The organism is Curtobacterium sp. 179-B 9B NHS, from assembly GCF_045370965.1.
In the GTDB taxonomy this organism is placed as follows: Bacteria; Actinomycetota; Actinomycetes; order Actinomycetales; family Microbacteriaceae; genus Curtobacterium.
The window spans coordinates 1-168,923 of sequence record NZ_JBIQDQ010000006.1 but is presented as its reverse complement, the minus strand read 5'-3'; the positions used below and the strand labels follow the sequence as shown (position 1 = coordinate 168,923).

Below are 168,923 nucleotides of genomic sequence, written 5' to 3'. Positions count from 1 at the left end.
GGACGCCCCGACGGCTTCGCGCGGCGGGCGGACGGGCGGCGGAGGGGCCGGCGCCGGGGCCCTCGCGTACACCGGCGCCGAGGGGCTCGGGCTCCTCGCCGCCCTGGCTGCTGCCGCCGTCGGGCTCGGAGCCGGCGGCTGGTGGGTCGCACGACGCCGGCGCGCGGCCGACGACCCCGACTGACGGGGGAGCGCGCCACCGCCGGTCGGGGCGCTCGGACCCCGGCCCGCGGTGGTGACTCCCGTCGGTACGGGCTCCGGTCCGACGCCCGGGGCGCCGGCGGTAGACTCGGACCACGATCCGCATGCCCGAAAGAGGTCCCGTGTCCGACTCCGTGGACGACGCCGGCCAGCGCGCGCGGTACTGGCCGATCCCCGTCCTCCGGGCCGTCCCAGCCGCGGTCGTGGCCCTCGTCATCACCTTCTCGTCCAACCACGCCGCCGGCTACGGCCTGCTGCTCTTCGGCGGGTTCGTGATCGTCGACGCCCTCGTGCTCGGGTGGGCCGCCCTGCGCCGCATGCCCTCCGACGAGCGCTCGCGTCCGACCACGTTCGTGCAGGCGGTCGTCTCCCTCGTCGCCGGTGTCGCCGCCCTGGTGACCAACGGCGTCGGGCTCGGCGCGTTCATCACGGTGGTCGTCGGGTGGGCCGTGCTGACGGGAGCCCTCGAACTCGCACAGGGACTCCGAGCGCGCGGCCGGTCACCGTTCGCCCGTGACTGGACCACGGTCGGTGGACTCACCCTGCTGCTCGCCGTCGCGTTCCTGCTGACACCGCCGGACTACTCCCAGCAGCTCGGGGGCGTGGAACAGGTCACCGGCACCCTGGACGCCGCCGTCGTCCTGGTCGGACTGCTCGGCGCCTACCTCGCCATCGCGGCGGTCTTCCACGTGATCGCCGGACTCTCGCACAAGTGGGGCACCACGGCGCCTGCCGCAGCCCCGGACGGAGCACCACACGCATGAGCACCCCCAGCCGTCGCGACCGTCTGCGCCCCGCCGAGCTCCTCGTGATCTCGGCGGTCGTCGCGGTGTTCACCGGAGCGGTCGTGCTCTTCTCGACGCGTGAGTTCGAACTCGCCCTGGTGTTCCTCGGTGTCGCGTTCATCGTCGTCGTGGTGGTCCTCGCGATGCTCCAGCTCGCGGCATCGAGCGACCAGGACGACAACGACATGCTCGGCGGCCACAGGTCGCCGGGCGAGCGGTCCGAGGGCGACGACTTCCACTGACCCCGCTCCGGCGACCGTCGTCCCCGGCGACACGCCCGGGCGGAGCGGTCCGCGCCCGCGTCGTCAGGATCGGCACCCCGTCCGACACCGCTGGGTGAAGGGGGTGAGCGATGGACGTGACCACGACGACGGACGAGACGATCGTCCGCGCACTGGCGGCCGGTGACCAGGCCGCGTTGGCGCAGGTCTTCGACCGCTACGCCGCGACGATGACCCGGTACGTGTGGGCGATCGTCGACGATCGACACGACGTCGAGGAGGTCGTGCAGGACGCGTTCCTGGTGCTGTGGCAGCGGGCGGAGACGCTGGAGCTGCCGGCGGAGAGCCTGCTGCCCTGGCTGCTCGTCGTGTGCCGGAACCTGGCGCGCAACGCCGGCCGGAAGCGCACGCGGCACCGTGCCGATGAGCTGCCGGAGACGCTCACGGCACCGGTCGACCACACCGAGGCCGCCGAGACGCTGCGCTGGGTCCGTGCCGAGATCGCGGCCCTGCCCGAACTCGACCGGCGCATCTGCGAGCTCTGCCTGCTCGAGGGGCGCTCCTACACCGAGGCAGCCGAGGCGCTCGGGCTGACGGTGGGCGCCGTGACCCAACGGGTCTCCCGCAACCGTCGACGACTCAAGAAGGTGGTGATGCACGATGGACACTGAACCTCCCGTGGGCGACGAGCTGCAGCGCATGCTCGTCACGATGAAGCAGGGCGTGCTCGAGCGCGCCACCCCGCGTCCGAAGCGGCGTCGCGGGCACACCGGCATCGTCGTCGGTGTGGTCGCCCTGCTCGCGCTGGGCACCGCGTCGGGGGCGGTGGCGCTCACGCTGTCGCAGCAGGACCGTCCCGTGGCGGCCCCGGTGCAGACGCAGGAGCCAGCGCCGGCGCCGTCCGTCACCACCCCGACCTCCGCGCCGATCACGGCGACGCCGACGCCGGTTCCGACGACGGGTGCCGCGCCCGACCGAGCGGATCCGACGGCTGTCGCGTCGATCCCCACGTCGTGCCGGGGCGCTGTTCCGGCGGGTGCGTACGACCGCCTGTTCGGCGGGCGTGAGGCCATCCAGGTCTTCCCGTCGCCGGGGGGAGTGGTTCCGTCGGTGTCCGGATCCGGGGTCGTCACCGGGCTGTACTGCCTCTGGGGTGGCAGCGACGGACCCGGCCCGGGCCTCGCCCTCACCGTCGGGACCGCGAACGGCGAGCAGCTCGCTTCCCGGGAGTCGAGCTTCTTCGGCGACCAGGACACCGTCTGCTCGGTCGAGGGCCCCGCCCGCGTCTGCCGAGCGTCGTCGACGGACGTCGAGACCGGTGCCGCTCAGGCACGGACCTGGTACTCCCGTGGTGACACCTGGATCGAGATCGACCAGGCCGACTTCCCGACCGACGGCCTGCTGGACGCCGTCGTCGGGGAGATCTGGGGGGACTGACGGCCGGGAGGCGCGGTGCGGGACCGTCCCGCGCCTCCCGTCCGCCGGTGGGACACGTCCCACACGGCCCTCCGGACCTCACCCCACCCGTGCGGCCACGACGTCGCGAGCGAGCGTGCGCGTGGCGCGGTTCGGTTCGGTGTCCGACCGCATCGCGAGCCCGATGCGGAGCGGCTCGACCTCGTCCTCGAGCTCGAGCACGGCGCCGTCGTACCGGACGCCCGGGTCCGGGACGACACCGACGCCGAGCCCGGCCGAGGCGAACCGGATCACCGCCGGCATGTCGTTCATCTCCGCCACGACCCGGCGTCGGAGGCCGAGGCGCTCGAACGCGGCGTCGAGGATCAGGCGGTTGCCGAAGCCGTGCGCGGTGTCGACGAAGGGCTCCCCGGCGAGTTCGGCCAGGGACACCGACGGGCGAGCAGCGAGCGGGTGGTCCGCGGCGGTGTAGACGCGGAAGGGCAGCTCGCGCAGCGGTTCGACGACGACCCCGGGCGGGACGGACGGCAGGCCCGTGTACGCCAGGTCGAGCCGCCCGGCGACCAGGTCCTGCACCAGGCCGGTGGTGCCCGAGGGCGAGGTCATCAGCTCGACGGCCACGAGCGGGTGCCGCCGCCGGAACCGCCGAAGCACCCCCGTCAGGTCGACGACGTCCATGCTCGTGAAGATGCCCAGCCGCACCCGGCCGCGGAGGTCGGCGTCGTCGACGGTCGCCAGGTCCCGCATGCGCTCCAGGGAACCGAGCACCGCGCGGGCGTGCGGGAGGAGGTCCTCGCCGGCCGCGGTCAGCACGAGTCGCCGACCGGTGCGGTCGAACAACCGCACGCCGAGCGAGCGTTCGAGGGAGGCGATCCCGGCGGAGACGGTCGACTGGGCGGCCCACAGGCGTTCCGCGGCGCGTGTCACGGTCCCCTCGGCGGCGACGGCCACGAACTGTTCGAGCAGGCGGGTCTCCATCGTCCGAGTATCGACCAGATCGATGACACTCATCAAGAACACCCGTTGAACTCGATGACGGCGCCAGGGCACCATCGGAGCATGACCTCGACCACCGACGCGGCTCCGGCCCCGACGACCGGCTCCCGTCCCGTCCCCGCTCCGCGAGGGCGGCGCACGCACTCCCGTCGCCGGCACGGCTTCGGCTTCTGGGCCGTGGCCTTCGCGTTCCTGGCGGTGATGGCGTTCGCGACCGTCCCGGCACCCCTCTACGTGATCTACCAGGCGCGCGACGGCTTCCCGACGTTCACGACCACGGTCGTCTTCGCCGCCTACGGTGTCGGGGTCGTCGCCTCGCTCTTCCTGGCGGGACACCTCAGCGACGTGCACGGACGACGCCCGTTGATCCTGGTGTCGATCGCCCTCGAGCTCGTCGCGGCCGTGCTGTTCCTGCTGTGGTCCGACGTCGCAGGTCTCGTCGTGGCGCGGTTCGTCACCGGGCTCGGCGTCGGGCTCCTCACCGCGACGGCGACCGCGCACCTCGGTGAACTGCGGGTCCGGGCGACCGGCTCGTCCGCGTCCGCCCAGGGTGCGAGCGTCGCGGCCGGCGCCGTGAACCTCGGCGGTCTGTCGCTCGGCGCCCTGGTCGGGGGCGCGCTCGCGGAGTTCGTCGGGCAGCCGCTCGTCGTGCCGTACGTCGTCTTCGTCGTCGCCCTGGCGGTCGCGTTCGTCGTCGTCCTCGCCGCGCCGGAGACCGTCGACCGTCCCGAGCAGCCGGTGCCGTACCGACCGCAGCGGATGGCCGCTCCCGAGGGGCAGGCCGGCGTGTTCTGGGCCGCCGGTGCCGCGGCCTTCGCCGCCCTGGCCGTGCAGGGACTCTTCACCTCGGTGGCCCCGACCTTCCTCGGCACCACGTTCCACGTCACCGACCGTCTCGCCGCGGGCGCCACGACGTTCGGGGTCTTCGCCGCGAGTGCGGTGTCGCAGATCGTCTTCGCAAGGCTGTCCCAGCGTCGGCAGATCCGGCTCGGCCTGGTGCTGCTCGTCGGTGGTCTCGTCGTGCTCGCGATCGCCGCCGTGCTCCTGCAGGTCGCGGGCTTCATCGGCGGCGGGGTCGTGGCGGGTGCCGGTGTCGGGCTGCTCTTCCGGGCCGCGATCGCCCGCGCGGGGTCGCTCGTCGGGCCGGAGCAGCGCGGCGGGGTGCTCGCGGCGACGTTCCTCGTCGCGTACGCGGGACTGACCGTGCCCGTCGTGGCGGTCGGCGCCGCGCTCCTCGTCGTGCCGACGCTCCCGGTGCTGCTCGCGTACGTGGCCTTCGTCGTCGCACTCGCACTGGTCGCCGGCCTGCGCCTGGCCGCCCGCGCGGCGTAGTCCGCCGCGACCAGCCGACCACCCGGCCAGCCGTTCGGCAGGTCGTCTCCCGGCATACTGGAGCGCATGCCCCAGCAGCGCCGACGTCCGGCCGTCACCGTCGTCGCCGCGGTCATCGCGGCCGGCCTGGTCGCCGGCGGTTTCGCCCTGACGGCGCAGCGCAGCGGCGAGGACCCGGTGATCGGCGGCGGAGCGTCCACCGTCACGCCCGGCGCGACCGCCGCCGACGGAGCGACGCGCGACGGCACCGTCACCATCGAGCGGTCGGGCCCCGACCTGCCCGGCGGCGACGTGCTCGACCGCTGCGACGCCGACCGCCGGGCCGTGGTCGCCCGGTACGAGACTGCCGCGCTCGGACGGGTCGAGCTGCAGTGCGGCACGTCCGGCCAGGGCTACGAGCACATCCGCGTCCGGCACACCGCCGACTGGCAGGACGTCGTCCGGGGCCACGGCTCACGGGACTGGGACGACGCGATGCTCACCGCCGTCCGGTCCGTGCTCGAGGCGCCGCCCGCCGGCTACCCGCAGGACGCCGGGGACGGCAAGGTCTGCTACGCCGCGCCGGTCCGCTTCGACGACGGCTCGCGTCCGTCGGCGGAGCCGAACGTGCGGGTGATCGTGTCGGAGACGACCGACCGGGTGATCACGGCGTTCCCCACCGACGACGGCGGCTGCTGACCGCACCGGACCGGTGCGCAGGCCCGGCCGACCAGCCCGCCCCGACGCGTGCACCTCGTGCCTACGCGTGCACCTCGTGCTCGTGCCGCCGGTGCGAGACCGGTTCGAGCTGGAAGGTCGAGTGCTCGACGGGGACGTCGAAGTGCTCCGCGACGCACTGCTGCAGCGCGTCGAGGATCCGGGGCGCGTGCGCGGTCGAGAAGCAGTGGTCGTCGACGACGACGTGCGCCGTCAGGTTCGGCACGCCGGTGGCGACGAGCGTCGCGTGCAGGTCGTGCACCTCGATCACGTGGTCGAGCTCGAGGATGTGCGCGCGCACGTCGTCGAGGTCGAGCCCGGGCGGTGTGGACTCGAGCAGCACGTTCGCGGTCTCGCGGAGCAGCCGGACGGCCCGCGGCAGGATGAGCAGCCCGATCAGGATCGCGGCGATCGAGTCGGCCCGCTCCCACCCGGTGAGCGCGAGGACGACGGCGGCGGCGATCACCGCGACGGACCCGAGGGTGTCGTTCAGCACCTCGAGTCGGGCCGCCCGTGAGGTGAAGCCGCCGCCCGAGGCCCGCGCGAGCACCGCGTAGGCGACGAGGTTGCCGACGAGCCCGACCACGCCGAACACGAGCAGCGGGCCGGCGTGGATCTCGGCGGGCACGAACAGTCGTTGGACCGCCGAGACGACGACGAAGACCCCCACGGCGAGCAGGATCGCCGCCTGCGCCGTGGCGCCCAGCACCTCAGCACGCTGGTAGCCCCACGTCCGCTGGGCCGTCGGCGAGCGGCGCGCGAGCCGGGTGGCGACCAGGCCGATGCCGAGGCCACCGGTGTCGACGACCATGTGCCCGGCGTCGACGAGCAGTGCGAGGGAGCCGGTGACGACCGCCCCGACGACCTCGGCGAGCAGGATGCCCGCCGAGATGCAGAACGCGACGAGCAGCGCGCGCTCCGAGGCGCCGGCGTGCCCGTGCGCGTGGTCGTGTCCCATGCCTCGATCGTAGGGAACGAGGCCGACACCGTGCCAGGATCGGCGTCGTGACCCGGTCGCCCTACGAGCTGACGACACCGTCGGCCGTGCTCGCACGGTTGCACCCACGACTGCGCACGTACTTCGGTGCGGTCCCGGTGGGTCACGTCGGCCGCGGCGCCGTGGACGGTCGGGAGGCACGGGTCGCCGTCCGCGCGCACCGCACCTTCCGCTTCCGGACCGGATCCCGCACGATGGTGGACGCGATCACCGCCGAGCCGCACGGGCTCGTCGACCACCTCGGTCGCCGTGGGCGCGTCAGCGCCCTGCTCCGGGCGGAGGTCGACGCGGACGGGCCGGACGCGGGCGCCCTGCGCCTGGTCTCCACCCGGGTGACGGTCCGTGTGCTGGGACGTGCCCGGAGCCTCCCGGCCATCGCCGCTCCGCGTGTCACGCTCGTGGAACGATTCGATGACGATGCCGACGTGCAGCGCGTGTCCCTGCGGCTCTCTGCGCCGCTGATCGGCACGCTGTACCGGTACGAGGGCACCTTCCGCTACCGGATCGAGCCCGACACCGGACAGGGGACACCATGAGCGACGACACCACCCGCGCGCCGAGGGGCCGCGCCGTGATCGCGGGAGCGGGGGGCTTCGTCGGACGGTACCTGCAGCGCGCCTTCCGTGACGAGGGGTACGAGGTCGTCACGGTCGGTCGCACGGGCGACGCGGTGTGGGGCAACACGCTCCGGATCCGAGAGCTCGTCGACGGTGCCGCGATCGTGGTGAACATGGCGGGCAAGAGCGTGAACTGCCGCTACGGCCGTCGGAACCGGGCGGAGATCATGCGCTCCCGCGTGGACACGACGCTCGAGCTGGCCGAGGCGATCCGGACCGCCGAGCACCCGCCGCCGCTGTGGGTGAACGCCTCCACCGCGACGATCTACCGGCACGCGGACGACCGACCCCAGGACGAGGCCACGGGTGAGCTCGGCGAGGGCTTCTCGGTCTCGGTCGCGAAGGCGTGGGAGGACGCCCTGTTCAGCGCGGACCTGCCGCACACCCGCCGGGTCGCGCTCCGGATGGCGATCGTGTTCGGCGACGGGAGCGCCCTCGTCCCGCTGCTCCGACTGGCCCAGGCCGGTCTCGGCGGGCCGCAGTTCGACGGGGCGTGGTTCCCGACGCGTGCCCGGCTCCGAGCGGGCACGTACCACCACGACCGGCACACGCACGGGCGGCAGCGGTTCAGCTGGGTGCACATCGACGACGTCCTGGGGGTGATCCGGTTCGTGCGCGACCACGAGGACATCGACGGCCCGGTCAACGTCTCGAGCCCGGAGCCGTCGGACAACCGGACCGTGATGGCCACCATCCGCGACGCGGTCGGACGGCGCTTCGGGCTGCCGACCTGGCGGTGGATGCTCGAGATCGGATCGTTCGCGATCCGCACGGAGACCGAGCTCGTGCTGAAGAGTCGGTGGGTCGTGCCGACGCGACTGCTCGAGGCGGGCTACGAGTTCCGGTACCCGCACCTGCGCGGCGCGCTCGCCGGCATCATCGCCGAGCGCCGGCAGCACCGGGGCTGACCGGCACCGCCACCGCCGGCACCGCCACGGCCGGCACCACCCTCGCGGTGCGCGACGACCACAGCACGGCGACCACCACCACGGCACCGGCCACGACCTCGACCACGTCCGGCACCTCGCCGAACGCCGCCCACGAGGCGAGCACCCCGATCACGGGGACGAGCATCGAGAACGGTGCGACGGTGCTCGACGGGTACTTCCCCATCAGGCGCGACCAGATCCCGTACCCGACCAGGCTCCCCGCGACGACGATGTAGAGCAGGCCGAGGTCGGCCGGCAACGCCGACGCGGTGAACGCCGTGCCGAACGCCCGACCGACCCGTTCCGGCCCCTCGACGAGCAGCGACAGTGCGAACATCGGCACCGGCGGCACGACGGCCCACCACAGGGTCAGGTGCAGCGGGTTCACCGGACCGGTCCGCCGCGTCGCGACGTTGCCGAGCGCCCAGCCCAGCGCCCCGCACAGCACCAGCACGACCGGCAGCAGCGCCGCGGTCTGCGCCCGGTGCACCGCGATGACGCCGAGGGCCGCGACCGCGACGGACACCCCGACGACCTGACGGGCGGTGAGCTTCTCACGCAGCAGGACCCCGGCGAGCACGACCGTGAACGGCGCGGATGCCTGGATCACCAGCGACGCGAGCCCGGTCGGCATCCCGGCCGCCATGCCGAGGTACAGGAACGCGAACTGCAGGACGCCGAGCGTCGCGCCGACGAGCACGATCCACCGGAACGGGACCCTCGGCCGCGGGACGAACAGGATCGTCGGGACGGCCAGCAGGCTGAACCGGACGGCGGCGAGCAGGAACGGGGGCCAGTGGTCGAGGGCGATCGCGGTCGCCGGGAAGTTCAGACCCCACGCCACGGCGACGACGAGGGCCAGGATGCGGTCGCGGAAGAGCACGGATCGATCGTCCCGCACGAGAAGCGGTAGCACCAGCGCACGGTGCGACAGCATCGTTGTAGGGTCCCTGCATGGTCGGCTTCGACATCGCCCTGCTGCCGGTCCTCCGCGAGCTCGCGGAACGGGGGAGCGTCACCGCGGTCGCAGCAGCCACGCACCGCACCCCGAGCGCGGTGTCGCAACAGCTCCGCACGCTGCAGCGCCAGGCCGGCGTACCCCTGGTCGAGCGCGTCGGACGCGGCGTGCGCCTCACCGCGGACGGCCGGGCACTCGCCGACATGGCCACCGGTGTCGCGACCGCGCTCGCCACGGTGGAGTCAGCGTGGTCGGAGCACCTCGCGGGGGTGAGCGGGACGGTCGACCTCGCGGTGTTCCCCTCGGCGGCCGAGCTGCTGCTGCCGGGGCTCCTCACGCGCATGCGCGAGCACCCGGGCATCGTCCTCGAGCTCTCGGACGTCGACGTCAGCGAGGGGGAGTTCGCGCCGCTCACCGCCGACCACGACGTCGTCATCGGGCACCGCCCGGACGGTGCCCGCCGCCCCGACGGCGCCGTCGAGACGGTCGCGCTGCTCCGGGAACCGCTCGACGTCGCCCTGCCGCTCGACCACCCGCTCGCCGACCGGGAGCGCGTCGGCATCGAGGACGTCGTCGACGAGACCTGGATCGGCGTGCCCGAGGACTACCCGATCGACCGCGTGCTGATCGCGATGGCCGCGGCGTCCGACACCCCGCCGTCGGTGGCGTTCCGCACGATCCACCTGCCCGTCATCGAGAACCTGGTGGCCGCGGGGCACGGCATCGCGCTCGTGCCCCGGTACACGTCGGGCACGCGTGCGGCGGGACGGTTCCGGTTGGCGACGCTCGCCGACGTGCGGGCGGGCCGGAGGATCGAGGCGCTCACCCGTCCGGACCGCGCGGTCCGTCCCGCGGTCCGCACCGTCCTGGAGGCGTTGGTCGCCGAGGCACGGGCCGTCACCACCTGAGGTGGTGACGTGCGCGGCGGGGCCGCCCCGCGCCTCCCGTCCGCTGCGCCCGCTCGCGGTCTCGCGGAACGCAACGACGGCGGCCGCTCGCAGGGGTGTACCGCTGCGAGGAGCCGCCGTCGTTGCGTGTTGCGGAAGGGGTCGGACTAGACGTCCAGGCGGTCGACGAGCTCGTCGGCCAGGCCCGTGTAGGTGCCGGGCGTGAGGTTCGTCAGTCGTGCCTTGGCACCCGACGAGATGTCGAGGCCGTTCACGAACGCGACGAGCTCGTCCTGGCCGATGCGCTTGCCCCGCGTGAGCTCCTTGAGCATCGCGTAGGGGTCCTCGATGTTCGACTGCCCGGCGGTGACCTCGGCGCGGATGACCGTCTGGATCGCCTCGCCGAGCACCTCCCAGTTGTGGTCGAGGTCCTCGGCCAGCCGGGTCTCGTTCACCGCGATCTCGCCGAGCCCGCGACGCAGGTTGTCGAGCGCGAGCAGCGAGTGCCCGAACGCGACGCCGATGTTCCGCTGCGTGGTCGAGTCGGTCAGGTCGCGCTGCAGGCGGCTCGTCACGAGGGTCTCGGACAGCGTCGAGAACAGCGCCGACGAGATCTCGAGGTTCGCCTCGGCGTTCTCGAACCGGATCGGGTTGATCTTGTGCGGCATCGTCGACGACCCCGTGGCACCGGCCACCGGGATCTGCGTGAAGTAGCCCATCGAGATGTAGGTCCACACGTCGGTCGCCAGGTTGTGCAGGATCCGGTTCGCGTGGCGCACCCGGTCGTACAGCTCGGCCTGCCAGTCGTGCGACTCGATCTGCGTCGTCAGGGGGTTCCACGTCAGGCCGAGGCCCTCGACGAACTCCTTCGACAGCGCGGGCCAGTCGGCCTCGGGGTCGGCGGCGAGGTGCGCCGAGAAGGTCCCGGTGGCGCCGGAGAACTTGCCGAGGTACTCGCCGTGCTCGATCTGCGTCAGGACGCGCTCGAGGCGGTAGACGACCACCGCGAGCTCCTTGCCGAGGGTCGTCGGCGTCGCGGGCTGCCCGTGCGTGTGCGAGAGCATCGGCACGGCGCGGAGCTGCTCCGCCGTGGTGCGGAGCGTCGCCAGGACCGAGCGGTAGGCGGGCAGCCACACCTGGTCGACGGTGTCCCGCACCGTCAGTGCGTACGACAGGTTGTTGACGTCCTCGCTGGTGCAGGCGAAGTGCGTCAGCTCGGCGATGGCGTCGAGCCCGAGCTCGGACAGGCGGCGACGGACGAAGTACTCGACGGCCTTGACGTCGTGCCGCGTCGTGGCCTCGATCTCGGCGAGCTCCGCGATCTGGTCGTGGCCGAAGGTCTCGACGACCCGGCGCAGCGCTGCCTTGTCGTCGATGCTCAGCGGCGAGGTGGTGAACATCGCGTGGTCGGTCAGGAAGATGAGCCACTCGACCTCGACCACGATGCGTGCGCGGTTGAGGCCGGCCTCGGAGAGGTGCTCGCCCACCGTGTGCACGACCGGGTAGTACCGCCCGTCGAGCGGGCTGATCGGCTGCGGGGGAAGGGGGGTCATGGGGCTCCCTGACGGACTGCCGGTTCGAGTTGGCGGAAGAGCGCCCGGCAGGCACGCTCGACGGTCGAGAGCACTCGGTCGAACTCGTGCCGGTCCGCGTAGTACGGGTCCGGCACGTCGGCCTGCTGGGGCCAGGCGTCGTCGTACCGCAGCAGGAGCGTCACCTTGGCGGCGTCGTCCATGGTCGGTGCCCACGAGCGCAGGACGCGTTCGTGGGAGCGGTCGAGTGCGACCACCAGGTCGAGGTCCGGGAACCGGTCCGGGTCGAACTGGCGGGCGCGATGCCTGCTGCCATCGTATCCGCGCGCTGCGAGTGCCGCGATCGTGCGCTCGTCCGCGGGCTCGCCGACGTGCCAGTCACCGGTGCCCGCCGACTCGACGACGAAGCGGTCGGCCATGCCGGCGTCGGCGGCGACCTGTGCGAAGACGATGCCGGCCATGGGGGAGCGGCAGATGTTGCCGCTGCAGACGAACGAGACGCGGAACGGGGCGTCGGCGTCCGGGCTCATGTGCACATCATGGCGCACGGACGTGACGTCCGCGACGGCGGTCCGACCGGGAGGCACGGCGCGGCCCTCGCCGTCGGCACGCGTCGCGCGGGCGGCCGGCTCGGTGCGGCCCGCGGTCACGGACGCGGGCGGTTCAGCACCGGCCGCACGAACAGCCCGATCAGCCACGAGAACACGGCGAGCACGAAGGCACCGACGATGCCCCAGCCGAAGGACTCGACCTCGAGCCCGAAGCCGATCGCGTCCGAGATCCCGGCGACGATGAGCAGCAGCACGGCGTTCACGATCAGTGAGATCAGGCCGAGCGTCAGGACGTAGAGCGGGAACGCGACGATCCGGATGATCGTGCCGATGACCGCGTTCACGAGCCCGAACACGAACGCCACGAGCAGGAACGTGAGCACCACGGCGGTGGTGTCCCCGTCGCCGAACGGGGTGACGGTGACGCCGCTCACGATGAGCGTGGTGAGCCAGAGCGCGACGGCGTTGACGACGAGGCGGACGAGGAATCGCATGCCCTCATGATGCCCGCACTGTCTGACCAGTGCTGCCGCTACCGACGCGAATGACCGTCATGTAATATTCTCGTATGTCTCCGAACCTCCGCTCGCGTCTCCGGTTCGTCGGTACCGAGGGCGGAGCCCTCGTCCTGCAGACGGCCCTCGGGGTGATCGCACTGTGGCACCTGGTGTCGACACCCCGGTCGTGGATGCTCTTCGACGACGGGGACTCGGTGTTGCTCGCGATCGTCCGTCGCGCGACGGAGGCTGGTCCGCCGACGGAGTTCGGCTGGTCCGCCGTGCTCTTCGTGCCGGAGCGACTGCTCTACGACGTGCTCTCCGCCCTGACGGGTCTGTCCCCGCAGGCGACCCTGGCACTGAACGCCGTCGTCAACCTCGTGCTGTTCGGCCTGGCGTCGAGGTTCCTCGTCGCTCCGGCGCTGCGCGCGGCGTCGCACACGGTCCGTGCGATGAGCGGGGTCGTGCCGGTGGCGCTCCTCTGCGCGCTGGTCCTGACCGAGTCGTCGGCTGCCCGCGCGAGCGGTGAGCTCGCCTCCCTGCTGATGCTGACGACCTACTACAGCGCGACTGCGTGGGGCGTCCTCGTCATCCTCGGGATCCTCGTCCGCCTCCATCGGGCATCGACCGCCCGCCGACGGGTCGTCACGTCGGCGGCGCTCATCGGGGTCGTGGGGGTGTCCGTGTGGACGAACATGATCGTCCTCCTCTGGCTCGTCGTCCCGGCGACCGTGGTGTGGTGCGTGTTCGTCGTCCGCCCGCTGTGGCCGGCCCTGCGCCGCGGGCGTCTGCCACGAGGGCTCGTCGCACGCGCTCTGGTGGTTCCCGGGATCGTCGCGGTCGAGACCGCGGTCGTCGTGGTGATGCGCGACACGGTGACCGCGTCGGGGTACGCGCGGGCCTGGGACGTGAGCGCGGGCGCGGCCCTCGCGGCGTTCGCGCACGCACTCGGCGACCGTTTCGGGTCCGTCGAGGGCGCGCTCTCGGTCGCGCTCTGGTGCGTCGTGTGGGTGGCGTCGCTCGTCGCCGCGCTCCGGATGCTGTCGGCACCGCGTGGCCGGCGCGAGGACCGCACCGAGCTCGCCCTCGTCGCCGTCTCGGCCAGCGCGCCGCTCCTGTGCGGGATCTTCGTCCTGGGCACGCTGAACCTGCGGTACCTCCAACCGGTGGTGTTCCTGCCCCTGGCGGTCGCACCCGTGACCCTCCGTGTCGTGGGTCGCGCGGTGCGCCGACGGTCCAGCCGGTCCGGGGTCGTCGCTCGACTCCCACGGACGGCTGCCTGCATGTCCTGGGTGATCGGGGCCGCAGTCGTCGTGACCGCGGTCACGGCGCTGCCCCACGTCGCGCGAGCTTCGTCGGCAGTGCCGAAGGACATCGCCTGCGTCGTCGCATGGGCCGACGCGACCGATCGGACCGGCGCTGGCGACTTCTGGGCGATCCGCGGCGTGAAGTACCGCCTGGACGACCCCGGACACCTCGTCCAGCTGTCGGAGCGGCTCGTCGCCGACGGTTCCCTCATCGACAAGCGGGAATCGGCCGGGGTGCACGAGGTCTCCTGGGTCGTCGTGGGGCCCGGGGCCCCTGCCGGCACGCCGGAGTACGCAGGCGACGCGTCGCCCGGACTGCCGTTGTCGGCGTACGTCCGAGCAGCCGGAGGTGTCGAGCCGCAGCGGACGCAGACCTGCGGCCGGTTGCTCATCGCCGACTGGGGATCCCCGGTCGTGCGGATCGGTGGCACCCGCCGGTAGCCTCGTTCGCGTGACTGACGAGCGCGTGCACATCCGGCCCGAGGTGGCCGTCCTCCCCGCGTACAAGCAGGGGCGTCAGGCAGCGCCCGACGCCTTCAAGCTGTCGAGCAACGAGAACCCGTTCCCGCCGCTGCCGGGCGTCGTCGAGGCCGTGCAGGCGCAGACGGCCTACAACCGCTACCCGGACGCCACCGCCCTGGCCGTCCGCGCCGTGCTCGCGAACCGCGCCGGACTCACCGTCGACGAGGTCCACGTCGCGCCCGGCAGCGTCGCGATCCTGCACGAGCTGGCCCGGGCGACGAGCGGCCCCGGCGACGAGGTCGTCTACGCGTGGCGCTCCTTCGAGGCCTACCCGGGTGTCGTGACGGTCGCCGGTGCCACGAGCGTGCAAGTGCCGAACCGCCCGGACGGCGGCCACGACCTCGACGCCATGGCCGACGCCGTGACCGTCCGCACCCGCATGGTCATCGTCTGCTCGCCCAACAACCCGACCGGACCCGTCGTCACGGGCGCTGAGTTCGAGACGTTCATGGCGCGCGTGCCGTCGACCGTGCTCGTCGTGCTCGACGAGGCCTACGCCGAGTTCGTCACCGAGCCCACCGCGGTCCGTGGCACGCCGCTGCTCGAGCGGTACCCGAACCTCGTCGTCCTCCGCACGTTCTCCAAGGCGTACGGACTCGCGGGCCTGCGCGTCGGGTACGCGTTCGGTCCGGCGTACGTGCTCGACGCCGTCCGTGCCTGCGCGATCCCGTTGTCGGTGACGGCACAGGGCCAGGCGGCGGCGCTCGCGAGCCTGGAGCGCGAGACCGAGCTGCTCGACCGCGTCGCCGAGCTCGCGGTGAGCCGTGACCGCATCGTCGCCGCGCTGCGCGGCCAGGGCTGGGACGTCCCGGACGCCCAGGGCAACTTCGTCTGGCTGCCGACCGGGGAGCTGACGGCCCACGCGGCCGAGCGCTTCGAGGCCGCCGGCATCATCGTGCGGGCCTTCGGGAACGAGGGCATCCGGGTGTCGATCGGGGAGCACGAGGCTGTGGAAACGCTCCTCGAAACGGCGGGGTCGCTTGTGGGGGACCTCCAGGCGGCCCGGTAGGCCCTGGCGTTACGCTGACCGACATGTCATTCCACGCCGCGGCCCCCGCGACGGCCACCGTCCGGATCCTCGACCCCGAGGGCCGGTTCGTGGAGACCGACGAGAACGCCGAGTACGCCGCCGTCGCGCGGACGATCCCGGACGAGGCCCTGCTGGCGATGCACCGCCGCATGGTGCTCACGCGTCGGTTCGACCACGCGGGCCACAACCTCCAGCGCACCGGTCAGCTCGGCCTCTGGGTCCCGAGCCACGGACAGGAGGCCGCGCAGGTCGGCTCCGTCTTCGCCCTCCGCGCACAGGACCACGTCTTCCCGTCGTACCGCGAGCACGCCGTCACGATGCACCGCGGTGTCGAGCCGATGGAGATCATCGCGATGTACCGCGGCCAGACGCACGGCGGCTGGGACCCGGACGAGCGCGGCAACACGCACATCTCGACGCTGGTGATCGGGTCGCAGACGCTGCACGCGACGGGCTACGCGCTCGGTCAGCAGCTCGACGGCGACGTGGGCACCGGTGACCCCGACCGCGACGCCTGCACCATCGTCTACTTCGGCGACGGCGCGACCAGCCAGGGCGACGTGAACGAGGCGTACGTCTTCGCCGCGTCGACGAAGGCCCCCGTCGTCTTCTTCCTGCAGAACAACCACTGGGCGATCTCGGTGCCGGTGTCGGTGCAGTCGCCGACCCCGCTCGTCGACCGCCCGCGCGGCTTCGGGATCCCGAGCGTCCGCGTCGACGGCAACGACGTCCTGGCGTCGTACACGGCGTCCCTCGTCGCGACCGACCACGCCCGCTCCGGGCAGGGGCCGGCGTTCGTCGAGGCCGAGACCTACCGCATCGGTGCGCACACGAGCTCCGACGACCCGACCCGCTACCGCCTCGACGACGAGCTCACCTCGTGGGTGGAGCGCGACCCGATCGCCCGTTCGGCCGCGTACCTGCGCAGCCGCGGGGTCACCGACGAGCAGCTCGCGCGCTTCGACGAGGAGGGCGAGGACATCGCCGCCGACGTCCGACGGGCGACCGTCGCCCTGACCCCGCCGTCGGTGGACGTCATGTTCGACAACGTGTACCGCGAGCCGCACCCGGTCACCACCGCGCAGAAGGCCTGGCTCGAGCAGTACGAGGCCGGGTACGAAGGGGGCTCCCACTGATGAGCACGACCGAGCAGCTCTTCGACTACACGCTCCGCGCCCACCCCGGTGCGGGCGAGGTCCCCAGCGAGCCCGTGCAGACCCTGCCGATGGCCAAGGCGCTCAACGCCGGCCTCGCCGCCGCGATGGCCGCGGACGACAAGGTCCTGCTCATGGGCGAGGACATCGGCCAGCTGGGCGGCGTCTTCCGCATCACCGAGGGCCTGCAGGAGCGGTTCGGTGCCAAGCGCGTCCGTGACACCCCGCTCGCCGAGGCCGGCATCATCGGCACCGCGATCGGCCTGGCACTGCGCGGCTACCGTCCGGTGGTCGAGATCCAGTTCGACGGCTTCGTCTGGCCGGGCTTCGACCAGATCACCTCGCAGCTCGCCAAGATGCAGAACCGCCTGCCGCAGCACATGTCGCTGCCGGTCGTCATCCGCATCCCCTACGGCGGGCACATCGGCGCCGTGGAGCACCACCAGGAGTCCCCGGAGGCGTACTTCGCGCACACCCCGGGCCTGCGCGTGGTGAGCCCGAGCACGCCGAACGACGCGTACTGGATGATCCAGGAGGCGATCGCGTCGAAGGACCCGGTCGTGTTCCTCGAGCCGAAGTCGCGCTACTGGCCGAAGGGCGAGGTCGACCTCGTCGACGGCCACGTCCCGATGCACACCACGCGCGTCGCCCGGACCGGCACCGAGGTCACCCTCGTCGGCCACGGTGCGATGGTGGCGACCCTCATGCAGGCTGCGGACATCGCCGAGGCCGAGGGCACCAGCTGCGAGGTCATCGACCTCCGCTCCATCTCGCCGATCGACTGGGAGCCGCTGCTGACCTCGGTCCGCAAGACCGGCCGGGTGGTCATCGCGCAGGAGGCCTCCGGCTTCGTCAGCGTCGGCAGCGAGATCGCCGCGACCGTCGCGGAGCAGTGCTTCTACACGATGCAGGCGCCGCCGATCCGGGTCTCCGGGTTCGACGTCCCCTTCCCGGTGTCGAAGCTCGAACACCTCCACCTGCCGGACGCGGACCGTGTCCTCGAGGCCGTCGACCGCGCCCTCGCATACTGACCGAGCCGACCAGAACGTTCGAAGGAGCCGCAGTGCCCGCCGCCGAATTCCCCCTGCCCGACGTGGGCGAAGGCCTGACCGAGGCCGAGATCGTGCAGTGGCGCGTCGCGATCGGGGACGAGGTCGCCGTCGACCAGGTCCTGGTCGAGATCGAGACCGCGAAGTCGCTCGTCGAGCTGCCGTCGCCGTTCGCCGGGACCGTCACCGGGCTGCTCGTCTCCGAGGGCGACACCGTCGAGGTCGGCAAGCCGATCATCCGGGTCGACTCGGACGTCCAGGTCGCGTCGACGTCCGCCCAGCCGGGAGGCCCGTCCACCGTCGCCGACAGCGCCCCGGCCTCGCCGGACGTCGCCGTCACCCCGCCTGCCGCAGCGGCCGCTCCGGCTCCCGTCGCGCAGACGCCGCCGGCGCCCGCGCAGCAGACCCCGCCGGCACCGGCCCCCGCAGCCGCTGCTGCTCCGCAGCAACCGCGGCACGCGGCTCCGTCGCAGCCGGTCGCTGACCACGCGACCGTCGTCGGCTCCGACGAGTCGTCCGGCGCCGTCCTGGTCGGGTACGGCTCCGCGACCACGTCCCCGTCCCGCCGGAAGCCGGGCGCCCGCCGGGCCGCAGCGCTCGCTGCCGAGGCGAGCCGTGCCTCCAGTGCGGACGCCGTCGCCGCGGCCGAGGCCGCCTCGGACCCGGGCGAGGACAGCATCTCGCAGGCCGTCGGCGAGCAGGGCTCCCGACCGCGCAAGGCCGTCGTGTCGGGCATCGTCCTGGCGAAGCCGCCGATCCGGAAGCTCGCGAAGGACCTGGACGTCGACCTGACCGAGGTCGTGCCGACGGGTCTCGCCGGCGAGGTCACGCGCGACGACGTCATCCGGCACGCGAAGCAGGCCGGCGTCTTCCGCAACATCGAGACGCCCGAGTGGGGCGACGTCCGCCGCGAGACCATCCCGGTCAAGGGCGTGCGGAAGGCCATCGCGAAGGCGATGACCACGTCGAAGTTCACGGCGCCGCACGTGTCCCTGTTCGTCGACGTCGACGCGACCCGCACCATGGAGTTCGTCAAGCGCCTGAAGTCCTCGCCGACGTTCGCCGGTGTCAAGGTCTCGCCGCTGCTCGTCTTCGCCAAGGCGGTCATCTGGGCCGTCCGTCGGAACCGGTCGGTGAACTCGACCTGGACCGACCAGGAGATCATCGTCCACCACTTCGTGAACCTCGGCATCGCCGCGGCGACCCCGCGTGGGCTCATCGTGCCGAACATCAAGGACGCGCAGGACATGTCCCTGTTCGAGCTCGCGAAGGCGCTCGAGGACCTGACGCTCACCGCCCGCGACGGCAAGACCACGCCGCAGCAGATGGCCGACGGCACCGTGACGATCACGAACATCGGTGTCTTCGGCATGGACACCGGCACCCCGATCCTCAACCCAGGTGAGGTCGCCATCGTCGCGATGGGCACGATCAAGCCGAAGCCGTGGGTCGTCGACGGCGAGGTCCGCTCGCGCATGGTGACCACGATCGGTGCCTCGTTCGACCACCGGGTCGTCGACGGCGACGTGGCCTCGCGCTTCGTGCACGACATCGCTTCGGTGCTCGAGGAGCCGGCGCTGCTGCTCGACTGACGCCTGCCCGCCCGTCACCGGTCCGGCCCCGGGCTGCGCGAAGCCGCAGTCCGGGGCCGGATCGCGCGGACGTCGCGTGGTGTCCACCCACTTGTCGGGGGTCGGGGTGATGATCGGACCATGGCCCACCAGCTCCTGACCCCACAGCAGGAGATCCGGACGGATCGCCTGGTGCTGACACCGCTCACGCCCGCCGACATCGACGACGTGCACGCGGTGTTCTCCGACGCGCGGACCTGGGAGCACCTGCCCTCTGGGCGGCACGCCGACCGTGCGACGACGGTCGACCTGGTGCAGCGCAAGATCGGCGGTCGGGCCCGGTACGGCCTCGGCTCGTGGACGGTCCGCACGACGGACGGAGCGTTCGTCGGGGTCGGCGGCGTCGACATGACGACGGCGGGGGTCTGGAACCTCGGCTACCGGTTGGCTCCCGCGGCCTGGGGGAACGGGTACGCCAGCGAGCTCGCGCGCGCAGCCGTGGCCGAAGCGCACCGCGCAGCTCCCTGCGCACCGGTGACCGGCCGGGTGCTGACGAACAACCCGGCGTCGGCCGCTGTGCTGCGGAAGGTGGGGCTGTCGCTCGTCTGGCAGGGGCCGGCGTCGGTCGCTGCTCCGGACGGCGCGCTCGGTCAGGTGTGGACCGACCGCGAACTCACCGACGACCAGTTCGCCTGGCTCGTCCGCAACGCCTGAGGGGCGGACGGCGCCGAGGAGCGGGCCTGCTCAGGGTCCGCCTCGATGGTCCCGTGCATCCCGGAGGGCGATCACGCGTGCCGCGCGCCGTGTGACCGACGGCGCGTGCGTCGCGATGAGGACCGCGGCGCCCGCGGCCGCGAACGACTCGAGCCGGTCGAGCACCAGCGCAGCGTTGTCGGCATCCAGCGCGCTGGTCGGCTCGTCGGCGAGGATGACGGACGGCTGCTTGACGAGGAGCCTCGCGAGCGCGACGCGCTGTTGCTCGCCGCCGCTCAACTCATGGGCGCGCGCCGTCGAGCGGCCGCCGAGTCCGACCTGTTCGAGCGCCGCGGCGGTCGAGAGGCCCCGACGACGGCCGCGTCCGGTCGGTCGGGCGAGGTCGACGTTCGCCCCCACGGTTGCATCGTGGACCAGCCCGAAGTCCTGGAACAGGTAGCCGATGTGGTCCCGGCGGAGCAGGCGCGCGCGGCGTGCGCTCCGTCCCACGTCCACACCGCCGATGCTGATCGTCCCGGAGTCGACCCGGTCGATGTGGCCGACGCAGTCGAGCAGCGTCGACTTGCCGCAGCCGCTGGGCCCCGTGAGCGCCACGACCTCGCCGGCGTCGACCGAGAAGGTGAGGTCCTCCCAGAGCGAGCGACCGCCCCGCTGCTTGCTGACGGTCAGGACGTCGATCATCGTGCTTCGTCTCCTCGGGACCTGTCGGTGCCCCGGGCCGTGCCCAGGACGATCACGGTGCTCACGATCGACACCACCACCGCGGCCGCGATCGCGAGCAGCGCTGCCGGAGTGGCCGTCTGCGTCAGCGGGTCCAGCGTCGAGACCCGCCACGATGCATCCGGCCTGAGCCGGGACCACGCCGCACCCGCCGCGACAGCTGCGACGGCGACGGACACCACCTCGACGGCGAGCAGGTCGGCGTCGGCCCGTACCGGGTGGACACCTGCGACGGTCTTCGCGAACCTGGCCCGGCCGTGCCGGCGACGGTGTGCCGACGTCGCGAGCACAGCGAGCGCGACCGACACCACGGCACCGCTCACGACCGCAGCGGACTGGGCGACGACCGTCCGCCGGGCACCGCGTGCGGTCTCCGCTGCCGCCTGTCCGACGTCCACCACGGCACTGATCTCCGAGCCGACCCCGGCAGCGTGGATCGCCCGCTCCGCGCGCGCACGGTCGCGGAACGCGACGTCGCCGGTCGACAGCCACGAGCCGAGCTGGTCCGCCGAGAACATCGTGGCCGGCGTCGGGACGACCACCAGGACGGCGTCGTCGACCCATCCCCGGACCCGGCCGCCGTCCGGGTACGTCCAGAGCTCCGGCGTGCCGAGCCGCCCGACGGTGACGTCCCGGGTGGCCGCAGCGGGCGCGTCGCGGAAGTCCCAGTCGGTGAGCGACCTGACGAGCGCGTCCGGGTCGAGCCTGCTGCGCTCGGGGAGCCAGACGGTCGGCGTCGCACCGGCACGGATGCGGGTGCCGTCCGCCGCGCGGACGTCCTGGAGTCGGAGGTACTCGGCGTCGACGAAGAGCGCGGACACCCCCGCGCCGCCCTCGCCGGTCGAGACCTCCCTGAGCGCGGTGAGCAGTGCGTCGTGGTCCTGCAGTGCGCCACCGGCGAACCGGCCGAGCCGGTCCCAGTACGCCTGTGACTCGATCGGTCGGGGGTCCGGCGTGATCCAGAGCTGCACGACCGTCCCTGCCGCCCGGAGGTCCCGATCGGTGCCGGACGTCCGCGCCACGACCTCGGCGCCGACGAGACCGCTCACCGCGGCGACGAGCAGCAGTGTCGCCGCCAGCCGTGCGATGTGCGCGAGCCCGACGATCCCACCCGGTGGCCGCGAGCCACGCAGCGAGTCGACCAGGGGGCGTCGGCAGGCGAGGAGGACGCCCGTCGCGTGCGCGAGCAGCACCGGCGTGAGCAGCGCGGCGCAGAGCAGCGCGGACGCGGCGACGAGTGCCGGCCACTGCGCTGCGCCGTTGATGATCCAGATGCCGACGCCGGCGAGTGGCGCGCCGACGAGCACGACCGTCGCGCTCGTCCGCAGTGCACCGAGCTCCTGCCGCAGGATCCGCGCCGTGCTGTGTCCGTGCAGTCGCCGGACCGCGCAGCGCCGTGGGGAGCCGACCGTCGCGACCAGGCACGCGGTCGCCGATCCGAGGACCAGGATGCCGACCAGTCCCGCGGTGCCGTCGACCGTCTCGCCGATGCCGAGCCGGGCCAGGAGCGGGATCGACTCGGTCCTCGCTCCGTACCCGACCGAGGCGAAGGCGCGGACCAGGGAACGCCGGGCGGCATCGTCGCCGAACAGCTCGTACGTGCCGGTCGGGTCGACGCGGTCGAGGTCGGCCATCGGTCGGACCCGGGTCGAGACCGCACTGGAGAAGTCCGGGTAGCCGTCACGGAGCCACTGCTCGCCGAGCGTCCGCGGAGCGTCGGTCACGAGCGCTGTCCGGCGTCCGTCCGGGTCCGCGCGGTCGGCGACCATCCGGACGACGGTCGCGTGGTGTTCCTCGGCGACGCGGGTGATCGCTCCTGCGATGATCCGGTTCGACCGCGCCGCGCCGCCGAGGGAGACGGTGACCGAGGACGTCGCCCCGACCACGCTGGTCTCGTCCGCCACGGTGAGTCCGACGAAGGCGAGGACGAACGCGAGGACGGGCGGAATGGCGTAGGCGAGTACCAGTGCACGGGGTCGCATGCGGTTCTCAGGACCGTCGACGGTCAGCAGTTGTGGTAGTAGGCCTGGTTCCCGCTGAACTTCTTCGGGGTGATCGCGTAGGCGTACCGCCCGCCGGGGACACCCGTGACCTGCCTCGACTTCTTCCCGACCGCGGTCGCGCCGTGGCAGCGCTTCTCGCGGAAGTAGTTCGACCAGACGTCACTGCTGCCGACGCCCCACTGCCAGAAGCTCCCGCCCCCGCCGTCACTCCGCTGCAGGACCGAGGAGCGACGCTCTCCGGACGTTCCGGCACCGGAGTCGGGGATGACGATCCCGCCCGCTTCCGAGCCCTGCCCGAGCACCTCGGTCGGGCTCGCGACCGCCACCGTCGCGGTCCCGCCGACGACCAGCCCGATCGTCAGCGTGAGGCCGATCAGGACCTGCTTCCCCTTGTGTTCCATGTCGTCACCCTTCCGTTCGTCTGATGTGTCCGATCAGCGTGACGGAGCGCTTCGGGTGATGTCAAACATCGGATGTACGATATTCAGCTCTGCGATCGAGGTTCCGCCGCGGACAACGCGTCCGCGAACGGCCCGACGTACGTCCGGAACGACCACTGCACGGTGTTCCAGTCGTGACCGCTGCCCGGCGCTGATCCGACCTCGACCCGGGCCCCTGCCTCCCGCGCGGCCGCACCGAGCTCCCGTGCGTTCTCGCTGAACTTCCGGTCGGACGACCCGGCGGTCAGCCAGAGGGCGTGGCCGTCCAGCCCGTGCTCCCGCATCTGTGCGATCGGTGCCGCCGCCTGCCAGGCCGCCACGGATCCGCCGAACGCCTGGTCGGCGCTGTGCTGCGGGCCCTGGTCGATCGGCTGGAGCTCGCTCGACACCGCCAGCGCCGCACCGAAGGCGGACGGGTGCCCGGTGAGGAACTGCATCGTGCACGTGCCGCCCTGCGAGAACCCGGTCAGCCCCCAGGCCTTCCGGTCGGTCGTCGCGGGCAGGTTCGCGTGGATCCAGGTCGGCACGTCCTGCGTCACGTAGGTCGCGACGTTCCCGAGCCGGGAGTCGACGCACATCGTGTTCCTCCCCGGCGCGGAGAGCTGGTCGACGCTCACGACGATGGGCGCCCGACCGTCGTGCGCGCGGGCGTAGGCGTCCAGGGACTCCGCCAGACGACCGGCGGTGAACAGGTCCCCGGGCGCACCCGGCTGCCCCGAGAAGGCGATGACGACGGGCAGTGGTCGCGGGTCCCGCACCAGGGCCGCCGGCGGCAGCCAGACGACGGCCGGCCGCGCGTCGAAGTGCGAGCGCGTGCCGGGGATGGTCGCGGTCCGGACGATCCCGGCGGTGGGCATCGTGTCGAGGGGAGCGGCGTCACGGTCGTAGGCGGGCCACGGGTCGCTCTGCACGACGGTGCCGAGCGTCGGGTACTTGGCGAACTCGACGTTGATGCCGAGCGCGGGCACGACGAGCGCCGCCGGCACCAGGACGATCGCGAGCGCGCGACGCCATCCGCCGCCCTGCACCAGACCGGTGACCGCGAGGGCGAGTGCCGCGCCGGCGAAGGCGCTCCACATCTGCGTGATCGGGCTCAGCGCGACGCCGAACAGGTCGACGACCTGCGTGGTGAACCAGCAGGCGGCGAGCACGACGAGCGCGGCAGCGGCAGCGATGCCGGCGCGGAGGGCCGCTCGGCGCCAGGCCTGCCGCGACCGCCACTGCCGCACGGCGGGCAGCAGGACGGCGGTCGCGAGCACGGCGAACGCCAGGTCGGCCGGCACGAGCTTGTTCGGTGCCTGCAGCTGCGTCGCGAGCAGCCACTCGACGGGGCTCACGAGCGGGCGGCCGGCTGCTCAGCCGCCGGGGCGACGTGCGCCTGGCGGAGCGCCCACAGGTGCTTGGGACGGAGCCCGGGCACGTACGCGCTGGTGAGCGCTCGCGCCACCCGGGGCGCCTGCAGCGCGCTCGGGACGACGAGCCAGAGCGGCTCGTGGCGCGCGCCGAACTTCTCCTTGAAGCGCTGCAGCGACCGGAAGCCGTAGACGGGCTCGAGCGCCCGGGCGAGGAGCGCCGACCCGCGGGCCACCCAGGACCCGGCGTCGGTGTGCGGTGCGAGCGGCGTGCCGGAGAGGCTGATCGTGGTGAGGCCGGCCTCGCGGGCGCGCAGGGCGGTCCGGGCGATCAGGAACTCCATCACCCCGGGCATCCCGTCCTCGCCGCGTCGCATGACGTCGAGCGTGTACCCGGTCAGGGCACCGTGCTCGTACACGGGCAGCCAGCTCGTCACCGCGGTCACCCGACCCTCGGCGGTCACGGCGAGCAGCAGTCGGACGTCCGGGTCCTCGAGCTCGCGGAACCCACCGAGCGTGAAGCCCATCTCCGGCAGCCGACGGTCGGCTGCCCAGCGGGTGCAGATCGCCTCGACCTGCGCGCGCTGGTCGGCGTCGAGGGCGGCGAGCGTGGTCCACTCGTCGCGGAGCCCTTCGCGGTCGGCACGGTTGGACGCGGTGCGCAGGTCCTGGCGCTTCTTGCCGCGCAGGTCGAACGTCGTCACGTCGAGCACGGACTCCACGCCCACGGGGAAGGACGCCCACCCCTCGGCCGCGAGGATCGCCCGCACCGGCTCGTGCACGCTCGTGAACGCGGGGGTCCAGCCGTTCCGCTCGCAGGCGCGGGCGAACGCGGCGACCACCTCGGCCCGGTCCGCGGCGGCGCACGCCGGGTCCGACACGGTCAGGGCGACGTCGCCGTGCACGCGGTAGGCGACGGCACCGAGTCCGTCCGGGTGCGTCCAGGTCGCGTTGCCCCGCCAGGTGCCCATGTGCCCGAGCGTGCCCGCGTCCCCCTCGCGGAGCATGCCGAGGTAGTCCTCGCCGCAGGTCGGCGTCGCACGGAAGCGAACGCGCACCAGCTGGCCGCGGAGCACCACGATCGCCAGGAGCACGGCGGCGGGGACGGCCCAGGCCCCGAGCAGCGTGACCTGCCACTCGACCTCGTCGGTCGTCAGGCCCTGCCACTGCACGAAGCCGTCCTGCAGCGGTTCGATGAGGAACACGTCGGCGAGCACGGCGGACAGCGTCACCAGCAGGCCCGCCGCCAGGACGAGCCCGGTGCGACGGCCGCGCTGGACGAGCCAGGCGGCCCCGACCAGGAGCACCCCGACGAGCACGGTCGCCCGGTCGCTCATGGCATCGGCGAACGGCGACAGGACGCCGTCCGGCTCCGGCACGACGAGCGTCACCAGGGTGCCCGCGCCGAGGGCGACGAGCGTCGCGACGACGACCGAGCGCGGGTGGGTGACGACGGTCCGGTCGGTGCGCGGCGCGGTCGGTGCCGGCCGGGAGGCGCGGCGCACCACGAGCGCTCCGGCGGCGGTCCCGAACAGGGTCGCCAGGGCACGCGCGGTGTCGGAGCCGTGGCCGGCGAACAGCACCAGGGTGAGCACGACCGTCCACAGGACGGCCCGGACACGACGTCGGCGGGCCGGCGGCATCGTGGCGGAGGCCGCGGCGAGCAGGGCGGTCGCGACGGCGGACGGGGCGAACAGCGGCTCACCCGCGGCGGCCTCCGCGTGGGCCTCGCCCATCGCCGACCCGACCGTCACCGCCAGGAAGGTGACGCCGACGGCCGCGAGCGGGGCGCCCACGCCGACGAGGACGGTGCGCAGCGACCCGAGCGTGCGTTCCGCGAGCACCGTGACGGCCACGACGACCGCGAGGGCTGCCCAGGCGACCGGCGGGTGGTGCGGGAAGTCCGGCTCGGCGTGCGCGACGCGTGCCGTGACGGCGAGCAGGACGGAGGCGACGCCGACGCCCACGGAGACGGGGTGTCGACGGATGCTGACGACGAGCGCTGACTGGACCACGCTGCCATCACAGCCGACCCTGCCGGGTCGGTGCATCGGGCGGTGGCGTGAACACGGGTGGCCGATCGGCCACCGACCGTCCCTCGGAGGGCTGGTCACCCGTCGTCCGCCGCTCGCTCGCCCGGCCGTCAGGGGGTGGGGACGCTCGGTCGGTGCTCGACGGGCAGGCGCAGGTGCAGCGCGAACCCGTCGCCGGGCTGCGGTCCCGAGTCGAGGCGGCCGCCGAGGAGCGACGCGCGTTCGCCGAGCCCGATGAGCCCCAGGCCGGACCCGGGCAGTTCGAGCCGGTCGGCACGTGCGGGCCCGTTCACGAGGTCGACGAGCACCTGGTCGCCGTGCAGCCGACCGCTGATCCGGACCACGGCGCCGGGGGCGTGCTTCCGGACGTTCGTCAGGCCCTCCTGCACGAAGCGGTAGACCGCGCGCTGCACGGGCAGGGGCAGGGTCTCGGGCAGGTCGACGGCCGCGTCGGTCTCGAGCCCGCTCGTGGCGACGAGCCGGGGCAGGTCGGCGAGCACGGGCTGCGGGGCGATCTCCCGGTCGGTGCCGCCGGACGCCCGGAGCACCTGGACCATCTCGCGCAGCTCCTGCAGGGTCACGACGCACAGCTGCCGGATCGTCCGCGCGAACGCCCGCTCCTGCTCGTCGCGCCCGGCCATCTGCACGCCGCCGGCCTGCACCGCGATGAGGGTCACCTGGTGCGAGACGACGTCGTGCATCTCGCGCGCGAGCAGGGCGCGTTCGCGGGAGAGGGCGACCTCGGCGGCGCGACGCCGTTCCTCGGCACGGGAGGCCCCGAGCTCGGCGATGCGGTCGACCAGGTCCGCGCGGGTCCGCACGAGCAGGCCGATCGAGAGCGGGCCGAGCGCGAAGATGAGCGCGTACACGATCGACACCACGATCTCGTCGAGCTGCTGCGGCGGGCCGACGACGAAGCCGCTGAACCCGACGAACTGCACGACGGCGGCGAGCAGCATGAGCCACCGGCGGTCCGTCCGCTCACCGAGCGTGAAGAGGGCGATGCTCGCCGCGACGACACCGGAGCCGATGAAGAGCCCGGGCATCGTGAGCGCGAAGGCCAGGACGGGGAGCCGCCGACGGAGGACGAGTGCACCCGCCGCGACGAGCGACAGGGTGATCTCGGTCGTCGTGGCGCCCGCGATGTCGAGCACGGCGTCGACGACGGCGGCCGCGAGGAAGAGCGCGTCGACCAGCCACCACGGGGCCGGGTGGGCACGCGCACGACGGAGGCCGACGTCGACGAGTGCGTCGAGCCTCCCGTCCGTCCGCGCCAGCAGTCGTCGGACGCGACCGGACGGAGCGGGCTCAGCCATCGAGCAGCCCGGCCTCCGCCGCGCGCAGCGCGAGCTGGACGCGCGTGGTGACGCCGAACGCGGCGAGGAGGGCGCGGACGTCCTCCTTCACGGTGCCCGTGCTGACGCCGATGCGCTGACCGATCTCGGGGTTGCTGGCACCCTCGGCGACGAGCCGCACCACGGCGTGCTCGCGGTCGGAGAGCTCCGGCGCCGGCGTCGACGGCCGGTGCGCGAACAGGCGGGTGCGGTCCACGCCCGGTGCCAGGACGATGCCGCCGCGGGCGAGCGCCCGGACGTACTCGGCGAGCGACTCCGGGTCGGTGTCCTTGAGCAGGAACCCGGCGGCGCCGGACTCCATCGCCCGGGTGACCACCTGCGTGTCGGTGTCGAACGTGGTGAGCATCGCCACGGCGGGCGGCTCGGGCAGCTGCCGGAGTGCAGCGAGCACCTCGAGCCCGTTCACCCGGGGCATGCGCACGTCGAGCAGGACCACGTCGGGGGCGTGCCGGCGCACGGTCTCGACCGCGTCGACGTCACCGCTCGTGGCGACGACGTCGATGTCCGCCGCTGCGCCGAGGATGAGTTCGAAGCCGTACCGGACGAGCGTCTCGTCGTCCACGATCACCACCGAGGTCACGGGCGTCATCTTGTCACGGCGTTGGCTTCTCGCATCCTGATCGCTACTGTGAGGACAACTGGTCATGTCCGCACAGGACCAGCTGGGCGAGGACCGCCCGGAGTCGACGAGCACCGGAGCACGAGGACCGCATGACGAGCCGCATCACCGAGGGGGCCGAGCCGAAGCACCAGCAGCTGCGGCGGATCCTGCTCGACCTCGCGACCGCCCGACTCGCGCCCGGCGCGGCGATCCCCTCGGAGCGGCAGCTCATCGCCGAGTACGGGGTGTCCCGGATCACGGTGCGCGAGGCCCTCGGACAGCTCGTCAACGAGGGCTACCTGGAGCGCGTGCGCGGCAAGGGCACCTTCGTGGCGCACCGTCCCGTGCAGTCGACACTGCACCTGGCGTCCTTCACCGAGGAGATGCGTGCGCTCGGCCACGTCCCGACGACCGTCGTGCTGGTGCGCGAGGAGCGGGTCCCGCCGGCCGACACCGCGGCCGCGCTGCGCCTCGACGAGGGCGACACGGCCCACCACCTGAAGCGCCTGCGGATGGCGGACGGCGCACCGGTGTCCGTCGACGACGCCTGGCTCTCGGCGACGGCGTACCCGGGCCTGCTCGACCAGGACCTGTCCGGGTCGGTGTACTCGCTCGCGGCGGACACGTACGGCGTGCCGATCGACCGGGCGCAGCAGACGGTGGCGGCGAAGCCCGCGGCCGACGACGTCGCGACGCTGCTCGGGACCAGGACCGGGGCACCCCTGCTCGAGTTCGACCGGGTGTCGTACTCGGGGGACCGGCCCGTCGAGCACGCCCGGTCCTGGTACCGGTCCGACCGCTACCGGGTGCAGATGGAGGTCACCGCCCGACGGCCGGGGGCGTAGCGCGCGCTGCCACGCCCCCGCCCCCGCGGCCGAGTCTCGGCTCCGCGGACAGGTTTGCGTTCGTGCGCCCGCGAAGACGTCCGCTGGGCCGAGACTCGGCGGGGTTCCCCCGCGGTCAGACGGTGTAGAGCGTGGCGCCCTCGGGCACCGTGGTGCCGACCGAGCGCTGCTCGACCGAGTCCGGCGCACTGCCGAGCACCACGACCGGGCAGACCGGGGAGTAGCCGGCGGCCTCGATCACGCTCGGGGTGAACCGCACGACCGGGTCCCCGGCGTGCACGGTGTCACCCTCGGCCGCGAGCAGCTCGAAGCCCTCGCCCCGCAGCTTCACGGTGTCGATGCCGACGTGCACCAGGACGTCCGTCCCGGCGGAGCCCTGCAGGGCGAAGGCGTGCGGGTGGAGCTTGACGATCGTGCCGTCCACCGGGGCGACCGCGGTCACCGGACCCGCGACACCCGTCGGGTCGACGGCGACCCCCGCACCGACCAGTTGCCCGGCGAACACCGGGTCGGGCACGTCGGCGAGTGCGACGACCGGGCCCGCGAACGGGGTCCGGACCGCGGTCACAGTTCGTCCTGGATGTCCTGCGCGAGGTTGTCCGCGATCGGACCGACGATGACCTGCCACCCGGTGCCGCCGCCGACGACGGCCTGCGCGCCCGCTGCCTGCAGGGCGGCCTTGTCCACGAGGTCGCCGTCCTCGACCTCGACGCGGAGGCGCGTGATGCAGCCCTCGACCTCGTCGATGTTGTCCGCGCCACCCAGTGCGGCGATGATGTCGGCTGCCTTGATGTCGGCCATCGTTTCCTCCTCGTTGCGGATTCCGTGCCGGGTTGACACGCATCTGGTCACCGGTTCAGACTACGGAACTGGTCATGACCGGACAGGACCGGACCCGGCGGTACCGCCGAGGCTACCCGGGGTCCTCGCATGACTCAACTCACCCCTGCGCCCAGCTCCACCCGATGACGAGAGGAACGCCGATGAGCACCGCTGCTGCAACGGACGTGCCGGACAAGAAGACCCCGAAGAAGCAGTCCAGGCTGTTCGCGAACGCCCAGCGCCTCGGTCGGAGCCTGCTCCTGCCGATCGCGGTCATGCCGGCCGCGGGCATCCTGCTCCGCCTGGGGCAGTCCGACATGCTCGGCGCCATCCCCGGCTTCGAGCAGGGAGCCTCGATCGTCGCTGCGGCCGGCAACGGCGTCTTCACCTGGCTGCCGCTGCTCTTCGCGGTGGGCATCGCCATCGGCTGGGCGAAGAAGTCGGACGGGACCACGGCGCTCGCCGCGGTCGTCGGCTACATGGTCATGTACGAGGTCTGGAAGGCCATGTCGCCGATCGTCCTCGCGGGGGTGGAGGATGCGAACGGCGAGCAGGCCACCATCAACTTCGGTGTCCTCGGCGGCATCGTGATGGGACTCGTCGCGGCCGTGCTCTGGCAGCGGTTCCACCGCACGAAGATGCCGGACTTCCTCGGCTTCTTCTCCGGTCGCCGTCTCGTCCCGATCCTGACGGCCGTCGCCGGTCTCGTCATCGCGGTGCTCATGTCGTTCGTGTACCGCTACTTCGACATCGCGCTGACCGCAGCGGGCCAGGCCGTCGCGGACAACGCGGTCATCGGTGGTGGCGTCTTCGGCTTCGTCAACCGCATGCTCATCCCGATCGGCCTGCACCAGCTGCTCAACTTCTTCCCGTGGTTCCAGCTCGGCAGCTTCACGGCGGACGGCGTGACCTACCACGGCGACATCGCGCGGTTCCTGGCCGGCGACCCGACCGCGGGCATCTTCCAGACCGGCTTCTTCCCGATCATGATGTTCGCGCTGCCCGCCGGTGCGCTCGCGATCTGGCGGAACGCCAAGCCGCAGAACCGCAAGGTCGTCGGCGGCATCATGATCTCGGCCGCACTCACGTCGTTCGTGACGGGCATCACCGAGCCGCTCGAGTACTCGTTCATGTTCGTGGCGTTCCCGCTCTACGTCATCCACGCGGTCCTCACCGGGACCTCGCTGGCGCTGGTCAACGCGCTCGGGATCCGGGACGGCTTCTCGTTCTCGGCCGGCGCGATCGACTACGTGCTGAACTTCGGCAAGGCCGACGGGGCGATCTGGCTCATCCCGATCGGCCTGGCGTACGCGGTCGTCTACTACTTCCTGTTCTCGTTCGTGATCAAGAAGTGGAACCTGCGGACACCGGGCCGCGAGGACGACACGATCGCCGAGAGCACGATCGACGCGGCCACCAAGCCCTGATCGCTCGCTGATCCTGCTCCGGACGGGAGGCGCGGTACCGGCTGGCACCGCGCCTTCCGTCCGTCGGTCGGCTGATTTTGACAACCGTTATCAGCAAGCCGTACGCTCTCGCCATGCAGAACCGTCGCCTCCTCGCCCTGCCGCTCGTCGCCGGCGCCGCAGCCCTCGCGCTGAGCGGCTGCGCCACGTCCTCCGCCTCCGGTGACGCCTCGGGTGACGGCACCGTCCGGATCGTCGCCTCGACGAACGTCTACGGCTCGATCGCGCAGGAGATCGGCGGCGACGACGTCGAGGTCACGAGCATCCTCGACGACCCGTCGCAGGACCCGCACTCGTTCGAGTCGAGCGCGAAGACGCAGCTCGCCGTGTCGAAGGCCGACCTGCTCATCGAGAACGGCGGCGGGTACGACGACTTCATGACCACCCTGGCGAAGGCCTCGAACACGACGGCCGACACGATCAACGTCGTGGAGCTCTCCGGGCTCGACCAGGGCGGCGACGCGGAGTTCAACGAGCACGTGTTCTACGACTACCCGACGATGGTGAAGCTCGTGGCCGACCTCGAACAGCGTCTGACGAAGCTCGACTCCGCGCACGCCGACACCTTCGAGCGCAACGCGAAGACCCTCACCACGAAGCTCGACGACCTCGAGTCGCAGACCGCAGCGGCCAAGGAGGAGGTCGACGGCGAGAAGGTGTCGTACACCGAGCCCGTCCCCGGGTACCTCTTCGACGCGATGGGGCTCGACAACGTGACGCCCGAGGCCTTCGCCGAGGCCATCGAGGAGGGCGACGACGTCCCGCCGGCCGCGCTCAACGACACCCTCAAGCTGTTCACCGGCAAGCAGGTGCGGCTCCTCGCCGTGAACGAGCAGACCTCCAGCCCCGAGACCGAGCAGGTCCAGAAGGCCGCCGAGCAGGCGGACATCCCGGTCGTCGGTGTCACGGAGACGCTCCCGAAGGGGGAGGATTACGTCTCGTGGCAGCAGGCGAACATCGACGAGATCACGGGGGCGCTCGCGAAGTGACCGCGGTCCAGACCCCCTCGCGAACCGCTGCGGCCCCCGGCCGTGGCGGTTCCGCCGTGCTCGCCCTCCGTGACGCGGCGCTCTCGTACGGATCGCGGACCCTCTGGTCGCACCTCGACCTCGACCTGGCGCCGGGCGAGTTCGTCGCGGTGCTCGGGCCGAACGGTGCCGGCAAGACCTCGCTCCTGCGCACCGTGCTCGGCCAGCAGCGCCTGACGGGCGGGACGATGTCGTTCCTCGGGCAGCCCGTCCGTCGCGGGCACCGGAGGATCGGGTACATCCCGCAGCAGCGCCTCATGGAGTCCGGCACGCCCCTGCGCGCACGGGACATGATCGCCCAGGGGGTGACCGGCTCCCGGTGGGGTGTCCTGCCCGCCAGCCGGGCCGAGCGCGCTCGGGTCGACCGCATCCTCGACGAGGTCGGTGCGACCGCGTTCGCCGACGCCCCGGTGGCCGAGCTGTCCGGCGGTGAGCAGCAGCGCACCCGCGTCGGGCAGGCCATCGCCGCGGACCCCGCACTGCTCCTCTGCGACGAGCCGCTCATCTCGCTCGACCTCCGCCACCAGCGGGGCGTCACCGAGCTCATCGACCGGCAGCGTCGGCAGCAGGACGCTGCCGTGCTCTTCGTCACCCACGACGTCAACCCGATCCTCGACGTCGTCGACCGGGTCCTCTACATCGCCGGCGGGCGCTTCCGCATCGGCGCCCCCGACGAGGTCCTGCGTGCCGACGTGCTGAGCGACCTCTACGGCACCCCGGTCGACGTCGTCCGCACCATGGGACGGATCGTCATCGTCGGCGCGAACGAGGCCCACGACCAGACCGGGGCGCACCACCACTGCGATGCCGACCCGCACACCACCACCCCGGACGAAGGACGCATCTGATGGACGTGCTGTCGACCGTCTTCTCGTTCCAGGACTACGGCGAGCTCCTGGTCCTCGTCCAGAACTCGATCTGGGCCGGCGCCGTGCTCGGCATCGTCGGCGGGCTCATCGGCCCGTTCGTCGTCGCGCGGAACATGCCGTTCGCGGTGCACGGCATCTCGGAACTGTCCTTCGCCGGGGCCAGCGCCGCCCTGCTGTTCGGCGTCAACGTGGTCACCGGGTCGCTCGTCGGCTCCGTCGTCGCGGCGCTGCTCATCGGGCTGCTCGGCTCGCGGGCCCGCGACCGCAACTCGATCATCGCCGTGCTCATGCCGTTCGGTCTCGGGCTCGGCATCCTGTGCCTGGCGCTGTACAAGGGCCGGGCGGCGAACAAGTTCGGGCTGCTGACCGGGCAGATCGTCTCGGTCGACAACCCGCAGCTGACCTCGCTGGTCGTCGTCTCCGCGATCGTCGTCGTGACGCTCCTGGTGATCTGGCGCCCGCTGATGTTCTCGTCGGTCGACCCCGACGTCGCGGCCGCTGCCGGGGTGCCCGTGCGGACCCTCGCGATCGTGTTCATGCTCGCGCTCGGGCTCGCGACCGCGGTGTCGGTGCAGATCGTCGGCGCGCTGCTGGTGCTCTCGCTGCTCGTCACCCCCGCTGCCGCCGCGCTCCGCCTGACCTCGCACCCCGTGGTCGTCCCGGTGCTCTCGACGGTGTTCGCGGTCGTGTCGGTCGTCGGTGGCATCCTGCTCGCACTCGGCGGCGGACTGCCGATCAGCCCCTACGTCACGACGATCTCGTTCGTGATCTGGGTCGTCTGCCGGATCGTCGGCAGCCGCAGGGACAGACGCGGACGCGACCGCATCGCGGACCGTGAGCAGACCGACGGAGGCGTGCCGCGCCTCCCGACCGGGACCGACGCGTCGACCGACGCGACCCGCAGGGAAGGAGTCACCGCGTGAACGCCGTGCAGAAGCCGAAGCGGAACACCTGGCAGCGGGAGGCCGTGCGCAGCGCGCTCTCCGGCACCGAGGGGTTCGTCAGTGCGCAGGCACTCCACCAGCACCTCCGGGACGGTGGTTCCACGATCGGACTGGCGACCGTGTACCGGGCGCTCGCCGACCTGGCGACCGAGGGCGACGCCGACTCGCTGCAGCAGGACGGCGAGTCGCTGTACCGCGCGTGCACGACCGACGCGCACCACCACCACCTGATCTGCCGGAACTGCGGCCGCACGGTCGAGATCGAGGCGGACCCGGTCGAACGGTGGGCGCAGGAGGTCGCGGCGGCGAACGGGTTCACGAACGCCAGCCACGTCGTCGACATCTTCGGCGAGTGCGCGGTCTGCACCGCGGCGCGCACCGGCGAGTAACCTCCCGCGCATGCACGTCATCCTGGTGCCCGGGTTCTGGCTCGACGCGAGCGCGTGGGACGAGGTGGCGCCCGTGCTGCAGGAGGCCGGGCACTCCGTCCAGGCGATCACGCGGACGGGCGACACGCTCGACGAGCAGGTCGCCGGGATCGTGGCGGTCCTCGACGCCGTGGCCACGCCGGACGAGCCCGTCGCGCTCGCCGGGCACTCGGGTGCGGGTCCGATGGTGCTCCTGGCCGCCGATCGACGACCGTCGCTCGTGGCGCACCTGCTCTACGTCGACACGTTCCCCGGGCCGGACGGCGCCGTCGTCAACGACGAACTGCCCGTGGTCGACGGGGTCGTACCGCTGCCGTCATGGGACGTCTGGGAGCCCGCGACCGTGCGTGACGTGACGCCCGCGGTGCGGGAGGACCTCGAGCGCCGGGCGGTCCCGGAGCCCGCGGCCGTGGCGTCCGACCCCTTCCACTACACCGACCCCGCGCGGCACGCGATCCCGGCGACGGTGGTGTCGTGCGAGGCCCCGGCGACGGACCTCGCGGCGATGGTGGCGGAGCACCACGCGTGGACGACGGAGCTCGTCGCCGTCGAGGACCTGACGATCGTGGGCCTCGAGACCGGGCACTGGCCGATGGTCACGGCTCCGCGGGAGCTCGGCGCGCTGCTGGTGCAGGCGCTGGCGCCGCGGCCGACCGCGGGACCGTAGGCCGCGGGCACGTCCGGGCCTCCTGGCCGTCCTCGTCGCACGACTTGCCGCGCGCATCCGTCCTGGTCGCACGACATGCCGTCTGCCGAGCCGCCCGACGGCACGTCCTGCGACCGGAAGTGCCGAGACAGGCCGGACCGGAACCGGCGTGACGGGGCCGAGCCGCGCCTCCAGGCCGGTACCGGTGCGACCCGGACGGGAGGCCCGGCTTGCGACACGCGCGGCCGTCCCGTAACGTTGACCCCTGGTCCGCCGCGTCCGCGTGGCAGACCCAGTTGTTCCAAGCCCTCCGACCGTCGCGTACGCCGCGGTCGCGCGGTGTCTGCGGGTCCTTCGACAGGGTCAGCGGGCCTGGGCGGCGCGCACAACCCCCTCGCTGCGGTCACCTCACGGTGACGAGCGCGTGCGTGCCAGGCAAGTGACCTTGGGAGCGGCCGTCCGGTCGCTCGGTACCTCAGGAGGAAACCATGGCAGCAGTGTGCCAGGTGACCGGAGCCACCCCCGGCTTCGGACACAACATCTCGCACTCGCACCGCCGGACGAAGCGTCGCTTCGACCCGAACGTGCAGAAGAAGACGTACTACGTGCCCTCGCTTCGTCGTAACGTCACGCTCACGCTCAGCGCTAAGGGCATCAAGGTGATCGACGCACGCGGCATCGAGTCCGTCGTCAAGGATCTCCTCGCCCGTGGGGAGAAGATCTGATGGCCAAGAAGGGTCAGGACGTCCGTCCGATCATCAAGCTCCGCTCCACCGCGGGGACCGGGTTCACCTACGTGACCAAGAAGAACCGTCGCAACAACCCGGACCGCCTCGTGCTCAAGAAGTACGACCCGGTGATCCGCAAGCACGTCGACTTCCGTGAGGAGCGCTAAGCATGGCGAAGAAGAGCAAGATCGCGAAGAACAACCAGCGCGCCGAGGTCATCGCGCGCTACGCCGAGCGTCGTCTCGAGCTGAAGAAGGCCCTCGTGGACCCGAACGGCACCGACGAGTCGCGTGAGGCCGCCCGCGTCGGCCTGCAGAAGCTCCCGCGCGACGCGTCGCCGGTCCGCTACCGCAACCGCGACGCCATCGACGGTCGCCCCCGTGGCCACCTCGGTGAGTACGGCATCAGCCGTGTCCGCTTCCGCGACATGGCCCACCGTGGCGAGCTGCCGGGCATCACGAAGAGCTCCTGGTAAGCACCAGCACCACCGAACGCCCCGTCCCTGCAGAGGGACGGGGCGTTCGTCGTTCCCGGCCCGAGCGGGGTACACGGTCGCCACATCCGTCACTCGGACCCCTCCAGACCCTCCCCAACCCCGGAAATCCGGGCGAGTCGGTCGTCCGGACCCCGCTCGGCTGGTAGGTTCGCTGACGGTTCCGCCGGGCGTGCTCGTCCGCGGGGCCACCACGTCCAGGGCACCCCGCTCCGGGCGGGCGGGCGTCCCGGACGTCCCACCGACACTGCAAGAAGTCCGAGGAGGACATCCATGGCTGACAAGTCACTGAACCGCACCGAGCTCGTCGCTGCCGTCGCGCAGGAGTCCGGCCAGAGCCAGGCCACCGTCAACGGCGTCGTCGACGCGCTGTTCAGCGTCGTCTCGTCGTCGGTCGCCGACGGCACCAAGGTCACGATCCCGGGCTGGATCGCCTTCGAGAAGACCCACCGCGCCGCGCGCACCGGCCGCAACCCGCAGACGGGTGACGCCATCGAGATCGCCGCGAGCGACTCGGTCAAGGTCAGCGCCGGCTCGAAGCTCAAGGCTGCCGTCAAGTAGGACCGCTCAGCACCACCGGGAAGGGACGGCTCCGGCCGTCCCTTCCGTCGTTCCCGGGCGGCTCCCGTGTCCGCGGTGCCCCGGCCTGTCCTGCACGGCCTGGAGGCGCGGCGCACCGCCCACAGGTCGACCCACCCGGCGTGCCGTGGTCGGTCGGGCACCGCCTAGGCTTGTCGGGTGGACCGGATCGCACGCATCGCCGGCCCCGCCGTGCTGCTGCTCGTCGGGTTCGTCTCCCTCCTCGTCGCCCTCGTGATCGGCGGCGGGGCGGATCGCGCACTCATCGCCGACCCGGGCGCGGTCGTGCGCTTCGGGCTGCCGATCGCTCGGCTCGTCGTCGACCTGTCCGCGGCAGCGACCATCGGCGGGCTCGCGCTCACCGTCGTCGGACTCTCCCGCGCCCGCCCCGAGTGGAACCGCGCGATCGACGTCGCCGCCGGTGCCGCCGGGGTCTGGACCGTCGCCGCCGCCGCCACGACCTTCTTCACGTTCCTGTCCGTCGCCGGGTCGGCCCTCAGCCTCGACGAGCAGTTCGGCCAGTCGATGGGGGTCTTCCTCACCGGCACCGACCTCGGCACCGCGTGGCTGGTCTCCGTGCTCATCGCCGCCGCCGTGACGGTGCTCTGCTTCGCCGTCCGCGGGCGGGGCATGGTCGCGCTCACCGCCGGCGTCGCGATGGTCGGGCTCGTGCCGCTCGCGCAGCAGGGGCACGCCGCGGGCACCGCGAGCCACGACTCGGCGGTGACCGCGCTCGGGCTGCACCTGGTCGGCGCAGCCCTGTGGGTCGGTGGCCTGCTGCTCGTCGTGCTCCTGCGGAACGTGCTGCCCGGTGATCGGTTGCCGCTCGTCGTCGCGCGGTACTCGAGCATCGCGCTCGGCTGCTTCGTGCTCGTCGCCGTGTCCGGCACGGCGTCGGCGATCATCCGCATCGGCGCCCCGGCGAACCTGGCCAGCCCGTACGGCGTGCTCGTGCTCGTGAAGACCGCCGCGCTCGTCGGCATCGGCGTGCTCGGCGCGGTGCAACGTCGTCGTGCGATCCGGTCGCTCACCGACGCCCCGGAGCGCCGCGGTGCGTTCTGGACCCTCGTGCTCGTCGAACTCGCCGTGATGGGCATCGCGAGCGGGTTCGCCGCAGCGCTCGGACGGACCGCGACGCCGGCCGGCGAGGTCGCCCTCAGCAAGACGACGAACCCGACCCCGGCCGAGCTGCTGACCGACGACCCGCTCCCCGCGGCGCCGGGGTCGTGGGGTTGGCTCACCGCCTGGAACATCGACCTGTTCTGGCTGCTGGCCGCCGTGCTCGCCGCTGCCGCGTACACCGCCGGCGTGGTCCGACTGCGGCGTCGTGGTGTCTCCTGGCCGGTGCGCCGCTCCGTCGCCGCCGCGATCGCGGTCGTCACGCTGGTCCTGGCGACGTCGGGATCGCTGCACACCTACGACCGCTTCCTGGTGTCCGCCAACGTCGGCGCGCACGTGCTGCTCGGCCTGGTCGTCCCCGCACTCCTCTGGGCGGCCGCGCCCGTGCAGCTCATCCGGTCCGCCGTGCACCCGCGCGACGACGGCTCGACGGGCGTCCGCGAGTGGACGGGCCTGCTCGTCGACAACGGCGTGGTGCGGTACCTGGCGCAGCCGTTCCCGTCCTTCGTGCTCCTCGCCGCGGTCTGGTGGGGGCTCTACGCCACCCAGGTCCTGCGCTGGTCGGTGAGCGACCCGTCCGGCCGCACCCTGGTCGACGTCGGGCTGCTGCTCGTCGGGCTGTTCGCCGTGCCCACGCTCCTCACCCCGGTGGCCGTTGGTGCCCGGGCGGCGAGCACCGGCGCGGCGCTCGTGCGGATCGCGGGCGCGGTCGTCGTGGCGGCAGGCACCGTCTCGCTCGGCATCGCGATGCAGGGGCCGCTCGGCCTGCTCCAGGCGTCGTGGTTCGGCGCGATGGGCCGCGAGTGGGGCCCGACCCCGATCGACGACCAGGCCCGGGCCGGAGTCGTGCTCGTCGTCGCGGGGATCGCGCTGCTCGTGACGGTCGCCGTCGTCACGGTGCTCCGACTGCGCGGCGACCGACCCGCGCCCGACCGTGCGCCCGCCACCGGGTCGGCGAGCGCGGCACCGGACCCGGCACCGGCGTCCGGGACGGCCGAGCGGTGAGCGTCGAGCTCAGCGCCGAACAGCGGGCGGTGTTCGAGTACATCGAGCACACCCGCGACCACGTCTTCATCACCGGACGCGCGGGCACGGGCAAGTCGACGCTCCTCAACCACCTGTCGTGGAACACCGAGAAGCAGGTCGTCATCTGTGCTCCGACCGGCGTCGCCGCGCTCAACGTCGGCGGGCAGACGATCCACTCGCTGTTCCGGCTGCCGATCGGGCTCATCGCCGACGCCGAGCTCCGTCAGGGGCCGGAGACCCGGAAGCTCCTCAACACGATCGACACCCTCGTCATCGACGAGGTCTCGATGGTGAACGCCGACCTGCTCGACGCGATGGACCGGTCGCTCCGCAAGGCCCGCGGACGGCAGTTCGAGGCGTTCGGCGGCGTGCAGGTCGTCATGTTCGGCGACCCGTACCAGCTGCCGCCGGTCCCGGGCGACGGCGACGAGCGGGCGTACTTCACGGACCACTACCGGTCGATGTGGTTCTTCGACGCGAAGGTCTGGCTCGAGGCCGAGCTGCACATCGTCGAGCTCGCGACCGTGCACCGGCAGCGTGACGACGCCTTCGCGGCGATGCTCACCGCGGTGCGGCACGGTCGGGTCACGGCCGACATCGCCGGACAGCTCAACACGGCCGGAGCCCGGCCGGCGCCCGACGACGCCATCACCCTGGCGACCCGGAACGACACGGTCGCGCGGATCAACAAGGCGGCCCTCGACCGGCTGCCGGGCACGGTGAAGACCGCCAGGGCCGACGTCAACGGCGACTTCGGCGGGCGGAACTTCCCGGCGGACGAGGCGCTCGAGCTGAAGCCCGGCGCGCACGTCATGTTCCTCCGCAACGACCCCGACCAGCGCTGGGTGAACGGCACGCTCGGCGTCGTGACCACCATCCGGGACACCGTGTGGGTCGACGTCGACGGGGAGTCCTTCGAGGTCCAGCCGTCCGTGTGGGAGAAGTTCAAGTACTCCTACGACCCGGACAAGAAGGAACTGAAGAAGGACACCGTGGGGGAGTTCCAGCAGTTCCCCCTGCGCCTGGCCTGGGCCGTGACGATCCACAAGTCCCAGGGCTCGACGTACGACCGCGCAGTCGTCGACCTCGGCAACCGGGTCTTCAGCGCCGGGCAGACGTACGTGGCGCTGTCGCGGCTGACGTCGCTCGAGGGGCTCTACCTGACCCGTCCGCTGCGGCCGCAGGACATCATCGTGGACCTCGACGTCCGACGCTTCATGTCGGAGGCGCCGCGGGTCGTGGCGACCGAGCTCGAGGCAGCGCCCGACCCCGACGGCGACTGACGCACCGGCCCCTCCGCCCCCCCCGGTGTCGGACGCCCGCCGATCGGGCCAGATCCGTCACGGTCGTCACCCGCCGATCGGGCCGGATCCGTCACTGTCGGCGAGAGTCGTCGACGAGTCCTGCCCGCTCGGCGGACGACCCTGGCGTGTCCTGCCCGCTCGGTGGAGCACCCGTGGTGGACCGAGCCCGCTCGGTGGAGTACCCGTGGTGGGTCCTGCCCGCTCGGCGAGCCCGGGCCGAGCCCCGACGACGACGACGCCCCGCCCACCAGCCGGTGGACGGGGCGTCGAGGACGTACGACGGGCGCGTCAGGCGCGCTGGGCCGCCCGGATCGCACGGACGTTCTCGCGGTCCGCACCGAAGGCGGTGAGGAGCAGGACGACGCCGATGATCGCGTGGAACAGGTTGTCCGCGAAGGTCAGCGCGAAGACGTTCGCCGAGGTGCCACCGAGCGCGAAGCCGTACACCGCCATGACGACGAGCACGACGCCGACCAGACGGTTGCCGTTCCGCGCACCGATGGTGGTGCCGAGGCTCGTGATGAGCAGCACGACGGCGAGCAGGATCCAGAGCAGGCACATCGCCGGGTTGACGCCGAAGGCATTCCAGAGCATCCCGCCCTCGCGGCTGAAGAAGCCCGGGTCGCCGTCGGCGGCGAAGAAGAAGCCGAGGAAGCCCCAGAGCGCCAGGAGCGATCCCACCGTCAGGGCGAGGCCCCGGTTCGGCGACGCCGTGATGCTGGGTTCCTTGATGGCCACTTCGGTCTCCTCCTGGTACAGGGTGGTCGCACCGGACGGACCGGCGGCGGGAGCCGGAGCACCTGCCCGCGGTGCACGGGTGGTGCGGCCGTCGGATCCTGAGGTGGCTGACCCCTGGTTCACAGGCGCGGACCGGCGGACCAACGGTATCGTGTCGGACCCCGACCGTCCGAATCGCACGCGCGGCACCAGCCGGACGAGGAGACCGATGATCGCCACACCGAGGAGGACCACGCCGGTGACCCGCACGCCCGAACGCACCGCGCCCGAGTCGCGCGGACCGTTGGTCTCGCGGCGCTTGCGGTGGGGGCTGCTGGCGGCTCTGGGGTTCGTGATCGTGCCTCTCGTCTACGCCGTCGCCGTGCTGACGCCGGTCGGGCAGCGGGTCGAGGACGCCGCGCTCGGCGGGGTCCGGGAGTCCGACCTGTTCGGGTCGGACACTGCACTGAACGTCATCTCGGTGCCGGTCATCCTGTTGCTGGTGGTCGTGATCGCCGCCGTCGCGTTCGCCCGGCGCCGGCTCGCGGTCGGACTCGGAGCGGGCGTCGTGGTGCTCGCGTCGGCAGCCACCTCGACTCTCGTGAAGCGTATCGCCGAGCGCCCGGAGATCGCCCAGTCGGAGACGCCCAACTCGTACCCTTCCGGACACGCGACGATCGCGCTCGCGGCACTGTTCGCCGTGCTCCTCGTGACGCCCCGGCGCTGGCGACCGGTGGTGACGATCGTGGGGGCTGCCTACGCCGTGTTCGTGGCGAACCAGACGGTCGTGTACGGCTGGCACCGGGTGAGCGACATCGTCGGGGCCTGCGCGATCGCCCTGTTCTGGCTCGGGCTCGTCCGTGCCGTCGGACCGCGGGTCGACCGCGGGGAGCGCGGTGACCGGGACGGGCGTCGGGGCCCCCGTCACCTGGTGACCGCGTTGCTCCTGGTCGCGACGGGCGTCGGTCTGCTCGTCGGGGTGGTCGCCGTGGTCGCGGGCCTGGCCGGGGTCGCCGACCTGCACGATGCGGTCCTGGTCGCGGGCCGCATGGCGTCGAGCGTGAGCGTGCTGGCGGTCGTCACGGTCGTGTGGCTCGCGGACGGGCTCCACCACGCCGCGCAGACGGACGAACGCGCCCTGCCGCCCCGCCGCTGAGCTGCAGTCCAGGCGGACTGCCCCCCCCGAACGAGCGGACGCCTCGACGACCCCGAGGCGCCGCCGCTGGCGCTGGCGGGAATGCCCGGAGCTGCGGTACGTTGTACCCGGCAAGTCGATGCAAACGCATCGAACCAGCAGCACCAGCAGCCAGCACCAGGAGGCGGGCACCATGCAGTTCGGGATCTTCACCGTCAGCGACGTCACGACGGACCCCACGACCGGCACCACGCCGGACGACACCCAGCGCGTCCGGGACATCCTGGCGATCGCCGAGCACGCGGACCAGGCCGGCCTCGACGTCTTCGCCACCGGCGAGCACCACAACCCGCCGTTCGTCGCCTCGAGTCCGACGACGATGCTCGGCTACCTGGCCGGTCGGACGGAGCGCATCACCCTGTCCACGAGCACGACCCTCGTCACCACGAACGACCCGGTCCGCATCGCCGAGGAGTACGCGATGCTCCAGGTGATCAGCGACGGCCGCATGGACCTCATGATGGGCCGCGGCAACACCGGTCCGGTCTACCCGTGGTTCGGGCAGGACATCCGCCAGGGCGTGAACCTGGCGATCGAGAACTACGCGCTCATCCGCCAGCTGTGGGAGAACGACGTCGTGAACTGGCAGGGGAAGTTCCGCACCCCGCTGCAGGGCTTCACCTCGACCCCGCGTCCCCTCGACGGCGTCGCCCCCTTCGTGTGGCACGGCTCGATCCGCACGCCCGAGATCGCCGAGCAGGCCGCGTACTACGGCGACGGGTTCCTGCACAACAACATCTTCTGGCCGATCCAGCACACCGAGCAGATGGTCGGTCTGTACCGCCAGCGCTTCGAGCACTACGGGCACGGCACGGCCGACCAGGCGATCGTCGGCCTCGGCGGGCAGTTCTTCGCCCGGAAGAACTCGCAGGACGCCTGGGACGAGTTCCGCCCCTACTTCGACAACGCCCCGGTCTACGGCCACGGCCCATCGATGGAGGACTTCACCGCCCAGACCCCGCTCACCGTCGGCTCGCCGCAGCAGGTCATCGACCGCTACGCCACGATGAAGGACCACGTCGGGCACTACCAGCGCCAGATGTTCCTCATCGACCACGCCGGGCTGCCGCTCAAGACGGTGCTCGAGCAGATCGACATCCTGGCCGAGGACATCGTCCCCGAGCTCCGGAGGATCAACGAGGCGGACCGTCCGGCGCACGTGCCGTCCGACCCGCCCTCGCACGCCGACCGCGTGGCCGCGGCGCTCGCCGCGGGGACCGCGGGCAGCGACCACGTCGCGGCCGAGGATGAGTGGACGGGTGCGTCCGTCTGATCGCGTGACCCCCTGACGGCCGGGAGGCGCGGTGCCGGCTGGCACCGCGCCTCCCGTCCGTCGCCACGGGCGTTCCGACCCATCGCACCCGACCTGGGATGCCGTTCCGCGCGGAGGAGGTCGGAACTTCCGACCCGCTGTGCGCGGAAGGGCCTCCTGCGCGCGGAAAAGCCTCCTCCGCGCGGAACGGTCTCTTACGCGCGGGGCGACTGCTGCGGAGCGGTGCTGGCCCCGGGCTCCGGGGCCGGCGCCACCGGGCGGGCCGGCACCAGCTTGAGGCCGACGACGCACCCGACGATGCCGGCGATGAAGAGCAGGCGCAGGAACGTGACGGGCTCGGCGCCGGTCGCCATGCCCCACAGGACGGTGAGGGCCGCGCCGGTGCCCGTCCACACCGCGTAGGCGGTGCTGATCGGGATGTGCTGCAGCACGTACCCGAACGCGACCAGGCTCACGACGATCGTGACCGCGAAGAGGGCGGTCGGGCCGGGGACGGTGAAGCCGTCGCTGGCGCCGAGGGCCGTGGCCCAGACGGTCTCGAGCGCCGCGCTGACGAACAGGACGAGCCACGCCACGTCAGCTCACCACCTTGAGGCCGACCACGCAGGCGACCAGGCCGAGGACGAGGGCGACACGGGCGACGGAAGCGGCCTCCTGGCGGCGGAGGATCGCGACCACGACCGTCAGCGACGCCCCGATGCCGACCCACACGGCGTAGGCCGTGCCGACCGGGATCGCCTTCATGGCGAACGCGAGGCCCAACATGCTGAGCACCATGCCGGCCACGAACACGACCGTCGGCACCACCTTCCTGAACCCGTTCGACGCGCTCAGCGCGGTGGCCCACACCGCTTCGAGCACACCGGCCAGGACGAGCACGACCCATGCCATGGCGGTCTCCCTTCCTCGTCGCGAGTCGCACGACTGTGCGACTCCTGCCGGACCGACGCTAGCACGAGTCGTACGAGCGTGCGACGATGTGCTGGTGACCACCCGCGAGGACCTCGAACAGCGCCGTCTCGACGTGTCCGACGCCGCATGCCGCGTCCTCGCCCGTGACGGACTGGGCGCCCTGAGCGTCCGCGGCGTCGCCGCCGAGGCCGGGCTGCCGCCGAGCACCGTGCGCTACGTGTTCCCGACGCAGGCGGCGATGCGCGAGCACACCATCACGCTCGTGTTCGACCGGACCCGTGAACGGATCGACGCGGTCCCCGAGGGGCTGCCCGACCGCGAGACCGCACGCCGGATCCTGCTCGAGCTGCTGCCGCTGGACGACGAGCGGGTGGTCGAGCTCGACGTGTACCTGGCGCTCGGCAACGCCGCGCTCACCGACGCTGCGCTCCGACCGGCCCTCGACCGGGTGGTCGCCGAGATGCGCACGTGGTGCGACCGGATCGTCGCAGTCGTCGGGGTGCCGGAGGACCAGCGGGCCGACGAGGCGTGCCGACTCCACGCGCTCGTCGACGGTCTCGCGGTGCACGTCACACGCCTCGCCCCGGGGGAGTCCGCCGAGTGGGCGGTCGACCTGCTCGACCGACACCTGGCCGGCCTGCCCTCCGACTGACACCCGTCCCCGCGCGGCTCGGACGGAGCCGGCGCGCTCCTCGCCTATCCTGTCCCGGTGACGAGCGCTCCCACTCGCCCCGCCCCCACCCGCACGCTCACCGGCCCCGGCCTGGTGCTCGGCGCCGTCGTGGTGCTGCTCGGCGTGCGCGTGGTGTCGCCGAGCGTGGGCACGGCCGGGCTGCCCGACGTCGTGCAGGACTTCCTGACACTCGCCATCAGCGTCGTCGTCGAGTCGCTGCCGTTCGTCGTGCTCGGCATCGTGCTCTCGATCGTCGTCGAGGTCTGGGTGCCGGCGGGCGTGCTCGAGCGGATCCTGCCCGAGCGGCCGCTGCCCCGACGGGCGGTCATCTCGCTCATCGGGATGCTCTTCCCGGTGTGCGAGTGCGGGAACGTGCCGCTCGCCCGGGGGCTCATGATGCGCGGGTTCACCCCGGCCGAGGCCGTCACGTTCCTGGTCGCCGCGCCGATCCTCAACCCGCTCGTGATCATCAGCACCGCGCAGGCGTTCGGGTGGTCCGGGTGGATCCTCGTCGTCCGCATCGTCGGGGGGTTCGTGCTGGCGAACCTGGTCGGGTGGATCGTCGCCGCGCACCGTCGCCCGGCCGAGCTGCTCCTGCCCGCGTTCGAGGCCCGGTGCCGTGCCGCCGTCGGGGCGCCGCGCTCCCGCAACCGCTGGCGCGAGAGCGCGTCGCAGTTCGGCGGCGAGACCGCGACGATGATGCCCGCGCTCTTCGTCGGTGCCGGGCTCGCGGCCGCGATCCAGGTCGCGGTGCCCCGGTCGACGCTCGTCGCGGTGGGCGCGAACCCGGTGCTGTCGGTCGCCGCGATGATGCTCCTGGCGATGACGATCTCGCTCTGCTCGAACGTCGACGCGTTCTTCGCGCTGTCGTTCGCCTCGACGTTCCTGCCGGGGTCGATCACGGCGTTCCTGCTCATCGGGCCGATCATCGACGTCAAGATGATCGCCCTGCTCCGGACGACGTTCCGCGCGCGCTTCCTGGTGCTGCTCGCCGTCGTCTGCGTCCTGTTCACCGCGGCGGTCGGGTTGGTGATGAATGTCCTCGTCTGAGAAGGCTCCCGCGTACCTCGGGCTCGGGTCGGTGCTCGCGGTGGCGCTGTGCACGCTGTGGCTCGCCCTGGTCGGACACCTCGACCTGTACATCAACCCGCGGTACGACCTGTTCACGATCATCCTCGCCGCGGTCGCCGTACCGGCCTCGGTGGCGGGGCTCGTCGCCGTGGCGCGCGGGCACGGGCACGCCCACGACGACGAGCAGGACCACGCGCACGTCGCCCACGCCGACGAGCACGACCACACGCACGCCGCCCACGCCGACGGTGGCGACCACGCGCACGGTGGCGGCCACGCGCGCACACCCGACGACGGGACCGCCTACGAGCACGGCTCCGACGCCGCCCGGGCGGTCCGTCGCCGCGCCCCCGGAGCCGCCCGGGTCACCCGCGGTGTCCTCGGCGGCATCGCGGCCGCTGCCACCGTCGGGGTCACGGTCGCCATGCTCGTGCTCCCGCCGACCACCCTGTCCGCCCGCACCGCCCAGCAGCGGAGCGTCGACACCCCGACCCTGTCGAACGCCACCGGCACGCAGGACGTCGCCCTGCTGGGCAGCGAGGGCGTCGACACCTCGGAGTACGGCGTGAAGGACTGGGCGGCGCTCATCCGTCAGACCACGGACACGAGCGCGCTGGTCGGCAAGCCGGTCGAGCTCTCCGGCTTCGTCGTCCCGGGCGCGGACGGGTCCTTCACGCTGACGCGCTTCGTGATCAGCTGCTGCGCCGTCGACGCCCAACCGGTCGGCCTCGGTGTGGTCGTCGACGGCCCCGTGCCCGACGCCGACCAGTGGGTGCGCGTCACGGGCAAGCTCGCGGCGAACCCGGACCAGTCCGCCGACGCACGGATCGTCATCCGTGCCGCCGACGTCCGCGACATCGACCAGCCGACGGACCCCTACGAGTACTGATGCGCACGAGCACCGACACCGACGACACCGCACCGCTCCGCCGCCGCCCGCGCGACCGGTTCCGTCGCCGACTGGTGGCGTCGATCACGGTGTTCGTGCTCGTCGGCGCCGTCGCCGCGGTCGTCGGCTCGCAGCAGGGCCCCCGGCTCCGTGACGTCACCTACGACGCCACCGGTCTCGTGTCCCGGCCGGCGCAGCGCGTCATCCTCACCGCGAACCAGGCCCTGCAGCAGGTGCCGGCCGACGCCGTCACCGTGACCCCGTCCGCCCCGCACACCGTCACCTCGAGCGGCAACACCATCGCGGTCGAGTTCGCCGGGCCGCTCGCCTACGACCGCACGTACGAGATCGCCGTGCGTGACGTCCGCGCCCCGGGGCAGCCCGCCGCGTCCGAGCTCCGCACGACGATCACGACGGGCAGCACCGACGTGCTCGCCCTCGTGCCCGCTCCGTCCGGCGGGAAGGACCGGATCGTCCGGCGCTCCCTCGACGCCGGCGGCGCCACCACGGTCTTCGAGGCCGCGGGCATCACCGAGTACGCGCGCCTCGGCCGCTCGCTCGTGGTCGTCCGCGGTGCCGACGGTCGCTCGTCGGTCGAGATCGTGCCCCTGGCCGGAGGCGTGCAGGACGACAGCACCCCCGTCGAGCGGCTGACGCTCCCGACCGCGGCGGGCCGGGTGACCGCGCTGCACGTCGCCGACGACGGGGCGTCCTTCGGGTTCGAGTACGCCGACACGTCGACCGGCCAGTCGCGGGACGTCGGGCTGTACGTGGTCGACATGACCGGCACGCACCTGCCGACGGCGATCGCGGCCGACGGGAAGCCGACCGCCGGTGCCGAACCGATGACCGTCGGGCAGTGGGCGTACGTGCCCCGCACCGAGAGCGCCCTGGTGCGGACCGGCTCCGACGACCTGGTGCTCGTCGACATGAGCGGGCGGAACGACCCGGTCCGGCTCGGCAGCGCGACGTACCTGCACGGCTACGTCGGCAGCGGCACCACGGCGGTCGTCGAGACCGGCACGGGGATCGTGCGGCTCGACCTGACCGACGGGCAGCGCCAGGACCTGCCGGCACCGCAGGGCAGCACCGATGCGCCGTACCTCGGTCGGATCGCCCCGCTCACGGACGACACGTACGTGCGCGTGGTGGGCGAGGTGCGGGCCGACGGCACCCTCGCCCAGCGGATCGTGCGCGTGGACGGCAGTCGTGCCTCCCGGCTGCCCGTGACGGTGCCGGAGGACGCGAGCGTCACCGCGGTCTGCCCGTCCCCGAACAGTCAGTTCCTCGCGGTCACCACGCGGTCCGCGTCGGGGGACCTGGTGAGCGTCGTCGACGCCTCCTCCGGTGCCCTCGAGGCGAGCGTGCAGGCGTCCTCGGTCGACTGGTGCGGCGCGCTGCCGTCCGGCGACGAGGTCGGCTGACCGGCGACGAGCGACGAGCAGCGGCCCGGGGTCAGCGCCGCAGCGTCTGCTTCGGGTACTCCCCGAACCGCCGCAGGTACTCGCCCGAGAACCGTCCCATGTGGGTGAAGCCCCAGCGGGCCGCGATCGCGGCGACGGCGACGGAGCCGGGCTCGGCACGGAGCAGGTCGTCGTGCGCCCGACGCAGCCGCACCTCGCGCAGGTACTGCATCGGCGTGCGGTCGAGGGTCCGCTGGAAGGACTCCTGCAGTCCGCGCACGCTCAGACCGGCAGCGATGGCGATGTCGGACACCGTCAGCGGCTCGTGGGCCCGTGCGTGGACGGTCTCGACGGCGGAGCGAACGCGGGCGTTGCGGTGCTCACCCCAGCCGACGGGAGCGGGCTCCCCGTGGAACCGGTAGAGGTCGAGCAGGGAGCGGACGACCTCGCGCTGGGACTCGTGCCACGCGAGCGATCCCGCGCCTCCGTCGCGCAGCGCCCGCACCGCCGATGCGACCGACGCACGCCACCGCTCGACGGCCGCCGTCGTGGGTGGCGTGAACCGGTCGAAGGCGAGCGTGCCGTCGACGAGGTGGCGCTCCGAGGCCACGTCGAGCACGAGGTCGCGGTCGAGGTGCACCAGTCGCTGGTCCCAGTCGCGGTACTCCATCTCGAAGCGCTGCTCGATCGGGAAGAGCACGGGGACGCCCGGCTGCATGCGGACGGCGTTCCGGCCGGTGTCGACGGTCGCGGTGCCGGAGTCGAGCCACTGGACGACGACCTCCCCCTCGACGGCGACGTCGCCGCGCAGTGAGCCGTGCATCTGCGACCGGCGGATGCTCATGCGCTCGTCGCCGACGGCGACGTAGCGGTACCAGTAGTCGTCGTCGACGTGCGCCGAGTGCCATGCCTTGCCGGCGTACATCCCGGCGAGGTCGGCGATCGCGCCGTCGGTGTCACTGCCGGACACCGACACCAGGGAGCGGAGTCCCTCGTTCGTCGTGTCGTCCACCGAACCAGCCTCCCTCCTCGTGTCGGTGCAGCGGGCGCGTCGCGCAGCCCGGACTGCTGTCTCGCGTTCTGCGGACAAGGAGGGTGGTGCCACTCCGGATGGACGGACGGACGGGAGGCGCGGTGCCGGCCGGCACCGCGCCTCCCGTCCGTGGACCCGTCGTCAGGCCAGCGTGGCCGCGTCGATCACGAAGCGGTAGCGGACGTCCGAGGACAGCACGCGCTCGTACGCCTCGTTGACCTGGTCGGCGCTGATGAGCTCGGTCTCCGGCAGGATGTCGTGCTCGGCACAGAAGTCGAGCATCTCCTGGGTCTCGGCGATGCCGCCGATGGCCGAACCGGCCCAGCTCAGGCGGCGCGGGATGAGCGCGAACGCCGGGACCTCGAGCGGCTCGGACGGGGCGCCCACGTTGACGAGCGTGCCGTCGACCTTGAGCAGCCCGAGGTAGGCCTTCATGTCGAGCTTCGCCGATACGGTGTTGATGATGAGCTCGAACGACTGCGCGAGCTGCTCGAACGTGGCCGGGTCCTTCGTCGCGTGGTGGGCCTTCGCGCCGTAGCGGAGCGAGTCGGCCTCCTTCGACGTGGTCTGCGACAGGACGGTGACCTCGGCGCCCAGGGCGACGGCGATCTTGACGGCCATGTGGCCGAGGCCGCCCATGCCGACGACCGCGACCTTCGAGCCGGGGCCGACCTTCCAGTGGTGCAGCGGCGAGTAGGTGGTGATGCCGGCGCAGAGCAGCGGCGCGACCTTCTCGATGTCGAGCGACTCCGGCACCTTGAGGACGAAGTCCTCGTTCACGACGACGGCCTGCGAGTAGCCGCCCTGCGTGATCGAGCCGTCGGCGGGGTCGACGCTGGCGTAGGTGCCGATGTTGCCCTCGAGGCAGTACTGCTCCTGGCCGGCACGGCACTGCTCGCACTCGCCGCAGGAGTTCACCATGCAGCCGACGCCGACCCGGTCGCCGACCTGGTGCTTCGTGACGTTCGCGCCGACCTCGGTGACGTGGCCGACGATCTCGTGGCCGACGACCTGCGGGTACTGGATCGGACCCCACTCGCCGCGGACGGTGTGGATGTCCGAGTGGCAGATCCCGGCGTAGGCGATGTCGATCATGACGTCGTCGGGGCCGACGTCACGACGGGTGATGGTGGTCTTGACGAGCGGCTCGGTGGCCGACGGTGCCGCGTACGCGTTGACGGTGCGCATTGGTCTCCTCGTGGGGGTGCTTCTCGGGTCGGGTGCGACCCGCTCCCCAGTGTGGTCCCGCGCCCCGGGGGCAGGGAGGTTGCGTCGGGGTACCCCTCGTGCGCCCGGGCGGGCGTGTCGGCCACGCCCCGGGCGCTCAGCCGACGAGCCGCGCCAACCGCTGCCCGGCGATCGTCGCGAAGCGCAGCGGGTCACGCAGGGCGTCGTCCGGCTCACCGGTCGTCTGCGTCGCGAGCACCACGAGCGAGGCCGCCGCCGCGAAGTCGTCCAGCCGCGCCTCGATCTCGCCCGCGACCAGCACCACCCGGGCCCCCGGCGCGTGCTCCGTCGCGAGCGCCCGGACGACCGTCGGCACCTTGCCCGCAGCGCTCTGCTCGTCGAAGCGTCCCTCGCCGGTGACCACGACGTCGGCGCCGTCGAGCAGCGACGGGAGTCCGAGCACGTCCGCGACCGCGAGCGCTCCCGGTGCGAGGGTCGCGCCCCAGGCGAGCAGCCCGAAGCCGACACCGCCCGCGGCACCGGCACCGGGCGTCGCGGGGTCGACCTCGGGCAGGCTGCGTGCCCAGGCGGCGAGCCGCTCCTCGGACGCCGGGGCAGCGTCCGGCGTGATGCCCTTCTGCGGTCCGAACACGGCCACCGCACCGGCCGGCCCGAGCAGCGGTGACGTGACGTCGGACAGGACGACCACCCCACCGGCGGGCAGGGGCCGGAGCCCCGACCGGTCGACCGCGCCGGAAGCACCGACGGCGAGCCCGAGCGCCTCGAGCACCGGGCGTCCGCCGTCGGTGGAGGCGCTGCCCCCGATGCCCAGCACGAGCCCGGTCGCGCCCGCGTCGAGCGCCGCCGCGATCGCCTCGCCGAACCCTCGGCTCGTCGCGGTCTCCGGGAGCAGTGCCCCTCCCAGGAGCGGCAGCCCGCTCGTCGCCGCGAGCTCCACCACGGCCCGGCCGTCGGGCAGGCGCAGCCAGTGGGTGTCGACGGGGGTGCCGGCCGGCCCGGTCACCGTCACGGGCACGTGTTCGGCCGCCGGGTACACCGCGGCGAACGCGTCGAGCGTGCCCTCGCCGCCGTCGGCCATCGGCACGGTGACGACGTCGTCCTCCGGCCGTTCGTCGAGCCACCCGGCCCGGACCGCCCGCGCGGTGTCGGCCGCCGTGGCGGTGCCCTTCAGGGAGTCGGGAGCGATGACGACGCGCACCGGACCACCGTAGCGGGGCGGCGGGCGGTCAGAGGGCGAAGCGGGGGATCGGCTCGCCACCGGTCGCCAGGTCGGCGAGGAGCTCCCCGAGCAGCGGCGCGAACTTGAACCCGTGGCCCGAGAACCCGGTCGCGACGGTGAGCGGTCCGCGCCGGTCGATGACGAAGTCCTCGTCCGGCGTGGTGTCGTACAGGCAGCTGATGAACGTCGGGCGTGTGGCGTCGACGCCGGGGACGTTCCGGGCGACGTAGGCCTGCAGCCGCGCTGCCTCCTCGGGCACGGGGCGCTTGTCGCGGGCGTCGGGGTCGACGACCGGGCCGGTGCCGTGGAACCCGACCTTGACGCCCTCGCCCGGGGTCAGCAACCCGTACACGTCGTCGCCGTCGGCCCAGTGCACGAACGACGGCCAGGCCTCGTCCGGCAGGTGGGTCGGGAAGTGGGCGGGCTGCTCCTGGGTGACGCGGACGGCCGGGAGGCGCGCCCCGCGTGCGGCGAGCACGTCACCCACCAGCGTGGGCGCCCAGGACCCCACCGCGGCCACCACGCTCGCCGTGCGGAGCGCCGTGCCGTCGTCGAGCGTCACGGTGACCGCGTCCCCGTGGTCCGCGACCGCCGCCACCCGGGTGCCGAACCGGAGCTCGGCGAGGCCCGTCCGCTCCGCCAGCGTCAGCAGGAGCTCGATCGTGTCGGCCGACCGGATGCGTCCGGCCGTCGCGTGGGTCAGGACGTGCCCCTCGAACGCGATGCCGGGCCAGCGGTCCGCGGCGGCCTCCGGGGTCAGGGTCTCGTGGGGGATCCCGGCGTCCGCCAGCGCCGCGGCGATGGCGTCGACCACCTCGGGCCGGCCGTGGTCGACCGCGCCCGTCCGGTCGAGCAACGTCGTGCCGGTCGTCGACTCGAGGGCGTCCCAGAGCGCGAGCGCGCGGGTCGTCAGCGCGACGTACTCCGGGTCGCTGTAGCCCTGCCGGAAGATCCGGGTCGCGCCGTGCGACGAACCCTCGAGGTGTCCGCGAGGGTGCTGCTCGACGAGCAGGACGCGCTCGCCGCGGGCGGTCAGGGCCCAGGCCGCGGCGGCGCCGACCACGCCGCCGCCGATCACCACGTGCCCGTCGAACCGGGTCTCGTCCGGCTGTGTCCCGTCCATCAGGGCAGCGTAGTGCGGCGTGGTGACCGCCCGGCGCTCAGCCGACCGGTACCGTCTCGCGCCGCTTCTGCCGCCAGGGCGTCGCCGGGGCGTCCTCGCCGTTCCACACCTGCACGACGCCCCACCCGGCGGCGATGAGCGGCACCGCGAGCAGCGCGCCGGTCACCCCGCCGAGCACGGTGCCCGCGGTCAGCCCGACCAGGATGACGAGCCCGTGCAGCCGCAGCGTCCTGCCCATGAGCACGGGCTGCAGGAAGTTGCCCTCGATCTGGTTGACGAGCACGACGATCGCGACGACGATGACCGCTTTCACCGGCCCGAGTGCGACGAGGGTCACGAGCGCCGCGAGCGTGCCGGCGATCGGTGCGCCGATCATCGGGATGAACGAGGTCACGAACGCCACCACCGCGAGCGGGATCGTCAGCGGGACGCCGAGCACGGCGAGCCCGGTGCCGATCGCGACCGCGTCGAAGGCGGCGACGGCGGCCGTCCCGCGCACGTACCCGCCGAGGGTCGTCACCAAGCGGTCCCCGATGCGGCGCGCACGGTCGTACTGCTCGCCGGTGAACGGGCGGAGCAGGAACTCCCACAGCGCGGGGCTGTCCTTGAGGAAGAAGAACAGGATGACCGCCATCAGCACGGCCCCGGTGACGACGTTCGTCACCGCCGAGATGCCGGCGATGGCCCCCGCCCCGAACCGGGCACTCGTCACGAAGTCGACGACACCGTCCACGGCGTCCTCGATCTGCCCGTCGGTGATGCGCACGGGCAGCTCGTGGAGCAGGTCCTGCACCTGCTGGAGCCCGTCGACCGCCGAGTCCTGCAGCGAGGACCACTGGTTCGCGACGGCGGCGACGAGGAGCCACAGGACGCCGGCGAGCACCGCGAGGACGGCCACGAACGCGATCGTCGTGGCGAGCACCGACGGGACCCCGTGCCGACGGAGCCAGCCGACCAGCGGGTGCAGGGCCGACGCGATGATGAGCGCGAGCAGCACCGGGATCGTGACGAGGCTCAGGGTGGTCGCAGCGGTGACGATCCCGCCGAGGACCACGACGATCACCACGGTCTGCAGGCAGCGCACCGCGAGTCGGCCGTACGGGTCGGTCCAGGTGCTCGGGCGGACGCTGGTCGGCGCGGGGGAGCGGCGCAGGTGCATGGCGGGGTCTTCCGGGTCGTGCTGACGGGGGTGGAACGACGGGAGGCGCGGTGCCGTCCGGCACCGCGCCTCCCGTCGTCGTGGAGCTCGTGGACTACGCGCGGCTCCCGCGGCGGCCCGTGATGAGGCCCCAGATCACCAGCACGACGAGCGCGCCGAGGATCGCGATGATCCAGGACTGGATGCTGAAGAAGCCGTCGTAGCCGACGTTGAAGACCGCGCCGCCGATCCCGCCGCCGATGAGGGCGCCGATGACGCCGAGGACGAGCGTGGCGAGCCAGCCGCCGCCCTGCCGACCGGGGAGGATCAGCTTGGCGATGGCGCCGGCGATGAGGCCGAGGAGGATGAAGCCGAGGAAGCTCATGGGTGGTCCTTTCGTTGTGCGGACGTGCGTGATGTGTGGGTCCGGGACGCCGGAGGTGGGGTGAGCCGCTCGGGACTGGAGCACGAGGGCCGCCGGCTCCGTCGGGAGCCCACACGGTGCATCGACCGTTGACGCGTTCGTCCAACGAGGTCTACCAGGCGCTGCCCGGGCGGGTTCGGAGCCGCGTGTACCTCACCGAGGCGTCAGCCCTGCTCGTCGGTGTCCTCCCGTGCGCGTCGCTGCTCCTCGGCGAGCTCGGCGCGGAGTCCTCGACGGCCGGCGAGCCGTTGCAGGAGCTTCCTGAGGAAGAACGCCTCCATGACGACGGCGATCACGAACCCGGAGAGCGCGAACACGACGTGGGCGGCGTCGGAGCCGTTCGTGAGGACGATCGTGGGGAACCCGACCACGAGCGCAGCGCCGCCGACGACGTTCCACCAGCACGCGACGATCCCGTCCGGCATGCGGTTCGACAGTCGCGGGTCGTCCGACGGATCGGTGCGATCCCACCAGGACGTCATGCACGCAGCGTAGCGAGGCTGACGACGGGCATCAGGAGGAGCAGTGGAGCGAGTGACGGGAATCGAACCCGCGCTACCAGCTTGGGAAGCTGGAGTTCTACCATTGAACTACACTCGCGCATCCCGCCGGACGGGACGCAACAAGCCTAGCGGATTCTCCGCTGGACGCCAGCCGATTGCGCGCCGCACGGTCCGTGGCGGCGGTGGGCCGGGCCTCCCGGTCGGTCCGGCCCGGTCGCCGTGTCTCCCCTGTGAGGTCCCCTGGCCGACGGACACGTGTCGTCGGCGTGTGTACCGTCCAGGGGGTTCCGACGCCCTACCGGAGGAGGACCCGGATGGTCAGGCATCCCCTCATCGACGACGTGGTCGGCCCCGCCATCGTGGTCCGCTCCGCATCGCCGGTCGTGTGGTTGACGGAGTCGCTCGCCTCGCTGCTCCGTCGTGCGTCCGAGTCCGGCCGCACGGTCGTGCTCCGCACCGGCCAGGAGGCATCCGTCACCCCCGCCCTGCGGCACGCGCTGGGCGTGCACCAGGCAGCATGGGCCGTGGACGGTCCCGACGGCAGCATGCGGGACGGCCGCACCGGCGTCGCCGCCGCGGGCATCGAGGACTTCGTCCGCCGCGGGCCGGAACTCGTCGGTCCGCCGGCGCCAGGACACCTCGCATCGCACGACTCGGTGCGCCAGATCAGCATCGACCTGACCCTGCGCCACCACGCCGGTCGGTCGGTCGACATGGGGACCGCGATCGAGGCCCTGTGCGAGACCGTCGGCACCTGTCCGACGCACTGGGGCACCAGTGAGCCGCTCACGGTGCCGTGGGACCGCTGGGTCGTCACGCAGTACGCCAAGCACGAGGCCCCGGAGGTCTCGACCTCGTACGCGCACGGCGAGGGGTTCTCGGCGACCATGACCGCGCACCTGCTCGACGGCGTGGTCGTCGAGACGATGTCCGCGGTGCTGACGATCCCCGAGCACGGTGCCGACCCGGCCCTCGCGTCGCGGCTCCTGGACGCGGTGCACCGCGTCGCCGACCAGGTCGAGCCGGTGTTCGGTGTCGTGATGCAGCGCCGCGGGGACGCCGACCACATGGTCCGCGCCGTTGCCCACGAGGAACCGACCCCGCTGGCTGTCGTCGTCGGCCCGGAGGCGGCGGAGTTCCTCGACCGTGCCGGCGAGTGGCCGCCACCGCGCACGTCGACCACGGGCTTCGGCGGCGGTGGGCTGGTCGTGCGCTTCGACGACGGGTGGGAGGCGCTCGAGTCGTTCCTCGACCGCATCGACGAGGACCGCTTCCTGCAGCTCGTCGGCGGTGCTCCGCTCGACCCCGCACACGACGAGGGCGCGCTGGACGGTCACGACCGTGGGTCGCACGCCACCTCCGGACGGAGCACGGGCGGTCAGGGTGCCGCGTGACGTGACACTCCTCTGCCGGGGACCGGTGGAGACCCGCGACGTCGCCGAGGCGCTGCTGCTGCACGACGAGTCGTGGGGCGTCCGTGCACTCGACGACGGTCCGGTGCTGCAGGTCTGCCGCGACGCGACGCACCCGGTGATCACGGTGCTCGGTGTCCGACGGGTCGACTCGATCGACGAGGTCGCGCGGATCCTGCCGGACGCCCCGACGCTGTCCGCGCCGCTGTGGTGGGTGGACACGGTGACGCCGTTCGGCCCGGAGGGCGAGCCGGGTGTGACCGCTGCGCTCGAGGCGTCGATGGAGCTCGACGCCGTCTGCATCGTCCACGGCGACTGACCGGACGCAGGGACCGGACCCCGCCCGGTGCCGGGGGGATCGGTGTCAGTCGCGCTTGCTCATGGCGGCGAGCCGCTCGTTGTACGCCTTGAGGTCCGCGTCGCCGTCGCGCTCGGCCTTGCGGTCGAGGCGCTTGGCGTCCCGCTTGTCCGTCCGCACCCAGTTGCGCACCACGAGCAGCGCGACGAACACCATCGGCAGCTCGGACGCGCCCCAGGCGATGCCACCGCCCGTGTGCTGGTCGGCGAGCAGCGCCCGGTCGTCGGTCTGGCCGAGGGCGTGGAACCAGTCGGCTGCGAAGACGGACTGCGAGGTCATCACGGCGACGCCGAAGAAGGCGTGGAAGGCCAGGGTCGCCAGCAGCGCGATGATGAGGATCGGGTACTGCGGGCGCTTCGGGCCCGGGTCGACGCCGACGAAGACCCAGAAGAACAGGTACCCGCTGAAGACGAAGTGCACGACCATCACGACGTGCCACTCGTGCGACTGCATCGCGTACTGGAACGCGGGGGTGAAGTAGAACACCACGAGCGACCCGGCGAAGATGACACCGGCGACGGCGGGCTGCGCGAGGAACTGCATCCACCGCGAGTGCGTGAAGAGCATGAGCCACTCGCGAGCGCCGCGCGACCCGTCGTTCCGCACCGGCAGGGTCCGCAGCGCCAGGAGCACCGGCCCGCCGAGCACGAGCGGCAGCGGCACGAACATCATGAGCAGCATGTGCTGGAGCATGTGCGACGAGAAGTGCACCATGCCGTAGACCGCCGGCCCGGCCGAGGTGGTCCAGATGAACAGCGCGCAGCCGAGCAGCCACGCGATGGTCCGGCCGACCGGCCACGAGTCGCCGCGCTGCTTGAGCTTCCGCACCGACAGCAGGTACCAGCCGGCACCGACGACGGCGATCGCCAGGTACACCCAGTCGATGTGCCACTGCGTCAGGTAGGTCTGCACGGTCTGCGCCGGCGGGTACGTGTACCCGAGCAGGCCGGAGCGGGTGTCCTGCCCGGTCTCCGGCGTCTGCGGGATCGGCGGCTGCGAGCGGGACACGGCGACCGAGACGCCGATCGCGACGGCCATGAAGACGACCTCGGCCAGGGCGAACCGCACGAAGAGCTTCCGGTCGAGCGGCGCACGGAGGAGACCCGGCACGAGCTTCCGGCGTTGAGCGACCCCGGCGAGCCCGAGCAGCACGAGGATGACGGCCTTGACCGTGATGAGCCAGCCGTAGGTCGTCGTGACGAGGTCGGCGGGGCCGGTCAGGCGGAGCGAGGCGTTGACGATGCCCGAGAAGGCCACCGCGGCGAAGGCCCAGCCCGCGAGCGTCGAGTAGCGGGCGACGACCCGGCCGGTGGCACCCTTCGTCCGGGTGCGGAGCAGCAGCACGGCGACGAGCCCGCCCGCCCAGACGCACACGGCGACCAGGTGCACGGCGAGCGAGTTCACCGCGTTCGCGTGCTCGAGGGCGCCCGCGGCGTGCCCGGAGAGCGCGAGGGGCAGCAGCGCGAAGAGCGCGGCGACGGTGGCGACCGCGAGCGTGGTGACCCGGGTGGCGAACGCGGCGACGAGCGTCGCGACGAGGATCGCCGCGGCGGAGACGACGAGCGACTGGCCGATCTCGACCTGGAACGCGAAGAGCAGGAAGTTGCGGGCGAAGACCGGGCTGGTGAGCGGGACGCCCAGGGTGTTGGCGCCGGTCAGCACGATGCCGACGACGGCCGCCAGGAACCACACGGCACCGGCTGCGGCACCCCACCGGGCGGCTCGGTGCTGCACGCTCGACATCGCACCGTGGTCCGCCTTCTTCGCGGGCAGCGCGAACGCGGCGACGATGAGCAGGCCGATGGCCAGCGCGGCGGTCGTGTCGTGCACCACGCGGGCGACCGGCAGGCCGTACTCGACCAGGTCACCGGCGGAGACGAGCTGCTGCGACGCGGTGAAGGCGCCGGTCACGGTCATGCCGAGCACGGCACACGCCACGGCGAGGGGGATCGCGATGACCAGGACCGTCGCGACGGTGGTGGATCGCGCGGTGGTGGGGGCGGGGTCGGGTGCCGTGTCCCCGGGCTGCGTGGCGGCTGACGTGACGGTCATGACCGTCCAATGGTAGGTCGCCCGCCTGACACCCCGGTCCCAGTCCGGGACCGTCCCGCTCCCGACTCCCGACGTTCGATGGGCCGTCAGTCGCGGTGCTCCCAGATGCCCTCGCTGCCGACCCCGACGAACCCGACCGCCTCGTTGACGTCGAGCATCGGCCGGTTCTCCTCGGCGTTGAAGGTGACGATCGACGGCCGGCCCGGGAAGTCCCGCTCGACGGTCTCGATCCCGACCACCTTGAGGAGCCATCCGAGTCGGTGCCCGCGGTGCTCGCGGAGCACGAGCGTGTCCCACTGCATCACGGCCCGAGTGGGATCGTCCGGCACCTTGAGCTGACTGAAACCGGCCAGGGTGGTGCTCTCGACGTGTTCGACGGCGACGGTCAGCATGGTGTGCGGCCCGCTCGCGAGCTGCTCCTCGGACTCCCGGACGCGGTCGGCGGTCCAGACGTCCTCGGGCTCCTGCATGTCGCCCTCCGGCGCGTCGGTGCTCATCCGGGTGTGCAGCAGCGCGAGGTCGTCGAGCCACCGCTCGGGGGTGGCGCCGGTCCACGTGTGCACTCGGTAGCCGGGACCGGCCGCCGTCGCGGCGCGGTCGTGCAGCTCCCGGACGACGGAGACGTCGGCGGGGAGCCCGAGCCGACTGATGCGGTTCACCTGCCCGAAGCGCCAGCCGCGTCCGGTCAGGAAGCGCACCGCCGCCTCGTCCTCGGGGACGGCGCCGGAGCCCGTCGGGGCCTGGCGGTACCCGGGCCCGTCGCCGGGACCGACCTGCCGCGAGACCGCGTACGTCTTCCACTGCGTGCGGCCCTCGGTCCGGGCGAGCTGCTCGAGGTGGTCGGCGAGCAGCGTGCCGAACCCCCGGCGTTGTCGGTCGGGGCGGACACCCACCGACAGCCAGCAGTTCGTCGTGCCCGGTTCGGTCTTCGAGTCGTACGAGCCCGCGGCCACGACGTCGCCGGTGCCGTCGCGCACGACGAACAGGCGGCTCGGCGATCCCGGCTCGTGGCACATCGGCAGGTACTCGGCCGGGGTCCACGCCAGCTCGGGCAGCCCGTGCACCGCGACCTCGGCGGCATCGGACACCGCGAGCCAGTCCGAGAACGCCCGCACCAGCTCCGGGTCGTCGTCCATCGTCGCCGGCACGACGAGTTCCTCGACGACGAGTTGCCCGTCGACCGTGTCGGTGTGGTCGGCCATCGTTGCCCCCTGTGGTCGGCCGGTCGGACGGCCGTCGTCCGCCGCCCGGCAGGGCAGCCTCGCAGCATACCGGTGGCCGGACCCTGCCGCTAGGGTTACTGCGTGCTGCTCTCCGACCGCGACATCACCGCCCAGCTCACCGAGGGGCGGATCGGCCTCGACCCGTACGACTCCTCGCTCGTGCAGCCGTCGAGCATCGACGTCCGCCTCGACAAGTACTTCCGGCTGTTCGACAACCACAAGTACCCGCACATCGACCCGGCAGAGGACCAGCCCGAGCTCACCCGTCTCGTCGAGACCGACCCGGACGAGGCGTTCGTGCTGCACCCGGGGGAGTTCGTCCTCGGTTCGACGTTCGAGGTCGTGACGCTGCCGGACGACATCGCCGCACGCCTCGAGGGCAAGAGCTCGCTCGGTCGCCTCGGCCTCCTGACGCACTCGACGGCGGGCTTCATCGACCCGGGCTTCTCGGGCCACGTCACGCTCGAGCTGTCGAACGTCGCGACGCTGCCGATCAAGCTCTGGCCGGGCATGAAGATCGGGCAGCTCTGCTTCTTCCAGCTCTCGAGCCCGGCGGAGAAGCCCTACGGCTCTGCCGAGTACCAGTCGCGCTACCAGGGCCAGCGTGGTCCGACCCCGTCGCGCTCGGCGCTGAACTTCCACCGCGCGGACGTCTCGCAGCGCGACTGACCGCGGACGGGGCCGATCACGCCCGCCCGGAGGCCGCCGCAGGACCGGTGATGTACTACCGCGCGGCGAAATGTCGCACTCTGTGTATCGTTGCTGCATGGCCGAAGCACCGACCCGTGCGCCGCAGCCGGTGGTGGCGTCCGAGATCATCCGCGACGCCCGACTGCGCGCCGGACTGACCCAGGTGCAGCTCGCCGCTCGCGCCGGGGTCACGCAGAGTGTGATCAGCACGTACGAGAACGGTCGGCGGGAACCGTCGCTCGCGGCACTGCAGCGGCTCGTCCGTGCTGCGGGGTTCGAGGCATCGGTCGACCTGCTCCCGGTGGATGCGCCGCCTCCCCTGGTCGATCGCATCGCGGCCGCGCGCGACGCCCTGGTCGCGGCGGTGGAGCGCAACGGCGGTGCCGCACCCCGCGTCCTGTGCACCACCGGCTCCCGGCGGCGAGCCGAGTCCGTCGGGCTGCTCGTGGACCTCGAGCCCGGTGCCGGCATCTTCACCCTCATGCGGATCCAGGACGAGGCGGAGCGGCTGCTCGGTGTCGACGTCGAGGTGCTCGACGCCCTGTGCGCCGGGTCGGACCTGCACCGTGCAGCGGTCCCGCTGTGACGGGTGCCACGGGACCGGAGGTGGACGAACGGCTCGACGCGGTCGTGCGCGCGTGCGAGGCGATCGAGCGCTACGTCGCGGACGCCGCTCCGTCGGACGTCGTGCTCGACGCGGTCCGGATGCGGTTGGTCGAGATCGGCGCGGTCGTCGCGGCCCTGCCCGGTGTCCTCACGGCGGCCGAGCCCGAGATCCCGTGGGCGCGTCTCGCGGGCGTGGGGGACCGGTTGACCGGCCGACGCCGGGTCGTGACCTCGTCGGTGCTGCTGTGGACGGCACGCGTCGACGTGCCACGGCTGCGGGAGGCGGCGGAGCGGCTGCGCGCGACGGGTGCGACCCACGTCCTTCCGGGCGATCCGGCGCACCCGGACGGCGAGCCCTCCGACCCGGACGGCTGACGGACGGGAGGCCCGTGGTGGCCGCGTCCCGTGCCTCCCGTCCGGCGCTCCGTCCGTCCCGTGAGACGGGGGCGTCTGCGCGAGACGCACCGCGGCCACCGAGACGCCCCCGGAACCGGAGGCGTCTCGCGGGCGTGGCGGCGCCTGGCGGCGACGCCGGCGTCTCGACGCCGGTGTCCCGGGACGCGGGAAGGCCCCGTCTCGCCGGAGCGAGACGGGGCCTTCCTCGTGCTGTGGTGCTGTGGTGCTGCCGCGGAGGGGATCAGCCCTTCTTGGCGAGCTCCTCGAGGGTGTCGTTGCCCTTGTAGGCCTCGACCGCGTTCTCCTTGGTGACCAGGACCGGGGTCAGCTCGACGGCCGGCACGACCTTCTTGCCGTTGTCGTTGTTCTTGTCCTCGGTGGTCTTCGGGGTCTTGCCGTCGGCCAGGTCGGAGACCAGGTCGATCGCGGCCTGCGCCTCTTCGGTGGTGTTCTTGTAGATGGTCGAGTACTGCTCGCCCTGCATGATCAGCGGGATCGAGGCGGTCTCGGAGTCCTGACCGGTGACGACCGGGTTCGGCTTACCAGCAGCCTTGGTGGCGGTCAGGATGGCGCGGGCCAGGGTGTCGTTCGGCGACAGGACGCCGTCGAGCTCGGTGTTCGTGTACGACTTCGTCAGGATGTCGGTCATGCGCGACTGGGCGTTCTGCGCGAGCCAGCCCTGGGTGTTCGTCTTCGAGAACGAGGTCTGACCCGAGACGACCTTGAGGGTGCCGTCGTCGATCTTCGGCTGGAGCACGTCCATGGCGCCGTTGAAGAAGACCTTCGCGTTGGCGTCGTCGGGCGAGCCGGAGAAGAGCTCGATGTTGTACGGGCCGCTCGACTTCTTGGCCTTCATGCCGTCGAGCAGGGCCTGGCCCTGCAGCTGGCCGACCTTGAAGTTGTTGAACGCGACGTAGTAGTCGACGTCGTCGGTGTTCAGGATGTTGCGGTCCCAGGCGATGACGACGGCGCCGGACTTCTTGGCGGCGGCGACCTGCGTGCCGAGCTGCGAACCGTCGGCGGCACCGATGATGATCGCCTTCGCGCCCTTGGTGACCATCGACTGGATCTGGCCCTGCTGGTCCGGGACCGGGTTGCCGGCGTTGGCGTACTGGATGTCGGCCTTGAAGCCGGCGTCCTCGATCGACTTCTCGAACGCGGCACCCGCGAGGACCCAGTTCTGCGAGGTCTTGGCGGGGAGCGCGACGCCGATCAGGTCGCCCTTCTTGATCTGGACGTTCGAGGCGCCGCCCGACGAGTCCGAGCCGGCGTCCGAGTTGCCGCGGGCCGAGCAGCCGCTGAGGGCCAGACCCGCGACGAGTGCCAGGCCGATGCCGGCGATGAGCTTCTTGCGCATGAGATTGCTTTCTCTTCGTTGAGGAGTGGTGCTGTGTGGTGCGGGGATCGTGCGGGCGGCCACCGGAGCGGCCGCCCGCCACGTGTTACTGGACGTTGACCTTCTCGGGCTGGTCCTCGATGGTCCGCGGCTGCTGCGCGGCCACCGTGTTCTGTTCGGTGTCCTTGCGTTGGAACTGCTTCAACATCCCGCCGATCAGGGACGGACGACCCTGCGACTTCGAGTAGACGTCGAAGGCGACGGCGACGAGCAGGACGAGACCGCGGATGATCTGGACGCGGTTGGACTCGAGGCCCACCAGCGACAGACCGTTGGACAGCAGGGCCATGACGAGACCACCGATGATCGATCCGGAGATCGTGCCGATGCCACCGGCGACCGCTGCACCACCGACGAACACGGCGGCGATCGCGTCGAGCTCCCAGCCGGTGCCGTCCGCGGGGCCCGAGGCACCCGAGTAGCCGACGAAGACCATCCCGGCGACGGCGGCCAGGACGGACATGTTCATCATGACGAAGAAGTTGACCTTGCGGGCGCTGACGCCGGACAGGACGGCGGCGTTCGCGTTGCCACCGACCGCGTAGACCTGGCGGCCGAAGATCGTGTTCTTGGTCAGGAAGCCGTAGACGATGGTCAGGACACCGAGGATGATCGCGACGATCGGGATCGACGTGCCGGCGGGGCCGGCGGCGAACAGGTAGGTCGCGACGAGGGTGACGGCGACGAGGATGCCCGTGCGGACGATCGAGACCCAGAGCGGGACGAGCTCGGCGTGCATCTTCTTGCGACGCTGACGGCCGCGGAACTCGAGGAAGACGAGCACGAGGCAGGTGACGATGCCGAGGATGAGCGTGCCGTTCGAGAACCCGAAGTCCGGGCCGAAGTCGGGCAGGAAGCCCGAGCCGATCTTCGCGTAGTCGTCCGGCACCGGCTGCGACGTCGAGTTGCCGATGATCTGGTTCGCACCGCGGAAGATGAGCTGGCCGGCCAGGGTCACGATGAAGGCCGGGACCTTCACGAACGCCACCCAGAAGCCCTGCCAGGCACCGACGGCTGCACCCACGGCGAGGCCGAGGATGATCGCGGCCCACGCCGGGAAGTTCCACTGCGCCATCGACTGGGCGACGATGATGCCGGTGAACGCCGCGACGGACCCGACCGACAGGTCGATGTGTCCCGCGATGATCACCATGACCATCCCCAGCGCCAGGATGAGGATGTAGGAGTACTGCAGGAACACGTTGATGATGTTCGTCGGCTCGAGGATGAGCCCGTTCGTCAGGATCGAGAACAGGATCAGGATCGCGATGAGCGCGATGATCATGCCGTACTGGCCGATGCTGTTGCCCTTGCCGAACAGCAGTTTCAGGTTCTTCATGAGATCAGTGCGCCCTTCCGCGCGGAGGTCATGCTGCGCATGAGGGTCTCGGGGTCGGCCTGGTCCGCGGGGACGTCGGCGGTGATCTGGCCCTCGAAGATCGTGTAGATCCGGTCGGAGAGGCCGAGGAGTTCGGGGAGCTCGGAGGAGATGAGGATGATGCCCTTCCCCTGTGCCGCGAGCTGCTGGATGATGCCGTAGATCTCGAACTTCGCGCCGACGTCGATGCCGCGGGTGGGCTCGTCGAGGATCAGCAGGTCCGGGTCGGTGAACATCCACTTGGACAGGACGACCTTCTGCTGGTTCCCGCCTGACAGCTTGCCGACGTTCTCCTCGACGGTCGGCACCTTGGTGCGGAGCATCTTGCGGTAGCGCTCGGCGACGTCGTACTCCTCGAGGGAGTCGACGACACCGGCCTTCGAGATCTTCGGCAGGTCGGCGGCGACCGTGGAGCGCTTCACCGTGTCGAGCAGGTTCAGACCGAGGGCCTTGCGGTCCTCGGAGACGTAGCCGAGGCCGTTCTGGATCGCCTGCTGGACGTTCGCGATCTTGATCTCGCGGCCGTCCTTGATGATCTGGCCGTCGATGAAGTTGCCGTACGAGCGGCCGAAGATGCTCATCGCGAGCTCGGTGCGGCCGGCGCCCATCAGGCCCGCGAAGCCGACGATCTCGCCGCGGCGGACGTGGAAGTTCGAGCCCTTCGCGACCAGGCGCGAGGCGTCCTGCGGGTGCTGGACGGTCCAGTTCTTGACCTCGAAGAAGACCTCGCCGATCTTCGGCGTGCGGTCCGGGAAGCGGCTCTCGAGCGAGCGGCCGACCATCCCGCGGATGATGCGGTCCTCGTTGACGCCGTCGCCCTTCACGTTGAGCGTCTCGATCGCCTTGCCGTCACGGATGATCGTGATCTCGTCGGCGATCTGCTCGATCTCGTTGAGCTTGTGGCTGATGATGATGCTCGCGATGCCCTTGGACTTCAGCCCGACGATGAGGTCGAGCAGGTGCTGCGAGTCGTTCTCGTTCAGGGCCGCGGTCGGCTCGTCGAGGATGAGGAGCTTGACGTCCTTGTGCAGGGCCTTCGCGATCTCGACGAGCTGCTGCTTGCCGACACCGAGGTTCTTGATCTGCGTGTCCGGGTCCTCGTCGAGGCCGACGCGGGCGAGCAGGTCCTGGGCGCGGAGCTGGGCGCTGGTCCAGTCGATGACACCGAAGCGACCGGGCTCGTTGCCGAGGAACAGGTTCTCGGTGATCGACAGCTCGGGGATGAGCGCGAGCTCCTGGTGGATGATGACGATGCCGGCCTGCTCGGACTGCTTGATGTCCTTGAAGCGGACCTCGTCGCCCTCGTAGACGATCTCGCCGCTGTAGGTGCCGTACGGGTAGACGCCCGAGAGCACCTTCATGAGGGTGGACTTGCCGGCGCCGTTCTCGCCGCAGATCGCGTGGATCTCGCCGGCGCGGACGCTGAGCGACACGTCCGAGAGCGCCTTGACACCAGGGAACTCCTTGGTGATCGACCGCATCTCGAGGATGGTCTCGGCGCTGGTGACGGACCTGGTGGCCAGGTCCGGTCCCTGTGGGGTTGACGCCACGGTGCATCTCCTTCTGCCGCTGCGGTGCGGCAGTCCTTCGGGTGGTGAGGTGCGGCATCGGGGGCGCAGGAGTGCCTGCGTGGACCTCGTTGTCGCGTCCGGTGTCCTGCTCGGTGTGACGGTCATGTGACCGTTCACATCGGCGGAACGGAGGTAATTTACGCACAGCCCCGTCGCGGCTGTCAATTCGGTTCGGTCGCGTTTTCGTAACGGCCCGCGTGATCCGGCGGAATCCGCGTCCTGACGCCCCCCGAGGTGGGGTGGTCGGGCGTCACGCAGGGCGGACGGGAGACGCGGGGCGGGGCCGCCACGGGCCTCCAGGCCGACGCGTGGTCGCGTCAGCGGCGCCGGGGTGCGCCCGTCGATCCGCGCACCACGAGCTGCGGCACGAGGTCGACCGGGCGGAGCGTGTGCCCCTCGGACGGCAGGAGCAGTTCGACGCAGCGCCGACCGAGCTCGGGGAAGTCGACCTCCACCGTGGTCAGCGGCGGCCAGAGGTGCTTCGCCTCGGGGATGTCGTCGTAGCCGACCACGGACAGGTCGCCCGGGACGTCCAGCCCGTACGACCGCGCCGCGTGCATGACCCCGAGCGCCATCGCGTCGTTCGAGCAGAAGATCGCCGTGCAGTCCCGGTACCGCAGGAGCTCGCGGCCCGCGTGGTAGCCGAAGTCCGCGGTCCAGTCGCCCAGGATCGGCGGCACGACGGGCATGTCCCGGTCGGACATCTCGCGCAGGAACCCCTGCATGCGGGCCTCGGCCTCGATCCAGTCCTGCGGCCCGGCGATGTGCCGGACGTACTCGTGGCCGAGGTCGAGCAGGTGCGCGGTCGCCAGCCGGGCGCCCTCCATCTGGTCGATGAAGAGCGTCGAGCGCTCGTCCCCGCCGCTCGTGCGGAGCGCCACGTAGGGCGTCCGCATCCCGAGCTCCTCGATGAGGTCGAACACGCGCTGCTGCGGCGCGATGACGATGATCCCCTCGACGTCCTGGTCGAGCAGGTGCCCGAGGCCGTCCCGGACCGCCTCGTCGGTGGCCGCCGCGATGTTCGCGGTCGTCACCGAGTAGCCGCGCGTGACGGCGGCGTCCTCGATCGCCTGCATCGTCGCGGCCGGTCCGTAGTGGGAGCGCTGCGCGGTGAGCACGCCGATGGTGTGCGTCCGACTGGTGACCAGGGCGCGCGCGGCGCGGTTCGGCCGGTACTGCAGCTGCTCCATCGCGGCGAGCACGCGGTCCTTGGTCTCGGCGCGGATGGCGTCCGAGTTGTTGAGCACGCGCGACACCGTCTGGTGCGAGACGCCGGCGACCCGCGCGACGTCACGGATGCTGGGCGAGCGCGGTTGCTGTGTCCGCGGTGACGCCATCGTTGCTCTCTCCTGCTCGGGGCCGTGGCACCTCGATGTGCACGTTCACATTCCGAGCCAGATCATTATGCACGTCCCCGCGCTGCACGCCAGCCGTACCCGCGTCAGAGCCAGTTGCGCTTCCGGAACACCAGCCACAGGATCCCCGCCAGGGCGAGCATCGCCACGATCGCGACCGGGTAGCCGTACCGCCAGTGCAGCTCCGGCATGTGGTCGAAGTTCATGCCGTAGACGCCGGCGATGAGCCCCGGGGCGAAGAGGATGGCCGCCCAGGACGAGATCTTCTTGACCTCCTCGCCCTGGCGGTGCGCGGCCCGGGCGAGCTGCCGGCTCTCCTCGCCCTGCGCCAGGGAGGCGCTCGTCATCCGCCGCATCGCCTCGTTCTGCTCCTGCGTCACGAGGGTCGAGTGCAGCGTGAGGGCGTTCTCGAGCAGCGCCCGGAACGAGTCCACCCGCTCCGTCACGCGGAGGGCGTGGTCGAGCACGTTGCGCAGGCGGTGCTGCACCTCGTCGTCGACGCCGTACTTGTCGGCGCCCCGGAGCAGTCCGCGCACCATCGCCGGCACCGGGGCCGTGGCGCGCTGGAACCCGAGCACCTCGCTGAGCAGCTGGTAGATGCGCTTCGAGACGCCGGGGTCGACCTGGCCCGCGAACAGCTGGTCCTCGATGGCGTCGACCTGGTCCTGGATGACCCCGACGACCGGTGCGTAGCCGTCGACGATCTCGTCGAGCACGGCGGCGGTGACGGCTTCGGACCCCGTGGCGAGGAACTCCGGGTCGGCCTCGACCCGGCAGCGGACGGCGGCGAGGTCGGGCTCCTCGGCGTGCCGCACGGTCACCACGAACCGCCGACCGACGAAGAGGTGCACCTCGCCGAACTCGACCTCGTTCGTGTCGGCGCGGTGCCAGGCGGGTCGGAGCACCAGGAAGAGCGTGTCGCCGTACCGCTCGAGCTTGGCGCGCTGGTGTCCCTTGCGGGCGTCCTCGACGGCGTTCTCGTGCAGGTCGAACTCGGCGGCGACGGCCTCGAGCTCGGCGTCGTCGGGGCGCAGCAGGCCGATCCAGGCGAGCGTGCCGTCCGCGGCCGTCGCCGTGGTGGTGACCGGGTCGGTCTCCGTGGCCCGGGACAGGGTCGCGGGACCGCCGATGCGACGTCCTGCGACGTAGACGGCGTCGTCGATGCGTGCCATGTCGTGCTCCTCGTGCTCGGGAGCAGGCAGGCGCGATGCTCCGCGACGGAGCAGGGCGAGCACGGGCACCGGTCGAGCCGGTGCGGAGCGTGCGTCAGCGAACGGGCACGGTGACGACCGGGGCGGTCGTCCGGCCCGATCGAGGATGGTCACCCGACATCGCGCCTCACCTGCCCTTCTCGTCGTCCGCGGTCGCCAGGGCGCGACCAGCGGGCCACGTTACCCGGAGGGTGGACGTGCGTCGAGTGAGCGATCGCTCAGCGGGTGACGCGCAGTCCCTGCTGCTCGAGCTCCGTGAGCTGCCACCCGAGCCAGGGGCTCCAGGCGAACGGTGCCGCGGCGACCGACGCCCGCAGTTCGTCCTCGGAGAGCCAGGCGTACTCGGCGACCTCGTCGTCCGCGGGGGCCGGGACGTCGTCGGTCACCGCGCGGAACACCGGGCAGACCTCGTTCTCGACGATGCCCGAGGCGTCGACCGCGCGGTACCGGAAGTCGGGCAGCACGAGCTCGACGTCGCGCACGGTGATGCCGAGTTCGCGGGAGGCGCGGCGGGCGACGGCGTCCTCGAACGCCTCGTCCGGTCCGGGGTGCCCGCAGAACGTGTTCGTCCACACCCCCGGCCAGGTCTTCTTCGACAGGGCGCGACGGGTCACGAGGACCTTGCCCTCGGCGTTCCGCACGTGGCACGAGAAGGCGAGGTGGAGCGGGGTGTCCTCGGTGTGCACCGCGAACTTCTCGGCGGTGCCGATGGGAGTGCGGTCTTCGGCGAGCAGGACGACGGATTCCGGGAAAGTGTTCATCTGCCCCGATAGGTTAGGCCAATGAGCGAGGAAGCGGCCACCGTGGCGCAGATCGACCTCGCACTGGTCGACGACTGCATCGAACGCTTCTTCGCGGTGTCGTCGGCCCGTGCGCGTCGGTTCGGCAGACCGTCCGAGGAACTCTGGCGGGTGCTCCGTCGAGCGAGCATGGGCGGCAAGCGCTTCCGCCCCCGCATGGTCCTCACCGCGTACGCCGGGCTCGGCGGCACGGATGCCCACGCCGCCGCGAACGTCGCCGCCGCGTACGAGCTGCTGCACACCGCGCTCGTCGTGCACGACGACGTCATCGACCGCGACTGGTCGCGCCGCGGGGAGCCGAACGTCGCCGGGTCCTTCCGCGACACCGGCACCACCGGTGGTCTCGCGCTGCCCACCGCCGAGCACCGGGGGGTGAGCGCCGCCGTCATCGCGGGGGACCTCGCCCTCGTCGCCGCCGCACGCTTCGTCGAGGCGTCCGGTGTCGTCGACGACCGTCGTGCCCGGCTGCTCGAGATCCTCGACGACGCGGTCTTCGCGAGTGCGGCGGGCGAGATGACCGACGTCGACCTCGCGCTGGGCGTCATGCCCTCCGTCGACGAGGTCCTGGCCATGGAGCGGGCGAAGACGAGCGTCTACTCGTTCGAGGCGCCGCTGCAGTCCGGTGCCGTGCTCGCCGGCGCGGACGAGTCCGTCGTGGCCGCCCTCGGTGCCTTCGGTCGCGAGATCGGCATCGCCTACCAGATCGTCGACGACCTGCTCGGGGTCTACGGCGACGAGACCGTGACCGGCAAGTCCGTGCTCGGCGACCTGCGCGAGGGCAAGCGCACCATGCTCATCGCCTACGCCGCGACCACCGACTGCTGGGACGACATCGCGCCCTACCTCGGTGACCCCGACCTCGGCGAGGAACGCGCGGCCGAGCTCCGTGCGACCCTGGAGACCTGCGGCGCGAAGGCGGCGGCCGAGTCCCGGATCGCCGAGCACGCCGCCCTCGCCCGAGCCGAGCTCGCGGCCCTGCCCTACGAGCTCGCCGAACGACTGGAGCACCTGGTGTCCGAACTGCTGGAGCGCGTGCGGTGACCCAGACCGCACCACCGCGTCTGCCCCTGTACGACGCGACGGCCGAGGCTGCCTCCGGGGTCGTCATCGAGCGCTACTCGACCTCGTTCGGCCTGGCGAGCCGGCTCCTCACCCGGGACACCCGCGAGCACATCCGCAACGTGTACGCCCTGGTCCGCGTGGCCGACGAGGTCGTCGACGGTCCCGCGACCGAGGCCGGACTCGACCACGACCTGGCGCGCACCGTGCTCGACGAGCTCGAGGCCGACACCGAGCGTGCGATGGCACTGGGCTTCTCGGTGAACCCGGTCGTGCACGCCTTCGCCCGCACCGCCCGCACGACGGGCTTCGGGCCGGAGCTCACGAAGCCGTTCTTCGCGTCGATGCGCATGGACCTCGATCGGACCGAGCACGACCAGGAGTCGTTCGACCGGTACGTGTACGGCTCCGCCGAGGTCGTCGGGCTGATGTGCCTCCGCGCGTTCGTGTACCGGGCCGGTCGGCCGACCTTCGACGACGTCGTGCTCGTCGACGGTGCCCGCGCGCTCGGGGCGGCCTTCCAGAAGGTGAACTTCCTGCGCGACCTGCACGCCGACTTCGAGGTGCTCGGCCGCTCGTACTTCCCGGGGGTCGACGTCCGCACGTTCGACGAGGCCACCAAGGACCGCCTGGTCGCCGACGTGCAGGCCGACCTCGACCGTGCCGCGCTGACGGTGCCACTGCTCCCCGTCGACGCGCGCAAGGCCGTCGGCCTCGCGCACGCGCTGTTCCAGGAGCTCAACGACCGGATCGCCGCCTGCCCGGCGGACCGCCTGGTGACGACGCGGGTGCGCGTGCCGAACCCGGTGAAGGCGCAGCTCGCCGCGCGCGTGCTCGCCGGCCGCGCCCCGCTGTCGTCCCGCGCAGCCCACCACCGGTCTGGAGGCCGTGCATGACCCCGTCCCGTGCCTCCCGTCCGTCCACCCCCGCGTCGCGGCGCGCGGTGCCGGCCCGACGTGCGGTGATCGTCGGCGGCGGCATCAGCGGACTCGCGTCCGCCGCGCTGCTCGCCCGCGACGGCTACGCCGTCACCGTGCTCGAGCAGCGCGACCAGCTCGGCGGCCGCGCCGGGTCGTGGGAGCGGGACGGCTTCCGGTTCGACACCGGGCCGTCCTGGTACCTCATGCCCGAGGTGTTCGACCACTTCTTCCGGCTGCTCGGCACCACCGCCGACGCCGAGATGGACCTCGTCCGGCTCGACCCGGGCTACCGCGTCTACAGCGAGGGCGACGACGAACCGATCGACCTGCGTGCGGACCGCGAGGCGAACATCGCGCTCTTCGAGTCGATCGAGCCCGGTGCCGGTGCGCGGCTGCGGAAGTACCTCGACTCCGCCGAGGACACCTACGCGATGGCCGTCCGTCGCTTCCTCTACACGACCTTCCAGGACCTGACGAAGCTCGCCGCCCCGGACGTGCTCCGTCGTCTGCCGAAGCTCGCCCGGCTCCTGCTGCAGCCGCTGTCGTCGTTCGCGTCGAGGGCCGTGCGGGACCGCCGGCTCTGGCAGGTCCTCGGCTACCCGGCGGTGTTCCTCGGCACCAGCCCGTACGCCGCGCCGAGCATGTACCACCTGATGAGCCACCTCGACCTGGCCGACGGGGTGCTCTACCCGAAGGGCGGCATCACCGAGGTCATCGCCGCGGTCGAGCGCGTCGCCCGTCGCGAGGGTGCCGAGATCACCACGGGTGCGACCGTCGAGCGGATCGTCGTCGAGGACGGGCACGTGACGGGCGTCGTGCACCTCGATGCCTCCGGTGCGGAGCACGCCGTGCCCGCCGACCTCGTGGTGAGCGCCGCCGACCTGCACCACACCGAGCTGCACCTGCTCGACGCGGAGCACCGGACGTACCCGGAGCCGCACTGGCGGAAGCGCGACCCGGGGCCGAGCGCCGTCCTCGTCTACCTCGGCGTCGACGGTCCCGTGCCCGGGCTGCTGCACCACACGCTGGTCTTCACCGCCGACTGGGAGGCCAACTTCGGCGCGATCTTCGGCAAGGACCGACACGTGCCGGACCCGGCGTCGATCTACGTCTGCGCGCCCTCGCTCACCGACGACACCGTCGCGCCCGAGGGCTCGAGCAACCTGTTCGTCCTGGTGCCGCTGCCCGCCGACCTGTCCATCGGGAAGGGCGGCATCGACGGTGCCGGCGACGCCGAGGTCGAGCGCATCGCCGACCGCGCGATCGACGTCATCGCGGAGCGCGCCGGCGTGCCCGACCTGCGCGACCGCATCCGCGTGCGTCGCACGATCGGCCCGCAGGACTTCGCCGACGACTACAACGCGTGGAGCGGCTCGATGCTCGGGCCGGCGCACACGCTGGCGCAGAGCGCGTTCTTCCGCGAGGCGAACGTCTCCCGCAAGGTGGACGGCCTCTACTACGCGGGCGCCTCGACCACCCCGGGCATCGGCCTGCCGATGTGCCTGATCAGCGCCGAGGTGCTGCTCAAGCGCATCCACGGCGACACGTCGACCGAACCGCTGCCGACGCCGCTGCCGGCACCGTCGTCGGGGCCCGCCGGGTCGTCGACGGCCGGGTCCGCCCGGACCGCGGGCTGATGCCGGGGGCGTACCTCGCCGGACTCGTGGTGTCGATCGCCGGCATCGCGGTGCTCGACGCCCGGTACCGGCTGTTCTTCTGGCGCAGCCCCCTGCGTGCCGCCGCGGTGATGGTGATCGGGCTCGTGTTCTTCCTCGTGTGGGACGTCGCGGGCGTGCACCTCGGCATCTTCTTCATCGGGCAGGGCGACCTGCTGACCGGGGTGCTGCTCGCGCCCGAGGTCCCGCTCGAGGAGGTCTTCTTCCTCGTGCTGCTCTGCTGGACGACGATGGACCTGTTCGGTGCCCTTCGTCCGGTCGTGGCCCGGCGGCTCGACCGTGCCGGGCCCCGGGTCGGGCCCGACGAGGAGCGACGCTCGTGACCGGCACGGCGACGTACGCCCTGCTCGCGGTGCCGTTCCTGGCCTTCGCGGCCCTCGTCGCCGTGGCGGCCGGAGTCGTGTCGGCCCGTCGCCGCGGAGCCGGTCGCGGGCAGGCCGGTCGTGGCCGGGCCGGTCGCGGGCGGGCCGGTCGCCGGTGGGTCGGTGTGGGCGGTGTCGTCAGCGCCGTGGCGGCCGGCGTCGTCCTGCTCCTGATGACCGGCGTCTTCAACAACGTGATCGTGGGGCTCGGCATCGTCGCGTACGACGACGCGCTGGTCTCCGGGGCACGGGTCGGGCTGTTCCCGGTCGAGGACCTCGCGTACTCGATCGGTGCCGCCCTGCTGCTGCCGAGCTGCTGGGTCCTGCTCGAGCGGCCGCGGGCCCGGTCGTCCGCGCACCCCACCGTCCGCGGGGCGGGACGCGGGACCGGTACGGTCGGAACGCCGACCCAGCCACCCCGTCGACCGGAGGAGACCCCGTGACCGTGAGCAGTGCCTCCAGACCGTCGACCGCGCGCGCCCTGTTCGTGTCGTCGCGACCGATCAGCTGGGTGAACACCGCCTACCCCTTCGGCGCCGCGTACCTGCTCGGCAGCGGGGTCGGCGTCGACGGTGGCGGCGGCTTCTCGCTCGTCGCGTTCCTCGTCGGGGTCGTGTACTTCCTCGTGCCGTACAACCTGGCGATGTACGGCATCAACGACGTCTTCGACTACGAGTCCGACCTGCGGAACCCCCGGAAGGGCGGGGTCGAGGGCGCGCTGCTGGACAAGAGCGTCCACCGCACCACGCTGTGGGCGGTCGTCGTCACGAACGTCCCGTTCCTCGTCGCACTCGTGGTGCTCGGCGCGCTGAGCGGCAACGGGCCGTGGTCGTGGCTCGTGCTCGCGATCAGCGTCTTCGCGGTGATCGCGTACTCGGCACCGGGGCTGCGCTTCAAGGAGAAGCCGTTCCTCGACTCGCTGACGTCGTCGACGCACTTCGTCTCACCGGCGGTCTACGGGCTGGCGCTCGCCGGCCCGCACTGGACCGGGGCACTCGTCGCCGTCTGCGTCGCGTTCTTCCTGTGGGGCGTGGCCTCGCACGCGTTCGGCGCCGTGCAGGACGTGCTGGCCGACCGGGCCGGCGGCATCGGCTCCGTCGCGACGGTGATCGGCGCCCGGGCGACGGTCCGGCTGGCGTTCGTGGCGTACCTCGTGGCCGGCGTCGCGCTGCTGTTCTCGGACTTCCCGGGGCCGATCGCGGCGATCGTCGTCGTGCCGTACGCGCTCAACGTGCTGCCGTGGTGGAACATCACCGACGCCGGGGCCGAGGCGGCGAACGCGGGGTGGAAGCGGTTCCTCTGGATCAACTACCTGGCGGGCTTCATCGTCACGATGGCCCTCATCGGCTACGCCTGGACGCACTGACGCAGGCTGCTGCACGGGCGGTGGGTGCGGCTGCACGACACTCGTCGTCGGCCTGACAGACTGGACGCACGCGCCGCGGGAGTCGTGGCGCGCCGGTCACGAAGGAGTGCACGCATGACGGTCCGCATCATCCACGTCGGTCTCGGAGGGTGGGGCGGCAACTGGGCCCGCACCGCCATCCCGCAGGTCACCGAAGTGGAGGTGGTCGGGCTCGTCGACCCGGTCCCCGCGACGCTGGACGCCGTGCGCGAGGACCTCGACCTGCCGGCATCCGCCGCCTTCGCCTCGCTCACCGAGGCGCTCGCCGGGGTCGAGGCCGACGCCGTCGTCATCACCGCACCGGCCGTCACGCACGTGCCGCTCGCGCTCGAGGCCCTCGAGGCCGGCAAGCACGTCCTGGTCGAGAAGCCGTTCGCGAACTCCACCGACGAGGCGCTCACGGCGGTCCGTCGGGCCGAGGAGCTCGGGCTCGTGCTGCAGGTCAGCCAGAACTACCGCTGGTACCCGGCGCCCCGGGCAGTCAAGGAGCTGCTCGCGGCGAAGGAGCTCGGCGAGCTGTCCGCGATCAGCATCGACTTCCGGCAGTGGGACAACGACCAGCCCGTCGAGACCTACCCGCACTACCGGTTCCCGCACCCGATGATCAACGACATGGCGATCCACCACTTCGACCTGCTCCGGATGATCACCGGGCTCGAGGCCGTCCGCGTGTACGCCCGCGCGTCGTACCCGAGCCACAGCAAGTACCAGGACGAGGCCGTCACGTCGATGATCATCGAGCTCGAGGACGGTCTCGTCGTGAGCTACCGCGGCAGCTGGCTCTCGCGTGCTCCGCGGACCGCGTGGGCGGGGGAGTGGAGCATCCAGGGCGAGGACGGCGAGATCTGGTTCACGAGCCGCGACGGATCGCCGAGCGAGATCGCCGGGGACCGCGTGACGCTGCGGGCCGACCAGGACGCCGAGGCCGAGGCCGTCGACCTCCCGACGCTCGAGCACACCGACCGGCAGGGCGGGCTGCAGGCCTTCGCCCGGTCCGTCGAGGGCGGCCCGGCTCCCGAGACGAGCGGCCGGGACAACCTGCGGAGCCTGGCGCTGATGGAGGCCGCTGGTCGCTCGGCAGCCTCCGGCCGCCCCGAGGACGTGGTCCTGCCCGAGTAGGGCGCTCGCGTTCCGGATGCCTCCGGGCGTACTTGGTGGTTCCGGGCGTACCTGGTGGATCCGGGCATACCTGGTCGATCCGTTCGACCAGGTACGCCCGTTCTCACCAGCCACCGCACCCGTTCTGGGAAGGAACGGGCGCGCGGGGACGCGCGTCACGACGGACGGGAGGCGCGTGGCGCGGCCGCCACGCGCCTCCCGTCCGACGTCCACCCGGCACCACTGCCGCGGAACTCGCGCTGCGCGACGGTCCTCGTGCGCGTGCACGCGAGGGCCGTCGCCAGGCCCGAGTATCGGGCCCGGCAGCGCTACGCGGCGCCGGCTGCCCTCCTGGCCTGCGCGACCGCGGCGCGCACGCCCCGCGAGAACGCGGGGCCGTGCCCGGGCAGCACGTGCCGGGCCTCGGTGTCCTCGAGTCGACCGAGCGACGCGACGGCCTCGTCGACGTCCGCCGTCGCGGCCGGCGCGACCACCCGCGGCCCGATCCCACCGGTGTAGGGGTCGAAGGTGACCAGGGCGTCGCCCACGATCAGCGCGTCGCGGTCGGCGAAGTGCAGCGCGACGTGCCCGTCCGTGTGCCCGGGCGTCTCGATGATCCACGGGTTGCCGGGGACGTCGGCGCGGGACACCAGCGGCTGCGTCTCCGCGATCCCGTCCACCGTCGCCGCACCGGCGAGCAGCATCCGACCGAGCGGTGCGAGTCCTCCGGGGTGCACCGCGACGAAGCCGAAGCGGTTCGTCTGCGGCCGGTACGAGTACGGGTGAGCCGCCAGGTCGCGGTCGCCCGGGTGCACGAAGACGGGCGTGCCCCACTCGCGGTGCATCCTGGCGGCGGTGCCGACGTTGTCGAAGTGCCCGTGCGTGAGGAGCAGCGCCTCGACCCGAGCGGGCGTGTACCCGAGGTCGTGGACGGCGAGCAGCAGGTGCGGCCACGCGGCGGGCAGCCCCGCGTCGACGACGAGCAGGCGGTCGCCCGTCTCGACGAGGTACGTGTTGGTGTGTGCGATCTCGAGGCGGTGGATCCCCTCGGCGACGTCCCGGAAGAGCATGGGCTGCACCGTAGACCGCGGTCGCTCGGTGCCATGCCGGGGACCGCCTGGTAGGCACGAAGCATGGCCAAGGACAGCATCCCCGAGCTGGAGCTCGCGAACGTGCGGACCCGCGAACGCCTGACGGACAGCGTGAGCGAGATCCGGCGGCGCTCCGACGTGCCCGCGCGCACCCGGCTGGCGCTCGCGAAGGCCCGGCAGCGCTGGCACCGCGACCCGACGCCGCTCATCGCGATGGGCGTCACCGCGGCGACCGGCATCGCGGCGATCGTCCTCGGCACCCGCATCGGGCGGACCGACGCCGGGCACCTCGACCGTCCGGCGGCGTCGACCGCGTTCACCGCGCTCCTGCCCTTCGGCGTGCGCGGCGAGCTCGACGCCGACCAGGCGCGCGGCGGCCGGAAGGGGCGGAAGGCCCGGCGCAAGGCGGCCGAGGAGTCGCTCGAACGCGACCCGGTGCACAAGAACCGCGTGAAGCAGCGGGCCGGCATCGCCGCGGTCCAGCGCCGCGCGACGAAGAACCGGAAGCAGGCTGCGGCGCGGTCGAAGGCGGCGGCGAAGGCCCTCGCGAAGGCGAAGGGCTAGACCATGGCGCACAAGGACGAGACCCTCCAGCAGGAGATGCAGCACAAGCCGGCACCGGACGACCCCCGGAAGCCGGACAGCCCGACGGACCTCACGAAGCCGTCGTTCACGTACACGCTGAAGAAGACGCTCCGCGAGTTCACCAGCGACCAGTGCACCGACCTGGCCGCGAGCCTGACCTACTACACGGTGCTCGCGCTCTTCCCCGGTCTGCTGGCGATCGTGTCGATCCTCGGCCTGGTCTCGAACCCGCGGGACACGATCGACACCCTGCTCGACGTCGTCACGAACGTCGGTGGCGGGCAGGTCGCCGAGCTCCTCCGCGACCCGGTCGAGGGCCTCGTGCGTTCGCCTGCGGCGCCGATCACGTTCATCGTCGGTGTGCTCGGCGCCCTGTGGTCCGCGTCGGGCTTCGTCGGTGCCTTCGGCCGTGCGATGAACCGCATCTACAACGTCCGCGAGGGCCGACCGATCTGGAAGCTCCGACCGACCATGCTCGGCGTCACGGTGTTCACCGTCGTGCTGCTCGTGCTGGGGCTCCTCGTGCTCGTCTCCGGACCGCTGGCCCGGGCGTTCGGCGACGTCATCGGCCTCGGCGACGCCGCAGCGCTCGTGGTCTCGATCGTGCAGTGGCCGATCCTGCTCGCGATCATGATCGTCGTCGTCGCGGTGCTGTACTACTGGGCGCCGAACATCCGCCAGTCCAAGTTCAAGTGGGTGAGCGGCGGCGCGCTGGTCGGCATCACGATCTGGATCATCGCGAGCGTCGGCTTCGGCTTCTACGTCGGCAACTTCTCGAACTACAACGCGACGTACGGCTCCCTCGGTGGTGTCATCGTCTTCCTGCTCTGGATCTGGATCACGAACAACGCGCTGCTCTTCGGTGCGGAGTTCGACGCGGAGCTCGAGCGCGGCCGCCAGCTGCAGGCCGGCATCCGGGCCGAGGAGGACATCCAGCTCCCCGAGCGCGACACCCGCCAGATCGAGAAGCAGGACGAGCAGCACGCCAAGGACGTGCTCGAGGGCATCAGGATCCGCGAGAGCGCCGGGCGCTCGAAGGACTGACCGGCTCCTGCACAGCGGCTGCGGCCGGCACCGCCCTCCACAGCCGGGAGGCGCGGTGCCGGTCCGCCACGCCCGCTCCGTAGGGTGGGACGCATGACCGACACCGCTCCCGCCTCCGCTGACCGTCCGACCGCACTCGTCACCGGGGCGACCCGCGGCATCGGCCGCGCGATCGCGCTGGAGCTCGGCCGCACCCACCACGTCCTGGTGGGCGGCCGCTCCGCCGACGCGGTCGCCGCGCTCGTGGCCGAGCTGCCGAGTGCGTCACCGTTCGTCGGCGACCTCGGCGCGGGCGACGTGCCGGACCTGCCGGCGTCGCTCGACGTCCTGGTGCACAGCGCCGGGGTCGAGCAGGGCACCCGCATCGCGGACACCTCGCGCGACGTGTGGGAGCAGGTGTTCGCCACCAACGTCTTCGCGGTCGCCGAACTGACCCGGCTGGCGCTCCCCACGCTCCGGGCCGCGCGGGGCATCGTCGTGCCGATCAACAGCGGCTCGGGGTTCACCGCAGGTCCCGGCGGCGGTGTGTACGCGGCGTCGAAGTTCGCGCTCCGGGCCTTCGCGGACGCGCTGCGCGAGGAGGAGCGGGCGAACGGCGTGCGGGTGTCGAGCGTGCACCCGGGCCGCACCGACTCCGACATGCAGCGCGCCCTGACCGAGAAGCTCGGCGAGGACTACGACACCGCGTACTACCTGGCGCCCGAGGACGTCGCCGCGGCCGTCCGGACCGTCGTCGACCTGCCGGAGCGCGGCACGATCGAGTCGGTCGCGATCCGGCCGACCCGGAAGCGGTAGCCGCCGGCCGGGCCGGCGCGGAAGGGCTACCGCAACGCGATCCGACCCGTCAGGTCGAGCCGCTCGAGGAAGGTCTCGTCGTGACTGGTCACGACGAGGGCGCCGCGGTACGCCCGGAGCGCCGCCACGAGCTGGTCGACGCTCGTCAGGTCGAGGTCGTTCGTCGGCTCGTCGAGCACCAGGAGCTGCGGCGGCGGGTCCGCGAGCACCAGCGCGGCCAGCGCCACCCGGAAGCGCTCCCCGCCCGACAGCGAGCGGACGGGACGGTCCACCGTGTCGCCGCGGACGAGCAGACGCGCGAGTCGGTTCCGGAGCTCCCCGTCGGGTACGTGCGGGGCGTCCCGCCGGACGTTCTCGAGCACGGTGGCGTCGTCGTCGAGTCCGTCCCGACGCTGCGCGAGGTACCCGATCCGGTCGACGTGCGGCACCGCCGCGGTGTCCGGGACCGGGTGGTCCCGTGCGGTGGGGCTCCCGACGAGCTGGTCGAGCAACGTCGTCTTGCCGACGCCGTTGTCGCCCGTCACGGCGAGGCGTTCCGGGCCCTGCACGACGGTGTCCCGCCCGCGCACGGTGATCGTCGCGATGCGCCGTGACGCCGGCACGTCCGGGTCTGGCAGTGCCACGTGCAGGGGCTCGTCGTCGCGCAGGCGCAGTTCGGCCTCCCGCACCGCCGACAGGGCCTGCGCCTCCGCCGAACCGTGCGCCGTCCGGAGCCGACCAGCGGTCTCCTGCGCCTTCTTCCGCTGCTCGTTCGCCAGGATCTTCGGCATCGAGCGACCCGCCTTCTCGCCCGCCCTCGCCCGGCGCGCGATCGTCGTCTCGGCCTCGATGCGCTGCCGCTTCTCCGCGCGGTGCCGTTGCTCGGCGACGCGGACCTCGCGGGCGACGGCGGCCTGCTGCACGGCGAGGTGTTCCTCGTACGCGCTGAACGTCCCGCCGAACACCGTCGCCGAGCCGCTGCGGAGCTCCACGGTCTCGTCGACGTGCTCCAGCAGCTCCCGGTCGTGACCGACGACGACGAGGGTGCCGCGCCAGCCGTCGACCAGGTCGAGCAGGGCCGCGCGAGCCCGCCGGTCGAGGTTGTTCGTCGGCTCGTCGAGCAGTGCGATCGGTCGTCCCCGCAGGCGGATGCCGGCCACGGCCGCCAGGACCGCCTGCCCGCCCGAGAGGGTCGTGACGGGTCGGTCGAGGTCGTCGCCGTCGAGCCCGGGGACGTCCGCGAGCGCTGCGGCGGCACGCTCCTCGACGTCCCAGTCGTCGCCGACCGCGTCGAGGTGTGCGGCCGAGGCGTCGCCGTCCAGGACGGCTCGGAGCGCCGTCAGCGTCGTGCGGATCCCGAGCAGGTCCGCCACGGTGTCCCCGGGGCGGGCGTGCAGCCGCTGGGGCAGGTGGTCCACCGGACCGGTCGTGCTGACCGAGCCGGACGTGGGCTGGAGCCGGCCCGTGACGAGCCGGACCAGCGTGGACTTGCCGGCGCCGTTCCTCCCGACCAGGCCGGTGCGTCCGCGGCCGAAGGCGGCGGTGAGGTGGTCGATCGCGACGGTGCCGTCGGGCCAGGTGAAGGAGAGGTCGTGCAGGACGACGGACGGTGTTGCGGGCATGGGGGTGCCTCCCGGATCGTGAGCTGGGCGCACGACACCGGACCCGCGGCGACCGGAGGGGTCGGAACACGGGCGCGCCCGAGGGGGCGCGACGACCAGGGCGCCCGACGGGGCGCGACGATCACGGTGTCAGCGCGAGGACTGCGCGGTACCGGTGATCGACTGCAAGGCTGCTCGTTCCGTCGGGGACCCCCGTGTCCGCCACCCGTGCTGCCGGTCGGTCTCCCGCCCCGGCGGCCCCGCGTGACGACGAGGTGTCACCCACCGTAGGGCGGACGCCGCTCCTCGGCAAGAGGTGACAGGCTGGGGGCATGCCGGAGAACCTGCTGCCGAACCCGACCGCGAACCCCGCGACCCTGCTGCCGGAGGAGCCCGAGGTGACCGCCGCGCTCGCCGCCGACGCCCCGGTGTCGAGCGTCGTCGTGTCGCACCCGTCCTCGAGCCTGGCGTGGGCGCTCCTCGCCGACGAGGCCTGGGCGCGCGGCGCGACCCTCGAGTCCTACGCCTACGCCCGCGTCGGGTACCACCGCGGTCTCGACGCCCTGCGGAAGGCGGGGTGGCGCGGTGCCGGGCCGGTGCCGTGGTCGCACGAGCCGAACCGCGGCGTGCTCCGCGCGCTCTTCGCCCTGCGCCGCGCGGCGTCCGCGATCGAGGAGCCGGGCGAGCCCGAGCGCCTGACGGAGTTCCTCGACGCGTCGGACCCCGAGGCGCTCCGCGCCCTCACCGCCGGGGAGTAGCCCGGGCAGCGGCGCGGCGCGGCCGCCGCTGCGCCCGGGACCGAACCACGAATCCGACATGGAACCAGGCCCTGGGGCTGGTTCGATGTCGGATTCCTGGTTCGACTCGACCGCCGCCGCGCCGCGCCGCCCCTACCCGAGCACCACGCTCCACGAGAACGCCTGCGGCCACAGCTGGTGCTCCGGGAGCACGTCGAGCCCGCAGGCCCGCGACCCCAGCCCGTGCTGCGCCGCGTCGAGGTACAGGTACGCGTGCTCCGGCGTCGGCAGCTCGTACGGGTGCATCGCACGCCCGAGCTCCTGCGCGGTCCACGGCGAGAGCGTGAAGCCCGCCCGGTGCGCCCCGACGGTCGACACCGTGAACGGCCCGACCGACAGCGTCCGCAGCCCCGGCCGGTGTCCGGTCTCCTGCGGCATCGAGTAGTCCACGGTCAGCGCCCGCGCCGGCGCACTGAACCGGCCGACCCGAGCAGCACGCGACGAGTCCGCGTACGACTCCGCCGGTCCGGTCCCGAACCACGAAGCGTCCTCGTCGAGCAGCGACGCCGGCAGGTCGAACCGCACGCCGATCCGCGGCCAGGTGACGTCCCACGCCCCGAACGGCACCGCGTCGGTCTGCAGCAGCAGTCCGTCGTCGGTCAGGGTCCAGCGGTGCGTGACGTCGACGCCCCACCCGCTGTTCGCCGCCGCCACACGGACGCGCTGCTCGAGGCCGTGGTCGGTCCGCGACACCGACACGAGCCGGTGCGTCAACCGGTCGAGCCCGCGTTCGCGCCACCGGACCGCCGACGCCGGAGCGGTGGGGTCGCCGACGCCCTTCGTCAGCACCGGGTCGGCCGTCTCGTACCCGCCCTGCGAGGCCAGGCTGTCGTTGTCCGTCGGTGCGCGCCACAGCTCGAGCCGCGGCCCGGCGACCTCGTGCCCCTTCCAGGACACCAGGTCACCGCGGGCGGTGAAGGTCCCCTCGCCGAGACGGTCGCCGTCCCATCCCTGTCGGGAGGCCCGGGGCACGTCCGCCGCGCGGCTCGCCACGAGCCGCTGCGTGCGTGCGACGACGTGGCCGGTGTCCGCCCACGCGGTCGGCCCCGCCAGCTCCGCCGTCACGTCGATCCACAGCTCGTCGCCGGGGGCCAGGGACGCGGCGTCCGCGGCTGCCGCGCGCACCTCGTCGGGCACCGGGACCGTGGCCGACTGCCGGGCCGCGACGACGCCGGGGGTGAAGCGGCCGCTGGCCTCCTCGACCCCGTTCCGCGACAGGGTCCAGCGGAAGCGCAGTCCTGCGGTCGATGCGGAGTGGTACCGGTTCTCGACGAGCACGGTGGTGTCCGACAGCGAGAACCGGATCGGGGCCACGACGGCCGCGAACTCCGCCAGCCCCGGCGTCGGGGAGTCGTCGGGCAGCACGAGGCCGTCCATCACGAAGTTGCCGTCGTGCACGACCTCGCCGAAGTCGCCGCCGTAGGCGTAGTAGTCCTGGCCGTCGGCGGTGCGGGCGAGGAGCCCGTGGTCCCGCCACTCCCACACGAAGCCGCCGTGCAGTCGCGGGTACTTGTCGACCAGGTCCTCGTACTCCTGGATCTGGCCGGGTCCGTTGCCCATCGCGTGGACGTACTCGCAGTGCAGGAACGGCTTCGTCCGCTGCCGCGCGGCCTCGGCCGGACCGCACCCGAGCAGCGGGGTCTCCGGGCCGCCGCCGATCGACTCGGTCTCCTGCAGCGTCGGGTACATCCGCGAGTACACGTCGGTGTAGGCGCCGGTGTAGTCGCCTTCGTAGTGCACCGGGCGCTCGTCGTCGCGGTCGTGCACCCACTGCGACATCGCGGCGAGGTTCCGGCCGGTGCCGGACTCGTTGCCGAGCGACCACATGACGATCGACGCGTGGTTCTTGTCGCGCTCGACCGTCCGGGCGATCCGGTCGAGGTACGCGTCACGCCAGGCCGGGTCGTCCGAGGGGTTCCCGACCCAGTCGGTGAAGAGGAAGCCGTGGGTCTCGAGGTCGCACTCCAGGACCACCCAGAACCCGAGCTCGTCCGCCAGGTCGAGCACACGGGGGTGCGGCGGGTAGTGCGAGGTGCGGATCGCGTTGACGTTGTTCCGCTTCATGAGCGCCATGTCCGCGCGGGCGTGCTCCTCGTCGAAGACGCGGCCGCGCACGGGGTGGGTCTCGTGCCGGTTCACCCCGTGGAACACCACGCGCTCGCCGTTCACCAGGAACCGGTCGCCGTCGATCGACACGGTGCGGAAGCCGAGGCGCAGCGAGACGGTCTCGCCGCCCGCGCGCGCGCCGGCGTCCGTGCCGGTGGAGACGGTCGCGTCGTACAGCTTCGGGACCTCGGCGCTCCACGGCTCGACGCCCTCGAGGGTGATCGGCGCGACCTCGTCGGCCGAGGCCCACGTCACGTCGACACCGAGGTCGGGCACCCGGAAGCGCACCGGGAACGCGGCATCGAGGGTCGGGACCGTGATCGTCCCCGTGCCGGTCTCCGGCCGTCCGGAGGCAGCCGTACCGGCCGTGGCGGCGTTGCCGAGCGTGGCGGTCCAGCCGGCGCGCACGAACACGTCGTCGATCGGCGCGGTCGGTCGGGCGAGCAGGGTGACGCTGCGGAAGATGCCGGGCAGCCACCACTGGTCCTGGTCCTCGAGGTACGAGGCGGCCGACCACTGGTGCACCCGGACGAGCAGCTCGTTCGACCCCGGCACGAGCAGCGAGGTCACGTCGAACTCGGTCGCGAGTCGGGATCCGGTCGACCAGCCCACGAGGGACCCGTTCAGCCACACCCGGAAGTGCGACTCGACACCGTCGAAGCGCAGCAGCACCCGGGCCGCGGCGTCGAAGGACGCGGGGACCTCGAACGTGCGGCGGTGGTCGCCGGTCGGGTTCTCCTCCGGCGGGTGCGGCGGGTCGATCGGGAACGGGTACTGCAGGTTCGTGTAGCTCGGCGCGCCGTGCCCGTGCAGGACCCAGTGCGACGGCACGGGGAGGCTGCCCCACCCGTCCTCCACCCCCGGGAGCGGGACGTCCGCGACCGGCGACCACCGGAAGTCCCAGTCCCCGTCGAGCGACAGGGACGGGGCGTCGGTGTGCAACCAGGCCCGCGGCGCGAGCCGGGTGTCCGAGCCCGGTGCCGTCGAGGCGAGCGCGTCGAGCGCATCGGGCGTGGTGCTGGTGGAGGACGAGTGAGCAGCGATGGTCAACCCTTGACCGATCCTTCCGTGAGGCCCCCGCGCCAGAAGCGCTGCAGGACGATGATCGCGATCACCAGCGGGATCACCGAGACGAGCACGCCGCCGGTGGTGAGCTGGTAGAACTCTGGCAGACGATCGACCTGTGCCCGCCAGTTGTTGAGTCCCAGTGTGATCGGGTAGAGCTTCTGGTCTGCCAGCATGATCAGCGGCAGGAAGAAGTTGTTCCAGATGCCGACGACCTGGAACAGGAACACGGTCACGAGCGCCGGGGTCATCTGGCGCAGCACGATCGTGTGGAAGATCCGCAGCTCTCCGGCACCGTCGATGCGCGCCTGCTCGAGCAGCGCGGTGTCGACCGAGGCCGCCGCGTACACCCGGCACAGGAACAGCCCGAACGGCGAGACGAGGCTCGGGATGAGCACGCTCCAGTACGTGTCGGTCAGGCCCATCGTCGAGAAGAGCAGGAACAGCGGCAGCGCCGTCGCGGTCCCCGGCACGAGCACACCGCCGAGGATCGTGCCGAACACCAGCTGCCGCCCGCGGAACTCGTACTTCGCGAGCGCGTACCCGCCGGCCGCGGCGAAGTAGGTCGCCAGGACCGCGCCGACGCCGGAGTACAGGACGCTGTTCGCGATCCAGCGGACGAAGATGCCGCCGTCGTACGAGAACACCTGCTGGATGTTGCTGAACAGCGCGAACTCGCCGCCGAACCAGAACCCGTTCGTCGCGAACAGGGCGCCGGTGGTCTTCGTCGCCGCGATGACGACCCAGTACAGCGGCACGAGGAAGTAGACCGCGACGATGACGAGGATGGCCGTCACGACGATCTGCGAGCGGGGGGAGCGGTCGAGCTTGCGGCGCTGGTGCGCCGTGATCGACGTGGTGTCGACGGGCTCGGCCGCCTGCTTGGTGACTGGCGCCTCGATGGCTTCGCTGGTCATGCTTCCGCCCCCTTGCTGTCGGCCTGGAGGCGCGGCGCGGCTCCGGTGGTGGTGCTGCGGTCCGCGACGCCGGTGGCGGGTCGCGACCCGGTGGCGGACGTGCCGCGCGTCTGGAGCGCACGCCGCGCCTCCAGGCCGTCGCGCTTGGCCCGCTTCTTCTGGTCGCGCTCGTTCTTCGGCGCGCGGTTCGTCAGCGCGAGGAACGCGAACGACAGGATGAACGCGGCCAGCGCGATGATCACGGCCTGCGCGCTCGCGACGCCGTACTCGTTGAACGCGAAGGCGTTCGTGTACGCGGCGTAGTTCGGCGTGTACTCGGTGTCGATGGCGGGCGCGACCGTCGACAGGATCTGCGGCTCGGCGAAGAGCTGCAGCGTGCCGATGATCGAGAAGACCGTCGTGAGCACCAGGGCCGGGGCGATGAGCGGGATCTGGATCCGCCACGCGACCTGGAAGGGGCCGGCGCCGTCCATCTTCGCGGCCTCGTAGACCTCGCCGGGGATCGACTTGAGCTGCGCCACGATGATGAGCATGTTGTAGCCGGTGTAGGTCCACGTGACGATGTTCGCGATCGACCACAGCACGCTGTTCGCGCCGAGGAAGTCCGGCTGCAGCCCCATCGACTGCAGCAGCGACACGATCGGCGACAGGCCGGGCACGTAGAGGAACGACCAGAGGATCGTCGCGATGACGCCGGGGACGCCGTACGGCATGAAGTAGACCGCGCGGAAGAAGGCGGGCCAGCGGGCGCTCGCCGACTCGAGCAGCAGCGCGAGGATCGTGCAGAGGACGATCATCACCGGCACCTGCACGATGCCGAACAGGAGCATGCGCCAGATCGAGCCGACGAACCCGGCGTCGTTCAGCGCGGTGACGTAGTTGTCGAAGCCGGCGAAGCGGCCGGTGACGCCGTCCTCGCCGAACAGGCCCTCGCGGTCGACGGTGGTGAAGCTCTGGAAGAGCGCGCTGATGATCGGGATGATGAACGTCAGCACGAACAGGGCGAGGAACGGGGCGAGCAGGATCCACGGGGCGCGCTTCTGGGCGCTCGTGGCCTTGGTGCTCGTGCGGAAGCCGGATCCCGGCTGGGTGGCGGTCATCGTGCGGTCCTGACGCTGAGGCCCTTGTCCTTGAAGGACTGGACGATCTCCCGCTGGGCGAGCTCGACCGCGTCCGTGAGCTTCAGCCCACCGGTGAGCTTGCGGCGGAACTGGTTCTGCAGGCTGGTGAAGGCCGACTGGGTCACGGGCGACCACGACCACTCCAGGTTCTGCTCCTGGGCCGAGGGGACGAAGACCTCCTCGTTGTAGTTCTGCCCGGAGAACCACTCGGACGGCTGCTGGCGCGCCTTGCCGATGTAGTCCTTCGCCGGCGACCACCCGATGCCGCAGTACTTGATCATCGCGTCGACGCCCTCCTTCGAGGTCGTCATCCACGTGATGAACTCGAGCGCTTCCGCCGGGTGCTTCGCGTTCGCCAGCACGGCGGCCGTCGAGCCGCCGATCGAGCTCGAGCCGTAGCCGGTGCCGCCCCACGTCTGCATGGGGGCGACCTTCCACTTGCCCTCGCCGCCCTGCACGGACTGGATGAGGGCGTCGCCCCAACTCGCGCTCGTGACCGCGGCGATCTTGCCGCTCGCGGCGGCGGCGTACCAGCCCGGGGAGTACGCCCCGGCACTCGTGTCGACCAACTTGTCGTCGATGACCCCGTCGAAGAACTCGGCGACCATCATCGTCTTGTCGTCGGTCATGTCGACGACCCAGGCGTCACCGTCGGTCCGGAACCAGCGCGCGCCCGCCTGCTGCGCGTACGCGGCGAAGGGCGAGGCGTCGGCGACCGGGAACACCTCGAGGTAGTTGCCGTTGCCCGTGCCGCGCACCTTGTCGGCCAGGTCGCGCCACTCGTCCCACGTCGTCGGGGGCTGACCGCCGGCCTGCTCGAGGATCGCGGTCTGGTAGTAGAAGCCCATCGGGCCGGTGTCCTGCGGGATGCCGTAGACGCCGTCGACGAACTCGACCTGCGACCACGCGGCCTCGTCGTACTTCGACTGCACGTCCTTCGCGCCGTACCGGGCGAGGTCGACCAGGCCGTTCGCGAGCATGAACTCCGGGATCTGCCGGAACTCGACCTGCCCGATGTCCGGACCGCCGCCGGCCGCGAGCGCGGAGTACATCTTCTGGTACCCGCCCGCGTTGCCCCCGGGGATCCAGTTCGCGGTGACCTGGATGCGCGGGTTCTTCGCGTTCCAGACGTCGCAGACCTTCTGGAGGTCCTTGAGCCACGCCCAGTAGGTGATCTGGACGGTCTCGCCACCGGCGGCCGCGGGGACCAGCGCAGCCTTGTTGACGTTCGTCGATCCCGGGACGGCGCACCCGGCGAGCAACCCCGCCGCAGCTGTTCCGAGTCCGAGTCCGAGCAGGTTCCGTCGTGACAGGACGGTTCTCGATGGGATGGGTGTCATCACGGCTCCGGTTCGTCGTTGAGCGGGGTCGGAGCCAGCAAAGCACAAAACCGAGCGAGGCTGTGCATTCCTGAAGTATCCACAGAACGTCGTGACCGAACCGTGGCCCGGTGCCTCCGGCGACGCGGCGCGGTGCGGCGGCGCGCGACGGCGCGAGACTCGGTTCCGCGGACACGTTCGCGGTCGCGGCGACGCGAATCCGTCCGCTCACGCGAGCCTCGGAGCGAGCCGTCGGCGCCCCGTCCCGCGCTGGCTGCGTGTTCGCTCCGACCTCCGAACGTGGTCAGCGCCGAGCGCGCACCGTGGTCAGCACGCACAACACCGAAGCCGCAGGCGGCCCGACAGCGACGTCGGCGGCACCGACGCAAAGGGGCAGGCGATGACCGATCGCGGCAACAGCACGCACGGACCCGAGCTCGACGACCAGCTCGCGCACGAGGCGCAGAGCATCGTCCAGGGGCACGGCAGCAACGCACACGTCGAGGAGTTCCGGCAGTCCGAACCGGTGCCCGACGACACCGACGACGCCGAGACGGTGACGGCCTCCGGGTACGACGGCGAGCTCGAGGGGTCGTTGCAGGACGACGGATCGGGCGTCGGCGGGGGATCGGACGCCGTCTTCACGACCGAGACCGACGAGGAGGGCGAGCGCTGATGGCCCAGACCACCCGCGAGACCAGCGCCCTGCAGCCCGAGATCGTCCAGGCGCTCCAGACGCCGGGCACCTGGACGTGGGCCTACGTCGACGCGTCGGGCAACCGCGAGGACCCGCGCCGCATCGCCGCGCTCCAGCGTCGGACCGTCTCCGATGCGCTCGCGGGGCAGGGCTGCTCCGAGCGTGCCGCACAGATCATCGAGGAGGAGCTCGTCGAACAGCCCGGTGTCCCCGCACCCGTCGCCCGCTACGTGCTCGTCCGCGACGACGAGCTCGTGCTCAGCGAGGTGCTGCCCGGGCACCTGCACGGCCAGGAGTCGATCGGCACCGGCGCCGTCCCCGACCTGCTGCCCCTGCTCGCCCACCGGCCCTTCGACCTGCCGTTCCTCGTCGTCACCGTCGGACGTGAGGGCGGCGGCTTCCGCAGCTACCGACTCGGGCACGCCCCCACCGGCGCCGCCGAGGACGAGCAGCGCGTGCAGGGCCGGACCGACACGCTGCACAAGGCGAAGTCCGGTGCCGGGTGGAAGCAGCCGCACTGGCACCAGCACGCCGAGGAGATCTGGAAGCAGACCGCCGGCGAGGTCGCGGCCGCGATCGAGGAGACCGTCCGGGCGACCGCGCCCCGGCTGATCGTGCTCGCCGGGGACATCCGTGCCCGCGAACTCCTGCGTGGTGAGCTCTCGACCTCGACCAGGGCGCTGGTCACCGAGGTCGCGGTCGACCCGCGCGCCGACGACGCCTCCGAGAAGGCGCTCGTGCAGCACGTCGACCTCGCCCTCGCTCGCGTCCTGGCGTCGCGGCGGCACGACGTGCAGGACCTGCTCCGCACGCACGAGGGCCGCGGGGACAACGAGAGCGTCAGCGGGATCGGTGCCGTCGTGTCCGCGCTGCAGCAGGCCCAGGCAGCCGTCGTCACGCTCGACGCCGGTGCGCTCGGGGACCGGACGCTGTACGCGCTCGATGCCGCACCCTGGGTCGCCACCGCTCCCGAGCAGGCCGCGGGGGCGTCGGTGCTGGGGCAGGTCCCGGCGGTGTGCGCACTCGTCCGGGCGGTCGTCCTGACCGACGCCGAACTCGTCCTGGTGAACGCGGCGTCGCTGCCGAGCGGTGCCCCCGCGTCCGCGCTCCTGCGCTGGCCGGTCGGTCCCGCCGTCCCTGCCTGACCCCGTCCGCCGCGGAAACCCCTCACACGGACGCCCCTTCCGCCGGACGCAACGTCGGCGGTTGCTCGCAGCGGTACACCCCTGCGAGCAGCCGCCGACGTCGCGTGTTGCGGGCGGTGCTGGGCGTCAGTCGTGGGAGACGTCGGCGCGCGGGACGACCGGCAGCGCGAGCAGGGGGAGCGCGGCCACGATCGCGAACGACGCCGCGAAGCCGAGCACCCCGACGAGTGCACCGACACCGGGGCCGACGGCGCTCGCCGCCAGGAACTGCCCCGTGTTCTGCGCACCGAGCGCCCGGCCCGACCACGAGGGCCCCGCCGCCTCGGCCACCGACGTGTAGGCGAGGCCGTTGTCCGCCACGGTGACGCTCGTGGCGATGACGAGGAACACCGCCGCGGGCGCCCAGTGCGACACGTCGACGAGCGCGAGTGCGCCCATGACCGCCGCTGCGGCCACCGCGACGACGCGCAACGGCCCGACCCGGGAAGCGACGCGGTCGCTCCAGGCGCCGACCAGGATGCGCCCGACGGCCCCCACGAACTGCGAGGCGCCGACCAGCAGTCCGGCCGCAGGCGTCGACCACCCGAGGCCCACCAGCCAGACCAGCCCGTACGTCGAGAGCGTGAACTGCGGCACGACGAGCAGCACCGACACGAGGTGCACCCGCCACAGGAACCCGGACGCCCGGTACGGGTTCGCGGGGCCCGCGTCGATCGTCGCGGTCGCCGCCGCTGCCCGGGCCTGCCGAGGCCGTGGGGGATCGACGATGCCGACGGCGCAGAGCACGGTGAGCACCGCGCACAGCACGAACGGCAGCACGAGTGCGGTCCGGACACCGTGCGTCTCGGTCAGCAGCGGCACCGTCACGGCAGCGAGCGTCACGCCGAGCGGCTGCGACATCTGCCGGATGCCCATCGCGAGCCCCCGGCGCTCCCTCGGGAACCACCCGACCACGACCCGTCCGCTCGCCGCGTTCGTCGAGGCACTCGTCATGCCCGCCGCCAGGAACGCGACCCCGAGCAGCAGTGGGTCGCCCGCCGTGACCCACGCCGCGACGACGGTCAGGGTGGTCAGCGCGAGTCCGCCGGCGATCACCACCCGTTCGCCGACGCGGTCGGTCACCGCGCCCCAGGCGATGAGGGTGAGGACGAGGCCGATCGTCGGGGCGGCCGCGAACAGTCCCGCCGACGCGAAGGGCATCCCCTGCGCCAGCAGGTGCGGGATGAGCAGCGCCGGGGCGGAGACGACGAGGGTCCCGGCGGCCTGTGCCGCGACGCCGAGCGCGAGCATGGTCCACGCCCTGGCGGGGACGACGGGCGGAGCGGCGGTGGTGGTCTGCGCGGGCACGTCGTCTCGATCGGGGAGCGGTTGGTGTACCAGGACGGTATACCAACACGCGTCGATCTGCACTACGCTGGTCCGCCGTGACCGAGACGACCGAGACCGCCGTGCCCGTGTCGCAGACGAGCCAGCTCTACGACAACCTGCGTGCGGCGATCCTGACCCTCGACATCGCCCCCGGGGAGCGGATCTCGGAGCGCGGACTCGAGGGGCGCTTCCACGCCTCACGGACCCCCGTGCGCGCTGCGCTGTCACGGCTCGAGCGCGAGGGGCTCATCCTCCACGAGGGGCGGTCGTGGACGGTCACCCCGATCGACCTCGACGAGATCGCGTCGCTCGCCGAGCTCCGCGGCGTGCTCGAACCCGCCGCGGCGCGTCTCGCCGTCGAGCGCGCCTCCGCCGAGCAGCTCGACGAGGTCCGTGCGCACCTCGACCAGCTCCGCAGCACACCCGACCGCGAGGCCGGAATCCGCATGGGGTCGACGTTCCACCTGGACCTCGCCGCGCTCGGGGGCAACCGCTTCGTCACCGATGCGATCGCCGACGCCCTCACTCGACTCGAGCGGACGCGGTGGATCGAGGTCCGCACCGCAGAGGCGCGCGAGGCCGCGTGGGACGAGCACAGCGCGATCCTCGAGGCCGTCCGTGCCGGCGAGGCCGACCGCGCGGCCGAGCTGCTGGCGGCGCACGTCGCGGGGACCAACGACCGCCTGCTCGCGTTCATCGCGCAGGAGCGACGGCGCCTGCGCGGTGCCGGCATGGCGATCGTCGGCAGCCCGGAGCTGCTCGGCGACGGCGACCCGGCAACCACCCAGGCGCACTGACCACCCAGGCGCACCGGTCAGGAGCGACCGGCCGCACTCGCCACCCGGGCGCACCGGCCAACAGGCACCGGGGCGCACCGGCCGGGAGGCACCGGCCGGACCGACGAGGCGGACCCGACCCGTGCCTCCCGGCTGGTCAGGCCCTGGTCGTGGGTTCCTCGGACCCGTCGATCTCCTGGGCGGACAGCGTCGCGCCGTGCTCGGTGTGGTCGAGGAGCGCGTCGCGCACCTCGGCCTCGTCGGTGGTGAGTCGGATGGCGTGCTTGCTGCCGGACCGCGTCTGCTGGGACATCGAGAGTTCCTCCTGTGTGCGTGGGCACCGTCGTGGTGCGCTTCCTCACGGGACGTTCTGAGGTCGCAACAGTCTGCGCCCGCCCCTCCGCGGAGCGCAAGGGTGTCGGCCGGCCTGTGGAGGAGTCGGAGCCGGGCCCGTGCCTAGGATGGTGCGGCCGCGCACCGGTGCTGCGGCCGGGTGGACGTCGGACGGGAGGCACGGCATGAGCGCGCAGCGCACCGCACCTCCCACGGTCTACGACGTCGCGTCCCAGGCCGGCGTGTCCATCGCCACCGTCTCCCGCGTGCTCCGCACGCCGGACGCCGTCCGTGAGGGCACCCGCGACCGCGTGCAGGCGGCGATCCGGAGCCTCGGCTACGTGCCGTCCGGCAACGCACGCGCCCTGGCCGGCAAGCGGACTGGCGTGGTCGGCCTGCTGCTGCCGGGGTTCGACGTCGTCCCGGACGAGCGACCCGACCTCGTCACGGACGGTGGCGTCCGGGTGGTCGACGACCGACGCCACGTCACGCAACCGTTCTCGTCGAACCTGTACTTCGACGAGGTCCTGCGCGGTGCCGAGACCGAGGCGTGGCAGCGGGGGCTCGCCCTGATGGTGGCGGCCGGGCGGGGGTCCTCGCGGGACGTCATCGTGAACGACGTCGCGGGTCGGGTCGACGGCCTCGCGGTACTCGCGCAGACGGTGCCCGACGACCTGCTCGAGCACGTCGCCCGGCGCATCCCGGTCGTGGTGCTCGCGGACGACCGGCGCTCGCACGGCTTCGACTCGGTGAGCGTCGACAACGCCGCGGGCATGCGCACGCTCGCCTCGCACGTGATCGGTCGGCTCGGGATCCGCTCGCTGGCGTACCTGGCGGGGCCGATCGACTCTCCGGACGACATCGAGCGTTCGGCGGGCTTCCGCCAGGCGCTCGCCGACAACGACCTGGCGGCGTCCGACGTGCGGGTGGTGCACGGCGACTTCGGGCGCGCACGGGCTCGTGAGCTCGCGTCGGCCCTGTTCGACGGAGTCGACGTCCCCCGCGGGGTGATCTGCTCGAACGACCAGTCCGCGCTCGGCGTGCTCGACGCCGCCGGGGCGCGGGGGCTGCGCGTCCCCGAGGACGTCGTGGTGACCGGCTTCGACGGCATCGACGCCGGGCGCTTCTCGACGCCGCCCCTGACGACGGTGCACCAGCCGATGGGGGAGCTCGGTCGTGCGGCCGTCCGGGCGATCGTCGACCGGTTCGAGCGGCGCGACGGGCCCCCGCGCGCTGTGCGGCTGCCGGTCGAGGTGCTGCTGCGCGAGAGCTGCCCGCCCTCGATGTAGGCGTCGCCGGGTCGGGATCTGGCCCTGGCTCAGGTCGCACGACATGCCGCCGACTGCCGCTCCGGTCGCACGACTTGCCGTCTGTACGGCGAACGGGCGGCATGTCGTGCGACCGGAACGCTCGTGGACGGCCCTCGGTCGTGGCGACCACCAGAAGGGACCGCAGTTGCGGAGCGCGATGTAAGCGCATACATTGGGCGGAGCACCCACTCGACACGGAGGTCGACCGAGCAATGACGCTTCCCCCACAGCGCACGCGCGGGCACCGCGACCCGCGCACGGACGGACGGCGGACGCCACCGGCGCCGCACACCCCCGCCCGCCGGCGCGGCCGCATCGCCGCCGCCATCGCCGGACTCGCGGTCGTGGCCCTCGTGGCCACCGGCTGCAGCATCCAGGTCCGCTCCCAGCCGGACCCGAGCATCGGCAAGGACACGATGCTCATCAACGCGGACCGTGGCAACCCACTGTTCGACCGTAACTTCAACCCGTACATCCCGAACGCCCGCACCGCGAGCAAGTGGATGTACGAGCCGCTCATCGAGATCAACCCGCTCGACGGCAAGGGCACCCCGTGGCTCGCGAGCTCCTGGGAGCTGCCCGACGCGCGGACGATCGACATGACGATCCGCAAGGGCGTCGAGTGGTCCGACGGCACGCCGTTCACCCCCGAGGACGTCCTCTTCACGTTCGACCTGCTCAAGAAGTTCCCGGCGATGGACGTCAAGGGTGCCTGGCAGCACATCGACCGCATCGAGCGGGACGGCGACCACCTGGTCTTCCACCTCAACGGCGAGGACGTCCCGAGCCTCAACATCATCGGCGCGACCTACATCCTCCCCGAGCACCACTACGGGAAGGTGAAGGACCCGGTCACCTGGCGTGACCCGAACCCGGTCGGCACCGGTCCGTTCGTCCTGGGCAACTACTCCGACCAGCAGTACTCGATGGACAAGAACCCGACGTACTGGCAGGCGGACAAGATCGCGATCGAGCACCTCGTGCTCCCCGCGACGAACACGCAGCTCGACACCGTCACGCGTGGCTACGACTGGGCGTACTCGTTCATCTCGGACGTCAAGGGCACGTGGGGGGCCGCGTCCGACACGAACCAGTGGTGGTTCCCCGCCGGCGGCGTGATCGGTCTCATCCCGAACCTGACGAAGGCGCCGTACGACGACGTCAACGTGCGCAAGGGCATCTCCTACGCGCTCGACCGCGACGGCATCGCCGAGACCGCCTCCGAGGGCAACCTCAGCGCCGCGGGTCAGACCGGCCTGATCCTGCCGAACCAGGAGCAGTACCTCGACCCGTCGATCCCCGACAAGGGGATGATCACGCAGGACACCGACCGCGCCCTCGCCGAGTTCGCGAAGTCCGGCTACGAGCAGCAGGGCGGCAAGCTCGTCAAGGACGGCAAGCAGCTCGAGATCAACCTGATGACCGCGAACGGCTACTCGGACTGGCTCCGTGCCGCACAGCAGGTGCAGCGTGACCTCGGGAAGATCGGCGTGAAGGTGCAGATCCAGGCACCGCAGCCCGCCGGCTACCAGCAGAACATCAACAACGGCAAGTTCGACATGGCGATGGGCGGCATGGGGAACGGCGACGTCTTCCAGGCCTACAACTCGCTGCTGTCGAGCGACTTCTACCAGCCGGTCGGCAAGTCGACGGTGAACAACTTCGAGCGGTACAGGAACGCGGACACCCAGAAGCTCCTCGACGAGTACCGCGGCACGACCGACCGTGCCGAGCAGCAGCGGATCCTGGACCAGCTGCAGGCCATCGTGTACGACGACCTGCCCGTGATCGGCATGTACTACGGCGGACTCTGGGGCCTGTTCAACACCGGCAAGTTCGTCGGCTGGCCGAGCGCCGAGGACCCGTACATGGCTCCGCAGAACTACGACTCCGCACCGCTGCTCATCTTCACGAAGCTCCGGCTCCGTGACAGCGCAGCAGGCAAGCAGATCCTCGAAGAGCAGAAGACGCAGCAGAAGGAGGCGGGCAAGTGAAGTACATCCTCCAGAAACTCGTCCTCTTCGTCCTGACCCTCTGGGCCGCGGTCACGCTGAACTTCGTGCTCCCGCGCCTCATGCCGGGCAGCCCGTCCGACGCGGCGCTTGCGAAGCTCAGCCAGAACGGTCCGGTCACCGACGCCACGAAGAAGGCCATCGAGGCCCAGCTCGGCGTCCCCAGCGGCAACCTCTGGGACCAGTACGTCAGCTACCTGCACCAGGTCGTCACCCTCGACTTCGGCACGAGCTACACGTTCTACCCGCAGCCGGTCGGTGACCTGGTCGGCCGCGCACTGCCGTACACGCTCGTGCTCGTCGGCACGGTGACGGTCCTGGCGTTCGTCATCGGCACGCTGATCGGTGTCGCTGCGGCGTGGAAGCGCGGCACGTGGCTCGACTCGCTCCCGACCCTGTCCGGCAGCTTCATGTCGACGTTCCCGTACTTCTGGACGGCGCTCCTGCTGCTGTTCTTCCTCGGCTACGTCCTGCACTGGTTCCCGACCACCGGGGCGTCGTCCGCGACGAGCGTCCCGGGCTGGAACGGCACCTACATCGGCGACGTCCTGCGGCACGCGGTCCTGCCGGCCGTGACGATCCTCGTGACGAGCCTCGGCGGCTGGATCATCGGCATGCGCAACGCGATGATCAACACCCTCGGTGACGACTACGTCACCTTCGCCGAGGCCAACGGCCTCCGCGGTCGCACGGTCGCCGTCCGGTACGCCGCGCGCAACGCGATCCTGCCGAACCTGACCGGCTTCGGCCTGGCGCTCGGTGGCGTGGTCGGCGGCTCGGTGCTGGTCGAGCAGGTGTTCGGCTACCCGGGCATCGGCTACCTGCTCTTCAACGCCGTGATCGGGCAGGACTACCCGCTCATGCAGGCCCTCTTCCTGATGATCACCGTGTCGGTGCTCATCGCCAACTTCATCGTGGACGTCCTGTACGGCGTCCTGGACCCGAGGACGCGCCGATGACCGACAACGCGACCGTCGCAGTACGGACCCAAGACAAGCAACAAGACCAGGGCGACCAGCAGGCCCCCTCCAAGCTCCGATCAGCAGGACGACAGTTCGGCGTCGTCTGGAGCAACACGAAGGCCCGCATCGGCCTGTGCATCCTCGGCACCTTCGTCCTCATCGCCCTGTTCGCCCCGCTCCTCGCCCCCTACGGCGGCAGTCAGAACGGCTTCGCGCGGAATGCCGACGCCAGCTGGGCGCACTGGATGGGTACCACCGCCGCCGGCGAGGACGTCCTCTCCCAACTGATCTACGGCGCCCGGGTCTCCGTGCTCGTCGGCGCGGTCGCGGGCCTCCTGTCCACGCTCGTCGCCGTCGCGATCGGCCTGAGCTGGGGCTACATCCGCGGCTGGGTCGCCGAGGTCATCGGGTTCATCGTGAACCTGTTCCTCGTCATCCCGGGCCTGCCGCTCATGATCGTCATCGCGGCCTACCTGCAGAACGGCGGCATCGCGGTGATCATCGCCGTGATCGTCGTCACCGGCTGGGCCTGGGGTGCGCGCGTCCTGCGCAGCCAGACGCAGTCCCTGCGCAGCCGCGACTTCGTCACCGCGGCGCAGTTCTCCGGTGACGGTGCGACGCGCATCGTGTTCCGCGAGATCCTGCCGAACATGACGAGCCTGATCGTCGGCAGCTTCTTCGGCGCGGCGACCAGCGCGATCCTCGCCGAGGCCGGTCTGGAGTTCCTCGGACTCGGCGACTCGTCGATCGTCAGCTGGGGCACGATCCTCTACTGGGCGCAGAACTCGAACGCACTGCTCACCGGCCAGTGGATCCTGCTGTTCGCCCCCGGTCTCTGCATCGCCCTGCTGGCGATGAGCCTCACCCTCATCAACTTCGGCGTCGACGCCGTGTCCAACCCGCGGCTGCGCGAGGGCGCGCGCCGCAAGCGCAAGGAGGTCACCGCATGAGCGGCGCAACCAGCGACGGCCTGGAGGCCCGTGGCGGCACCGCCACGCGCCTCCCGTCCGACGGCACCCAGGCCGAGGTCCTGCTCGACGTCCGCGACCTGTCCGTCGTCTACGAGTCGGCCGGCCAGACGGCCGTCCAGGCCGTCGACCACGTCTCCTTCCAGCTGCGCAAGGGCGAGTTCGTCGGCCTGGTCGGCGAGTCCGGCTCGGGCAAGTCGACCCTCGGCTACGCGCTGACCCGGCTGCAGAAGCCGCCGGCGCGCACCAACGGCGGCAGCATCGTCTTCGGCGGGGCGGACATCCGTGACCTCGACGACGAGGCACTCCGGCAGCAGCGCCAGGGCGGCTTCGCGATGGTGCTGCAGTCCGGCATGAACGCGCTCAACCCGGTGCGCACGATCCGCAACCACTTCATCGACGTCTTCAAGGCCCACGGCCACGTGCCGCGCGAGCGCTGGGACGCCCGGATGCGGGAGCTCATCGGCAAGGTGAAGCTGCCCGAGACGATGCTCGCGCGGTACCCCGGCGAGCTCTCCGGCGGCATGCGGCAGCGCGTGTCGATCGCCCTCGCGCTGTCGCTCGAGCCGCAGCTCATGGTGTTCGACGAGCCGACCACGGCCCTCGACGTCCTCGTGCAGCACGCGGTGATGGACACGATCATCGAGCTGCAGCGGTCCGAGGGGTTCACGGCGATCCTCATCAGCCACGACCTCGGCATCGTGCTCGAGGCCACCGAGCGCGTGCTCGTCATGCACGAGGGGCGGATCGTCGAGGACGGCCGGTCGCTCGAGGTCCTCCGCGACCCGCAGGACGACTACACGAAGATGCTCCTGTCGCACTACGCCGATCCGCGCGCGGAGGTCGTGTCGCTGCCGGGCTTCCCCGATCGGTCGCAGCGGTCGGTCTCCCGTCAGGAGACGACCTCGTCGTTCGCCACCGTCGGGTCGCGTGAGCGCAGTGCCGCGAAGAACCCGATCGTCGTCGACCACCTCGTGAAGACGTACCCGGCGCCCCGCCGCGGTGAGCAGCCCGTGCAGGCGGTCCGCGACGTGTCGTTCACCCTCGAACCCGGGCAGTCGCTCGCCCTGGTCGGCCAGTCCGGCTCGGGCAAGTCGACCATCGCGAAGATGCTCACCGGCGTCGAGCAGCCGACCTCGGGCACGGTGCGCTTCGGCGACACGGACGTGGCGAAGCTCGGGCGGCGGGGGCTCAAGGACCTGCGCTCCGAGGTGCAGATGGTGTTCCAGGACCCGTACGCGGCGCTCAACCCGCTGCACACGGTGGAGTACATCCTGTCCCGGCCGATCGCGAACTACACCGGGCTCCGCGGGCGGGATGCCCGGCGCCGGATGCTCGAGATCCTCGAGACCGTGGGCCTGACCCCCGTCGAGCAGTTCGCGCAGAAGCTCCCGCACCAGCTCTCCGGCGGGCAGCGGCAGCGCGTCGTCATCGCCCGGGCGCTCGCGAGCGACCCGCAGGTGATCATCGCCGACGAGCCCGTCTCGATGCTCGACGTGACGCTGCGCGCCGGCGTGCTCGCGCTGCTCGAGGACCTGCGGGAGCAGTGGGGTGTCTCGCTCCTCTACATCACGCACGACCTGCTGAGCGCGCGGCTCATCACCGACGACATCATGGTGCTGCACGACGGCGCGGTGGTCGAGCGGGGCCGGACGGCCGACGTGCTGCAGCACCCGCAGGACGACTACACGGTCGCGCTGCTGGACGCGGTGCCCAACCCGCGGCGGACACTGCTCGCATGACCACGGTGCACGAGTTCCCGTCCGTCCCGGCCTTCGGGCACCTCCCCACGCCCGAGGGCGTCGACGTCGTCGGCATCGACCTGCCGGTCGGACGGCTGACCGCCTACCGGGTGGTCCCGTCCGGACCGTCGAAGGGCGTCGTGCTCGTCGTCCCCGGGTACACCGGTTCGAAGGAGGACTGGCGCACCTTCATGCCGCTCCTGCGCGAGGCCGGCTGGACCGCGGTCGCGATCAGCCGCCGCGGCCAGGCGGACTCGGCCGCGCCAGGGAGTCCATCGGACTACTCCCTCGACGAGGAGGCCGCCGACGTCGTCCGGGTCGCAGCCCTGCTCGACGACGGCGCGCCCGTGCACCTGATCGGGCACTCGCTCGGCGGCGTGATCGCCCGCGAGGCCGCCATCGCCTCGCCGCAGTCGTTCCGGTCCCTCGTGCAGTTCTGCTCCGGCCCCTACGGCTGGCCCTACCGCAAGGTCACGGAGCTGACGATCCTGCACGACACCGGCGGCAACCTCCGCCAGCTGTTCGACGCGACGAACCCGCTCTGGGCGTACCGACCCGACGAGGAACTCCCCGACGACGCCCGGATGGTCCGCGACCGCTTCGACGCCACGAGCCCGCTGAGCGTCGTCGCCGGCGGGCACATCCTCGAGGATCACACCGACTCGTCCGCCGAACTCCGCGCGACCGGGCTGCCGGTCCTCGTGGCGCACGGCGAGTGGGACGGCGCCTGGCCGATCCCGTGGCAGCAGCAGATGGCCGAGGACACCGGCGCCCGCTACGAGGTCGTCCCCACGAGCTACCACGGCCCCCACGTCGAGAACCCGACCGCGACCATCGCGCTCTTCGACGACTTCCTCGGCCGGCACGCGCCGGCTCGCACCTGAAAGGCACCATCATCACCACGCTGCAGTTCCCCGACGGCTTCCTCTGGGGTGCCGCCACCGCCGCCCACCAGATCGAGGGCAACAACGTCAACAGCAACTGGTGGGTGCACGAGCACGAGCCCGACACCACCATCGTCGAACCCTCCGGCGACGCCGCGGACAGCTACCACCGCTACCGCGAGGACATCCGCATCGCCGCCGACCTCGGCCTGAACTCCTACCGGTTCAGCATCGAGTGGGCACGCATCGAGCCCGAGCGCGGTCACGTCTCCCGCGCCGAGGTCGACCACTACCGCCGCATGGTCGAGGCGTGCCACGAGGCCGGCATCGAGCCGATCGTCACCCTCATGCACTTCACCGTGCCGCGCTGGTTCGAGCGCGACGGCTTCTGGCGCGCCGACGACGCGGCCGACCTGTTCGCCCGCTACACCGAGGCCGCGCTGCCGGTCGTGCAGGACGGCGTCCGCTACGTCTGCACGATCAACGAGCCGAACATCGCCGCGATGCTCGCCGGGGGAGAGGACGCCGCCAACCTGGTCGCCTACGGCCTGCCGAACCCGGACCTGCACGTGGCGGACCAGCTGCTCGCGTCGCACGAGCGGTCCCGCGAGGTCCTGTCCCAGGTCGCCGGGCTCCAGTCCGGCTGGACCATCGCCACGCAGGCGTTCCGCGCGAACGGCGAGCCCGGCTCCGAGGAGATGCTCCGCGAGTACGGCTACCCGCGTGACGACTGGTACCTCGAGCAGGCCGCGGGCGACGACTTCCTCGGCGTGCAGGCGTACACCCGTACCTTCATCGGGCCGGACGGGCCGCTGCCCGTGTCGAACGACGTCGAGACGACCCTCACCGGGTGGGAGTTCTGGCCGGAGGCGTCGGCCGACGGGCTCCGCAGCGCGTGGGAGCTCTCCGGCCACGTGCCGCTGATGATCACCGAGAACGGCATCGCCACCGCCGACGACTCCCGCCGGGTCGCGTACACGCAGGGCGCCCTCGAGGGCATCCACCGCTGCATCGAGGACGGCATCGAGGTCCTCGGCTACCAGCACTGGTCCCTCCTCGACAACTACGAGTGGGCCTCCGGCTACCGCCCGACCTTCGGGCTCGTCGCGTGGGACCGCGACACCTTCGCACGGACGCCGAAGGACTCGGCGCGCTGGTACGGGAAGGTCGCGCAGGCGAACGCGCTCGAGACCCGTCGCGACTGACGCGATCCCCTGACGGACTGGAGGCGGGGGGGCCGCGGGGCCCCCCCCCCCCCCCCCGCCCCCGGCCCCCCCCCCCCCCGGGCGGGGGGGGGGGGTCCCCGCGCCCCCCCCGCCTCCAGTCCGTCCATGGGCCCCTCGATCAGCGGGTCGCCTCGTCGCTCGAGGGGTCGTCGGCGACGTGGGCCTCGCCGAAGGCATGTGCGTCGAACCAGGCGAGCAGCACCTCCTCGGCCTTGCGCGAGCCCCGCTCGCGAGCGATGTCGAGCGCCGTCCGGTCCTCGGCGTCGAGCACCGTGACGTCCGCGCCCCGCTCGATGAGCGCCTCCGTCGTCCCGCGCCGGTCGAACCATGCGGCGGCGTGCAGCGGGGCGAAGCCCCAGCGCGGGTCGACCTCGTCGATCCCGGTCGGGTCCGCGCCGAACCCGTCGAGCTCGAGCGAGAGCCCGCCGACGTCCCCGTGACCCGCAGCGCGCACCGCGGGGGCGGCCCACTCGAGCCAGCCGTCCGGCACCGGGCCGTGCCAGCCGTGGGTGGGGCGTGCCTCCAGGTCGGACCACGCCGACTCGGCGACGGGGCGGACCTCGATCACCACGTCGCGGAAGTGCACCGCGAGCTCGCCGGTGGGGGAGAGCAGCAGGCGGAGCTCCCAGACGTCGGCGTCGACGTGGGCGATCTCGCCGCGGGAGACCTGGACGTCGCCGGCGAGGACCGCGAGCGCTGCGGTGTCCGCGGGCTCGAGGACGGCGCGGTGGAACTCGAGCGTCACACGGGCGTGGTTCCAGCGGCGCCAGAGGCCGTCCGGGGTGTCGAGGACCTCGTCGGTCCGGACGACCACGACGGCCCGGACCGTGCGGGTCGGCGCCTCGTCGATGCCGGCGGTGTCCGGGGTGCCGGTCGGCGTCGTCGTCTCGGTCTCGTGCCACTCGGCGATGCGGGCCTCGTTCCACGTCACGGACGCCAGGGCCGCGACGGACGGGGGTGCGTCGGTGACCAGACGGGCGAGGTGCTCGGCGTAGCCCTCGACGTCCTCGAGGGAGACGTACCCGACCCCGGGCCAGCCCACTCGACTCCATCGCACGGGGTCGAGCCTACCGAGCCGGTGTCGGGCCGGTGCTCGGACGGCAGGGACGACGAAGGGCACCCCGTGTCGGGGTGCCCTTCGTCGTGGAGCGTGTGGCGTCGGTCAGCGTGCTGAGGAGGGGATGACCTTCGTACCGGTCCCGAGCTCGTCGAAGTCCGGCTCGTCGCCGTCGTAGTAGACGGTGTTGTCCTTGCCCGTGCTGGTGACGTGTTCGACGCTCTCGACGGTGACGGTGTTGCCGTTGCCTTCGATGGTCAGCTGCTCGGTCTCGCCGATGCTGAGCGTGTTGCCCGTGCCCATCAGGTTGAACCGGTCACACCCCGGCTGGTCACCGTGCTGGTCGTTCGCCCGCAGCAGCGCGACGCCGTCCGAGCAGGTCGCGGTCTTCGCCGCGGGGGAACCGCTCGCGCTGGCGGTCGGAGCCGGATCGGGAGTGTGCTGGCTGCAGGCGGTGAGGCCGGCGGTGAGGCTGAGCGCGAGGGCGCTGGCGAGGAGGTGCTTGCGCATGGGGCTTCTTCCGGGTCGTCGTCAGTGGCAGAGGGGTGGGCGGGCGAAGAGGCGGTGCTCCCCGCCCGCCCGGAGGTGGGTGCGGCGTCGGTGCTACCGGGTCGCCGCGGGGTTCAGATCGAGGTCGACGCTGCCGTTGGCAGTGTCGTCCGTGGTCTGGGTCACGGTGAAGTGGTACGAGCCGGCGCCGAGCCAGCGGGAGACCTCCCAGTCACCGTTGTCCTTGACCTTGGCCGTGACGGTCGCCAGCGACGGGTTGTTCGGGTCGAGCGTGATAGTGCTGCCCGCCTTGCCCGTGCCGCGGAACGTGACGAGCTCGTTCTGGTGCGAGGAGAGGTTGTCGGGCGAGGTCACGGCGAAGGGCTTCGTGACCTCCGCGGGCTGGTTCAGGTGCATGGTCACCCGGCCCGTCTCCACCTCGTCCGTCGTCTGGGTGACCGTGAACGTGTACTGCCCGGAACCGATCCACCGGTCGATGCTCCACTCGCCGTCGTTGCCGACGGGGGCGGTGAGCGTCGCCAGGTACGGGTTGTTCGGGTCGAGGGTGACCGTGCTGCCGGCGGCGCCGGTCCCGCGGAAGGTCACGAGCTGGTCCTTCACGGTCGCACCGTCGTCCGGCGAGGTCACCGCGAAGGGCTTCACGGCCTCGGCCGACTGGTTGATCCGGACCGTCTTGCGACCGGTCTCGGTGCTGTCCTTCGACTGGATGACGTCGAACTCGTACTTGCCACCGCCGATCCAGCGGTTCACCGACCAGTGGCCGTCGATCCCAACCGTGGCGGTGACCTTCGCGAGGTTCGGGTTCTTCGGATCGATCGTGACCGTGCTCTCCGGCGTACCGGTCCCCTCGAACGTCACCAGCTCGTCCTTGTGCGTGGACCCGGACGTCGGTGCGGTCACGTCGAACGGTCGGTCGACCGGAACGCCGGCCTCCGGCAGCTCGATGCCGTCGACCCGGCTGACGTTGCCACCCTTCGCGGTCTGGATGACGTCGAAGATCCAGGTACCGGTCGTGACCGGACGGTCGACGTGCCAGTTGCCCAGCGGGTCGACGGTGGCGTCGAAGTCGGTCAGACCCTCGCCAGCGTGCACGACGACCTTCGCACCCGGGGTGCCGGTGCCCTCGAAGCGGACGACCGAGTTCGGCGCGTGGGTGTCCCCGGACTTCGGGGAGGTGACCGTCACCGGGACCACGGCCGCGTCGCGGACCGCGGTGACCTCGGTGGACGAGACCGTGTTCCCCGGAGCGGTCTGGGTCACGGTGTAGGTGTGCGTACCGTCCTGGATCCGCTCGACCGGGATCGAGAAGGCGCCGTGCTCGACCGTTCCGGAGGCGACCTCCTTCTCGTTCTCGGAGATCACGATCCGTGCGCGGTCGGTGCCGGTGCCGGTGATGGTCGTCGAGCTGCCCTCGAAGGGAGCAGCCGGACCAGCTGCGGCCACCGCGGGCCCGCAGTCGGCGTCGACCGTGGTCTCCTGCACGCCGTCGACACCGGACTGCTCGACCTTCAGCGTGTGCGTGCCCGGGCCCAGCGGGTCGATCTCCGTCGACCAGGAACCGGTGCCGGCCTGGGCTCCTTCGACGGACACAGGGCCGCCGACGGTCTTGCCGTTCTCGTCCTTCACGGTGATCATGCCGCCGGTGACACCGGTGCCCTTGACGATCGCCTTCTTCGTCACGTCCTCGGGGAACTCGACCTCGGCGGTCGGCTTCGCGACGGACGACTTGCCCGGGTTGACCGTGATCTCGGCCCGGGTGCGGTTGTAGCCCTTCGAGATGCCCTCGACGACGAGCTGGTACTCGCGGTCCTCGAGCTCCGACGTCACGATGCGGTACGTGTTCGAGGTCCCGGCCTGGTTCGCGCCGAGGATGTTCTGCGGCTTGCCCTTCTCGTAGACCTTCACGCCGCTCTTGTCCTGCGCGTCGCCCTTGATCGTCAGCGACTGCCCGGGGTCGACCTCGAAACCGTCGTCCGGGGACGTGATCGACACGCCCTTGCCGTAGTCGATCATCAGGTCCGAGTGCGCGTAGTCCTCACCGCGGACGATCTCGTGGACGGTGAGGGCGTACTCGCCCGCCCTGTTCGGTGCATTGAGCGTGGTCTCCCAGTGCCCGTTGTCGTCCACCGGGACGGTCTTGACGTCGGTCTTGCCGTCCTTGATCCGGACCGAGGAGTTGGGCTGTGCGTCACCGAACACGGTGACGTTCTCCATCAGGTCGGAGGAGAACCGGGAGTCGGCCTTGAGAGGCGCGACGTGCAGGTCGACCGTCACGTCGTACTGCGCGATCTCGGTACCGCCGTCGAACGCGGTGACGTGGATGACGGTCTCGCCGAGGGAGAGGTCGGTCAGCACGTCCTCGAATGCGCCGCCGTCACCGATCTTCGGCGAGTGCTCCTTCGTCTTGCCGTTCTTGTCCACCCAGGACACGTCCACCGCCGTCGCCATGGCCGGCGCGAAGCCGTCGAGGTGCGCCGTGCCCGCCTCGAGGTCGATGTCCTTCACCTGCGCGAACAGGTCGGAGATCTTGACCTGCGTCCGCACGCCCTGCTCCCAGGCGTAGACGTACCCCTCGGCCAGACGCGACGCCTTGTCGTTGAGCTCCATGGAGAACGCGCCGTTCGTCGCGGCCTTGACGTTCTGCAACGCTTCGGACGCCACACGTGAGGCGCCGACGTACACGTTCGCCCCGCCCGGTGCCTTGCCGCTGAGCACGAGCTTGCCGCTGGCGTTCCGCGCGACGTGCAGGTCGGTCACCGGAGCGGTACGGCCGGTCGGTACCTCGAACGGCTGGTCCTGGTCGCTGAACTTGACGAGGACCTTCTGCCCCCACCCGATCGACTCGGGCAGCTTCTGCGTGAGGCGCCCGGATGCATCCGTGCGGAACCTCTGACTGTGCTCGCCCTTCTCGTCCGACACCTCGATGGACGTCTCTGCCGCCCTCGGGCCCACGACCGAGAGGTCGACCGAGTCGTCACCGGCGATGTACGAAGCGGTTGCCGAGTTCAGACCGGACACTCTGGCGGGCTCGCCGACACGCTTCATCCCGTAGTAGCCCCGGTTCACGAGGGAGTTCTCGGCAGTGACGTAAGCACCTTCGTTGGCATACACAGTCTTCAGGCGGCCAGCAGCGTCGAAGATGAAGTTGGTCAAGTCAGAGTCGCAGTTGGTCCAACTGCCCAGGTCCCCCTTATCGCGGCTGTTCGCGGCGACGAACAAACATTGACCAGCGCGATCGCCTTCCATAATGCGCATGGCAAAGCGGTCACCATGGTTGAGGACTTCCAGCTTCTTTGCCTTCGCCAGCGCCTCGGAGTAGCTCGCTGCTTCTCGGCGGTTCAGCGCATCGTCCATGTAGGTCCACTTCGTGCCGTCGAGTGTGACCCACCTGATCTGGGTGCCCGTCGGGGGGAACGCGTGGCTGGCGGTCGGCGCGCTGGGATTCACTGCTGACGCGGCTGGGCCGAAGCTCAGCCCGGTGACGATGGTGGCGGCAGCGAGACCAGCGGCCCCGACTGCTCGGAGTGTCTTCTTCATGTAAGAGGAGATGTCTTTCGGGATCGTGCCGTGCGGACACACGGCTCCAACATGGACATATGAAATATTGCATGAAGAAGCTGGAATCATTCCGAGTGCGATGCGTACGACGACGCCTACCGCCCTGAGCCCACCCGGCGCAAGTTTTCGCTCACAGACTTGACGCGCCTCCCATCGCGAGTAAACTTGAGTGCAGCGGACGCAACTCCGCGTAGGCTTCAGCAAGACCACGAACCCAACCGAAGGAGCACCACAACATGGGACGTGCAGTAGGCATCGACCTCGGAACCACCAACTCGGTCGTCAGCGTTCTCGAGGGCGGCGAGCCCACCGTCATCGCGAACGCCGAGGGGCTCCGCACCACGCCGTCGATCGTCGCCTTCACGAAGGACGGCGAGGTCCTGGTCGGCGAGACCGCCAAGCGCCAGGCCGTCACGAATGTCGACCGCACCATCGCGAGCGTCAAGCGGCACATCGGTACCGACTGGAAGGTCGACATCGACGGCAAGAGCTACACGCCGCAGGAGATCTCGGCCCGCACCCTCGGCAAGCTCAAGCGCGACGCCGAGCAGTACCTCGGCGAGGACGTCACCGACGCGGTCATCACCGTCCCGGCGTACTTCAACGACGCCGAGCGCCAGGCCACGAAGGACGCCGGTGAGATCGCCGGCCTCAACGTCCTCCGCATCATCAACGAGCCGACCGCTGCGGCGCTCGCCTACGGCCTCGACAAGGGCAAGGAAGACGAGCTCATCCTGGTCTTCGACCTCGGTGGTGGCACGTTCGACGTCTCCCTGCTCGAGGTGGGCAAGGACGACGACTTCTCCACGATCCAGGTCCGCGCGACCTCGGGCGACAACCGCCTCGGCGGCGACGACTGGGACCAGCGCATCGTCGACCACCTCGTCAAGAAGTTCAAGGACGAGCACGGCGTCGACCTGTCCACGGACAAGATCGCGAAGCAGCGCCTGAAGGAAGCGGCTGAGCAGGCCAAGAAGGAGCTCTCGTCGCAGATGTCGGCGAACATCCAGCTCCCGTACCTGACGCTGACCGCCGAGGGCCCGCTGAACCTCGACGAGACCATCTCGCGCGCGCAGTTCGAGCAGATGACCTCCGACCTGCTCGACCGCACCAAGAAGCCGTTCAACGACGTCATCAAGGAGGCGGGTGTCAGCGTCAACGACATCGCGCACGTGGTGCTCGTCGGTGGTTCGACCCGCATGCCCGCCGTGGCCGAGGTCGTCAAGAGCCTGACCGGTGGCAAGCAGCCGAACCAGGGCGTCAACCCGGACGAGGTCGTCGCCGTCGGCGCCGCGCTGCAGGCCGGTGTCCTGAAGGGTGAGCGCAAGGACGTCCTGCTCATCGACGTCACGCCGCTGTCCCTCGGCATCGAGACCAAGGGCGGCCTGATGACGAAGCTCATCGACCGCAACACCGCGATCCCGACCAAGCGCAGCGAGACCTTCACGACCGCCGATGACAACCAGCCGTCGGTCGCGATCCAGGTCTTCCAGGGCGAGCGTGAGTTCACCCGTGACAACAAGCCGCTCGGCACCTTCGAGCTCACCGGTATCGCGCCGGCCCCCCGCGGCGTGCCGCAGGTCGAGGTCACCTTCGACATCGACGCCAACGGCATCGTGCACGTGTCCGCGAAGGACAAGGGCACCGGCAAGGAGCAGTCGATGGTCATCTCCGGCGGCTCGTCGCTGCCGAAGGAGGACATCGAGCGCATGGTGCGCGAGGCCGAGGAGCACGCCGCCGAGGACAAGGCCCGCCGCGAGGCGAACGAGCGTCGCAACCAGGCCGAGCAGCTCGTCTACTCGATCGAGAAGCTCATCAAGGAGAACGACGACAAGCTCCCCGCGGACGTCAAGTCCGAGGTGCAGGCCGACGTCGACTCCCTGAAGTCGGCCCTCGCGGGTGACGACGACGAGGCCGTGAAGACCGCGTTCGACAAGCTCAACGAGTCGCAGGGCAAGCTCGGCCAGGCCATCTACTCGCAGCAGGACGCGGGCGCCGCGGCCGGTGGCGAGCAGCCGACCGCCGAAGGCCAGGGGCAGCAGGCGGACGACGAGGACATCGTCGACGCCGAGGTCGTGGACGACGAGGACGACAAGGACAAGAAGTAACGATGACGGACCCCAAGGACAACGTGCCGAACGAGGACGAGCCCCAGGTCGAGGGCGACGCCACCAACGCGCAGGAGCCCGAGGACCTCATCGAGGCGGAGGGGCCGGACGTGGAGATCCCCACGGACGGCCCCGCCGCCGGCGGCCCGCAGGCCGACCAGGCGAAGGGCGACCAGGCGGGTGCCGACGAGGCCAGCGACCTCTCCCCGGAGGACCAGGCCCTGCTCGACGACGCGGCCCGCGGCATGGAAGAGGACAAGCTGTCGCAGGCCGACCGCGACCTCGTGGCCGACATGCGCGCCGACATGCTCCGCGCGCAGGCCGAGCTGGTGAACTTCCGGAAGCGCGTCGAGCGCGACCGTGAGGCGAACCGCGACGCCGTCATCGCCGAGGTCGTCCGCGCCCTGCTGCCGGCCCTCGACGACCTGACCCGCGCCGAGGCGCACGGCGACCTGACCGAGGGCCCCATGCAGGTCATCGGGCAGAAGATCCGCGGCGGCTTCGAGAAGTTCAAGCTGGTGCAGATCGGCGAGAAGGGCGAGCTCTTCGACCCGAACGTGCACGAGGCGATCGTGCAGCTGCCCACGCCGGGTGCGACCGACCAGACCGTGGCGGACGTCGTGGAGCCGGGCTACAAGCTCGGCGACCGCGTGCTCCGCGCGGCCAAGGTCGCCGTCGCGGTCCCGGCCTGAGGCTCGGGAAGGAGGTAGGGATTCATGGCCAGTCAGGACTGGTTCGACAAGGACTTCTACAAGGTCCTCGGCGTCGACAAGACGGCGAGCGACGCTGAGCTGAAGAAGACCTACCGGAAGCTCGCCCGGCAGTACCACCCGGACTCCAACCCGGGTGACGCTGCCGCCGAGTCCCGCTTCAAGGAGATCAGCGAGGCCTACTCGGTGCTCTCCGACAAGGAGCAGCGCGCCGAGTACGACCAGGTCCGTGCCATGGGCTCCGGCGCCCGCTTCACCGCGGGTGGCCCGGGCCAGGGCGGCGGGTTCGAGGACGTCTTCGGCGGGATGTTCGGCCAGCAGGGCGGGCAGCGTGTCCGCTTCGGCCAGGGCGGTACCCGCGGTGGTGCCGGCGGCTTCGAGGACATCCTCGGCGGAATGTTCGGCGGCGGTCAGGGCTTCGGGCAGTCGTCCGGCGGCTTCCGCGGCTTCGGTGGTCCGACCAAGGGCCGCGACGTCACGGCGTCGACGACGCTCGACTTCACCACCGCGATCGCCGGTGACACCGTCAAGCTCTCGCAGGGCAACGGCCGACCGGTGAACGTCCGCATCCCCGCGGGCGTCGCCGACGGGCAGAAGATCCGCCTGCGCGGGCGCGGCGAGCCGAGTCCGGACGGCGGAGAGGCCGGCGACCTGGTCGTCAGCGTCTCCGTCCGCAAGCACCCGGTCTTCGAGCGCGACGGGCAGCACCTCCGCGTGGACGTCCCCGTGACGTTCGTCGAGGCGGCGCTCGGCGCGACGATCCAGGTGCCGACGCTCGGCGGCGAGCCCGTCAAGCTCAAGGTCGCCCCCGGCACGCCGTCCGGCCGCGTCCTGCGCGTCAAGGGACGCGGGGTCACGACCAAGAGCGGCACCGGTGACCTGCTCGCCACCGTGCAGGTCGCGGTGCCGTCGCACCTGTCGGACAAGCAGCGCGAGGCCGTCGAGGCCCTCCGCGCCGTCCTGCCCGACGAGGACCCCCGCGAGGACCTCCTCGCCAAGGCGCGCAGCTAGCGCTGCGCAACCAGCACGACAACCGGCCTGGAGGCTCGGCGCGGCTCCGTCAGGAAGCCGCACCGGGCCTCCAGGCTGGTTCTGCACCACGAGGACGACGGAAAGGAACCAGCCATGACCGACATGGACGAGAACTCGCCCGTCCTCGCGATCGCGGTGGCGGCGGAGCTCGCCGAGATGCACCCGCAGACGCTGCGGCAGTACGACCGGCTCGGCCTGGTCGTGCCGGGCCGCACCCGCGGTGGCTCGCGCCGCTACTCGATGCGCGACGTCGCGCAGCTGCGCGAGATCGCGCGACTCGGGTCCGAGGGGGTGTCGCTGGAGGGGATCCGGCGGGTGCTCGACCTCGAGAACGAGAACCTGGTGCTCCGCGACCGCGTGCGCGAGCTGGAGCGGGCGCTCGCCGATCAGCTCATCGCGCGCCCGGGCGCCCGTGTCTTCGCGGCGACGACCACCGGCGCTGCAGTCCCGCTGCGCGCGGGCATGCGACCGCAGCGGAACACCGCGGTGGTGCTCTACCGCCCAGAGCGGTGACCGAACGTGGTATGTCGCATTTCGATTGACTGTTCTCGATCACGAAGGCCGTGATCGAGAACAGGAGGAACGATGCGACGACGAACACGGTTGCTCAGCGCGATCGGGAGCGCGGTGCTGGTGGGGGCCCTGACCCTGGCTCCCACGACGTCGGCAACGGCGGCCGCTGATCCGACCGGTGCACCGGTGGGATCGACGCGGACCGTCGCGAAGGCTCCGACCGGGGTCGGACTGACGCCCCTCGGCCCGGACCGGTACCAGGTGACCGGGCAGCCGCACTGCGGGACGATCGAGTACACGTGCCAGATCCACGTCGGGAACGTCGGGCCGACGAGTGCGAGCGACTACCACTGGGACGGCGGGGTCTCGACGGCCGAGTTCGCAGTCGGCTGGCAGTTCGGCCAGACCCGGACGCCGGTCTACTGGACGTACGCCTGCTCCGTCTTCGGGTGCAAGAACTCGGCGACGGTGACGGCGGGCTCCGCGACGCGCCCGTTCCCGCAGCTCGGCATCACTGCCAGGGTGCAGAGCAAGAACGACACGAACCGATCGGCGGTGATCACCGGCACGGCGACCGGCCGAGCGGTCATCAAGCGCGGCGGCGCCCAGGTGGCGACGGCGACGAGTGATCGGACCGGAACGTGGAGCACGACCGTGACGGGCCTGTCGACCGGGCAGAACAGGATCACGTTCCAGCAGTGGGTCGACAATCGGTACCGGGACGAGACGTCGGTCGTGGTGGACTTCCCGCCGACGCCCGGCCAGATCGTCGGTGACACCGGCACGGCGGACCTGCAGCGCGGTGCCACGACGCCGGTCTCGGTGTCGTTCACGGCGAAGTCCGCGTTCCACACGCCGACGGGGAAGCTCGTCGTCACCGCACCGGAGGGTACGACGTTCGATGCGGGCCAGGACCGGCAGCGTGGCGAGTACCTGGACGGCGGCACCTGGCACCGGTTCGGCGGGGACTCGCTCGTCGACGGGTCGCGAGCACCCGACGGGCGGACGTACACCTTCCAGCTCGGGAACCGTGACTGGGACGTGACGAAGGACCAGCGCTTCCGCTTCACCCTGGACGTCCAGACCCCGGCCGACGTCGCGACGACCACGAGCAGCATGACCGGCAAGCTGTCCGGGACCTTCCCGGGCGCCTCGTTCGACACGACCGCCACCACCACGACGACCGTGGTCGACCAGGCGCTCAGTGCACGGGTCGAGAGCCAGGACGCGGTGGCCCGGACGGCGACGCTGACCGGGACGGCGCCCCGCCGTGCGGACTCCCTCGACGTCACGTGGGAGCGCGACGGCGGGACGGTCACGCGGACGGTGACGCCGACGGACGGAGCCTGGCGCTTCGTCGTCGACGGCCTGCGCGACGGTGACACGACCGTGCGGGTCGTGGCGAAGGTCGGCGGGCAGGCACTCGGCGACCCGGTGTCCGTCACCGTGCACCTCGACGCCGCGCCGTTCAGCGCCACGGCGCGCTTCGCGGGTGACGTCACGAAGCCGGTGGTCATCGAGGGGGCCGGGACCGCCGGTGGAACCGTCCGGATCGAGGGGGCCTGGACGACCGTCCCGCCGGTTCCGGTCGGGGTCGACGGCCACTGGTCCGTCACCGTGCCTGCGCCGGACCAGCCGGGGAAGCAGTCCGTGACCGCCGTGCAGACCGTCGACGGCCAGCCCGCCGGCTCGGAGCGAGTCGAGGTCGACTACGGGCGGGCGGTACGCATCACCTCGCCGGGGGACGGCTTCCAGATCACGCCGATCTGGAACAGCGTGCGCGTGATCGGGAAGGCCGAACCGCACGCGCAGGTGCGCCTCGGAGAGGGTGGTGACGACGACGCCTACGGGTCCGTCACTGCCGACGCTGACGGCCACTGGGCGATCACGACCCCGGCGCTCGCGCTCCGTGACCACGACCTGGTCGCGACGGCGCTGTCGAAGGGCGCGAACACCACGCGAGACACGGTTCGGATCGTCCCCGAGGGCTGAGCCCGACGGTTCGTCCGACGAGTCGGCGGCGGGGCCGGGACCGGTGCCGCCGCCGTCTCGGCCGTCACGGGAGGTCGTCGTCGAACAGGTCACGACGGACGCCGTCGACCGCCGTGCACCGGGGGAGCGTGGGACGGTCGTCCTCGGGGGAGCAGCGGCCGGGGCGACGCGCGCGAACCGTCTCGACGACCGAGCGGACGCAGGACGCGCACACGTCAGGACCGTCCGCGGTCGGGGTCGGGGAGCAGGTGGACCGTGCAGGTCGCCCGCTCCGCGAGCCGTCCATCGCGGCAGTCGACCGCGACGCGGAGTGCGACGAGGCCGTTCCGGATGTGCTCCCAGGGCAGCGCGCTCCGGATGTCGTCGTGCCGCAGGCGGTACGTCAGGCCGTCGAGGGTCCCGCTCAGGGCTGCGACGAGCAGGGGGTTGTCGCACGCCGCGAGGAAGGTCCGGTAGACCGGGGTGATCGCGTCGGAGCCCCACTGCCACGTCGGCATCGCCATGCAGTCGAGCACGAGCCCGATGCGGCGGAAGAGTGCGGCGCGGTCGCGGTCCCCGAGGTCGCCGATCGTGGTGCGGACGACGCCCCCGAAGAGCAGTCCGAGCGTCTGCAGCGTCGGGATGAGTTCGTCGCGGCGCGGGACCGTGACGCGCGTGTACCGGTTCGGGCGGAACTCGACGAGACCGAGGTGCCCGAGGTCCGACAGTGCTTCCCGCACCGGGGTCCTGGAGCACCGGAGCCGGAGCGCGAGCTGTTCGTCGTCGAGCAGGGTCCCCGGGGCGAGCGCCCCGCTCATGATCTCGGTCCGCAGGCGTTCCCGCGCCTGGTCCCGCAGGCGGGGACGCCGGCCGGCGTCTGGCGAAGCGAACATCGGCCCCTCTCGCTCGTCCTGCCGTTGCTCGTCGCGCAACGGTCTCCTCCGAGCGTAGGGGCTTGGGATACCACCGGCACCGGTGATATACCGCTGCCCTGCGCACCGGCGCGGCTCCGCACCGTCGTCTGAGTACCCTGGGGCCGTGCCATTCGACTTCGCCGACCACTTCCGGCGCTCCCCGGTCAGCGACGAGCCCGACCTCGTCGCGATCGACGGCACCGACCGCTTCATGCTCGACGAGGCACCGCACGTGCACGGGGACGCGCTCCGGCAGCCCGGTGAGGTCGCCGTCGTCGACGACCGGTACGGGGTGCTGACCCTCGGCGCCATGACCGTGCACGGCGCGTCGGGTGTCCGGGTCGTGCAGGACTCGCTCGTCGGGGTGCGGGCGCTGCAGGCGAACGCGGGCACCTTCGGCCGGAGCGGCTTCGTGCTGACCGAGACGCTCGAGCAGGCCTTCCGCGACGTCCGCCTGGTGCTCCTCCGGCTGTCGAAGTCGAACGACCGGCTCGACGAACTCGCACGCGCCGTCGCCCGCTGGGCGGCGCCCGACGTGGTCCTGCTCTGCGGCGGGGTCTCGAAGCACATGAACCTGTCGCAGAACGACGTCCTGCGCCGGTACTTCGGCGAGGTCACCGCGTCACGGGGTCGCGGCAAGTCGCGGCTGCTCATCGCGCAGGACCCGCTCCGTGCGACGGCGGTGCGCGCGGACGCGACGAACCCCTGGCCGCGGTCCGTGCACGTCGACGAGCTCGGGATGACGCTCGTCGCGCACGGCGGCGTCTTCGCGGGGACGTCGCTCGACCAGGGCACCCGGGTGCTGCTCGACGTCATGGACGACGCCGTCCCGTCGGCGCGGGTCGCCGTCGACCTCGGGTGCGGGAACGGCGTCATCGCGACTGCTCTGGCGCGCCGCCGCCCGGCCGTCAAGGTGGTCGCGACCGACGTCTCGGCGATCGCCGTGGCGTCGACGCGGGCGACGGCGGTGGCGAACGGCGTCGCGGACCGGGTGACGGTCGTCCGGTCGGACGCGGGCGACGAGCTCGACGAGGGGTCTGCGAAGCTCGTGCTCTGCAACCCGCCCTTCCACGAGGGCACCACGGTGAGCACCGACGCGGCCGAGGCGATGTTCCGCAACGCGGCCACGATCCTCCAGGCCGGCGGTGAACTGTGGTGCGTCTGGAACTCGCACCTGCGGTACCGACCCATGCTCGAGCGGCTCGTCGGACCGACCCGACAGGTCGTCCGGACCGCGAAGTTCACGGTGACGGCCTCGCGCCGGGCCGACTGAGGCGGGGACGACGACGGCCCCGTCACCGTGGTGACGGGGCCGTCGTGCGCGAGCGGTCGGGCTCAGATGTGCACGGACACCTGGGTCTGCTTGCCGCCGGCGGTCACGGTGATCACGTGGTCGCCCTTCGCGAGACCGGACAGGGAGAGCTTGCCCTCGCCGTCGGCCTTGATCGCGCCCGCCGCGAGCTGCTGCTCGCCCTCGTGGGCCTGCAGGCCGGCGATGCCGGTGGGGAGGCCCCACACGGTGATCTGCGCGGTGCCGAAGAGGGCACTGGTGCTCGTGACCTGGGCCTCGAGCTGGTCGGCGGCGTGGTCGCCGTTGCCGATCGTGAGCGTGCGCTCGACCTGCTCGCCGTCGATCGTGGCGGTCGCGGTGACCACCGTGGTGAGCTTCTTCGGAGCGGTCAGGACGACCTGGGCCGCTTCCTCGTCGCCGAGGGTCACCGTCTTGGTCTCGCCGTTGGCCGCGACGGTCACCTCGGTGCCCGTCGGGCCGAGGACGTCCACGGCGACCTGGCTGTCGCTGATGCGGGTCGAGTCGACGGCGAACGCGGTGTCGGACGCGCCGTCACCCGGCTCCTCGGTGCCGCTGCCGTCGCCGGGCTGCTCGGTGCCGCTACCGTCGCCGGGCTGCTCGGTGCCCTCGCCGGGCTGCTCGGTGCCGCTGCCGTCGCCGGGCTGCTCGGTGCCGTCGCCGGGCTGCTCGGTGCCGTCGCCGGGCTGCTCGGTGCCGTCGCCGGGCTGCTCGGTGCCCTCGCCGGGCGCCGAGTACGTGAGGACGTAGGCCGAGCTGGTCCAGGCGCCCGTACGGCTCTCGAAGAGGAAGTGCAGGTCGTTCTCGCCCTCGTGCAGGTCGCGGGAGAAGGCCAGCGTGAACTCGCCGTCGGCGTTCGCACGCCCCGACGCGTAGGTGCGGCCGTTCGCGTCCTCCAGGTCCACCGGGCTGTAGGCGCGGACGCCGGAGCCGGAGATGGCGGGACGTGCCTCGTGGACGGTCGATCCGCTCGCCAGGGCCGGCTCGAACGTCGAGGACTTCGGCGTGTAGGTGATGTCGAGTCGCTGGCGCTCGACCCAGTCGCCGTTCGCCTGCTGGAAGCGGACGACGACCCGGTTCTCGCCCTTGTAGAGGGAGCCCTCGAGCTTCGTGGACCAGTGCCCGTGCTCGTCGGCGGTGGCGACGCCGAGCGCCGGGCCGGTGATGCCGCCGATGCTCACCGAGCCGCCGGGACGGGCGGTGCCCTCGAACGTCGGCTGCGAGGTGCGGACCTCGTCGCCGTCGTGCAGGTTCGTCACGGCCTCGACCGGGGACTGTCCCTCGCCGGGCTGCTCGCCGCCGCCCTGCTGGCCGTCACCCTGACCGGTGCCCGGCTGCTCGCCGCCGCCCTGCTGGCCGTCGCCCTGACCGGCACCCGGCTGCTCGCCGCCGCCCTGCTGGCCGTCGCCGGGCTGCTCGCCGTTGCCGGGCTGCGTGCTGCCGGTGTCGACCGGGGCCCAGTTGCTCACGGCGAACAGGTCGTGGTTCGGGGTGCTGGCCGGGATCACGTCGTTCACGGCGCGGAGCGCGGCCTGCTCGGCGGCGGCACCGCCCGGGATCGTGATCTCGAAGCGGCCGTCGGCGCCGGTCGGGGCGCTCGCCACGATCGACCCCCGGTCGAGCGATGCCTCGACGCGCACGTCGCGGTTCGCGGTGCCGCGGACGACCAGGTCGTCGCCCTTCCGGTCGACGGACGAGACGACCGGGTCGGCGGCGTAGGCGTCGAGCTGCGCCTGGTCCGGAGCACTGTGGTGCCCGTCCGCCTTGACGACCGCGGCGGTGATGACCTGCGGACCCGACGGCAGGACGGCGAGGTCGCAGGTGTACAGGTGCTGGTTCGCCGGGGTGTTGTGCCCGGTGCAGAGCAGGTGGCCCTGCTGGTCGACGACCTTGAGCGAGCCCTTCGAGACCGAGCTCGTGACCGCGACGGACGGGGTCGCGCGGCTCGCTTCGAAGACGCTGAGCCCGTCGCGCTCGCCGGTGCTCCGCGCCCCCTGGACCTCGTTGATGCCGGTGAAGCTGTCGGCGATGGGTCGCTCGTGCGTCGCGCCCGGGATCGTCGGGAGGTCGGGTGCCGCGTTGGCGGCCGTCGCGACGACGAAACCCGACGAGGTGAGGACGAGTCCGAGTGCCGCCCCGGTGGCGGCACGGGTGATCTTGCGCATGGGTTCCTTTCGGTGGGATCCGTGCCAGTGACAGCGCGGACGAGCACCCATGTTGTATTTCGCATACTGAAACTATTCCGGGTGTGAGCGATACCCCGTGCACGACGAAGCGCCCCGCCGGTGGCGGGGCGCTTCGTCGACGTGACCTCGGATCAGGCGGGGACGTAGTCGAACGTGTCGGGGTCCGGGCCCGTGCGGTGGCCCTTGTCGAGCGACGTGATCGCCGTCATGTCGTCGTCGGAGAGCTCGAAGTCGAAGATCGCGAAGTTCTCCTCGACCCGCGAGCGCGTGACCGACTTCGGGAAGACGATGTCGCCGCGCTGGATGTGCCAGCGGAGGACGACCTGCGCCGGGGTCTTGCCCGTGGCGCCGGCGATACGGGTGATGGTCTCGTCGTCGAGCACGAGGCCCTGAGCGATCGGGGACCAGGCCTCGGTGGCGATGCCGTGCTCGGTGTCGTAGGCGCGGAGCTCGTCCTGCACGAGGTACGGGTGCACCTCGATCTGGTTGACGGCCGGGGTGATCGTCGTCTCGGCGGCCAGGCGGTTGAGGTGGTGCGCCTGGAAGTTGCTCACGCCGATCGAGCGGGCGGTGCCGGCGTGGTAGAGCTCCTCCATCGCCTTCCAGGTCGGGACGAAGTCCGACACCGTCGGCAGCGGCCAGTGGATGAGGAAGAGGTCGGTGTACCCGCCGAGCAGGTCGGCCGACTTCTTGCCGTTCTCGGCGGCGAGGGCCGGGTCGTGGAAGCCGTTGTTGAGCTTCGACGTGACGAAGATCTCCTCGCGCGGGATGCCGGACGCCTCGATGGCCTCGCCGACCTCCTTCTCGTTGCCGTACATCTCGGCGGTGTCGATGTGGCGGTAGCCGACCTCGAGCGCGGTGAGGGTCGCCTCCTTCGTGTCGGAAGGATCGATCTGGAAGACACCGAAGCCGAGCTGCGGGATGGTCTTGCCGTCGTTCAGGGTGATGTTCGGAACGGTCATGTCACCATGCAACCAAAGCGCCCCCAGGAGGCATTCCGGCAACACTCAGTCGGGCGCGCTGCGCGCGGGAACCGGACCGCTCAGGCGAGCGCGGCCGTGATGTACGCGAGCAGGGCGTCCCCGTACGCCACAGCCGGGTCGTCGCTCCGGAACTCCCGGGCGACCCCGTCGATCGTCGCCGTGACGACGAACCCGGCGGCGAGCGACACGAACGCCGGTCCGAGCAGGTCGCGCAGCTGGTCCTCCCGCGGGAGCCAGAGCGACTCGGACGCCTCGACCGAGTCGAGCGCCCACTCCGTCGTGCCGTTGAAGCCGAGCGAGGTGCCGCTGGGGTGGTCGTGGCGTTCGACGGTCATCTCGGAGACGGTGTAGACGTCGTCGTCGACCCCGGGCTTGTCGATGACGAACCGGTCGCCCGTCCCCGGGTGCCAGCGGAGTCCGGCGTCGCGCAGCGACCGGGCGAGTTCGACGGTGACCACCGCACCACCCTGCCACGCAGGGCCGGAGGGCGGACACGACCCGAAGGGCCCCGACGCCGTCAGGACGCGTCGCGCGGTCCGTCGTCGTGGACGTGGTCGCCGGCAAGGTCGACGTACTAGCATCGCCGAGCACCCCCGCGCGCGACGAGCACTCGTCCGCGCGCGCGGACGCGACGACGCCTGGGCGACCGGTGCCGTGCCTCCCGGCTGCTCACGCGGCCACGGGCACGACCGCCGGCCGGTGTCACGGTGCCGGGGCGGCCACGAGCCGCCGCCGGCTCCTGTCCGCCCTCCCCGTCCGCCCAGCAAAGGACCCGCATGACCCTCGAGCGCGAGGAACTCCGCGACGACTGGACCGTGGCGATCGCCGGCGACCAGGTGCCGACCGGGGCACCGGCCGGGATCACGGGTCGCACGATCCCCGCCACGGTGCCGGGTCAGGTGCACACGGACCTCGAACGCGAGGGACTCGTCGCGGACCCGACGTTCGACCGCAACGAGGACGGCGCGAAGTGGGTCGGCCGGGCCGACTGGGCCTACCGGCGGACGGTGGACGTCGCACCTCGGGGGCACGAGCGCGTCGACCTGGTGTGCGAGGGGCTCGACACGGTCGCCGAGCTGAGCCTCGACGGCGTGGTCGTCGGCACCACCCGCAACATGCACCGGCGGTACCGGTTCGACCTCAACGACGTCCCGGGTGCCGCGGGCGACCGCGAGCTCGAGCTGCTCTTCGAGTCGCCGTACCGCGAGGCCGGCCGGGTCGCCGCCCGCGCCGGCTCGATGCCGGGACCGTACGACGAGCCGTTCCCGTACATCCGCAAGCAGGCCTCGAACTTCGGCTGGGACTGGGGTCTGACCGCGGTGACGAGCGGTCCGTGGCGTCCGGTCGCGATCGAGCGCTGGTCCACGGCGCGGCTCGCCGAGGTGAAGCCGCTGGTCGACGTCGAGGCCGGCGAGGGCGTCCTCGACGCGCACGTGCGGGTCGAGCGGTCCGGGATGAACGACCTCGACCAGGACGGTGAGGACGACGACCTCGTGCTCGTCGTCACGGTCGCCGGCCCGACCGTGGACGGCGGGACGACCCGACAGCGCTCCCGGGCGCAGCTGACCCCGAAGGACGACGAGACCGTCGTCACGGTGCGCGTGCCCGAGGTGCGGCGCTGGTGGCCGCGCGGCTACGGCGAGCAGCCCCGGTACGACGTGACCGTCGAGCTGCAGACCGTCGACGGCGAGGTCCTGGACCGTCGGACGGCGAAGACGGGCTTCCGCTCGGCCCGGATCGACACCGCGGACGACGCGATCGGCAAGCCCTTCACCGTCGTGGTGAACAGCACCGTCATCGACGTCCGCGGCGTGAACTGGATCCCGGACGACGTCATCGTGTCGCGGGTGGACCGCGCGCGGACCGCGGACCGGCTCGGCGTCGCCGCGGACCTCGGCGTGAACCTCGTCCGTGTGTGGGGCGGCGGGGTCTACGAGTCCGACGACTTCTACGACGTCTGCGACGAGCTCGGCCTGCTCGTCTGGCAGGACTTCGCGTTCGCCTGCGCGGCCTACCCCGAGATCGAGCCGATCCGCAGCGAGGTCGTCGCCGAGGCCCGGGACAACGTCGCACGCCTGGCCGGCCACCCGTCGCTCGTGGTCTGGAACGGCAACAACGAGAACATCTGGTTGCACGACGCGGACGGCTGGGCCGAGGAGCTCGGTGACCGCGGCTGGGGGCTCGACTACTACCTCGACATCCTCCCGACGATCGTCGACGCGGTCGACCCGTCGCGCTTCTACACGGTCGCCTCGCCCTGGTCGGGTTCCGAGACCCTGCCCGCGAACGACGTCGACCACGAGACGCACCACTCGTGGGACGTCTGGAACCGGCTGTCCGACGACCACTACCGCGACTCCGTCCCGCGGTTCGTGTCCGAGTTCGGGTGGCAGGCACCGCCCGCCTGGCGCACCCTCCGCGACGCGGTCACGGACGAGCCGCTGCGCGTGGACTCGCCCGGTGTCGTGCACCACCAGAAGGCCGACGACGGCATGGGCAAGCTGGCACGGGGGATCGAGCCGCGCTTCGGCGTCGTCGATCCGGCCGAGTTCGACCGCTGGCACTACCTGACGCAGCTGCAGCAGACGCGGGCCGTCGCGACCGGCGTCGAGCACTGGCGGACGCACTGGCCGCGGAACACCGGGGTCGTCGTCTGGCAGCTCAACGACCTGTGGCCGGTGGCGTCGTGGTCCGCGATCGACTCCGCGGGGCGGCTCAAGCCGCTCGCCCACGAGCTGCGTCGGCTGTACGACGACGTCCTGCTGGCGATCCGGCCCGTCGTGCGTCCGTCCGCTGACGACGACGCGGTTCCGACGTCGTCCGGAGACCGGCCTGGAGGCGCGGACCACGTCGGCACGTCGGCTCCCCTCGACGGGGCGGCCGGGACCGCCGCGAGCACCGGTACCGCCGACGGCGCCTCCGAGTCCGGAGGGCTCGTCGACACGCTGTCGCTCGGGGTGTCGCCCGGGTCGTTCGGGCACTCGCCCGTCGAGATCGCGGTGCGGTCCTCCCGCGGCGGTCGCGACAGCGTGGTGCGGGTCCGGCGCATGCACGTGTCCGGCAGGATCCTCGCCGAGGTCACGCTGCCCGTCCGGCTGTCGGAGGCCGGCGTCGCCGTCGTCGACCTGCCCGAGTCGGTCGGCGTCCTGGACGACCCGACGCGTGAGCTCGTCGTGGCGGACATGGACTGGCGTCGTGCGGTCTGGACCGCGTCGCCGGACAAGGACGTGCAGTGGGAGCCGGCGCGGTACCGCACGACGGTCGCCCCCGCGGCCGACGGTGACGGACACGACCTGGTCGTCGAGGCCGAGTCGCTCGTGCGGGACCTGCTCGTGCAGCCGGACCGCATCGCGCCGACCGGCACCGTCGACCGCGGCTTCATGACGCTGCTGCCGGGGGAGCGCGTGGGCTTCCGGGTCCGCGGGCTGTCCGACGCCGAGGCTGCTCGCCTGACGGAGGGCGCGGCGCTCTGGTCGCTCGACGACGCCCTCCTCGGGCTGGAGCATCGCACTCTGGACTGATATACTGGACGTGTCCGGTGTCACCACCGGTACGGCCGCGCCTTGACCCGCGGTCGGCACAGCGCACCCCCGGAGAGCAGCGGCCTCCGGGGGTGCTGCCATGTCGTCCGGTGCAGCCTGTGCGAACGGTGTCCGTTCCGGCTCCCGCCTGGGCTTCCGGTCGGGTGCGGGTTACGATGATCGGACGCCGGACTTCCGCCCTCCCGGTCGACGATGACCGGACGGGCGTCGCCAGACCCAGAACAAGGAGACATGATGCTCGGAAACCTGACGGGGATCCACCTGCTGATCATCCTCGGGATCATCATCCTGCTGTTCGGTGCCACCAAGCTCCCGGCGCTCGCCAAGGGCCTGGGCCAGTCGATCAACATCTTCAAGAAGGAGATGGGCGACGACAAGAAGAAGAACGACGACGGCACCGTGAACACGGCGACGACCGGTCCGACCGTGCAGAACACGGCGCAGCCGACCGCGCAGCCCGTCGTCAACCCCGGCCCCTCGGTGCAGCCCGACGTGCACTCGACCGCCGAGCCCAAGAACTAGGACACCCAGCCCCGTCCTGTCGGCAGCCCCCGCGACCACTCTGGTCGCGGGGGCTTCGGCGTTCGGGCGACGTCCTGCTCCGGCCCTGGTCCTGCTCGACGTCAGGACGTCGTGGTCGGTGGATCGTCGAGTGCTCGGGCGGCACGTCGGGTGAGCGCCTCGAGGGGACCCCGACGACCGGAGCGGTGGACGAGCAGTGCGGCGACGACGGCGGCCACGAGGAGGACGACGAAGGGTCCCCACCCGCCGAGTGCCGGCAGCGGGTCCGGTTCGCCCGATCGCGACCAGACGCCGACGGCCAGGACGTGCGCGCAGTAGAGCGTCAGCGCGAGACGGCCGACGGCGCTGAGCGGGAGCAGGACCGTCGGGGCGTACCGACCGAGGAGCCCGAGCGCAGCCAGCACCGCGAGGGCGATGCCGAGGGCTCCGACGAGCTCGAAGGTCGACCCGGCGTGCGGGGTGACGTCGAGCAGGCGTGCCCAGTCGATCCGCGGGAAGGGCGGGTTCTGGGCGACGATGCCGGGGCCGCCCTCCGGGACGACGGGCGCCACCGGCGCGGAGCCGCTGCCGCTGCCGCTGTCCCCGCCTCCGCCGACGGGGATCATCGTCCCGACCGGTCCCGTGGTGCCGAGTGCGGTGCCGATCGCGGCTCCGGCTCCGTACCCGGTCGCGGCGAGCCCGACACCCACCAGGAGCACCCGGCGCAGGACGTCGGCGCGGTCGAGCCCGAGTCGAGCCACGAGCACGCCCGCGAGGACGACCCCGAACCACGACACGGCGGGGTACCCGGTGAAGAGCAGCCCCGCGGTGCTGCTGCCGCCGGTCATCTCGACGACGGCCTGTCCGACGAGGGCGAGCACGGGACCGACCACGAGGGCGAGCACGGCGGCGAGGACGACCCAGCGGAGCCGGAGCCGCAGGAACGGCAGCGCGGCGACGAACAGCACGGCGTAGGTCGGCAGGATGACGAGCACGCCTCCGGGCACCAGGGTCAGGAGCCCGCCGATCGCCAGGAGCGTCGCGGCACGGGCGAGGACGTGCCGTCGGTCGCGGACCCGACCGGCCGGCCCCGGACCGGTGGTGAGCAGGACCAGGGAGGCCCCGGCGCAGAGCGCGAACAGGACCGAGGAGCGACCGTTCACGAGGTCGGGCCAGCTCGACGGATCCGTCCAGTCGAAGAGCGTGTCCGCCGCTCCGACGTGCGCGGCGAACATGCCGAGGACGGCGAGCCCGCGAGCGGCGTCGAGGCCGGCGAGACGTGGACGAGTAGGGGCGTTGACATGTTGCATGTCGACGATGCTCGCGAGCGCGCTGTTTCGTCGGCGCAACCGGTCGCCGGATCACTCCGACGAGGAGGATGGGGCGCATGACCGCTCCGGCCGCAACGGCCCCGCTCCGTGACGACCGCCGGGTGGTCCTCGTGGTCGCGATCCTCGCGTCCTTCGTCGTCGGGCTCGACTCGAGCGTCGTCAACGTCGCCCTGCCCGCGATCCGCCGGGAGCTCGGTGGTGGTCTCGTCGTGCAGCAGTGGACCGTCGACGCCTACCTGGTCACGCTCGGCTCGTTGATCCTGGTCGCCGGCTCCCTCTCGGACCTGTTCGGCCGGGTCCGGATCATCCGGTGGGGCCTGGTCGTCTTCGGCGTCGCCTCGGTGGTGTGCGCGATCGCGCCGACGGGCGAGGTCCTGGTCGTCGCCCGGGCGTTCCAGGGTGTCGGTGGGGCGCTCGTGACCCCGAGCGCCCTGGCGCTCATCGTCGCGGCGTTCCGGGGCGCCGCGCAGGCGAAGGCGATCGGGTCGTGGACGGCCTGGTCGAGCGCCGCGTCCATCCTCGGGCCGGTCGTCGGCGGGCTGATCGTCGACGGCATCGGCTGGCGCTGGATCTTCGTGGTGACGGCCGTGCCGATCGCGGTGACCATCCCCCTGGTCCGGCGGATCTCCGGCGACGTGGTCACCGGCGACCGTCCGCGGGTGGACGTGATCGGCGCGGTGCTCGCCGTGGTCGGGGTCGGCGGTGTCGTCCTCGGCCTGATCGAGCAGGAGCGCCTCGGGTGGGGCGCGCCGGTCGTCGTCGCCGCGCTCGTGCTCGGCGCGGCGTCCCTCGTGGCCTTCGTGCCGTGGGAGCTCCGCGTGACCCGGACCGCCGGCTCGCCCCTGGTGCCGCTGGAGCTGTTCCGCGCGCGCAACTTCACGGTCGGCAACCTGGCGACGCTCTCGATCTACGGGGCGCTCGGGATGGTGTTCTTCGTCGTGACCCTGTTCCTGCAGGAGGTGTGGGACTTCCCCGCGTGGGTCGCCGGACTCGCGACGTTGCCGCCGACGCTGATGCTCCTGGCGCTGTCCACCACGGTCGGTTCGTTCTCCGGCCGGTACGGTCCACGGTGGTTCATGGCTGCCGGGCCAGCCGTGGCCGCGGTCGGCGCGCTGCTGATGCTGCTCGCCGGCGACGACCCGGCGGGCTACTGGTGGTCGGTGCTGCCCGGGCTCGTGCTGATCGGCGCGGGGATCGCGACCATGGTGACGCCGTTGACGAGTGCCGTCCTCGGATCGGTGCCGCAGGCGGAGGCCGGTGCCGGGTCCGCCGTGAACAACGCGGTCGCCCGCATCGCCGGGCTGGTGACGGTGGCCCTGGCGGGCGTCGTCCTGGGTGGCGGGGTGAGCGTCGACGGGTTGCACCGCGCGATGGTCGTGATGGCGCTGCTGCTCGCCGCCGGAGCCGTCGTCAGCGCGGTCGGGATCCGGAATGCACCGCTGCGCTCGTAAGTTGAGTGCAGTAGACTCAAGTACACCACCACCGCACGGAAAGGACGGACCGCATGGCGAACCTCCAGGGCGCCCCCGACTCGCAGGAACGGCAGAAGACCGCCCTCGAGCAGTACGGCGTCGACCTCACCGCGATCGCGCGGAGCGGCAAGCTCGACCCGGTGATCGGTCGTGACGCCGAGATCCGCCGTGTCTCCCAGGTGCTGACGCGGCGGACCAAGAACAACCCCGTGCTCATCGGTGAGCCCGGGGTCGGCAAGACCGCCGTGGTCGAGGGTCTCGCGCAGCGCATCGTCGCCGGCGACGTCGCCGACTCGCTGAAGGACAAGCGGCTCGTGTCGCTCGACATGTCCGCCCTCATCGCCGGCGCGAAGTACCGCGGCGAGTTCGAGGAGCGGCTCAAGGCCGTCCTCAAGGAGATCGACGACTCGGACGGTCAGGTCATCACGTTCATCGACGAGCTGCACACGCTGATGGGGGCCGGCGGCGGTGAAGGGTCCGTCGCGGCGTCGAACATGCTCAAGCCGATGCTCGCCCGCGGTGAGCTGCGGCTGATCGGCGCGACGACGCTCGACGAGTACCGCGAGTACATCGAGAAGGACGCCGCGCTCGAGCGCCGCTTCCAGCAGGTGTTCGTGGGGGAGCCGAGCGTCGAGGACACCGTGGCGATCCTCCGCGGACTCAAGGAGCGGTACGAGGCGCACCACAAGGTGACCATCAACGACTCCGCCCTGGTCGCCGCCGCGAGCCTGTCGAACCGCTACATCTCCGGTCGCCAGCTCCCCGACAAGGCGATCGACCTCATCGACGAGGCCGCCAGCCGACTGCGCATGGAGATCGACTCGAGCCCGGTCGAGATCGACGAGCTCAAGCGCAGCGTGGACCGCCTGCGCGTCGAGGAGTTCGCGCTGAAGCAGGAGAAGGACGACGCGTCGAAGGCGCGGCTGGCGACCCTGCGCGCGGAGCTCGCCGGGCGCCAGGAGCGGCTCGACGAGCTCGAGCAGCGGTGGCAGGCCGAGCGGGCGAGCCTCAACCGCATCGGTGAGCTCAAGCAGCAGCTCGACGAGCTGAACATGCGCAGCCAGCGCGCGCAGCGGGAGGCGCAGTACGAGACGGTGTCGCGCATCGAGTACGGCGAGAAGCCCCGGATCGAGGCCGAGCTCGCGGCGGCCGAGCAGGCCGAGAGCGCCGACCGCATGGTGAACGACAGCGTCACGGACGAGGACATCGCCGCCGTGATCGCGCAGTGGACGGGCATCCCGATGGGGCGCCTGCTGCAGGGTGAGACCGAGAAGCTCCTGCACCTGGAGACCGAACTCGGTCGTCGGATCATCGGGCAGCGCGCCGCGGTGTCCACCGTGTCCGAGGCGGTGCGTCGCACCCGCGCCGGCATCTCCGACCCGGACCGCCCGACGGGCTCGTTCCTGTTCCTCGGCCCCACCGGCGTCGGCAAGACCGAGCTCGCCAAGGCGCTCGCCGAGTTCCTGTTCGACGACGAGAAGGCCCTCGTCCGCATCGACATGAGCGAGTACGGCGAGAAGCACTCGGTCGCGCGGCTCATCGGTGCCCCGCCCGGGTACGTCGGGTACGAGGCCGGCGGGCAGCTCACCGAGACCGTCCGGCGCCGCCCGTACTCGGTGGTGCTGCTCGACGAGGTCGAGAAGGCGCACCCCGAGGTGTTCGACGTCCTGCTCCAGGTGCTCGACGACGGACGCCTGACCGACGGGCAGGGGCGCACGGTCGACTTCCGGAACACGATCATGGTCCTGACGTCGAACCTCGGATCGCAGTTCATGACCGACCTGACGCTCACGGACGAGCAACGGGACGAGGCCGTGCGTGAGCTCGTGCAGCAGGCGTTCCGGCCCGAGTTCGTGAACCGTCTCGACGACATCGTCGTGTTCCAGGCGCTCACCACCGACGACCTCGGCCAGATCGTGTCGCTGTACGTCGACCGTCTGGCTCGTCGTCTGTCGGACCGCCGACTCGAGCTGGCCGTGACGCCGGCGGCGCGCAGCTGGCTCGCCGACCGCGGCTACGACCCCGTCTACGGGGCGAGGCCGCTCCGCCGCCTCATGCAGCGGCAGATCGACGACCGGTTGGCGCGGGCGATCCTGTCCGGGGACGTCCGCGACGGGGACACCGTCCGCGTGGACGTCGCCGCGGGCGGCGACGAGCTGACGGTCGAGCCGTTCGAGCTCGCGGAGATCGTCGAGGAGTAGGTCGCGTCCGCCCCGCGGCAGGGTGCGGCCGGGAGGTCCGGTGCCGGTCCGACGGACCGGCACCGGGCCTCCCGGTCGTTGCGTCGCCCCCGGCAGCGTTACGGCCGCGAAACAGTGCACGCGCGACGGTGGTCGCATGGAACCACAGACCGTCGAAACCGTCCCCCTGTTCATCACCCGATCCGCGGAGACGACCGAGTTCGTCGTGCGGTTCGACGAACGGCGGGGGACCGTCCACCTCGACTCAGCGGATTCATAGACATCGCATGTGAAATGTCGAATGTGCGTGTACTCGTGGTCGACGATGAGACCTCCCTGGCCGATCTCGTCGCGAAGGGACTCTGTCGCCAGGACATGGCCGTCGACGTCGCCCACCGGGGCGACGAGGCGGACGAACTCCTGTCGGTGAACGACTACGACGTCGTCGTGCTCGACCGCGACCTGCCGGGTCTGCACGGGGACGAGGTCGCGCGTCGACTCGCGGCGAGGGGTTCGCTGACCCGGATCCTCATGCTGACCGCCGCGACCACGCTGGCAGACCGCGTGCACGGGCTCGAACTCGGTGCGGACGACTACCTCGCGAAGCCGTTCGAGTACCCGGAGCTCGTCGCCAGGGTCCGTGCGCTCGGGCGGCGGAGCGTCGCGCCGGTCGCGCCGGTGCTCGAGCGGGACGGGATCGTCGTCGACTCGAACCGGCGCATCGCCACCCGCGACGGCCGACCGCTCGACCTGACGTCGAAGGAGCTCGGCGTGCTCGAGGTGCTGCTCCGCGCGGACGGTCGCATCGTCTCGTCCGAGGAGCTGCTCGAGAAGGTCTGGGACATGAACATCGACCCGTTCACGGCGGCCGTCCGGGTGACCCTGTCGAAGCTCCGCAAGAAGCTCGGGCCGCCGGACCCGATCCGGACCGTCCCGGGGTGCGGGTACGCACTGTGACGCGGCTCTGGAGCATCGGCGTCCGGACGACCGTCGGATTCGCGGTCTCCGCGATGGCCCTGACCACGGGCGTGCTCGTGTTCGTCGCGCTCGCGTCCCAGTGGTCGCTCCGCGCAGCCACCGAGTTCCGACCGACGGCGCTGTCCTCGGCCGCGACGCCGTCGGTCGGACGTGATCCGCACGTCGACCCCTCGGCGGTGCCCTCCGGTGCGGTCGCCTTCGTGCAGGTCGCCGCCGAGCAGCAGTGGCAGTGGTCGGCGGTCGGCATCGCCGTCGCGGGGGTGCTCGCCGGTCTGCTCGGCTGGGTCCTGAGCCGCCAGGTCCTGCGCCCGATCGACCGGATGGCGCGCACCGCCGACCGGATCTCGGCGTCGACCCTCCACGAACGCATCGCGCTCGACGGTCCCGACGACGAACTCCGCAGGCTCGCGCGCACGGTGGACGCCCTGCTCGACCGGCTCGAGGCGGCGTTCGCGAGCCAACGGCGGTTCGTGGCGCAGGCCGCGCACGAGTTGCGCACGCCGCTCGCGGTGCAGCGCGCGTCGGTGCAGATCGGGCTGCCCGACGACGCCACCCCGGCCGAGCTCGCGGCGGTCCGGGCGGAGCTCCTCGAGCAGAACCGTCGCACCGAGCACCTCGTCGACTCGCTCCTGGTGCTCGCCGAGGCGGAGCGCGGACTCGAGGACCGGTCGACGGCGGTCGACCTCGGTGCCGTCGCCCGTGACGTCGTCGCGCAGGCCGCCGGTGCTGCGCGTGACGCCGACGTCACGCTCGTCGTCGACGAGCAGGACGTGCCCCGCGGGCTGACCGGCGAACCGCTGCTCGTCCGGCAACTCGTCGGCAACCTGGTCGACAACGCGATCGAGTACAACGAACCGGGCGGCACGGTCCTCGTCCGCACAGGCGTGCACGGGGTGACGGTCGAGAACACCGGGGTGCTCGTCGACCCGGACGAGGTCCAGCACCTCACCGAGCCGTTCCGTCGCGGGGACCACCCGGGCTCGAAGCGGCACAGCGGCCTCGGGCTGTCGATCGTCGCCGCGATCGCGGACGCGCACGGCTGGTCGCTCCGGCTCGAGCCCCTGGCCGACGGCGGGCTCCGCGCCGTCGTTCGTGTCTCATCGGTGTGATCGGTGTGGTCGGTGTGATTCGTGTTTCGTCGGTGTAATCGGCGGGTGGCCGTCCCCGAAACACCGTGTCCGGTGTCCTGGATGCATGAACAACACCACCACACCGACTCCCTCGATCCTCCACCGGGCCGCCGTCGTCCTCGCGCTCGTCGTCGGCGCTCCGCTCGCCCTCGCCGGGTGCACCGCGCACGACACGGCGGGAGCGGCTGACACCGCCGCGTCCAGCGGGCTCGGGTCGAAGTGGGGGTCCTGCATGCGGGACGCCGGCTTCGAGGCCGAGGACCCGAGCGACGACGAGGTCACCAGCGGCTCGGTGCTCACGCCGCCCGGGGTCGATCAGGCTGCCTTCCTGGAGGCCGCACAGACGTGCAACCAGCAGATCGGCGTGCAGTCCGCCGACTCGGCGCAGAAGGACGAGTGGAAGCGCCAGTACGCCGCGGTCGACGCCTGCATCCGGGAGGAGTTCCCCGACGCACCCGTGCAGGAACCCGGGCAGCTCAACTACGGCGACATCTCCGACCGTCCGGACTTCGAGGAGCGCTGGCAGGAGTGCCTGACGGAACACGCGCCCGACACGAAGACGCAGAGCCGCTGACGATGCCCAGCCGCACCACGACGACGACCGCCCCCGACCGCACGAGGAGCACCATGACACGGACCATCACCAGCACCGGGATCGCCGCGGCGATCCTCGTCCTCGCCGGCGTCCTCGCCGGCTGTTCCGCCTCGCAGCCGGACCCCGGCCAGCCGACGGGCCCCGCCGAGACGAGCAGTGACCACGCCGTCGCGTCCTGCATGCGGGACGCGGGCTACGACGTGACCGACGACGACTACCGGTTCACCCCGACGACCGGAGACGTGCAGGGTCAGCAGGACGCCCTGGCGGAGTGCACGCGGGAGCACGACCCCGAGGCGGCGCGCGAGGCCGAGAGCGGTCGGGACAGCGCGGAGTTCCGGGCGCTCGCCCTGAAGGTCGCGGAGTGCATGCGGAAGGCTGGGTACACCGACTACCCGGACGACCCGGAGCGCGCGGACGCGTACCGGGCCCCAGCGGGCGACACCGCGTACGCGGACGTCCTCGGGAAGTGCTACGAGGGTTCCGGCGCGAAGGTGCAGACGAAGTGACCGGGACCGTGCGCGGGCGCACCGTCGTCGTCAGTGCGTGCCTGGTCGCCGTGCTGGCAGCCGGAGTCGGCACGTGGGCGGTCGTCGGCGGGACCCCGACGGAGTCCTCGGCCGCCGAGACCCGCAGCAAGCAGGCCACCGCCCCGGTCGAGAAGGGGGACCTGACCGACTCGAAGCTGTTCGCGGGTGCCCTCGGGTACGGCGCACCGACAGGGGTCCCGGGCGCGGCGTCCGGCACCGTGACCTGGCTGCCCGAACCCGGACAGGTCATCGAGCAGGACCAGCCGGTGTACGCGGTCGACGAGCGACCGGTCCGTGCGATGTACGGCGCCACCCCGCTCTGGCGGACGCTCGAGTACGGCATCGAGGGGGCCGACGTCCGGCAGCTCAACGAGGACCTCGCCGCCCTGGGCTACGACGTGTCCGTCGACGAGACGTTCGGCAAGCGCACCCGGGCAGCGGTGCAGCGCTGGCAGGAGGACCGTGGGCTGGAGGTCACCGGCGCGCTCACGGCGAACGACATCGTCTTCGTCGACGGCCCCGTCCGCGTCGACTCCGTCGTCGCGAAGCTCGGCCAGCCCGCCGCCGGGGACGTCCTCCAGGTCACGAGCACGAAGCGCGTCGTGAACGCCGCAGTGTCCCAGGCGGACGCCGCGCGCCTCGCCGTCGGCACGAAGGTCCGGGTGCGTCTGAACGGCGGCGAGGACGCGATCGAGGGCGAGGTCGTCGACGCCGAGCCGGACGAGTCGGACACGGGCGGCAAGACCGTCCTGACGACGATCGCGTTCGACGCCGGCGACCAGAGCATCCCCGCAGCGGCATCCGTCCGGGTGGAGGCCCCCGGGCAGACCGCGAAGGATGTGCTCTCGGTGCCGGTGCAGGCGTTGTCCGCGACCGGACGCTCCGGCGAGTACAGCGTCGAGGTCGCCCGACGCGACGGCACGACGAAGCGCGTGACGGTGCAGGTCGGGCTCGTCGCCGACGGTCGTGCGGCGGTCACCGGCGACGTGCACGAGGGCGACGAGGTCGTGGTGCCCTCGTGAGCGCGGCGACCCTCGCCGATCATGCCGTCGCCGGCCCGCGCGCCGCGGAGACGGTGGTCCGCCTCCGTGACGTGGTGAAGACCTACGGCGACGTGCAGGCGCTCCGCGGGGTGTCGCTCGACGTCACCGCCGGGGAGCTCGTCGCGGTCGTCGGTCCCTCGGGCTCCGGCAAGTCGACGATGCTCAACACCGTCGGGACGCTCGACCGGCCGACCTCGGGCACCGTGACGATCGCCGGGCACGACGTCGGGTCGATGCGCGACGACGACCTGTCCCGGCTCCGCGCCGAGCACATCGGGTTCGTCTTCCAGCACTTCCACCTGCAGGCCGGCGCGACCGCGGCGGAGAACGTCGCCGACGGACTCCTCTACGCCGGCGTCCCGCGTCGGGCTCGGATGGAGCGCGCGGTCGACGCACTGGGACGGGTCGGTCTCGAGCACCGCGTCGGGCACCGCCCGCCGCAGCTCTCCGGCGGCGAGAAACAGCGCGTCGCGATCGCCCGCGCCATCGTCGGCGATCCGACGATCCTGCTCGCCGACGAGCCGACCGGTGCACTCGACACCGCGAGCGGTCGGAAGATCCTCGGGCTGCTCCGCGAGCTCAACGACGCCGGGACCACCGTGCTCGTCATCACGCACGACCTGGCACTGGCGGCCTCGCTGCCCCGCCAGGTGCGGATGCGGGACGGGGCCGTGGAGGACGACTCGAGCACCTCGGACGCGGGTGCCCTCGCCGACGCGATCGTCGGAGCCGGACGGTGAGCGCGCACACGGCGCGAGCGCAGCGCCCGCGGACGGTCGGCGCCGGAGACCTGCTCCGGCTCGGGGTCTTCGGGCTCCGGACCCGTCCGGGCCGGGTCGTGCTGTCGGCGCTCGGCATCGCGATCGGCATCGCCGCCATGATCGCCGTCGTCGGCATCTCGTCGTCGAGCAAGGCGGCCCTCGACCAGGTGCTCGACGCACTCGGCACGAACGTCCTCACGGTCACGAAGGCACAGGGCTTCGGGGACGTCCCGCCCCTGCCGAGCACGGCCGTCGAGTCGGCGCTCCGACAGTCCGACGTGCAGGACGCCGCCGGCGTCGGCGAGGCCGAGGACGGCCGCGTCTACCGGAACCCCTTCGTGCCCGCGGCGGAGACGAAGGGCATCGGCGTGATGACCGTCTGGGGTGACGTGCCGACGGTGCTCGGCGGATCCCTGGCGGCCGGACGGTGGGTCGACCCGTCGCCGGACGCCCCCGCCCAGGCCGTGCTGGGGGCGGTCGCCGCGAAGAACCTCGGCATCGACGAGCTCCGGCCGGACACCCGGGTGTGGATCGGCGGACAGTGGGTGCAGGTCGTCGGCGTCCTCGCGCCGCTGCAACTCGCGGAGGACCTCGACAACCAGGTCTTCGTCCCACAGGCGCTCGCGACGACCCTCGGGTTCGACGGACACCCGACCGCGGTCTACACGCGCGTCGACCCGGAACGGGTGGCCGATGCGCGGGACGTCCTGGCGAACGCGATCAGCCCCGACCACCCGCAGGACGTCGGGGTGACCCGTCCGTCCGACGCCCTCGCGGCGAAGAACGCGACGGACGACTCGTTCACCGGGCTCCTGGTCGGGATCGGTGGGGTCGCCCTGCTCGTGGGCGGGATCGGTGTCGCGAACACGATGGTGATCACGGTCCTCGAACGACGGGCAGAAGTAGGTGTCCGGCGTGCACTCGGCGCCCGACGACGGAACATCCGCGACCAGTTCCTGGTGGAGTCGCTGCTGCTCTCCTTCCTCGGCGGTGTCGCTGGGGTGGTCATCGGGCTGGGCGTCACGATCGCCTTCGCGCTCGCGCAGGGGTGGCCGGTGGCGATCCCGCTGTGGGCGGTCGGGGGCGGACTCGCCGCGACCGTGGTGATCGGCGGCGTCTCGGGGCTGTACCCGGCGGCGCGCGCCGCGCGCATCCCGCCCACCTCGGCGCTCGCCGCGGTCTGACCGGTCGCGTGGTCCGCCGGGCGCGCCGGTCGGGAGGCCCGGTGCCGGTTCCTGGAACCGACACCGGGCCCGGCGGCCTAGCGTCCAGGGCATGCCAGAGCTGCCGATCATCCGTCGCCTCACCGACTCCATCGAGCACGCCAGCGTGCTCGACAAGGCCGTCGACCTCGACACGCGCGTCGTCCGCGCGGTCGCGAAGCCGAAGGCCCTGCGGCAGCTGCTGCACGGCGTGCCGTTCGGACACCCCCTGCACCCGCTGATGGTGCAGGTGCCGCTCGGCGCCTGGATCTCGGCAGCCGTCCTCGACCTGATCGGCGGGAAGGGCAACGCGCGCGCGGCGCAGACGCTGACCGGGGTCGGGATCGCATCGGCGGGCAGTGCGTCGATCGCCGGCTACGTCGACTGGGCGGAGCTCTCGCTCGAGCAGCGCCGGACCGGGTGGGTGCACCAGGCGGTGAACTGGGTCGGCATCACGTTCTTCGGCCTGTCGTGGTGGCAGCGACGGAAGGGCAACACCGCGGCGGGCAAGGCGCTCGGCGTCGTCGGGCTCATCGTCGTGAGCGTCGGCGGGTACCTCGGCGGACACCTGTCCTACCGGCAGCGTGCCGGGGTTGGGTCGAGCGACCGGGTCCCCTTCGACGACTGACGCTCCATTCGGCCTCCACAGGAACGCCCGATCTGCACCGGCAGGTCGGGCGTTCCTTCGTTCGTGTTGGTTCTGCCGCGAAACAGTTGCGTTCGTGTTGCTTTCGGACGTACAGTTCCTCGAACCAACGAGAACGAAGGAGTTCCGGCATGTACGCAACCGAGCGGCAGGACGCCATCGCCGCCACGCTGCAGTCGGCCGGGCGGGTGTCCGTCGCCGACCTCGCCGAGCACTTCGACGTCACGACCGAGACCGTGCGCCGCGACCTCGACGCCCTCGAGACCGCCGGTCTCCTGCGCCGCGTGCACGGGGGAGCGGTGCCCGTCGGACGCTCCAGCGTGGTCGAGCTCTCCGTCGCCGAGCGCGAGGGGCAGCACGGCACCGCGAAGACGGCGATCGCCCGCGCTGCGATGCGCCTGGTGCCGTCGTCGTTCACCGGGTCCATCGCCCTCGACGCCGGCACCACCTGCGCCGCCGTCGCCGCCGAGCTCGTCCGCTGGGAGCCCGCGACCCCCGGAGCGACCCTGACCGTCGTCACGAACTCGGTCCCGATCGCCGCCACCCTGCAGCACAGCGAGCACGTCGAGCTGCACCTGCTCGGCGGGCGGGTACGCGGGCTGACGAGCGCGGCCGTCGGCACGGCCACCGTCGAGCAGATCGCGGCGCTCCGCCCGGACATCGCGTTCGTCGGCACGAACGGCCTGTCCGCCGGCTTCGGGCTGAGCACGCCCGACGAGTACGAGGCCGGGGTCAAGGGCGCCTACGTCCTCGCGGCCCGACGCAGCGTCGTCCTCGCCGACGCCGCCAAGCACGGCGTCGAGGCGCTCATGCGCTTCGCCCGGCTCGACGAGGTCGACACCCTCGTCACCGACCAGGAGCCCCCGGCGGACCTCGCCGGTGCGCTCGCCGACGCCGACGTGGAGGTCGTGGTCGCATGAACCAGCAGGAGCACGCCGTGCACCCCAGCACCCGGATCGTCACCGTGACGCCGAACCCGTCGCTCGACCGCACGATCGAGCTGGGCGGCGAGCTGCAGCGCGGCGCCGTGCAGCGGGCCGTCCGGACCACGGCCGAGCCGGGCGGCAAGGGCGTCAACGTCTCCCGGGTCGTCGTCGCCAGCGGCGGGGACACCCTCGCGGTCCTGCCCGGCGACGAGCTCGACCCCGTCCTGCTCGGCCTGGCGACCCGGGGCATCCCGACCGCCGCACTGCCGATCGGTGCCCCGCTCCGCTCGAACGTCACCGTCACCGAGCCGACCGGCACGACGACGAAGCTCAACGAGCCCGGGCCCTCGCTCGCGGGTCGTCTCGAGGACCTCGCGGCGCTCGTCGCCGACGCCGCCGGACCGACCCCGACCGGGCCGTCCGCCCGCTGGGTGGTGTTCGCCGGGTCCCTGCCGCCGGGCCTGCCCGACGACGCGCTCGCCGTGCTCGTCCGTGCCGTGCGCGAGCGCCACGGCGACGACGTCCGGGTCGCGGTCGACTCGTCGGGCATCCCGTTCACCGCGCTGCTGCAGTCGGGGGAGCGGATCGACCTGGTCAAGCCGAACGCGGAGGAACTCGCCGAGGTCGTCGGCGGTGACCCCGAGGTCTACGAGCAGGACCTCGAGGCAGCCGCCGCCGCCGCCCACCGGCTGCGCGAGAAGCACGTCGACACCGTGCTGCTCACACTCGGCAGCGCCGGCGCCGTCCTCGTCTCCGGCGAGGGCAGCCACGTCGCCGCCGCACCCCGCATCGTCGCCCGCTCGACGGTCGGTGCCGGTGACTCGTCCCTCGCGGGCTACCTGCTCGCCGAGGTCGCCGGAGCCTCGGCGTCCGAGCGCCTCGCCCAGGCCGTCGCCACGGGGGCCGCTGCCGCGGCACTGCCCGGGAGCGACGTGCCCGCCCTCGACCACACCGACCCCGGCAGCGTGACGGTCCGGACCCTGCACACGACGCAGGTCCCGGCGCCGATCGCCTGACCGATCCCGCAGCACCACCCCGCAGCACCACCCCGAACCAGCACTGCCCGCGCCCCCGGCGCCACTGCAAAGGAGCAACCCCATGTCCGCAGACACGACGCAGCGCCTCATCAGCGCCGAGCTCGTCGGCCTCGACGAGGACCTCGGCGCGACGTCGTCCGACGTCATCCGCGTGCTCGCCGACCGCGTCGCCGCGACCGGCCGCGCGGCCGACGGCGCCACCCTGGCCGAGGACGCCATCAAGCGCGAGGCGAGCGTCGGCACCGGTGTGCCCGGCGGCATCGCGATCCCGCACGCCCGGTCGGCCTCGGTGTCGAGCCCGACGCTGGCGTTCTCGCGGCTCGCACGGAAGGTGCCGTTCGGTGCGCCGGACGGGGACGCCGACGTCGTCTTCATGATCGCCGTGCCCGAGGGCGCCGACAAGGACCACCTCACCGTCCTGTCGACCCTGGCCCGCGCCCTCATCCGCGACGACTTCACCGCAGCCCTCCGCGCCGCCTCGACCCCGCAGGAGGTCGTCGACCTGGTGCAGCGCGAGGTCGGCGGCGAGGTCGCCGCAGCCGGCGTCGGGAACGGGAGCAGTGCCTCCCGTCCGACCACGACGCAGCCCGCGCAGGCCGCAGCAGCCGGCGGCGCGACCGGCGGCGCCACCGGCGCGCGGAAGGTCATCGTCGGGGTGACCGCCTGCCCGACCGGCATCGCGCACACCTACATGGCCGCCGACGCCCTCGTCGCCGCCGCGGAGCGCGCCGGAGCCGAGATGCACGTCGAGACGCAGGGCTCCTCGCAGGTCGAGCCGCTCGACCCCGCGCTCATCGCCCGCGCCGACGCCGTCGTGTTCGCGGTCGACGTGGACGTCCGTGACCGCAGCCGCTTCGCCGGCAAGCCGCTCGTGTCCGGGCCGGTCAAGCGCGGCGTCGACGAGCCCGACGCGATGATCGCCGAGGCCATCCGCGCCGCCGACGACCCGAACGCCGCGCGCGTCCAGGGCGGTGCCGCGACCGCATCCGAGTCGAACAAGGCCGACGAGCACTTCGGGCAGGCGCTGAAGCGCTGGCTGCTCACCGGTGTGAGCTACATGATCCCGTTCGTCGCGGGCGGCGGTCTCCTCATCGCCCTCGGCTTCCTGCTCTCCGGCTACGCCATCGCGCTCCCGCACGGCGACTCCGGCCAGAACAACGCCGTCTACACGCTGACGAACTCCACGCTCCTCAACCTGCCGCCGGAGGGCCTCGGCTACTACCTCGGTGCAGCGGCCTTCCAGATCGGCGGGGTGTCCCTCGGGTTCCTCGTCGCCGCCCTGGCCGGGTACATCGCCTACGCCATCGCCGACCGCCCGGGCATCGCGCCGGGCTTCGTCGCCGGGTCGATCGCGGTGTTCATGAACGCCGGCTTCCTCGGCGGGCTCGTCGGTGGTCTCATCGCCGGTGCCGCCGCGTACTGGATCGGCCGCATCCCGACCTGGCGCTGGCTCCGTGGTCTCATGCCGGTCGTGATCATCCCGCTCTTCGCGTCGATCATCGCCTCGGGCCTCATGCTCCTCGTGCTCGGCGGCCCGATCGCCTGGCTGATGACCCAGCTGACCGGGTTCCTCAACTCGCTCTCCGGTGCCTCGGCGATCCTGCTCGGCATCATCCTCGGCCTGATGATGGCGTTCGACCTCGGCGGCCCGGTCAACAAGGTGGCCTACGCGTTCGCCGTCGCCGGCCTCGGTGCGGGCACCGCCACGAACGTGGTGCCGTTCGAGATCATGGCGGCCGTGATGGCAGCCGGCATGGTCCCGCCGCTGGCCCTGGCGCTCGCCTCGACCGTGCTGTACCGCAAGGGCTTCACGAAGCCGGAGCGCGAGAACGGCAAGGCCGCCTGGCTGCTCGGCGCGTCCTTCATCTCCGAGGGGGCGATCCCGTTTGCGGCGGCCGACCCGCTGCGCGTCATCCCCGCCTCGATGATCGGTGCCGCGGTGACGGGTGCGATCTCGATGGGTGCCGGCGTCACGTCGCGCGCACCGCACGGTGGCATCTTCGTCTTCTTCGCCATCGGCGACGTCCTGATGTTCATCGTCGCGATCCTGGCGGGCACGGTCGTCTCCGCGCTGGTCCTGGTCGGGCTGAAGAAGTGGGTGCGCAAGTCGCCCGCCGCCGAGGCCGTCGCCGCCGAGCAGGCAGCCGTGGCCGGCGAGACGGTCGGGCAGCGCGCGCCGGCCGCCGTGTAGCGGTCGTCACCACACGACGGACGGGAGGCCCGTGGCGGATCCGCCACGGGCCTCCCGTCCGTCGTCGTGCGGCTCGCGCCGCGGGGTCGTGCCGGGTCGCGTCGCCGGGCCGCGAGACGCCGGCGTCTCCGCGAGACGCCGCCCCGCCGCCGAGACGCCGCGGGATGTGGAGGCGTCTCGGCGATGACGAGGCGTCTCGGTCCGACGCCGGCGTCTCGGGAGCGGCACCGATGACGGCGAGACGCCGGCGTCTCCGCGAGACGCCGGCGTCCGGCGCGTGCGCGGGCGGGTGCACCGTGATCTGTCAGGACACTCAGGGAGACTCGGGGCATGACGACCGCCCTCACGCTGCCGCCGACCCTGCCCGTGACGACCACCGCCGCGGGCTCCCGGCCGGAGGGCACCGAGGACCTCGGTGGCCTGTCGGGCTTCGTGCTCCAGCTCATCGACGCGCTGGGGGAGTGGGGCGTCGCACTGATGCTCTTCGTCGAGACGGTGTTCCCGCCGATCCCGTCCGAGGTGATCCTGCCCCTCGCGGGGTTCCTGGCGGGAGCCGGGCAGATGAACCTGGTCCTCGTCCTGGTGCTGGCGACGCTCGGGTCGTACCTCGGTGCGCTCGTGCTCTACTGGCTCGGCGCGGTGATCGGGTTCGAACGGACCGTGCGGCTGCTGGGGCGTCTGCCGCTGGTCGACGAGGACGACTTCCGCAAGGCCGCCGACTGGTTCCACCGGCACGGCAAGAGCGCGGTCTTCTTCGGCCGCTTCGTGCCGATCGTCCGCAGCCTGATCTCGCTGCCCGCCGGCGCCGACCGGATGCACCTCGTGCCGTTCTCGGTCTTCACGATCATCGCCAGCGGCATCTGGAACAGTGCGCTCGTGCTGCTCGGGGCAGCGTTCGGCACGCAGTACGACAAGGTCGAGCAGTACACCGAGTGGATCGACCGGGTGCTCTACGTGGCGATCGCGGTCGTCGTCGTGACGTTCGTGGTCCGGCGCATCCGCCGCGTCCGTGCCGAGCGGGCCGAGCAGCGTGCGGCGGCGCAGGTCGGCGCGACGACCGGAGCCGCCCGCGGACGCCGCCGTGCGACGCCCGCGAACGACTGACCGGTCACTTCTTCGTGAGGGCCGACTCCTTGTGGGCGGCCTTGTTACCGGACTTCTCCGACTCGATGATCCAGTACGGGTCGTCGTCCGTCGGCTTGAAGTCCTGACCGTCGAACGTGAAGTCCTTCGTCTTCTTCTCGACGAGCTTGCCGGTCGTCTTGCCCTGCGAGGTGTTCCAGTGCACCTCGTCGCCCTTCGACAGCGCCACGATGTCCTCCTTGCGTAGTGGGTGTGGTTCCGTGACTCCGGACCGTACCCCCGCAGATCCGCGGATCCACGGGCATCTGTCCCCCATCACGATGTCGTAACGCCCCTGCGGGATCGAGGTGGGACGCGTACCGTTGACGGCGAGTCAGTTCGCGGCGTGTGCCGCGGTCCCCGATGGCTCCAGACGGAACGACGTGCACCATGACCCTGGTCGACAGCGCACGAGCCGACACGGTCCTCTCCGGCCGCTACCGGCTCGTCAAGCTCATCGGTACCGGTGGCATGGGGTCTGTGTACGAGGCCCGCGACGAGCACACCTACCGGCTCGTCGCCGTGAAGCTGTTCGCGACACCGGACTCGATGACCACGGCCGACCGCGTCCGTCAGGAACGCGAGATCCGCCTGCTCAGCATGCTCTCGCACCCGGGCCTCGTCCCGCTCTACGACGCCGGGACCCACGAGTTCGAGGACGGCCCGCACCGCTTCATCGTGATGGAGCTCATCGCCGACACGACGCTGCTCCGTCGGCTCGCCGGCGGTGCGCTGCACAACTACGAGGTCGCCGACCTCGGCGCACAGCTCGCCGACGCCCTGGCCTACGTGCACTCGCGCGGCATCGTGCACCGTGACGTCAAGCCGGCGAACATCCTCATCAACGACGAGGGCGCATCCGGCTTCGTCCGCTCGGTCAAGCTCACCGACTTCGGCGTCGCCCACTTCGTCGACGGCTCCCGCCTGACGAACGACGGCACGATCATCGGCACCGCCGCGTACCTCAGCCCGGAACAGGTGGCCGGTGAGCCGATCGGCTTCGCGACCGACGTGTACTCGCTCGGCCTGGTGCTGCTCGAGTCGCTGACCGGCAAGCAGGAGTACTCCGGCACCCTCATCGAGGCGGCCCTCGCGCGGCTCCGGAACGACCCGCAGGTCCCCGCGGAAGTGGGTGTCGAGTGGAAGGACCTGCTCGCCAAGATGACGCACCGCGACCCGGCGAAGCGCCCGACGGCCGTGGCCGTCGCGAACGCGTTGCGCGGCGGGTCGACGCAGATCACCGGTCCCGTGCCGCTCGGGCCGGACCGCACGAAGCACAAGCGTGACCACAAGCTGCACCGCGCGGCGCACAAGCACGCGAAGCGCGGGACCTTCACGGCGGTGCGCCGCTGGCGTCGCCGGAACGTGCTCGTCGGCTCGTTCGCCACGTTCGGTGTGCTCGCCGCGTGTGCGGCTGCGTACGTCGCGGGCACGCTGCACTGAACGGGTTCGTCCACAGCGCAGCCCGAGGGCATCGTCCGACGGTCGGCCCTGGCAGGATGGGACCATGACCGACCAGCGCTGGATCAAGATCTGCGGCCTGTCGACGCCCGAGACCGTGGACGCCGCCGTGGACGCCGGTGCGGACGCGGTCGGGTTCGTGTTCGCCGCCGGCAGCCCCCGCACCGTGACGGCCGACCTGGCCAAGGAGCTCGTCGAGCGGGTGCCCGACGGCATCGACGCCGTCGGGGTCTTCCGTGACCAGCCGATCGACGAGGTCGTGGGCATCGCGTCCGAGGTCGGGCTCACCACCCTGCAGCTGCACGGCCGCGAGTCGGCCAGCGACTTCGCCCGTGCCCGCGACGCGGGCTTCTTCACCATCCGCGCGGTGTCCGCCGACGACTACCTGCGCGAGACCGCCGAGCAGCGCGCGGCGTTCGACCACGACCTGCTGCTGCTCGACGCCGCGGTGCCCGGCAGTGGCACGCTGGTCGACCCGGCGGCGCTCGCCGATCGGGTCGACGAGGCCTGGATCCTCGCGGGCGGTTTGACGCCCGCGAACGTCGTCGCCGCCGTGCAGGCGCTCGACCCGGACGGCGTCGACGTCTCGAGCGGCGTCGAGTCGGAGCGTGGCGTCAAGGACGCCGCGAAGATCCGCTCCTTCGTCGAGGCGGTCCGCAGCATCCCCTGACCGCGGGCGACGTCGCGCCTGACGCCACCACGTGACGGACGGGAGGCCCGGTGCCAGCTGGCACCGGGCCTCCCGTCCGTCCGTGTGCGCGTCAGCGCAGGGTGGGGATCAGGTCCGTGAGGAACGCGTCGGTGTCCTCCCAGCCCTCCACCGCATGGCAGGGCACGCCGAGCGCCTTCACCGGGTAGTCGTTGCCCTCGGGGTCGAGGCGGTCGCCGACGAACAGCATGTCGTCGAGCGGGATGCCCGTCAGCTCGGCGAGGCGACGCATGCCGTACGCCTTGTCGATGCCCTTCCGGGTGATGTCGACGCTGGTCGACCCGCCGGAGCGGACCTCGAGGTCCGGGAGCTCGGCCTGGACGAGTCGACGCAGGTGGTCCTTCTTCTCGCCGGTCGGGTCCCAGCGCTTCTTGACGTCCACCGGAGCGGACTGGCCGAGCGCCGAGAAGGTGATCTGCGAGCCGCGGTCCTCGAGGATCTCGCCCCAGGTCTCCGACTCCCAGTAGCCAGCGGCCTTCGCCTGCGACTCGACGGCCGCGAGGGCACGGGCCTTCTCGTCGTCCGTCAGGTCCTCGGCGTACTGCAGGGCCCAGTCCGACCCGGACCAGCGGTAGTACGCCGTGCCGCACGTCGGGAGCAGGTGCAGGTCGTCGAGCACGAGGCCCTCGCGCTCGCGGAGCGGATGCACGAGCTGCTGCTCGAACTGCTGGAAGTTGCCGCCCGAGATCACCGCGACGGGCACGGTGGCGAGCAGCGCGGCGAACGTCTCGAGCATGCGCGGGTCGAGCGGGGACTTCGACGGCGCGAGGGTGTCGTCGAGGTCGAAGGCGACGAGGCGGGGCGTGGTCATGACACCGATTCTGTCAGGCCCGGTGGGCAGCGGGGTCCCGGCCGTCGTGGTGCGGTGCCGCGCGTCGTCGTGCGCTGCTGCGCGTCGTCGCTACTCCTTGACGAGGACGACCTCGTCGAGGGGCAGGCGGGTGCGCGGAGCGACCTCGCGCTCGGCGGCCTTCTCGTCGAGCTGCGACGGGTCTGCCACGGTGCCGATCGCGGTCACGGTGTAGGGGAGGAAGCGCTCGGGCAGGTCGAAGGCGGCGCGGAGGCCCTCGGCGTCGATGCCGGCCATCTGGTGCACGTGGAGGCCCTCGGCGTGCGCCTGGACGGTCAGCGCGGTGAGGGACTGGCCGAGGTCGTACTGTGCGAAGGGGCGCTCGTCGCCGTCCTCGGTCGTGGTCTCGAGGATGCCGACCACCAGGGCGCTGGCGCGGAAGGCCCACGCGGCGTTGAAGCCGAGCAGGTTGTCGTTGATCTTCGCGAACGTGTCCGTGCCGCGACGGCCGGCGACGAAGCGGCGCGGCTGGTGGTTCATCGCGGACGCGGCCCAGCGAGCGGCCTCGAGGACGGCGTCGAGCTGGGCGTCGGTCATCGTCGCGGTGTCGTCGTAGGAGCGCGGGCTCCAGCGCTCCTCGAGCAGCGGCACGAGGGGCTGGCTGGAGTCGGTCGAACGGGAGAGCGTGTCGGGCGTCGAGGTCATGGTGCCTGCAACGGTATTCGATGCGAACGCATTTCCCGGCTGAGTGACGTCACATGTGCGCCGGTCGGCCGCACGCGTTGCCGTCCTGGTCGCCGTCCGTGCCGTCGGGCTGCGAGGATGGGTGCGATGGGTGGCGTGTTGACGGGGTTCGCGATCATCGGCGCGATCATCGCCGCCGGCTACGTGGTCGGGCGCGTCCGCCTGCTCGGCCCTCACGCGCAGTTCGTGATGAGCCGTCTGGCGTTCTTCGTGCTCATGCCGTGCCTGCTCTTCCACACCATCGCCACGGCGCACATCGAGTCCTTGCTCTCCCCGATGCTCTGGGTGTCGCTGGTCAGCGCCGTCACGGTCGGGCTCGTCGCCGTCGCGGTGTTCCGCCTGGTGCTCCGGCGGTCCGTCGCCACGACCACGGTCGGGGCCCTGGCGTCCGGCTACGTGAACGCGAACAACATCGGTCTGCCGGTCGCGGTGTACGTCCTCGGCCAGGCAACCGCGGTCGTCCCGGTCATCCTGCTGCAGCTCGTCGTGCTGGCCCCGCTCGCCCTGACGGTCCTCGACGCGGCGACGGCGGGCGGTGGCGGCTGGCGGTCCCGGGTCGTCGGACCCTTCCGGAACCCGATCATCATCGCCTCGCTCGTCGGGCTCGTGTGCTCCGCGCTCCGCCTCGAGCTGCCGGCGCCCGTGCTCGAACCGTTCTCGTTGGTCGGTGCTGCTGCGGTGCCCGTGGTGCTGCTGTCGTTCGGCATGAGCCTGCACGGCGCGACCCCGCTGCGTGACCGTGCCACACGACCGGACGTGCTCGTGGCCTCGGCGCTCAAGCTGCTCGTCATGCCGGCGGTGGCGTACGTCGTCGCCCGGTTCGTCTTCGGGCTCGACGACCAGGACGTCCTCGTCCTCACCACCCTGGGGGCGCTGCCGGCGGCCCAGAACGTGTTCAACTACGCCCAGCGCTACCAGGCGGCCGTCCCGGTGGCGCGCGACGTGGTGCTCGTCTCGACGATCGGCGCCGTCCCGGTCCTGGTCGTCATCGCCGCGCTCCTGCACCCCTAGCGCGGGCGCGCCGACCGCGGGATGCCGGGGTCTGCCGAACCTGCCGGTGCCTGCCGGTGCCTGCCGATGCCCTGCCGGGGCTTGCCCTGCCGGCGCCTACCGGTGCTGACCGGGCCATCTCTGTCACGGTCAGCGGGTTCGGGCGACCGATCGAGCCCGGTCGGTGACCAGCGCGCGGCACGTCGTGCACGCTCGCGGTGGTCCGAGCGCACTCAGGGTGGCCTCGAGCGCGCTCGGGGACGACAGGGACGGGCGCGCTCGGGGACGTCAGCGGCGGGCGCGCTCGGGGACGTCAGCGGCGGGCGCGCTCGGGGACGTCAGCGGCGGGCGCGCTCGGAGATCGCGGGCGCGGCGCCGGCTGTCGGCCGGGACCGGGCCGGCGTCAGAAGATCATCGGACGATCGTCGTCGAGCGAGGTCTCCAGGTCGAGGTCGACCGACACCGGGACGTGGTCGCTCGGGGCGTCACCCTTGCGCTCGTCGCGGTGGATCGTGGCGCCGACGGTGACGTCCGCGAACGCCTGCGACCCGAGCACGAAGTCGATGCGCATGCCCTCGTTGCGGGGGAAGCGGAGCGACTTGTAGTCCCAGTAGGTGTAGCCCTCGGGAACGAGGGGGCGGACGACGTCCTGCAGCCCGCGGGTCTCGAACTCGCGGAACGCCGCACGCTCCGGCTCGCTGACGTGCGTGGCGCCCTCGAACACCCGGAGGTCCCAGACGTCCTGGTCGAGCGGCGCGACGTTCCAGTCGCCCATCAGCGCGAGCGGGGTGTCCGGTTCGGCGTCGAGCCACTCGGTCGTGCGGTCGGCCAGCTGTGCGAGCCAGTCGAGCTTGTACGTGTAGTGCGGGTCACCGAGCTCCCGGCCGTTCGGGACGTAGAGGCTCCACAGCCGGACACCGTCGACGGTGACGCCCATCGCCCGTGCCTCGACCGGCAGGTCCGGCCCCTCGTGGCCCTTGAGGAAGCCGGGCTGACCGGGGAAGTCGCGGGTGACGTCCTCCATCGGCAGGCGACTGGCGAACGCGACGCCGTTCCACTGGTTCAGCCCGTGCGCCTCGACCTGGTAGCCGGCCGCCTCGAACGCCTCGACCGGGAACTGCTCCGGCTTGCACTTGATCTCCTGCATGCCGAGGACGTCGACGTCCTCGCGCTCCAGCCAGTCGACGATCCGGCCCACTCGGGTGCGGACGGAGTTCACGTTCCAGGTCGCCACGCGCATGGGATCGAACCTACCGGTGACGGCTGGCACGCCGCTCGCGCCGGACCAGGAGCTGACACCCGGCGCGTCCGGCCCGACGCCGCTGGCCGGGTGTGCGACATCGCACCCGTCGATCGACAGGTGCGATGTCGGAGTCGCGGCGTGACGCGCGCCGCCCACCGTGCAGCGCCGACGTGCGCCGCCCGCCGTGCGCTCCGGACTAGAGGCGAACGCCCCGCGCCGCCATGAACGGAGCCGGGTCGATCGTGGCGCCGTTGATGTGGACCTCGTAGTGCAGGTGGCAGCCGGTCGAGTTGCCCGTCGAGCCGACCAGGGCGATGAGCTGCCCCGCCGAGACCCGCTGGCCGGGGGAGACCCGGAAGCCACCGTTCACGATGTGGCCGTACGCGGTCGAGACACCGCCGCCGTGGTTGATGCGGACGTAGTTGCCGTACCCGCCGTACCAGCCGACGTACTCGACCGTGCCGGACGAGGCCGCGACGATCGCCGTCGAGCAGCCGCTCGTCAGGTCGAGTCCGTCGTGCTTCGTGACGCGACCGGTGATCGGGTGCACGCGGTACCCGTACGGGCTGATGACGTAGCCACCGCCGGGGCGCACCCAGCCGGTGCCGGAGCCGGAACCGACCCCGCCGCCCCCGCCGCCACCGCCGGCAGCCGGAGCGGGCGCACCGCCGCCGCCACCGCCACCGCGGTTCGCTGCCGCCGCCTGTGCGTCGGCCAGCCGCTGGGCTTCGCGCTGCCGTGCGGCCTCGGCCTCCTGCCGGGCCTTCTCCTCAGCCGCCTTGCGGACCTTCTCACCCTCGGCGAACTCGGCCTCGGTGCGCACACGCCCCGAGGTCAGGGTCGCGAGCTGGGCGTCGAGCCGCGCCTTGTTCTCCTGCTGCTCGTCGTACGCGGCCTGGACCTTGTCGGCGGCTGCCTGGGCCGCCTGCATCTTGCGCTCGGCCTCGGCCGCGAGCTCGTCGAGCGCCTTCGACGCGCGGTCGGCCTGCGCGGTCAGCGACCGGGCGACCGAGGCGTCGGCGCTCGCCGCTGCCTCGACCCGCTCGGCCTGCTCCGACAGCTTGCTCAGGGCGCCGAGGTCGTACAGCAGGTCGCGGGCGTCCTCGCCCTCGGCCAGGACCGACGCCGTCACGTCGGCGCCACCGTGCCGCGCCATCTGCGCCGCGAACTGCCCCGCCTGCGACGCGCTGCGCTCGGCGATCTCGGCGTGCTCGTCGGCCTCGGCACGGAGCTTCTGCTCGGTGGCCGCGGCTTCCTGCGCTTCGCTCTGCGCGTCGAAGAAGTCGTCACCGAGGCGCTTCGCCTCGGCCTCGGCTTCCTGCACCTGGTCCGACAGCCCGGAGATGACCCCGCGGATCTTCGTGATCTGCTCCTGCTTCGCGGACTCCTGCCCCCGGGCCGCCATGACCTCGTCCCACGAGGGGTACTTCGCGGCGCTCGCGCTCGGCGCGTCGACGAGCACCGTCGCGAGCAGGCCGGCGAGGGCCAGGCCGGTGGCGGCGATGCGGAGACGGAGGGCGGGGCGCGGGACGCGGTGGCTTGTGGGACGAGTCACGGGGTCGAGCCTATACATCCGTACAGCCGGCGCGACACGCCGCCGCGCCGCCTGTGGAGAACTCCCGACGGCATCGCGGGCCGCGACCGCGCCTCAGAAGCCCCGCTCGCGACGGATGGCGTCCGCGCTGCCGACCACGTCGCGCTGCAGGACGGCCGCCCCGACCGTGCCCGCGTAGTCGTAGACGTCGAACCCGGTGCAGTGCGTGATGGTCGCCGGCGCCCCGAGCGAGTCCTCGACCGCGGTCGTCCAGACGTCGTTGGCACCGATCACCACGAAGGTCGGTCTGGCGTCCCGGTAGGCGCCGAGGTCGACGAGCCACGGGTAGGTCTCGAACGTGTCCCGGACCTGCAGGAGCTCGACGTCGTCGGACGCGTACGCCGCCAGGGGCCGGACGGTCCAGAACTGCCCGACGCCGGTGACCTGCCGTCCGTCCGCCCAGCGGTCCAGGCAGTCCGCCGGCGCGTACCGGGCCGTCGCGACGGTGCTGACCGTGGTCGGGGCGACGGCCGCCCCACCCAGCAGGACCACCGCCGCGGCGATCGCCGCGGCGAGCTGCACGCCGCGGCGCGGCCGGTGCACCCGGGTGCGACGGACGGCGGAGCGCACGAGCTCGGCGACGGCGACGAGCGCCAGGAGCGGTGCGGTCACGATCGGCTCGAGGTACCGCGGTGTCTCCGACCCGGCGACGACCACCCCGACGGACACCGCCACGACCGTCACGAGCGGCAGCACGGTGGCGACGAGCACGGTCCGCGCGGTCCGCACCCGCCAGGCCCAGACCGTGCCGCCGACGGCCAGCACCACGCCCGCGAAGAGCAGCAGCAGCTCGGCGTCGCCACGGGCCGACCCGGCGCGGTCGTCGGTCAGCGCCGCGAAGAAGGCGAGCGTCCGGCCCGCCTGCTCCGGGTGCACGTAGGTCGACGGGTCGAGCGACACGAACGGGGCGAGCGGGATCCGGAGCAGGTACCCGACGACGGAACCGGCGACGAGGACGGCCGACATCCACCCGGTCGGACGCCAGGGGACGCGTCGCGCGAGCGAGAGCAGCACGAGGGTCACGACGACGGGCGCCGCCGACCACGGGACGTACAACGGGTTCGACGCCGTGGTGCACGCGGCGACGAGGCCGGTCACGACGAGGACGACGACGGAGGCGCGGCCGGTCCGGACCGCGCGGAGCACCAGGACCGCGGTGCCGAGCATGGCGAGCACAGCGCCGTAGTAGTAGGTCGTCGTCAGGAGGAGTGATCCGAGTTCGAGCGAGGTCGCAGTTGCCGTGTACTCCGTGAGCACGATCGCGGTCACGAACCCGAGCGCGACGGCGGACACCGCGATCCTGGCCGACCGGCGTGCGGCCGGCATGAGCTCGTTCGCCGCCGCCCGCACCAGCGCGTACACGGCGAGCAGCACGAGCACGCCGTTCAGCGCCAGCGCCTGCTGCGGGGTCGCGGTGACGAGGGAGCAGAACAGGTAGACGGGCAGCTCGGGGAAGAAGAACAGGGCCGGTGACATCGCCCACTCGAACGGCTGCCCGAGCCGGATCGACCGTTCGACGAGCGGCAGCAGGACGGAGTCGCCGTCGTACCAGAGCAGGGCGACCCGCTCGGTGACCAGGACGTGGCCGAGGGCGATGACGGCCAGGGCGAGCGCGACGGCGGCGCCCAGTGCCTCCTGGCCGGACGCGACCCACCGGCGGCGCGACGGCGGACCCGCCGGAGCGATCGCGACCGGCTCCGGGACCGCAGCGCGGCCGGACGGGCCGGGCGCGACGGGTGACATGAGCGGAGCGTACCGAGCGAGCCGTGACGCCGCCTGGCGATGGCGTTCCGGGGCCGAGCGACTACCCTTGTGGGCTGTGACCGACACGCGCGACCAGCTGATCCAGCACATCTCCGCAGACGCGGTGTTCCACGGCGACTTCACGCTCACCAGCGGCAAGCAGGCGTCGTACTACATCGACCTGCGCAAGGTGAGCCTCGACCACCGGGTCGCTCCGCTCATCGGCCAGGTGATGACGGACCTGCTGCAGCAGGTGCCGGACGTCGACGCCGTCGGTGGCCTCACCATGGGCGCCGACCCGATCGCGAGTGCCGTGCTGCACCAGGCCGCGGCGCGCGGACTCTCCTACGACGCGTTCGTCGTGCGCAAGGAGCCGAAGGACCACGGCCGCGGCCGCCAGGTCGAGGGTCCGGACGTCCGCGGCAAGCGCGTCGTCGTGCTCGAGGACACCTCCACGACGGGCGGCTCGCCGCTCAAGGCTGCGGAGGCGCTCGAGCGCGAGGGCGCGATCATCGCCGCAGTGGCCGTCGTCGTCGACCGCGACACCGGCGCGAAGGAGCGGATCGAGGCGGCCGGCTACCCCTACTTCGCCGCGATCGGACTGGCCGACCTGGGGCTGAGCGCGTGACCGGGGAGCGTCCGGACGACGCGCGCGATCCCGACCGTCCGTCCGGCCCGACAGACGGGGCGGACGACCGGGAGGCCCTGCGCGCGTCCGGCTCGGACGCTCCGTTCCGCGGTCTCCGCAGTGCCGCCGACATCTTCGGTGCGCCGCGTGGTGCCGACGAGTGGCCCTCGCGCCGCGAGCGGCGCGAGGCGGAGCGGGCCGCTCGTGAGACCGGCGCGCCACTGCCGGAGCCGTTCGAGCCGGAGGCCGTCGATCCCGCACCGGTCGCGCCCGCACCGGTCGTGCCGGCGCCGCCCGTCGGCGACCGTGAGGCCGGGTCCGGGCCGGGGTCCGCGTCCGGGGCTGCGTCCGGATCCGAGTCCGACGAGGATGCCGGGGCGACCCAGGCGATCCACATGGGCGACGAGCTCCGCGAGCCGTCGGAGAACCCGCAGGCGACGGTCGAGCACGAGCGCGAGACGCTCGGGGACCGCATCCCGCCCGCTGCGCCGGTGCCGCCGACGAGCACGGTCTCGCACCCGTCCTCGATCTCGCTGCCGACCGCGATGCGCCACCGGGACGAGCGCGCTGCCGAGAACCGCGCCGTCGACGACGAGCGACGACGTGCCGACCCGTTCGGCCAGGGGCGCAGCGACGTCGACTGGCTCGGGCGGGTCACCGGGTCACAGCCGGGAACGCCCGCGCCGACGCCGACCGGGCCGGTCGCGCAGCCGCTCGGGGTCGAGAACGTCCTGCCGCCCGCGCCGGCACCCACGAACGAGCCGCCGAGCTTCACCGAGCTGCTGCGCCTGCAGGGAGCGGGTGACGCTGCCCCGGCCGGCGCGACGGAACGACCCTTCGACTGGGCGATCCGGGACGACGAGACCGGCGAGGTCCCGACGACGCTGACGACCGGCCGGTTCGACACCACGGCACTCGGGGCGCGGTCGTGGTCGCTCGCGGACGAGGCGGACGACGACGTGGTCGCGGGCGAGGTCGACACGCCTGCCGGTGGGCTCCCGAGCGGGCTGCTCGCGGCGCCGGTGCCGGCACCGCTGCCGGTACCCGCTCCGGTGCCGACGTCGGCCCCGGAGGATGCGAAGGACGACGACGTGGCACGGACGACGGCGCTGCCGTCGGTGCAGGACGACGACCGGGGCGACCGCGAACACCGCGACGACGATGCACGGACGACGGCGCTGCCGGCCGTGGGCGGTGTCGGACGTGACGACTCCGCTGCCGACGCGCCGATGCCCGTCGCTGCAGCGGCGACCCCCTGGTGGGCGGAGCCCGACGCCACCGTGCCGCCGACCGCGGCGCCGCCGCTGATCGAACCGGCGTCGTCGGACGCCACCGCTGCGTACCCGGCGCACCTCCCGCCGTCCGTCGGCCAGGACCTCCGGGGGCTGACCGGCGATCGCGACGCCCGCAGCGACCGCCGCGACGAGGACGACGTCCACGACGAGCGGTACGACGAACACCCCGTCGAGCGCCTGCCCGCCGCTGCACCGGACGACCTCGACCAGGACGAGTGGGACGGCCGCGAGACGAGCGACACGAGCGTCATCAAGGACCTGTTCGGCACGGCTGCGGTCGGGCAGCTCGGCGACACCGGGTACGACCCCGAGGACTCGGGGACGCGCATGATGCCCGCGGTCGCCGCTCCGGCCGGCGCTCCCCGTCGTGACGGGACGCCCGGTGCACGCGCAGCAACCCGTGGGACGGCTCCCGACCGCACGGCCTCGGGGAGCACGGCTCCCGGCGACGGCGGCGGACGGGACAACTTCATCAACGAGGGCTTCGGTCGGCTCGCGGGCGAGGGCAAGCGCGGCAAGCAGTTGCTCGTGATCGGCGCCGTCGTGCTCATCGTGGTGCTGCTCGTGGCGGTCTTCGGGCTCACCCGCTGGATCCTCGGGAACTCCATCAGCGAGGAGAGCGCTCCCGCGGCGAGCGCGTCCTCCGCCGCTGCGTCGGCCGCTCCCTCGGACGAGCCCTCGGCAGAGCAGTCCACCGAGGCCGCCGCGGCCCCCGCGCCGCCGTTGCAGTTCGCGACCACCCAGGCCGCCCCGGGTGAGCACGCCTGGAACGAGCTCGCCGGCGGTGAGTGCCTGTCGCCGTTCACCGACGCCTGGGCGCAGTCCTTCACGGTGGTCGACTGCACGGCAGCGCACGCCGGGCAGCTGACCGCCCGCATCCAGGTCGAGGCCGGAGCGTGGCCGGGGCCGGACGACCTGGCGGCGCAGGCGGCCCAGGTGTGCCAGACCGCCCAGGCAGTCGACACCGCGGCGGCGGCGCGGTACGGCGACGTGCAGGTGCAGGGCACCTACGCGCCCGACCAGGAGACCTGGGACCGCGGCAACACCTTCATCTCGTGCTTCGCGACGCGCTCGAGCGGCCAGCCGTTGACCGGCTCGCTCGCCCCGAGCGGCACCTGACCCGATCCCCTCTCCGCAAGACGCAACCTCGGCGGTTGCTCGCAGCGTTGTACCGCTGCGAGCAACCGCCGACGTTGCGTTTTGCGGGGCTAGCCGCGCCGCAGGGCCGCGGGCGCGGGGGCGCGGGGGCGCAGGGCGGGGTGGGCGGCGCCGGTCAGGACGCGGCGGGGACCCGCGCGGACGCCTCGTCCAGGGTGCGGAGCTCCTCGGCGCCCAGCTCGAGGTCCGCGGACGCCAGGAGCGCCGGCAGCTGCTCGGTGTTCCGCGCGCTCGCGATCGGTGCGACGACGTCCGGCTGGGCCTGCAGCCACGCGAGGGCGACCGATGCGATCTCGGCCTCGTGCGCCTCGGCGATGCGGGAGAGTGCGTCGACCACGGCCAGTCCCTCGTCCGAGAAGTAGCCCGACACCTGCCCCTCGCGGTCCTTGCCGGCGAAGTCGTCCTTCGTGCGGTACTTCCCGGTCAGGAACCCGGCGGCGAGGGCGAAGTAGGGCACGACGCCCAGGCCCTCGGACGCTGCGAGCGGGGCGATGTCCGACTCGTAGGGCTCACGGGTGACGAGGTTGTAGTGCGGCTGGATCGCGACGGGCAGCGCCAGCCCGTGCTCCTTCGCGATGCGGATCCACTCCTCGGCACGCGGACGCGAGTAGTTCGAGATCGCCGTGTACCGGACGAGGCCTTCCTGCACGAGCTGGTCGAACGCACGGACGGTCTCCTCGAGCGGGGTGTCCTGGTCGTCGAAGTGCGCGTAGTACAGGTCGATCCGGTCGGTGCCCAGCCGCTCGAGGCTCGCGCGGGCAGCCGCGGCGACGTTCGACGCCGACAGGCCGCTGTACTGCGGGTGCTGCGAGACCTTCGTCGCGACCACGACGTCGTCGCGCTTCCCGGACGCGCGGAGCCACGAGCCGATGACGCGCTCCGACTCGCCGCCCTCGTTGCCCGGCGCCCACGCGGAGTACACGTCCGCGGTGTCGACGAAGTCGCCGCCAGCCGAGGTGTACGCGTCGAGCACCCGGTGCGAGGTCTGCTCGTCGGCGGTCCAGCCGAAGACGTTGCCGCCGAGGGCGAGGGGGAACACGTGCAGGTCACTGGTTCCGATGCGGGGCATGGGGAGTCCTTCCGGTGCGGTACGGGTCCCGTCCACGCTATGCCCCGGCTCCGTGCACGTGACCAGCGGGTACCCGGTGTTGCATGAGGGGATGACCACCCTCGCCGACGACCTCACCGACCCCCGCTCGTCCGTCCGACTCCGTGCCGTGATGGCCGCCGGCACCGAGGCGAGGCCGTCCGACCTCGAGGTGCTCGTCGAACGCTGTGCCGTCGAGCCGGACCTGCAGGTGCGCGAGGCCCTGACCTGGGCGCTCGTCAGGCTGCCGGCGGAGACCGTCGTGCCCCGGCTGACGCACGAGCTGCACCGTCCGGAGGCGCAGGCGCGCTCGCAGGCGCTCCACACCCTGTCGAAGATCCGCGACGGGTCGGTGTACCCCGAGGTGGCCGACCGGCTCGGCGACGACGACCCCGGTGTGCGTCGGACGGCCTGGCGCGCGGCCGTCCTGCTCGCTCCGGCCGAGGAGGGTCCCGCCCTCGCCCGACGCCTCGCCCGCGAACTCGGTCAGGGTGACCGGGAGACCCGACTCGCGCTGAGCCGTGCGCTGGTCTCGCTCGGCGAGGACGTCGTCGCCCCCGTCCTGGCAGACGCGTCCGAACGTCGCGGCGAGGCCGTGCGCGCGCACGTCGACGAGACCGAACGACTGCTCGCCGACCCGGACGCCGGATCGGCGCTCGCGCTCGAACGCGCCCGTCGCGAGATGGCGCTCGGACGCGGCAAACGCGCCTCCGGGTGACCACCTGACGGACGGGAGGCCCGTGGCTGCGCCGCCACGGGCCTCCCGTCCGACGCGCGGTGCGCCACGAGCGCGTCCCGCCGTTCCGGGGCGGGCCGCGGAAGACCCGGATTCGGGTCGACGAACAGGCCCGATCGGCTTGCGCGCGCGGATGGGAGCGCGCCAAGGTGGACGGCGAAGGGGAGTAGCTCCCAGCGCGTGCATCGACACACTGGCCATCACGACGATCGGCCCGGTGCACCACCTGCCGGTCCCACCCGGCGGGCGAGCGAGACCTTCGGCCGTTCTGCCGTGCCGAAGCGCTCCCCACCCCTGCGCGATCGGTGCGGCCCGACCAAGGGACCATCCCGTGATCGACACCTCACCCGTCCGCGTCGTCGATGCCGACGCACCACCCGCCCGCATGGGCCGCAGCGCCTGGGGGCGCATCGCGATCTGCATCGTGATCGCCCTGCCCGCCGTGGTCTTCCGCGTCACGGGCTCCGCCCCGAACCCCGTCGTCGACCTGCTGGTCTTCGGCGGTGCGGTGGTCGCCGCCTCGTTCCTGCTCGCCTGGGCCGCCGAGGCCGCGCAGAAGGACATCTCCGGCGCCCTCGCCATCGCGATCCTCGCGCTGATCGCCGTGCTGCCCGAGTACGCCGTCGACCTGTACTACGCGTTCCGCTCCGGGTACGACCCGTCGTACGAGCAGTTCGCCGCCGCGAACATGACCGGCTCGAACCGGCTGCTGCTCGGGTTCGGCTGGCCCCTCGTCGTGGTGATCTCGCTGCTCGTCGCCCGCCGGTACGTCCGCGCCGGCACCCTGCCCCGGTCGGCGACGAAGGTGCTGCAGCTGGAGCAGTCCTCACGGCTGGACATCGGCTTCCTGGCGCTCCTGGCGGTCGTCGCGTTCCTCATCCCGCTGATGGGCTCGATCCCGCTCTGGTTCGGGTTCGTGCTGCTCGCCGCCTTCGTCGCGTACCTGTGGCGGGCATCGCAGGCGCCGGACGACGGCGGCGACGAGGAGATGGTCGGCATGGCGGGGAACATCGCCTCGATGCCGCAGCGTGCGCGCCGCTGGACGATCGTCGCGCTGTTCGTCGTGGCGGCCGCCGTCATCCTGTCGTCGGCGGAGCCGTTCGCGGACGCGCTCGTCGAGTCGGGGAGCGCGCTCGGCATCGACAGCTACTTCCTCGTGCAGTGGCTCGCGCCGCTCGCCACCGAGGCGCCCGAGTTCATCGTCGCAGCGCTCTTCGCCCTGCGGGGGATGGGCGGCGCGGCGATCGGGACGCTCATCGCGTCGAAGGTCAACCAGTGGTCGCTGCTCGTCGGGTCGCTGCCGATCGCCCACGTGCTCGGTGGCGGGACGACGGGCGGGCTGCCGCTCGACGGTCGGCAGGTCGAGGAGTTCGTGCTCACCGCGTCGCAGACCGTGCTGGGCGTGGCGATCATCATCGCGCTGCGCTTCCACCGGTGGTCGGCGATCGCGCTCGTGGCGCTGTTCGCGGTGCAGTTCGTGGTGACGGACACGAGCGGGCGGTGGGTGCTGAGCGGGGTGCACGTGGTCGCGGCGCTCGTGGTGCTGTGGATCAACCGGAAGGACATCGTGCCGACGTTGCGGGCGCCGTTCCGGCGGGCCGGCGCCGCCGGCGCTCCGGCCGCGTAGGCGGCGGCGCGGTTCCGCCCGCGGCCGCGGCCGCGGCGGCGGCTGCTGCGGCTGCGGTCGGTTCCGGTCGTACGACCTGCCGCCGACGGCCGTTCCGGTCGCAGGACGTGCCGTCGGCGATCGTTCAGGTCGCAGGACGTGCCGTCGGCGGCGGAGGTGAGCGGCATGTCGTGCGACGGGAATCGTGGGACGGGAGGCTCGGGGCGAGCTGGCACCGGGCCTCCCGTCCGATGGGCGCGCCGGCGGTTCCGGTCGCACGACCTGCCGTCGGCGGCGGTTCCGGTCGCACGACGTGCCGTCGGCGGCGGTTCCGGTCGCATGACGTGCCGCCGGCGGCCGTTCCGGTCGCACGACGTGCCGTCGGCGGCGGAGGTGAGCGGCATGTCGTGCGACGGGAATCGTGGGACGGGAGGCTCGCGGCGGGCTGGCATCGGGCCTCCCGTCCGTTCGTGGGCACCAGCCGCATCGAACGGGCAGGACGTGCCGCGCGCGTCCCGTCGGGCGGGCAGGATCCGTCGGCAGGAGCCGCCGAGTGTGACAGGAAGTGCCCGCTCGGCGAGCGGGCGGCGGGCGGCCGCGGCCCCGGCCGCTGGCGTCAGTCGGCGTCGGGGGCGAGCCAGATGGCCGAGGCGGCGGCGGCCGGCAGGTCGACGAGGGACTCCTCGCCGTCGGGAGCCCGCCGGCTGACGGCGATCACCCCCGCGTAGTCGCGGACCCGCTCGACGCGCAGGTGCGTGCCCAGTGCGACCCCGAGCTCGTCGAAGTACCGGAGCAGGGCCGGGTCGTCGTCGGACACCCGGTCCACGACCCCGCAGGCTCCGGGTTCGACCGAGCCGAGCAGCGTGCCCGCCGACGACGGGATCGAGCCGTCCGTCGCCGGGATCGGGTCACCGTGCGGGTCGTGCGTCGGGTGGCCGAGGTCGGCGTCGACCCGCTCGAGGAACGTCTCGGACACCGCGTGCTCGAGCGCCTCGGCCTCGGTGTGGACCTCGTCCCACGAGTAGCCGAGCCGCTGCACCAGGTACGTCTCGATGAGCCGGTGGCGACGGACCATCGCCACGGCGACCTGCTGCCCGAGCGGGGTGAGCACGACGCCGTAGTAGGGGGTGTGCTCGATGAGGCCGTCGCGGTCGAGCTTGCGGAGGTTCCCCGACACCGTCGACGCCGAGACCCCGAGGGCCGCCGCGATGTCCCGCGTCGCGAGCCCCTCGCCGCCGCGCTCGGTCGACTTCCACACGAGCTTCACGTAGTCCTCCGCCATGACGGACAGGGAGGGCAGGCGCATGCGTCAATGGTACAAACGGCGGGTGACCACCACCGCACCCGTCCGACGCCGTCGCTGGCCGGTGCCCCCGTCGCTCCTGCTCGGCCTCGCGCCGCTCGTCGCCTTCGCGGCCGTCAGTGCCTGGCGCTCGCGGCCGAGCGACGACTACAGCACGTTCGGGCAGACCGTCGAGGGCGTCCTCGGGGCACTCGTGGTGCCGGAGGGCATCGCGGTGCTCGGGCTCTGCGTCTACGTCACCGCGCTGGGCTGGTGGCCCATCGCGACCGCCGACCGTCGTCGGACGGCACTCCGGTGGACGCTCACGGCCCCGGCGTTGATCGCAGCCGTGTGCGTCGCCCGGCTCCCGCTCGTCGAGTGGGGCGCCCAGCCGGTGCGGTACTTCCTGCTGCTCGCCGTCGGGGTCCTCTTCGTGGGGGTGTTCGAGGAGCTGCTCACCCGCGGCGTGCTGCTCGTCGGGCTCCGGCGGCGGCTGCCCGAGTTCGGCGTGTGGATCGCGTCGTGCGTGCTGTTCGGGCTGCTGCACTTCCTCAACGTCCTCGCCGGCGCGGAGGTCGGAGCGACCGTCGTGCAGGTCGTCTTCGCGGCGTCGTTCGGCTCGACGCTCTACCTCGCCCGCCGGCTCACCGGGAACCTGCTCGCGCCCGTGCTGCTGCACGCCTTCTGGGACTTCGGGTCGATCGCGGTGTCGGCCACCGTGCCGACGCAGGACCTCGTGCGGATGGTGCCCGTCGGGCTCCTCGGACTGTTCGCGTTCGCGGTGCTCGCCCTCGGGGTGGTCGCCGGCGGCCTGGTCGCATGGCGGGACGACCGGGGCCGCCGCCTGCTGCGCCGGTGGCGGTCGGTGCCGCCCGTGGGGGCGCCCGCGGTGCAGGGGGACGAGCCGCGCCTCCCGTCCGCCGTCTGACCCGACCGCCCGCGCTCAGGTACCGGGCCCGGCGGGTGCCGCCGGACCGACTCGTCCACGAGGGCGACGGGCTGCGAATGCGCACAGCCTGCGGCCCGGTTCACCCCCGGGTGGGGGACCGTTCGCCGTCCGGCAACCACCCGTCCCTAGGTTCGCCCTGTTTCCACACCGGTACAACAGGAAGGGGCGTCGCCCCCGGGCGACCACCACCACATGCGCAGATCCACCGTCCGCGGCGTGACCGTCGCCACCGTCGCGACCGCACTCGTGCTCGGGTCGCCGCTCGCCGCGCAGGCTGCGACGTACCCGAGCGACTCCACCGAGCCCGACCTGGTGTCGCTGCTCAGCAGGTACGACCAGTACTGGACGTCGAGCGGGAAGAACGACCTGCACGGCACCGTGGACGACCCGGTGACGCTGGCCAAGAACGACCAGCTGACGTCGTGGATCAACCAGCACGCAACGACGGCGCAACAGTTCCGGGCGCTGCAGGACGCCGAGTACGACAACGCGACGAACACCGCCTACGACCAGTCCTTCACCGTGTCGCAGGGGCTCGGCGAGACGCTGAGCAAGCTGTTCGTGCAGGGGCGCAAGGACGGCGACCTGCCGCTCGTCGACGCGCTCGTCAACTCGTCGAACGGAACGAGCGGCGCCTACGTCGGCACCGGCGACGCGAAGGCCCACTACAGCTACCCGCGGCCGTACCTGCCGACCGACACCGCGGCGACGCTGCCCGCCGGTGACGACACGGCCAGCTGCAACCCGGCGACCGTGAACGCGTCGTCGCTCGCCGCGAACCGCACCGGCACGGCCTGGGCGGACGCGAAGGGCAACCTCACGATCACACGGGTGCCGGCCACGACCGACACCACGCACGAGTTCTCGCCGAACGACGTCGTGCTCGACGCCGGCTACGGCCAGAAGGGCATCTGCACCGGCGGCTCGTACCCGTCCGGGCACACCACCACGGCGTACCAGGCGGGCATCACCCTCGCCACGCTCGTGCCCGAACTCGCGCCGGAGATCCTCGCCCGCACGTCCGAGGCCGGCAACGACCGCATCGTCCTCGGCGTCCACTACCCGCTCGACATCATGGGCGGACGCATCGACGGCGAGGCCGCCCTCGCCGCCCGCTGGTCCGACACGCAGTACCGCACCGAGGTCCTCGAGCCGGCCCGCGCCGAGCTCACGGCGTACCTCGAGGCGACGTGCGGCGACACCCTCGCGAACTGCATCGCCGCGGAGCGGCCCTACACCGACGACCCCTACGGCGGCCAGGCGATGCCCGGCGGCACCGCGCAGGTCGTCACCGACCGGGCCTCGGCCGTGCAGGTCTACCGCGAGCGCATGACCTACGGCTTCGCGCAGACCGGCACCGCGGGTCTCGCCCCGTCGGTCCCCACCGGCGCGTCGAACCTGCTCCTGTCGACCTTCCCGACCCTGACCGACGCGCAGCGCACGCAGGTGCTCGCGCAGACCGAGATCGCCTCGGGTCACCCCCTCGACCAGTCCGGCTCCGCGAACGGCTCGTGGGAGCGGCTCGACCTCGCGGCCGCGACGAGCGCGACCGTCGCCGTCGGCGCGGACGGCACCGCGACGGTCGTCTCGACCGGTGGGCAGGCCCGCGTCGTCTCCGGCGTGCTGACCGCCCCCGAGGGCACCTCCGTGCAGGCCGGGAAGACGATCGCCCTCGCCGGCACCGGACTCCCCGCCGGCGCCACCCTGCAGGTCGTCCTGCGGTCCGACCCGGTCACGGTCGGCACGCTCACGGTCGGTCCGGACGGCACCGCGACCGGCTCGGTCGTGATCCCCGCGGACGCTCCGGTCGGCGCGCACACGCTCGACCTCGCCGACTCGTCGGGCGCCTCGGTGCTCGTGACGCCGCTCGCGATCACCGTGACCGCGGCGTCGAACGCGGGCGGCTCGACCGGCGGCGCGGGCACGGCGGGCGGCACCGGCGCCACCGGGACCGTCCCCGACGGCGTGCACCTGCCGGTCGTCAGCGGCTGACCCACCGGACGGGAGGCGCGGGACCGGCCCGTCACGTGCCTCCCGTCCGCACCCACCCGACGGGAGGCGCGGGACCGGCCCGCCCCGCGCCTCCCGTCCGCCGCCCCTGACCGCTCCCCCCCCCCCCCCTCGCACCACCGGAGTCCCCCGTGCCGTACCCCAAGACCTGGACCACCGTCGGCATCGCCGCCGTCGTGGTCGCCGCCGCCGCGATCGCCGTCCCGGTGCTGACCGGCGCGACCGGCGGCGACGCCGTCCCCGCCGCGGCGGACCGCACCCCCACGGCCACGGCGCGCACGGTACCGAGCGTCCCCGACGTCGCCGCAGCGGCGCTCGCCGCGCTGCCCGAAGCGCGCTACTCGGCCGTGGTCGACGGCCTGCTGCCCGTCGACCGGACGGTGTCGTCCGCCGAGGTCTTCCACCTCCGCACCGACGCACCGCTCTTCGGGTCCGATCGGCAGCACCCTGTCGCGCGCTTCGCGGCCACCGACTTCCTCGGCCAGCCCACGACGGTCGTGGGACTGCGGCACGAGGGGGACTGGGAGCTCGTCCTCACGCCGGCGCGTCGGGAGCTGCCCTCGGCGGCCGACGGACACGCGGCCGCGCAGACGGCCGCGTGGGTGCCGCGGACGGCACTCGTGCAGCAGGTGACACCGACGTCGCACGTGGTCATCTCGACGGCCGACCAGACCGTGTCCATCGAGTCCTCGTCCGGACGGGTCACCCGGAGCTTCCCCGCGGGGGTGGGCACCTCCGACACCCCGACGCCGACCGGCGTGACGGGGTACCTGGAGCAGCGGTACGTCGACCCCTCGCAAGGGACGGGCGACCACGCGATCCAGCTGACGTCGCTGCACTCGAGCGCAGCCGACGAACCGTACGGCGGGTCGGACGGCGGGCTCATCGGCCTGCACTGGAACGCGGCGGCCTCGGGGGCGGTGTCCCACGGGTGCGTGCGACTCTCCGCGGAGGGGGTCGCGGCGCTCGACGCCCTGCCGCTCGGGACGCTCGTGACGGTGGAGTAGCACGGGCACCGCCGGGTACGCTCGGGCCGGTGACCGACGGGACCGGACAGTTGCCCAGGACCCTGCGGTCCGGGGCCGGTGCGACCGTGCGCCGACTGGTGCACGTCTCGCGTCCGGTCCTGTGGATCAACACGATCGGCTCGGGGCTGGTCGCCGTGTGGCTCACCGGAGCGCTGTTCGACCTTCGGGCGCTGCCGATCCTGATCTGGCTGACGCTGCCGTTCAACCTGCTCATCTACGGCGTCAACGACGTCTTCGACCAGGACACCGATGCGACGAACCCGCGCAAGGGGTCCATCGAGGGTGCCAGGATCCGGCAGTCCGAGGTCCGACTCATCGTCTGGGCGGTCGCCGTGGTCAACGTGCCGTTCCTCGTCGCGTTCCTGCTGACGCTGCCGCCGCTCGCGAACGCCGCGATCCTGCTCTACGCGGTCGTCTTCGTCTGCTACTCCGCGCCACCGCTGCGCTTCAAGGCCCGGCCGTACCTCGACTCGCTGAGCAACACGGCGTACGCGCTGCCGCTGGTCATCGTGCCGTTCGCCCTCGAGGAGGAGCCGACGTGGCCCGCCGCGCTGGGACTGATGGCCTGGAGCGTCGCCAAGCACGCCTTCGACGCCGTGCAGGACATCGTCGAGGACCGTGACGCGGGCATCACCACGACCGCGGTCCGGCTCGGACCCCGGGGGACCGCGCTGTGGAGCGGCGCCTGGTGGGTGGTGTCGACGGTGTTGTTCGCGGTGGTGAGCATCCCGGTGGCCGCCGTCAACCTGCTCATCGCCGGCATCCTCGTCGTGTGCCTGCTGCGCGCCCCGTCGCCGGAGACCGGTCACCGCCTGTACCGCCTGTCGGTCGCCTTCCCGTACATCGCGGGGTCCTTCGCCGGGGTGCTGCTCCTGGTGTCCATCGTGCTCGGAGGTGCCCGGTGAGTCGTGTCGTCGTCGTCGGAGGCGGGATCGGTGGGCTCACCGCCGCCGCCCTGCTCGCCCGTGCCGGGCACCGTGTGACCCTGCTCGAGGCGTCGGACCGGCTCGGGGGCAAGAGCCGTCGCATCCAGCTCGGGGCGGACCGGATCGACACCGGGCCGTCGCTCGTCACCTTCCCGGCGGTGTGGGACGAGCTGCTGCGGCGACTCGGCGGACGTTCCGGCGAGGACGGGCACCTCGACCTCGTGCGCATGCCCGAGGTCGGCCGGTACTTCCACCGGGGCGAGGAGACCGCGCTGCCGGTCGCGCCCGACCACCCCTGGTACCCGGCGTGGCGACGCTTCGCCGACCTGCACGCGCCGCTCGCCGACGACGTCACGCGGCTCCTGCTCGCCGACCCGCTCGACCGCTCGGCCCTGCCGGCCGTCCGTCGCCTGCTCTCCGTGTACGGCTCGCGGCTCACGACGCGTGCGTACCTCGACGGCCTGGCGTGGCTGCCGGACGGGCTGCGCGAGATCATCGCGATCCACACCCTCAACGCCGGGGTCTCACCCGCACGCACCCCTGCGCTCTACGCGAGCATGCCGGCGATCATGGCGGAGACCGGCGCGTGGGTGCCCCGCGGCGGCGTCTACGAGGTCGTGCTCGCGCTGCAGCGACTCGCCGAGGCCGCCGGCGTCGAGGTCCGCACCGGCGAGGCCGTCACCCGCATCGCGCGCGGTGGCGTCACCACCGAGGCCGCGCACCACCCCGCCGACCTGGTCGTCAGCGCCCTCGACGCCGACCGGCTCGCCGCGCTGACCGGACCGGCCGGTCCGTCCGCGACGTCCGTGCTGCCACGCCCGCGCTCCCGCCCCCGGGCCCTGTCCTGCTCCGCCGTCGCGCTCTACGGCGTGCTGCGCGAGGAGCTGCCCGAGGGCCTCGCGACGCACAGCGTGGTGCTGCCGACGAAGCCGGACGCACTGCACCGGAGCCTCGAGGCGGGCGACGAACCGGCGGACACGATGGTGTTCGTCAACCACTACCGCGCCGGCGAGCTCTCCCCGAACCCGCACGGCACCGTGGGCGTGCTGCTGACCGCACCCGCGGACGGGGCGCACTACGAGATCGACCACCCCTTCGTGCGGCGGGAGGTCGACCGGGTGTCGGCAGCGCTGGGCCTCGACCGACCGATCACCGACCTGCTCGAGAACCACGTGGTCCTCGACCCGCAGTACTACGGCACCGGCGGCGAACCGCACGGGGCGCTCTACGGGGCGGCCCGTCCGCCGTGGCAGAGCGGGCCGTTCCACCGCCCCTCGTACAACGACCGCTGGCGGCCCTGGCTGTGGCGGGTGGGGGCGTCAGTGCACCCCGGCGGCGGGATCCCGGCGGTCGTGGGCGGCGCGATGATCGCGACGGAGCGACTGCTCCGGGCGAACCCGGTCTGAGCACGCGTTCACGCCCTCGCTAGAGCTCGACCTCGATCGGCTCCGCGCGGACGAGCTCGTGCACGCCGGCGATGACCTCGCTCGGGCGGAACGGGTACCGGTCGATCTCGGCCTGGTCGCTGATGCCGGTCATCACCAGGACGGTGTGGAGCCCGGCCTCGATGCCCGCCTGCACGTCGGTGTCCATGCGGTCGCCGATCATGCCCGTGTTCTCGGAGTGGGCCCCGATCCGGTTCATCGCCGAGCGGAACATCATCGGGTTCGGCTTGCCGACGACGTACGGCTGCTTCCCGGTGGCCTTCTCGATCATCGCGGCGATGGCCCCGGTCGCCGGCAGGACCCCCTCGGCACTGGGCCCGGTGGCGTCGGGGTTCGTCACGATGAACCGGGCACCGTCGCGGATGAGCCGGACGGCCTTGGTGATCGCCTCGAACGAGTAGTTGCGGGTCTCGCCGACGACGACGTAGGCGGGCGCGGTCTCGGTCATGATGAAGCCGGCCTCGTGCAGCGCCGTCGTCATCCCGGCCTCGCCGATCACGAACGCGGAGCCCCCGGGCATCTGCGAGCGGCAGAAGTCCGCCGTGGCGAGCGCCGACGTCCAGATGCGCTCCTCGGGGACCTCGAGCCCCGACCACCGCAGCCGGGCGCTGAGGTCACGCGGCGTGAAGATCGAGTTGTTCGTCAGGACGAGGAACTCGGTCCCTTCGTCCAGCCACTGCTGGATGAGCTCGGGAGCGCCCGGCAGGGCCTGGTTCTCGTGGACGAGCACGCCGTCCATGTCGGTCAGCCAGCACTCGACTTCGTCGCGGGTCGCCATGGGCCCAGCGTACTGGGGCCGCCGCTCGCCGGACCCGGTGGTCACCCGGCTGTGAGGACTGGCCGACCGGACACCGACCGGCGTTCGGCTTTGGGCTACGATTTTCGGGACACGTACCGGATCAAGGAGGCCTCCCCGTGCTCGTCGACCCCGGCAGCCCCACCGCCCAGCCGCGCACCACGACCGACGGCCGTACCGGCGCGGGAGCGGCCGACGCCCCCACCGGGACGACGCCGGCGGCCGACACCGCCGCCGCACCCCGCCGCCGCCGTGGTCGCCCCAACGTCCTGAGCCGACAGCAGGTGGTCGACGCCGCCACCGCCATCGCCAACGAGGAGGGCCTCGACCGCCTCTCCTTCCGCGCCCTCGGCGCGAAGCTCGGCGTCGCACCGATGACCGTGCACCGGACGATCGGCGGCCTCGACGACCTGCACGCCGAGCTCGTCCGTCGTACCGTCGACGAGTTCACGGCCACCTTCGTCTGGCCGGACGACTGGCGTTCGGTCGTCCACGTCTTCGCCTGCACCTTCCGCGACCTCATGCGCACCCACCCCCTCGTGCTCGAGTCGCACAGCCAGCGCGCCCCGCTCGCCTCCACCGAGTCCGACGCCGTCGTGGCGAAGGTCGTCGGGGCGCTGCAGCAGGCGGGTCTGCCCGAACGAGAAGCCATGTACGCGTTCTTCGTGGTCTACGACTTCGTCGTCGGGCACGCCGGCGTGCAGGTCGGCCGCGGCGACTCCGAGGCCGGGCGCCCCGAGCGGCACCGCGTGGTCGGGGAGATCCTCGGCGAGCACTCGTACGACGACCGCTTCGCCCTGGGCCTCGAGATCATCACCGCCGGCATCGAGGCCCGCGTCCGCACGCACGGCACCACCGCGTCGTGAGCACGGTCGACCCGCAGCAGGCACACCGCGAACGCGAGGCCCGGTACCGCGGCTCGACCCCTGCCCTGACGATGACCGTCGTCGGTGCACTGCTGGTCGTCGCCGCGGGGGCGGTCGGTGGACTCGCGGTGTCGGACTTCGTCCTGCGCTTCCGGATGATGACGGTCAACAGCATCTTCTCCGACAGCCCCGACCCGGAGACGCACCTGTGGGCGGCCCCGAGCGCGGTCGTCGGCACCCTGGTGGCCGTCGGCGTGTACACGCGGTGGAACCACCGGTGGTCCGGGCGCACCACCGACCTGGTCGGGCTCGGGCCGCTGCCGCTCTGGCTCGTCGGTGCCACCGCGTGCACCTGGTGGGCCACGACCACGCAGTGGCCCGCCCCGGACCGCGTCGGCGTGGCCGTGGACCCGACGTTCGGACACGACGAGACGTGGGGCGTCGGCAGCTGGATCCTGTACACCGCCGTGTGGTGGCTGCCGGGGCTCCTCACCGTCGTGACCGTCCTCGCGCTCGTGGCCGGCGGTGCCACGCGGATCGGCCGTGGGAACCGGCGCGCCCGGCTCACGGACGTGCTGGCGAACGGCCGCCGCACCACGGGCGAGGTCACCGCGATCAGCGGTGGCACGACCCCGGACGCGTCGCGCACGCTGCTGCGGTGGACCTTCTCGTTCGTGGACCTGCACGGCGTCCGGCGCTGGGTCGAGCGGACCGAGGGCTTCACCCACGGCACCGCTCCGGTGCTCGGTGGGACGGTGACCGTGCTCCACGACCCGGCCCGCCCCGGCGACCGGAAGCGCATCTTCACGACGACCGGCAGCGGTGACGACCCCGAGGACTTCCTGCGCCCCGGCACGACCTGAGGCCGGACGAAGATTGGCACTTCTCCACGAAAACGCGGCGCTCCTAGGCTCGTCAGCCGTGTCAGAACAGAACGACCAGCCCCAGCAGCACCCGTACCAGCCGTACGCAACGGCGCCGGCCGCCCCGCAGCGCACGAACACCCTCGCGATCATCGCGCTCGTGGCGGCGTTCGTCGCGCCGATCGTTGGGTTCGTCCTCGGCTTCGTCGCGATGTCCCAGGCGAAGAAGCGTGACGAGGGCGGCCGTGGCCTGGCGCTCGCCGCGGTGATCGTCGGTGGAGTGATCACGGTCTTCTACGCCGTGCTCTTCATCGCGCTCGTCGCGGTCGCGATGTCCGAGCCGTCGGTCACGTACCCGACGTCGTACTGACCGTCGGCTGACGGCGGTCGCCGGACGGGAGGCGCGGGGCACGCGCCCTACGCTGGTCACGTGACCGAGCGCCTCCCGTCCGACCCCGTGGTCCCGTCGACGGGACCGGCGCAGCCGGACGGTCCCACGCTGCCACCGACCCACGAGGCCACGACGAACGGCGTCGGGCCGCACCCCGAGCCCTGGCCGGACGACCCCCGGCTCGACCCGGAGCTGCTCGCCGCCGGGGACACCCGCAACGTCGTCGACCGCTTCCGGTACTGGTCGATGGACGCCATCGTCGCCGAGCTCGACACCCGCAGACACGCCTTCGACGTCGCGATCGAGAACTGGCAGCACGACCTCAACATCGGGTCGATCGTGCGGAGTGCGAACGCGTTCCTCGCCGGCACCGTGCACGTCATCGGTCGGCGGCGCTGGAACAAGCGCGGGGCGATGGTGACCGACCGGTACCAGCACGTGCGGTACCACCCGGACGTCGCGGCGTTCCTGGCCGCGATGCGCGAGGAGGGACGACCGGTCGTCGCGATCGACAACACCCCGGGCGCCGAGCGCATCGAGACCGCGGCGATCCCGGAGCGCTGCGTGTTCCTGTTCGGGCAGGAGGGACCCGGGCTCACCGACGAGGCCGTCGCGGGTGCGGACGCCCACCTCGAGATCACGCAGTTCGGGTCGACGCGGAGCATCAACGCCTCGGCCGCGGCGGCGATCGTCATGCACGCCTGGGTCGTCCAGCACGCGGTCCTGCCGACGGATTGACGCGCTCGCCGCCGGGCCGCGGGGCCGCCGGGCCGCCGGGGCCGCCGGGCTGCGCACGAGACTCGGCTCCGCGGACATGTTCGCGGCGCCGGGGCCGCGAACGTGTCCGCTCAGACGAGTCTCGTGCGCGCGGGCGGCGCGGGCGGGCTTGCTCGCGTCAGCGCGGAGCGGTCGTGCGGCGGGCGACGAGCCGGGGCTCGACCAGGGTCTCCTGCGCCGGAGCGGTCGGGTCGGCGATCCGGGCGAGCAGGCGCTCCCCGGCGCCACGGCCGATCTCCACGCTGCGGTCGTCGATGCTCGTCAGGCCGACGTAGGACGACGCCGCGAGCGGGGTGTCGTCGTAGCCCATCACCGACACGTCCTCGGGGACGCGCAAGCCCCGGGCGGCGAGCCCCGACATCGCACCGAGCGCCATGACGTCGTTCGCGGCGAACACCGCGGTGACGTCGGGGTGGGCGTCGAGCAGGTGCCCGACGGCCTCGGCGCCGGCCTCCTCGGTGGGTTCCACGGGCATGACGTGGGTGGCGAGCGAGGCGGGCGACGTGGCGGAGGTGATCCGCGCTTCCAGGCCGGTGAGCCGTTCGGCGGACGCAGCCGAGCGCCCGCCGACGAAGCCGATGCGCGTGTGGCCGAGCGCGAGCAGGTGCTCGGCGGCCATCCGGCCACCGGCGCGGTCGTCGTTCGCGACGGTGTCGGCGCGGGGGAGCACCGCACGACCGCCGGCGACGACGACGGGCATGCTCGCCGGGATCGCGAGGTCGGTGTCGGGCTCGCCGGCGATGACGATGCCCTCGACGCGCATGGACAGGAAGCCCTCGACGGGTGAGGCGTCGAGCCCGGTGTTGAGGAAGCGGTCGGCGACGACGAGGCGGTGCCCCTGGTCCTGCAGCGCCTCCCGCAGGCCGGTGAGCAGGTCGACGAACCACTGGTTGCGGAAGTCGTCGAGGACGACGCCGATCGTGCGGCTGCGGGTGCCGGCGAGGGACACGGCCGCGGTGCTCGGGCGGTAGTCGAGTTCCTGGATGGCCCGCAGGACGGCCTCGCGGCGCTGGTCGCTGACCTTCGGGGAGCGCTGGAGCACGAGCGAGACGAGGGACTTCGAGACCCCTGCGCGGGCGGCGACGTCGTAGATGGTCGCCGGTTTGCCGTCTGCGGTGGCGGACCTGCCGTCTCCCATGATCTCCCTCGACCCGTCGTGGTGTCCCTCGATCGTAGCGGCCCCGACTCGAGCGGTTGTCAGGACATGGTGCGCCGACCGAGGGTGGGGTGGGGTGCGGTGGGTGGGGCGGGCGCGGGGTGTCCGACGTGCTCGCCGGGCAGAGGTGGCGCGGAGGCGGCGCGTGGTGCCGGGTGCTCGCGCACCACCGGAAGCACGTCGCGCCACGGAACCGCGTGGCGCGACGTGCTTCTCGTTGTGCTGACGGCCGAGCCGCCCCGAGCGCCGAGCGCCGCCCGCGCCGCCCCAGTCTCTT

General features: G+C 72.2%; 157 protein-coding genes, 1 tRNA gene and 1 pseudogene. 99 read left to right on the top strand and 60 right to left on the bottom strand.

All coding sequences use genetic code 11. The annotated features are described in order from the left end of the window. The 5 genes from ACH0A8_RS07995 to ACH0A8_RS07975 form a co-directional block, all read left to right on the top strand. A partial coding sequence (locus tag ACH0A8_RS07995; protein WP_406906959.1) for a hypothetical protein occupies window positions 1–184 on the top strand: 184 nt, incomplete at its 5' end. A 139-nt stretch (window positions 185–323) separates the two neighbouring features. Beyond that, the gene (locus ACH0A8_RS07990; protein WP_406906958.1) at window positions 324–965 is read left to right on the top strand and encodes a DUF308 domain-containing protein; all 642 of its coding nucleotides are present in this window, start codon (window positions 324–326) and stop codon (window positions 963–965) included. Then, entirely contained in the window at window positions 962–1,228 is a 267-nt protein-coding gene (locus ACH0A8_RS07985; RefSeq protein WP_251159952.1) for a hypothetical protein, read from the top strand. The genes ACH0A8_RS07990 and ACH0A8_RS07985 overlap by 4 nt, the downstream gene beginning before the upstream one ends. A 110-nt stretch (window positions 1,229–1,338) precedes the next feature. Beyond that, window positions 1,339–1,878, top strand: coding sequence for an RNA polymerase sigma factor (locus ACH0A8_RS07980; RefSeq protein ID WP_209684265.1), 540 nt, complete (start codon window positions 1,339–1,341; stop codon window positions 1,876–1,878). Further along, window positions 1,868–2,644, top strand: coding sequence for a hypothetical protein (locus ACH0A8_RS07975; RefSeq protein WP_406906957.1), 777 nt, complete (start codon window positions 1,868–1,870; stop codon window positions 2,642–2,644). The genes ACH0A8_RS07980 and ACH0A8_RS07975 overlap by 11 nt, the downstream gene beginning before the upstream one ends. 78 nt (window positions 2,645–2,722) lie before the next feature. Here the strand turns inward: ACH0A8_RS07975 and ACH0A8_RS07970 are convergent, their stop codons facing one another. Next, window positions 2,723–3,601, bottom strand: coding sequence for a LysR family transcriptional regulator (locus tag ACH0A8_RS07970; protein ID WP_066651741.1), 879 nt, complete (start codon window positions 3,599–3,601; stop codon window positions 2,723–2,725). Between the two features lie 81 nt (window positions 3,602–3,682). Between ACH0A8_RS07970 and ACH0A8_RS07965 the strand changes: the two genes are divergently transcribed. Continuing rightward, window positions 3,683–4,951, top strand: coding sequence for an MFS transporter (locus ACH0A8_RS07965; RefSeq protein ID WP_251154197.1), 1,269 nt, complete (start codon window positions 3,683–3,685; stop codon window positions 4,949–4,951). 66 nt (window positions 4,952–5,017) lie between these two features. Beyond that, the gene (locus tag ACH0A8_RS07960) at window positions 5,018–5,629 is read left to right on the top strand and encodes a hypothetical protein (RefSeq protein WP_209684257.1); all 612 of its coding nucleotides are present in this window, start codon (window positions 5,018–5,020) and stop codon (window positions 5,627–5,629) included. A 61-nt stretch (window positions 5,630–5,690) separates the two neighbouring features. Here ACH0A8_RS07960 and ACH0A8_RS07955 read toward each other — a convergent pair whose 3' ends face one another. Then, a complete protein-coding gene (locus ACH0A8_RS07955) occupies window positions 5,691–6,605 on the bottom strand; it encodes a cation diffusion facilitator family transporter (protein ID WP_251154196.1) in 915 nt (304 codons plus the stop codon). A 47-nt stretch (window positions 6,606–6,652) separates the two neighbouring features. On the opposite strand from ACH0A8_RS07955, the gene ACH0A8_RS07950 reads away from it, so the two are divergent. Next, entirely contained in the window at window positions 6,653–7,180 is a 528-nt protein-coding gene (locus ACH0A8_RS07950) for a DUF4166 domain-containing protein (RefSeq protein WP_406906956.1), read from the top strand. Beyond that, a complete protein-coding gene (locus ACH0A8_RS07945) occupies window positions 7,177–8,169 on the top strand; it encodes an epimerase (RefSeq protein ID WP_209684251.1) in 993 nt (330 codons plus the stop codon). Before ACH0A8_RS07950 ends, ACH0A8_RS07945 begins: the two co-directional genes overlap by 4 nt. Here ACH0A8_RS07945 and ACH0A8_RS07940 read toward each other — a convergent pair. Beyond that, complete coding sequence (locus ACH0A8_RS07940) at window positions 8,138–9,073, bottom strand: EamA family transporter (RefSeq protein ID WP_400340457.1); 936 nt, start codon at window positions 9,071–9,073, stop codon at window positions 8,138–8,140. The genes ACH0A8_RS07945 and ACH0A8_RS07940 overlap by 32 nt on opposite strands. Before the next feature lie 71 nt (window positions 9,074–9,144). On the opposite strand from ACH0A8_RS07940, the gene ACH0A8_RS07935 reads away from it, so the two are divergent. Continuing rightward, a complete protein-coding gene (locus ACH0A8_RS07935) occupies window positions 9,145–10,056 on the top strand; it encodes a LysR family transcriptional regulator (protein WP_251159945.1) in 912 nt (303 codons plus the stop codon). 146 nt (window positions 10,057–10,202) lie between these two features. On the opposite strand, the gene purB is transcribed toward ACH0A8_RS07935, so the two are convergent. The 3 genes from purB to ACH0A8_RS07920 form a co-directional block, all read right to left on the bottom strand. Next, a complete protein-coding gene (purB, locus tag ACH0A8_RS07930; protein ID WP_209684247.1) occupies window positions 10,203–11,588 on the bottom strand; it encodes an adenylosuccinate lyase in 1,386 nt (461 codons plus the stop codon). Next, complete coding sequence (locus ACH0A8_RS07925; RefSeq protein ID WP_066657642.1) at window positions 11,585–12,097, bottom strand: low molecular weight protein-tyrosine-phosphatase; 513 nt, start codon at window positions 12,095–12,097, stop codon at window positions 11,585–11,587. The genes purB and ACH0A8_RS07925 overlap by 4 nt, the downstream gene beginning before the upstream one ends. Before the next feature lie 116 nt (window positions 12,098–12,213). After that, window positions 12,214–12,612, bottom strand: a complete 399-nt coding sequence (locus ACH0A8_RS07920) for a phage holin family protein (protein ID WP_066651768.1) — start codon at window positions 12,610–12,612, stop codon at window positions 12,214–12,216. 74 nt (window positions 12,613–12,686) lie between these two features. Here ACH0A8_RS07920 and ACH0A8_RS07915 point away from each other — a divergent pair, with 74 nt between their 5' ends. The 6 genes from ACH0A8_RS07915 to ACH0A8_RS07890 all read left to right on the top strand — a co-directional run bounded on the left by ACH0A8_RS07915 (window position 12,687) and on the right by ACH0A8_RS07890 (window position 19,962). Then, window positions 12,687–14,363 (top strand): hypothetical protein, encoded by a 1,677-nt coding sequence (locus ACH0A8_RS07915; RefSeq protein WP_406906955.1) that lies wholly within the window; start codon window positions 12,687–12,689, stop codon window positions 14,361–14,363. 10 nt (window positions 14,364–14,373) lie between these two features. Continuing rightward, complete coding sequence (locus ACH0A8_RS07910) at window positions 14,374–15,453, top strand: histidinol-phosphate transaminase (RefSeq protein WP_406906954.1); 1,080 nt, start codon at window positions 14,374–14,376, stop codon at window positions 15,451–15,453. 23 nt (window positions 15,454–15,476) lie between these two features. Then, window positions 15,477–16,610 (top strand): thiamine pyrophosphate-dependent enzyme, encoded by a 1,134-nt coding sequence (locus tag ACH0A8_RS07905; RefSeq protein WP_406906953.1) that lies wholly within the window; start codon window positions 15,477–15,479, stop codon window positions 16,608–16,610. Between the two features lie 89 nt (window positions 16,611–16,699). Then, window positions 16,700–17,659 carry an alpha-ketoacid dehydrogenase subunit beta gene (locus tag ACH0A8_RS07900; RefSeq protein WP_406906963.1) on the top strand — a complete coding sequence of 320 codons (960 nt, stop codon included), beginning with the start codon at window positions 16,700–16,702 and terminating at the stop codon, window positions 17,657–17,659. A 32-nt stretch (window positions 17,660–17,691) separates the two neighbouring features. Then, window positions 17,692–19,269, top strand: a complete 1,578-nt coding sequence (locus ACH0A8_RS07895; RefSeq protein ID WP_406906952.1) for a dihydrolipoamide acetyltransferase family protein — start codon at window positions 17,692–17,694, stop codon at window positions 19,267–19,269. 120 nt (window positions 19,270–19,389) lie between these two features. Next, entirely contained in the window at window positions 19,390–19,962 is a 573-nt protein-coding gene (locus tag ACH0A8_RS07890) for a GNAT family N-acetyltransferase (RefSeq protein WP_406906951.1), read from the top strand. A gap of 30 nt (window positions 19,963–19,992) precedes the next feature. Here the strand turns inward: ACH0A8_RS07890 and ACH0A8_RS07885 are convergent, their stop codons facing one another. From ACH0A8_RS07885 to ACH0A8_RS07855, 7 genes are all read right to left on the bottom strand, one after another. After that, window positions 19,993–20,643, bottom strand: a complete 651-nt coding sequence (locus ACH0A8_RS07885) for an ATP-binding cassette domain-containing protein (RefSeq protein ID WP_406906950.1) — start codon at window positions 20,641–20,643, stop codon at window positions 19,993–19,995. Further along, complete coding sequence (locus ACH0A8_RS07880) at window positions 20,640–22,664, bottom strand: hypothetical protein (protein WP_406906949.1); 2,025 nt, start codon at window positions 22,662–22,664, stop codon at window positions 20,640–20,642. Before ACH0A8_RS07880 ends, ACH0A8_RS07885 begins: the two co-directional genes overlap by 4 nt. A 23-nt stretch (window positions 22,665–22,687) precedes the next feature. After that, window positions 22,688–23,086: a lactococcin 972 family bacteriocin gene (locus ACH0A8_RS07875; protein ID WP_066651785.1), complete on the bottom strand. Its 399-nt coding sequence runs from the start codon at window positions 23,084–23,086 to the stop codon at window positions 22,688–22,690. Window positions 23,087–23,169: 83 nt separating this feature from the next. Beyond that, entirely contained in the window at window positions 23,170–24,462 is a 1,293-nt protein-coding gene (locus tag ACH0A8_RS07870) for an alpha/beta hydrolase (protein ID WP_406906948.1), read from the bottom strand. Further along, a complete protein-coding gene (locus ACH0A8_RS07865; RefSeq protein WP_406906947.1) occupies window positions 24,459–26,492 on the bottom strand; it encodes a bifunctional lysylphosphatidylglycerol flippase/synthetase MprF in 2,034 nt (677 codons plus the stop codon). Before ACH0A8_RS07865 ends, ACH0A8_RS07870 begins: the two co-directional genes overlap by 4 nt. A gap of 128 nt (window positions 26,493–26,620) precedes the next feature. Beyond that, a complete protein-coding gene (locus ACH0A8_RS07860; protein WP_406906946.1) occupies window positions 26,621–27,826 on the bottom strand; it encodes a histidine kinase in 1,206 nt (401 codons plus the stop codon). Continuing rightward, the gene (locus tag ACH0A8_RS07855) at window positions 27,819–28,445 is read right to left on the bottom strand and encodes a response regulator transcription factor (protein WP_200884149.1); all 627 of its coding nucleotides are present in this window, start codon (window positions 28,443–28,445) and stop codon (window positions 27,819–27,821) included. The genes ACH0A8_RS07860 and ACH0A8_RS07855 overlap by 8 nt, the downstream gene beginning before the upstream one ends. A gap of 131 nt (window positions 28,446–28,576) precedes the next feature. Between ACH0A8_RS07855 and ACH0A8_RS07850 the strand changes: the two genes are divergently transcribed. Beyond that, window positions 28,577–29,311, top strand: coding sequence for a GntR family transcriptional regulator (locus ACH0A8_RS07850; RefSeq protein WP_066651794.1), 735 nt, complete (start codon window positions 28,577–28,579; stop codon window positions 29,309–29,311). Between the two features lie 115 nt (window positions 29,312–29,426). Here the strand turns inward: ACH0A8_RS07850 and ACH0A8_RS07845 are convergent, their stop codons facing one another. After that, on the bottom strand, window positions 29,427–29,879 hold the full coding sequence (locus ACH0A8_RS07845; RefSeq protein ID WP_066651796.1) for a PTS glucose transporter subunit IIA: 453 nt from the start codon (window positions 29,877–29,879) through the stop codon (window positions 29,427–29,429). Continuing rightward, window positions 29,876–30,133, bottom strand: coding sequence for a PTS transporter subunit EIIB (locus ACH0A8_RS07840; RefSeq protein ID WP_268746776.1), 258 nt, complete (start codon window positions 30,131–30,133; stop codon window positions 29,876–29,878). Before ACH0A8_RS07840 ends, ACH0A8_RS07845 begins: the two co-directional genes overlap by 4 nt. 161 nt (window positions 30,134–30,294) lie before the next feature. Between ACH0A8_RS07840 and ACH0A8_RS07835 the strand changes: the two genes are divergently transcribed. The 12 genes from ACH0A8_RS07835 (at window position 30,295) to ACH0A8_RS07780 (ending at window position 40,742) form a co-directional block, all read left to right on the top strand. Next, on the top strand, window positions 30,295–31,560 hold the full coding sequence (locus tag ACH0A8_RS07835) for a PTS transporter subunit EIIC (RefSeq protein WP_400340469.1): 1,266 nt from the start codon (window positions 30,295–30,297) through the stop codon (window positions 31,558–31,560). Between the two features lie 113 nt (window positions 31,561–31,673). After that, a complete protein-coding gene (locus ACH0A8_RS07830; RefSeq protein ID WP_209684236.1) occupies window positions 31,674–32,588 on the top strand; it encodes a metal ABC transporter solute-binding protein, Zn/Mn family in 915 nt (304 codons plus the stop codon). Window positions 32,589–32,644: 56 nt separating this feature from the next. Next, entirely contained in the window at window positions 32,645–33,475 is an 831-nt protein-coding gene (locus ACH0A8_RS07825; RefSeq protein ID WP_235426445.1) for a metal ABC transporter ATP-binding protein, read from the top strand. Continuing rightward, entirely contained in the window at window positions 33,475–34,419 is a 945-nt protein-coding gene (locus ACH0A8_RS07820) for a metal ABC transporter permease (RefSeq protein ID WP_066651805.1), read from the top strand. The genes ACH0A8_RS07825 and ACH0A8_RS07820 overlap by 1 nt, the downstream gene beginning before the upstream one ends. Then, window positions 34,416–34,829: a Fur family transcriptional regulator gene (locus tag ACH0A8_RS07815; RefSeq protein WP_081984565.1), complete on the top strand. Its 414-nt coding sequence runs from the start codon at window positions 34,416–34,418 to the stop codon at window positions 34,827–34,829. The genes ACH0A8_RS07820 and ACH0A8_RS07815 overlap by 4 nt, the downstream gene beginning before the upstream one ends. A gap of 10 nt (window positions 34,830–34,839) precedes the next feature. Beyond that, window positions 34,840–35,535: an alpha/beta fold hydrolase gene (locus ACH0A8_RS07810; RefSeq protein ID WP_406906945.1), complete on the top strand. Its 696-nt coding sequence runs from the start codon at window positions 34,840–34,842 to the stop codon at window positions 35,533–35,535. Window positions 35,536–36,002: 467 nt separating this feature from the next. Beyond that, a complete protein-coding gene (rpmB, locus tag ACH0A8_RS07805; RefSeq protein ID WP_022903747.1) occupies window positions 36,003–36,239 on the top strand; it encodes a 50S ribosomal protein L28 in 237 nt (78 codons plus the stop codon). Then, complete coding sequence (gene rpmG / locus ACH0A8_RS07800) at window positions 36,239–36,409, top strand: 50S ribosomal protein L33 (RefSeq protein ID WP_022908193.1); 171 nt, start codon at window positions 36,239–36,241, stop codon at window positions 36,407–36,409. Before rpmB ends, rpmG begins: the two co-directional genes overlap by 1 nt. Before the next feature lie 2 nt (window positions 36,410–36,411). Next, complete coding sequence (gene rpsN, locus ACH0A8_RS07795) at window positions 36,412–36,717, top strand: 30S ribosomal protein S14 (RefSeq protein ID WP_022903745.1); 306 nt, start codon at window positions 36,412–36,414, stop codon at window positions 36,715–36,717. Window positions 36,718–37,008: 291 nt separating this feature from the next. Beyond that, window positions 37,009–37,296, top strand: a complete 288-nt coding sequence (locus ACH0A8_RS07790) for an HU family DNA-binding protein (protein WP_058727660.1) — start codon at window positions 37,009–37,011, stop codon at window positions 37,294–37,296. A 177-nt stretch (window positions 37,297–37,473) separates the two neighbouring features. Continuing rightward, on the top strand, window positions 37,474–39,438 hold the full coding sequence (locus ACH0A8_RS07785; protein WP_406906944.1) for a cytochrome c oxidase assembly protein: 1,965 nt from the start codon (window positions 37,474–37,476) through the stop codon (window positions 39,436–39,438). Next, a complete protein-coding gene (locus tag ACH0A8_RS07780) occupies window positions 39,435–40,742 on the top strand; it encodes an ATP-dependent RecD-like DNA helicase (protein WP_209684228.1) in 1,308 nt (435 codons plus the stop codon). Before ACH0A8_RS07785 ends, ACH0A8_RS07780 begins: the two co-directional genes overlap by 4 nt. Before the next feature lie 309 nt (window positions 40,743–41,051). On the opposite strand, the gene ACH0A8_RS07775 is transcribed toward ACH0A8_RS07780, so the two are convergent. Next, the gene (locus ACH0A8_RS07775) at window positions 41,052–41,501 is read right to left on the bottom strand and encodes a DUF4383 domain-containing protein (RefSeq protein WP_158407721.1); all 450 of its coding nucleotides are present in this window, start codon (window positions 41,499–41,501) and stop codon (window positions 41,052–41,054) included. Window positions 41,502–41,739: 238 nt separating this feature from the next. Between ACH0A8_RS07775 and ACH0A8_RS07770 the strand changes: the two genes are divergently transcribed. After that, the gene (locus tag ACH0A8_RS07770) at window positions 41,740–42,636 is read left to right on the top strand and encodes a phosphatase PAP2 family protein (RefSeq protein WP_251154179.1); all 897 of its coding nucleotides are present in this window, start codon (window positions 41,740–41,742) and stop codon (window positions 42,634–42,636) included. Window positions 42,637–42,808: 172 nt separating this feature from the next. Then, window positions 42,809–43,948: a CE1758 family FMN-dependent luciferase-like monooxygenase gene (locus ACH0A8_RS07765; protein WP_406906943.1), complete on the top strand. Its 1,140-nt coding sequence runs from the start codon at window positions 42,809–42,811 to the stop codon at window positions 43,946–43,948. A 194-nt stretch (window positions 43,949–44,142) separates the two neighbouring features. On the opposite strand, the gene ACH0A8_RS07760 is transcribed toward ACH0A8_RS07765, so the two are convergent. Continuing rightward, on the bottom strand, window positions 44,143–44,523 hold the full coding sequence (locus ACH0A8_RS07760) for a multidrug efflux SMR transporter (RefSeq protein ID WP_066651819.1): 381 nt from the start codon (window positions 44,521–44,523) through the stop codon (window positions 44,143–44,145). Window position 44,524: 1 nt separating this feature from the next. Next, window positions 44,525–44,839, bottom strand: coding sequence for a DMT family transporter (locus tag ACH0A8_RS07755; RefSeq protein ID WP_406906942.1), 315 nt, complete (start codon window positions 44,837–44,839; stop codon window positions 44,525–44,527). A 94-nt stretch (window positions 44,840–44,933) separates the two neighbouring features. Between ACH0A8_RS07755 and ACH0A8_RS07750 the strand changes: the two genes are divergently transcribed. Genes ACH0A8_RS07750 through ACH0A8_RS07735 form a run of 4 tightly spaced genes read left to right on the top strand, consistent with a single transcriptional unit; the run spans window position 44,934 to window position 48,917 of the window. Then, window positions 44,934–45,512, top strand: a complete 579-nt coding sequence (locus tag ACH0A8_RS07750) for a TetR/AcrR family transcriptional regulator (protein WP_406906941.1) — start codon at window positions 44,934–44,936, stop codon at window positions 45,510–45,512. A gap of 57 nt (window positions 45,513–45,569) precedes the next feature. Continuing rightward, window positions 45,570–46,583: a permease gene (locus tag ACH0A8_RS07745; protein ID WP_066651825.1), complete on the top strand. Its 1,014-nt coding sequence runs from the start codon at window positions 45,570–45,572 to the stop codon at window positions 46,581–46,583. Continuing rightward, window positions 46,570–47,493 carry a TIGR03943 family putative permease subunit gene (locus tag ACH0A8_RS07740; protein ID WP_406906940.1) on the top strand — a complete coding sequence of 308 codons (924 nt, stop codon included), beginning with the start codon at window positions 46,570–46,572 and terminating at the stop codon, window positions 47,491–47,493. The genes ACH0A8_RS07745 and ACH0A8_RS07740 overlap by 14 nt, the downstream gene beginning before the upstream one ends. Beyond that, window positions 47,493–48,917: a hypothetical protein gene (locus ACH0A8_RS07735; protein WP_066651827.1), complete on the top strand. Its 1,425-nt coding sequence runs from the start codon at window positions 47,493–47,495 to the stop codon at window positions 48,915–48,917. Before ACH0A8_RS07740 ends, ACH0A8_RS07735 begins: the two co-directional genes overlap by 1 nt. Before the next feature lie 31 nt (window positions 48,918–48,948). Here ACH0A8_RS07735 and ACH0A8_RS07730 read toward each other — a convergent pair whose 3' ends face one another. From ACH0A8_RS07730 to ACH0A8_RS07695, 8 genes are all read right to left on the bottom strand, one after another. Next, window positions 48,949–49,908, bottom strand: a complete 960-nt coding sequence (locus ACH0A8_RS07730; RefSeq protein ID WP_066651828.1) for a helix-turn-helix transcriptional regulator — start codon at window positions 49,906–49,908, stop codon at window positions 48,949–48,951. 162 nt (window positions 49,909–50,070) lie between these two features. Further along, window positions 50,071–51,117: an NAD(P)-dependent alcohol dehydrogenase gene (locus ACH0A8_RS07725; protein WP_066651831.1), complete on the bottom strand. Its 1,047-nt coding sequence runs from the start codon at window positions 51,115–51,117 to the stop codon at window positions 50,071–50,073. A gap of 136 nt (window positions 51,118–51,253) precedes the next feature. Next, window positions 51,254–52,315, bottom strand: coding sequence for a glycerate kinase (locus ACH0A8_RS07720; protein WP_406906939.1), 1,062 nt, complete (start codon window positions 52,313–52,315; stop codon window positions 51,254–51,256). Between the two features lie 28 nt (window positions 52,316–52,343). Then, window positions 52,344–53,459: an FAD-dependent oxidoreductase gene (locus ACH0A8_RS07715; RefSeq protein ID WP_406906938.1), complete on the bottom strand. Its 1,116-nt coding sequence runs from the start codon at window positions 53,457–53,459 to the stop codon at window positions 52,344–52,346. A 37-nt stretch (window positions 53,460–53,496) separates the two neighbouring features. Then, window positions 53,497–54,618: an AI-2E family transporter gene (locus ACH0A8_RS07710; RefSeq protein WP_406906937.1), complete on the bottom strand. Its 1,122-nt coding sequence runs from the start codon at window positions 54,616–54,618 to the stop codon at window positions 53,497–53,499. 94 nt (window positions 54,619–54,712) lie between these two features. After that, window positions 54,713–54,982 carry a GlsB/YeaQ/YmgE family stress response membrane protein gene (locus tag ACH0A8_RS07705; protein WP_406906936.1) on the bottom strand — a complete coding sequence of 90 codons (270 nt, stop codon included), beginning with the start codon at window positions 54,980–54,982 and terminating at the stop codon, window positions 54,713–54,715. A 203-nt stretch (window positions 54,983–55,185) separates the two neighbouring features. Beyond that, window positions 55,186–55,503 carry a hypothetical protein gene (locus ACH0A8_RS07700; RefSeq protein ID WP_406906935.1) on the bottom strand — a complete coding sequence of 106 codons (318 nt, stop codon included), beginning with the start codon at window positions 55,501–55,503 and terminating at the stop codon, window positions 55,186–55,188. A gap of 44 nt (window positions 55,504–55,547) precedes the next feature. Next, window positions 55,548–55,621: transfer RNA gene (locus ACH0A8_RS07695), tRNA-Gly, on the bottom strand. 217 nt (window positions 55,622–55,838) lie between these two features. Here ACH0A8_RS07695 and ACH0A8_RS07690 point away from each other — a divergent pair. Next, window positions 55,839–56,918, top strand: coding sequence for a DUF6177 family protein (locus tag ACH0A8_RS07690; RefSeq protein WP_406906934.1), 1,080 nt, complete (start codon window positions 55,839–55,841; stop codon window positions 56,916–56,918). A gap of 1 nt (window position 56,919) precedes the next feature. After that, window positions 56,920–57,255, top strand: a complete 336-nt coding sequence (locus ACH0A8_RS07685) for a hypothetical protein (RefSeq protein ID WP_406906933.1) — start codon at window positions 56,920–56,922, stop codon at window positions 57,253–57,255. 45 nt (window positions 57,256–57,300) lie between these two features. Here the strand turns inward: ACH0A8_RS07685 and ACH0A8_RS07680 are convergent, their stop codons facing one another. Together ACH0A8_RS07680 and ACH0A8_RS07675 are read right to left on the bottom strand one after the other, a co-directional pair. Further along, window positions 57,301–59,346: a cytochrome c oxidase assembly protein gene (locus ACH0A8_RS07680; protein WP_066651850.1), complete on the bottom strand. Its 2,046-nt coding sequence runs from the start codon at window positions 59,344–59,346 to the stop codon at window positions 57,301–57,303. A gap of 86 nt (window positions 59,347–59,432) precedes the next feature. Beyond that, complete coding sequence (locus tag ACH0A8_RS07675; protein ID WP_406906932.1) at window positions 59,433–60,548, bottom strand: GNAT family N-acetyltransferase; 1,116 nt, start codon at window positions 60,546–60,548, stop codon at window positions 59,433–59,435. Between the two features lie 102 nt (window positions 60,549–60,650). On the opposite strand from ACH0A8_RS07675, the gene dcd reads away from it, so the two are divergent. The 3 genes from dcd to ACH0A8_RS07660 all read left to right on the top strand — a co-directional run bounded on the left by dcd (window position 60,651) and on the right by ACH0A8_RS07660 (window position 62,240). Next, on the top strand, window positions 60,651–61,238 hold the full coding sequence (gene dcd, locus ACH0A8_RS07670) for a dCTP deaminase (protein ID WP_406906931.1): 588 nt from the start codon (window positions 60,651–60,653) through the stop codon (window positions 61,236–61,238). 97 nt (window positions 61,239–61,335) lie between these two features. Next, complete coding sequence (locus ACH0A8_RS07665) at window positions 61,336–61,845, top strand: XRE family transcriptional regulator (RefSeq protein WP_066651859.1); 510 nt, start codon at window positions 61,336–61,338, stop codon at window positions 61,843–61,845. 20 nt (window positions 61,846–61,865) lie between these two features. Next, entirely contained in the window at window positions 61,866–62,240 is a 375-nt protein-coding gene (locus ACH0A8_RS07660) for a DUF86 domain-containing protein (protein ID WP_406906930.1), read from the top strand. A gap of 262 nt (window positions 62,241–62,502) precedes the next feature. On the opposite strand, the gene ACH0A8_RS07655 is transcribed toward ACH0A8_RS07660, so the two are convergent. The 6 genes from ACH0A8_RS07655 to idi form a co-directional block, all read right to left on the bottom strand. After that, entirely contained in the window at window positions 62,503–63,618 is a 1,116-nt protein-coding gene (locus ACH0A8_RS07655; RefSeq protein WP_066651861.1) for a sugar-binding protein, read from the bottom strand. Window positions 63,619–63,703: 85 nt separating this feature from the next. Then, a complete protein-coding gene (gene mmsB, locus ACH0A8_RS07650) occupies window positions 63,704–64,996 on the bottom strand; it encodes a multiple monosaccharide ABC transporter permease (protein WP_066651863.1) in 1,293 nt (430 codons plus the stop codon). Further along, a complete protein-coding gene (gene mmsA / locus ACH0A8_RS07645; protein ID WP_209676583.1) occupies window positions 64,993–66,516 on the bottom strand; it encodes a multiple monosaccharide ABC transporter ATP-binding protein in 1,524 nt (507 codons plus the stop codon). Before mmsA ends, mmsB begins: the two co-directional genes overlap by 4 nt. 407 nt (window positions 66,517–66,923) lie before the next feature. Further along, window positions 66,924–67,943 (bottom strand): LacI family DNA-binding transcriptional regulator, encoded by a 1,020-nt coding sequence (locus ACH0A8_RS07640; RefSeq protein WP_066651865.1) that lies wholly within the window; start codon window positions 67,941–67,943, stop codon window positions 66,924–66,926. Between the two features lie 104 nt (window positions 67,944–68,047). After that, the gene (locus ACH0A8_RS07635; RefSeq protein WP_406906929.1) at window positions 68,048–69,133 is read right to left on the bottom strand and encodes a magnesium and cobalt transport protein CorA; all 1,086 of its coding nucleotides are present in this window, start codon (window positions 69,131–69,133) and stop codon (window positions 68,048–68,050) included. A 257-nt stretch (window positions 69,134–69,390) separates the two neighbouring features. Beyond that, window positions 69,391–69,933, bottom strand: a complete 543-nt coding sequence (gene idi, locus ACH0A8_RS07630) for an isopentenyl-diphosphate Delta-isomerase (protein WP_066651866.1) — start codon at window positions 69,931–69,933, stop codon at window positions 69,391–69,393. A gap of 21 nt (window positions 69,934–69,954) precedes the next feature. Between idi and ACH0A8_RS07625 the strand changes: the two genes are divergently transcribed. The 7 genes from ACH0A8_RS07625 (at window position 69,955) to ACH0A8_RS07595 (ending at window position 76,513) form a co-directional block, all read left to right on the top strand. Then, a complete protein-coding gene (locus tag ACH0A8_RS07625; protein WP_066651867.1) occupies window positions 69,955–71,013 on the top strand; it encodes a polyprenyl synthetase family protein in 1,059 nt (352 codons plus the stop codon). Next, complete coding sequence (locus ACH0A8_RS07620) at window positions 71,010–71,927, top strand: phytoene/squalene synthase family protein (protein WP_406906928.1); 918 nt, start codon at window positions 71,010–71,012, stop codon at window positions 71,925–71,927. Before ACH0A8_RS07625 ends, ACH0A8_RS07620 begins: the two co-directional genes overlap by 4 nt. Then, window positions 71,924–73,588 carry a phytoene desaturase family protein gene (gene crtI / locus ACH0A8_RS07615; protein ID WP_406906927.1) on the top strand — a complete coding sequence of 555 codons (1,665 nt, stop codon included), beginning with the start codon at window positions 71,924–71,926 and terminating at the stop codon, window positions 73,586–73,588. Before ACH0A8_RS07620 ends, crtI begins: the two co-directional genes overlap by 4 nt. Continuing rightward, a complete protein-coding gene (locus ACH0A8_RS07610) occupies window positions 73,588–73,950 on the top strand; it encodes a lycopene cyclase domain-containing protein (protein WP_406906926.1) in 363 nt (120 codons plus the stop codon). The genes crtI and ACH0A8_RS07610 overlap by 1 nt, the downstream gene beginning before the upstream one ends. Further along, complete coding sequence (locus ACH0A8_RS07605) at window positions 73,947–74,432, top strand: lycopene cyclase domain-containing protein (RefSeq protein WP_406906925.1); 486 nt, start codon at window positions 73,947–73,949, stop codon at window positions 74,430–74,432. Before ACH0A8_RS07610 ends, ACH0A8_RS07605 begins: the two co-directional genes overlap by 4 nt. Next, a complete protein-coding gene (locus tag ACH0A8_RS07600) occupies window positions 74,429–75,355 on the top strand; it encodes a prenyltransferase (RefSeq protein WP_144411207.1) in 927 nt (308 codons plus the stop codon). The genes ACH0A8_RS07605 and ACH0A8_RS07600 overlap by 4 nt, the downstream gene beginning before the upstream one ends. A gap of 114 nt (window positions 75,356–75,469) precedes the next feature. Continuing rightward, the gene (locus ACH0A8_RS07595; protein WP_251154163.1) at window positions 75,470–76,513 is read left to right on the top strand and encodes a Gfo/Idh/MocA family protein; all 1,044 of its coding nucleotides are present in this window, start codon (window positions 75,470–75,472) and stop codon (window positions 76,511–76,513) included. A gap of 308 nt (window positions 76,514–76,821) precedes the next feature. On the opposite strand, the gene ACH0A8_RS07590 is transcribed toward ACH0A8_RS07595, so the two are convergent. Then, window positions 76,822–77,562, bottom strand: a complete 741-nt coding sequence (locus ACH0A8_RS07590) for an MBL fold metallo-hydrolase (protein WP_406906924.1) — start codon at window positions 77,560–77,562, stop codon at window positions 76,822–76,824. Between the two features lie 63 nt (window positions 77,563–77,625). Between ACH0A8_RS07590 and ACH0A8_RS07585 the strand changes: the two genes are divergently transcribed. From ACH0A8_RS07585 to ACH0A8_RS07575, 3 genes are all read left to right on the top strand, one after another. Continuing rightward, a complete protein-coding gene (locus ACH0A8_RS07585; RefSeq protein ID WP_406906923.1) occupies window positions 77,626–78,147 on the top strand; it encodes a hypothetical protein in 522 nt (173 codons plus the stop codon). A 3-nt stretch (window positions 78,148–78,150) separates the two neighbouring features. Then, window positions 78,151–79,212, top strand: a complete 1,062-nt coding sequence (locus tag ACH0A8_RS07580; protein WP_406906922.1) for a YihY/virulence factor BrkB family protein — start codon at window positions 78,151–78,153, stop codon at window positions 79,210–79,212. 93 nt (window positions 79,213–79,305) lie between these two features. Continuing rightward, a complete protein-coding gene (locus ACH0A8_RS07575) occupies window positions 79,306–80,007 on the top strand; it encodes an SDR family oxidoreductase (protein WP_406906921.1) in 702 nt (233 codons plus the stop codon). Window positions 80,008–80,033: 26 nt separating this feature from the next. Here the strand turns inward: ACH0A8_RS07575 and ACH0A8_RS07570 are convergent, their stop codons facing one another. Next, window positions 80,034–81,608 carry an ABC-F family ATP-binding cassette domain-containing protein gene (locus tag ACH0A8_RS07570; RefSeq protein ID WP_406906920.1) on the bottom strand — a complete coding sequence of 525 codons (1,575 nt, stop codon included), beginning with the start codon at window positions 81,606–81,608 and terminating at the stop codon, window positions 80,034–80,036. Between the two features lie 311 nt (window positions 81,609–81,919). On the opposite strand from ACH0A8_RS07570, the gene ACH0A8_RS07565 reads away from it, so the two are divergent. Next, window positions 81,920–82,345 carry a DUF3151 domain-containing protein gene (locus ACH0A8_RS07565; protein WP_209676372.1) on the top strand — a complete coding sequence of 142 codons (426 nt, stop codon included), beginning with the start codon at window positions 81,920–81,922 and terminating at the stop codon, window positions 82,343–82,345. A 132-nt stretch (window positions 82,346–82,477) separates the two neighbouring features. On the opposite strand, the gene ACH0A8_RS07560 is transcribed toward ACH0A8_RS07565, so the two are convergent. The 4 genes and pseudogenes from ACH0A8_RS07560 to ACH0A8_RS07545 form a co-directional block, all read right to left on the bottom strand. Next, entirely contained in the window at window positions 82,478–85,534 is a 3,057-nt protein-coding gene (locus ACH0A8_RS07560) for a glycoside hydrolase family 2 TIM barrel-domain containing protein (protein WP_406906962.1), read from the bottom strand. 2 nt (window positions 85,535–85,536) lie between these two features. Further along, window positions 85,537–86,472: a carbohydrate ABC transporter permease gene (locus ACH0A8_RS07555; RefSeq protein WP_081984575.1), complete on the bottom strand. Its 936-nt coding sequence runs from the start codon at window positions 86,470–86,472 to the stop codon at window positions 85,537–85,539. Window positions 86,473–86,654: 182 nt separating this feature from the next. Continuing rightward, window positions 86,655–87,572, bottom strand: a pseudogene (locus ACH0A8_RS07550) (carbohydrate ABC transporter permease); the annotation flags it as partial. Then, window positions 87,569–88,933: an ABC transporter substrate-binding protein gene (locus ACH0A8_RS07545; RefSeq protein WP_066651907.1), complete on the bottom strand. Its 1,365-nt coding sequence runs from the start codon at window positions 88,931–88,933 to the stop codon at window positions 87,569–87,571. The gene ACH0A8_RS07545 and the pseudogene ACH0A8_RS07550, both read right to left, overlap by 4 nt. A gap of 379 nt (window positions 88,934–89,312) precedes the next feature. On the opposite strand from ACH0A8_RS07545, the gene ACH0A8_RS07540 reads away from it, so the two are divergent. Both ACH0A8_RS07540 and ACH0A8_RS07535 read left to right on the top strand, forming a co-directional pair. Then, complete coding sequence (locus tag ACH0A8_RS07540) at window positions 89,313–89,588, top strand: hypothetical protein (protein ID WP_251154157.1); 276 nt, start codon at window positions 89,313–89,315, stop codon at window positions 89,586–89,588. Beyond that, a complete protein-coding gene (locus ACH0A8_RS07535) occupies window positions 89,588–90,754 on the top strand; it encodes a Vms1/Ankzf1 family peptidyl-tRNA hydrolase (protein ID WP_209684164.1) in 1,167 nt (388 codons plus the stop codon). Before ACH0A8_RS07540 ends, ACH0A8_RS07535 begins: the two co-directional genes overlap by 1 nt. 126 nt (window positions 90,755–90,880) lie before the next feature. Here ACH0A8_RS07535 and ACH0A8_RS07530 read toward each other — a convergent pair whose 3' ends face one another. Further along, complete coding sequence (locus ACH0A8_RS07530) at window positions 90,881–92,044, bottom strand: MFS transporter (protein WP_209684485.1); 1,164 nt, start codon at window positions 92,042–92,044, stop codon at window positions 90,881–90,883. Window positions 92,045–92,178: 134 nt separating this feature from the next. On the opposite strand from ACH0A8_RS07530, the gene ACH0A8_RS07525 reads away from it, so the two are divergent. After that, complete coding sequence (locus ACH0A8_RS07525; protein WP_406906919.1) at window positions 92,179–92,919, top strand: GntR family transcriptional regulator; 741 nt, start codon at window positions 92,179–92,181, stop codon at window positions 92,917–92,919. Window positions 92,920–93,055: 136 nt separating this feature from the next. Here the strand turns inward: ACH0A8_RS07525 and ACH0A8_RS07520 are convergent, their stop codons facing one another. Next, on the bottom strand, window positions 93,056–93,211 hold the full coding sequence (locus tag ACH0A8_RS07520; RefSeq protein WP_158407723.1) for a hypothetical protein: 156 nt from the start codon (window positions 93,209–93,211) through the stop codon (window positions 93,056–93,058). Window positions 93,212–93,416: 205 nt separating this feature from the next. On the opposite strand from ACH0A8_RS07520, the gene ACH0A8_RS07515 reads away from it, so the two are divergent. The 7 genes from ACH0A8_RS07515 (at window position 93,417) to ACH0A8_RS07485 (ending at window position 102,314) form a co-directional block, all read left to right on the top strand. Further along, entirely contained in the window at window positions 93,417–94,520 is a 1,104-nt protein-coding gene (locus ACH0A8_RS07515; protein WP_209684160.1) for a LacI family DNA-binding transcriptional regulator, read from the top strand. 233 nt (window positions 94,521–94,753) lie between these two features. Beyond that, window positions 94,754–96,535, top strand: a complete 1,782-nt coding sequence (locus ACH0A8_RS07510) for an ABC transporter substrate-binding protein (protein ID WP_251154154.1) — start codon at window positions 94,754–94,756, stop codon at window positions 96,533–96,535. Beyond that, the gene (locus ACH0A8_RS07505; protein WP_066651916.1) at window positions 96,532–97,512 is read left to right on the top strand and encodes an ABC transporter permease; all 981 of its coding nucleotides are present in this window, start codon (window positions 96,532–96,534) and stop codon (window positions 97,510–97,512) included. Before ACH0A8_RS07510 ends, ACH0A8_RS07505 begins: the two co-directional genes overlap by 4 nt. After that, a complete protein-coding gene (locus ACH0A8_RS07500) occupies window positions 97,509–98,465 on the top strand; it encodes an ABC transporter permease (protein ID WP_066651920.1) in 957 nt (318 codons plus the stop codon). The genes ACH0A8_RS07505 and ACH0A8_RS07500 overlap by 4 nt, the downstream gene beginning before the upstream one ends. Beyond that, a complete protein-coding gene (locus tag ACH0A8_RS07495) occupies window positions 98,462–100,225 on the top strand; it encodes an ABC transporter ATP-binding protein (protein ID WP_251160509.1) in 1,764 nt (587 codons plus the stop codon). The genes ACH0A8_RS07500 and ACH0A8_RS07495 overlap by 4 nt, the downstream gene beginning before the upstream one ends. Then, a complete protein-coding gene (locus tag ACH0A8_RS07490) occupies window positions 100,222–101,109 on the top strand; it encodes an alpha/beta fold hydrolase (RefSeq protein WP_251160508.1) in 888 nt (295 codons plus the stop codon). Before ACH0A8_RS07495 ends, ACH0A8_RS07490 begins: the two co-directional genes overlap by 4 nt. 8 nt (window positions 101,110–101,117) lie before the next feature. Continuing rightward, window positions 101,118–102,314: a glycoside hydrolase family 1 protein gene (locus ACH0A8_RS07485; protein ID WP_406906961.1), complete on the top strand. Its 1,197-nt coding sequence runs from the start codon at window positions 101,118–101,120 to the stop codon at window positions 102,312–102,314. Window positions 102,315–102,453: 139 nt separating this feature from the next. On the opposite strand, the gene ACH0A8_RS07480 is transcribed toward ACH0A8_RS07485, so the two are convergent. The 3 genes from ACH0A8_RS07480 to ACH0A8_RS07470 form a co-directional block, all read right to left on the bottom strand. After that, window positions 102,454–103,392: a hypothetical protein gene (locus tag ACH0A8_RS07480; RefSeq protein WP_209684154.1), complete on the bottom strand. Its 939-nt coding sequence runs from the start codon at window positions 103,390–103,392 to the stop codon at window positions 102,454–102,456. A gap of 105 nt (window positions 103,393–103,497) precedes the next feature. Next, on the bottom strand, window positions 103,498–103,902 hold the full coding sequence (locus ACH0A8_RS07475; protein WP_406906918.1) for a DUF3060 domain-containing protein: 405 nt from the start codon (window positions 103,900–103,902) through the stop codon (window positions 103,498–103,500). A gap of 93 nt (window positions 103,903–103,995) precedes the next feature. Further along, window positions 103,996–107,439, bottom strand: a complete 3,444-nt coding sequence (locus tag ACH0A8_RS07470; protein ID WP_406906917.1) for a hypothetical protein — start codon at window positions 107,437–107,439, stop codon at window positions 103,996–103,998. 257 nt (window positions 107,440–107,696) lie between these two features. Between ACH0A8_RS07470 and dnaK the strand changes: the two genes are divergently transcribed. The 5 genes from dnaK to ACH0A8_RS07445 all read left to right on the top strand — a co-directional run bounded on the left by dnaK (window position 107,697) and on the right by ACH0A8_RS07445 (window position 113,815). Next, window positions 107,697–109,568 carry a molecular chaperone DnaK gene (dnaK, locus tag ACH0A8_RS07465; protein WP_406906916.1) on the top strand — a complete coding sequence of 624 codons (1,872 nt, stop codon included), beginning with the start codon at window positions 107,697–107,699 and terminating at the stop codon, window positions 109,566–109,568. Between the two features lie 2 nt (window positions 109,569–109,570). Beyond that, window positions 109,571–110,260 carry a nucleotide exchange factor GrpE gene (locus ACH0A8_RS07460; RefSeq protein ID WP_406906915.1) on the top strand — a complete coding sequence of 230 codons (690 nt, stop codon included), beginning with the start codon at window positions 109,571–109,573 and terminating at the stop codon, window positions 110,258–110,260. A 24-nt stretch (window positions 110,261–110,284) separates the two neighbouring features. Further along, window positions 110,285–111,289: a DnaJ C-terminal domain-containing protein gene (locus ACH0A8_RS07455; RefSeq protein WP_066651957.1), complete on the top strand. Its 1,005-nt coding sequence runs from the start codon at window positions 110,285–110,287 to the stop codon at window positions 111,287–111,289. A gap of 123 nt (window positions 111,290–111,412) precedes the next feature. Continuing rightward, window positions 111,413–111,823 carry a heat shock protein transcriptional repressor HspR gene (locus ACH0A8_RS07450; protein ID WP_311206322.1) on the top strand — a complete coding sequence of 137 codons (411 nt, stop codon included), beginning with the start codon at window positions 111,413–111,415 and terminating at the stop codon, window positions 111,821–111,823. Window positions 111,824–111,895: 72 nt separating this feature from the next. Beyond that, window positions 111,896–113,815: a hypothetical protein gene (locus ACH0A8_RS07445; protein ID WP_406906914.1), complete on the top strand. Its 1,920-nt coding sequence runs from the start codon at window positions 111,896–111,898 to the stop codon at window positions 113,813–113,815. A gap of 215 nt (window positions 113,816–114,030) precedes the next feature. Here the strand turns inward: ACH0A8_RS07445 and ACH0A8_RS07440 are convergent, their stop codons facing one another. Continuing rightward, a complete protein-coding gene (locus ACH0A8_RS07440; protein ID WP_251160493.1) occupies window positions 114,031–114,687 on the bottom strand; it encodes a GntR family transcriptional regulator in 657 nt (218 codons plus the stop codon). Between the two features lie 145 nt (window positions 114,688–114,832). On the opposite strand from ACH0A8_RS07440, the gene ACH0A8_RS07435 reads away from it, so the two are divergent. Further along, window positions 114,833–115,981: a class I SAM-dependent methyltransferase gene (locus tag ACH0A8_RS07435; RefSeq protein ID WP_251154144.1), complete on the top strand. Its 1,149-nt coding sequence runs from the start codon at window positions 114,833–114,835 to the stop codon at window positions 115,979–115,981. 62 nt (window positions 115,982–116,043) lie between these two features. Here ACH0A8_RS07435 and ACH0A8_RS07430 read toward each other — a convergent pair whose 3' ends face one another. The 3 genes from ACH0A8_RS07430 to ACH0A8_RS07420 all read right to left on the bottom strand — a co-directional run bounded on the left by ACH0A8_RS07430 (window position 116,044) and on the right by ACH0A8_RS07420 (window position 119,644). Beyond that, on the bottom strand, window positions 116,044–118,182 hold the full coding sequence (locus ACH0A8_RS07430; protein WP_406906913.1) for a hypothetical protein: 2,139 nt from the start codon (window positions 118,180–118,182) through the stop codon (window positions 116,044–116,046). Window positions 118,183–118,334: 152 nt separating this feature from the next. After that, the gene (locus tag ACH0A8_RS07425; RefSeq protein WP_209684138.1) at window positions 118,335–119,165 is read right to left on the bottom strand and encodes an aldo/keto reductase; all 831 of its coding nucleotides are present in this window, start codon (window positions 119,163–119,165) and stop codon (window positions 118,335–118,337) included. Between the two features lie 80 nt (window positions 119,166–119,245). Then, on the bottom strand, window positions 119,246–119,644 hold the full coding sequence (locus tag ACH0A8_RS07420) for a pilus assembly protein CpaE (protein ID WP_406906911.1): 399 nt from the start codon (window positions 119,642–119,644) through the stop codon (window positions 119,246–119,248). Between the two features lie 318 nt (window positions 119,645–119,962). Between ACH0A8_RS07420 and ACH0A8_RS07415 the strand changes: the two genes are divergently transcribed. Further along, complete coding sequence (locus ACH0A8_RS07415; RefSeq protein WP_406906910.1) at window positions 119,963–122,707, top strand: glycoside hydrolase family 2 protein; 2,745 nt, start codon at window positions 119,963–119,965, stop codon at window positions 122,705–122,707. Between the two features lie 252 nt (window positions 122,708–122,959). Next, window positions 122,960–123,250, top strand: a complete 291-nt coding sequence (tatA, locus tag ACH0A8_RS07410) for a twin-arginine translocase TatA/TatE family subunit (RefSeq protein WP_396137163.1) — start codon at window positions 122,960–122,962, stop codon at window positions 123,248–123,250. Window positions 123,251–123,351: 101 nt separating this feature from the next. On the opposite strand, the gene ACH0A8_RS07405 is transcribed toward tatA, so the two are convergent. Then, the gene (locus tag ACH0A8_RS07405; RefSeq protein WP_406906909.1) at window positions 123,352–124,539 is read right to left on the bottom strand and encodes a heparan-alpha-glucosaminide N-acetyltransferase domain-containing protein; all 1,188 of its coding nucleotides are present in this window, start codon (window positions 124,537–124,539) and stop codon (window positions 123,352–123,354) included. A gap of 77 nt (window positions 124,540–124,616) precedes the next feature. On the opposite strand from ACH0A8_RS07405, the gene ACH0A8_RS07400 reads away from it, so the two are divergent. From ACH0A8_RS07400 to ACH0A8_RS07335, 14 genes are all read left to right on the top strand, one after another. Next, window positions 124,617–126,011: an MFS transporter gene (locus ACH0A8_RS07400; protein ID WP_066651976.1), complete on the top strand. Its 1,395-nt coding sequence runs from the start codon at window positions 124,617–124,619 to the stop codon at window positions 126,009–126,011. 53 nt (window positions 126,012–126,064) lie between these two features. Then, the gene (locus ACH0A8_RS07395; protein ID WP_081984593.1) at window positions 126,065–128,233 is read left to right on the top strand and encodes an ATP-dependent Clp protease ATP-binding subunit; all 2,169 of its coding nucleotides are present in this window, start codon (window positions 126,065–126,067) and stop codon (window positions 128,231–128,233) included. A 282-nt stretch (window positions 128,234–128,515) separates the two neighbouring features. Continuing rightward, entirely contained in the window at window positions 128,516–129,169 is a 654-nt protein-coding gene (locus tag ACH0A8_RS07390) for a response regulator transcription factor (protein WP_200884151.1), read from the top strand. Then, window positions 129,151–130,299: a sensor histidine kinase gene (locus tag ACH0A8_RS07385; protein WP_406906908.1), complete on the top strand. Its 1,149-nt coding sequence runs from the start codon at window positions 129,151–129,153 to the stop codon at window positions 130,297–130,299. The genes ACH0A8_RS07390 and ACH0A8_RS07385 overlap by 19 nt, the downstream gene beginning before the upstream one ends. An 85-nt stretch (window positions 130,300–130,384) precedes the next feature. Further along, entirely contained in the window at window positions 130,385–130,894 is a 510-nt protein-coding gene (locus ACH0A8_RS07380) for a hypothetical protein (protein WP_406906907.1), read from the top strand. A gap of 53 nt (window positions 130,895–130,947) precedes the next feature. Next, window positions 130,948–131,424, top strand: a complete 477-nt coding sequence (locus ACH0A8_RS07375) for a hypothetical protein (RefSeq protein WP_406906906.1) — start codon at window positions 130,948–130,950, stop codon at window positions 131,422–131,424. After that, a complete protein-coding gene (locus ACH0A8_RS07370; RefSeq protein ID WP_209684123.1) occupies window positions 131,421–132,467 on the top strand; it encodes an efflux RND transporter periplasmic adaptor subunit in 1,047 nt (348 codons plus the stop codon). The genes ACH0A8_RS07375 and ACH0A8_RS07370 overlap by 4 nt, the downstream gene beginning before the upstream one ends. Then, window positions 132,464–133,228: an ABC transporter ATP-binding protein gene (locus ACH0A8_RS07365; protein WP_406906905.1), complete on the top strand. Its 765-nt coding sequence runs from the start codon at window positions 132,464–132,466 to the stop codon at window positions 133,226–133,228. Before ACH0A8_RS07370 ends, ACH0A8_RS07365 begins: the two co-directional genes overlap by 4 nt. Then, window positions 133,225–134,433 (top strand): ABC transporter permease, encoded by a 1,209-nt coding sequence (locus ACH0A8_RS07360; RefSeq protein ID WP_209684121.1) that lies wholly within the window; start codon window positions 133,225–133,227, stop codon window positions 134,431–134,433. Before ACH0A8_RS07365 ends, ACH0A8_RS07360 begins: the two co-directional genes overlap by 4 nt. Window positions 134,434–134,524: 91 nt before the next feature. Further along, a complete protein-coding gene (locus ACH0A8_RS07355) occupies window positions 134,525–135,079 on the top strand; it encodes a DUF2231 domain-containing protein (RefSeq protein ID WP_406906904.1) in 555 nt (184 codons plus the stop codon). 149 nt (window positions 135,080–135,228) lie between these two features. Beyond that, window positions 135,229–136,017 carry a DeoR/GlpR family DNA-binding transcription regulator gene (locus ACH0A8_RS07350; RefSeq protein WP_311206298.1) on the top strand — a complete coding sequence of 263 codons (789 nt, stop codon included), beginning with the start codon at window positions 135,229–135,231 and terminating at the stop codon, window positions 136,015–136,017. Window positions 136,018–136,034: 17 nt separating this feature from the next. After that, window positions 136,035–137,039 (top strand): 1-phosphofructokinase family hexose kinase, encoded by a 1,005-nt coding sequence (locus ACH0A8_RS07345; RefSeq protein ID WP_406906903.1) that lies wholly within the window; start codon window positions 136,035–136,037, stop codon window positions 137,037–137,039. Between the two features lie 82 nt (window positions 137,040–137,121). Continuing rightward, window positions 137,122–139,251, top strand: coding sequence for a fructose-specific PTS transporter subunit EIIC (locus ACH0A8_RS07340; RefSeq protein WP_406906902.1), 2,130 nt, complete (start codon window positions 137,122–137,124; stop codon window positions 139,249–139,251). A 330-nt stretch (window positions 139,252–139,581) separates the two neighbouring features. Further along, on the top strand, window positions 139,582–140,355 hold the full coding sequence (locus ACH0A8_RS07335; RefSeq protein ID WP_406906900.1) for a DedA family protein: 774 nt from the start codon (window positions 139,582–139,584) through the stop codon (window positions 140,353–140,355). Window positions 140,356–140,359: 4 nt separating this feature from the next. Here the strand turns inward: ACH0A8_RS07335 and ACH0A8_RS07330 are convergent, their stop codons facing one another. Then, window positions 140,360–140,563 (bottom strand): DUF2945 domain-containing protein, encoded by a 204-nt coding sequence (locus ACH0A8_RS07330; protein ID WP_058729617.1) that lies wholly within the window; start codon window positions 140,561–140,563, stop codon window positions 140,360–140,362. A gap of 200 nt (window positions 140,564–140,763) precedes the next feature. Here ACH0A8_RS07330 and ACH0A8_RS07325 point away from each other — a divergent pair, with 200 nt between their 5' ends. Together ACH0A8_RS07325 and ACH0A8_RS07320 are read left to right on the top strand one after the other, a co-directional pair. Continuing rightward, window positions 140,764–141,816: a serine/threonine-protein kinase gene (locus ACH0A8_RS07325; protein WP_066652012.1), complete on the top strand. Its 1,053-nt coding sequence runs from the start codon at window positions 140,764–140,766 to the stop codon at window positions 141,814–141,816. Between the two features lie 64 nt (window positions 141,817–141,880). Then, window positions 141,881–142,504, top strand: a complete 624-nt coding sequence (locus ACH0A8_RS07320) for a phosphoribosylanthranilate isomerase (RefSeq protein ID WP_209684114.1) — start codon at window positions 141,881–141,883, stop codon at window positions 142,502–142,504. A 91-nt stretch (window positions 142,505–142,595) separates the two neighbouring features. Here ACH0A8_RS07320 and ACH0A8_RS07315 read toward each other — a convergent pair whose 3' ends face one another. Next, window positions 142,596–143,354, bottom strand: coding sequence for an HAD-IIB family hydrolase (locus tag ACH0A8_RS07315; RefSeq protein ID WP_209684113.1), 759 nt, complete (start codon window positions 143,352–143,354; stop codon window positions 142,596–142,598). Between the two features lie 90 nt (window positions 143,355–143,444). Next, the gene (locus tag ACH0A8_RS07310; RefSeq protein ID WP_066652018.1) at window positions 143,445–144,038 is read right to left on the bottom strand and encodes a nitroreductase family protein; all 594 of its coding nucleotides are present in this window, start codon (window positions 144,036–144,038) and stop codon (window positions 143,445–143,447) included. Window positions 144,039–144,164: 126 nt separating this feature from the next. Between ACH0A8_RS07310 and ACH0A8_RS07305 the strand changes: the two genes are divergently transcribed. Continuing rightward, window positions 144,165–145,088, top strand: a complete 924-nt coding sequence (locus ACH0A8_RS07305) for an AEC family transporter (RefSeq protein WP_406906898.1) — start codon at window positions 144,165–144,167, stop codon at window positions 145,086–145,088. A 382-nt stretch (window positions 145,089–145,470) separates the two neighbouring features. Here ACH0A8_RS07305 and ACH0A8_RS07300 read toward each other — a convergent pair whose 3' ends face one another. The 3 genes from ACH0A8_RS07300 to ACH0A8_RS07290 form a co-directional block, all read right to left on the bottom strand. After that, window positions 145,471–146,307 carry an exodeoxyribonuclease III gene (locus ACH0A8_RS07300; RefSeq protein ID WP_209684112.1) on the bottom strand — a complete coding sequence of 279 codons (837 nt, stop codon included), beginning with the start codon at window positions 146,305–146,307 and terminating at the stop codon, window positions 145,471–145,473. A gap of 199 nt (window positions 146,308–146,506) precedes the next feature. Continuing rightward, complete coding sequence (locus ACH0A8_RS07295; RefSeq protein WP_251154127.1) at window positions 146,507–147,865, bottom strand: M23 family metallopeptidase; 1,359 nt, start codon at window positions 147,863–147,865, stop codon at window positions 146,507–146,509. 93 nt (window positions 147,866–147,958) lie between these two features. Further along, window positions 147,959–149,647 (bottom strand): hypothetical protein, encoded by a 1,689-nt coding sequence (locus ACH0A8_RS07290; protein ID WP_406906897.1) that lies wholly within the window; start codon window positions 149,645–149,647, stop codon window positions 147,959–147,961. Window positions 149,648–149,723: 76 nt separating this feature from the next. Here ACH0A8_RS07290 and pyrE point away from each other — a divergent pair, with 76 nt between their 5' ends. After that, a complete protein-coding gene (pyrE, locus tag ACH0A8_RS07285) occupies window positions 149,724–150,275 on the top strand; it encodes an orotate phosphoribosyltransferase (protein WP_066652024.1) in 552 nt (183 codons plus the stop codon). Beyond that, the gene (locus ACH0A8_RS07280; protein ID WP_406906896.1) at window positions 150,272–152,689 is read left to right on the top strand and encodes a hypothetical protein; all 2,418 of its coding nucleotides are present in this window, start codon (window positions 150,272–150,274) and stop codon (window positions 152,687–152,689) included. The genes pyrE and ACH0A8_RS07280 overlap by 4 nt, the downstream gene beginning before the upstream one ends. A 154-nt stretch (window positions 152,690–152,843) precedes the next feature. Here ACH0A8_RS07280 and ACH0A8_RS07275 read toward each other — a convergent pair whose 3' ends face one another. Further along, on the bottom strand, window positions 152,844–153,797 hold the full coding sequence (locus ACH0A8_RS07275; RefSeq protein ID WP_406906895.1) for an aldo/keto reductase: 954 nt from the start codon (window positions 153,795–153,797) through the stop codon (window positions 152,844–152,846). Window positions 153,798–153,888: 91 nt separating this feature from the next. On the opposite strand from ACH0A8_RS07275, the gene ACH0A8_RS07270 reads away from it, so the two are divergent. Both ACH0A8_RS07270 and ACH0A8_RS07265 read left to right on the top strand, forming a co-directional pair. Further along, entirely contained in the window at window positions 153,889–154,533 is a 645-nt protein-coding gene (locus tag ACH0A8_RS07270; protein WP_406906894.1) for a HEAT repeat domain-containing protein, read from the top strand. 349 nt (window positions 154,534–154,882) lie between these two features. Next, the gene (locus ACH0A8_RS07265) at window positions 154,883–156,178 is read left to right on the top strand and encodes a sodium:proton exchanger (RefSeq protein WP_406906893.1); all 1,296 of its coding nucleotides are present in this window, start codon (window positions 154,883–154,885) and stop codon (window positions 156,176–156,178) included. Window positions 156,179–156,773: 595 nt separating this feature from the next. Here the strand turns inward: ACH0A8_RS07265 and ACH0A8_RS07260 are convergent. Continuing rightward, on the bottom strand, window positions 156,774–157,463 hold the full coding sequence (locus tag ACH0A8_RS07260; RefSeq protein ID WP_406906892.1) for a metal-dependent transcriptional regulator: 690 nt from the start codon (window positions 157,461–157,463) through the stop codon (window positions 156,774–156,776). A gap of 22 nt (window positions 157,464–157,485) precedes the next feature. Between ACH0A8_RS07260 and ACH0A8_RS07255 the strand changes: the two genes are divergently transcribed. The 5 genes from ACH0A8_RS07255 (at window position 157,486) to ACH0A8_RS07235 (ending at window position 163,758) form a co-directional block, all read left to right on the top strand. After that, the gene (locus ACH0A8_RS07255; protein ID WP_406906891.1) at window positions 157,486–158,367 is read left to right on the top strand and encodes a lysostaphin resistance A-like protein; all 882 of its coding nucleotides are present in this window, start codon (window positions 157,486–157,488) and stop codon (window positions 158,365–158,367) included. Window positions 158,368–158,604: 237 nt separating this feature from the next. Continuing rightward, on the top strand, window positions 158,605–160,380 hold the full coding sequence (locus ACH0A8_RS07250) for a phosphatase PAP2 family protein (protein WP_406906890.1): 1,776 nt from the start codon (window positions 158,605–158,607) through the stop codon (window positions 160,378–160,380). 149 nt (window positions 160,381–160,529) lie between these two features. Beyond that, window positions 160,530–161,405 carry a L,D-transpeptidase gene (locus ACH0A8_RS07245; RefSeq protein WP_406906889.1) on the top strand — a complete coding sequence of 292 codons (876 nt, stop codon included), beginning with the start codon at window positions 160,530–160,532 and terminating at the stop codon, window positions 161,403–161,405. Window positions 161,406–161,434: 29 nt separating this feature from the next. Beyond that, on the top strand, window positions 161,435–162,331 hold the full coding sequence (locus tag ACH0A8_RS07240) for a UbiA family prenyltransferase (protein ID WP_406906888.1): 897 nt from the start codon (window positions 161,435–161,437) through the stop codon (window positions 162,329–162,331). Further along, window positions 162,328–163,758: a phytoene desaturase family protein gene (locus ACH0A8_RS07235; protein WP_406906886.1), complete on the top strand. Its 1,431-nt coding sequence runs from the start codon at window positions 162,328–162,330 to the stop codon at window positions 163,756–163,758. The genes ACH0A8_RS07240 and ACH0A8_RS07235 overlap by 4 nt, the downstream gene beginning before the upstream one ends. Before the next feature lie 19 nt (window positions 163,759–163,777). On the opposite strand, the gene ACH0A8_RS07230 is transcribed toward ACH0A8_RS07235, so the two are convergent. Next, window positions 163,778–164,575 (bottom strand): HAD-IIA family hydrolase, encoded by a 798-nt coding sequence (locus ACH0A8_RS07230; RefSeq protein WP_406906885.1) that lies wholly within the window; start codon window positions 164,573–164,575, stop codon window positions 163,778–163,780. Window positions 164,576–164,712: 137 nt separating this feature from the next. On the opposite strand from ACH0A8_RS07230, the gene ACH0A8_RS07225 reads away from it, so the two are divergent. The 4 genes from ACH0A8_RS07225 to ACH0A8_RS07210 all read left to right on the top strand — a co-directional run bounded on the left by ACH0A8_RS07225 (window position 164,713) and on the right by ACH0A8_RS07210 (window position 167,451). Further along, window positions 164,713–165,459 (top strand): TetR/AcrR family transcriptional regulator, encoded by a 747-nt coding sequence (locus ACH0A8_RS07225; RefSeq protein ID WP_066652046.1) that lies wholly within the window; start codon window positions 164,713–164,715, stop codon window positions 165,457–165,459. Then, window positions 165,456–166,322, top strand: a complete 867-nt coding sequence (locus ACH0A8_RS07220; protein WP_406906884.1) for a hypothetical protein — start codon at window positions 165,456–165,458, stop codon at window positions 166,320–166,322. The genes ACH0A8_RS07225 and ACH0A8_RS07220 overlap by 4 nt, the downstream gene beginning before the upstream one ends. Window positions 166,323–166,380: 58 nt before the next feature. Further along, entirely contained in the window at window positions 166,381–166,692 is a 312-nt protein-coding gene (locus ACH0A8_RS07215) for a DUF4190 domain-containing protein (protein WP_406906883.1), read from the top strand. 87 nt (window positions 166,693–166,779) lie between these two features. Next, on the top strand, window positions 166,780–167,451 hold the full coding sequence (locus ACH0A8_RS07210; protein WP_406906960.1) for a TrmH family RNA methyltransferase: 672 nt from the start codon (window positions 166,780–166,782) through the stop codon (window positions 167,449–167,451). A gap of 157 nt (window positions 167,452–167,608) precedes the next feature. Here ACH0A8_RS07210 and ACH0A8_RS07205 read toward each other — a convergent pair whose 3' ends face one another. Then, on the bottom strand, window positions 167,609–168,628 hold the full coding sequence (locus ACH0A8_RS07205; protein WP_406906882.1) for a LacI family DNA-binding transcriptional regulator: 1,020 nt from the start codon (window positions 168,626–168,628) through the stop codon (window positions 167,609–167,611). Window positions 168,629–168,923: the final 295 nt, after the last annotated feature.

What these genes read in the sequence shown, in the direction of transcription:
- ACH0A8_RS07820 (WP_066651805.1), top strand. Translation starts at nt 33,475, where the DNA reads ATGGACGTGCTGTCGACCGTCTTCTCGTTCCAGGACTACGGCGAGCTC.
- ACH0A8_RS07290 (WP_406906897.1), bottom strand. Translation starts at nt 149,647, where the DNA reads ATGTCACCCGTCGCGCCCGGCCCGTCCGGCCGCGCTGCGGTCCCGGAG.
- ACH0A8_RS07935 (WP_251159945.1), top strand. Translation starts at nt 9,145, where the DNA reads ATGGTCGGCTTCGACATCGCCCTGCTGCCGGTCCTCCGCGAGCTCGCG.
- ACH0A8_RS07755 (WP_406906942.1), bottom strand. Translation starts at nt 44,839, where the DNA reads ATGGCATGGGTCGTGCTCGTCCTGGCCGGTGTGCTCGAAGCGGTGTGG.
- ACH0A8_RS07675 (WP_406906932.1), bottom strand. Translation starts at nt 60,548, where the DNA reads ATGGCCGACCACACCGACACGGTCGACGGGCAACTCGTCGTCGAGGAA.
- ACH0A8_RS07475 (WP_406906918.1), bottom strand. Translation starts at nt 103,902, where the DNA reads ATGCGCAAGCACCTCCTCGCCAGCGCCCTCGCGCTCAGCCTCACCGCC.
- ACH0A8_RS07610 (WP_406906926.1), top strand. Translation starts at nt 73,588, where the DNA reads ATGCCGGGGGCGTACCTCGCCGGACTCGTGGTGTCGATCGCCGGCATC.
- ACH0A8_RS07965 (WP_251154197.1), top strand. Translation starts at nt 3,683, where the DNA reads ATGACCTCGACCACCGACGCGGCTCCGGCCCCGACGACCGGCTCCCGT.
- ACH0A8_RS07705 (WP_406906936.1), bottom strand. Translation starts at nt 54,982, where the DNA reads ATGAGCTTCCTCGGCTTCATCCTCCTCGGCCTCATCGCCGGCGCCATC.
- ACH0A8_RS07335 (WP_406906900.1), top strand. Translation starts at nt 139,582, where the DNA reads ATGACGACCGCCCTCACGCTGCCGCCGACCCTGCCCGTGACGACCACC.
- ACH0A8_RS07400 (WP_066651976.1), top strand. Translation starts at nt 124,617, where the DNA reads ATGACCGCTCCGGCCGCAACGGCCCCGCTCCGTGACGACCGCCGGGTG.
- ACH0A8_RS07625 (WP_066651867.1), top strand. Translation starts at nt 69,955, where the DNA reads ATGAGCGAGGAAGCGGCCACCGTGGCGCAGATCGACCTCGCACTGGTC.
- rpmG (WP_022908193.1), top strand. Translation starts at nt 36,239, where the DNA reads ATGGCCAAGAAGGGTCAGGACGTCCGTCCGATCATCAAGCTCCGCTCC.
- ACH0A8_RS07325 (WP_066652012.1), top strand. Translation starts at nt 140,764, where the DNA reads ATGACCCTGGTCGACAGCGCACGAGCCGACACGGTCCTCTCCGGCCGC.
- ACH0A8_RS07735 (WP_066651827.1), top strand. Translation starts at nt 47,493, where the DNA reads ATGCGCACGAGCACCGACACCGACGACACCGCACCGCTCCGCCGCCGC.
- ACH0A8_RS07535 (WP_209684164.1), top strand. Translation starts at nt 89,588, where the DNA reads ATGGCCCAGACCACCCGCGAGACCAGCGCCCTGCAGCCCGAGATCGTC.
- ACH0A8_RS07665 (WP_066651859.1), top strand. Translation starts at nt 61,336, where the DNA reads ATGGCCGAAGCACCGACCCGTGCGCCGCAGCCGGTGGTGGCGTCCGAG.
- ACH0A8_RS07585 (WP_406906923.1), top strand. Translation starts at nt 77,626, where the DNA reads ATGGCCAAGGACAGCATCCCCGAGCTGGAGCTCGCGAACGTGCGGACC.
- ACH0A8_RS07470 (WP_406906917.1), bottom strand. Translation starts at nt 107,439, where the DNA reads ATGAAGAAGACACTCCGAGCAGTCGGGGCCGCTGGTCTCGCTGCCGCC.
- idi (WP_066651866.1), bottom strand. Translation starts at nt 69,933, where the DNA reads ATGAACACTTTCCCGGAATCCGTCGTCCTGCTCGCCGAAGACCGCACT.
- ACH0A8_RS07905 (WP_406906953.1), top strand. Translation starts at nt 15,477, where the DNA reads ATGTCATTCCACGCCGCGGCCCCCGCGACGGCCACCGTCCGGATCCTC.
- ACH0A8_RS07920 (WP_066651768.1), bottom strand. Translation starts at nt 12,612, where the DNA reads ATGCGATTCCTCGTCCGCCTCGTCGTCAACGCCGTCGCGCTCTGGCTC.
- ACH0A8_RS07790 (WP_058727660.1), top strand. Translation starts at nt 37,009, where the DNA reads ATGGCTGACAAGTCACTGAACCGCACCGAGCTCGTCGCTGCCGTCGCG.
- crtI (WP_406906927.1), top strand. Translation starts at nt 71,924, where the DNA reads ATGACCCCGTCCCGTGCCTCCCGTCCGTCCACCCCCGCGTCGCGGCGC.
- ACH0A8_RS07540 (WP_251154157.1), top strand. Translation starts at nt 89,313, where the DNA reads ATGACCGATCGCGGCAACAGCACGCACGGACCCGAGCTCGACGACCAG.
- ACH0A8_RS07880 (WP_406906949.1), bottom strand. Translation starts at nt 22,664, where the DNA reads ATGCGACCCCGTGCACTGGTACTCGCCTACGCCATTCCGCCCGTCCTC.
- ACH0A8_RS07830 (WP_209684236.1), top strand. Translation starts at nt 31,674, where the DNA reads ATGCAGAACCGTCGCCTCCTCGCCCTGCCGCTCGTCGCCGGCGCCGCA.
- ACH0A8_RS07555 (WP_081984575.1), bottom strand. Translation starts at nt 86,472, where the DNA reads ATGACCAGCGAAGCCATCGAGGCGCCAGTCACCAAGCAGGCGGCCGAG.
- ACH0A8_RS07340 (WP_406906902.1), top strand. Translation starts at nt 137,122, where the DNA reads ATGTCCGCAGACACGACGCAGCGCCTCATCAGCGCCGAGCTCGTCGGC.
- ACH0A8_RS07740 (WP_406906940.1), top strand. Translation starts at nt 46,570, where the DNA reads ATGTCCTCGTCTGAGAAGGCTCCCGCGTACCTCGGGCTCGGGTCGGTG.
- ACH0A8_RS07725 (WP_066651831.1), bottom strand. Translation starts at nt 51,117, where the DNA reads ATGCGCACCGTCAACGCGTACGCGGCACCGTCGGCCACCGAGCCGCTC.
- ACH0A8_RS07985 (WP_251159952.1), top strand. Translation starts at nt 962, where the DNA reads ATGAGCACCCCCAGCCGTCGCGACCGTCTGCGCCCCGCCGAGCTCCTC.
- ACH0A8_RS07635 (WP_406906929.1), bottom strand. Translation starts at nt 69,133, where the DNA reads ATGGCACGCATCGACGACGCCGTCTACGTCGCAGGACGTCGCATCGGC.
- ACH0A8_RS07430 (WP_406906913.1), bottom strand. Translation starts at nt 118,182, where the DNA reads ATGCGCAAGATCACCCGTGCCGCCACCGGGGCGGCACTCGGACTCGTC.
- ACH0A8_RS07520 (WP_158407723.1), bottom strand. Translation starts at nt 93,211, where the DNA reads ATGTCCCAGCAGACGCGGTCCGGCAGCAAGCACGCCATCCGACTCACC.
- ACH0A8_RS07975 (WP_406906957.1), top strand. Translation starts at nt 1,868, where the DNA reads ATGGACACTGAACCTCCCGTGGGCGACGAGCTGCAGCGCATGCTCGTC.
- ACH0A8_RS07690 (WP_406906934.1), top strand. Translation starts at nt 55,839, where the DNA reads ATGGTCAGGCATCCCCTCATCGACGACGTGGTCGGCCCCGCCATCGTG.
- ACH0A8_RS07850 (WP_066651794.1), top strand. Translation starts at nt 28,577, where the DNA reads ATGACGAGCCGCATCACCGAGGGGGCCGAGCCGAAGCACCAGCAGCTG.
- ACH0A8_RS07490 (WP_251160508.1), top strand. Translation starts at nt 100,222, where the DNA reads ATGACCACGGTGCACGAGTTCCCGTCCGTCCCGGCCTTCGGGCACCTC.
- ACH0A8_RS07925 (WP_066657642.1), bottom strand. Translation starts at nt 12,097, where the DNA reads ATGAGCCCGGACGCCGACGCCCCGTTCCGCGTCTCGTTCGTCTGCAGC.
- ACH0A8_RS07580 (WP_406906922.1), top strand. Translation starts at nt 78,151, where the DNA reads ATGGCGCACAAGGACGAGACCCTCCAGCAGGAGATGCAGCACAAGCCG.
- ACH0A8_RS07495 (WP_251160509.1), top strand. Translation starts at nt 98,462, where the DNA reads ATGAGCGGCGCAACCAGCGACGGCCTGGAGGCCCGTGGCGGCACCGCC.
- ACH0A8_RS07570 (WP_406906920.1), bottom strand. Translation starts at nt 81,608, where the DNA reads ATGCCCGCAACACCGTCCGTCGTCCTGCACGACCTCTCCTTCACCTGG.
- ACH0A8_RS07425 (WP_209684138.1), bottom strand. Translation starts at nt 119,165, where the DNA reads ATGACCGTTCCGAACATCACCCTGAACGACGGCAAGACCATCCCGCAG.
- ACH0A8_RS07445 (WP_406906914.1), top strand. Translation starts at nt 111,896, where the DNA reads ATGCGACGACGAACACGGTTGCTCAGCGCGATCGGGAGCGCGGTGCTG.
- ACH0A8_RS07710 (WP_406906937.1), bottom strand. Translation starts at nt 54,618, where the DNA reads ATGCACCTGCGCCGCTCCCCCGCGCCGACCAGCGTCCGCCCGAGCACC.
- ACH0A8_RS07395 (WP_081984593.1), top strand. Translation starts at nt 126,065, where the DNA reads ATGGCGAACCTCCAGGGCGCCCCCGACTCGCAGGAACGGCAGAAGACC.
- rpsN (WP_022903745.1), top strand. Translation starts at nt 36,412, where the DNA reads ATGGCGAAGAAGAGCAAGATCGCGAAGAACAACCAGCGCGCCGAGGTC.
- ACH0A8_RS07810 (WP_406906945.1), top strand. Translation starts at nt 34,840, where the DNA reads ATGCACGTCATCCTGGTGCCCGGGTTCTGGCTCGACGCGAGCGCGTGG.
- ACH0A8_RS07230 (WP_406906885.1), bottom strand. Translation starts at nt 164,575, where the DNA reads ATGGCGACCCGCGACGAAGTCGAGTGCTGGCTGACCGACATGGACGGC.
- purB (WP_209684247.1), bottom strand. Translation starts at nt 11,588, where the DNA reads ATGACCCCCCTTCCCCCGCAGCCGATCAGCCCGCTCGACGGGCGGTAC.
- ACH0A8_RS07375 (WP_406906906.1), top strand. Translation starts at nt 130,948, where the DNA reads ATGACACGGACCATCACCAGCACCGGGATCGCCGCGGCGATCCTCGTC.
- ACH0A8_RS07310 (WP_066652018.1), bottom strand. Translation starts at nt 144,038, where the DNA reads ATGACCTCGACGCCCGACACGCTCTCCCGTTCGACCGACTCCAGCCAG.
- ACH0A8_RS07545 (WP_066651907.1), bottom strand. Translation starts at nt 88,933, where the DNA reads ATGACACCCATCCCATCGAGAACCGTCCTGTCACGACGGAACCTGCTC.
- ACH0A8_RS07960 (WP_209684257.1), top strand. Translation starts at nt 5,018, where the DNA reads ATGCCCCAGCAGCGCCGACGTCCGGCCGTCACCGTCGTCGCCGCGGTC.
- ACH0A8_RS07440 (WP_251160493.1), bottom strand. Translation starts at nt 114,687, where the DNA reads ATGTTCGCTTCGCCAGACGCCGGCCGGCGTCCCCGCCTGCGGGACCAG.
- ACH0A8_RS07575 (WP_406906921.1), top strand. Translation starts at nt 79,306, where the DNA reads ATGACCGACACCGCTCCCGCCTCCGCTGACCGTCCGACCGCACTCGTC.
- dnaK (WP_406906916.1), top strand. Translation starts at nt 107,697, where the DNA reads ATGGGACGTGCAGTAGGCATCGACCTCGGAACCACCAACTCGGTCGTC.
- ACH0A8_RS07715 (WP_406906938.1), bottom strand. Translation starts at nt 53,459, where the DNA reads ATGGACGGGACACAGCCGGACGAGACCCGGTTCGACGGGCACGTGGTG.
- ACH0A8_RS07300 (WP_209684112.1), bottom strand. Translation starts at nt 146,307, where the DNA reads ATGCGCGTGGCGACCTGGAACGTGAACTCCGTCCGCACCCGAGTGGGC.
- ACH0A8_RS07765 (WP_406906943.1), top strand. Translation starts at nt 42,809, where the DNA reads ATGCAGTTCGGGATCTTCACCGTCAGCGACGTCACGACGGACCCCACG.
- ACH0A8_RS07455 (WP_066651957.1), top strand. Translation starts at nt 110,285, where the DNA reads ATGGCCAGTCAGGACTGGTTCGACAAGGACTTCTACAAGGTCCTCGGC.
- tatA (WP_396137163.1), top strand. Translation starts at nt 122,960, where the DNA reads ATGATGCTCGGAAACCTGACGGGGATCCACCTGCTGATCATCCTCGGG.
- ACH0A8_RS07415 (WP_406906910.1), top strand. Translation starts at nt 119,963, where the DNA reads ATGACCCTCGAGCGCGAGGAACTCCGCGACGACTGGACCGTGGCGATC.
- ACH0A8_RS07380 (WP_406906907.1), top strand. Translation starts at nt 130,385, where the DNA reads ATGAACAACACCACCACACCGACTCCCTCGATCCTCCACCGGGCCGCC.
- ACH0A8_RS07915 (WP_406906955.1), top strand. Translation starts at nt 12,687, where the DNA reads ATGTCTCCGAACCTCCGCTCGCGTCTCCGGTTCGTCGGTACCGAGGGC.
- ACH0A8_RS07595 (WP_251154163.1), top strand. Translation starts at nt 75,470, where the DNA reads ATGACGGTCCGCATCATCCACGTCGGTCTCGGAGGGTGGGGCGGCAAC.
- ACH0A8_RS07305 (WP_406906898.1), top strand. Translation starts at nt 144,165, where the DNA reads ATGGGTGGCGTGTTGACGGGGTTCGCGATCATCGGCGCGATCATCGCC.
- mmsB (WP_066651863.1), bottom strand. Translation starts at nt 64,996, where the DNA reads ATGAAGAACCTGAAACTGCTGTTCGGCAAGGGCAACAGCATCGGCCAG.
- ACH0A8_RS07205 (WP_406906882.1), bottom strand. Translation starts at nt 168,628, where the DNA reads ATGGGAGACGGCAGGTCCGCCACCGCAGACGGCAAACCGGCGACCATC.
- ACH0A8_RS07890 (WP_406906951.1), top strand. Translation starts at nt 19,390, where the DNA reads ATGGCCCACCAGCTCCTGACCCCACAGCAGGAGATCCGGACGGATCGC.
- ACH0A8_RS07500 (WP_066651920.1), top strand. Translation starts at nt 97,509, where the DNA reads ATGACCGACAACGCGACCGTCGCAGTACGGACCCAAGACAAGCAACAA.
- ACH0A8_RS07350 (WP_311206298.1), top strand. Translation starts at nt 135,229, where the DNA reads ATGTACGCAACCGAGCGGCAGGACGCCATCGCCGCCACGCTGCAGTCG.
- ACH0A8_RS07565 (WP_209676372.1), top strand. Translation starts at nt 81,920, where the DNA reads ATGCCGGAGAACCTGCTGCCGAACCCGACCGCGAACCCCGCGACCCTG.
- ACH0A8_RS07270 (WP_406906894.1), top strand. Translation starts at nt 153,889, where the DNA reads ATGACCACCCTCGCCGACGACCTCACCGACCCCCGCTCGTCCGTCCGA.
- ACH0A8_RS07320 (WP_209684114.1), top strand. Translation starts at nt 141,881, where the DNA reads ATGACCGACCAGCGCTGGATCAAGATCTGCGGCCTGTCGACGCCCGAG.
- ACH0A8_RS07875 (WP_066651785.1), bottom strand. Translation starts at nt 23,086, where the DNA reads ATGGAACACAAGGGGAAGCAGGTCCTGATCGGCCTCACGCTGACGATC.
- ACH0A8_RS07885 (WP_406906950.1), bottom strand. Translation starts at nt 20,643, where the DNA reads ATGATCGACGTCCTGACCGTCAGCAAGCAGCGGGGCGGTCGCTCGCTC.
- ACH0A8_RS07510 (WP_251154154.1), top strand. Translation starts at nt 94,754, where the DNA reads ATGACGCTTCCCCCACAGCGCACGCGCGGGCACCGCGACCCGCGCACG.
- ACH0A8_RS07860 (WP_406906946.1), bottom strand. Translation starts at nt 27,826, where the DNA reads ATGGCTGAGCCCGCTCCGTCCGGTCGCGTCCGACGACTGCTGGCGCGG.
- ACH0A8_RS07900 (WP_406906963.1), top strand. Translation starts at nt 16,700, where the DNA reads ATGGCCAAGGCGCTCAACGCCGGCCTCGCCGCCGCGATGGCCGCGGAC.
- ACH0A8_RS07640 (WP_066651865.1), bottom strand. Translation starts at nt 67,943, where the DNA reads ATGGCGTCACCGCGGACACAGCAACCGCGCTCGCCCAGCATCCGTGAC.
- ACH0A8_RS07405 (WP_406906909.1), bottom strand. Translation starts at nt 124,539, where the DNA reads ATGCAACATGTCAACGCCCCTACTCGTCCACGTCTCGCCGGCCTCGAC.
- ACH0A8_RS07530 (WP_209684485.1), bottom strand. Translation starts at nt 92,044, where the DNA reads ATGCTCGCGCTCGGCGTCGCGGCACAGGCCGCCGGGACCCTCGTCGTC.
- ACH0A8_RS07680 (WP_066651850.1), bottom strand. Translation starts at nt 59,346, where the DNA reads ATGACCGTCACGTCAGCCGCCACGCAGCCCGGGGACACGGCACCCGAC.
- ACH0A8_RS07460 (WP_406906915.1), top strand. Translation starts at nt 109,571, where the DNA reads ATGACGGACCCCAAGGACAACGTGCCGAACGAGGACGAGCCCCAGGTC.
- ACH0A8_RS07655 (WP_066651861.1), bottom strand. Translation starts at nt 63,618, where the DNA reads ATGCGCAAGAAGCTCATCGCCGGCATCGGCCTGGCACTCGTCGCGGGT.
- ACH0A8_RS07355 (WP_406906904.1), top strand. Translation starts at nt 134,525, where the DNA reads ATGCCAGAGCTGCCGATCATCCGTCGCCTCACCGACTCCATCGAGCAC.
- ACH0A8_RS07945 (WP_209684251.1), top strand. Translation starts at nt 7,177, where the DNA reads ATGAGCGACGACACCACCCGCGCGCCGAGGGGCCGCGCCGTGATCGCG.
- ACH0A8_RS07835 (WP_400340469.1), top strand. Translation starts at nt 30,295, where the DNA reads ATGAGCACCGCTGCTGCAACGGACGTGCCGGACAAGAAGACCCCGAAG.
- ACH0A8_RS07260 (WP_406906892.1), bottom strand. Translation starts at nt 157,463, where the DNA reads ATGCGCCTGCCCTCCCTGTCCGTCATGGCGGAGGACTACGTGAAGCTC.
- ACH0A8_RS07590 (WP_406906924.1), bottom strand. Translation starts at nt 77,562, where the DNA reads ATGCTCTTCCGGGACGTCGCCGAGGGGATCCACCGCCTCGAGATCGCA.
- ACH0A8_RS07275 (WP_406906895.1), bottom strand. Translation starts at nt 153,797, where the DNA reads ATGCCCCGCATCGGAACCAGTGACCTGCACGTGTTCCCCCTCGCCCTC.
- ACH0A8_RS07700 (WP_406906935.1), bottom strand. Translation starts at nt 55,503, where the DNA reads ATGACGTCCTGGTGGGATCGCACCGATCCGTCGGACGACCCGCGACTG.
- ACH0A8_RS07315 (WP_209684113.1), bottom strand. Translation starts at nt 143,354, where the DNA reads ATGACCACGCCCCGCCTCGTCGCCTTCGACCTCGACGACACCCTCGCG.
- rpmB (WP_022903747.1), top strand. Translation starts at nt 36,003, where the DNA reads ATGGCAGCAGTGTGCCAGGTGACCGGAGCCACCCCCGGCTTCGGACAC.
- ACH0A8_RS07450 (WP_311206322.1), top strand. Translation starts at nt 111,413, where the DNA reads ATGGACGAGAACTCGCCCGTCCTCGCGATCGCGGTGGCGGCGGAGCTC.
- ACH0A8_RS07955 (WP_251154196.1), bottom strand. Translation starts at nt 6,605, where the DNA reads ATGGGACACGACCACGCGCACGGGCACGCCGGCGCCTCGGAGCGCGCG.
- mmsA (WP_209676583.1), bottom strand. Translation starts at nt 66,516, where the DNA reads ATGCGGTCGATCACCAAGGAGTTCCCTGGTGTCAAGGCGCTCTCGGAC.
- ACH0A8_RS07970 (WP_066651741.1), bottom strand. Translation starts at nt 3,601, where the DNA reads ATGGAGACCCGCCTGCTCGAACAGTTCGTGGCCGTCGCCGCCGAGGGG.
- ACH0A8_RS07980 (WP_209684265.1), top strand. Translation starts at nt 1,339, where the DNA reads ATGGACGTGACCACGACGACGGACGAGACGATCGTCCGCGCACTGGCG.
- ACH0A8_RS07515 (WP_209684160.1), top strand. Translation starts at nt 93,417, where the DNA reads ATGAGCGCGCAGCGCACCGCACCTCCCACGGTCTACGACGTCGCGTCC.